The sequence below is a fragment of the Hyphomonas sp. UBA4505 genome, assembly GCF_002388685.1.
GTDB lineage: Bacteria > Pseudomonadota > Alphaproteobacteria > Caulobacterales > Hyphomonadaceae > Hyphomonas.
The window spans coordinates 1-170,877 of sequence record NZ_DGMZ01000007.1; the positions used below are offsets into that span (position 1 = coordinate 1).

The window sequence follows — 170,877 nt, forward strand, 5'->3', positions numbered from 1 at the left end:
CATCGCTTGTGTCTGCTATCCCGGCTTCGGCTCAGATAAGCATGGAAGCCGGCGGATGGTCAGATACGCCGCTAGGCTTCAGCCGCGATGCCCAGGCCAATCGCGTCATCGTCGCCGGCGGGGGGTCCAGATCCTCAGCTACCAACGGTTCCTTCGGGAGCACGCGTGCGATGATGCCGTCATGGTCAGGTACAACAACTGGCGGTAGTGCTACCGCAATCGGCAACATGATCAGTGTGGATATTGAAGGCAACAACAACACCGTGATGGTGGATGCCTCCCAAATCAGCACGGGGAACCAGACCGCAATCGTCGCTCACCTTCCAACGAGTGGGAGTGACTGATCATGACCTATCGAAAAGCATTTCGCACGTTTCTGATCGGCGCAGGTCTGATCGTCTCCACGGCTTGCACGTCGATGGAAGGAATCGTCTCCGATCCAGACTACTTGTCGACGGGCGCGATCGTGGAAGATAGCTCCACTGCGTATTCGGGCCAGCTGAGCTGCATGAAGTGGAGCACACCAGCGGAGAAACCACGGATTGCCGTGGGCGACATTCGCGACATGACCGGAAGATTTTCAACTTTCGAAGGCGCAGTGGCCACGCAGGGCGCTTCTCTGATGGTGATGTCGGCAGTGAGCCAGGCTGGTTTTCCACTGGCTGAACGTCTGGATACGGCGGTCGCCGAGCAGGAGCTGGAGTTCGCAAACAATCGGTTGATCAGTGAAGCTGGCGAACCAACCGAAGACTACCGCAAAGTATTCACAGGTTCGATTGCCGGCAGCGACTACATCCTGCTCGGCGGTATCACGGAACTGAATTTCAATGTGCACAGCGATGTTCGCGAAGCACGTATAGGGCCTGTTGTAGGTGGTGAACGCCACTATGCAATGACTGTCGCCCTGGACCTCCGTCTGGTCAATGCCACTGATTTGAGCGTGGTAAATCTGGTCAGCCAACGGAAAATAATTCGCGGGCGCGAAATTCGCGCGGGTGTGTTCGAATTCATTGGGGACACAACCATCGACATTGGCATGGGCGAGCGCGCTCAGGAGCCGGTTCACACCGCAATTCGAACGATTGTCGAAAGCGCAGTTTTCGACCTCGTCTCAGGTATCGCCGGCCCGTCCGCGCAAGCCTGCTCTCAAGCAGAGTTCGTCATGTCGGACGTGCCTGCCTTTCATCAGACTAATCATTAAAGGAGAATATTCATGAAACGGTCTGCTCTTTTCTTCGCTTCCGCCCTCATTCTGTGCGGACAGGCGGTCGCCGACCGCGGCAACAATAATGGCAGAGGTCCAGTCGATGTCGATCTCGGCATTGGAGACGTCGTCGATGCCTCTGTCGACATTGGTGGCGACAGTTTGGTTGATGCCGATTTGGACGTGCTGGGTGATTCAGCTCTTGGTGACGTGTCCGATGCCGCCGCCAACGCAGTTGACTACGCAACGCGTCAGGTCAACAGCGGCAATCAGAGTGCCACTCTCAACCTTCTCAGCGGTGCGATGGGTGAAGTCACCGGCACGGCTGCGACAATCGGCAATTCCTATTCGATCGACTCGGTTGCCGACGCCGTCTCATCGGTCAACCAAGGCAATTCAGGTGCAGCCTATGCCAATGCCAATGTGAACATCGAGAATTCCGGTATCGCAACAGCGACGGCAGCTGCCATCGGCAATACTGCATCGGTCACTTCAGAAGCCAGCACACTCGCAAGCCGCTCAACGCAATCGAACAGCGGATACATGACCACTCAGATGAATGCGACGATCAGTGAGATAACTGAAGTCACCGCAACAGCGGCGTCGATCGGCAACTCGCTATCCGTTGAGATCCCGGGAAGCGGCAGCATGACTGCGCAGCAGTACAATTCCGGTACGATGGTCGCCGAATTGAACGGTCGTTTGGTTGGCTTTGCTGACGGAACAGCCACCGCAGCTGCGATCGGCAATTCCGCATCGCTCACCAGCCTGAACTCTGATGTGGTGGGCAACGCCCTGACTCGCGTCAGACAGGCGAATTCTGGCCATCAGATTTCTGCACTTGCTGCCCAGGTGTCCCATGGTGCCGAGGCCGCAGCCACCGCTGCATCCATCGGCAACTCGGTGAACATCTCCGTTCAGTAGGTGTGGAAGGGGGCGCCGGACTGCCGTCAGTCCCCCGAATGCAAGTTCGGCGCCCTCATTGATAGATAAAGTGCTCTTTGGTCCAAGGCCCGTTCGTCCTGTGCGCACGGGCCTTTTTCCATTGCTCGCGGGCGGTTCCGGGGCCTCTCTGTGGCTCTGAATCTGTTCGAATTGGGCTTTCTGGTCAGGAGGCGACCGAAAGTGCTGTAATACGCTTATAGTCCAACGTGGACAGGGGCTTTCGGCTATGACATAAGCCGCCCCTTCAGACAGGATTCACAGGGCGCCCGCGCGCATTTCTTGCGCCCGTGACCCAAGATACGGATGATTGAACCGATGGAAGTTACCCAGACCAAGGCAGAAGGTCTTAGCCGCACGTTCGCCGTTAAAGTGCCGGCCTCGGAACTGCAGGCCAAACTCGACGAGCGGATTGAAGAAATCCGGCCGCAAATGAAGCTCAAGGGCTTCCGTCCGGGCAAAGTGCCCGCATCCCATGTCCGCAAGCTGTACGGCCAGGACCTGATGGGCGAGCTGATCAACAAGCTGGTCACCGAGACCAACCAGAAGGCGCTTGAAGACAATGAGCTGCGCCCGGCTGGCCAGCCAGACGTCCAGATCGACGGCGACATGGAAGCTGTGGTCAAGGGCCAAGCCGACCTGTCCTACAACATGAATGTCGATGTGATGCCGGAATTCGAGCCGGCCGATGTGACCAAGCTAACCATCACGCGCCCCGTCGCGGACGTCGCTCAGGAACAGATCGACGAAGCGCTTGGCCGTATCGCCGAACAGAACACACAGTATGAACCGCGCGCCAAGACGGCGAAAGCCAAGGAAGGCGACGCAGTCGTCATGGATTTCGTGGGCAAGATCGATGGCGAAGCCTTTGAAGGTGGTAGCGCCGAGCAGCAGACACTGGTCATTGGTTCCGGCCAGTTCATCCCGGGCTTCGAAGACCAACTGGTCGGCGTGAAGGCGGGTGACGAAAAAGACGTGACCGTAACGTTCCCGGAAGAGTACGGCGCCGCTGACCTTGCCGGCAAGGAAGCTGTCTTCGAAGTGAAAGTGCACGAAGTTCGCGCGCCAAAAACGGCTGAACTCGACGACGAATTCGCCAAGGGCCTCGGTCTGGAAAGCCTTGAGCAGCTGACCGGCCTTGTGAAAGACCAGTTGAAAGCTGAGCATGACGGTGCGTCCCGCGCCAAAGCGAAGCGTAACCTGCTTGACCAGCTGGATGAGGCTCACAGCTTCGACCTGCCGCCAAACATGGTGGAGCAGGAGTTCAATCAGATCTGGCAGCAACTGCAGTCGGAAATGGATGCGGGCCGCACCGCTGACGAAGACAAGGACAAGTCGGAAGACGAACTCAAGGAAGAGTATCGCAAGATCGCAGAGCGTCGCGTGCGCCTCGGTCTGGTCCTCGCCGAGATCGGCCGCGTGGCCGACGTTCGCATTTCCGAGCAGGAAGTGAACCAGGCTCTGGTCCGCGAAGCACGCCAGTATCCAGGTCAGGAAACGCAGGTGGTGGAATTCTTCCGCAACAATCCTGGCGCGATGGCCCAGCTGCGCGCACCGATCTACGAAGACAAGGTCGTCGACCATATTCTGGAAGTCGCTGAAATCACCGAGGAAACGGTGTCCCGCGAAGACCTGTTCAAGGAAGAAGACGAGTAGTCTTCACGCCAGTAGACGAAATCTGATGAAAGCCAGTCCGCAGGGGCTGGCTTTTTTCATGTGGCGAACCCCAATAGGTAAACCGGATGTTAACCGCATACCGCGAGTTTGTATCGAATCGAAAATAAGAGGCATCAGAAGATGAGCGTCCAGAGTATTCGCCCACAACTGAACGAACAGGACATCCACAGACTGATCAAGGGTGAAACACCCGAAGATCGGGCATCGGTTGCCCATCGGTTGTGTCGCCGGATCGCTCTGGATGTGCTGAGTGATTCCGAGCGCGAATATGCACAGGAAATCATGGGAATACTCGCGGATGATGCGGCGGATCTGGTGCGGCGCACCTTGTCTGTCACGTTACGAAACTCGCCGATTTTGCCACGAGAGATCGCCTTGAAGCTGGCGCAGGATATCGAGGCTGTAGCCATTCCCGTACTGCAGGACTCGCCGGTGTTTACCGAAGAGGATCTGATTGAACTTGTCCTGTCCGTCACCGCGGCGAAGCAGGCCGCAATTGCCAATCGTGAAACCCTGTCGACGACACTGACAGACGTGATTTCCGAGCATGGAACGGTTGAGGCCGTGCGGATGTTGTCCGCAAATGAGGGGGCGGAGTTTACGGACGCCGCTTATGAAAACTCGATCCGCCGGTTTGGGTCTGATGAGGATGTGCAAAAGGGCTTTATCAGTCGCGAATACATCCCCACCCATATCGCCGAAAAGATGGTTTCGCTGGTTTCTGGCCAGTTGTTTGACCTGCTGGTCAATCGCCACGAGCTTCCGGCACAAATGGCGATCGACCTCGCCTCGGCATCGCGTGAGCGGGCAACGATTGATCTGGTAGAGCAGGCGGGGCGAACTTATGATTTACCGCGTTTCGTCTCGCAACTGCACCTGAATGGACGGTTGACGCATTCACTGATTATGCGGGCGCTCTGCTGTGGCCAGATGCCGTTCGTTGAGCATTCGCTGGCGGAATTGTCTGGTGTGGGCCACCAGCGCGTTTGGTTGATGATCCATGATGCGGGGCCGTTGGGGCTACAGGCTGTATTCGATAGAGCCGGTATGCCCCGGAAAATGCTGCCCGCGTTCCGGGCCGCTGTGAATGTTTTCCATGAGACAACGCATGACGGTGGGCCAAATGATCGGGCCCGATTCCGCGCGCGCATGATCGAACGTGTATTGACCCAGTTCCAGGCCATCCCGAAGGAAGACCTCGACTATCTGCTTGAGAAACTGGACTATTATTCGGAAATGGCGGCGATGGACGAAGCCAGCGGTACGGTAGATGTCGCCTAGCAGTCGGTGCGCATTCGGACGCCCGCCTGGACACCCAGACTGTCGAAAAACGCTCCATCACGCCAATTCGCCTTGTCGGCGATGACGAGAATACCGGCGGCGCTGGCAAATTCGCACAGATCCATCAGCTCTTCATTGATTTGCAGTTCTCGGGCATCCACTCGGATACTATCGATCATCAGACCGAGGCCATCGCGCAATTGGGTCTGCCACGATTTACGCATATCGATTGATACGCGAAAGCCGCGCTTGCGGAGACTTGCCACGCTGTGGATCGCCTCCGTGCGCCCATCGGCGAAGACAGAATCCTGGAATTCGAGACTGATTTCTTGTTGGCAGAGGGTCGTTCGGCGGATCGCGGCATCACAGCCTACAGCTGTGTTGTCATCCCCAAGCGCTGCTGCCGGGGCCGGCACAATGATTGGGCGCATCCGATTGTCAAATGTATGCGCCGCGCTGGCGACTTCGAGAAGACGATCAGCAAGCCATTTGGCTGGGCCTGTTGCTGACTGGGAAGCGGCCGGGCCGAAGGCGGCCTTCTCTTCATACCGCTTGGACATCTCGCAGACCGTACCAAACGAGGTACCGTCGAGCACATGCATGACAGGCTGGAAGCGGAGATGGACCTTCTGTCCACTGTGGGCGACAACTTTCGTTTGAAGCAATTCCCGCATCACTCTTCCCGTCTTTCTGACCGTGCCTATTGCCTTACCTAAGGGAGAGGATTGAAGATCACGCGCAGAAATCCGTTGGGATTTTGAGGAAATTTGACAGAAAAATACGGGACCATAAGAAAATGACAACGCAGCCCAACGCACCAAGACTCTCGGCCACAGTGCTCATCGTTCGAGATGGAGCAAACATTCCCGAAGTTCTGATGGTGAAACGCCACTATCAGATCGACTTTGCTGCGGGCGCGCTCGTCTTCCCAGGTGGCAAGGCAAATGCGGAAGATGCAAGCGCGGATTGGGATCCCTACACCGATGGCGATTTCGGGCCGGTGCAGCAGGACGCGCGTATCGCGGCGGTGCGCGAAGCTTATGAGGAGTCGGGCCTGCTGCTGGCGCGCCCGCGCGCGCAGCGTGGTACCAATCAGCCGCTGGTTGGCCCTGACATGGCGGAAAAACTGGATGCATTCCGGTCAGCTGTAGACCGGGGCGAGCAGAGCTTTCTGGAGCTGATACGCGACAATGATCTCGTGCTCGCGCTCGATAGTCTCGTTTACTTTGGGCACTGGATCACACCCGACATGATGCCCAAGCGCTTTGATACGCATTTCTATGTTGCGCCTGCACCGCCAGATCAGATTGCCGCCCATGATGGCCGCGAGACAACGGACTCTGTGTGGATTGGGGCGCAAGCCGCACTGGATGCAGAGGAGGCCGGTGAGGCTATTATCATCTTCCCCACCCGGATGAATTTGAAAAAGTTCGCAACGGCCAGTTCTGTGGCCGATGCGGTCGAGCGATTTGGCCGCGAAACCGTTATAACCGTCAAACCGCAGCAGTCAGAGACACCCGAAGGCGAGCCGTGTCTGATCATTCCAGACGTGGAGGGGTACGGCCAGACCGTTGAGCTGCTGTCCCGCGTAAACGTCTAGAGAATGAATTTCGAGAGGTCGGCATCTCCAGCCAGGCTCTCGACACGCTCATTCACATAGTCGGGCGTGATCGTGATGGTCTCGCCTGACTTGTCGGGCGCCTCGAAGCTGATTTCGTCCAGCAGGCGCTCCAGGACTGTTTGCAGGCGACGGGCGCCGATATTTTCCACGCTGCTGTTCACGGCCTCGGCAAGATCGGCAAGGCGGTCGATGGCAGCGTCTTCGAATTCCAGTGTGACGCCTTCAGCTTCCATCAGGGCTTGATACTGGCGGATCAGGCTGGCTTCGGGCTCTACCAGAATACGACGTAAATCATCCCGTGTCAGAGCGTCGAGTTCGACGCGGATGGGGAGGCGCCCCTGCAGTTCGGGCAGGAGGTCAGACGGTTTCGAAACGTGAAACGCGCCGGAAGCAATAAAGAGTATATGGTCGGTCTTGATGGCGCCACGCTTGGTGCTGACGGTCGTGCCTTCGATTAGGGGCAAGAGGTCGCGTTGAACGCCTTCGCGGCTGACATCAGCGCCGCCACGGCCTTGTTTGGCGGCAACTTTGTCGATCTCATCCAGGAAAACGATACCATCTTCTTCGACCGCATGAACGGCTTCCCGAACAATCGCGTCTTCGTCCAGCAGCCGATCAGCTTCTTCCTCGATCAACGGTTGGTAGGCTTCCTTGACCGTCGTTCGCACACGCTTCGTGCGCCCGCCCATGGCTTTACCCAGCATGTCGGAGAGATTGATCATGCCCATGGAGCCACCTTGGCCAGGAATATCCATCATTTGCATCGGGCTGTTGGTTTCAGCGATGTCGAGATCGACCGGCTTGTCGTCGAGTTCTCCGGCGCGGAGTTTGGTGCGAAAGACTTCGCGTGTGGAGGACTGGGCCTCTTCGCCGACCAGCGCATCGAGTAGACGTTCTTCGGCTGCATCTCGCGCCTGCGCCGTTACGCCCTCTCGTTTTTGTTCGCGGATCATCGAAACCGATGACTCCACCAGATCGCGGATGATCTGTTCCACATCACGCCCGACATAGCCGACTTCCGTGAACTTTGTGGCTTCAACTTTCAGGAAAGGCGCATTGGCAAGTCGGGCAAGACGACGAGACACTTCAGTTTTGCCAACGCCCGTGGGTCCGATCATCAGGATATTCTTCGGCGTGATCTCAGATCGGATCGAGTCGGGTGCCTGTTTCCGGCGCCAGCGATTGCGGAGTGCTATGGCAACTGCGCGCTTCGCGCCAGTCTGCCCAACGATGTGGCGGTCAAGTTCTGCGACAATTTCGCGGGGAGTAAGGTCTTTCATCAGGACTTCCGAACTGGGTCTGGCGCTCGGCCAGCGTGAAACAAGGCGCGAAATGCGGGAACCTAGAGGTCCAGCGTTTCCAGCGTGAAATGGCTATTGGTGTAGACGCAGATGTCGGCAGCAATCTGCATTGCTTTGCGGCCGATCTCTTCGGAGTCGTCCTCATAGTCGTAAAGGCCGCGGGCCGCGGCCAGGGCGTAATTGCCGCCAGACCCGACAGCAACGACATTGTGTTCAGGTTCCAACACATCACCGGCGCCTGTGATGACCAGTGTCGATTCCTTGTCGGCCACGATCAGCAAGGCTTCGAGTTTTTGAAGATATTTCTCGGTCCGCCAATCCTTGGCAAGTTCAACGGCAGCGCGTTGGAGCTGGCCAGGGTGGCGCTCCAATTTGGCTTCAAGTCTCTCAAACAGGGTGAAAGCGTCCGCAGTTGCGCCGGCAAATCCTGCGAGAATGTCTCCGCCAGCGATTCGGCGGACCTTGCGGGCGTTGCCTTTCATGATGGTCTGACCCATCGAAACCTGCCCATCGCTGAGCATGACGAGTTTTCGGCCCTTGCGGACGGCGAGAATGGTTGTGCCATGCCAAATGGCGGCGTTGTCAGTGTCGTGCGTCATGACGAATGATGTGGCCGATCCGTGCTGTCTGTTCAAGAGAGGACCTGTTACATGAATTTCCACAGAGATATGTCATATAAGTGTAGCTTTGCCCGGCTATCTGGGCGCGGATGGAAGGGAACCGCCTGAATGGTGCAACAGCTCGGCCAACTACCTATGGGATGGTTGCTGACCGCGCTGATAATCTTCGTGGTCACGACCGGATTTTCTGTGGGGCGAATACGCGCTGAGCGTTACTTGGTGTCGGGCCGTCACAAATTTCATTCACGTGGAAACTATCACGGCTATTATGTGGCAATGTGGGGCCTGCTGCCCACGCTATTCATCGCGTCGGCCTATATCCTGTTTTCACGCGCGGCCATCTTCGGGTGGCTGGACAGCGAGTTGCCGGAGGGCTTCCGCCAATTTTCCAGGGCTGAGCTTCAATCCTATTTGGAAGCTGTCTCAGCGGCGGCGCGGACCGGCGGCTATACTGGCGCAGACCGTATATTCGCGACGGTTACGAACCGCTACCTTGAATTATCTGGCAGTCTGAATGGTGCTACGCTGGGGGCGATGGTTCTGGCTGCGATTGGAGGTATCGCCTATGCGCGTCGCCAGGTCGCTCCAGCTTTTCGGGCCCGGCTCAAAGTGGAGCGTGGGGCAGAAGCATTCCTGTTCCTGTGCGCGGCCATCGCGATCGCCACCACAGTCGGTATCGTTGCGTCCCTTCTCTATGAAAGCATACGTTTTTTCGCTCAGGTGCCGATAACCGACTTTCTGTTTGGCACGCGGTGGAACGCGCAGACGAGCGCAGAATTCGGCGCACTACCACTTTTCTTCGGCACGTTCATGATCGCATTGATCGCGATGCTGGTGGCGGCCCCGATCGGGTTGTTCGCCGCCATATTCCTGTCGGAATATGCCTCCCCGCGCGTTCGGCGGTACACGAAGCCGTTGCTGGAGATGCTCGCTGGCATTCCGACGGTTGTGTATGGTTTCTTTGCGCTTCTGGTAATTGCGCCCGGCGTGAGGGCGGCCGCACTCGGGATCAACAGCTTGTTGATCAATATTGGCATCACGTCCGAACCTTTGCTGGCAGCACAACCGACAAGCGCGCTGGCGGCGGGATTGGTCATGGGCGTAATGGTCATTCCATTTGTGTCATCCTTGTCGGATGACGTGATCAATGCCGTGCCGCAAACTTTGCGTGATGCTGCGTTCGCTATGGGGGCAACCAAGTCGGAGACGATCAAGCAGATCATCTTGCCGGCCGCCTTGCCGGGTATTGTCGCGTCCATGCTGCTGGCCGTTTCCCGAGCCATAGGCGAAACCATGATTGTTGTTATGGCGGCAGGTCAGCGGGCACGCATTTCTTTCGATCCGTCTACGGATTTGACGACAATTACGGTCCAGATCGTGGCACTTCTGACGGGGGAGACGCAGTTCGACAGTCCGAAGACGCTGTCAGCCTTTGCGTTGGGACTTGTCCTCTTCGTCGTTACACTCGGCTTTAACCTGATCGCCCTCCGGGTCGTCCAGCGATACAGAGAGAAGTATGAGTAGTCCCGTGGAAACACCGCTTCGGTCAGAAAAGGCCTTGAAGCACCTGCGCCGCCGCCGCGCTGCGGACACGCGATTCCGGGTGTATGGGCTCGTGGCCCTTGGCTTTGCACTTTTCTCTTTGGTTTTCTTGATCTGCGCGATTGCCTGGAAGGCGAGCAGCGCGGTCACCTATCATGTGGTGAAGACTGATATCGTGCTCGAGGCTGACCGCATTGTACCCGATGGCAATGCCTCGCCAGAAGAAATCACCCGAAATATCGAAGGCTTCTACACGCTGGTGCGGGATGACCTTTTTGCGAAATTCGCAAACCTGGAAGACACTCCCGCAGTACGGAAGGACTTCAGCGCCTTGATTGACCGGCTGGCGGTTTTGCCGCTCGCGCGTCGGGTGGCGAAAAATCCTACATTGATTGACCAGACGGTCTCGATCCAGGTTCCCGTTTCGGATGATGTCGACCTGTTCCTGAAGCGGTCGTCGCCGCGCAGCATACCGTTCCGGCTCGGTGAGGGCGCACAAATCAGCCTGGGGCAGGGTACGGATGAAATGGTCCTGAGGCATCCGGCCTTGGAGTCCGTTCTTTCCTCGCTCACAGCGCTCGGATCGCAGCAAGGCGCGCCATCGGTATTGGTGATCGCCGACAGCGCAGTGGCGCGTCTGACAGATTTGCAAGACCAGACCGCCGGGTTCGAGATACTGGCTGGCGATCTCGCAGACTTTCAAGGCAAGCCGTTGAAGGGTCTGATCGTGGCCGTTCCCGAAAGCAACCGGACGATTTCTGATTTGCAGATCGCATGGGCATTGGCCTTGAAATCGGAAGGTATCATTCGGCGCGTGCCCCATACGAGCCTCTTGACCAGCACAGACAGCACATATCCGGAACTTGCGGGATCTCTAGCGGCAATTGTCGGATCTTTGTTGACGATGCTGGTTACTGGCATGGTTGCCATCCCAATGGGTATTTTTGCCGCCATATTCCTTGAGGAGTTCGCGCCGAAGAACCGGCTGACTCAACTGATTGAGGTGAACATCAACAATCTGGCAGCGGTGCCGTCCATCGTCTTTGGCCTGTTGGGGGCAACCTTGTTGCTCGGCACGTTCGGTTTGCCGCGATCGGCGCCTCTAGTGGGCGGTCTCGTTCTGGCTTTGCTGATCCTGCCGGTTGTGATCATCTCTGCCCGCGCAGCCCTCAGGGCTGTGCCCCCGTCGATCCGAAGTGGCGCGCTCGCTGTTGGCGCGTCGCGAATGCAGGCCGTGTTTCACCATGTTCTGCCGCTCGCCTTTCCGGGCATGTTGACCGGCGCAATCCTCGGAATGGCGCGCGCATTGGGGGAGACAGCACCATTGCTTCTGATTGGAATGGTGGCATTTGTTGCGGAAGTGCCGTCCTCGACGACCGACGAGGCAACTGCGCTACCGGTGCTGATCTATAGCTGGGCGTCAAATGCGGAGCGCGCCTGGGAGCCGATGACGGCTGCAGTTATCGTGATCCTTCTGGCGCTTCTTGTTACAATGAATGTCATCGTCGTTATGTTGCGACGCAAATTCGAGCGGAGATGGTAATGGATACCACGGCCCAGACAGATCACGATCCGGCTTTGACCGGAGAAGGCGCTGACCAGGCGCAGGCGCTGGTTTATCCCCGAATCAATTGTCAGGACGTCAACGTCTTTTACAGCGGCAAACAGGCCGTGTTCGATGTGTCGCTGCCAGTTTTCGACCGTTCGGTTACAGCGTTGATTGGCCCATCCGGGTGTGGAAAATCCACCTTTCTGCGCTGCCTGAACCGTATGAATGATACGATTGATGGAGCGAAGGTGACCGGCGACATCTTCATGGATGGTGAGAACATCAATTCGCCAGATGTGGACCCGGTGCTATTGCGGTCGCGTGTCGGCATGGTGTTCCAGAAGCCCAACCCGTTTCCGAAATCCATTTACGATAACATCGCTTATGGGCCGCGCATCCATGGACTCGTAGACGATCGGCAGGAACTCGATGCCATCGTCGAGAAAAGCCTGCGCCGCGCCGGTCTGTGGCAGGAAGTTAAAGACCGGCTCACCCAGCCCGGCACCAGCCTGTCAGGTGGGCAGCAGCAGCGCTTGTGCATTGCCCGCGCAATCGCCGTGCGACCTGAGGTTATTTTGATGGATGAGCCGTGTTCTTCGCTGGATCCGATTGCAACGGCACGGATCGAAGAACTGATTGACGAGCTCAGAAAGCGCTATTGCATTGTAATCGTGACCCATTCCATGCAACAGGCAGCGCGAGTGTCGCAACGCACGGCCTTCTTCCATCTTGGCCACCTCGTTGAGATGGGCGACACCGACCAAATATTCACCAGCCCGCGTGAGCGGCGCACTGAAGACTACATCACCGGCCGGTTCGGATAGGGAGACTGCATGGCAGATCACATCGTCTCAGCATTTACAGACGAGCTCGACAAGATCGCTGCCGATCTCATGCGTATGGGCGGCATTGTGGAAACGATGATCCTGGATTCCTGCCAGGCGGTAGACCGCAATGACAAGGAACTCGCAAAGGATGTGATCTCCCGCGATCCCAGTGTCGACCGGCTGGAAGAAGAAGTGGAGCGCCAGATTGTGAGTTTGATCGCGCGCCGCCAGCCCATGGCTCACGATCTGCGGTCGGTCTTTGCGGCGCTGAAGACGGCGGGTGAGCTGGAGCGGATTGGTGATCTTTCGAAGAATATCGGCAAACGCACCCTGATGCTGGATGATGCTGTCCCGTCCATGATGCGCCACGGCGTAGCGCGCATGGCACGCCCGGTGTCACTGCAATTGCATTCCGTGTTGGATGCTTATGCGACCAGCAATGCCGAGACCGCCAAAATGGTCTGGGAAAGCGATGACGACATCGACCAGCACTATAATTCATTGTTCCGGGAAATGATCACTTACATGATCGAGGATCCGCGCACCATCGGTGCTGGAGCGCATATGTTGTTCATGGCCAAAAACCTTGAACGCATCGGCGACCACTGCACGAACATCGCAGAATTCATTTACTTTCAAATCACTGGCGAATATCTCATGCCCCATGAGCGCCCGAAAGCCCCCAATACGGGCGTCTGAAAAGACGTAGGACAAGAGGATCTGTCATGAAGCCCTATGTGCTTATCGCTGAAGATGAGAGCGCCGTTTCGGAGTTGCTTTTCTACAACCTCAAGAAAGAGGACTATGAGGTCGCAATTGCCAGCGATGGCGAAGAAGCGATGCTGATGATCGAGGAACGCGCGCCGGATCTGCTGTTGCTTGACTGGATGCTTCCCAAGGTCAGCGGCATCGAAGTCTGCCGTCGGATCCGCAGTGGCGGGGCCAATCCGAACTTGCCGATCATCATGTTGACCGCACGGGGCGAAGAAAGTGACCGCATTCGGGGGCTCGATACCGGCGCCGATGATTACGTCACCAAGCCTTTTTCAACGACAGAATTGATGGCGCGTGTTCGCGCCGTGTTGCGCCGTATTCGTCCCGGCCTGAAGGATGACCGAATTACAGTAGGGGATATCGAGATTGACCGGGTCGCGCACAAGGTCGCCCGGAATGGGCAGGATATCCATCTCGGGCCGACCGAGTTTCGCTTGCTGGACTATTTCATGCAGCATCCGGGACGTGTGTTTTCACGCGAGCAATTGCTCGACACAGTCTGGGGCTCGGACGTTTATGTCGAGGCGCGAACCGTAGACGTGCATGTTGGGCGTCTGCGCAAGGCATTGCGTCAGGAAGGCGGGGACGATCCGATCCGGACCGTCCGCTCCGCCGGGTATGCCCTTCGAGCTGACTAGAAAAGTTCAGTCAGGAAGTTTTCGAGGTTTTCAAAGCTGCGACGGTCTGCATCTGCGTTGTAGACCGTACCCATTTCCTTGCTATCAGCGCCAAGCGTCGTGAAGGAGTGCATGGAATTACCGTGCACGTGCAATTGCCAGTCCGCAGCTGACCCGTCCAGTTCCTTCGTAATGGCCATCACGTCTTCCGGAGTGGCCATTGGATCATGCCAGCCATGCTCGATCATCACTTTCGCGGTGATCTTCGGTGCCGGCACATTTTCGGCTGGGCGGAACAGGCCGTGGAATGAGGCTACGCCCAGAACCTCATGATTGGCGCGAGCCATGTCCAGAACGGCGAGACCCCCAAAACAGAAGCCGATGGCTGCCGCTTTCGTTGGGTCAACACCCACTTGTTGCTTTGCGGCAGCAAGGCCACCTGCAAGGCGCTTCTGCAATTCGGCCCGGTCGCCAACAAGAGGATTCATGAGGGCTTGGTTCTCTTCGACCGTCGTTCCGCGCTTTCCCTTGCCATAGACGTCCATGGCGAAAGCGGCATAACCAAGCTTTGCTATGCGTTCGGCCTTCTCGCGCTCATTGTCGCCCAGGCCGCCCCATGCATGGGCGATCACGACGACTGGAGCTGTATCCTTGCCCTTTGGGCGTAGGAAGTAGCCCTCATAGGTCTTGCCATCGACAGTGTAATCAACTTCGCTCATGTCATTGCTCTCCTTGGTGTGTGCCTGTCAGATACAGGGCATTCGGTCCTCTGTTTCAAGGGGGGCAGCGATTAGTATGAAGATTCTAGGAATTTTCGATACGTCCTGTCCCATTGAAACTTACGGATAAAGGAGCGCCACACATGGCCAAGAAAAATGAGAAGAAGGCGAAAGCGAAGTCGGCAAAAGCCGCGAGCGCAAAAGCCTCCAAATCCACCAAGAAGCCAGCCAAGGCAAAGAAGGCTACCAAAGCGCCTGAGCCAAACACGGCCGACATGGCACACAAGATCTGGCTCGCAGGCGTAGGCGCCTATGGCAAAGCCTATGACAAGGCAATCGCCAATACGAAGACGTTCAACAAGCAGTCCACCGAATTGTTCGAAGACCTCGTCAAGCGTGGCGAAGAGATTGAGCATGACGTCCGCGCACGCGTTCAGGACAATGATGTTGTTCAGAACGCTTCGAAGAACGCGGCCAAATATGCCAGCGTCGCCCGCGAATTCCAGACTCAGGCACGTGACGAGTTCGAAGCTCGGATGGAACGCATGCGCGACTTGCTGGGCGTGAAGGGCCTCGGCAAGAAAGGTGGCAAGCTCGCCGCCAAGCTCGACAAACTGGAAGACGAAGTTGCTGAAACGGTTTCGAAGGCTCGGTCCAAAACCAAAGACCGCAGCAATGATCTGAAGCAGCGTATTTCACGGCTGACCGAAGAGATCGAAGCTGTGGCAACGGAGTCCGGTGCGGATCTTGTTAAGACAAGCAAGAAGGCGGCCCAACGCACATCAAAGGCTGTTCAGGACGCCGTCGCAAAGCCAGCGGAGGCTAAACCGAAGACATCTGCAAAAGCCAAGCCTGTCGCAAAGGCAAAACCGGCCTCTGCCGCGTCAACCAAGGCGGATGACTTCACGCTCATGACAGGGGTCGGCCCTGCACTAGCCGCCAAGCTGAAAGCGGCGGGTATCAAGAGCTTTGCCGATATCGCCGCGCTCAAGGCGGCAGACATTCAGGCCCTGGACGCCAAGATAATGGCGCGTGGCCGTATCGCCCGCGATGAATGGGTCAAACAAGCCAAAGTGCTGATGAAGTAGTCCGGCACAATCATGAAACTGGTGAGGGCGGTTCCGTGAGGGACCGCCCTTTTCTTATGCGACGACGGTGTCGTAATGCTCGAAGAGATCTGTCAGCGTCTCCACACCCCGGTCACCCATATAGGGTGGCAACAGGCACATGACCTGAAGCACAGTCCTGTGGATCAAGGTTGGCCCATCATGGCTGTCCGCATTCAAATGATCCTCCGCCAACCAAAAGGTCAGGGTCGTCATGAATTGGTCTGTCAGAACTTCTCTCAGACGCGGATCCAGCCGCAACACCGATCCCGCGGTCAATTCATCCAGCACATCAACAAGCGCGGTCCGCATCCGCGACAGGATGGATCTGAACCGTTTGGCAAGGTCAGGATACCGATCGAGCAATAGTCCAAGATCGCGATAAAAAAACCGAAAGTCGTAAATTTCTTCGAGAATGATGTAGAGGTAGACCCAGCTGTCCTCCAGACTGGTAATCCGGCCACGGGACCCGCTCAGGATGATGCGCATCTCGTCCTCGAACCGGTCAAACAGGGCATGGATGATCGCGTCCTTGCCCTTGAAATGGTAATAGAGGTTGCCAGGGCTGATATCGAGCGCATTCGAAATATCAACAGCCGTCTGCTGGGCTTCTCCTTCTTCATTGAAGAGAAGCAAACTAACGTGAAGTATGCGATCGCGTGTTTTCATGGTCTGATATGGTGTTTGACACGCAATTCTCACTATGGAACGAATTTTATTTGAAATTTTGATGTAACCTTTTTCCGAATGCGAAAGAGGCCCAATAAAAGATCCAGTCGCCACGTTTGGTGGGAATGACTGGGCAGACCCAAGGGGAGAGGGGCATGACGCGCCCGAAGAAAGACTACGCAAACAAGGCGGCTACGGCATTCAAGGACGTGAACCCGTTCTTGTCCGGTTCCGACCCGCAGGAGATGGTCGGCGCAGTAGCCATGATGTTGCGCTCGACCATGAAAAATCCCGCCATTACAGCGAAAGCTGCCAGCCGGATGGCAGCTGACGGCGCGAAGATCTTGATGGGCAGGTCCGATCGGGCGGCAGATCCTCGCGATCGCCGCTTCAAGGATTCGACCTGGTCTGAGAACCCCTTCTACAAGCGCGGTATGCAGGCTTATCTGTCGACTCAGGAGCATCTGAATGACTGGGTGGCCAATCTCAGCATGACGGAGTTGGAACATGCGCGGGCGAAGTTCCTGACCAGCATGATTACTGACGCCTTGGCGCCCACCAACACCCTGCTCGGCAATCCGGCCGCCAGCAAGAAAGTGGTGGAGTCAGGAGGCATGTCCCTGCTGAAGGGGCTGAAGAATGCGTATACGGATATCACAAAAAATGGTGGTTTGCCGAGTCAGGTAGACAAGCGACCCTTCGAGGTCGGCAAGAATCTCGCAATGTCGCGCGGCAAGGTGATCTGGAAAAATGAGATGCTGGAACTGATCCAGTACGAGCCAGTTACCGACAAGGTTCACCGCACGCCAGTTCTGATCGTCCCACCACAGATCAACAAGTTTTATGCGATGGATCTGTCTCCCGCGATCTCAATGGTCCAGTTCCTGATGGCGCAGCAAATGCAGACCTTTGTTGTGTCCTGGCGCAATCCTCAGAAAGAGCACGCGCATTGGGGCATGAGCGCCTATATCGACAGCTTGATCCAGGCGAGCGAAGTTATCCGCAAGGTCACGCGATCCAGGAAGATAAATATCGCCGGCGCCTGTTCGGGCGGTATCACGGCGGCGATTTTGGCCAGTCTGTTCGCAGCAGCAGGTGACGACCGCATCAACTCGCTGACCTTCATGGTATGTGTCCTGGATCCCCAGCGGGAAGATAGTGAGATGGGGCAGATTGTGTCTGATCAGAGCCTAGAGGTCGCCCGGAAATATTCCAGACGCAAAGGCATCCTTAAAGGCGATGATCTGGCACGCATGTTTGCCTGGATGCGTCCGAATGATCTTGTCTGGAACTATGTGGTGAATAACTACCTGATGGGCGAGGATCCGCCGCCCTTCGACATCCTGTTCTGGAACAACGACTCCACGAACTTGCCGGCGCAATTGCATTCGGACTATCTCGACATGGGGCTGAACCAGCCTTTCAGTCACCCGGGCGAGTTTGAAGTGGCTGGACACGCAGTTGATTTGACGAAAGTGACAGCCGACGCTTTTGTGGTTGGGGGCCTGACCGATCACATCACCCCGTGGAAGGCGTGTTACCGCACAACTCAACTCCTCGGATCACAGAGTATAAAATTCGTGTTGTCTTCCAGCGGACATATCCAGTCCCTATTGAATCCACCAGGCAATCCGAAGGCGAAGATGCTTCGCAACCCGGACCTGGACGCGGATGCCGATACCTGGGCGGCAAAGGCAACAGAAGAATCTGGCAGCTGGTGGCCTGTCTGGGGCGAGTGGCTAAAAGAGCGCTCGGGGACATTGAAAGCTGCGCCCCGCGCTTGCGGTGGTGAGGCATTCCCGGCTCTCTATGACGCGCCGGGCCATTACGTGTTTGACGAATAGGCCGAAAATCTCACGGGAGCCTTCATGACGTCGCCGAAACGCATGCCGATCATCGAGACACAAGACGTAGACGGTATCGAATTGCGCACAGCGCGATGGACATCGGCGTCCAATTCGAGGCAGGCGACTTTGCTGTTCTTCAATGGCATTGGAGCCAATCTGGAACTGACGCTCGGTCTTGGCGACATGTTTCCGGACCGGGACATCATCACCTTTGATGTGCCCGGCGTTGGCTTGAGTCCCGTGACCAGCTGGCCTTATCGCCCCTGGATGCTGGCACGTTGGGCCCGCAAGCTTCTGGATTTGCACGATATTGAAGAAGTGGACGTGATGGGCGTGTCCTGGGGCGGGGCCATGGCGCAACAATTCGCCTTTCAGTATCGCCGCCGCGTCGGAAAACTGGTGCTTTGCGCGACCACAGCCGGGATGACGATGATTCCGGGCCACCCGAAGTCGCTCTCCAAAATGGTGGACACACGACGCTACTCGGACCCGGAATTCATGCGGAAGAGTTTCGAGTCGCTCTATGGCGAAGCCGTCGATGGAGAGGCTGGCAGCCATATCGACAATCTCCTGCCGCCAGACCCCAAAGGTTATATCTACCAGTTGCTGGCCTTTGTCGGCTGGTCGAGTCTGCCATTCATCCGCTTTCTGACAATGCCGACATTGGTTTTGATGGGAGACCGGGACACGATCGTGCCTGTCGCCAATGGCCATATATTACGGGTGGCCCTGCCTGACGCCGAGCTGAAAGTCATTGAGGGCGGGGGGCATCTGTTTCTTGTGACGCGCGCTGAAGAGACCGCCGACCTGATACGGGAATTTCTGATCAGGTCAGAAAGTGAGCCGAAAGCTGCGGCTTGATCAGGTCTTTGCTGTCTTCACGGCGACCCGCTCTTCAAGAGCATCACACACTGCGTTCGCGACCGATTGGGCCGCGTCACCCCGGCCAATCGATCCAAAAGCGGCCATGCAGGCCTCGACATGGAGATTGATCAGCGCAGAATTCTCGCCTGGCTCAGTTTCAGACAGCAACCTGCAGAGCGACCCACAAAGGCGCGACACCGCGGGATATCCGTATGATGTGGCAACACCGCGAATATTGTGCGCGCAGGTTTCGAGTAATTTGTAGTCCGCATGGCTGGCTCCGGAAGTCTTGGCGGCTCCCCAGGCACTCTTCAAACGATCAAGGTCCGCCTGCATCCACGCGTCAAAACGAGATGACAGGTCTTCGACCGCGGCTTCTGCTCTATCCCCGAGCTCGTCCGGATCGTGACCGGCGTCCGATGCAGCAACAGCGGCATCACCTACTGGCGCAACGGGGGCCATCTTTATCACTCGGCTGATATCCGGAGTTATTGAGGTAGCTGGCTGGTCGCTCTTCGCGCCAGCATTGGGTTTCAGTTTGTTTATCAGAGCCTTGAGCATCGCGATTCCCTATCGTTCGGGTAATCGTATCGTCCAAGCCTTAACGTTTTCCTGACCGAAGGTCTTTGAAATCGCTTCAGAAACCAAACTGTTCCCGCAAGATGCGTTCATCAAGCGCATGCCCTGGATCGAACAGCATGGTAAGCCGACGCCGGTCCTCTTGAACGTCCACGCTGACAATGTCGCGCACTTCCTGATTGTCCGCGGCAGCGGCAACCGGACGCAGGATCGGAGCGATCACATCAATACGTACATGCGCGTCGCGCCGAAGTAGGGCGCCTTTCCACCTGCGCGGCCGGAAGGCGCTGACAGGCGTGAGGGCGAGCAGGCCAGCTCCGATCGGCAGGATCGGGCCATGTGCGGACAAGTTGTAGGCCGTGGATCCCGCTGGCGTTGCGACCATCAAACCGTCACAGGCCAGCTCGTCCATCCGCATCTTGCCGTCGATTGTGATCTTGAACCTCGACGTCTGCGCCGTCTGGCGAAACATCGATACTTCATTGATCGCAAGGGCGCGGTGTTCGTGATCATGTACGTCGCGAACGGTCATTCGCAGGGGCGAGATGACGGCGCGTTCGGCTGAGTTGATACGGTCGGGGAGTTTGTCGACGTTGAATTCGTTCATCAGGAAGCCGACCGTGCCACGGTTCATGCCGTATACCGGTTGACCCCCTTCAAACTGACGCCGCAACGAATCCAGCATTGCCCCATCGCCGCCGAGCGCAACGATCACATCGGCATCATCCTCGCTGCACTGGCCGTACTTTTTGGTCAGGACAGACAGCGCGTCCTGGGCTTCTGGGCGCTTGGAAGCGTAAAAGTGCAGACGTAGACCACTCATGGTGGCCCATCTGCTTTGCGAAGGGTGGAAGCGTCAAGGCGGATTCTGGCATACCGCCGCGTGCACCGGATAGTGCGAGTCCACCAAGTTGACGCGGGTGTCAGCTTTTTCTGGCCTGTGATCGGATTTTCCGCTAGTTTGCCAGCAAAACATATCTGGGAGATTCAATCATGGCCGACGGCGCGCACAAATTAGATATTCGTTCCTCTGTATCCGCAGAAGAGTGGCAGGCTCGCGTGGACCTCGCTGCGCTGTATCGCCTGATCGCGATGCATGGTTGGGACGATCTGATTTTCACGCATATTTCTCATCGCGTTCCTGGGCCGGACCATCACTTCCTGATCAACCCATATGGTTATTTCTTCGAGGAGATTACGGCGTCTTCGCTCGTGAAAGTCGATCTGGAAGGCAACGTCGTCCAGGAGACGGATAGCTTTATCAATCCGGCCGGCTTCACCATCCATTCGGCAATCCATGATGCGCGCGACGATGCGCAGGTCGTGATCCATGTCCACACCGATCAGGGCGTTGCTGTCTCGGCGCAGAAGGAAGGCCTGATGCCACTCAGCCAAACCGCCATGATTGTACGTGAGGACATCGCCTACCATGATTATGAAGGTATCGCGCTGGACCTAGACGAACGTGAGCGGCTCGTCGCCGATCTGGGCCCCAAGAAACATTCAATGCTTCTGCGCAACCACGGTACGCTGACGGTCGGCGACACGGCGGCGTCTGCATTTACGCGGATGTTCTTTCTGGAGCGTGCCTGCAACATGCAGATCATGGCGCTTTCGGCTGGGCGCGACGGTGTGTTGGAGTGCGAATCTGATCTTCAGCAGAAGGTTGCCGGGCAGGGCGGCATGACAGAACACAGTTCCGGCATGAACATGGTGACGGAAAAACTGGTTTGGCCGGCGCTGCTTCGCAAGCTGGATCGCGAAATGCCGGGCTATGACGCCTAGGGGTAATCCCGTATGCGACAAAAGCGGTCCGCGACGTATGGAGCCATTATCAATCGTCATTTTGGCCACTATGTAGGCTCGGAAAAGATCAGGAACGAAACAGATGAAGCATCTGAAGGCCTTCGAGGACGCGCTTAATTCGATTCACGGCGAAGGCCGCTATCGCGTATTTGTAGACCTGCACCGTCACAAGGGCAGGTTTCCAAAGGCGACGGCGCGGTTCGAGGACGGCGAGCGCGAAGTCACCATCTGGTGCTCCAATGACTATCTTGGCATGGGCCAGGACGAAGACGTCATCAATTCCATGCATGAGGCCATCGATAGTTTCGGTGCAGGTTCGGGCGGCACGCGTAACATCTCCGGCACGACTCGTTACCATGTCGATCTTGAACGCGAACTGGCAGATTTGCACGGCAAGGAGTCAGCGCTCCTGTTCACATCCGGCTACGTTTCCAATGAGGCGACATTGTCGACCTTGGGCAAGATTTTGCCTGACCTGATCATTTATTCCGACTCGTTGAACCACGCTTCGATGATTGAAGGCATTCGTCGCTCAGGTGCAGACCGTCGCATCTTCAAGCATAACGACGTGGATCATCTGCGGGCGCTGATGGCGAATGATGATCCGGATCGCCCGAAGCTGATCGCGTTTGAGAGCGTTTATTCCATGGACGGTGATTTCGGCCGGATGGAAGAAATTTGCGATCTGGCCGATGAATTCGATGCGATGACCTATCTGGACGAAGTGCATGCGGTTGGCATGTATGGCCAGAATGGCGCCGGCGTTGCGGAGATGTGGGGTCTGGCGGATCGGATCGACATCATCGAGGGCACGCTTGGCAAGGCTTATGGTGTCATGGGCGGCTACATTGCCAGCCACGAGACCGTGGTCGACGCCATCCGCTCAATGGCTTCAGGCTTTATCTTCACGACATCCACTTGTCCCGTAATGGCGGCGGGTGCGCTGGCCAGCATTCAGAAACTGCGGACGGATGCGGGACGGGAATTGCGCCGGATCCATCAGGCGAACGCTGCCAAGCTGAAGCAGAAATTCCGCGATGCCGGCCTGCCTATGATCGACACTGACACGCATATCGTACCATTGCTGGTGGGAGATCCGGAGCGCTGCAAGGCGCTGTCCGATACATTGCTGTTCGATTTCGGTATCTATGTGCAGCCGATCAATTACCCGACTGTCCCGAAGGGTACGGAGCGTTTGCGCTTCACGCCGAGCCCTGTGCATGACGAAGTCATGATGGATGAGTTGGTGGCTGCGATCCTGGCTGTTTGGAAGCAGCTCGGCCTCGACAAGGCAGCCTGATCCGGTTTTTCGACTATTTGGTTTTTTTCTTGGGTGCGGGCGGTGCCTTCTTGCCAAGCCCGATCTGTTTGGCGTGCTTTGAGCGCAGCTTTGCGTAGTTTGGCGCAACCATCGGGTAGTCGGATGGTAATCCCCATTTCGCGCGGTAGTCTTCGGGCGTCATGTCAAATTTGGATCGAAGATATCGCTTCAGCATCTTGAGCTTCCGGCCATCCTCGAGACAGATCAGGAAGTCCGGTGTGATGGATTTCGCAATTGAAACTGCTGGTTCCTGAGTATCTGCTGCAGGCTCCGCGCCTTTCGATAGCCCGGAAACCGTCTCATAGATGTTCGTGATGAGCTGTGGCAGCGCATCTGCTTCGACCTGGTTGTTCGACACATATGACGAGACAATCTCGGCAGTCATGTCGAGCAGGTCAGATGACTCGTATTCACTCATGGCCCACCAAGACTCTGTCAGGTATTTGGATATTCAGCTGCACAATCGCGCCCCAACTAAACTGCTAAATACCATAGTTCTTCAAGTATTTGCACGACAATCCCGACACAATCTCTCAAATTGTGCATGCAGGGTGCGATATTGTGGGCCCAGCACGCACCGGCGGTTGCGGCGGGACCCGCCTGAGCGTAAATAGCGCAAGACCCAGCAGGAGATTCGCCCATGGCAGACACAGCCCAGCCCGCCCGGTTTGATACCACGGAATTTTTCAGCCAATCTCTGGAAGATCGTGATCCCGAGCTGTTCGATGCGATCCGGAAGGAACGTACCCGTCAGCAGCAGCAGATCGAGCTGATTGCGTCAGAGAATATTGTTTCCAAAGCCGTGCTGGAGGCTCAGGGAACGGTGCTGACGAACAAGTATGCTGAAGGCTATCCAGGCAAGCGATATTACGGTGGCTGCGAGTTTGTGGACATTGCGGAAGAGTTGGCGATTGAGCGGGCCAAGAAGCTGTTCAATTGCGGATTCGCCAATGTGCAGCCGAATTCCGGCAGCCAGGCTAATCAGGGTGTGTTCAATGCGGTGCTGAAGCCGGGCGATACGATCCTAGGCATGAGCCTGGACGCAGGTGGTCACCTGACCCACGGTGCCAAGCCAAACCAGTCCGGCAAATGGTTTAACGCCGTTCAGTATGGTGTGAGTCGGGAAGATGATCGAATTGACTTCGTGGAAGTGGAGCGCCTTGCCAAGGCGCACCGCCCGCAGCTGATCATCGCGGGTGGCTCTGCCTATCCTCGTGAAATTGACTTCAAACGATTCCGCGAAATCGCTGATGAGGTTGGGGCGTTGTTCCTCGTGGACATGGCGCATTTTGCTGGTCTCGTTGCCGGCGGCGCGCATCCGAACCCACTGGACCATGCGCATATCGCGACGACAACAACGCACAAGACATTGCGTGGCCCGCGTGGCGGCATGATCCTCACCAATGACGAAGCGCTCGCGAAAAAGATCAACTCAGCCATCTTCCCCGGCATTCAGGGTGGACCGCTGATGCATGTCATCGCGGCCAAGGCGGTAGCCTTCGGAGAGGCACTTCAGCCAGAATTCAGGAATTATGCGGCTCAAGTTGTTGCAAATGCGCGCGCTATGGCTGCGGCTTGCAAATCCAGCGGGCTGGACGTTGTCTCTGGCGGTACGGATACGCACGTCGCATTGATCGATTTGCGACCGAAGAATGTGACCGGTCGCGACGCTGAGCATGCGCTCGAGCGTGCCTTCATCACCTGTAACAAGAACGGCGTACCCTTCGACCCGCAAAAGCCGATGATCACCAGCGGTATTCGTGTGGGCTCGCCAGCCGGAACGACTCGCGGTTTCGGCGAGGATGAGTTCACGCAGATCGGTAACTGGATTGGCGAGATTGTCGACGCGGTTGCGTCCGGCGAAAGCACATCAGCAGAAGACAAGGTGCGCGAAGAGGTGAAAGGCCTGACGGCGCAGTTCCCGATCTATAATGGATTGGGAGGCTGATAGACCTTGCGATGTCCGTTCTGCGGTTCCGAGAATACATCGGTGAAGGACAGCCGCTCGGCTGAAGACAACACGGCTGTCCGTCGCAGGCGTGTATGTGAGGCGTGTGGTGCGCGGTTCACGACGTTTGAACGTGTTCAGTTGCGCGAGATCATGGTGGTGAAGCGGGATGGCAAACGCGTGCCGTTTGACCGGGACCGTCTGACGCGCTCGATCACCATCGCCTTGCGGAAACGCCCCGTGGATCGGGAACAGATCGACCAAATGGTGTCCGGTATTGCGCGCAAGCTGGAAAGCGGTGGCGAAACCGAGGTGACGTCCAATGAAGTGGGCGAATTTGCCATGGAGGCGCTGCGGCAAGTCGATCCGGTCGGTTATGTGCGGTTCGCAAGTGTCTACAAGGATTTCAGGGATCCGAACGATTTCGCTCAATTCATTGAGCAGACATCGCTGGAAGAAGAGAGCGATCCTGAATGAGCGGGGTGAAAGTCACCCTTAAGATCGCTACATCGCTGGATGCCCGCATAGCTTTGTCCGATGGGACGAGCCAGTGGATCACGACCAGTGAGTCACGCGCACGGGCACATGAGATGCGCGCCGCGCATGATGCGGTTCTGGTTGGAGTGGGCACGGTACTCGCCGATGATCCGTTGCTGACCGCCCGAACAGTTCCGCTCCCCAAAACCCAACCCATCCGGATCGTCGCAGATTCTCAAGGTCGCACACCGCGCAGTTCCAGACTGGTCCAGTCTGTTTCATCCGGACGCGTTGTTGTCGCAACCAATGGCCAGCCGCAGGATATCCTCGCAGCGAGCGGCGTGGATATCTGGCGCTGCGGGAAAGGCATTCGCGTGGACGTGAATGACCTCCTTCATCGCGCTGAGATCGAAGGAATTGCATCTCTCCTGATAGAAGGGGGCGGCACGCTGGCGGCCAGCTTCATTCGGGAAGGGCTTGTGGACGAAATTGCCTGGTTTCGCGCCCCCATCCTGATCGGAGGAGACGGCCTGCCAGCGCTCGCCGCGCTGGGACTCTCCAATCTGGGCGAAGCGTCACGTTGGCGCGCTATCGCTACGGAACGGATTGGGGTTGATGTCCTGGACACCTATGTAAGGGTCTAAATAAGAAACTAAGGGCAGGAAAATGTTTACAGGCCTCGTTACCGATGTCGGGACCGTCCGATCCGTGGAGGACCGCAATGGGCTTCGCCGGTTTGAGGTCGAAAGCCGCTACAAGCTGGAAGATATCACCCTGGGCGCGTCCATCATGCATTCGGGCGTATGCCTGACGGTCGTGGATATGGGGCAGGGCGAGCGCGGCGCGTGGTTCGCCGCCGAAGCCGTGCCGGAAACACTTTCCAAGACGATTCTAGGTGACTGGACGGTTGGATCTCACGTCAATCTGGAACAGAGCCTGAAACTCGGCGACGAGTTGGGCGGCCATTTCGTGTTTGGCCATGTTGATGGTGTCGGTCAGGTAGTTTCCGTCGAACCGGAAGGTGAAAGCTACCGTTTGACCATACGGCCACCTGAACAGATCGCGCGCTACTTCGCGACCAAGGGGTCAGCGGCGGTAAATGGTGTGTCTCTGACCGTGGCTGAAGCCCTGCCGAATGGTGATTTCGAGTTGGCGATCATTCCCCACACTTGGGAGGTGACTACACTCAACCAGTTGCAGCCCGGTTCCAGCGTCAATCTTGAGATCGACATGCTGGCACGCTACGTGGCGCGGATGATCGGCGCGGATGCGCCGAAGGGATAAGGGCAGATATGAGCAGCGAATTTCATCAAGCAATCTCCTCGATTGACGAAATCATCGAAGATGCCCGCAATGGCCGGATGTATATCCTGGTCGACGCAGAGGACCGGGAGAATGAGGGCGACCTGATCATTCCGGCCAATTTTGCCACGCCGGAACATGTGAACTTTATGGCGCGTCACGGCCGGGGCCTGATCTGCCTGGCGATGGGTCAGGAGCGCGCGCATACGCTGAACCTCGACATGATGACCCGGAACAATCGGGAAAGCATGGGAACGGCCTTCACGGTCTCGATCGAAGCGAAAGACGGCGTCACGACGGGTATTTCGGCCCATGATCGTGCCCGGACAATCGCCGTCGCCATCGACCCGACCAAGGATCATGAGGACATCGTATCACCCGGACACGTCTTCCCGCTGATTGCGCGCGAAGGCGGCACACTCGTCCGCGCCGGGCATACAGAGGCGGCGGTAGATATTTCCCGCATGGCCGGCCTCTATCCGGCCGGTGTGATCTGCGAAATCATGAATGAAGACGGCACCATGTCCCGCCTTCCCGAACTGATCGCCTTCGCCCAGTTGCACAATCTCAAAATCGGCACGATTGCCGACCTCATCGCCTGGCGCCGAAAGAATGACCGGTTCATGGAGCGCCGCGTCGAAGCGCCGCTCGATTCCGGTTACGGGGAAGGGTTCCGGACGGTCTGTTTCCGCAATGCCCTCGACAATTCGGAACATATCGCCATCGTTCACGGGGACATCACGACGGACAGCACAACGTTGGTACGGGTGCATCGGATGGACATCCTGTCGGACGTGCTGGGAGAAAACGGCCCAAGACACGGCCTGGTTGAGCGCGCGATGCGCGTGATTGCTGACGCTGAAGAACCGGGCGTTGTCGTGTTCGTGAACACGATGCGGCCGAACATCATTGCCGAGCGGCTCGGCCTGAAGCCCTCAGTGGCCCCCGATCCGACCGCGCCCATTCGTGAATACGGTGTCGGCGCTCAAATTCTGCGGGATTTGGGCGTACGTCGCATGATCTACCTGTCCGGAACGCAGCCCACCCGCTTGGCAGGCCTTGACGGCTACGGCCTGACGATAGAGGGGTGGCGCAATCTTCATGAGGAGAACAACTGATGGCAGACCGCGTTCTTGTCGCCATTTCGAAATACTACAAGCACATCTCCGATGAGCTGGAAGCTGGCGCACTGGAAGCTCTTGAAGCTGCTGGCGCGACTGTGACGGTCATGGAAGTGCCGGGCGCGTTCGAGCTGCCGGGCCTGATTGCTATGGCGGCCGACAGTGGCCGGTTTGACGGCGCTGTGGCACTGGGCTGCGTGATCCGGGGCGAAACCAGCCATTACGACTATGTCTGTGGTGAAAGCGCCCGCGGTCTGATGGATCTGATCGTGCAGCGTCGTCAGGCGATTGGCTACGGCATCCTGACTGTCGAGAATGAAGAGCAGGCGCTCGCCCGCGCTGACCGCAAGCGCGGAAACAAGGGCAAGGATGCCGCAGACGCCTGTTTGGCCATGATCAAATTCCGTAAGGAACTCATTCGGTGAACGACCATAATATTCCCTTCGAGGTTACACGGGCGAGGCGGGCGGGAGCGCGCCTCGCAGCCGTTCAGGCGCTTTATGAAATGGAGCAGACCGGCAAGTCGGCCCGCGCGACCATTCGCGCCTTCATGGAAGACCGGCTCGGCATTGGTCCGAATGAAGAACCGATCGAGGAAGCCGATCCCGATATTTTCAAATCTATCGTGAACGCGGTCGTTGATCATCAGGCAGCCATCGACAAGGCGATCCTTGGGAGGCTTGCAAATGGATGGAAGCTGACCCGGCTCGATGCAACCATGCGCGCGCTTTTACGCGCGGGTTCCGCTGAATTCATCGCGCACCAACATTTGTCGAACGCCATCATCCTGGATGAGTACGTGTCTCTGGCGCATGATTTCTTCGACGAGCAGGAAGCGAAATTTGCCAATGCCGTGCTGGATAATCTGGCCAAGGACCTGCGCAAATAGCCGGACTGGCGGATGCCATCCGGTTTGTGCAGGGATCGGTCCTTGCGGATGGGAGCAGGGCTCCGCTGTCACGAGGACGATTAGTCAAATTACTGGATAGTAGGTGCCCCCATGCATTGGGGCCCGTCCCATCCGCGCAGTGAAATTCAACTGGTTGCCAGACCAGACTGCTGGATTTCACCAGACCTAGCTGCGGAAGAAGACGAAAACCCCGCAGCCCGGCCAAGATAAACGGCTTCACCCGGCGGTCGGATTGGTGACGCGCCATCGCCCGGCTCGGTTGGGATCACCCTGCGGACAGGCAGCCATCAGCCCTCAGGCTCAGTTACGCTGTTACCCCAGGCGCGGATCTCTTCGACATATAGTTCGGGCTCTTCCATCGCTGCGAAATGACCGCCGCGCGGCAAATCCGTCCAACGGGTGAGGTTGTAGGCTCTCTCGAACCAGCTCCGCGGCGCGGGTTTGTAGACGGGCTCGCCGGGGAAGTTCGCGAACGCCGTCGGCGTTTCACACCGGACGCCTTCTGGCAGGGCATTGCCACCTTCCTGCGCAAAGCCATTGTAGAACCAGACGCTGGTGGCCATGGCATCATTGACCAGATAGATCATCACATTGGTGAGCAGCTGGTCTTTTGAGTAGGTATCCAAAAGTCCGCCGTCGGACAGGTCTGACCAGCCATTGAATTTCTCGATGATCCACGCTGCAGTGCCGACCGGGGAATCCATTAGCGCCATCGCCAGCGTCTGGGGCTTGGTCATCTGCTGCATCAGATAGGCCCCTTCGCGCTGCATGGCGCCCTGCGACGCGGCCAGCCATTCGCCTTCGGCCTCGGTCTGCGGCGTGGCGGGTGTCGGGCGGAAGCCGACCATGTTCAGATGGATCGCGCGGCAACCGCCCTTGCCATCGACTGTGCCATGATTGAAGCCGAGCCAGGAGGTCACCATACTGCCCCAGTCGCCGCCCTGAGCGAGATAGGTGTCATATTTCAGTATGTCGCGCATCAGCGTATCCCAAAGCGCGGCCGTGCCTCGGGGACCGATCGGGGATTTTGGCCGCCCTGAAAATCCGTAACCGGGCAGGGAAGGGATGATCAGGTCAAAAGCATCTTCGGCCTTGCCGCCATAGCGGGATGGAAAGGCCAGGGGCGCGATCGCTTCCCAAAATTCAAAAACTGAACCCGGCCACCCATGTGTGATGAGCAGGGGGCGCCGCCCGCCAGCTTCGCCCACGACATGGACAAAGTGAATCATCTGACCATCAATCTCGACTTTGTAGCTGGGATACTTGTTCAGGATCTCTTCTGATTTGCGCCAATCATAGCCTGCAATCCAATAGCGCTGGATGTCTTTCATCACCGGTGTGGACATGCCGTAGGCAAAGCCTTCTTCATTGGCCGGGGCTGGAAACCAGTCATAGGCTTTCACCCGCGCCATGATGGCGTCGAGCTTTTCCTGGGGAATGTCGATGCGGAAGGGCTGAGCGGTCGGCATGTTTGTCTCCTCGCTAGGGTGTCATCCAGCTAGCGGACATGCCGTGGGGCGAAGCAAGTTAAATCGAGAAACTGGTTCCGCAGCCGCAAGCCGCCGTAGCATTCGGGTTGCTGATCTTGAAGGCAGCACCAATCAGTTCGGTCGTGAAATCGATCTGTGAGCCCTTCAGGAATTCGAGGCTCATTTCGTCGATCAACACTTTTGCGCCATCGCGTTCCAGGACGATATCATCTTCCTTGGCCGCTTGGTCGAAGTCGAACTTGTAGGAAAAGCCTGAACATCCGCCGCCTTCGACGGAGACGCGCAGAAAATCAACGCCGTCCTGTTTGGCCAGAATCGCATTAATCCGCTTGGCAGCCGAGGCTGTAAGGGTCACATCGGGGGCAGTTGTCGTGCTCATGACCTCAACATAGGGATTCCCGAGCCAATGGAAAAGAGATCAGTGTATGCCACCCGGCACGAAGATAGCCGCGGCCGGTATTTCCCGGAGGCGCCATCGGCGACTCGAACGCCTTTCCAGCGTGATCGAGACCGGATTATCCATTCGACCGCCTTCCGGCGATTGAAGCAGAAGACACAGGTGTTTGTCGCACATGAGGGCGATCATTTCCGCACCCGCCTGACGCATTCACTCGAAGTGGCCCAGATTGCCCGCAGTATTGCCCGTACGCTCGGTCTGGACGAAGACCTCGCCGAAGCGTTGGCGCTCGCCCACGATATGGGCCACCCGCCCTTCGGACATGCGGGCGAGGACCAGTTGGACGCGTGCATGGCGGACTATGAGGGGTTTGATCATAACGCCCAGACGCTGCGCATCGTTACCAAGCTGGAGGTCCGATACCCCAATTTCGAGGGCCTGAACCTGACCTGGGAGCTGCTGGAGGGCCTCGTAAAGCACAATGGCCCGATGGTGACGCGCGATACACCGGTGGAATCGCTACCAGCCGCTTTTCGGGAATATGCGAACTTCATGGACTTGGAGCCGCACCAGTTTGCAGGTCCGGAAGCGCAGGTGGCTGCACTGTCAGACGACATCGCCTACAATAATCATGATATTGATGACGGTATCGCCGCTGGCCTGTTCACGATTGACGATCTGATGGATTTGCCGATTGTCGGAGACGAGTTCCGCGCGGTGAAATTGGAATATGCGCATTTAAGCGACCGGATGGTCTCCTATGAGGCGGTTCGTCGCCTGATCGGCCTGTGGGTAAACGACCTGACCGCCGAGACGGGCCGGCGCGCGAAGCAGTACGCGCCACAGAGCGCCGCGGAAGTGCGCGCCATGGATGTGCCACTCGTTGCATTTTCGGAGGAGCTGGAAAGCCGTCAGCGGGCGCTGCGCGCCTTTCTGTATGAGCGGATGTACAAACACTACACAGTCAACCGCATGCGCAGCAAAGCCAAACGCATGCTCGCCGAGCTGTTTCAGATTTTCCTGAGTGAGCCTGACACGCTGCCGAGCCCGTGGCGGCAAGATGCGTCACAGGCCAACGAAGCGCGCCGCGCGCGCATTGTTTGTGACTATATCGCCGGGATGACAGATTCCTACGCAATCGAGGAACACCGGCGGCTTTATCATCCGGATGTACTGCGCTAGCCGCACTGTCATCACATTTACCGGTTTTAAAGCGTTGCAGGCGCCGAGGCCTGTGAAAGCTCTTGAATATTCAAGTGTCGTTAACGAAACACGCCGTAATCTTAACTCTGTGAACCTAATCTGAGGATGATTCCATGGGGCGATATCGGGACGACGAGCGGGATTATTCCCCGTTCGAAGACGATTACCGCGGATTTGATGTTCGCGAGGACGATTCCACGCGCGGACCTCTCATCCTGGCGCTTGCCGTGGGGGTCTTGCTCGTCTTCGGCGCAGTTGTTTGGAACACATATCGTCAGGGAGTTCGGGACAACGGTGCCGGTATCCCCAGCGTAATTGCCGATAAAGAGCCCTACAAGCGTGCGCCGGAAGATCGAGAAGGCCTGGCAGTCCCAGACACTGACAAGCGCTTCTACGATCAGATGGATGACTCCGAGCGTATAGTGGAGCCGGGCACCGACTTCGCTGCAAATGGCACTGAAGGTGGTGATGCGCTGCAAGGCGGCCCCCCAATTGAGCTCAGGCCAGGCCGGGAAGGCATCGAGCCTGATGATGCGCAAGTACGCGCACTGGCTGACCTGGAGGCGATGCCAGAGGATGAGGAAGAGACCCTGCGTGTCGTGCCAACGAATCCGGTGGTGCAGGCGCCTGCTCCCGCGCCGCGGAAGGCGCCGGCCGCCAGGGAAGCGTCCTCACAGTTTGCCTTTACCGATGATGGTATTTACCTCGTCCAGTTGGCAGCTTTCCGCTCACAAGACGCCGCTGAAACCGCCTGGACGAAAATGAACAGTACAAAGCCCGGCCTCTACCGGAGTGCTCAGAAGCGTATTCAACGAGCCGATCTTGGAGCCAAGGGTGTCTTCTATCGGTTGCGCGTCGGCAGCTTTGCGGAACGGTCTGAAGCATCGAAATTCTGTGATGCGGTGAAGGCCGGCGGTGACAATTGCATTGTGGTGACAGGATAGTGATCAAGGCTTGCATCCTCAGCGTTTCGGGGCCTGTGCTCACGAAGGAGGAAGCGACACTGTTCGCCGCCGAGCAGCCTTGGGGGGTCATCCTGATGGGCCGCTCCTGCGTATCGCGGACCCAAGTCCGAAGCCTCGTCGATGACATCTGGAACGCGATGAATCGGCCGTGCCTGATCTTTATCGATCAGGAGGGTGGACGTGTGGCAAGGTTGAAGGCGCCTGAATGGCCTCTTTTTCCGCGTGGTCAGGACTATGCCGATATTTATGCCAATGATCGTGAGCGGGGTCTTTCCGCTGCCTGGCTTGGCCACAGGCTCATCGCAGCAGAACTCGCTGCCCTGTCAATTCATGCAGATTGTGCGCCTGTCGTCGATCTGCCGGTTCCGGGCGCACATGACGTAATTGGCGACAGGGCTTTTGGCACTGATCCCGAAACGGTCGCAAGTCTCGCGGGCGCGGCTCTGAAAGGGCTCGCATCCGGCGGTGTTGCCGGCGTGATCAAACATATTCCGGGTCATGGGCGCTCCATGTGCGATAGCCATCTGGAGCTGCCTCGCGTAGCGGCGAGCGAAGCGGAACTGGCGAAAGATTTTGATGCCTTTGCCCGTCTCGCCGATGCGCCAATGGCGATGACAGCGCACATTTCCTATGATGCATTTGACGCCAATGTCCCCGCCACTCTGTCAAAAATCATGATTCAAGACGTGATCCGCGCGCGAATCGGGTTTGATGGCTTGCTGATGACGGATGATCTCGGGATGCAGGCGCTGGGCGGTAGCCTGGGCGAGCGGGGCGAAGCGGCGATTGCTGCGGGCTGTGACGTGCTATTGCACTGTTCCGGCTTTCTTTCTGATCCACTTGCGATCCATTCAGAAATGGCTGAAGTCGCAGCTGTTTCGCCAGAGCTGACGGGACGGCCACTGGAGCGGGCACTGCGTGCTGAAGCACTCTCGACCCATCAGGAGGAGTTTGACCTCGTTGAGGGTTGGCAGACATTCCAGTCATATTTTCCTCATTTGGCGGGGGCGGCATGAACTCCGAAATGATCTCGATTGATGCGCTGTCTGCAGACGCGCAGGAGGCCGAAGCCGGCGATCTCTTTACAGTCGATGTTGGCGGTTATGAAGGCCCGCTTCATCTGTTGCTGGAGCTTGCCCGCCGGCAGAAGGTCGACCTGCTGCATCTGTCGATCCTGTCGCTGGCAGAGCAATACCTCGACTTCATCGAAGAGGCGAAGTCTCAGCGCATCGATCTGGCGGCCGACTATCTTCTGATGGCGTCTTGGCTCGCCTTCATGAAATCGCGCCTTTTGTTGCCGAAGCCGGAAAAGGCCGCGGAAGACGAACCAACTGGCGAAGAAATGGCAGCGCGGCTGGCCTTTCGCCTGAAGCGGCTTGATGCCATGCGCGGGGCCGTCGAAGAACTCGAAGCGGGGCCTATTCTCGACAATGTGGTCTTCCTGCGCGGTGCGCCGGTACAGCCCAAAGTCGTCAAGCACACTGAATACAAAGCGTCGCTGTACGAGCTGACACAAGCCTTCGGGACGATTCGCGATCGCCGCGAAAAGGAACGCCCGCACACGATTGAGCAACAGCTTGTTTTGCCGCTGGAACTGGCGCGAACAACACTGCGCGCACTCAGGCAACAGTTGGAGCAGTGGTCTTCGCTGGACGAGATCCGCTCAACCATGACAGACGTGGACCCGGAATTGCCGCCTCGGTCTGTCACCGCAAGTGTCTTCTCGGCTGCATTGGAACTCGCCCGCGATGGCGAAGTCGATGTGCGCCAGGACGAGCACTTTGCGCCACTTTACCTGCGCAATGCGGGTATCAGACCGGAAGGGGGCAGAGATGCAACCGCTTGAGAAGTACTTGATGACTGACGACACTCCTGAAACAGAACGCGACGCGGTTGCGCAGTTGGCGTTTGCCTATCGTCGTTCCGAAGAGGCCCTGACCGAAGGCGCCAGCGAAGCGCTGGTCGAGGGTATCCGCCGTGCTGAAGCCATCCTGTTTGCCGCTGGCGAGCTGCTGAGCGCCGAGCAGATTGCCGAGACTTTGCCGCATGGTGTCGAAGCGGCCGAAGTGTTGATGGCGCTCCGGGCACAATATGTGAACCGTGGGGTCAATCTGGTCGAAGTCGCGGGCAAATGGCGCTTCCAGACGGCTTCCGATCTTTCATATTTGTTTGTGGAGGAGCGTCAGGTTCAGAAAAAACTGGGCCAGGCGACGCTCGAGACGCTGGCGATTATTGCCTATGGCCAGCCGGTCACGCGAGCTGAAGTTGAGGCAGTGCGCGGCGTTGCGGTGTCAAAGACAACAATGGATACATTGCTGGAAACCGGCTGGGTGAAGATCAAGGGCCGCCGCAAAACCCCGGGTCAACCAATCACCTATGGCACGACCGATGCCTTCATGGAGCATTTCGGGCTGGAAAGCCTCGACACATTGCCGGGCAAAGCCGATCTCGAAGCCGAGGGGCTATTGTCGGATGTTATTCCGGACGGTTTCCAGATGCCGGACGAGGAAGCCCTGAACGGCGAAGAAGCGCCAGAGGCGGAGTCCCCTGAGATCGCGGAGACAGAATCTTTCGTCACAGACTTCATGGAAGAAGGCGATGACGAGGATTCAGAGATCGATGAGGGTGTCAGCTTGGAAATGGCTTCGTCAAACAATAGCCTTGATGCTCAGGCCGATCTCGATGGCGAAGATGATGCTTCCGTCAGTGTGTTCTCCTATACGCGCGCACCGGAACGTGCGCAGTCTGATGTTGATGAGTTCGACAGCGGTGATGTGAAAGCGGCCGTGATCCAGCTGGCAAAGCAGCCGCGCGTGCCGGAACAGCCCATGAATGCATGGGATGATGACGAATAGCTAGTGCTTGGGTGCGGATGATGCCTGTCGCTCTCCTTCAACGCTTCACGTCGAAGGAAGCGATCTGGTTTTACGCTCTGTTCGCGGTACTGATCTTGCCTGCGGTGCTGAACGGATTCCCGCTGGTGATGTCTGACTCCATAGCCTATTCAGGGAAGGGGGCAAACTGGTTCAGGGGCAAGTTTCCGGCCCTGCTGCTGACGCTGCCTTACAAACTGGTTGGGTATTGGGCGATGCCAATCCTCAATAGCGCAATGGTTGCGGGCGCATGGATTTTATTGTTTCGCGTTTATGATATTCGCCCCAGCCGCTTAGTGTTGTGTATACTGATTGTGCTCAGCCTGCAGCCGATCTATACGAGCGCAGTCCTGGTCGATGCGTGGTTCTTTCCAGCGATCATACTGCTCCTGTCTGCACGTAGGCTTCCAGAAGTATATGTGGGAATTTTAGCTGGCCTGCTTTTGTCAGGTCACGGATCAGGACAGATTTTTGCTCTTGTTTTCGCTGTGCTGGCGGCGGTGCTTTTCCGTTCGAGGCGGCAAGTCGTGGCTGGCATGGTTGCCGCGGTCATCGCTTTTGGCATGAACGTGCTGCTTGATGCCATGATCATGCCTGAGACGCCGCGACTTTCGAAAACGTTTCCCGCCGCCCGGGTGTTCTCGGTCCAGCCGGAATTGCTGCGGAGGGAAGCAGACCGGTCCGGAAACCTGGTTCTGTCTGAAGCCGCTGACGAAGTGGCGAGGATTAAAACCTATCCAGAGAACAAAGGTCGGCGTGATCTGTTCTGGGATGTCTGGAAGACCTCAGAGGGCGAATTCGACTTGGCCAAGTTTGAGGAGCACCATGCGCTTCCCATACTCAAGGATGCATTCATGTTTGAGCCTGTACCCTTGGCCCGTACCATCTTTTTGGATTTTCTGAGCTATTATGGGCCAGCAACCCAATTCGATTTCCAACCTGTCTTGTCAGAGCCTTTTCCGGAACGCTTCTACGCCTCACATCAGGCGAAGGGATTTTTCGCCGCGGTGCCGGTGGAGTCGGTCGCGACGATCTTGAGGTACGGGTGCTATCTTGCATTTGCCGCCGCACTATTCTTCGGTTGGAGACGGACTGGTGCAGATATTCGTAGAACCATCATAGGTATTGGATTGATCGCCATCGCCAATGACGCGCTGTTTGCCCTTCTGTCGGGTCCACCCGACCGGTATCATCATCGAATACTGCCATTACTTGCGATCGGGACCGTCTTGCTGATTTCGGGCAGGGTCAAGCAGCCGGTCGAGGCGCCAGCCTGAAGCGGCGCTCATGCTGAAACTGACCGATAATGTCGTCCTCGGACGTTCCCCAACCCATATTATGAATGACCAGAGGGCGTCCCGTCCGTGTGGTCTTGTCAGAAACAATCCCGATATGAGGAAGGCTCTCCTTGTATCGCATCGTATAGAGATCGCCTGCCTTCCAGCCTGTATCGTCTGGCGGCGTTGACAGGGCGAGGCCGTGGCGTTCGATATATTTTTCCAGATTTGGTACGCGACGATGGTCGATATTGCGGTCAGGGCGGGTCAGGCCCCAGATTGTCGGATACTTGCTGAAAGCGTTGGTCATGTCTTCATGAACAAGTTGCTGTAAGTCCATGGCGAACGCATCGCGATAGGCCCTCACAATCACATCGGTGCACACGCCCCGCGATCTTTCCACATCTCCCATCGGATAGGAGAGGTGGGCATAGGCCGGGTCATACATGCGTGTGATCCCGATCTGGGATCTCGCAGCAAATGCGAGGCGAGTCTGCCACGGAAGCGTTCTCTGCCCGAGGCGGATCGGCGCAAGCGGAACACTGAAACCTCCCAAGATGGCGGCACGACGTGTGAGCATGATCTCATTGCGCCATACCGATCCGGCAGGAATAGGGCCGAAATTAGAAGCCGTGCAGTTCTGCGATCTCTTCCAATGGCGCGCGCTCTGCCCGCAATGTGTTTACCGGATGGGATGGATCAGGCTTTCCGACCGCCATCGCGCACCAGACCATTTCGGTATCGGCCAGTTTGAAATGGTCTTTCAGGGCGGGGCGCAGCATGCCCCAGCATTCCTGCATGCACGTCCCCCAGCCACGCTCTTCCGCGAGCAGTGCCAGGGTTTGAAGGTACATGCCAGTGTGACCCCACTGACCATGTCCCATCCGCTCATCGATGACGATGAATGTCGCCACGGGGGCGTCAAAGAAACGGAAATTGTTGGCGAACCAGGCGATGCGCGCTGCGCGATCCTCTCGCGGAATGCCAAGCGTTTCGTACATCATCTCGCCCACTTTACGGCGGCGCGCTTCGTGGGGCTCCCAGAGGTCTTTCGGGTAAATGGGGCGATCTGTTGGCTGACCCTTTGGATTTGCAGCCAGTACAGGCGCGGCCATGCGAATGACGGCATCCTTGGCGTCGCCAGTGACGACAATGGTTCGCCAAGGCTGTGTGTTGCCGCCGGAGGGCGCCCGCTGGGCCTGATTCAGCCACTCGCGGATATCGGCTTCAGAAAGTGCATCGGGCTTGAAGGCCCGTGTGGAGATACGTTGAGCGACTGCCTGTGATACGTCCATGAAAAAACCTCCCATCTGGTCTGATGGGAGGTTTATCGTCTTGGCGTGGCGTCAGCCAAAACTTATTTGCCGTGCAGGACCACTGGCATCCATGTGTACCCCTTCACGAAGCCGCCCGCAGAAAAGGATGGTTCGTCGAGCACTTCGATATGGCTGAAGCGTTCCATCAGTTCTTGCCAGAGGATTTGCAGCTGTAGTTCAGCGAGACGGTTGCCGACGCAGCGATGGATACCGAAGCCGAACGAGATATGCCGACGGGCATCGGGACGGTCGATGATATAGTCATTCGGGCGGTCCCAGAAGCGTTCATCCCGGTTGCCTGAGACATACCACATGGCAACCTGGTCGCCCTTCTTGATGGTCTGGCCGTGCATCTCGACGTCTTCGAGCGCCGTGCGGCGCATGTGAGCCAGCGGCGTCTGCCAGCGGATCGTTTCGGAGACCATGTTCGGGATCAGCGACAGGTCTGCTTTCAGCTTGTCATATTCTGCTGGGAACTTGTTCAGCGCGTAGACTGAAGCGGTCATCGAGTTTCGGGTCGTGTCATTGCCGCCCACGATGAGCAGAATGACGTTGCCGAGCAGTTCCATTGGCGTCATGTTGCGGGTCTTCTCACCATGCGCGAGCAGGCTGATCAGATCGTTCTTCTGCGGCTGCGCGCCACGCTCCTGGAAGATCTGCATGAAAGTGGCGAGACATTCCATCATTTCGCGCTTCCACTGTTCTTCCCCGCCGGGGCAGATGTCCGGATTGTTCATGCCGGTCGCCATGTCGGACCAATGGGTCAGGTCGCGACGTTTTTCGAATGGATAGTCGAACAGCGTGGCCAGCATCATCGTGGTCAGCTCGATGGAGACGGTGTCGACCCAGTCGAACGGCTCACCAACCGGAAGGGAGTCGAGCAGGCCCTGGGTGCGCGAGCGGATCAGTGGCTCGAATTCCTTGAGCATGTTTGGGGCAACGGCTGGCTGGACCGTCTTGCGCTGTTCAGAGTGGCGCGGTTCATCCATTGCGATGAACATCGGCAGCTCAAAATCTTCCGGTGGGCTGCCCAGCGTGATGCCGCCATGTTCCCAGCTGGAAGAGAAGCGTTTGTGGTCGGTATCGACCGCCATGATGTCTTCATAGCGGGTGATCGACCAGAACGGGCCGACAAAGGAGTCAGCTGTGTAATGCACGGGGGCTTCATTGCGCAGTCGCTCGAAACGATCCCACATCGCCTGTTGCCGCCAGAGTTCCGGATCCTCGGGGTGCAGCTCCGCAAGAGGCAGCGAACTGGCAGGCGGTGCCTTTTCGCCAATTTCGAGATAGCCTTCGAAGAGCGGATCACGGTGAGTGATCTTCGGGCGCTCCAGGGCAGGGTGATCAAGCAGGTGAACCGTATCAGCAGCCATCAATTTTCCTCCGACAGTAAGCCTTTGTCTCAGGCTCGATTTATGACGTCGGCGTCACCTTAACACGGCTATTCTGAAAAAACTATGACGCAGGCGTCATTTTTTTGCGATATGCCGTTCGCGTTTTGCATTCTGTAGTGCTGCGCGTGTCGCGCGGGCCAGTGACTTTCGTTCTGGCAAGGTCAGGAAACGCCCAATGACATAGGCGGTCTGGCCGTATTCAACCCGCAACCAGCTATTCGCGTTCAGCGGCTCATCGAGTTCGATTCTCGCGAAGGCGGACGGCACAGTCGCTGACTTCTCGCTGCCATTGGCGCCTTTGTGAGTTAACCGCAGCTCTTTACCTGTCACGACGATTCGGGTTTCTTCCCGCTGTTGTCGGAAGGACATGCGAAATGCAAAATAGAAGGCGAGGGCATCCAGACCAAAGAAGCCGATCACGGGGATGGCCCCCATCGAGATGAAGGCGATACCCGTCAGGAAGCTGACGCCGCCGACAACTGCCATGACGATGGCGAAACCGCGCTGACTGAGCGACTGATTGGGCCGAAGAACGGCGTCCATATAGATGATTTCGTTCGGCGCGCTCATATATCTAAAATAGCATGGCCTTGTGCGAAGGCGAGGGGGCATTAGACAGGCGGAATGACACAGCTCAAATCCACCCCGAAAACCAAGAAGAAGCGCGCTCCGCGCGTTTTTGGACCCGAGAAGGCGACCGCGCTCTTTTCGGCACTTGCCGCAGATCGCCCGGATCCTCGCACAGAACTTGATTTCGTGAATCCGTACACGCTGGTCGTGGCTGTGGCCTTGTCGGCACAGGCCACCGATGTCGGGGTGAACAAAGCCACTGCGAAATTGTTCGCGCTTGCGGATACGCCGGAAAAGATGCTGGCGCTGGGGGAGGCCGGCGTCGCGGAGCACATCAAGACGATTGGCTTGTGGCGCAATAAGGCCAAGAACGTCATCGCGCTGAGCCAGATGTTGCTGGATGAATTCGGCGGCGACGTGCCGCAAACGCGGGAAGAACTTGTGCGCTTGCCCGGTGTCGGCCGAAAGACCGCCAATGTGGTTTTGAACGAAGCCTTTGGGCACCACACAATTGCGGTCGACACGCACATTTTCCGCGTCTCGAATCGGACAGGGCTAGCCCCCGGCAAGACGCCGGACGAGGTCGAAGCCGGGCTGGAACGTGCGACGCCCGCCGACTTCAAGAAGGGCGCGCACCACTGGCTGATCCTGCACGGGCGGTATGTCTGCAAGGCGCGCAAACCCGAATGCTGGCATTGCGCCATATCCGATTTGTGCCGGTTCAAACCCAAGACACCTGACCCGTCCGCTGTATCGTCTCTTGGTCCCAAAGCCTGACGGGTGGGGTGTGTCGCGACTGCACTACACGCGGCTTGCCTCCAGTTCGCCCAAATTTAACCAAATCACGGCCACCTCCAACCGACACCGCATCGCACAGGTAAAAATGGAGCGTACCGCATGAACCGCATAGGAAAATTCGTCCTTGGCGCAGCCTCCTTCTGTCTTCTGTCCGGCCTGCCAGCTGTGGCTGAGGATGGCTGGTCGGGGGAGTCTTCCCTCAGCGCAGGACTGACAACCGGGAACACGGAAACGTCTGAAGCCGGTCTCGGCATCGACCTTGATCGCGGTGCCGGCGATTGGAATTTCGGGATTCAGCTCTCCGGGGACTACGGCAAGGAAGATGGCGTTGAGAGCCGTAACCGCTACTTCGGCGCGGTGGACCTGGAGCATGACTTCAACGACACGATGTTCACTTTCGGACGGGCCTCCTATGAGGTCGACCAGTTTACCGGCTTCGACAGCCGTACTTTTGTTGGTGGGGGTGTCGGTTGGCATGTCCTGGATGATGAAGACCATCATTGGACGGTGCGCGGCGGCCCTGGTTTCAAGATTGATGAAGTCAAGCGCCAGATCACGACGGATAGCACCGGAACTGTAACGATTACGCCGGCGAGTACCGAAGAGTCACTGGGTGCGGTTGCGCAGTCTGAGTATTTTTATGCCTTCAATGAGGCTGTGTCTCTGAGCAACAAGACCAATGTGGTCTATGGTCAGGAATCCACTCAGATCAACAACAGTATCGGACTGACCGCGGCGTTGAATGGCCACCTCGCGGCTCGCGTGTCCTTCGATGTGCGCCACGACACTGCGCCTCAGCCGACCTATGAGGCAACCGATACCGCCACGAAATTCTCGCTCGTCTACACGCTCGGCGATTAAGGTCGCCTAACCCGCTTTTAGACGGGTCTCCACGGCCTTGGCGATAAGTCCTCCAAGACGTGCGCCCTGTTCCGGATAAAGATATGGCTCGATCAATTCGAGTTCCATCAGGAGCAGGGAGCCGTCAGGATGGCGCAGCATGTCGACCCGGGCGTATAGCGGGATGTCGTCGAGTAGACCGAGTATCGCCCGCGCTACGTCCAGATCCGCCCGGCTCGGCTCGATCGTTTCTTCCTGGCCGCCATAAGTCGACTGAATGCGATAGTCGCCGGGCTTGGCGCGCTTGATCAGCGCGTGCGACAGCTCACCATCAATGAAGATGAAGCTCAGTTCGCCTTCGGTCTGGATCGTCGACAGGAAGGGCTGCACCATCATTGGGTGTGGCATCCTGGGGGCTGGGTCATCTGAGTTCAGCAAGTGCTGACCGCTCGCCCCTGCGCCGACCTGACGCTTGAACACCAGCTTCGTTTCGCCGAGCGCGTCAAAGGTGCTTCGGTACTGATCGTCGGTCATCTCATCAATCCAGAGAGTCGGGATCAGATCTGCGCCGCGAGCTGCGAGATCCTTGAGATAGACCTTGTCGCTGTTCCAGCGGACCAGCGCAGCAGGATTGAACAAGCGTGTCTGAGCCTCAATGGTCTCAAGCGTGGTCAGGAATTCGTCCTGTCGGTCCCAATAATCCCACGTCGTGCCAATCAGCGCGGCGTCATGGTGTGACCAATCAACAGAACTATCGTCCCAACAGATATCCACAATGTCTATGCCACGCTCTGAGAATTCGGGTCTCAATGCGCGCATCATGTAATCGTGCTCGAACGCATCGGACCGCCGGATGGGAGAGCCGGGCTGGGTAACTTGGGAGGACAAATATGCAATTTTCATCCGCAGGCGTTTATCATGCGCAGCTGTTGCGTCCAGCAGGCAGCTCTGGCAATTGGCGCCGAGCAATCAGGGAATCTGTGAAATGAGTGAAATCCGCTTCGATGTCGTCGGCTTGGGAAATGCCATTGTGGATGTGATGTCGAAAACGGACGATGCGTTCCTCGAAGAATGGGGCATTCACAAGAATGCGATGAATTTGATCGAGGAAGATCGTGCAGAAGCCCTGACCAAGGCCGCGGTGGACCCATTCTATACATCTGGCGGCAGTGGCGCCAACACGATCGCCGGTCTTGCGAGCTTCGGCGCACGTGCCGCCTATATTGGCAAAGTCTCCAAGGATGAACTCGGCAGCCAGTTTACACGCGAGATGACCGCGTCGGGTGTGCCCTTCGCGACGAAACCTCTTGAGAGCGGACCCGCCACGGCACGCAGCATCATCTTCGTGACGGAAGACGGTGCGCGGAGCATGAACACATTCCTCGGCGCGTCGGTCCTGTTCTCCAAGGATGACGTGGACGAAAACACCGTGCGGGCAGGGGGCATTCTTTATCTGGAAGGATATCTGTTTGACCGCGAAGATGCCAAGGAAGCGTTTGTCTTTGCCTCAGAAATAGCCAAGGCCGCTGGCCGCAAAGTGGCGCTCACCTTGTCGGATAAATTCTGTGTAGACCGGCATCGTGCGAGCTTTCTTCAATTGGTTCGCAACAATGTCGACATTCTGTTTGCGAATGAGGAAGAGCTGCTCTCCCTGTACGAAACGGAAGATTTCGACGCGGCTTTGGCTGCGCTTCAACAGGACACCGCCGTCGCGGCGGTTACGCGCAGCGAGAAGGGATCGGTCGTGATCGGCGCCGGTGACCCCATCAGCGTCAAGGCAGAGCCGGTCGATCAGGTTCTCGATACAACCGGTGCCGGCGACCAATATGCGGCGGGATTTCTGTTCGGAATATCTCGTGGACTGCCGCTGGAGACATGCGCGCACCTTGGTCACATCGCTGCGGCCGAGGTCATCGCGCATTTCGGACCACGCCCGGAACAGTCCTACAAGACACTCGCCGAGCAGGCCGGCATTTACGCCTGAGCCTTCAGAGCCTCTTCGACATAGTCGAGCCGGTCATGCCCAAAGAACATGTCGTCACCGACAAAGAATGTCGGCGCGCCGAATGCTCCTCGGGCAATGGCTGAATCGGTGTTGGCTTTCATGGCGTCCTTGCTGGCGCGTGCCTGAGCGAGTTCCTGAATCTGTCGGAAGTCGAACCCTTCCTGCTCGCACATTGCCCGAACCGAATCGTCATCATCGGGTTTGAGTGGGGTTGGGGACGCCCACATATGTTGGAAGCAGGCATCCATGAATCGCTTCTGCTCAGTGGGGTCATTGTCCAGTCCGCAGGTTGCGCGCAACAGATTGCGGGTACTGACCATCGGGAAATAGGGGTTCATCCGAAAGTCCAAGCCATAGCGGGTTGTGCAGCGTTGGAGATCTTTCATCATGTATGCACCCTTCGCCGGCACCATGCCAGGCGGCCTGTTGTCTGTAGCCTGCATTACAGCGCCCAGAAACATTGGCTTGATCACGATATCTGCCCCGGTACGGGCGGATATTTGTTGCACTGCGGCATTGGCCACGTAAGAAAATGGACTGATATAGTCGAAATAGAATTCGAATTTGCCTGCCATGGGACCCTCTCAAATGAGTTTCATTTTGGAACTATGGCAAATCAGTATAGGTGTGTCAGCATGAAATGGTCTGATTTATCCGATAATTGGTGCCCGGTTGCGCGAACGCTTTCACTGGTTGGGGATCGTTGGACGATGCTGATTCTTCGAGACTGCTTCCTGGGCCTGTCCCGTTTCGAACAGTTTATTGCCTCAAGCGGTATGACACGACACATCCTGGCCGACCGCTTGAAACGGCTTGTCGAAGCAGGCGTGCTGGAACGCAAAGCCTATACAACGACGCCAAAACGGTTTGACTATGTGCTGACCGAGAAGGGTCAGGAATTGGCTCCAGCCCTGTTGACCCTGAAGGATTGGGGTAAAAAACACATGCCCGTGCGACGCACGACGTCGGCTTAGTCGTTCAGCAGAGCTTCTACTTTTTTCTGCACAGCACCATAGTCGATCTTGCCGGTTCCGAGGACCGGGATTTCATCAACATGATAGACGCGTTTCGGAACAGACAATTCCGGCACGCCGTGATTCTTGGCCCAAGCGAGAATGTCTTCGCGATTGCTTGCCTTGGTATCGCTGAGCAGAATGACCTGCTCACCCTTGCGGGGATCCGGAAGCGTAACGGCTGCGTGCAGATTGTCGGGCCAGATCGCACTCGCGCAGTTTTCAACCACCGCCAGAGAGACCATTTCACCGCCAATCTTCGCGAAGCGTTTGACGCGGCCCATGATACGAATGATCCCACTTTCATCGATCGCAACGATGTCGCCGGTGTCGTGCCAGCCGCCTTCGGGGCGTTCAAGCATGCCGGGGTTTGACGGCCGTAGATAGCCCATCATGATGTTCGGCCCGCGAACATGTAGCCGACCGCCATCTTCGATGCCTTCGACCGGCAGCAACTTGGACTCCATGCCTGACATCAGACGCCCGACAGTTCCCGGCCGATTGTCTTCCCACTTATTGGCCGCGATGACGGGAGAGGCTTCGGTTGCGCCATAGCCTTCGAGGATTTCGATTTCGAATTTGCGGCGGACCAGGGCTCGGGTTTCATCCTTTACCCGTTCCGCGCCGCACACAGCCAACCGCACAGAGCTCATGTCACCGTCATTCCCGATCCGGGCATATTGAGAGATGAACGTGTCCGTTGCGAGCAGGATGGTCGACTGGTTCGCACGGATCCGTCGCACGATTTCACGGGGCTGCAGCGGTGAGGGATGGAATATGACCGGGATGCCGGCCACGAGCGGCAAGACCGCACCAACCGTCAGGCCGAAACAATGAAATGTCGGCAGGGGATTGAACAGACTGTCCGTATCGGGGCTGAGACCTATATGTGCCCGTACCTGTTCAACATTTGCCATGACGTTTTCATGACTCAGCACGACCCCTTTGGGCTCGCCCTCTGTGCCAGACGTGAACAGCATGACGCCGGGAGATTTGTAGCGGGACTGTTTCCGGACAAGACCGGGCAGGATGCTCCCTACAGCGGCTATCAGCTTGTTGGCCAGTGTCAGGTTTTCCCGCACATCCTCAAGGTAGACGATCTCGGCGGAGCCCGACAATTCTTCCATCAGTGCTTCGAGTCCGCCGAGCTCGACGAACTTGTGAGCCGTGATGATGCGGCTTATCTGACCTGCCTTAAGCGCGGCCTTCAGGTTTCGCGAGCCAGCGGTAAAGTTCAACATGGCGGGAATGCGATTGAAGGCGCTGAGCGCGAAAAACCCAATCACGGCACCGGCGCCGCTGGGCAACATCACGCCGACTGCCTCACCCGATTTGGTTCCTTGGCGCAACGCTGATCCGAGGGCGAGGGACCCCTGAACAAGATCCTTGTAGGTGAGTTGCCGGTCGTCGCCATCAACGAGAATCGTCTTGTCCGCGCCGAATTCCTTTTTCGCGCGAAAGAGCGCGCTGAAAAGGTCGGTTCTGGTGCGAGATGGCTGGTATGGCAAAGGTGCCGGGATGGTCTGTCCGGTCATGATGGCCTTCGTTTCCTCCGAGGCGTTGCCTCATGTTTATTGTAACAATCTGTCATTTATCGACACTGTCGCAACCCCTAATGCAAGATTGCATAAACACTCTGCAGTGTATTTCCCTTGATGAAACAGCTGGTCACGTCCATTTTCACACCATGGCAAATCTCATCGATCTGACGCAGAGCACGCGTAAGCACAGACACCCGGAAAAGCAGTCGCGGCCGGATACGCCGCTCCTGCGCAAACCTGATTGGATTCGTGTTAAAGCGCCGACCTCGCAGGGCTATGCTGAAACGCGCCAGATCGTAAAATCGAAAGGGCTGGTCACTGTTTGTGAAGAAGCCGGATGCCCGAATATCGGAGAGTGTTGGGACAAGAAACACGCCACGATGATGATTCTGGGTGAGATATGCACCCGGGCATGCAGTTTCTGCAATGTTTCCACAGGCAAGCCACTGACTCCGGGCCGGGTAGAAGAAGATGAACCGCGCCGTGTGGCAGAGGCCGTCGCCGAAATGGGCTTGCAGCATGTTGTTATCACATCGGTAGATCGGGATGACCTGTCCGATGGCGGGGCGATGCACTTCGTCAACACGATTCAGGCAATCCGGGCGATGTCACCCGGAACCACAATCGAAATCCTGACGCCAGATTTCCTGCGCAAGGACGGTGCCGAAAATCTGGTGATCGACGCCAAGCCGGACGTATTCAATCACAATCTCGAAACGGTGCCTCGCCTATACCTGTCCATTCGGCCGGGCGCGCGCTACTTTCATTCCCTCAGACTTCTGGAGAAAGTGAAGGACCGTGATCCGACCCAATTCACAAAATCTGGTTTGATGGTGGGTTTGGGTGAAACCAAGGAAGAGGTCATGCAAGTCATGGACGACATGCGGTCAGCGGGAATCGACTTCCTGACCATCGGCCAATATCTGCAGCCGACTCGCAAGCATGCCGCGATCGATCGCTATGTGTCGCCGGAAGAGTTCAAGACATATGAGGAAATCGCCCGCTCCAAAGGTTTCCTGATGGTGTCAGCTTCACCTCTTACCCGGTCGTCGCACCATGCGGGCGAAGATTTTGCCCGGTTGCGGGCTGCGCGTGAGGCCAAGATGGCCGCTGCCGCCGTTTAGGCATGCCGCATTTCTCGAAATCTGTTCGTGTTCCGTATAGTGGGGAGCAGGCTTTCGAGCTTGTGTCCGACATTGCGGCGTATCCGAACTTCATCAAGTGGATCACCGCCATGCGCGTGTCCGAAATGACGGCACGCCAGGATGGCAGCTTTACCTGTATCGGAGAGGCCGCCGTTGGCTTCAAGGGGTTCGTTGAGCGGTTCACCACGCGAGTCGTGGCCGACCCGAATGCCGGCAATGTGGTTGCGTCCCTGGTCAAAGGGCCATTTCGGAAGCTGAAAGCTGAGTGGACGATTCTTGCATCGAGCCAGGATGGCTCTGATATTTCGCTTTCAATCGATTATGATTTTCGGAATCCGTTCATCGGCATGCTGGCCGCCGCCAATCAGGAGCTTGCGGTCAACAAGATCCTCTCGGCTTTCCTGGCCGAGGCCGAGCGGCGTTATGGCGGTTCAGCCTAGGCGATCTGCATCTGGATCTGTTTCAGCGCGCATTCCATTGCCGCGAGACGAATCTGCTCACGTCCGATATCGCCAACCTGAAGCATTTCATGAATGACGGCGCGATTTTCGCGCGCACACGCCACATGGACGGTCCCCACTGGTTTCATGGGGGTGCCACCACCGGGGCCAGCTACGCCTGTGATGGCAACGGAGATATTAGCGCGGCTGGCGTCCAGCGCGCCTTCTGCCATCATGCGCGCAACGGGCTCGGACACGGCACCATAGTCAGCCATGACATCGCCAGCGATGCCCAGCATTTCTTCTTTGGCGCGGTTGGAATAGGTGACGAAGCCCCGTTCGAACACGGCGGAGCTGCCGGGGATGTCTGTCAGCAAGCCTGCAAGAAGGCCACCTGTGCAGCTTTCGGCCGTGCAGATGCGCAGGCGAGCTTGAGCCGCGTCGTCGAGGATCAACATTGCGAGATTTCGGAGTCGGTCTGGAAACATGTGGCGCACGATATGTGGAGTTCGGCCTGCCGTGAAGAGCAGATTTGAGCCTCAGTCGGTCGTCGTTGGGTAAAGCGTGACGACGGCCTCGGTGGCGATGCCCTCCCGGCGACCGGTGAAGCCAAGCCCTTCGGTTGTCGTTGCTTTCACGCTCACTGCTTCCAGAGGCAGGTCGAGCAACTCCGCGGTCCGAACCCGCATACCTTCCCGATGCGGTTTCACCTTCGGTGTTTCACAGATCACGGTGATGTCGCAATTTCCTATGGCTAGCCCCAGCTCGCCGACGAGCCGTTGGGCATGCTTGAGGAACATGCCGCTATCGGCATCCTTCCACCGGTCATCGCTTGGCGGAAAGTGATCGCCAATATCGCCAAGTGCAGCCGCACCCAGAATTGCGTCGGTGAGGGCATGCCAGGCAGCATCTGCATCAGAATGCCCCTTCAGCGATGCGGAGTGCGGGATTTTTACGCCGCATAGAGTGACATGATCTCCCGGTTCAAAAGCATGGACGTCGAACCCCATTCCGATACGCATATGACTGACTGGCGGTGCCATGAGCCTCGAAACCATATCGAAATCCTCGGGATAGGTGATTTTGTGCAGCCGGTCCGAGCCGCGCACGAGTTTTACTTCGATGCCTTGCGCCTCAACCGCTGCCAGGTCGTCAACCAGATCATCACTCGCCTCTTCGAGTGCGTGCGATATGGCGCCAAACCGGAAGGCCTGAGGGGTCTGGACGCGGAACAGGGCCTCGCGGGAGACGGTCTCCAGGGTGTTGTCCGTCTGTCGTTTCAACGCATCCTGGACGGGCAGGGCAGGTGCTGCAGCGGCATGTGTGTTCAGGGCGTCCAATAGAACATCGATCACCTTATGGGTCAGCCCCGGTCTTGCCGCATCATGTATCAGGACGATTGCGTCGTCTTGCGGGGCATTGATCGCATTGAGCCCGTTGCGGACGGATAGTGTGCGGGTGGCTCCACCGGATACGCATAGGCAGTGTGTTGGAGTGAAATCCTCCGGGACATCCGAACCTGTAACGACAATAATCTCATCAATACGAGGGTGTGTCCTGAAAGCCTCAATTGACCACTCGATGACTTGTCGGCCATTGAGATCGCACCACTGTTTCGCACGTGCACTCTCTGCCCGTCGACCTTGGCCTGCGGCGACTATGATGGCGATCACCTTGTTCATACGACGCTTTTTATGGGAGGTCGCAAAGGTTGGCTACAGGTGATTGTAGCGACATTCGCGGAAAACTGCTTGCATATTGTGCACTTGCGAAAGTCTAAAAAAACGGAAAGATAGTAGAATGACCAATTTTCGGGCACCTCGAGTATGGCTCGCGCCGATGTCCGGCGCGACAGATGCGCCGATGCGTCGTCAAGCAAGTCGCTTTGGCGCGCCTGCTGTCGTGTCAGAAATGGTTGCCGGTGACATGCTCGCTGCAGCTCGTCCGGATGTGGTGCGTCGCACATGTCGTCATGATGGCGAGGGGCACTGGATCGTCCAACTCGCGGCCAGCCGTCCTGAGGCGATGCTGAGGGGGGCGCAACTGTTGCGTGAGACCGGCGTCGACGTGATCGATATCAATATGGGGTGTCCGTCTCGTCAGGTGACGGGCGCGCAGTCAGGTTCTGCCCTGATGCGGGATGTGCCTCTGGCGCTCGAAATCATTCAAGCTGCCCTCGATGGTGCAGACGGCCTGCCCGTGACATTGAAAATGCGCCTTGGCTGGGACGACCAGAGCTTGAACGCGCCGGAGATCGCGGTCGCCGCTGAGCGGATGGGAATTTGTATGCTCACCGTGCATGGCAGGACGCGATGCCAATTCTACAAAGGCAATGCCGACTGGGCGCGGGTTGCTGACACGGTCGCGGCTGTATCCCTGCCAGTGATCGTGAATGGCGACATAGAGACGCCCGAAGATGCTGATGTTGCACTGGCTCAGTCGGGGGCACATGGCGTCATGATTGGTCGCGCCGCCATGGGGCGTCCCTGGCTGCCGGGTCAAATCAACGCTCATCTCGAAGGTCGAACCTTTCAGATGCCTGGCCTTTCAGAGCAGATTGATAGTCTGCTTGAGCAGGTTTCGGATAGTGTTGAACTCTACGGAGAGTTTCTCGGTCTTCGCACGGTACGCAAGCACGTTTCGGCGGCGATTGATGCTGTCCAACTTCCGCTCGAATCTGATGAGCGGCGGAGGCTTCGCTCACGGCTCTGTCAAATCGCCGATTTCGAAGAACTGAAATCGGCGCTTCGTGCCGTCTACTCAAGATCCAGAGAAATGGAGGCCGCCTGATGGCCAGCGACGTCGCCATGTCAGCTCCGCGGTTGGGAGATCTGTCTCCTATTGCGTTGTTGCTGATTGATTCACGCAGGAAAGTTGTTGAGGTAAACGCAGCAGCGGAAAGCCTGTTGCAGCTGTCTCGTCGGGGCCTCCGCAGCAAACCTCTCAGCGAGATAGTCTATCACGACTCCCCGGTCTTCGAACTGCTTGACCGGGCCCATCGAACCGTGGGCGATATTACTGCGCCGGGGACTCCGATCACCGGCCCTGGTCTTATGTCGCGACAGATCTGCGATATCTGGGTCAGATCAACTGACGACAATGGTTTCATGATCGCGATGTGTGAAGCCGCGACGCGGGACGTGAATGAGTCTGCCGCCGGTGTTGCTGGTTTCGGCCGCATTCTGGGTCATGAAGTGAAAAACCCGCTCGGCGGCATTATCGGGGCCGCGCAATTGCTCGAACGCCAATCGGTCGATGGCCAGTCCGAGTTGTTGTCAATCATCAAGGAAGAGGCCCGGCGCATCGAGCGACTGGTGAACCGCCTTTCGGCGTTCGAGCTGTTTTCAGCGCCGCACATGGAGCCTTTCAATATTCACGCTCTCCTGGAGCGCGTTTTGGCCTCGGAACGTGCCGCGATGGGGAGCAAGGTGGAATTCAAACGGGACTTTGATCCATCGCTTCCACCAGTGATCGGGGATTCTGATCATCTGCAGCAGGCTTTCCAAAATCTCATCCGCAATGCTGCGGAAGCCGCGATGGACGGCGACACGCCGGGCAAGGTGACGGTAAGAACCTCCTATGCCGCCGGTCTTTCCTTCCGCCAGGCGCGACTGGGTGCAGGTCTTCGCCGCGCAATGCTGGTTTCGGTAGAAGACACCGGCAAGGGCATAGCCCGCAATCGCCAGAATACCATTTTTGAAGTTTTCCAAAGCAGCAAGTCTGGGGCCCGTGGGCTTGGACTGTCGATTGTAAAGGAAGTCGTGACCGCTCATGGCGGCCAGATTCGTGTAGACAGCGTGCCGGGCTCGACGCGCTTTTCAGTGTTGTTACCGCTTGGTACTGGGGAAAAGACCGATGGCTGAGAAAACCGTTCTGCTTGCAGAAGATGATGCAAGCATTCGATTGATTGTGAACCAGACCCTCGTGGCTGCGGGCTATGAGGTCCGCGCGACGAGTTCCCCTGAGGCCTTGGAGCGCTGGGTGCGTAACGGGGAGGGCGACGTGGTCGTCTCGGATGTGTTCCTTGGGGACGCCTCCATTTTTGACCTGCTCCCTTCGCTGAAGCTCGCCAGGCCTGATCTGCCCTTCATCGTCATGAGTGGCCAGAATACAATCCTGACGGCAGCCTCAGCTGCGCAACATGGTGCGTTTGACTATCTGCCCAAGCCATTCGACATCGACACGCTGTCCGGGCTAGTCCAGCGCGCCTTGAAATCACAACCGAAAGTATCGGCCCGCGCGATCAATCCTGAATCTCAAAAGGCCATCAGCGACGCCGGTCTACCGTTGATTGGACGGTCTGACGCGATGCAGGAAGTCTATCGGATCATCGCGAAAGTGATGAACACCGATCTGACTGTGCTGATTGAGGGAGAGAGCGGGACCGGCAAAGAGCTGGCGGCGCGTGCAATCCATCAACTTGGTGACGCGAAAAATGGAAACTTCGTCGCTTTGGATCTTGCGGCACTACCTGCTTCGGAAATCAATCGTCAGCTATTTGGCCACAATGGCGAACAAGGCGCTGTCCACCAGAAAGGCGGCACACTTTATCTGGACGAGATTGGTGATCTTCCCGCTGAAGCGCAGACGCAGCTTGTGAAGTTGATGCGAGATTCAAGTGGCGCGCGGATCATTGCATCCACCCGCAGAAACCTCGGTAGGCTGGTTGATGACGGCAAGTTCCGCGAGGACCTCTATTATCGATTGAACGTGGTGCGGCTGACCATGCCGCCCCTGCGGCTTCGCAAGGAGGACATTCCTGAACTCGCTCGTGCTTTTCTCATCCGGGCGCAGCGACAGGGTCTGGCCGCGAAGACGCTCGACAAATCAGCGCTTGATCTGCTCACCGCCTATGATTGGCCGGGCAATGTGCGTGAACTTGAAAACCTCGTCTTGCGGCTGGCGGTGCTTTGTCCCGACGAGACGATCACATTGCGCGATGTGGAGCGGGAGCTGCGCGCCGGCGCAAGCGAGCAGAAGGGATCGAGTGCCGGCTTTGAAAAAGACATCGAAACCCTGTTGCACCGCTATGTGATGGGCGACCTCATAGCGAGCGGTGACCATGAGGATTCAAGCGTGTATTCCAACGTCATAGATCAGGTTGAGCGGCCTCTGATCCGGTTGGCTCTCTCAGTGACTGCGGGCAACAAGGTCAAGGCGGCACAATTGCTGGGCATGAACCGCAACACATTGCGAGCCAAGATCAATGCATTGGGTATTGCAGAAGAGTGATTGACTGCATCGACGACTGTGGCTTTACTGCACCACTGTTGCTTTTGAGGCACGAAAGTGTGACTTAAGCGCAACTGGGCCGGGGCGGCCATGTGTAGAGCGGTGTATCGTTGTCGAATGTACTGAGCCAGCAAGCCACCAAGGCCAGTTGGGCACTCTTTGAAGGTCTCTTTATCATTGCGGCTCTCGTCGCCGTGTTTGCGACCTTCATTGCCATCTCTGGAGTCGATCCTGACAATCCGACCGCCGGTGCCACACCTTGGCTGCTCGGACTGAACTTTGTCGTCATTATTGTGCTCGCGACCATCATTGTTCGTGAGTACCTGACGATCCAGTCAAACAGCGAGAGTGAAGGACGCGGCAGGCTGGCCCGCCGTTTCGTCATGCTGTTCGGTTTCTCCGCGCTTGTTCCATCGGCCATCGTCGCGGTTTTTCTGGGAGCCATTTTTACCCAAGGCCTGGATAACTGGCTTGGAGAGCGCGTCGATTCCGTCATGGAAAAGAACGCCGAAATCTTTCGTACCTATGTCGATAATTTCGAGACTACGTTTGACGTGGATGTGCGCCTCGCCGCGCTTGATGTTGAAAACTTCGCGCGTGAAGTTGAGGCCAATCTCACAGACGCAGAAGCCGCCAGAAACCTGTCATCTGAAGCGTCCCTCGCATTCTCGGAAGGCTTGCGTTCGGAACTCGCCTTTCGCGATTTCCTTACCATCGCCATTTTGGGGGCCGATGGTGTCGAACTGATTGCTCAGGAGAGCGTGCAGGATGCGATCCTGATTCCGCCCCCGGCGCCTGCCTTTGAAGAGGCGGACCGGGGCGAGATTGCGACCACGCTTTATGAAAATCGAGGCATCGCAACAGCCCTGATCCATATTACGGAACCGCTGGATGGATACATCTATGCGGTGAAGAATTTTGATCGGAACGCTGCCGTGCGTCTCCGCGAAGCCGAAGCCGAAATCATTCAATACAATAATGCCAAGCGGCAGGGTGGTCGGTTGCAGACGATTTTCGCCATTGGCTATGCGCAAATCGCCGCGCTGGTTCTGCTGCTCGCTGGTCGACTGGGCCTCGAAGCAGCTGGTCGGGTGACCGGCCCCATTGGTCGCCTTGCAATTGCAGCTCATACCGTGCGCGACGGAGATCTCACAGTTCGTGTTCCTGTGACGGGTGCGAAGGACGAGGTCTATGCTCTGAGCCAGTCGTTCAATGCGATGACAGAGCAATTGTCAGAACAGCGAAATGCGCTCATCCAGGCGCGCGAAGTGGAAGAAGACCGTCGGCGCTTTGTCGAAACATTGCTGGCGGAAGTCAGCGCGGGCGTTATCCGTATGGATGGCAATATGGTTGTCACGCTTGCCAACAGGTCCGCCGGAGACCTGCTCGGAATTGATGCGATTGAAGACGGTGAGAGCCTGGGCGCGGTGGCACCTGACTTCGTTCGATATGCTCACGATACATTACAGCAGAACTCTCCGGTCGATGCGTCTATCGACATCAATCGCAACGGTGCCATACGACACTTCAGGCTCAAGACAGCGCCAGATCCGGCAGGCGGCTGCGTTTTGACCTTCGATGATACAACGCGGCTTGTGAATGCGCAGCGACAGTTGGCCTGGCGAGATGTCGCCCGTCGCATCGCGCATGAGATTCGTAATCCACTGACGCCTATTATGCTGTCCACGGAACGCCTGCGGAGGCGTTATGCCGACAAGATTGATGACACTGACGGCGTATTTGACCGGTGCATCGAAACAATTCTGCGTCAGGTGGGCGACATAGGCCGAATGGTTGAGGAGTTTTCTTCATTCGCTCGCATGCCGAAGCCGAATGCCAGCCAGTTCGATATGACGTCCCTGTTGAAAGCGACCAGCTTTTCTCAAGGCATGGTTACGCCGGATATTGTCGTGGAGTTTGAATCAGAGCTTGAAAAGGTCCCCTATCTTGGCGACGAACGCCTGATCGGTCAGGCGCTGGGCAATCTGCTCAAGAACGCTGCAGAGGCGATCGAGGGCATGCCGGAAGAGGCTGAGGTGCGTGGCCAAATTCGAGTTGTGCTCTCGGATACCGACAAGGGCGTTGATATCACCATCGAAGACAATGGTCCCGGATTTCCAGAGGACGCACGCGACCGCTTGCTGGAGCCATACGTCACGACGCGCGAAAAGGGGACCGGACTTGGTCTGGCCATCGTCAATCGGATTATAGTTGATCATGGTGGCTCTATCTCGCTTCAGAACAGGCTTGATGGGATGCGCGGGGCGCGAGTGCGCGTTTGGCTGCCGCACAATGCGATGCGGGTGCACGACGCTTTTGAAGTGACGCCCGAAGAAGAAACAGATGAATCACCGGCACGTGCCGGACTAGTGTAGAGGAGCCTGCGTTATGGCCTTGGACATTCTTGTGGTTGATGACGAACCAGATATCCGTGAACTGATTGCGGGTGTGCTGGGAGATGAAGGCTATTCAGCCCGTACGGCCGACACCGCCGAACGCGCTCTTGAGGAAGTCCGTGCACGAACGCCACGGCTCGTGGTGTTGGATGTCTGGCTTCAGGGCAGTGGAATGGATGGGCTGTCGCTCCTCAAATACCTGAAGTCGATTGATCCAATTCTTCCAGTCATCGTGATAAGCGGTCACGGCAACATCGAAACAGCCGTCGCGGCGATCCGGCGTGGAGCCTATGACTTCATCGAGAAGCCGTTCAAGACTGATCGTCTATTGCACATGGTGGAGCGCGCAATCGAGTCCGCGGCGCTGAAATACGAGAATGCTGCGCTGAAGAACAGAGCCGGTGACAATGAAGAATGGATCGGAGACAGTCAGGCGGCTTCGGCATTACGAGCTTCGATTGAGAAGGTAGCGCCAACGAATTCCAGAGTGATGATCTCCGGGCCAGCCGGGTCCGGCAAGGAACTTGCCGCGCGGCTCATCCATCGTAATTCCCTGCGCGAAAATGGCCCCTTCATTGTTGTGAACGCGGCCACCATAGCGCCGGACCAGATGGAGAGCGCCCTGTTTGGCGAAGAGGACTCCCAGGGTCGGACAACCCGAATTGGCCTCTTTGAAAAAGCTCATACCGGCACACTGTTGCTTGATGAGGTGGCTGACATGCCACTGGGGACCCAGAACAAGATTTTGCGGGTCCTGACAGAGCAGCGCTTTCAACGGGTAGGCGGGAAGTCGGACGTGACCGTAGATGTTCGGGTCATGTCGGCCACCACCAAGGATATTCGTCATGAAATTTCGGAAGGCCGCTTTCGTGAAGATCTGTTCTATCGGTTGAGTGTCGTGCCGTTGCGGGTCCCGTCGCTTGCAGAGCGGCGAGACGATATTGGGGACCTCGTCACATACTTTACCAACCGGATCGCTGATTCTTCTGGCCTGACGCCTCGTACGTTTTCAGCGGAGGCCATGGCCGTTCTTCAATCGATGGATTGGCCTGGCAATATCCGGCAGTTGCGTAATGTGGTGGAAAGAATCCTGATCCTGTCGCCATCTGACTCCAGCCGTCCGGTAAGTGTTGATGAGCTGCCGCGCGAATCGTCCGGTATTCCGGGGGATGTTGGCAAAAGCGGATCGGCAGAGCTTGTCGGATTGTCTCTGCGTGATGCGCGAGAACAGTTTGAGCGAGAGTATCTTGCGCTTCAGATCACCCGATTCAATGGCAATATTTCTCGTACTGCCGAGTTCATCGGTATGGAGCGTTCGGCCTTGCACAGAAAATTAAAGGCTTTAGGCGTAAACTCGAATCTTACTCGTCAGGACGGCTGAGGCCGTTGAGGGGCTGTAGACCATGCATGTTCTGATTTGCGGTGCGGGCCGCGTTGGGCACGGAATTGCTCGGCGCTTGGCTCGCGAAAAGCATGATATCACGATCATCGACGAAAATCCGGACTTGGTGGACCAGGTGTCTACGGATTTGGACGTGCGTGGCTTCACGGGCCATGCCGCGCATCCCGATGTGTTGAAAAAGGCGGGCGCTGCTGACTGCGAAATGATTATCGCGGTGACGCATTTCGACGAAATCAACATGGTGATTTGCCAAATCGCCCACACGCTTTTTTCCGTTCCATACAAGATCGCGCGCGTGCGAGAGCAATCCTATATCGATCCGGCGTGGAAGAATGTCTTTTCGCGGGAAGGCCTCCCGATCGATATGGTCATTTCGCCCGAAGTTGAAGTCGGTGAAGCAATCCTTCAGCGTTTCCGCACGCCTGGCGCAGTGATGAGTGCGACATTTGGCAAGGGTAAGGTACGCCTGCTTGGTCTGGAGATCGATGACAGCAACCCTCTATTGGACACACCTGTAGATCAGCTGCGGGGCCTTTTTCCCGACCTGTCAGCCAGAATTGTCGGGATAGGGCGGGGCGACTCGGTTCGCGCGCCTCGCGCAACTGATGTGCTGAAAGTGGGAGATCGTGCCTATGTTGCCGTTCTGGATGAACATGCCGACCGACTGACGTCTATCTTCAACCGGGAATCGGAACAGTCCGGGCATGTCGTGATTGTTGGCGGGGGCAATGTTGGTCTCTATGTTGCCACCACGTTGGAGCGCGAAGGCAAGAACCGTATCCGCCTCATTGAGCACAATGTGGAACGGGCCAATGAAGTCGTGTCCGAGGTCAAGCGAACGATCGTCATTCAGGGCGATGGGCTGAACCCTGATATCCTTGCGGAAGCTGGTGCGCCGAAAGCCGACTTCGTGGTTGCGATTACCAATGACGACAAGGCCAATTTGCTGATTTCCAATTTGGCCAAACGTGCGGGCGCAAAACGTACTCTGGCACTCGTGAATGCGACTGAGCTGGCTGGGCTGGCACGTGATCTGCGAGTGGATGCTGTTCTCGATCCGCGGGCCCTCACGGTCTCACAGATCCTGCTGCGCATGCGTCGGGGACGTATTCTTGGGCTTCAGTCCATTGAAGATGGCAAAGCGGAAGTTGCAGAGGGAATAACGCTCGAGTCGTCGTCGCTGATCGGCAAGCCGCTTGGCTATGATGATTTGCCGGAAGGCATGACCGCTGCTGCTGTCATACGCGGCAAGGAAGTATTCATTGCCGGACCTGATGTTACAGTCCAAGCCGAAGATCATCTGATCATATTCTATCAGGAAGAGATGGTTCGAAAGGTTGAAAAGTACTTCCGGGTCAGTCCGGACTTTTTCTAAATCATGTACTACGCTTCTGTCGTCCGCGTTCTTGCTTTCTTACTGCTGATCGTCGCTGCCGCCAGCATTCCGTCAATCTTCATGGCGATTGCAGCGGGTGAAGATAGCCAGACCTTTGCCTTCGGCACGATGGTCCTGTGTATTGTCGTTGTATCAAGCAGCGTTCTGCTGCTCACACCCAAACCGGATAGGAAGGCCCGACCCTCCGATGCGTTGGGAACGGTTATCCTGTGGTGGTTTATCACGCCGGTGGCGACTAGCTTGCCGTTTGTGCTGGGGGTCGAAAACGATAGCGTTCTCAGCGCGATACATGAGGCGACGGCGTGTCTTACAACCACCGGACAATCGGTCATTTCTGTCCAGAACAATGAGTGGCCAATCAGCCTGGTTGTCTGGCGCGGCATGCTGCACCTATTGGGAGGACTCGCCACCATAACGGTAGCTGCCAGCGTGTTGGCTGCGCTCAATCTCGGCGGTCCGGGCATTCATCGAACCGTCTTGTTTACCGTGCCGGAAACAAGCTTCTTCAATGCTGTCCCGCGCGTCGCCCGCGTGGTCAGCATATTGATGGTAATTTCAATACTCGCCCTGTTCTCCGCTTTGGTCTTCATGGGGGTTCCGGCCGAACGCGCCTTGGGCGACTCGGTGAGTGCGCTGACAACTGGCCTGGTGCACCCACAAGGCATCATGCGCGCACCACTGGACACAGGACCATCTATCGTTTTGGGCATTGGTCTACTAGTTGGAGCCATGGGCCTGGCGATCTGGTTGCCGCTGAAGGACCGGAAGCCGCTCAAAGCTGTTACGGACCCTGAAGTTACACTTTTCGTAGGATTGCTATTCGTATTTGTCGGTTTTGCGGTGGCGTCCGATCTCAATGTGACCGAGGGATTGTCTTGGGCTTTGTCAGCCTTGTCGACGTCCGGCCTCTCTCTGTCTGACCCTGCAGATTACAACCGCATTCCTCTTCCTGTGCTGGTTTTGCCGGCCTTGATCGGCGGGTCGGCGCTGTCTGCAGCGGGCGGAGTCAAAATTGCGCGTTTCATTGTGCTGGCCCGAAGGGCTGGTCAGGAATTCCGTCAACTCGGATATCGGCAGTCGGTCTTGGGATTTCGTTTCCGGGATCGGGAATTGAACGAACGAAGCGTGATAGGGGTCTGGGTTTATCTGATCGGTTACGTACTCTCGATATTCCTGCTCATGTCCGGATTTGCCTTTCTGGGGCTGGATTTCATCCTGGCTATACGTCTCTCTATTGGCGGTCTGACCAATTCAGCAGCCGTACTGGGGAGCTATCCGGTGGACTTAACTGGGCCTGCGCAAGCATTGATCATTTTTTCAATGATTCTCGGGCGATTGGAGGTTTTAGCCCTAATTCCAGCCCTTTCCCTCAGCTTTTGGAGGGGGTAACGGCTGTTCGCACTTGCACTGAAGCTGTAATCCCGTTAGCGCGACACATAACAAGAACAGGCCAGATTGGATTCCCGTCATGTCCGCCGACAAAAAACAGAATTTGCAAGACACCTTCCTGAATGCCGTCCGGAAGTCCCGGACCCCCCTGACAGTCTTCTTGGTCAATGGCGTTAAACTTCAGGGTGTGGTGACTTGGTTTGACAATTTCTGTGTTCTGCTTCGCGGTGACGGACGCCCACCACAGCTTGTCTACAAGCACGCCATCTCTACAATTGCTCCAAGCGCCCCGGTGCAGTTGTTTGATGAGGAAATGGATGCGGACTAGGCCATTTTGACTGACAGGATGATTGATCGCACGCCAGTGCCCGAGGTGGCTGGCGTGATTATCCCTTGGTTTACACCTGCAAACAGACCCACCGAAGACCGTCTGCAAGAAACGGCAGGCCTCGTGGAAGCGCTTGGCTGTAATTTGGCCTTCCTGCGCGCTGAACATGTTCGCAAAGTGAATTCGTCGGTCTTGCTGTCGGGAGGTATTCTTGATCGATTGGCCGAAGACCTCCGCCAGAATGATTGCACCGTAGCCGTCGTAGACGGTGACCTGACACCGGTTCAGCAACGCAACCTCGAGCGAAAGCTTGAAGTGAAGGTCATCGACCGAACAGGCTTGATCCTCGAAATATTTGGCTTGCGCGCCCGGACCAAGGAGGGCCGTCTTCAGGTCGAATTGGCCCGCCTCCTTTACGAGCGGTCGCGACTGGTGCGGACCTGGACCCACCTTGAGCGCCAGAGGGGCGGTGGCGGCTTCCTGTCTGGCCCCGGTGAAAGCCAGCTCGAAGCAGACCGGCGGATGCTGGACGACAAGATCCTGCGGCTGCGCCGTGATCTGGACGATGTGAAGCGCACGCGCGCCGTGCAAAGGGCAGGGCGCAAGCGGAGCGGAAAGCCTGTGATTGCGCTGGTGGGCTACACCAATGCCGGCAAGTCGACCCTGTTCAACCAGATGTCCGGCGCTGACGTATTCGCGCGGGACATGCCGTTCGCGACGCTCGACCCCACGATCCGCAGGTTTGACCTGCCGACCCTCGGCGAAGCGGCCTTGATCGACACGGTCGGGTTCATCACAGATTTGCCGACCCATCTGATCGACAGTTTCCAGGCGACGCTGGAAGAGGCCATGCAGGCAGACCTCCTGGTCCATGTGCGCGACCGGTCGAGCCGGGCAGATCTGGAACAGGCCGAAGATGTGATGATCGTGCTGGAGCAATTGGAGGCCGAGACCGGCCTGCCATTGCCGCCCATGATTGAGGTCTGGAACAAGGCCGACCTGCTTCCGGATGATCGTGCCGAGGCGCTCGCCTTCTCTGCGCGTGGGCCACTCGATACACCGGCTGTGCTTGTTTCGGCGTTGACGGGAACAGGGATCGACGAATTGCTCGATCTCATTGAGGCCGTTCTGTTGAAGGGCGCGACCGAGATCGAGTTGGAGCTGGGGACGAAGGACGGGCGGGCCCGGGCCTGGTTGCACCGCAACGGGGAAGTCCTTTCGGAGACGACATTGGACAGCGGGAACGTTGTGATGACAGCGCGCCTGCCCAATGACAGGCTGGGTCAATTCTATTCCGAATTTCCAGACTTTAATCCTGCCTGACGCGCTCCTGCTGTTTCACGCGCTGCCATAGAGATTCCTGCGCGTCGATATCGAGCGCTGCAAAGTCCTGACCATCCTGTTCAGCGAGTCCTTCCATGGCGCGGAAGCGGCGTTCAAATTTGGCATTGGCGCGTCGCAAGGCCTGTTCCGGATCCACATTGAGGCGACGGCTGAGATTGGCCGCAACGAACAGTAGATCGCCCAGTTCGTCTTCTATCTTGTCCGGGTCGCCGGTTTCGATGGCTTCACGTACCTCGCCGGTTTCCTCAGCCAGCTTATCGAAGATGTCATCAGCCTCGGTCCAGTCAAAACCTACTCGCGCTGCCCGCTTCTGGAGTTTCTCGGCGCGTAGCAGAGCTGGCAGTGCGAGCGCAACGCCATCCAACGCGCTGGCGGAGTCTTCGGGTTGTCCTTTGGCAGCGCGTTCCTGCGCCTTGATCACTTCCCACGCGGCGACCTGTTGATCCTCCGTTCTTGAGCTTTCATCGCCAAACACGTGCGGATGGCGGCGAATCATTTTTGCATTGATCGCCTCGACCACATCAGCAATCTCGAAGGCACCAGCTTCTCTGGCCATCTGACTGTGGAAAACGACCTGAAAGAGCAGGTCACCCAGTTCTTCCTTCAGTTCATCCATATCGGCGCGCTGAATTGCATCGGCCACCTCGTAGGCTTCCTCAATTGTATAAGGTGCAATCGTCGAGAAGTTCTGCGCAACATCCCACGCACAGCCCGTGTTCTTGTCTCGAAGTTTCGCCATGATGTCGATCAAGCGAGCCATGGCTTCGCTAGCAGGCGAATAGGAATTGATGTCGTCGGTCATTGAAACCGACTAGCCTGACTCTCCTGCGGAAGCGACTGATTGATTGACAATTTGTCGATGTCGCGTGACCTGAATGGGCGGGTACATCAGTGTGGCATCGCATGCGCCTGGCGCTTGGGCTCCGGTTCGGTCTGCCAAGGATGCCTTAGACCAAGGTGCGCCGCCGATTGCAAAGCTTTCTGGTTTGTCGACGAACGAGTCGCTACGATGACTCGGACTTGCGTAATCTGCCAAAACGAGGATGCCTGATGTTCATGACGCCCGAATGTGTTGCGCCGACAGGATGCACGCTAGGTGAGGGGCCGCTCTGGAGCCCATCGGAAGGCTTCCTGTGGTGGGTGGATATCAAGCGGGCGAAACTTCACAGATTCAATCCAAGAACCGGCAATACACGACGCTATGACTTGCCCATAAAAGCCAGTACGCTTGCTCTGTATGATGGTAGCATACTTATGGCCGGTGACCGGGAAATCGGAGTCTACGACCCGTCGACCGAAGCCTATGATCGACTTGCCGTGCTGGCTGAGGAGCCGAAAACAAATCGCACGAATGACGGCGGCATCGCGCCGGACGGGTCCCTATGGTTCGGTACAATGGACGAATCCGAAAAGGAACCGAAGGGTGGCTACTACAAATTCAGCCTGGATGGGTCAGTTGACGCGCTACGCCTGCCATCGGTCCTAATTACCAATACGTTCCAATTTTCTCCAGACGGACGGAAGTTCTACACATGCGATTCTGCAGAACAGGAAATTCTGTCTTTTGATCATGATCTAGAGACCGGCAAGCTGTCCGGGCGAAAGGTTTTATCTGATACTTTCGAGCTAGCGGGCTATCCAGATGGTTCGGCCATTGATTCGGAAGGCTGTCTTTGGACCTGCCTGTGGGATGCATCTCGAGTCATTCGACTGACCCCGGATGGAGAGATTGACCGGATTATCGTTCTTGCAGCAACACGCCCAACCAGCGTGGCGTTTGGAGATGACGACTTGAAGACGCTGTTCATAACGACCGCGCGATCCGGCTTGTCCTTTCCGCAGCTGGATGCCCGACCCTTATCAGGCAGCCTGTTTGCGATTCGGGTGGATGTTCCGGGTTTGCCGCCTCGCGAATTTGGCAAACCGCTTTGAGCTCAAGCGTTCCCTTGCAGGACCTGCACAAGACACCACCTAGCCTAGACAATGCCAGCAGTGTACTTAACCGTGGACGTGGCGGCTCAAAACCGCTAACTCCCCGCTTTTCAAGAGAGAGTCGGAATGGCCGATAAGGTGAAAAAGAAACGCGTAGGTCCTATTACCTTCTTTCGGCAGGTTCGTGCCGAAGGGAACAAGGTGACGTGGACGTCCCGTCAGGAAACGATCCAGGCGACGATTTTTGTCGTTATCATGTCTATCCTGATCGCCCTTTTTCTGTTCTTAGCCGATTTCGTCATCAATTTGGCCGTTAAGGCGATAACGGGCCTCTGAGACCAGAACGGCCCGTCAACATTTCATTAGGGAGCGCGTAGGCCTCATGGCTGAAGCCAAATGGTACATTGTCCATGCTTATTCCAACTTCGAGAAGAAGGTCGCTTCGACCATTCTCGAACAAGCGGAACGCAAAGGACTGGCAGACCTGATTGAAGACATGCAGGTGCCGACCGAAGAAGTCGTCGAAGTCGCGCGCGGTAAGAAGAAGACCGTAGAGCGCCGGTACTTCCCGGGCTATGTCCTTATGAAGGCCGTCATGACGGATGATGTCTATCACCTCGTAAAAGACACGCCGAAAGTGTCAGGCTTCCTCGGCGCAGAAGGTGGCAAGAAACCCCTTCCAGTTCGCCAGCGTGAAGTTGATCGCATTCTTGGCTCCTCTACCGATTCAGCTGCCGAGCGTCCGCGTCCGCAGATTTCCTTCGAAATCGGCGAACAGGTTCAGGTCAACGATGGCCCGTTTCAGGGCTTTGAAGGTTCTGTTGAAGAAATCGATGAGGAAAACGGTCGCCTCAAGGTCACGGTTTCCATTTTCGGCCGCGGAACACCGGTCGATCTCGAGTTCGAGCAAGTCGCTAAAGTCTGATTTGCCAGACGAATCAGGTAGAGCGCAGTTCGCTACCGGGTTTTGCTTGAAACAAAACGAATTGAGCGGTATTTCCCGCTCATCGTGCCGCCTTAGCTCAGTTGGTTAGAGCACTAGATTGTGGATCTAGGGGTCCCCCGTTCGAGCCGGGGAGGCGGTACCATTTTTTTCTTGTCAATTGTTCCCGACCATTGAAAACATTGGCAATTTGCAAGTTCCAAAAGTTTGACGAGTCGGCAACAATCTGTTGCAATTGGGTCGCGGTTATAAAAAATGCCGCTGTTCAACTGATACGCGACTCTAATAGGGCTCGAAGTATCTGATAAATGAGTTTATTCAGGAACCATACGTGGTTTGACCCGTATGAACCTGCGGCCGAGGACAATCCCGTCATTCGGCACACAAAAGGGGATTGAGTATGAAGAAAACTCTTATGTGCGCGACAGCCGCGGCCGCATTTGCGTCTGCCGGCTTTGTCGCACATGCTGAGGACGGGTGGTACGCCCGCGCCGACGCAACTTACGGATTTTCGGGCCAATTCGACCATGATCCTGCCGACCGCGATGTCGTCGGTACGATGGGCGGTACGTCCGACGCTGATGAAACCATCGGTTTCGATCTCGGTCTTGGTTACGGCTTTGACAACGGCTTCCGCCTTGAAGGTGTCGGCGGCTATGGCGATGACGACCTGAGCGTTCCGGCTGCTTCCTACAATGGCGCTCCATCCGGTGCGGTTCCAGCCACAGCTGGTAACCTGCAGACCATGGAACTCATGCTGAACGGCATTTACGACTTCAACCGCGAAGGCGAGATCCAGCCCTATGTCGGCTTGGGTCTTGGTGTCCTGCGCGCGAATGCCAAAGCGAATAACCTTGTTTTCACCAACGGTACCGACGTTTCCGCTGCTAACGGTTTCTCCGACAGCGACACGGGCTTTGCTTACCAGGGTCTGCTTGGCCTCGGTTACAAAGTATCTGATCAGCTGACGCTGGATCTGGGCTATCGCTACAAAGTTGCTGAAGGTCTTGACTTCGGTGGCGTTCATGGCGGCCCGAACTATGATGCCGATTACGAGGCTCACCTGGCAACTGTAGGCATGCGTTTCGCATTTGGTGCACCGCCACCACCGCCTCCGCCACCGCCGCCACCACCGCCACCACCACCTCCACCTCCACCTCCACCACCGCCTCCGCCACCGCCGCCACCACCGACGACGACGACGGATGCCCCTGAAGTTGTGTGCTCCAGCCTCAACCAGGAATTCGTGGTGTATTTCGAGTGGGATCGTGCGGATCTGACGAGCCAGGCGGCTGCCGTTATCGACCAAGCGGTCGCTAACATTAATGGCGAAGCCGGTTGTGCACCGAACACTGTTTCGATCGCAGGCCACACGGATACGTCCGGTGCAAGCGCATACAACCAGCGCCTGTCCCAGCGTCGTGCTGACATCGTGGCAAGTGCGCTCGCTTCCCGTGGTATCGATTCGTCGATCATCACCGAAGAAGCCAAGGGCGAAACGGATCTTGCAAAAGCGACCCGCGATGGTGTTCGTGAGCCTCTGAACCGTCGTTCGGAAGTTGTGATCACTGTTCAGTAGTCACTGACACTTTCATCAAACGGCCCGGCAGTTATCTGCCGGGCCGTTTTTGTATGGGGCCGTGTTGATCCCACTTGCCGGGCCTAGTTTCCTGTGAAACCAAGAGACCATGGATACATTGCAATCACTCAGCCGCGAAGATGAAGCCGCGCGTGAGCGTCTCAATAGCGCGAGCGAAGACATGGTGCAGCGCACCTGTAGTTGGTCTGACATCAATACGGGTAGCTGGAACACAGCAGGTCTTAAAAGCTTCGCGCCTGTTCTGGCCGGAGCATTTTCAGAACTGCAGGCCCATATTGATGTCATCGAAACTGAGGGTTTCGAAGCCGTGGCCGATAGCGGCAAGACGGAAGTTCAAATGACAGGACCTGTCATTGAAGTCACCGCGCGGCCAGAAGCTGACGTACAGGTCATCATGTCCGGGCACTATGACACGGTGTTTCCGGAAGACACTTTCGAGGGGGTGACCGACTTGGGGGATGGGCGTCTCAATGGTCCCGGCATGGCGGACATGAAGGGTGGCCTGTGCGTGATGTTGGAAGCGCTGAAAGCGTTTGAAGCCGGATCTTTGCGAGACCGACTAGGATACAAGATCGTTCTGACGCCGGATGAAGAAATCGGAAATTTTGCGAGTGCTGAATATCTGACCCGGGCCGCCAAGTCCGGTGCGATGATCGGTATGACGTATGAACCCGCTATGGAGACCGGCGCCATGTCGGGCGGCCGCAAGGGGTCGGCTGTTTTTGACATCGTGCTGCACGGTAAAGCGGCGCATGCTGGCCGCGCGAAAGAAGAGGGGCGCAGCGCGATAGAGGCAGCAGCCGAATTGGTGCTCGGGCTGGAGGCGATGAATGGCACACGCGACGGTGTTACCCTGAATGTCGGCTCAATTGACGGTGGGTCCGCCGTCAATATCGTGCCAGATCTCGCAGTCGTTCGGTTTGGCGCGCGCGCGCCGGATGCAGAGAGTGCTGAGTGGGCGACGTCTGAAGTTCGCAGGCTGTTTGAACGTGCGATCGCGCGCGATGGCATCAGCGGTCATCTTCACGGGGGCTTTTACCGTCCTCCAAAACCCAGAAATGCCGCGCAGCAGGCTCTGTTCGATGCGGTACATGCGACTGGGCAGGCAATCGGCCTCGAACTGGAATTTGTCGATACGGGGGGCGTGTGCGAGGGCAACAATATCTTTGCTGCTGGCGTCCCAAATGTCGATACTCTCGGAGTTCGCGGTGGTCGCATTCATTCCAATGAAGAATATGTGGTAACGGATAGTTTTGCTGAGCGGGCGACGCTGTCAGCGCTTTTGTTGAATCGACTCGCAGATGGCCGTCTGGATGCACGCCGGATCAAATCACTCATGGGTCAGTAAAATGTCTACACCCTATGTCATGCGCCCGTCGAAGCTGGAGGATCTACCAGCTCTGATGGAACTTGCTGAACTGTCAGGCCCAGGGTTTACCAGCCTACCAGTCGACGAGAGTATTCTGGAAAAGAGACTCTCAAAGTCCGAGAAGGCGTTTGCAGGGCGTCTGGACCGGATCGAGTATGGAAAGTACCTCCTGATGATGGAGGATGCCGACACGGGCGAGGTGGTCGGATGTTCAGCGGTAAAAGCTGGGACAGGAATTGACCAGCCTTTCTTCAACTATCGGATCATCACACTGTCCCAAGCCAGCCAAGCTGCTGGCAATATGCGGTTCGACATGGATGCACTGGTGCTGACAAATGAATATGTTGGGTATACGGAAGTTGGTACGCTATTTCTGAAAGCAAATCATCGCGGGGGTGGGGCAGGTCGTCTTGCTGCGCAATCACGCTATTTGTTGATGGCAACCGACCCCACGCGTTTCGGGACCAATGTGCTCGCGGAACTCCGCGGCGTGATTGATCAGAATGGTGTTTCGCCTTTCTGGGAGTGCCTTGGTCGTCATTTCTTTCGTATGGACTTTGACGAGGCTGACCGCTTGTCTGCGACCACGGACAATCAGTTTATCTGTGACTTGATGCCGAAATACCCAATTTACGTGGACCTGTTGCCGCCAGAGGCACGTGAGGTAATTGGGCGGTGCCATTCTGAAGGCGTAGGTGCGTACAAGCTCTTGCAGTGGGAAGGCTTCGAATTCGACCGTACCGTAGACATATTTGATGGTGGACCATTGGTCGCCACGCAGAAGCGACACTTGCGGACGATACGTGAGAGCCAGGAGGTGCGTCTGGAGGTGTCAATTGATGCAGGGGCACCGGAATTCAAGCAAGGACTGGTTTCGACCGACGAGTTGCCCGACTTTCGCGTGTGCCAGGCTGCCATTGCAATGCGCGACGATCAGACTGCGGTCACGACTGCAGACACTTTTGAAAAGCTTCAGATCAAGCCTGGAGCAAGAACCCGAATCTGGGTGAGGAGTTAGTGATGAACGACGCCGTCTGGATTGACGGGAGCTGGAGGCGTGGAAGCGGAGACGTATTCCAGAATTACTGTCCAGCAACTGGTGATGTGGCTTGGGAAGGTGCTTCCGCGACGGCCGGTGACGTACATGATGCTGTAGAAAGCGCACGCCGTGCATTTCACGGATGGTCTAGAATGCCGCAAAGCGAGCGCACAGCAATCCTTGAGGCTTATGCGGACGAGATTGGCAAGCGCACCGATGCGATTGCCGAGGCCATCAGCAAGGATATGGGTAAGGCCCTCTGGGAGTCGCGCGGTGAAGCTGCGACTATGAAAGCCAAGGTGGCTGTTTCGATAGCAGCTCAGGTGGAGCGCGCAGGCGGGAAAGTCCAGGAAGCAGCATTTGGCTCCATGCACCTGACTCACCGGGCGCACGGGGTAATGGCAGTATACGGTCCATTCAATTTTCCCGGACATTTACCGAATGGACATATTGTGCCCGCGCTTTTGGCCGGCAACACGTGCGTATTCAAACCTTCCGAACTTGGGCCCAGCGTCGCTGCGATCATGGCGGATGCATTTGCTGCGGCAGGACTGCCCGCTGGCGTGCTAAACATAGTTCAGGGTGGTCGTGAGACGGGCGGAGCGTTGTTGAACGCTGATATCAACGGATTGTTATTTACGGGTTCTGCCAATACGGGCGTTTTCTTTCACAAACATTTTGCGGGTCGCCCTGAAGTCATTCTTGCGCTTGAGATGGGTGGGAATAATCCCTTGATCATATGGGACCCCGCAGACGTGGACGCCGCCGCTGACATCGCGGCTCAGTCTGCTTTTCTTACGACCGGACAGCGGTGTTCCTGTGCGCGCCGGGTGATCTTGCCGGAAGGGGCGTTCGGAGACGCTGTGATTGAGGCCATTGTAGCCCGTGCCAAGGGGTTAAAAATCGGAGCGTGGGATGAAGACGATATCTTCATGGGGCCACTCGTTTCCGAGCAAGCCGCCACAAATGCAGTCGAATTCCAGATGATGCTGTCCAAGAAAGGTGGGCAAAGCCTGCGCCGCCTGAAACGGATGGATCGGGGCGGCGGTTTTGTGACTGCAGGTGTGATTGACGTCACGAATGCCACGGACATCCCGGATGAAGAATTGTTTGGTCCATTGATGCAGATTATTCGTGTACCCGACTTCAATAGTGCTCTGGAACGTGCAAATGCAACACGCTACGGCCTGTCAGGCGGATTAATCAGCGACGATGATGCGCTGTGGATCCAGGCGCATTCGGAAATGCGGGCAGGTATACTCAATCGGAATCGCCCGACTGCCGGTGCCAGCGGCGCGATGCCTTTTGGTGGGCCCGGTCTCTCAGGAAATTTCCGTCCGGGTGCCTACTATGCTGCAGATTACAGTGCCTGGCCACAAGCCAGCCAGGTATCTCAGACTGCCACGCGGATGACCGCGCAAGGTTTCCCAAAGTAGAACAGAACGAAGGATTGTGAGCGTGGCGCACGAAGTAAACTTCGACGGACTGATCGGACCCAGTCATAATTACGGAGGTCTGTCTGACGGAAATCTTGCGAGCGCGGCGAATGCGGGTGATATAGCCAATCCGCGAGAGGCCGCCTTGCAGGGTCTGGAAAAGATGCGGATGCTGATCGCACACGGTCTTGTTCAGGGTGTGCTTCCGCCTCTGCCACGACCGAACTTTGATCTTCTCGTCTCGGCGGGCTTCGGAGGAACGGATGCTCAGATCATTGAAGCGGCTTCGAGAACGGCGCCCGGACTGCTGAAGGCAGCGTATTCAGCCTCGAGCATGTGGTCCGCCAATGCCGCAACTGTCTCGCCTTCGGCAGATACGAGAGACGGCCGATTGCATCTGACGACGGCGAACTTGTCGACCATGCTGCACCGCGCGCAGGAACATCCGGACACGACCGCGAGTCTGATCTCGATCTTTTCAAATGATGAGAAGTTTGCGGTCCATGGTGCGCTTCCCATGCATCCAGATTTTTCGGATGAAGGCGCAGCCAACCATGTCCGCCTATGTTCGTCTCATGGGGAAGAGGGGGTAGAACTATTCGTCTATGGCCGCGAAGCAGGTGAAAGTACGATCGGGTTCCCATCGCGTCAGTCAAAGTTGGCGAGTGAATCGGTCGCCCGTGGGCACGGGCTCAAATCCAATCGTTGTGTCTTCATTCGGCAGTCCCGTGCGGCAATCGACGCCGGAGCGTTCCACAATGATGTCGTATCGGTCGGTGCGTTGGATACACTGTTCTTCCATGAACTTGCATTCGAGGACAGAAATGGCGCGCTGGATGCTATTCGACGCGCGTCTTCCGGCCTGTTTGACTTCAAGCCCGTGATGGTTCCACTTGCAGAAGTACCCATTGAGGACGCCATTCGCGCCTATCTTTTTAATTCTCAGCTCTTGAAGATGCCCGAAGAAGATCGCCTCGTGCTGGTCGCGCCTACAGAAACGGAAAATACTGAATCGACGCGCGCCTATTGCGAACGCCTTGTCGAAAGCAATGGACCAATCGGGAAGGTTATCTACGCCGACGTCCGACAATCCATGCGGAATGGCGGCGGTCCAGCCTGTCTCAGACTTCGGGTTGTCATGACCGATGATGAGATCGATGCCTGTCACCAGGGCGTGTTGATGGATGAGGAAACCATCGACGAGTTGCAGGAGGTTGTCCGACGAACTTATCGGGACCGTTTGGCCCCTGCGGATCTGGCCGATCCCTTGTTCGCAAATGAGTGTCGAGAAGCCCGGGAGGCCTTGTTGGGTGTGCTTGATCTGGAAGGGCTCTGCTAGTGATCCGAGTTTATGAGTATTGGCGGTCTTCGGCGTCCTATCGGCTGCGAATTGCGCTGAATCTGAAGGGCGCCTCATACGATACCATTCAGGTCAACATCGCTCCGGGTGCAGATGAGCAGCTTGGTGACGCTTATCGTGGAGTGAATCCGCAAATGCGCGTGCCGGCCATTGAGGTCAATGGGCAAATCATCGGCCAGTCCATGGCAATACTGGAGTGGATCGAAGAAGCATTGCCGGGACCATCCCTTCTGCCGACAGATCCGATCGAGCGTCTCGAGGTCCGCGCATTTGCCGACACGATTGCCTGCGACATCCACCCATTGAACAACTTGTCGGTGTTAAAAGAGTTGAGGGTCAATTATGGCGCTGATGATGCGGGTGTACGCGCATGGTATCATGACTGGATCCGGCGGGGCTTCGATGCCCTGGAATTGCAGGCCGCAAAGCGGACGCCGAAAGCCTTTCTCTTTGGCGAAACGCCCGGGCTCGCGGAAATCACGCTCATTCCGCAGATTTACAATGCCCAGCGATACGACATGAATTTGTCAGCATATCCGGCCTTGATGGCAATGGCGGAGAAGTGCCTGGCATTGCCAGCCTTCAAGAAGGCTGTTCCTGTAAAGCCTGAAGCCTAGTTCTCTTCACCATCGCGTTCATCATCGGTCTCACCGGGACGGCGAATGTCGACGATCTCGACCTCCTCGAAGTCACCGAGAGGCTCTGCCATCTTGCCGACATTCTCGTCGAGCCAGGTTGGAAATGATGCAATGAGGTCACCGCCGGGTGTGCCTTCGCTTGTCAAAATCCAGAGACCTTTTTTCTTGTGCGCCGGCACGACAATTTGGCAGCTCGCCGCATCGTTCAGGCGATCGCTGCAATAGGGAAGCGGTTCATCGACAGATGCAGGTTCGCCTGAAACAGCCAACGGGGGAATGCCATCCTTGGTGTCTGAAATGGACAGAAAGCCGCCGAAGCGTTCCCGCAGGGACGAGTCTTGTTCCAGGCGGGCAAGGATAGATTCCGGCAATGGGCGGTCATGAGCAATGACCAAGGCACGACCACGATTGTCGCGTCGGAGATAGGACTCGAAAGCGCGGGTCAGGTCGTCATGGGTCGCATTGTCTCGATAGAGGGGGGCATAGACCTCACCAACCAATCCGAGGTGGTCTTTCAGTGACTGGGCCTGACGACGCCCTCTGAGTTCACGTTTCTGCAACTCCGATTGCGTGGTGCCCTTGAGGGCCGAATCTTCACTGACGAGGAACACGTCGACGCCCCAACCATCCACCCAGACAGGAGCAGTTTCTTCCACGGGGAGGGCAGACCAGCTTGAATCTTCTGCATATTTCAGAGGATCCAGTTCAAGTTGAGGGCGCGGCGAGATGAAGGTGTTCCAAACCCAAGGACCAGCGCCAATGGCTAGCACTGCCGCAATTGCGATCAATACAGTGAAACGTTTCATCTGCTATTCCTGATATGAAGTTTGTTCTGTGTGAAACAGGTCAGTCGGTCTGCAGGCCAGAATAGCCCGGTTGATCGACAGACAACTGGTCAATTGTGGTGGTTTTGAGGTGTTCCAACAAACCAGGTGTGGTCAGATCCATGTCGCCGCGTTGCAGCAGGGTGCAAAGCTGTTCATTCAGGTCGCGAGCGGATGCGGTGGAGTCTGCATTGAGTAGAGCCGCAAGTCGTTGCCGCTCGGCTGCTTCAGCGCTTGGCCGGATATCCAATTCTCTGAGAACAGTCGCGAGAACATTCGAGGCGACCCGCGCATGAAAAGCTGCGTGCCCCGTCAATGAGGGCATGGCGGTTTCGTCAATAAAGGCTTTCACCGCCGTGATCATCTCTTTCTGGGAAGGCGCGTCGTGCATTAATCAGGCCCTTTTCTCGAGCAGATTGATCAAATCAATCTCGGTTTCGGACACGCGTCGCCCAATGGCCGCACGTTCCACGCTTGGATCGGCGCCAGACCGGAAGGCTTCGTACATGATCATGCACATGATGCCCCATTTCAGACTTCCGAGGATTTCCCACCAGTCGATCTCCTCGGTGGAAAAAGTACGACCGCCCGCAGTCTGATAAGTCTTCAACAGCTCATCCAGGTCTCCAAAACCGCCAACGCGGTTCTTTGAATAACCAAAGCGCCATGAATTGACGCAGAGCCAGGCAATGTCTTCGCGGGGATCACCAAGATGAGCGAGTTCCCAATCCAGTACGGCGGCAAGCCCCGTCTCATCGACGATCAGATTTCCAAGTCGGAAATCGCCATGTACGAGAACCGGGGGGACCGCGTCCGGTCGATTCGATTTCAGCCAGGCAATGGCAAGCTCGAATGCCGGGCGAGGAAGGTTGAAGTCGCGATAGATGGTTTCGTATTTCGCAAGTTGGTCCAGGCCGCCACTCTTGGGCAAATCCGGCAAAGCTTCCGGAGGAATTTGGTGAATGGCGGCGAGCGCTTGGCCACACTGCTCTGTCAGTCTTCCGCGAGCGGCCGAGTAGATGTCATCTCGCAGAATCTTGCGGGCGATGGTCTGTCCCGGAATACGGTTCATCAGGAACGCTTCGCCAATATCGCTGTCAGGCTCGAATACCTGAACCACTTTCGGAGCAGGAACCTCTCCCTCAGCACAGGAGAGCAACTTCGCCTCAGTGCCCAAGCCGATGGCTTCGGAGTTGCGGGCAACGCTGACACCGCCCGGTACGCGGCGCAAAATCAGGTCGACAACTTTGCCGCCCTGTTCAACATCCAGGCTCCAGGTCTCTTGACTGGCACCTCCTGACAGGCGAACCAGCCGTTCAACGGTCGCGTCAGCGCCGTAAAATTGCCCGGCCCATGCCTGTAAACCCTTTAGAATCTGATCTTGGCTACCCATCTTGTCACAATTGCGCGGAACACCCATCCCGCCAAGGCGTAACGCCAAGTCACCCCTGACCGGACGCCGAAGGAAACTATTGATGCCGAAGTCGAAAAAGAGAGATTACGGACTTCTTCCTACGGAGCCGCCCCCACGAGTCAGCCTGTTCGGCTGGCTCAGGGGGCGCTTCTTTGCAGGCATGTTCATCGCCTTGCCAGTCGTCGTGACATTCCTGATTCTGCAATTCTTGATCAGTGAAATCGACAAGCGCGTTGTGCCCTTACTGCCGGCGGCACTGAAACCTGAAACTTATCTGAATTACGCAGTTCCCGGTTTCGGACTGATCGTGCTCATCGTGTTTCTTACCGTGCTGGGCGGCATTGCGACGAATCTCATCGGTCGTTCCGTCATCAGTCTGGCTGATCGCATTCTGACCCGTGTTCCCTTCGTCCGTTCGGTCTATTCGGCGTTCAAGCAACTGGTTGAAGTCTTTGCGAGTAACAATACCGAACAGTTCAGCGAGTGTGTTCTGATCGAGTACCCGAAGAAGGGCACCTGGTGTCTTGGGTTCGTGTCGAGCCCTGCGAAGGGCGAGCTGAAAACGGTTCTTGGGCCCGCATTCATTGGAGTATTCGTGCCGACGACTCCGAATCCCACGTCGGGCTTCTTGATGTATGTGGAATCGAGCGAAGTCGTACGCCTCGACATGACGGTTGAGGAGGGCGCTAAAATGATCCTTTCGGCCGGTCTGGTGGTTCCCGAGCATCTGCCGATCAAAGAGGGCGATGCACCATCGACTCAATCTACTCCGTCGCCGGAGCCTGAATCCGGGGCGTAAGGAGTTCCCGAACGAGCCGAAGTGCCTGGCCCCGTTCACCAGAAAGCTGGGGATCGCGACTTACGATGGCTTCGGCGTCCTTTTTTGCGATTTCGAGCAGCGGGGCGTGTCGCGCTAGATCGAGTACCCGATAATCTGTGGCCCCAGCCTGTTTCAAGCCCAGCATATCGCCGGGGCCACGAAGTTTGAAATCCGCTTCAGCAATTTCAAACCCGTCCTCTGTGCGCCGGAGCGTGTCGAGCCGCTCATGCGCTGTTTCGCCCAAAGGCGGCCTGTAGAGCAACAGGCAATAGGATGGACGATCACCCCGACCGACGCGACCTCGCAACTGATGGAGTTGGGCGAGGCCAAACCCCTCTGCGCGCTCGATCACCATGATCGTGGCTTCTGGCACATCGACGCCTACTTCGATCACCGTTGTTGCGACCAATAACCTGGTACGCCCTGCGCGGAAATCTTCCAGTGCGGCGTCTTTCTCTGCAGGCTTGAGGCGACCATGGACAAGCCCCACAGCCACATTCAATTGGTCGGTCAGAGCCGCATGACGGCCAACGGCAGTGGAGTCATCGTCGTCGACATCAACCTTGGGGCATACCCAGAAAGCGCGCTCGCCCCGACGCAACGCCCGACTCACGGCATCTACTACCTCATCCAGACGTGTGTCTGGGATCGCACGGGTTTCGACGGGGACGCGGCCGGGTGGCTTTTCATCCAGTATCGACACGTCAAGATCTCCGTGAACCGCCTGTGCCAAGGTTCGAGGGATCGGTGTCGCGCTCATGACAAGCATGTGCGGACTGAGGGCCTTTCCAGCGAGGCGCATGCGGTCAGCCACGCCAAAGCGGTGCTGTTCGTCGACGATGACCAGACCCAGATTGCGGAATGCGACGGACTGCTGGAAGAGGGCGTGGGTGCCAGAAACGACGTGGATGCTCCCGTCGGCCAGTCCCATCAATATGCTTTCGCGCGTCGATGCCTTGTCTCGCCCCGTCAACGCGGCGACGGTGTAACCTAGCGGTGATAGAAGTCGATCCATGGTTTCATATTGCTGACGGGCCAAGACTTCCGTGGGAGACATGAATGCCGTCTGGAAACCAGCGCTCGCAGCTTGAACCGCGGCCATCGCACTGACCAGCGTTTTGCCCGCGCCAACATCACCCTGAAGCATCCTGCGCATGGGGGAGGTGGACGACATGTCGGCGGCGATCTGTTCGAATGCACGCGTCTGGGCGCCGGTCGGCTTGTAGGGGAGCGCGCGCAAGAGTGCTTGGTGAGATTCAGCACTCACCGGGACAGAGGGCGCCGCTCTTTTGGCGCGGCTTGCGCGAGCCAGCGCAAATGCTGATTCACGCGCAAGCGCTTCGTCATATGCCAATCGCTCGCGCGCCCTTTCAAACAGTTCGGGATCATACTCTATCGGTGCATGAAGGCAGCTCAGGGCCGCTTTGAAGCTCAACCAACCTCGCGCCTTGACCAAGTCGGGATCCGCCCATTCCGGTAAATCATCGGCGATATGATCCAGCGCTTGAACGGCGAAGCTGTGAACACGTTTGTTCGTCAAACCCGCTGTAAGACCATAGATGGGTTCGACAGCAGGAGGCATTGGGCCTTTGGCGGGATCAACAATGTGATCGGGATGGGTCATCTGGCGCTCGCCATTGAACTCTTCGACCATTCCAGATACGACACGCTCCTTGCCGATCGGAAATTGGCCTTGCAGCCATCTGCCGTCAGCCCGGAAAAAGGCAAGTGTGAGAAATCCGGTGCCATCGTACAGAACGATCTTGTGCGGAGATCGATCAGAATAGGGTGCGTTATAAGCATGTACTTCGCCGCGAAGGGTCGAGACCTCGCCGATCACCGCATCATCAATGTATTCTTTTACCCGACGATCCACCCAGCGCTCCGGCAAATGAAGCAACAATTCCCAAATACTGTCGCCACCTGTCAGGCGCTCCAGCACAGGCTTCAGCTTCGGGCCGACACCAGACAAACTGTCCAGGCCCTCAAACAAAGGAAAGAGTCGTTCGTCCCGCATCCCAACCAGACTATGCGCGCGCGGTGCGCTGCACAATCGCCGCTGTTTATTCCAGCTGCGCGTTCTATATGGTTTGGCAAATCAAAGGAGCCGAAGAATGGAAGCACGTCGCCGAAAACTCAAATTCAGGGCCTGGCGACGCGGATTCCGGGAAATGGACCTTCTCATGGGTTCGTTCGCAGATGCGCATATTGGTTCGTTCGGTGAATCAGAACTTGATGAATTCGAGGGTCTGCTCGGAGTTCCGGATTGGGAGGTCTATGCGTGGCTGATTGGCCAAAAGCCTGTGCCTGAGACTCATCGCGGTCCCGTGCTGGACCAACTCATCGCATTCCGATACGCCGCCCAAGGCGGTTAAGTCAGCCTTTCTTCCCATTTCTGTCGAATACATCGTGCCCATGACTCCTGTAGAGCTATTGAAATCCCTCAGCGGTCCGGCCGCCCTCTCTGGTGCGCCGTTTGGTGCAGACCTGATTGCCTTTTGTGCCGCATTACAGAAGCGCGGCGGGGCGGGAGTTTATGTCGCCCGTGATGACAAGACAGCGGCCACAGCGCGGCGGGTGGCGCAGTTTGCCGAGCCCCGTCTGGAGCAGGTCGACCTGCCAAGTTGGGACACGCTGCCCTATGATCGGGTCAGCCCGACAGCGGGAGTTTCCGCTCGCCGATGCGCCGCACTTGCGCGGTTATCTCGCTATGACCCGGAGCAGGGTCCAATCCTGGTGGTCACCACCGCATCGTCGCTGGTTCAGCGGGTGCCTCCTGTTAGCGTGCTACGCCGGTCTTCATTCGCGGTCACGCTCGGCCAGTCCGTGAACCAGAAAGAACTTACCGAGTATCTTGCCGTAAATGGCTATTTGCGATCAAGCACCGTGCGCGAGCATGGGGAGTTCGCGATTCGGGGCGGGATCATCGATATTTTCCCGCCGACCTCTCCTGAACCGTATCGTCTCGACTTTTTCGGCGACACATTGGAAACCCTCCGCACCTTCGACACCGAAACGCAGCGGTCTACAGGGGATGCGAAAAGCGTCGCCTTTGCACCGGTCAGCGAAATCCTGTTTGACGATGATGTGCTGGCGCGGTTTCGCGAGAAGTACCTGGCCGCGTTCGGACCGCCTTCGGGCGACCCGGCTTATGAAGCCGCGCGCGCATCCATCCGGCGGCAGGGCGTGGAAGGCTGGCTGCCATTGTTTCATGACCACCTGGAAACAGTATTCGACTATGTGGGCTCAGACCCGCTTATAGGCATGGGCCATCTCGCCGGTGAAGCGTCCGCAGAACGCCTGTCGCAAGCTGAAGACTATCATGCCGCCCGTTTGGAGGCGGGTGAAGGAGATGTACGACAGGCGAAAGTGTTGCCGCCGGATTCGCTTTACCTGACTCCAAGGGAATTGGAGGCCGGGCTCGCTTCGCGAGCCACCGCACGTTTCTATCCATCCGAACCCAGCGCCGAAGCATTTGACCTGGGAGGCCGTGCTGGCCGTGATTTCGCCCCGGAACGCCTGCACGCAGACATCAATGTATTCGAAGCGGCGATTGCTCATGCCAAGCGTCTCCAATCTGACGGTCGCCCGGTTGTGTTTGCGGCATGGTCGGTTGGTTCAGCAGATCGCCTGATCAATGTCATGGCGGATCACGGCCTGACAGACTTGGCATTGGTGCATTCTCTCGACGCGGCAAAGAAGACTGACTTCACGGTTGTGGAAATCCCTCTGGAGTCAGGGTTCGAGACGCCGGACGTGGCTTTGATCTCGGAAGCCGACATTCTGGGCGACAGGCTGGCCGGGCCTAGGCGTAAGCGGAAGACAGCGAATTTCATATCAGATGCCGCCGCACTCAATCCTGGCGACCTGATCGTGCATATTGATCATGGGGTGGGGCGCTATGTAGGCCTCAAGACGCTGGACCTTACCGGCGCGCCGCATGACTGCCTTCATCTGGAATATGCGGGCGGTGACACAATATTCCTCCCGGTAGAGAATATTGACCTGATCAGCCGGTACGGAGCAGAGGATTCGGAAAACCAACTCGACCGTCTCGGTGGGGCAGGCTGGCAAACGCGGAAAGCCAAAGCCAAGAAGCGCATTCTCGAAATGGCGGCCGAGCTAATGCATATCGCCGCCGCCCGTGAGTTGAAACGTGCAGATGCCGTCAATGCCGGGCAGGGCCTGTATGAAGAATTCGCAGCACGCTTCCCCTATGAAGAAACTGATGATCAGTTGAATGCGATTGAAGATGTCATTGGCGATCTCGCGTCAGGCAAGCCAATGGATCGACTGGTTTGTGGCGATGTCGGTTTCGGCAAGACGGAAGTCGCATTGCGCGGTGCGTTTGTTGCAGCGATGAGCGGCAAGCAGGTCGCGGTGATTGCGCCGACTACGCTGCTCGCGCGTCAGCACTACAAGACATTTGCTGAGCGCTTTGCAGGTTGGCCTTTGAAGGTTCGCCAATTGTCACGACTTGTCGGTGCGAAAGAGGCTGCGGAAACGCGCGAGGGGATTGCGGATGGCAGTGTAGATGTGGTGGTGGGCACACACGCAGTGCTCACAAAGACTATTGAGTTCAAGCGCCTCGGTCTGTTGGTAGTGGATGAAGAGCAGCGCTTCGGTGTAAAGCACAAAGAACGACTCAAAGAGTTGAAAGCCGACGTTCACGTCCTAACGCTGTCGGCCACACCTATTCCGCGTACGTTGCAAATGGCACTTACAGGAATTCGCGATCTGTCGATCATCGCTACGCCGCCGGTCGACCGCCTGTCAGTGCGGACTTACATCACTGAAGAAGACACGGTTACTCTGAGGGAGGCCTTGCTTCGCGAGAAGTATCGTGGCGGACAGGCCTTCTTCGTGGCGCCGCGCATTCAGGACCTGGACAAGCTGGAACGCTTCCTTCACGACAATGTGCCTGAGGTTTCCTATATCGTTGCCCACGGCCAGATGGCAGCAGGCGAACTCGAAGACATCATGACAGCCTTCTATGAGGGCAAGTATGACGTGCTGCTTTCGACGACGATTGTTGAAAGCGGACTGGACATACCGCGTGCCAACACATTGATCATACACCGGGCCGACATGTTCGGCCTTGCTCAACTGTATCAGTTGCGCGGTCGGGTCGGCCGATCGAAGCTGCGCGCCTATGCCTATTTCACGACGCCGCGCGACAAGGTGATTACCGAGACGGCTGACCGCCGTTTGAAAATCCTGCAGTCGCTGGACTCTCTGGGCGCGGGCTTCCAGCTAGCCAGCCATGACCTGGACATGCGCGGATCTGGAAACCTTCTTGGCGACCAGCAATCTGGTCATGTGAAGGAAGTTGGCGTGGAACTCTACCAGTCCATGCTGGAAGATGCCGTCAATGCGCTTAAGGCCGGAGCGAGAGATGACGAAGACTTTGCGGATGACTGGTCGCCGCAGATCAATACCGGAGCGGCCGTGCTGATTCCGGAAAGCTATGTAGAAGATCTGAACATCCGGCTTTCCCTGTATCGACGCCTGTCTGAGATTTCGACAGCTGCGGAGCGCGAGTCCTTCGCCGCTGAACTGATTGACCGGTTTGGTCCGTTGCCGGATGAGACGAGGCAGTTGCTCGAAGTCACCGCAATCAAGGTACAGTGCAAAGTTTTGGGTATCTCCAAACTGGATGCCGGGCAGAAGGGCGCGGTCTTTGCCTTCCGCGAAGATACGGTACTCGATCCTGCGCGTTTGCTGGACGTTGTACGCAGTCGGCCGTCCCAGTTGCGGATCAGACCGGACTCCAAATTGGTTCACTCAGGACTTGGCGGCACACCCGAACAGCGTTTGTCGGGAATTCGTGGCTTTCTGAAAGAGCTCGAGGCTGCGGCTGGCCTGGTTCCGGCCTAGGCGGTTCTGGCTTTTTGGTAGACACCTGACCGAGCTTCAGACAACAGTCTGCGAGCGTCATGATAAGCGCGCTTTTCGGTAATGCGCCAGCCAAGACGTGCTGCAAGGTCTGGTGCCACCGCTTCCAACTCTCGAAACAAGCGTTCGCAGATTTGGACAGCACCTTTGTAGCCTGTCGCGGACAAGCTGATGGCAAACGTGTCCGGGTCGATGGTCACAGGTAGGTCTGTTTCTCGCATGTTTGACAGGACTACATTGGCGACGAGTTTTTTCTGGCGATGTGCAAGGCGATCATGTTGCGGATCGCAAATGACCAGAAGAGACAGCGGATCCCCTCGGTCTGCTGAAAGCTCGATCTGGTTCTGAAGATGCGCCTCAAAAAAGGTCTGGGAAAAGAGACCGGTTTCTGAATGGCAAATTGCTGACATGGACATGTTGTCTTTGACTTTAAGCGATTGCACTGCGGCACGTCGACCGTAGGCGTCGACATGAGCCGCCAGATCATGGGCGGGCGTGCAGGGTTCGAACACGTGAGACATGTATCGAATGATAGTTTCCAAACTATGCGAGGGTTCTGTGCCTTCACTGAGTAATCCGAGCAGAGGCGTATGTTCAAAATGCTCAATGGAAGCCGTCACCCAGTTGGCGAGCTTATGCAGGCTTCGAGGTTCCGACGGGATATCGAGCAAGATGGCTGCAAAGGCTCTTTGCCTGACATAGTCTGCCGCAGTATGGGCACTGAAGACAGCCGTGACGGTAATTCCGCGTTCGCCGAGCGCAGCCTGCAATGCAAGAAAGCGTGTAGACCCATCTCCGAGATAGAGGAGGTCCGGCACCGTCTCAGCGGAGGGCTCGGGCAATGTCACTCCGAAAGTAGCAGCCGTTTCCCGGCGCAAGCGCAATTCCGACATGCGGGCGCTGCGCCGTGTGATGGCGTCGAGCCTCCCTCTCAGGACGGATAAATCGCGGTCACGCGGGATGAAGACAGCATTGGCAAAATGACCCGCAAAGACGGGGTCACCCAAAATTAGGGTCGGTCGAAGTGATTGGCCAAAGTCGTCGATAAACTGGCCCAACGTGTCCTTGTCGAGGCTTTGGGTATCTACGAGCAGTGCCTCAGATGATGAGTGTGAAATCGGTAAGTCTGCCCCGAACGGGCGCATGCGACCCGACCGGAGGCGTGACAGGATCATCTCCAGACGCGCACCTGCAGCCAATACTTCTATCGGTGGGTCAAGGTATGCGAGGTGGTTCATATGGCTCGTAAGGATTGTGTCGGGCGACGTTGCGGTACCCCTTCCTTTTGAGCCGCGCCGGCTTAATGATCCGCTAAATTGACCCGGTGAGACAAAAATAAAAGGTAGGATATGTCATGGCTCAAGGACCGTTGAATGGCGTTCGGATTGTAGAGTTCGCAGGTATTGGACCTGGACCCTTTTGCGGCATGCTGTTGTCTGATCTTGGCGCAGATGTGATTCGGATTGATCGGAAGGGTGATGGTCGCCCTGGCCGCGCAGCTGATGTGATGAGCCGGGGGCGCCGGTCCATCGGACTCAACCTGAAAGATACTGCTGATGTCGAAACTGCGTTGAAGCTGATCGAGAAAGCTGATGGGCTGATCGAGGGTTTCCGACCCGGCGTCATGGAGCGCAACGGTCTCGGGCCTGATGTCGCGCTCGCCCGCAATCCGAAGCTGGTTTACGGGCGCATGACGGGATGGGGACAGACCGGCGCGCTGTCGCATGCTGCGGGACATGACCTCAACTATATCGCCATTACAGGTGCACTTCATGCGATGGGCGATGGCGACGGTCGCCCGCGTCCGCCGCTCAATCTGGTTGGCGACTATGGAGGCGGCGCGCTCTATTTGGCGATGGGCCTGCTGGCTGGCCTCGTGAATGTGAAAAATGGCGGCGAAGGCCAAGTTATTGATGTGGCGATGTCTGATGGTGCGGCTTCACTGGCGACCATGTTCTACGGAATGAAAGCGATGGGTCTCTGGACTGATGACAGAGAGGCAAACCTTCTCGATGGCGGAGCGCATTTCTATGACACGTATGAGTGCAGCGATGGCAAATGGGTATCGATCGGATCGATCGAGCCACAATTTTACGCTCTGCTACTGGAAAAAGCGGGTCTGACCGATCCCGGCTTTCAAGCTCAAATGGACCGCTCGAAGTGGCCTGATCTGAAGCAAAAGATCATGGCGGTGTTCAAGACCAAAACGCGCGATGAGTGGTGTGAGATAATGGAAGGCACTGACATCTGTTTTGCGCCAGTCCTCTCCATGTCAGAAGCGCCATCCCATAAGCACAATGTGGACCGTCAGACGTTTGTGGAGATCGAGGGAGTGGTTCAGCCTGCGCCCGCACCGCGATTCTCCGCGACGCCCGGGGCCATCCAGGGGCGGCCAGCTGGATTGGGGGAACATTCTGGTGAGATCCTCAAAGATTGGGGAATTCAATAGACCGAGTTCGCCTCACAGATGAATGGGAGACAACCGGACGAACTGCAAACCGTTCAGGTTGACCCTGCTAGTGAATGTCTTGTTGGGCACAGGTCTTGGGCAATTTGTCTGGACGTCTGCTCAACGTCCTTCTTGCTGAACTTGGTCGTCCCGCGGGACGACCATTTTTCTTGCGCCAGGTGGCATTGTCCTTACGCTTGCGAAAAAAGCATCAAGAAGAACGAGGCGTCATGAAACATCTTCCCTATATTCTGCCCGCTCTGCTGCTGGGGGCCTGTGGCGCGGACATCCAACCGGAAGAACCGGCCACACCGCGCGAAATTCATGAACGCGTTCTTGTGATGGATTCGCATCTGGACACGCCTGCGAATTTCTCAAAACCGGATTTCGATATTCTCGCTGACAACCCTTCGCGAATTGGACAAGTTCAAGTCGACCTGCCCAAAATGGAGCGAGGGGGGCTTGATGGCGGGTTCTGGGTGATCTTCACTCCGCAGGGGCCTTTGGATGAAGCGTCGTATGAGGCGGCGAAACAGGCAGCGTTCACACGATCAGACGATATCCTCGCAATGGTCGAGGCTCATCCGGACGCATTCGAACTGGCCTACACGGCTGATGATGCTGAGCGCATCGTTGCGGAGGGCAAGCGGATCGTCTTCCAGTCGATCGAGAACAGCTACCCGTTTGGCACTGACCTGACCGTGCTTGAGGATTTTTATGAACGCGGTGTGCGACTCGTTGGGCCGGTGCATTTCCGGGACAACCAATTTGCGGACAGCGCCACAGATTTGTCAGCGACGGACCTCGGTGGGCTAACTCCGCTTGGAGAAGAATTGGTTCGGGAGGCCAATCGGCTCGGCATGATGGTTGATGGCTCGCATGCTGCCGACTCGGCCGTTGAGGACATCATGGAAATCTCCACGACTCCGATCGTGCTGTCACATTCCGGCGTGAAAGCCCTGTACGACCATCCCCGGAACATTCCGGATGATCTGTTGCGGCGTGTCGCGGAAAACGGCGGCGTTATCCAGATGAATGCCCTTGGATCATATATCGAGAATCTCGAGTCCCCTGCAGAACGCACGACCGCGCTGGAAGAACTGGCTGCCTCGTATGAGGGACGTTCGCCTTTCGACCTTACCGACGAAGAGCGCAAGCAGTACATGGCACGCCGTGGCGAAATCGATTCGGCCTATCCAATGCCGCTTTCCTCGTTTGAAGTGTTCATGGAGCAAATGCTGTATGCGCTTGAGATCGTTGGACCGGAACATGTCGGTATGGGCGCAGATTGGGATGGCGGCGGCGGCGTTGCCGGCATGGAGGACGTCTCTCTCTTGCCAAAGGTGACGGAACGCCTGCTGGAAGAGGGCTATACAGAAGCTGACCTGGAGAATATCTGGGGCGGAAACCTGCTTCGAATCATGCGCCAGGCCGAGGCAGCAAAGGCCCAATAGGCTCATCAGGCCGGACTGAAGAAATTCGACCAGCGGTGACGTTGGAGTCTTGCAAAGAGACAGACCTCTATGTATGAGGCCTCTTTCCAATTCACGCGCATTTCGCGCCAAACCACTGGATACCTGTTATGGCAGTTCCAAAGAGCAAGATCTCGAAGTCGCGCCGCGGCATGCGCCGCTCGCACGACCGGCTGGATATGAACACATATATTGAAGATGCGGAATCCGGTGAACTGCGCCGTCCGCACCACATCGACCTGAAAACCGGCATGTATCGCGGGCGTCAGGTTCTTGAGCCACGTGACGATATCTAAACGACCCGCTGTTGCGCTTTTGAGCGCGCAGCCTTAAGGGTGCGAGCGCTTCCTGCCAGAGCAGGGGGCGCTTTTTTTTTATTTCTAGGCGCAAAGGTACAGCCACTCATGAGCGAGATCATCGACATCCATGCCCGGGAAATCCTGGATAGCCGAGGCAACCCAACCGTCGAAGTTGATGTGACGCTGGAAGATGGCTCTCTCGGCCGCGCGGCAGTCCCTTCTGGCGCTTCTACGGGTGCGTATGAGGCCCATGAACAGCGTGATGGGGACAAGGCGCGTTATCTCGGCAAGGGCGTGCTGAAGGCCGTTGACGCCGTGAATGGTGAAATCTTCAACGAACTGGCTGGTCTGGACGCAACCGAACAGCGCATGATCGACATGTTGATGATCGATCTGGATGGAACGGAAAACAAGTCCCGCCTCGGCGCGAATGCGATTCTGGGCGTCTCCATGGCACTTGCAAAAGCTGCTGCCGAGAGCTCGGCTATGCCCCTCTACCGATATGTGGGTGGACCCAATGCCCGCGTTCTGCCGACGCCGATGATGAACATCATCAATGGCGGCGCGCATGCTGACAATCCGATCGACATCCAGGAATTCATGGTCATGCCAGTCAGCGCAGAGAGCCTCTCTGAATCCGTGCGCATGGGTGCCGAAGTCTTCCATGCGCTGAAGAAAACCCTGAGTGATGCAGGCCACAATACGAATGTCGGCGACGAAGGCGGGTTTGCGCCAAATCTGGCATCTACTGACGAAGCCATCGGTTTTGTGATGAAGGCTATTGAGAAGGCTGGATACAAACCTGGAGAGGACATGGCATTGGCGCTCGATGCGGCCTCTACAGAGTTCTACAAGAACGGCAAATATGAGCTTGCCGGGGAAGGGAAATCCCTCGGCTCCGACGAATTCGCAGCCTACCTGGCCGATCTTTGCGCCCGCTATCCCATCATCTCCATTGAAGATGGTATGGCCGAAGATGATTGGGATGGCTGGGTCGCCTTGACCGAATCAATCGGTGACAGGGTTCAGCTGGTGGGCGACGATCTGTTCGTAACCAATCCGGATCGTTTGTCTATCGGCCTTCAAAAAGGCGCGGCGAACTCCATTCTGGTGAAGGTCAATCAGATCGGCACATTGTCCGAAACGCTCGACGCGGTCGAATTGGCGCATCTTCATGGCTATACGGCGGTCATGTCCCACCGTTCTGGCGAGACAGAGGACGCAACGATTGCAGACCTCGCCGTTGCGACCAATTGCGGACAGATCAAGACGGGGTCTCTTTCTCGTTCCGACCGTATTGCCAAATACAACCAGCTGATTCGCATAGAAGAAGAGCTGGGACCTGTTGGCATCTTTGCCGGCCGCTCGCGCATCAACGCTGCCTAGCGGTCTGGGCCCGTCCATCGGGCCGGCGGCGATCACGCTCTCTTAACCATAACCGGATTAGGTGAGGTTATGAAATCGCGACTCGAGGCCGCCGGCCTGTCTCTTCTTGTGCTCTATTTCGCCTACCACGCGTTTGCGGGGGAGAAGGGGCTTGGGCGTTGGTCTGATGCCCAGATGGAGTTGGAGGATCGCAAGGCTGAACTCGCCAGCCTTGAGAGCGACTTGAATCGTCTCCAGGTCGATATCAGACGCCTGACTCCGGGATCGGTGGATCCTGATTTCGTGGAAGCCATGGCGCGGGACAAGCTGGCTTTTGTCTATCCGAATGAAATTGTTCTCGTCTCTTCGGAACCAAGCTCTGCAAATTGACATAGTTGTTCTGACTTGTCGTTGCGTAATCGCGCATACATAAGTCTGGAAAAGGGTTGGAGCGAACTTATGGCGACTAAAGCAAGAAGTACCAAAAAGGCACCTTCAAAGACCAGCAAGGCGGAGATGCTGAAATATTATCGGGCCATGCTCCTGATACGCCGGTTTGAGGAAAAAGCCGGACAGCTCTACGGCATGGGCAAGATTGCTGGCTTCTGTCACCTTTACATTGGCCAGGAAGCGGTCGTGACGGGCATGCAAGCCTGTTTGAAGGATGGCGACCAGATCATCACAGGGTATCGCGATCATGGTCACATGTTGGCATGCGACATGGACCCACGTGGCGTGATGGCGGAACTCACAGGTCGCATCGGCGGGCTTTCCAAAGGGAAGGGCGGATCGATGCACATGTTTTCCAAGGAAAAGAATTTCTATGGAGGCCATGGGATCGTTGGAGCTCAGGTTCCGATTGGCACCGGCCTTGGATTCGCCAACAAATATCGCGGAACGGACAACGTTGCCCTTGCATATTTCGGGGACGGCGCCGCCAATCAGGGGCAGGTCTACGAAGCATTCAACATGGCGTCGCTCTGGGATCTGCCAGTCGTCTATGTCATCGAGAATAACATGTACGCGATGGGCACAAGTGTGGCGCGGCACGCCTCGGAAACCGAACTCTACAAGCGCGGCATTTCATTCGAAATCGAAGGCGAGGAAGTCGATGGCATGGATGTCATGGCTGTGCGCGAAGCAGGCGAAAAAGCCGTCAAATATGCTCGTTCCGGAAAAGGTCCGTACATACTGGAAATGAAGACTTATCGGTATCGCGGCCACTCCATGTCGGACCCAGCCAAATACCGGAAACGGGAAGAAGTCGACGACATCCGATCGCACCACGATCCAATCGAGGGCCTGAAAGGTCAGCTTCTTGAACTGGGTCATGCAAGCGAAGACGAACTCAAGAATATCGACAAAGAGATCAAGGGCATCGTCAAGGAAGCCGCCGACTATTCTCTTGAGAGCCCGGAGCCCGATCCATCCGAACTCTGGACTGACGTCCTGAAAGACATCGAGGTCGCCTGATGCCAGGAAAGAAAGCACCTCGACTGTCCGCCATCCTGTTTTCCGGAGCACATTAATGTCCGTAGATATTCTCATGCCCGCCCTGTCTCCGACCATGGAAGAGGGCACATTGTCGAAATGGTTGAAACAGGAGGGGGACACTGTCTCCTCCGGCGACATCATTGCCGAAATCGAAACTGACAAAGCCACAATGGAAGTCGAAGCGGTGGACGAGGGCGTTTTGGCCAAGATCCTCATTCCCGAAGGCACCGAAGGCGTAAAGGTCAATGCCGTCATTGCGGTGCTCGCTGAGGAAGGCGAAGATGCCGCCAAGGTGGAAGCCAAAGGCGATGCTGGCGGCCAGGCCACCGAAGAGCCGGCCGAGTCTGGTGAGGGTATGAAAACAGAGGAGACGGGCGACGAAGTCGAGGCCCCGAAGGCTGCCGTTTTGTCAGACCCGAGCATCCCCGAAGGCACTTCCTTTACCGACACGACGGTGCGGGACGCATTGCGCGACGCCATGGCCGAAGAGATGCGCCGTGACGAATCCGTTTTCGTAATGGGTGAAGAGGTGGCCGAGTATCAAGGTGCCTATAAGGTCACACGGGAACTGCTTCAGGAATTCGGCGCACGCCGTGTGGTGGATACACCGATCACGGAACATGGGTTTGCCGGGCTTGGGGTAGGGGCCGCCTTTGCAGGACTCAAACCCATCGTCGAATTCATGACCTTCAATTTCGCCATGCAGGCCATCGACCAGATCATTAACTCGGCGGCCAAGACCCTATACATGTCAGGTGGCCAGATGGGCTGTCCCATCGTATTCCGTGGCCCCAATGGCGCCGCATCGCGCGTGGGCGCACAGCACAGTCAGGACTATTCGGCATGGTATGGCCAGATCCCTGGGCTGAAAGTGGTTGCGCCATATGACGCCGCCGACGCGAAAGGCCTGCTCAAGGCGGCTATCCGCGATCCGAACCCGGTCGTATTCCTTGAACATGAGCTACTGTACGGAAACAGTTTCCCGGTTCCTGATCTCGACGATCATGTACTGCCTATCGGCAAGGCTGCCATTAAACGATCCGGCTCAGACGTAACGCTCGTCGCGCATTCCCGAATGGTTGGATTCGCGCTACAGGCCGCCGAGACGCTCGCAGAGCAAGGCATTGACGCAGAAGTCATAGACCTGCGTACAATCCGTCCGCTCGACACAAAAACAGTGATCGAAAGCGTGAAGAAAACCAATCGCATTGTCTGTTGTGAAGAAGGCTGGCGTTTCTTCGGCGTCGGGGCGGAGATTGCGGCCACAGTGACGGCCGAAGCGTTTGATTATCTCGACGCACCACCTGCCCGTGTCCATCAAAAGGATGTGCCCCTGCCTTATGCGGCCAATCTGGAGGCGATGAGCCTTCCGAATGCCGATGATATTGTCGAAGCTGCGCGGAGAGTTTGCTATGTCGACTGAGAAACGAGAACTCAAATCGCCGCCATCTGTTGAGGGCGCTGACATCGCTCAGGAAATGATCCGGTTCTGGATCGCAGACAATACAGACCATGTAAGCCTGCGTGTCGGCGAAGCAGCTGATCCGGCGACGGAGCCAACCATGTGGGGCTTCATCCTGGGCGACATCGCCAAGCATGTCACAGACGCTTTCAAGGATCATCATCCAGACGGCCCTGAAAAGGAAGAGATCATCAAGGAGATCGTGACCGGCTTCCTGAATCGCATCCAGTTCGGCCCGAAATCACCGGGCGATGTCCAGAAGATGGGGGACTGATATGGCTATCAATATCACCATGCCCGCCCTGTCTCCGACAATGGAAGAGGGCACGCTTGCAAAATGGTTGGTAAAGGAAGGTGACACCGTTTCCTCCGGTGACATCATTGCCGAGATTGAGACCGACAAAGCCACGATGGAAGTCGAGGCAGTGGATGAAGGTGTTGTCGCCAAGATCCTCATTGAGGCCGGCGCGGAAGGCGTAAAGGTCAATGAAGTGATCGCCATCCTTGCCGAGGAAGGTGAAGACGCCTCCTCAGTCAAAGCACCCGCCAAGTCAAATGCACCGAAAGACAAGGCAGAAGCCGCGCTTAAACCGGAAGAACCGAAACCGGCTGCCATGGCAGAAACTACTGCCCCGGCAAAGAAAGCAGACAGCGCAGCTACGCCTTCCAAGTCACCCCTGCCATCTGCAACCTCATCAGATGGCCGCATCAAGGCCAGCCCCTTGGCACGCCGGATTGCGGAGATGAAAGGTCTAGACCTTTCGGGGCTGACGGGGACTGGTCCGCGCGGCCGGATCATCAAGCGCGACGTCGAGAACGCCAAAGCCGCACCGTCTGGCGCGAGCGCGGGGGCTGCAACCCAACCGGATGGCCTAATCCTGCCGCAGGTCCTGGACGATCGGGTCTATGCGCCTGACAGTTATGAACTCGTGCCACTGGACGGCATGCGCAAGACTGTCGCCAAGCGTCTGACGACCAGCTTCATGCAGGTTCCGCATTTCCCGCTGAATATCGATCTTGAGCTCGATCATCTGCTTGCGAGCCGTGCTGCGATCAATGCTGCGGCACGCGAAGGCGTGAAGGTTTCGGTCAATGATATGCTCATCAAGGCTGCCGCCATGGCTCTGATGGACGAGCCGGATTGCAATGCATCCTATACCGACAAAGGTATCGCCTATCACAAGCATGCCAATGTTTCGGTTGCTGTCGCGATTGAAGGAGGCCTGATCACGCCAGTTGTGTTCAGCGCGGAGACCAAAGGCCTGGCAGAGATATCGGAAGAGATGAAGGATCTTGCGACCCGGGCGCGGGAGCGGAAGCTGAAGCCGCAGGAATATAGCGGCGGCACATTCAGTATTTCCAATCTCGGCATGTTCGGAATCAAGAGCTTTGCCTCAATTATCAATCCACCTGAAGGCATGATCCTGTCAGTCGGCGCGGGTGAAAAGCGCGCTATCGTCGACGCCAAGGGAAATATTGTCGCCCGTACCGTCATGACGGTAACGCTCACCTGTGACCACCGCGTGGTTGGTGGGGCGGAGGGAGCCAAATGGCTTCAGGCTTTCAAACGGTATGTTGAAACCCCCGAAGCCATGCTGCTCTGATGACGCGGCTCGGGATGATGCTTGTCAGCCTGACCCTCCTCGCCGGATGCTCCGAGGAAAGCGTTTCCACGGACAAGTCGTCGGGCATGAATGAGGCGGATATTCGCATGATCGCTGGCGAGCTTGCGATCCAGAAAGGCATCAGCCTTTTGTGCGACAGGGAGGCTACAGACCAGCTTTCGGAGTTCATGGAAGACCTGCGCTACGAAGGACTAGCTCGGGAGCTTCGCGAAGATGTTGCCGCTGACAGCGTTGTTCTGATGAACAAGATTTCTGCGGAAGAACCGGAATACATTTGCACGCCTGAAATGTTCGAGAGCGCGGATTTGCGCGTCTCCCAGGCGCTTCTGGCATGGGATGAAATGAGAGGAATTACCCAATGAGTACGCAGTACGACCTCATCGTGATCGGATCCGGGCCTGGCGGGTATGTTTCGGCCATTCGCGCGTCGCAGCTGGGCATGAAGACGGCCATCGTCGAACGTGAAAGCCTCGGTGGGATTTGTCTGAACTGGGGCTGTATCCCGACCAAAGCGCTGCTGCGGTCGGCGGAAGTCCTGCACCTGGCCAAGAACGCAAAGGAATTCGGTCTGAAAATCGACAAGGCCGATTTTGACCTCGATGCTGTCGTGAAGCGTTCACGCGGCGTGGCGAACCAGCTATCGACCGGAGTCAAATTCCTGATGAAGAAAAACAAGATCGACGTTATCGAAGGCACCGCCCGTCTCGAAAAAGGTACGCAGGCACCAAAGGTCATCGTCAAAGGCAAAGATGGCAAGGAAACGTCCTTCCAAGCCAAGCACGTCATGTTGGCGACGGGCGCGCGGGCGCGGGACATCCCGCAAGCCGGTCTGGTTGCAGACAAGAAACTGATCTGGACTTATCGTGAAGCCATGACGCCGGATGTCATGCCAAAGCGGCTGTTGGTCATAGGATCAGGTGCGATTGGCATTGAATTCGCAAGTTTCTATCATGAACTGGGCGCTGAGGTGACAGTCGCTGAAGTGATGGATCGCATTCTGCCGGTGGAAGACGAGGAAATTTCGAAACTCGCGGAAAAGGACTTCAAGAAGCAAGGCCTGAACATTGTTACAGGCGCGAAAGTCGAAAATCTGAAAGCGGGCAAGTCCACCGTTACAGCAGAAATTACAGACAAGTCCGGCAAGAAGGAAAACAAGGAATTCGACCGGGCGATTCTCGCAGTTGGGATTGTCGGCAATGTTGAAGATCTTGGCCTCGAAGATCTGGGCGTAAAGGTCGAGAAGACCCATGTGACCGTGGACAATTTTGGCCGTACCGGGGTCAAAGGTCTATACGCAATCGGCGATCTGACGGGCCCGCCATGGTTGGCCCACAAGGCCTCTCATGAAGGTGTGGTTTGTGTGGAAGGTATCGCCGGGGCCGATCATGCCGAACCTTTTGATCCCTGGAACGTTCCAGGCTGCACTTACGCGCACCCGCAGGTCGCCAGCGTCGGTCTGACTGAAAAAGCCGCAAAGGAAAAAGGCTACGATATCAAGGTTGGCCGCTTCCCCTTCATCGGCAATGGCAAGGCCATAGCAATGGGCGCCTCTGAAGGCCTCGTAAAAACCATCTTCGACAAGAAGACCGGGGAATTGCTCGGCGCGCACATGATCGGCGCAGAAGTCACCGAACTGATCCAGGGCTATGTTATCGCGCGCCAGGGTGAGTTGACCGAGCAGGATCTCGCTCACACAATCTTCCCGCATCCGACCATTTCGGAGAGCATGCATGAATCCGTTCTGGATGCCGAAGGCCGTGTGATACATATCTAGGGACCAGTCGCACCGTGCGACGGTCGCGGGGGCGTTCCATGAAACTCAAAATCGGTCCGGGTGCTCTTGTCGCCGCGGGCTTCATTGGACCTGGCACGGTCACTGCTTGCACGCTCGCCGGCGCAAATTTCGGCTATGCCCTCATCTGGGCGTTGGTCTTCGCCACCTTTGCCACAATCATCCTGCAAGAGATGGCGGCCCGACTTGGCATCGTTTCCGGCAAGGGATTGGCAGCCGCCATGACCGCCCCCGAAAATGGGCCGATCATCAGATGGTCCATAATAGTTCTTGGCGTTTCGGCACTCGCTGTCGGTAATTCAGCTTACGAGGCAGGAAATCTTGCTGGTGGAGCGTTGGGGCTTGAGGCTCTGGTGGGATCCTTCGGCATTTCACACAAACTGATTGTATTGGTTCTAAGCACAGTTTCTGGCGGATTTCTTCTGTTTGGACACTACCGGCATATCGAAAAACTGCTGATTAGCCTGGTTCTGCTCATGAGCGTCGCCTTTGCAGGCAGTGTCCTCATCACGCGACCTGATATGTCCGCATGGTTTGGAGGTCTGTGGCCGACCGTACCCGATTCTGGATTGCTGACAGCCATCGCTTTGATTGGCACGACCATCGTTCCGTACAATCTGTTTCTCCACGCCTCGACGGTTCGTGATAAGTGGCCAGACAGGTCTGCGACGGCGTTGCGAGCGGCGCGAACGGACACGGCTATATCAATCGGTTTGGGCGGGATCGTCTCCATTCTGGTTTTGTCGACCGCAGCGGCTAGCCTGTTCGGATCAGGCATAGCTGTCAGTTCTGCCGCTGATATGGCATCTTCAATCGAGCCAGCCTACGGGCCGTTCGCAAAATATCTGGTTGGCGTCGGCCTATTCGGCGCCGGACTTTCGTCATCAATTACCGCGCCGTTGGCGACATCCTATGCCATGTCCGAGTTCGGCGGCTTCCCACGTAATGGTCGCGTGTTTCGCGGCATTGCGCTCACCGTTCTAATCGTTGGGACCGCTGTCGCTTTGCTAGGCGTCCGCCCCATAAGCATCATACTTTTCGCGCAAATTGCGAATGGGCTGATATTGCCAATTATCGCAGTGTTCCTGCTTATCGCAATGAACCGACGCGGATTGTTGGGTGACCACGTCAATTCATGGCTGACCAACTTACTGGGTATGGCAGTCGTCGTAATTACCTTTGGCCTTGGCTTGCGCCTTATCCTGAGAGCCCTAAATGTGTGGTCATGAGCCGCACAATTTGTCTGAACTCTGATATCGGGGAATTGCCGGGCGAAACTGGTCGCGCAATGGATCGTGCAATCCTTGATGTGGTCAGCCGGTGCAGTATCGCCTGCGGCGGCCACGCTGGTGACGATGATAGTATGCGAGCGACGCTGAAAGCTGCCAAGGCGCGCCACGTGGTCGTCGGTGCGCATCCATCTTATCCGGACAGGCAAAACTTCGGGCGCAAAAGCATGAAGATGCCGCAAGATGAACTGGAATCATCGCTCCGTCAGCAGGTGAGAGCGCTTGGCAGTTTTGCGAGAGGTCAAGGCATAGCGATCGACCATCTCAAACCCCATGGCGCATTGTACTATGACGCTTCGCGGGATCCCACGCTTGCAGAATTCATCGTGCGACTCACACGTGACGCACGCATACGGGCCGTAATTGGGCCGCCTGATTCCATGCTGGCCAAGATTGCCCACGCTACGGGCACTGATTTTCTGGCCGAAGGCTTTGCGGACCGCACATACGCCCGCGATGGCTCGCTACTCGCGCGAGGTGAGTCAGGTGCAGTGATCCACGAGGCGGATGCTCAAGCAGCGCAGGTAATAAGCATAATCGAGGACAGCACGGTCATAGCCGCGGACAACCAAGTGATTTCTCTCCAAGTGGACACAATCTGTCTTCACGGAGATACGGCAGGAGCAGTCCAATCCGCACTCGCACTCAGAGAAGCGCTTCACTCACGGGGTATCGAAATCAAGGCACAGGCCGCGCCGTGAAGGCACCGGTTATCGTGCCATGCGGTGACGATGCGCTGAGGCTTGTCATGCGGGCGACGGAAGACCGTCAGGCTATTGCACGCGCCCTGCGTGGCAGCCGCATTTGGGATGAGGTTGTGATCGGTCGGGAAAGTGTAACGGTTCAATTTGACCCTTCCGCCCTAGGCCCAGCCAAGGCGCTGGCCATGTTGAAACAAGCGGTAATGGCTGACATTAACGCGGCAGTTGTCGACGCGCCGAATTTAAAGTTGCTGGTACGGTCTGATGAGGCCAATGCGCCCGACCTTGCGGACTGTGCGGCGGCGAACAACTGCTCTAGCAATGAGTTTCTAAATATCTTGGTTCGCTCGAATTTAAGTGTCGACATGCTCGGATTCGCGCCCGGTTTTGCGTATCTGTCGGGTGTCGATCCAAATCTGTTGGGGGGTAGGCTGGATCACCCCCGTCAGCGGGTCAAAGCCGGTTCTATTGGCTTTATCAAAGGCTATCTCGGCATTTATGCTCTGGACGGGCCAGGGGGCTGGCCAATTATTGGCCGGACCGATGCGATGCTCTTCGACAAAACGGCGCGAGATCCTTTTGTCCTCTCGCCGGGTGCCGAAGTTCAAATAGAGTGGGTCTGACGTGACGCTTCGCATCATGAATGCCGGGCCACAGGCGACCCTGCAGGGCAACCAGAGAGCGGGATATCGCTATTCTGGTATTCCGTCATCCGGGCCTGCTGACCCCGTTTCCCATGCGATCGCAAACCATCTGGTTGGGAATCACGCGAGCACGACCGGAATCGAGATCACCTATGGACCCTTCTCGGTAGAGTTTCAGGCATCCGCAGCAATCGCGCTTACCGGAGCGGTGGCTCCGACCAGCTTGAATGGTCGTGTGGTTTCATTTCACGAGACACACTTCGTCAAGCAGGGCGATTTTCTGGAAGTCGGCCGTCCGGACCATGGGCTGCGAACCTATCTGGCGATCTCTGGTGGAGTTGTGGGTGATGAGTTCCTGGAGAGCGAGTCCACCTATATTCCTGCAGGCTTGGGTGGTTTTGATGGCCGGGCGCTCCGGTCTGGGGATGTGGTTGAAACGAGCCCCCGCACAAAACCCCGCCGGGAAACGACACCTGAAACGCTGCTGTTTCCACTCGGCAACAGTTTTGCTCTGCGGGCGAGCGAAGGGCCTGACTATACAGACGACTGCACTCATCTTTGGACGGAGCAATACAAGGCAACACGCCGAGCTAGCAGAATTGGTATCGAGCTGGATGGCGCGTTTCCCAAAATAGATTCCATCGAAAACCTGCCGAGCGCCGGAATTTTCCCTGGCGCATTGCAGTTGCCGCCGCAGGGAAGGGGGTTCCTACTATTACCAGACTGTCAGACCACAGGAGGTTATCCGCACATTCTGCAGGTTAACCGGTCTGACCGACACCTACTCGGTCAGATCCGGCCCGGCGATTCTATCTTGTTCCTGCACAGGACGCGGGAGCAAGCGGCCGACGATCTGATAAAGAAGCAGAAATTGATTGCATCCTGGATCGGTGGGTTCCGAGTGTAGCCGAGCTGGCCGCACGTTCGAAGTGTAAACAAAACCTTGATAGAGGGTGTTGTGCAATTTCCGGGAGCCGTTCATGGAAGGCGATCAGTACATGATGTGCGCCGTCTCTGAGCATCGCGCCAATGAACGTTGATGCCGGTCCGCCAAGTTGTCGTGGAATGCTAATCCATGAATCGCATAATCATCATTATGGGAAATGGTGTTGATGTATTATATAATGAAATCAAGGCGCAAGCCATCATGCCCAGGTATCACGCCGGTCGGAAGTTCTTTGCAGAGCGTTTGGTAATCCATGTCGACATGCATGTTCGTCAGTACTGCCAGGCGCGGCGATATATCCGCGATCCACTCCAATGCCTGATCAAGATTTGCATGCGATGGGTGCGGCGCGTACCGCAATGCGTCGATGATTAGTGTATCACTCCCCTTCAGTGCTTCCAGCGTTTCTTCTGGTAGTCCGTTAACGTCATTACAGTAGGCGAGATTACCTATACGAAAACCGAGGCAGCGAATGCGGCCATGCTCCATATCGAGTGGCAAGAATTCAATACCGCCGCCGGCACCGGAAATCTTAACCAACTCGAGCGGCACAAGTTCATCTTGCAGGTCCAGGATCGACGGGTAACCACCCTTCCCCTCGAAACAATATGAAAACCGTTCTGTCAGAGTGCCGCGAGTTTCAGCGCTCAGATAAGTGGGTATTGGCTTGCGTTGGCGAATGCAGATCGGTCGCACGTCATCAATTCCGTGGCTCTGGTCGGCATGGTCATGCGTATACAGGATCGCGTCCAGGTGGCCGATCTGTTCGGCAAGCAACTGTTCTCGCAGATCTGGCGACGTATCGATCAGGACATTTGTGGATGCGCCATGAGCGTCGAACGACTGAACGAGCGCCGAGCATCGCAGGCGGCGATTTTTTGGTTCCGATGGATCGCACGCGCCCCAATCGCCACCGACGCGTGGAACGCCGCCGGATGAGCCCGTGCCCAGCAGTGTGAAGATACCTGTCGCCATCAGTTCGGTATTCTCGAGAAAAGGCGCATGGCGTTGTCGGTCGTTGTTTTCAGGACGTCGTCGAGTGGAATACTCTTTAGGCTTGCGAGCGCTTCAGCAACGTGAATGAGATAGGAGGGTTCATTGCGTCGCCCGCGCATCGGCACCGGCGCGAGATAAGGACAGTCAGTTTCAAGGATCAGGCGGTCCATCGGGACATCTGCAATCACTTCCCTGACTTCCCGCGCGCTCTTGAAAGACAGTATGCCTGATACGGACACGAATCCTCCAAGGTCGAGGCCGCGCTGGGCCAGCCGCGCGCCACCCGTATAGCAATGCAACAGCGGGACGAAACTTCCCTTTTCGAACTCCTCTTCAAGGATATCGCCCATCATTTCATCAGCTTCACGTGTGTGCAGGATGAGCGGCAGGCCCGTCTGTCTGGCCGCTTCGACATGCGTTCTCAGACTGTTTATCTGTGCATCCTCTGCGCTGTAGCCATAATGGAAATCGAGGCCGGTTTCGCCTATGGCAACCACATTGGGATCCGCCGCCCCGTTGACCAGATCATTGACCGACAGATCGGTGAAATCCTTGCTGTGATGAGGGTGGACGCCGATCGAGCACCAGATGCCCGGATGTGCCTGCGCAATCGACCTGACCGCCTCGAAATTGTCGAGACGATCACAGATTGCGAGCATACGCTTCACACCGGCCTCGTCAGCCCGTGTGAGCACGTCGCCCAGATCGTCGGCAAACGTCTCGCCGTGCAAATTCACATGCGTATCAAACATAGCTGACGACTTAATGCGCCTTTGCAGCGCTATAAAGCCCTGCAATCAGCTTGGATGCCGTTTGAGCAGGATCCATCTTCAGGGCGCGCGCTTCGCCAGCGAGCCGGGATACTTCCAGCCAAGCCTTGGCTGCGGCGGGCTCCCGTTCTGCGCGCTGCGCCAGCCATGTCAGAATTTCCTCCTGAAACGCCTGCATGGCGGTATCGTCAGCACTTGCAGTCTGGAGCGCGTCCGTCACTAGCCCGTCATTCGGTCTCGGCAGGCTGCGCAAAAGGACCTTGGCCGCGTGAGATGCCGCGAGACCTGCCGGCGTAGATAACTGTATTCCCAAGCCTGGTCGCCCCTTGGACAAAGACGCGGCTTCAGCCGGCGCGGTGGCGGTTTCCAATGCGCGTTTTGTATCTTCATCACCCAGTGCCGAGACTCGCAGGACTCTGCAGCGCGACCGAATGGTTGGCAGGATAGGTGTCGTTCCATGATTCACCAGAAACAGGATGCTATGCTCCGGTGGTTCTTCAAGTGTCTTGAGCAAGGCATTCGCACCATTTCGATTCAATTCGTCCAGCGAGTCGATAATGCCGACGCGCCACCCACCTTGTGCGGGCTTGAGGGAAAAGAACTGGATCAGCTCACGCACCTGATCGACCGAGATATCCTGGCGTAGCTTGCCTTTGTCGTTCAACTCGCGATGTACCACGCGCAAATCGGGATGAGCGCCGGTAAGACAGGTTCGCGCAACCGGGTCAGAAGAATCTGCATCAAGCGGCGCTGCTTCCGGGCCGCGAGCGCCGAGCATGTAAGCGGCGAGCCGGTTTGCCATTGTGGCCTTACCGATTCCTGATGGCCCTTCGATCAGCCAGCCATGGTGTAGCTTGCCGGTTGTTGCCGATGCCAGAAACGAAGCCTCAGCCGTATCGTGCCCATACAGAGGCCAGGCGATGCTCATCCTGCCATCTCATTCAATGCATAAGTTTGAGACACGATGCGCCAGGCTGCTGCGTACACGCTGGCGATATCCCGAGAAGCATCTATCAGTTTGCAACGCAGAGGCTCTTCTTGCGACAGCGAAATAAATCCCTGACGGACTGCGTGATGAAAGTCAGTAGCGCGCTTTTCAAAGGCATCGTCCGGACCATTGCGCGCAGATCTGCGGCCTGCGGTGGTTTCGAGGGGGGCATCAAGAACGAGCGTCAGTGTTGGTACCGTGTCTCCCAAGACGGTGCTTTCCATCGATTTGAGGACATTGGACGAGACGCCGCCTTTGACACTTTGATACACGCGCGTGGAATCCGCAAAGCGATCACAGATCACCCATTTTCCCTCAGCCAGTGCAGGCCGTATCAATTTTTCCAAATGGTCACTGCGGGCGGCATTCATCAGCAAGGCTTCGCTCATTGGCGACCAGTCCGCGCCAGCGGGCGGATGCAATGCAAGTTCGCGAACAGCTTCTGCCAGTGGAGTGCCGCCGGGCTCGCGCGTTGTGACGACGTCAAAGCCCTCAGCCCGCAAGCGCTCTGCCAAAGCGTGTTGAAGCGTGGACTTGCCTGTACCTTCACCGCCTTCGAGCGTAATGAATCTGAGGGGCGAGACCTCAGCCATCATTGCCGCCGATCATCTGGCTGAGACCTTCGACTGCTCGGCCGAAGAAGCCGAGCTTCTTGACCGTTGCCTCCGCAACGATAGGCGCTTCGGTTGCAACCTGACCTTCTACAGTCACGACCAGTTTTCCGACCGTGTCGCCAGCACGGATAGGCGCCTCGAGCGCACCATCAAGAACTATCTCCGATGTCGCTTTCTCAAGCGCAGCCTTGTGGCCGGCTATCGTCATCTTGCTGGCGAGCGAAACCGGCACCATTTGTTGCTGACCGAGCCAGACTTTGACTTCCGGTAGCTCGACGCTCTCCGGCGTGATCACTTTCAGATCATAGCTCTGGAATGCCATCCGCATCATGCGTTCGCCTTCCTGGGCTCGCGCCGCCATGCTCTCAAGACCGTTGATGACGATTGTACGCCGTACGCCGTCACGAACGGCGGAGGCGGTGAGTCCATATCCCGAAACCTCGAGGTGACCCGTCTTGAGGCCATCAGTGCCTTCAATACTGAGCAATGGATTGCGATTTGCCTGCGTATATTCGCGCCACGTATATGACGGCATGTCGTACCAGTCGTAGTATTGCGGATACTTGTCGATAGTGAGCTTCGCCATCTTGGCGAGGTCTTCTGCAGATATAACGTGGCCAACGGCCTCAAGGCCGGTCGTGTTCTGGAAGTTCGCAGAACTCATGCCGAGTTCATGGGCGAGGGAGGTCATACGCCGTGCAAAGGCTTCCTCTGATCCCGATATACCCTGAGCCAACACGATACAGGCGTCATTGCCAGACATGATGATTACGCCGTGCAGAAGTTCTTCAACGGTTGGCGTATCGCCGGGCGCAAGTCCCATTGTCGATGTACCAGACGGGAAACCACCTCGGCGCCACGCGTCTTCGCTGACGGTGAATTTGTCGGTCAGGGAAATCTCCCCCCGATCAATCAGTTCGAACACGAGGTAGGCCGTCATCATCTTTGTCATGGAGGCGGGGATCATGGGTTCCGCGCCATCCTTGGAGAAGAGTATTGTGCCCGTCTCGTGATCCATGATCACAGCATGACTGGCGGGCGTATCCATGATCTGTGCCTGGGCCGAACCCGTCGCTGCGACTGCCATCAGAATGGCGGTGAGGATCTGGGTTTTTGGCAGCATTGTAAGCCTCCGAAATGTGCTGAACGGTTGGCCGAAACCAATACGGCCCTTTTTCCCGTTTATACAGGAAAAAGGGCCGGTTTGTGGTCAGCGTCAATGGTGGCTATGCGGTCGTCAGGTCAGTTCTGGGAAACCACCCGACCGTTGGATATGCCGTAGCGGTGAAGATCATTGTTTATCCGATCAGCAGCATCCCGGTTCATGAAGGGGCCAACGCGCACCCGGAAAAAGTCTGCGCCATTTACGCGTGCCGGATCAATTTGGGCGCTCATATTGGTCGGCATGGACTGAATGAGGCTCTCAGCGTTCGAAATTTGCGAGAATGCGCCAACTTGAACAAAGTAATTCCCGACCGAAACAGGCTCATAATTTGGCGTGCTGCTCCGGCTCGCGGCGTAAACAGGACTTGGCGCAGAAGCTGTGGTGACTGAGGGCGCGCGCGTTTCATTATTGTCAGAAACCAGAATCGGTTGCGGTTTTGGAGCCATGACAGGAGCAGGGCCCAGATAACGAATTCGCACATTGGCGCGCCCTGCCCCGGTCATGCCGAGTTCCACAGCGGCGCGCTCGGAGACTTGCAACATGGCGCCATCTTCAAAAGGTCCGCGATCATTCACGCGCATAACAATTTCTGTGTTTGTTTCAAGATTCACGACCTGAACCAGGCTCGGCAAAGGCAGGTTCGGATGCGCGGCCATAAGCGCAGATTGGTCGAAGGTTTCGCCATTTGCGGTCGGCAGGCCCTGGAATTCGTCACCATAGATGATGGCCGCGCCGGTTTCATCGAAGACGGGTACGGTTTCAGGCTGAACCGAATGCGTTGCAGCGGGTGTCAGGCTGGTGGCAACACGACGCGCATCTGTTGCCGTTGGGGCACCGGCCCCCTGCTCTGCGACAGGTTCGGGAGCGCCAGCGAGATTTGGCAGAGATTCTGTCAGGACTTCGGACTGTGCTCGTTCTGCAGCGATACGTTGAGCGGCGGCTTGCGGATCAAATGGTTTTGCGGATGTTGGCTGTGTTGCGACAGGCGCAGGTGTGCCACTTATTGGTGCGCTTATGCTGGCATATTCTCTTGTCCCGCTTGCCGGGTTCGAAAATCTCGGCACCGAATTTGAGGAGTTTGAGGCAGACTGTACAGGCGCAGGCTTCGGCGACGTTCCCGGATAACTGAACTGGACCCGTGCTTTGGCTTTCTCTGGGCTGGGCTGGGCCTGGCTTGGTGCAATGAAGACGTTTTGACGTTCTGTTGAAATTCGGGCGCTTGGCTCTTGCGACTTGAAGACGATTGGTGCGGGATCGGCCCATGCGGGCGCTGATACGAAAGCAGCGGCAAAAGTGGCAACAATAAAGGCGGGAAGGCGATCGGTGATTTTGGTCGATGGCGCGCGCATTCGCGATGTAACCTCATTCTGAGTTTCTATTCGGCGCTTTGCGCCTGAACGTCCGGCTTTTCTGCCGTACCTGGCTTGTTTACCACGCCAAGGTGGATGCAGGATGAACCTTCTCTCACGAAACCGCAAATGTCTCTTAGTGATCGATTCACGATTTGCGAGCGGTCAGCATTCGCAGATGAGGGCTTGCAAAACCACTTCCTCTGTTGGACATACCGGGCGCCGGAGGAATGGCAGAGTGGTTGAATGCGGCGGTCTTGAAAACCGTTGAGCCTTCGCGGGCTCCGGGGGTTCGAATCCCTCTTCCTCCGCCATGTGGCCTTACAGTATGCGTGGGTTTCGAGAGCTGACCTTTGGTCAGGCTGGCCATTGGCAAGCGCTTCCTGCAAAACTTTGGCAAAACCAGAACATCAGGAGGATACATGCTCGAAGGTATCAAGGTCGTAGAATATGCGACTTATATGGCAGCGCCAGGCGCAGGATCGATCTTGAGCGATTGGGGCGCCGATGTGGTCAAGATAGAGCCGCCGGGTGGTGACCCGATCCGACTTTTCTTCAAGACGATCGGGACGGACATAACCGACAATCCTGTGTTCGATTTCGATAATCGCGGCAAGAAATCCATCGTGGTCGACACGTCCAAGCCAGAGGGGCAGGAGCTCGTACGCAAGCTCGTGGCCGATGCCGACGTGTTTCTGACCAATGTCCGCCCCGGTGGCCTCGAACGGTCCGGCCTGGATTATGACAGCCTGAAGGAGTTAAACCCGAAACTGGTCTACTGTTCCCTTACCGGATACGGCCTGCAAGGGCCTGATGCGAATCGCCCCGGCTTTGATATCGCGAGCTTCTGGAGCCGCACGGGTGTTGCCAGACTGACCGTTCCGAAAGGCGAAGATCTGTTCGCCAATCGCACGGCATTCGGAGACCATACGACCTCGATGTCGGCTGCAGCCGGAATTTGCGCGGCGCTGGTTGAGGCTGGGCGGACAGGCAAGGGGCGTTTGGTTGAAGCCTCCCTCTTTCGCGCCGGTCTGTACGCACTCGGTTCCGATTTTGCGATCCAGCTCTTTTTTGACCGGGTTGCGTCAACAAAATCCCGCCATGAGCAAAATGTCCCCATCACCAATTTTTTCGAAACCAGAGATGGCAGCTGGATGTGTCTCGTATCCCGGCAAGGTGAAGTCGATTGGGCCCCGATCTGTCGAGCGATCGACCGGGAGGAATTGATTGAAGATGAGCGGTTCACTTCCGCCAAGGCGCGCCGGAAGAACAGGGCCGAAGTCGTAAACATTCTAGATGAGGGGTTCGCAAAATACGACAAGGCCGAGATGGCCAAACGGCTGGATGCGGAATCCCTCGCCTGGGCGCCTGTCCAGACTTTGGCCGAAGTGGCCAAAGATCCGCAAGCCATCGCTGCAGGCGCGATTGTTCAGACACCGAGCGCGAAGGGCGATGGCTCAACTTATGCTTCGCCAGCCTCGCCAGTTCGTTTTCCCGGCGCAGACGACGGGCCTAAAGGCCCCTCGCCCGCATTGGGTCAGCACACTCGGGATGTACTCGATCAACTGGGTCTGACGGACGACGCCATCGCGAGTCTCTATACAGACGGAATTGTGTCTTAGCGGCCCTTGAACTCGGGCGTCCTTTTTTCAAGGATCGCGTCCACTCCCTCCATATGGTCCTCAGTCTTGTGCATGAGGGCCTGAGAGGCGGCGGACATTTCCATGATCGTTTCGTAGGAAGCATTGGTGCCATGACGCATGAGAGTTTTTGCTAGGCGCAAGGCTTGAGGTGGCTGCGCAGCAATCTGCTCGGCCAGCGCCATGGCTTCGTCCATCAGCGTATCGCCCGGGACGACTTTCGAGACGAGACCCCAGTCTTCTGCTGTGGCGGCATCAATGACTTTGCCCGTGAACAGAAGCTCAGCTGCGCGGGATGATCCGATCAGTCGGGGCAGCAGCCATGCGCCGCCATCACCGGGGATCAGGCCAAGCTTCAGGAAGGTGACGCCCATCTTGGCCTTGTCGGAGGCTATGCGAATATCGGCCATGCAGGCGACGTCGCAACCAAGACCAATCGCGGCCCCGTTTACGGCCGCGATCATCGGTACTTCAAGATTGTAGAGCGATTTCACAATCAAGTGGATGTTTCGGCGATAACCTTCACGGATGTCATGCGGCGCGCCGCCGAACGCGCCGGTGCCCTCTTTCATCGCTTTCACGTCGCCGCCGGCGGAGAATGCCCGGCCAGCGCCCGTCAAAATCACGCAGCGGATTTCAGCGTCCGCAACAATCTCACTACATGCAGCTGCGATGGCCAAACCATCACCCTCCGCCCCCAGCGCATTGAGGCTATCGGGGCGGTTCAGCGTCAAGATCATGATGGATCCGCGCTTCTCTGTTGTCACGATCGACATGTCTGGAAATCCTCCGTGTTTTCTGAATGCCTTGCTGGCAGGCGAGCACAGGATTGTCCATCCGGCAAACGGCCGCTTGCCGCGCGGTCAGAGTTTGATTTTTGAGTGAGTGGTGCGGATGAGAGGACTCGAACCTCCACGCCTTGCAGCGCTGGAACCTAAATCCAGTGCGATAACTACAACCATCAGCATCTAGTGGCTTCCCTCTCCACCGTGTGGGCTATGTTGTATTGCGCTCGGGCGCAGATGTGGTGCGTGCCACAGAATATGACGTGAACAATAAGCCACTTGCCGCGAGGGTTAAACTTGATCTCGACTACTTCTCTGTCGGTTGAGCAGTCTACGCCAAATGCGGCTACGTATATGAAGGAATACTGAGGATAGCATGTAAGCGGTCCAAGCTCCCCAAACTAAGCGAAACAAAAACTCGATACAATCGAAGAGCAACTTGTTGTGGGCTGCCTCGTAATTGGAGGCCTCTAGGTCAAATGACTCTACTAGATCAAAAAGTGCGCCCTTCGTTGCCCAATCCAGCATAATTCTGACATCGCTCCAGCTTTCTTCGCGAAGACGGAAATCCGCAAAATAGTCCGCAGTATTGAGTAATAATGTGCCAGCAGCGAACAAACACACGCCGAGCAGCAACCCATATCGAATTGAGAAAAACCCAGTACGGCGATAGTCGGATAGGGCGGCAATTCCATCCACGAATATCAAAGCTACATAGAGACCGCTAACGACTGCAGCTCCGATTGGTAGCAGCCGTCTCAATTCATGATCGCTATCTATTGAATAGAAAATGATCACACCCAAAATCAAGCATACGACGACAACTCGACGAAACCAGACCTGCCACCTCGAATTGTAGTTCATTTGAACCCCTCCCGGTTCAAAGAGTTTACGTCAATTCGAGTTGAAGGCGAAGCACGCGCTTTCCCGCGTGAGTGGTGCGGGTAGAGGGACTCGAACCCCCACGCCTTGCGACACGAGAACCTAAATCTCGCACGTCTACCAATTCCGTCATACCCGCGACGCGATTGCGAACCCGGTGATTGCCATAGTTACAAGGAAGCACCAAGGGGCTTTTCTGACTCTGGGTGACAGAATACTGCCGTCCGCGCCACAGATCATGCCATTTTATGATTCCAGATAGGAATCTGTACGAAGTAGAGCATGTATCAGGGGGCTGTAATCCACTGTCACTGCTGAGGATTACACGGCGTGCCACATGAGTTGGACTCATGGTCGAGAATGGTCGAAGTACGGACCTAAATCCAGTGCGTCTACCAATTCCGCCACATCCGCATGACGGGTTTTCCTACGCGAGCCATGACCACGCTTCAACACCAAACCCACGCAGGGGCTGCGAATTTATTGCTGTTCGCCGTGCAAGGCGCTCAGGATATCGGGAAGTTCAGATTCCAGGTCTTCGGCGATCAGCCCTGCCCCAACGCGGCGTCCGGCTTCGCCATGCAGCCAACTGGCCATGGCCGCCGCGGTGAACGTATCAACACCCTGCGCCATGAGACCGCCTGCAATGCCCGCCAAAACATCGCCAGATCCAGCCGTTGCAAGCCAGTGCGTTGCGTGTGTGTTCACAATGGCCATACCGTCTGGTTTGGCAATAACGGTGTCTGGGCCTTTCAGCAGGACGACGCAGCCAGTCATTCGGGACGCTTTGCGCGTCGCTTCGACCTTGTTTACTTCTGAGTCCAGCAGGTCACCAAAGAGTCGATTGAACTCACCGATATGAGGTGTAATCAGGTCATCTGACCGCAGCTGTCTGTAGAAGCCATCTTTATCATCGGCGAAGACGGTCAAGGCATCTGCGTCGAGAACAGCCTTCGATTTCGATGAAAGCAAACACTCAACATTCTTTTTTGTGCCGGTCGTGATGCCCGCGGCAGGCCCGAGGATCACCGTGCTGGCGGATTCAATACTCTCGCGCAGCTGCTCAGCATCCGACACTTCCTTGAGCATGACAGCAGTCAGATGACTGGCATTTACCGCAACAGCATCCGGCGGAGACAACAGAGTCACGAGCCCGGCACCGGCCCTCAGCCCCGCGCGGCTGGCCAGACGCGCCGCGCCCGTCGATGCGACATTTCCACTGACTACGGCCAAATGACCTCGGGCATGCTTGTGGCTGCCCTGCCCCGGCTGAGGTAGATTGCGTCCCCACAATATGGGGCTGTTTTCGAGCAGTTTGCTCTGAACCGGCACACCAATATCTGCGACGAATATGCCTCCGCAATATGCGGCACCCGGAAACAGGACGTGTGCCGGCCGCAACGCAGCGAATGTGATGGTTCCTTCTGCCCGGAAACACGGGCCAAGTGGTTTGGCAGACTCGCCATGAATGCCGGAAGGTACATCAATCGAGACAACGGGACCGCCGCGCTCCGCCAGCTTTGCTGGAACGCCCTCAAGCGGTCGGGAAAGGCCGCCACCAAACAGAGCATCCAGAACTATATCGTGTGGGGCCTCCAACGCGGCATTGAGTGGATTGATCTCGCCCTCCCACTCGGCCGCTGCCTTAGCAGCATCTCCATTGAGAGATTGCTTGTCCACAAGGCAGAATACTTCGACGTCTCGCCAAAGCTTTGCCAGTTTCGCCGCGGCGATGAACCCATCTCCGCCATTGCCACCTGGGCCACACAGAACCTGGATGCGGCCTTCCGGCCATTGTGCATGGACGAACTCGGCTACGGCGTTTCCAGCGCGTTGCATGAGGTCGAAGCTGTCAGTGCCGCTGGAAAAAAGTGCTTCTTCTGCGGCCCGCATTTCCTGCGGAGTAAGAATAGGTCTGCCCATAGTGCAGGCTCATAGCACGCGCGTATCGGATTCGCTGCCCAGCTGCTGAATTTTCAGACCTTCGGCGCTGCGTTCCAGAGTGGTAACTGAGCAATAGGTTGGGCGGAAAACAAGCGTCTCGGCACGTTGCTGAAGCTTGCTGACGACTGCATTGATTGCCACGAAATGTGTGAAGACGACTGTATTGTCGGGAAGGCCTTCCAGGCGAGCGATCAGGGCATCTCGCCAGGCACGATGTGTGCTGGCTTCATTTTCCCATGTGCCGCCCATGAAAACGCGCAGCCATTCAACGCGATCGTGTATGTCTTCCGGGGTCGAAATTTCCGACACTTCCTCAATGATGCTTGCGGTTAGACCAAGACGTGCCTCCAACGGGCGCGCCGTCTCGCGGCATCTCTGCATCGGGCTGCTGACAATGTGGCTCACGCCCAGAGCGTGAAGTTCTGTTGCAGCAGATTCGGCCTGACGGTGCCCAAGATCGCTCAAACCCGGGTTGGGATGGTTGCCCCAACTCGCGGCAGCTTCCCCATGACGGACGAGATAGAGCATGAATCCTCCAAAGCCAGCGGCTGTTCCGACTTTCAATAATTGTAAGGTCGATCACCCTTGAGGAAGGGAACCGGTGCGAGATGGTTTCAAACCTGCTTCGCGCAAATATCCAACAGATTCAATCATTCACGCGACGATACTCTAAGGTCGCGCCTTGAACTGCAGCGATGTACGAACAGGCAATTCCTTTGCCGGACCTGCAACATGCATTAGAGGTCAGAAGGTGTTTCGCACAAAATAAGGGCAGCAAAGTCCAAAATTCGATCACGCCCTATCAACCTGATGCTAACTCTCATACTGGGTCTCGCTTCCATCGCAGAAGGCGCATACCCGTTGACTACACGAACCAAACGGCTGGGAGATACGGGCCATGAAGAAAATTGAGGCGATCATCAAACCTTTCAAACTGGATGATGTTAAGGAGGCGCTGCAAGAGATTGGTCTGCAAGGAATGACCGTTGTTGAAGCCAAAGGCTTCGGGCGCCAGCGCGGACACACGGAACTCTACCGCGGTGCGGAGTACGTGGTCGACTTCCTGCCCAAGCTTAAGATTGAAATTGTGCTTGCCGACAGTGCGGTAGAAGGCGCAGTCGACGCGATCAAGAAAGCTGCTCATACTGACAAGATCGGTGACGGCAAAATCTTCATTTCTGACATCACTGATGCGGTAAGAATCCGCACGGGCGAAACAGGCGACGCAGCCCTTTAAGGGCTAGGTCGTCTAATACCAAAAACTACAGAAGCTGTTTACTGGAGGGCAAATTCCAATGGCCGATAACCTGTTGAAACTTATGAAGGATGAGGACGTCCAATACGTCGACCTTCGCTTCACCGACCCTCGCGGGAAGATGCAGCACGTTTCTTTTCACAAGAACATGGTCGAAGATGATTTCTTCACCGAAGGTCAGATGTTCGACGGCTCATCCGTCGCTGGCTGGAAAGCCATCAACGAGTCCGATATGGTGCTGATGCCTGACACCAGCACGGCCATGATTGACCCATTCTTCCAGCAGACCACGCTGGCTGTAATGTGTGATATCCTCGACCCGATCACGGGGCAGGCCTACAATCGCGACCCACGCACAACGGCCAAGAAGGCCGAAGCATATGTGAAGTCGAGCGGCGTGGGCGACACGGTATTCTTTGGCCCCGAAGCTGAGTTCTTTGTGTTCGATGATGTTCGCTGGTCCACTGAGCCCCACAAGACCGGATACAGCTTCGACTCGACCGAACTGCCGGTGAACACCGACAAAGAGTACCCGATGGGCAATATGGGCCATCGCCCAGGACCTAAAGGCGGCTATTTCCCTGTTCCGCCGGTCGACTCCGAACAGGACATGCGCTCTGAAATGCTTTCCGTGATGGCCGACATCGGCCTTGATCCTGAGAAGCATCACCACGAAGTGGCGCCAGCACAGCACGAACTGGGGCTGAAATTCTCGACGCTCACCACGATGGCAGATCGTCTTCAGCTTTATAAATACGTAATCCACAATGTGGCAGCGTCTTACGGCAAGACGGCAACCTTCATGCCGAAGCCGATGTTTGCCGACAACGGGTCCGGTATGCACGTTCACCAGTCTATCTGGTCCGGTGGCAAGCCGCTCTTTGCCGGTGACCAGTATGCTGGCCTGTCTGAGCAGTGCCTGTATTACATCGGCGGCATCATCAAGCATGCGCGCGCTCTGAATGCCCTCACCAACCCTTCGACGAACAGCTACAAGCGCCTCGTCCCCGGTTACGAAGCACCCGTGATGCTCGCCTATTCTGCGCGCAACCGGTCTGCCTCAATCCGTATTCCGTTCGGTTCCAATCCGAAAGCAAAGCGTATCGAAACACGCTTCCCGGACCCTACGGCAAACCCGTACCTGGCCTTCGCCGCCCTGCTCATGGCTGGTCTTGATGGTATCGAAAACAAGATCCATCCGGGCGACGCCATGGATAAAGACCTTTACGATCTGCCGCCTGAAGAGGCGAAATCGATCCCGCAAGTGTGCGGCTCACTGCGAGAAGCGCTTGCAGCGCTCGACGCAGACCGTACATTCCTTACCAAGGGCGGCGTGTTCGATGACGACCAGATCGATGCTTATATTGAGCTGAAGATGGAAGAGAACATGCGCTATGAACTCCACCCACATCCGGTGGAATTCGACATGTACTACAAGGTCTAGGGGCCTGTTCTCTCTCTCCTCTAACCCTTGTAGAGGCCGGTATCGCAAGGTACCGGCCTCTTCTTTATCCAGCTTTAAAACCTCACAGAAAACCGAACTACACTCGGCAGAAAAGCCTCGAGCGGCTCCCGAGCGTCGAGGACTGGGCCTCTAACTGCTTTTTCTGTTGTGCCAATATTCCGGCCTGAAACCAAAAACGCCCCGACCATTTGGACGGGGCGCTTGAATATTGGATCTGTATTTGAATCAGCCAGCTTCCGGCTGACTCTTCTTGGCGTGGACGTAGAGTGGCTCGGCATTGCCCTCGACCACTTCGCCATTGATCACGACCTCTTCCACACCGCGCAGGTTTGGCAGCTCGAACATCGTGTCGAGCAGGATACCTTCCATGATCGAACGCAGTCCGCGTGCACCCGTCTTCCGGGCGATAGCGCGACGAGCAACGGCTGTCAGAGCCTCTGGCGTGAAGTTGAGCTCAACGCTCTCCATGTCGAACAGCTTCTGATATTGTTTCAGCAAGGCATTCTTGGGCTCTGTGAGGATCTTGATCAGCGCAGACTCGTCCAGGTCTTCCAGTGTCGCGATGACTGGCAAACGCCCGATGAATTCCGGGATCAAGCCGAAGCGCTGCAGATCTTCGGGCTCAGTGTTACGAAGGATTTCGCCAACACCTCGCTCTTCCGATTCCTTCAATGAGGCGCCGAAACCGATGGAGGCCCCATCTCCGCGTGACGCAATGATCTTGTCGAGTCCGGCAAAGGCACCGCCGCAGATGAACAGGATATTGGTCGTGTCCACTTGCAGGAATTCCTGCTGTGGATGCTTGCGACCGCCCTGAGGTGGTACAGCCGCAACCGTACCTTCCATGATCTTGAGGAGTGCCTGCTGAACTCCCTCACCGGACACGTCGCGCGTGATCGATGGATTGTCAGACTTGCGGGAAATCTTGTCGATTTCATCAATATAGACAATGCCGCGCTGGGCACGTTCGACATTGTAATCAGCCGACTGCAGCAGCTTCAGGACAATGTTCTCAACGTCCTCACCAACATAACCAGCTTCCGTCAGCGTTGTTGCGTCAGCCATCGTAAACGGCACATCCAGGATGCGCGCCAATGTCTGAGCCAACAGTGTCTTGCCGCAGCCGGTTGGCCCGACCAGCAGGATATTGGATTTGGACAGCTCGACGCCGTCTGTTTTTCCAGCATGTGAGAGGCGTTTGTAGTGATTGTGCACGGCAACCGAAAGAATCCGCTTCGCATGCACCTGGCCGATGACATAGTCATCCAGCACATCGCAGATTTCCTGCGGTGTCGGGACGCCTTCGCGAGACCGGACCATTGAGGTCTTGTTCTCTTCGCGAATGATGTCCATGCAGAGTTCAACGCATTCATCACAGATGAACACGGTCGGGCCGGCAATCAGCTTCTTCACTTCATGCTGGCTTTTTCCACAAAACGAACAATAGAGTGTGTTCTTGGAATCGCCTGAGCCATTTTGTTTAGTCATGCCATCCTCAATGCCGGGTAAGGCTTAATTTCGTCTTTAAGACGTCGCGCGTTGTGTACTATTGAAACAATAGGGTTATCAGCCTGCCCTGCAAGAGGCAGGCCGCAATGACGTGAGAGAGGTCCCCTATTTATCATCCTCGGCCGTCCGGCGCTCGAAGACCTTGTCCACAATGCCAAATTCCTTGGCCTCTTCTGCGGTCAGAAACGTATCCCGATCCAGCTTCCGCTCAATCACATCATATTCCTGGCCCGTGTGGCGGACATAGATATTGTTGAGACGGCGTTTCAATTCGATGATTTCCTCTGCATGGCGCTCAATATCGGTTGCGACACCCTGGTATCCACCCGAAGGCTGGTGAAGCATCACGCGCGCATTCGGCAGCGCGATACGCATACCCTTTTCGCCAGCAGCAAGCAGAAGCGACCCCATGGAGGCGGCCTGACCAATACACACCGTGGAAATGGGGCATCGAATATACTGCATCGTGTCGTAGATCGCGAGACCAGAGGAAACATATCCGCCGGGGCTGTTGATATACATTGCGATATCTTTTTTCGGATTTTCCGACTCAAGGAAGAGCAATTGCGAGGTGATGAGGGCAGCCATGCTGTCATCGATGCCGCCCGTAACGAAGATGATCCGCTCTTTCAGCAGGCGCGAGAAGATGTCGAAAGCCCGCTCGCCGCGGCTCGTCTGCTCCACAACCATGGGAACAAGGTTGAGCGCTGTCTGGAAAGAAGTCGTCATGAATTGGGCCTTGATGGTTTCTCAAAGGAATCTTTACTGCACAGAAGTGGCAGAGAGACGTATATTTGTCTACGCGTGCATCACTGCAAGAGGTATTCCGCTGTGGAAACAGTTAGCGGAACGGCCACTCTGATGAACGACTTGGTAGATCGGCGTCCGGATGTTGCATGAAAGCGAGATAATCGGCGTGCACGGTTTCAGCCTGCAGATCACGCAACAGCATATGATACCCCTTTTCATAATAGACCGTCCGAACATGCGCGGGCAGGAAATTCGCTGATCGCTCAACGCCATGTGGGGGGATGACATAATCGTTCGCACCATAGGAAATCAACACGGGCAAATCGACCGGAAGGTCAGCGATTCTGTCATGAGCTGTCTCCATCAGTGAGACGACTCCATAAACCTGATCAATTCGGTTTTCCCGCAACATCAGGGGGTTGGCCCAAGTCTCCCGGAGCATATCGATATTATCGCTGGGCTCGATACGTACAAAGCGGGCTGGTGGTCGAACGATCCAGCCGGGATTGGTGTGAGCCGACATCCACAGGCTGGCTCGGTAGAGTGGGTTCATCGCGCCCCAACCGCGCAAGCCTGGACCCGATGCGATCAATCGGTCTGCGTCAGGGGGTGTGTCTGAGCCGAAAGCCGAAATGGCGACGGCGGCGCCCATAGATATGCCGACAACCGTGATGGTTGCATCGGGATGTGCACGACGTGCGACCGCAACAGCCGTGCGGAGATCTTCCCGCATCAATTCTTCATCCGGCCATAGCCCCCTGCCCGGCGAGCGTCCAAAACCCCTTTGGTCATAAGCATATGTCACTACGCCATGCTCAGCCCAGTAAGGTGCCGCCATATGGAAGGCATTGGCGAAATCGTTCATGCCATGCACGCCGACAACCACATGCTCTGGCTCGTGGTCAGTCTGCGCGGCCCAGACCGTCAGACCAAGTTCTGCGCCGTCATGAGAAATGAAAACATCACGCTCAGGCAGAAATTGTGGAACGGAGTTGGTAACATTGGCGAGTGAGCCAGCCGTGACGGGATGAACGCACCCCGAGAGCAGGAAGGTCGCGTAAAAAAGGATCAGGGCGCCAAAGCCCCACGCACTTCGGCGCGCAAGGAGGGTAAGACCTCTTGTTCGAACCAGGGATTGCGTTTTAGCCAAGACGTGTTTCTCCAACTCGGATGCGGTAGTGTGAATATTCGCTCACTTGTGTACTCCTTCCAACATCGAACGGTTTCAGTCAAGCTCGACTTGCGTCGAACACCCAAGTGCCAAGCCTTCGCTTGGGCACCGATGAGCAAAGTCACTTTAGTATTCGTCAACAGGTCCAGTGTTTGCGTTCGCCAGGTCTGGGCGCAGATCCGCATGGGCGCGCGGTCGCCGCCATTTCGGTCATATCCGGGAAAGCAGAAGCCCATTGGCAGGATGGCGACCCTTCTGGGATCATAAAAATCTTGCTCAGATATCTGCATCCAGTCACGAAGCCGCGATCCCGACGGATCATTGAAGGGCACGCCAGAGCGATCAGCCTTGTTGCCCGGTGCCTGGCTCGCAATCAGAATACGCGCACCGGAATGCGCTTGAAGGATTGGGTTTGGGGGGCGATCCATCTGGCCTTCGCACAGTCGGCATGCCCGAATTTTTTCGAGTTGTGTTTTCAAATGGCGAGACATGGCGTTTCATACAGTTTCTAACTGTGTCCTGATTGCAGAAGGCCCGAGCCGATGCCCATATCCCACATTATTGACCCCCGTATGCATGATCTCGGGGCCGGTTTTCTGGTCCGAAGAATTCTTCCATTTCACGCCCACAAATCTGTGGGGCCTTTCGTGTTCTTCGATCACTTCGGTCCGACTGAATATCCGCCGGGCTCGACATTTGACGTTCGCCCCCACCCTCATATCGGTCTGGCGACCGTCACTTTCCTGTTTGATGGTGCAATCCGGCATCGGGATTCACTCGGAACCGATCTGGTGATCGAGCCCGGAGCCGTCAACTGGATGACGGCGGGGCGAGGCATTGTTCATTCGGAGCGCACTCCAGATACTCAGCGCGTAAACGGGCAAAACTTGCACGGCCTTCAGACCTGGGTTGCCCTGCCCAGGGATGAGGAGGACGGCGCGCCCACCTTTGTCCACCATAGTGCCGATACTCTACCGGAGTTCCTGGTGGACAATGTGACTGTCAAAGTACTTGCCGGGACTGCGTGGGACAAAACATCACCCGTTTCGTTTCCATGGCCGATCATTTACGTCGCTCTCGAAGCGACGTTCGAATCCGAAATAGTCCTGCCTGGCGATCTCGCTCTGGAGCGCGCCCTCTATGTGGTGACGGGCGAAGCCAAAGTCGGTGATACGATGATAGGCGTTGGCCGTATGGCTGTGCTTGAACCGAATGTGGATGTGCCGGTTGTTATGGCTCCTGGCACAAAAGCAGTTATCTGCGGCGGCGCACCAATGGAATCTCCGCGAAAGATCAACTGGAATTTCGTCTCGAGCGACGCCGAAAAGATAGCCGCGGCCAGAGCGGACTGGACAGCTGCAATACAAGCTGGGGGCACGGCAAGATTTCCTGCGGTTCCGGGAGATGAGGATGAGTGGATTCCCCTTCCCTCGTGATTCTGGGGCCAGATTTCTGGTGAACCCCTTCCTTGCCGATTGATATCGCTCGTGCCAGATCATGACCAACAAGAGTCTTTGACGGGGAAATACAAAAATGAAGCGACTACTCATTTCGGCGTCCGTGCTAACGCTCGCGGCCTGCGGCGCACAAGAAACCGCGACGGACACACCGATCACAACGGAGCCTGAAGCATCATCTGAATTGTTGATGCCGCTGCCAGATCAGACCAGTGCGGATATTACAGCGGATGACCTCGCGGTTCGCATCAAAACCCTTGCCGACGACACATTCGAAGGCCGCGGTCCGGGGACCGAGGCTGGCGAAGCGTCGGCCGACTGGATTGCGGCTGAGATGCAGCGCATCGGTCTGACGCCTGCGGGAGACGATGGAAGTTTTTTCCAGACGGTCAAAATGGTGAACCAAACGGTCGACACGGGCGCCTCATACTTCAAGCTTACCACACCCGATGGTACCGAGCTGCCGATGACGCCAAAGGAAGACGTTGTTTTCTGGACGAAGCGCCAAAATGCCAATGAGCTGAGCTTTGATCCCACCGACGTTGTTTTCGTAGGCTACGGATCTGTCGCTCCGGAATATGACTGGAACGACTACGCGGATCAGGATTTCACCGGTAAAACTGTCGTTATGCTTGTCAACGATCCCGGATTTGCAACCGGTGACCCAGACCTCTTCAAGGGCAAGTCCATGACCTATTACGGGCGCTGGACATACAAGTTTGAAGAAGCGGCACGACAGGGCGCAACTGCCGCTATTGTCATTCACGAGACCGAACCAGCCTCATACGGCTGGGATGTTGTTTCCAACTCGTGGAGCGGTGCGCAGTCAGATCTCGTGCGTGCCGATGGCGGCGCTGAGCGTACAATGCTCGAAGGCTGGATTACACGAGACACAGCCGAGTCCCTGTTTGCCAGTGCAGGCCTCGATCTGGAAACGCTGAAACAACAGGCAAAATCAAAAGACTTCGAACCTGTCGCGCTGGACGGAATAAAGGCGAGCGGGAAGATTTCGCAAGTGATCGAACAGCTTGAAAGCCGGAACGTTGTCGGAAAACTCCCAGGGGCAACCGCGCCGGATGAATACATGCTGTACACAGCACACTGGGACCACCTCGGAAAGAAGTCTGAAGAAAAGACCGGCGCGCCGGGCGAGGATTTCTATCAGGACCAGATATTCAACGGCGCCGTCGACAATGCGACCGGTTCTGCCGCGCTTCTCGAGATTGCAGAAGCCATGGCAAGCGAAGAACTCGAGCGGTCGGCCCTTTTCCTGTCTGTGACGCTCGAAGAATCCGGTTTGCTTGGTTCTGCCTATTATGCCGAAAATCCGTTGGTGCCCCATCGCCAAGTCGTTGCGGGTATCAACATGGATGGTGCGCTGCCGATCGGCCGGACCAAGGACATGGTAGTTGTCGGATACGGCGCGTCCGAGCTCGAGGACATGTTGAAAGATGTGCTCGACGAGCAAGGCCGCGTGATCAAGCCGGATGCCAAACCCGAAGCCGGCTATTTCTATCGCTCGGACCATATCTCCCTGGCCAAGAAGGGCGTGCCCATGTTGTACGCCGATGGCGGTCAGGACAAGGTCGATGGTGGTGTGGCTGCAGGCAAGGCAGCCGCGGCGGTCTACACGGCTGAGCGCTATCACAAGCCAATGGATGAGTATTCCGATGATTGGGATCTGTCCGGCTTCACCGAAGACATCCAGGCGCTTTACCAGGTTGGGCTACAGATTGCCCAATCTGATGAATGGCCCACATGGTATGCGGGCAACGAGTTCGAATCTGTTCGCAAGAAGAGCCTGGAACAAGACTAAACGATCGTCCCCGCCCTGTTCGGCGGGGACTTTTTCCTGAATGGAATGACCTGACGCATGCTTTCGTATCAACACGGATTTCACGCGGGAAACCGCGCGGACGTAGTCAAGCACGCGGTCTTGCATTCGGTGTGCCGTCACCTGACACAGCGTAATGATCGCATTCTCTATGTGGAAACACATTCAGGTCGAGGACGATACGATCTTGAAGGCCCGCAGGCGCGAAAAGGAGATGAGGCCGGGGACGGCATTCTCTCCATATTGGAGGGGCAGACTCCTAAACCGCTTCGATCATGGGTCGAGTTCGTTGAGACGGCTGGCATCAATAGCTACCCCGGCTCTCCCGCTCATGCGCAGACCCTACTGCCTACGGATACTCGCTACGTGTTATTCGAAAAGCATCCAGCTGAATACGAAGCCTTGAATCATGCCATCGGCGATGACGACCGTATTCAGATCAAAAAAGCGGATGGATACGCCAGCGCGCTGAAACTGTCTCCCAGAAGCGGTGAAACCATGGTCTGTCTGGTCGATCCGAGTTACGAAACAAGTCGCGATATTGATGCGTTGGCGCTGTGGACTCCCAAAGCCCTGAAGCGATGGCCAAAGGCGGTGCTGATGCTATGGCTACCATTGTTTCGTGATGGTCGTGAGAGCGAGTTTGGCGAGTATCTGACGACGCTCGGCGACTGCAAGGTTTACGGGGCGCGCTGGCCGGTCGATGCATTGCAGGAAACGGCCCTCGAAGGCTCCGCCATGGTTGTTTTCAATGGACCGACGACGGCGGATGCTGAATGTGCCGCTATCGCAACGGCGCTCCAGTCATGGTGGTCTGACAAGCCGTTGGGAGCCTGACCGGTCATGCGATGCGATGTGCTTCTGATAGGCGGCGGACACGCACACATCACAGCGCTTCGCTGGCTCAAGAAACACCCCTGCCCGCACATGAAATTCAAGCTGGTGAACCCACGGGCCTACGCCGTCTATAGTGGCATGGTGCCTGGCTTTGTTGCGGGACATTTTGACCGAAACGAAGTGGAGGTCGATCTGAACCGCTTATGTGTCGAAGCCGGGGTTGATATTGTCTATGATTCAATCGTTGATTTTGATCCGGTCGGGAAAACTGCGACCGGGGAAACGGGTGCATCCTACTCCTTCACCCAGGCGTCTATCGATGTCGGGATCGTGTCTGCGCCCGTAAGCCTCTCAGAAAAGAAAGGCAACCTGGCCGTAAAGCCGATGTCGCATTTCGTTGAAGCGTGGCAACAGGATTCAGGTAATCTCTCCGAAGGGGTTGCAATCATTGGGGGTGGCCTCGGCGGTGTTGAGCTTGCGCTAGCTGTTCGGCACAAGATGAACGCCTGCCGCCTCCCTACATCTACCCCTTTGGCAATCGTGGATCGGTCGGAAATACTTTCATCAAGTTCGCCATCATTGAGGCATGCGCTATGCGAGCGCCTGAACGCGGCAAGCGTAACAATTATTGAAAACGCACAAGTGCGCGCGCATGAGAATAGCTGCCTGATGTTGGATTCTGGACAGTCCCTGACTGCACAACTGGTTCTATGGACTACCGGTGCCCGTGCGCCTGGCTGGCTGGAAGAATCAGGACTTGAGACGAGTGGCGGATTTCCAGTCATAAATTCATGCCAGCAGTCGATCTCACATCCAGACAGTTTCATTTCAGGCGATGTGGCTTCTCTCCAAAAGGGTCGCATACCCAAAGCGGGTGTGTATGCCGTGCGGCAAGGGCCCGTCCTCATGCAGAATCTGATCGCGAAGCTGAACGGCGCACCTTTACAGGATTATGATCCGCAGAAGGATTACCTCAAACTTGTCAGCCTTGGGGCGCGTTCTGCAATAGCTGAAAAATGGGGTCACACAATTCAACTTCCAGGTCTGTGGGGGCTCAAGACTCTGATCGACCGATCATTTGTTCAGGACTGAAGCGAGATGGATCCCGCAGACCGTGCTGCCGCCTCATCCAGAATGACGCCTGCCGCAATTTCGCTGGCATCCCTATCGCCTTCTTTCATCCGATCAAGCGCAATTCGTTGCCGATCTAACTGTGCTGACAGTTTATCTGGATCAGTCAACCAATCCTGCGCCGCGGCAGCGATGAGGTCAGACTTAAGCCGGGTCTGAACAAATTCCGGCACGACTTCCTGATCATCGCTCACAATATTGAGCAATGTAATATGCGTTTTGCTGTAAAGCAGGCCTCGCGCCAAGGCCCATGTGATCCATCCTGTCTTGTACGCAACGATCATAGGCGTGTCCTGCATAGCAAGTTCCGTGGTCACCGTACCAGAGCAAGCGAGCGCCAGATTTGCCGCCGCCATTGCGTCATATCGTGCGCCGGGATCGCTTGAGACAATCGACCATGACGCAACGCCTGGAAAATCCTCCCGGAATTGAGTTGCAACGTTGGAAGCCGGCATGAAGACGATTTTGAGATTTGGATCGTTCGATTTCAGCGCTTTGGCTGCGCTCACCAATTCGGGAGCAACGCGCTTGATTTCGCTGGGTCGACTACCTGGCAATACGAGAACAAGCTTTGCGTCCTCGGGTATACTCTGGCCCGCGCGAAAGCTGGACCCATTTCCTTGAACATGGCGGGAAATGGCAGGGTTGCCAATCACTGTCGTCTTGAGTCCAAAGGGTTCGTAGAACGGAACCTCGAGGTCATGAATGCATAATAGATGATCGACGACAGAAGCCAAAGTCTTCGCGCGACCGGGCCGGGTCGCCCAGACTTGCGGTCCCACCAGCTTTACCAGCCGAATATTCGGTGCGCGCAATCGGACACGCTGAGCAACCCTCAGCATGAACCCCCAAGAGTCGACCAGAACGATAACATCAGGGTCATCCGCGATGATGGCGTCGGCGGCTGCATCGGCGAGACGAACAACATCGCCATACGCTCTAAGACCTTCGACAAACCCAAGGATCGACAGTGGACTGATATCAATTGCAGATTCTATTCCGACCGACGCAAGTTCTCCGCCACCAATGCCGGAAATATGCGCGTCCGGATTTCGCCTGCGAATGTCTTCAACAACTTCCCTGGCCAACAGGTCGCCAGATGTTTCGGCGGCGACCATGTAGATGCGCGGCGCGCTCACCGCCCTGTCTCTGGAGTAAAACCATAGATAAATACGCCTAGTTCCTCAGCGCGCTCGATCATTTTGCGGCGGTTTAGCAGCAGAGCGCCCCCCGCTTCTATTGCGAGGCCAGCGAGCCCCGCGGCGGCAACCTTCTCTACCGTCGAAACGCCCGTGGTAGGTAGATCGATCCGGAGCTCCTGCGCAGGCTTTGGCCGTTTGACGAGAACGCCTTTCCGGCGCAAGGCTGACCCTCGGATTTCCTCTGGCAGAGCCGCGCAGCGATCCAGCATCGCATCAGTCCCTTCCTGGGCTTCAACAGCCAGAACCAGCCCGTTGCAGACGACCGATCCCTGTCCGATATCGAGCGCACCCGTCGCAGACGCGACACGCGCAGCATGTTCTATGTCAAGAAATTCTTCGTCAGTCGGCTGATGACCCGCGATAATCCCCTCCGGCGCCAGCAACTGCTTGTGCGCTTCGTGGCTGCCGAGAACCTTGAAGCCCTGCTTCTCGAACTCATTCACCAAGACACGCAGCAACGCATCGTCGCCCTTCTTGGCGGCAGACAACACTTTAGGGAGAAGGGTCACGCCCTTCACATCGAGTTTTAGATTGCTGAAATCCGGGCGTTTGACGATGCCAGCGAATACAACTTCCTCACACCCTGCAGATTTCAGCTTTTTCAGTATTCCACCGACTTCACCCAGACCTATGGCTTCCCCCGGAAACCTGGCCAGTGCCGGATCATCAAAGCCCTTCAGGCGGAGCACATACGCACCCTGCCCTTCCTCAATGGCATTCTCTGCGATGGCAACTGGTAGGTCGCCCAGTCCTGCGATGATACCGAGTGGAGCCATTACATCATCAACCTGGCTTGCAGATGGGGCGGTCGCCCTCACGGATAAATGTGATGATCTCCATGGCCAGCGGATTCTCTGCATAATCCTGCGACGCCTGTTCCAGCCGATCCTTGAACAGGCCATCTCCAAGAAAGATGGCTTTGTAAGCGGCGCGAATGTCCCGGATATCTGCTTTCGAGAAGCCTCGGCGCTTGAGACCGACCATGTTCAGGCCTGACAGTTTGGCGTGATTGCCCACGACCGATCCAAACGGAATTACGTCCTCCACAACAATCGCTCCCCCGCCGATGAAAGCATTCCTTCCGATGCGAGAGAATTGGTGAACGGCGGCTAGACCGCCGAACCACACATTGTCCCCGACTGTGATGTGGCCAGCCAGAGAAACATTATTTGCCATGACGACGTTATTACCAATGTGGTTGTCATGGGCGATGTGCGCCCCGATCATGACAAAGCAATTGTTCCCGATCACTGTAAGGCCGCCAAATTTGGGCATGCCCGAATGGGCGGTTGCATACTCACGAAAGACGCAGTTCTCACCGACAACCAGTCGAGAGTCCGGTGTCGATTCAAACCCTATAACTTGAGGCACACCACCCAATACCGCATGCGGGTGCAGGACACACCCCTCCCCCAGTTCTGTGTGACCGGTCACGACAGAATGCGTCATCAGGACGGAATTAGCCCCAATGCGTGCGTGTGGACCAATATGACAGAATGGCCCGACAACGACACCATCACCGAGAGCGGCTCCGTCCTCAATGTAGGCAGTGGGATGAATTTGTGTGGACATGAGTTTCCAAAAGCTGCTGGGACGCGCTGACTAACCCTTTTTCTTCGGGTTTGCGTTCTTCTGCAACCACGCGATCTCGCGCATCCATTGGCGGAGAGGTTTGGCAGGTGTTCCGCCCCATGTTTCGCCGTCTTCGATATTTCTGAACAAACCCGAAGAGGCCGCCAGAGATACACCCTCGCCGACTTTCACATGATCCGCGATTCCAACGCGTCCACCAAGCATCGTGCCATCACCGATCTGAACCGATCCTGAAATACCACCGAATGCCGCCATGAGAACCGAGCGACCAAGCACCACATTGTGAGCGATCTGGCACAGATTATCGATCCGTGTTCGTTCCCCGAGAATTGTGTCGTCAAAGGCCCCCCGATCGACACAGGAATTGGCACCTATGGTAACGTGATCCTGCAGGACGACGCGGCCATAATGTGGAGCATCCTCCGCCCCGCTGGGACCAGGCATGACTCCGAACCCCGCCTCGCCTATCCGAGCACCGGACAGCAGTCTCACATGATCCCCTATAAGTGCACAGAATACGGTCGCGGCAGGGCCGATAACGCAATTGCGGCCAATCTGGACGCCTGGACCAATAACAGCATTCGCCCCGATGAATGTGCCGGCACCGATCACGGCGCCAGGTGCGATGGCAGCACCCGGTGCGATCTTAACGCTCTCGTCTACCGTGGCATCGGGCGAAATGGCAGACTCACCATGCCAATCCAAATGACGTGGACGAAACAGTTTTACCGCAGCTGTTCCGTGAACATAGCGGGGAAACTTTGAAATGATATAGGGAATGCCGTCGGGAATGCGGGCCACATTGGCATCATTAACGACAAGGGCTGAGATGTCGGGATTGATCTCGATAGCAGACTTTCCGTCTCCATCGAGAAATCCAAGGTCTCCCCGGCGGCCGTTCGCAGCCGAGGAGATACCTGTCAGTTCCAGATCTTCATCTCCGAAGAGACCAGACCCGGTCTGTTTGGCCAGTTCGCCAAGAGAAAGAGATCCCAATGGCGCGAAAAATCGAACGTCTACTGGCACGGATGTCTCAATTTACTGCGCTGGCTGGTCAGGGATGCGCTTTCGGACGACCGAAAGTGTAGGCGTCGTAGCGTCCAACTTGCTGATGACCAGTGCGGAGACATCAACAGAATCCACGCCATAGATCAGAGCGCTCTTGGACAGCACGATCTGGGCATTTTTTTCACTCACGACCTGCAGGAGAACGGGCTCAAGCGCCTTGTTGAAATCGATAAGAGCCTGACGCTCGGTCAGCTGAAACTCACTGGCAGCTTTTTGGCGGGCCTTGCCGAAATCACCGGCCTTCTTGTCGTATGCATTCAGGCGGGCAACCATTGCTGCGTCGCCGGCAATCTGCTCGCGTGTCTTACCTTGCAGTTCAGTATTCAGCGCCTTGCCTTCAGCCTCAAGCGACGTCTTGGTTGGCGTCAACTCGGTATTGATCTGAGATTCGATGCTTTGCAGCTTGGCCTGAATGTCTTTGCCAGCTTTGCTGTCGCGCAGGATTTTTGCCTCATCGATCGTAATGACCGTGGTGCCCTGAGCGAAAGATGCCGGCGCAACCAAGGCAATTGCGGCGAGTGACGCCACCATGGCGAAAATGAAGTTCTTGAGTCGGGACATTCTAGTCTCCTGTCTTTCAGCTTGAAATTAGAATCTTGTTGAGGTCGAGAACCGGAACGTTTCCGTCCGGTCATAGTCTTCCCGTTTGAGAATTTGAGAGAAATCGAACCGAATGGGACCAAACGGAGAGTCCCAGAAAACACTTAGACCGGCGGACGCCCGCATGGATGCAGCCGTCTTGGTGAGCCGGACTGCTGGCAGGCCGGTCGATTGATCGGTGAAGTAGATTGTGGGACCGACGTCAGGCCCACGAAGAGAGCCCAAGGCACCCGCCTCTGCGAACAGCGCGCTCTTGATACCGTATTCTTCAGGCAGGAAACTCGGCAGGCTGAGTTCGAATGTGCTTTGATAATAGACATTACCGCCTTGCGAATTGAGGCGGCGAGTCTGAACAACTTCCCCAGTTTCAGGATCGACTACGCGGACAATCTCTCGCGGGCCGATGCCTGCGACGTCAAACCCGCGGAACGTGCTGCCACCCCGGAAGAAACGGTTGTTGATCCTCACGCCCTGACCGTCTTCCAGTGGGAAAACATACCCTCCGGAAACACGAAGGCTCGCAATTATATCGCGCCAGATGCCACGATACATGGTCGCGGTAGACTCAGTCCGCAAATACTTCACATCACCGCCAATACCGGCAAGGTCCTGGCTGAATCGGAAATCAAAGCCGCGCGACGGCCTTATCGGATCGTTAGTGCGGTCCCAGTAGAAATTATATCCGAGGATCGAGGACAGATCGCTGCGTTCTGCCCGACAGATCGGATCTCTCAAGACGTAATCGCGCGAACATTGGTCAACAACGCGTTGGCCCGCACCAGCATCGCCTGGTTCGACGAGCCGATAGGTGTCGTCTGTGAGATCTTCTGGGGTGTCGGCCCCTGTGATCTGGACGCGGTCGGTAACGAAGAATCCGTCTTCGTCGATGATGTAATTACGATCGAGAACGTTCACTTCATCGGTTTGCAATCTGTAGCTAAGGCCAAGCTGCATGCGTTCCGTAAGTGGGAAACCGAGGCGTACCCCCGCACCAATCGTATCGCTGGTGAAGCCGGAATAATCTTCATAGTCCTGGCGAGTAGCGTAGGCGTCAATACCGCCGGAAAGATTGCGATCAAACAGTCTTGGCTCAGTGAACCGGAAATCCAGAATTTGCTGACGGCTCGAAGCGGACACGCGAGCAACAACCGACTGACCGCGCCCCCTCAGATTGCGCTGTGACGCGCTGACGTCGAGCAGATAGGCATCCACGGATGAAAAGCCGGCCGCGAAGGACAGTTCGCCGGTTGGTTGTTCCTCGACCTTGATATCCACGATGGTCCGGTCCGGATCTTCCGACGGGGTCTCAACCACTTCGACATTCTTGAAGTAACCCAGAGCTCGGACGCGGTTCTTGGAACGATCAAGAAGGATGCGGTTGAACGCATCGCCTTCTGAAATTCGGAGTTCCCGACGAATGACCCGATCAAGTGTCTGCGTGTTACCGACAATATTGATCCGATCGATGTAAACCCGAGGACCTTCATCCACAGCGAAGGTGACATCAATCAGACCCGTCTCGGGATTCACGTCCAACTGTGGACGAACATCAACAAAGGCGTAACCAGCAATACCCGCTGCGTAAGTCAGCGAGTCGATTGTGTCTTCAATTGAGTCGCCCCGGAAGAGCGTGTCGGATTGAATAGGCACAGCACGTTTCAGTGCCTCAGCATTAAGCTTCTCGAGCGCCGTCTCGACTTTGACCTCGCCGAAATAATACTGGCGTCCCTCATCCACCGTCATGGTGATGTAGAAGTCCTTCTGGTCCGGCGTCAGTTCCGCCACAGCGGATGTCACGCGGAAATCGTAATAGCCATTGTTTTGATAGAACTGTCGCAAGAGGTCGCGGTCATATTCCAGACGGCCCGGATCGTAATTGTCATTCGAGCTGAAGAAGCGCCACAGACGTGATTGACGCGTGACAATCTCGCTGCGAAGGCGCGAGTCCGAGTAAGCCTGATTGCCAAGGAAGTTGATCGACCGGACACCGGTGACAGGCCCTTCGGTGATCTCGAAAATCAGATCAACACGATTTTGTTCCAGCGGTTTGTATTGCGGTTCGACTTTGGCGGCAAATCGCCCGGACTGGCGGTATAGTTCGAGGATACGTTGAACATCGGATTGCACACGAGCAGCAGTGAAGATGCCGCGAGGTGCCGCCTGGATGTCTTCTTTGAGCTTGTCGTCATCTAGCGCGCTGTTTCCTTCAAAAACCACGCGGTTGATGATCGGGTTCTCAACCACACGAACGACCAGATTGTCATCCACACGGTCAATCGACACGTCCGCAAACAGGTTGGTGGCAAACAGTGTCTTCAAGGATAGGTCAATGCGGTCAGGATCAAAGGAATCCCCAGGCTCTACAAGCAGGTAGGATTGAACCGTACGCGCCTCGATACGCTGATTGCCCTCGACAATGACGGAGCGGATGGTGCCGCCATAGCGACTATCTTCCTGTGCATCGGCAGTGCCCATGGGAACAAGCGCTGTGTTCACAGCCAGAACGCTGCTCGCCATCATGGTTGCTGCAAGAAACTTACGCATCGTCGACACACTCTCTGGTTAATTTCGGCAGGCGGATCAGCCGCCTCTTGCTCCGAACAAGCCGGTCTCGATGATATCACCCCAAGTGATCACCACGACCATTCCCAATAACAGGATCAACCCGAATGTCAGGGCCACCTCCTGCACTTTTTGCGGCATTTCCCTGCCCGCAATGGCTTCATATGCATTAAATACAAGGTGTCCACCATCCAATACCGGCAGCGGAAGAAGGTTGAAAAAGCCGACTCCTACTGAGATCGCGGCGCAAATGCTTGCTAGCATCCAGAACAGACGTTCGAGCTTCTGACCGGTCGTCGCCTGCTCCTGTTCCCAAACCTTGTTAACCACGCGGCGGGAAATATCTCCGATTCCCACAGGTCCCGTCATGGCGTGCATCGACATCTTTCCGGTAACGATTCGCGTAAGCATCGTCACCGTCCGATCGATCGTCGCGCCGGTTTCGAGAACGCCCTGCCCCAAGGCCTCTACCGGATTGTAGTAGATGTGTTCCCCATACGAGATCGGGGCGATACTCACGCCAATCGTGGCCTGGGGGACTTGCTGCCCGAAATCGTTTTCACGGACAATTTCATCAGGGGTCACGACGAGGGCTTTCTCGGAATCGCCGCGCTGAACAACGAAATCAATTGGTTCATTCGGGTTCAGGATGATCGCCATCAAGACTTCGGACGTATCGCTAACCGAATTGCCATTTACTGACATGATCACGTCGCCGGATTCCATTCCAGCTTCAGCAGCCGCTCCATCTGGTACTACTGCGGCAATGCCGACCTTCATGACCGGTCGACCGTGAACGCCCAATATCAGAGCGAATATAAGGGTTGAAAGGATGAAGTTGGCAAATGGTCCTGCGAGGCTGACGAGCGAGCGTTGACCGACCCCAAGCTCTGGATATGCCCTGCCAATCGGCCCCTGCTCAATCTTGCCGACATCGCCCGCCATCTGGCTCTCACCCACAAATTTCACAAAGCCACCGAGCGGAATCCAGTTCACGCGCCAGCGCGTGCCGTGCTTGTCAGTGCGTTCAAAGATCGGCTTTCCAAATCCCACCGAGAAAGACTCCACGGCGGCGCCAAACCAGCGCCCCACGATGTAGTGGCCGTACTCGTGAACGATAACCACGATGCCCATCATGAAAATCAGGCAAAATAGAAACAAGGGTCCCTGGCTGAGAAAATCACCCAAAACGTTATCCTCCCGTACGACGCTGGGTCTTCTCTAGTACATCGCGCGCCATTTCTCGACTGAAACGGTCCAGCAAGGCAATCTCCTCCAGAGTATCGCAGGCGATTCCGTGCATATTTCCCGAAAAATAGCGATTCAACGTCTCTTCCACGATCCAGCTTATGTCCAGAAACCCGCAATGGCCCGCAATAAATGCAGAAACAGCCGATTCATTAGCGCAATTTAATACGGTCGTTGCCTGAACACCGTGTGCATATGCCTGACGCGCCAGCCGAATGGCCGGGAAGCGCGTTTCATCAACATTTTCAAAGTCCAGCCGGCCCAAGGTGGCGAGGTCCAGGCGGTCCACGACGGTTGGAACCCTGTCCGGCCAGCCCAGCGCGTAGGAGATCGGCGTTTTCATGTCTGGCGCACCAAGCTGCGCGATGACTGAGCCATCGGTAAAGTGCGCCATGCCGTGAATGATCGATTGAGGATGGACGATCACATCCAAGCGCTCCCCTTCGACATCGAAAAGAAATCCCGCCTCGATGAACTCAAGCGCTTTATTCATGAGGGTCGCACTGTCGATGGAGTTCTTGACGCCCATGCTCCAGTTCGGGTGGGCGGCCGCTTGCTTGGGGCTCGCCATGCGCATCTGATCCAGAGACGACGTGAGGAACGGCCCGCCGGATGCCGTGATTGTCAACTTTTCCAGAGAGCGACCATCGCCAAGACATTGAAAAATGGCTGAATGCTCAGAATCGACTGGCAGTATCGAGACGCCCCTGCGTCGCGCCTCGCTCAGAATGAGCTTGCCACCGCACACAATGCTTTCCTTGTTTGCGATCGCGACGTCATTTCCCGCACGTATGGCAGATATCGTGGATTTGAGGCCAGCTGCCCCAACAATCGCCGCCAACATGCGCTCCACCGGGCGCGCTGCTGCTTCTGCGATCGCTGTTTCGCCTGCCGCCGCTTCGATATCAGTTCCAGCCAGCAGAGTTTTCAGGGTCGGCAGCTGGGACTCATCAGAAATCACCGCGATTTCAGCATTGAACGCGATAGCTTGCGCAGCGAGACCTTCTGCATCCGAGCCGGCCGCAAGCGCTACGATCTGAAATGTCTGCTCTGCATTGGCGTTGGCGTGACGGACGACATCCAACGCAGACTTTCCGATTGATCCCGTTGATCCCATGATGCTGATACGGCGGGTGGCCATCAGTACAGACCCAGTGCGGTCGAGAGTGACGGAAAGCTCCACAACAGAAGTGAACCAACGATTCCGACGGCGCCGAGGCCATCGACCCTGTCAAGAACACCCCCATGCCCGGGGAGCAGGTTGCTCGAGTCCTTCACCTTGAACCGGCGCTTGAGGCCACTTTCAAGAAGATCTCCGAGCTGTGCGGTAAATGACAGGCTGGCGCCCAAAAGCACCCACAAGATCAGACTGGAGTTCTGCAAATCCGCCGCAGCAATACCGCACACAGCCGTGAATAGGAGCGCGCCCGTTGCTCCGCTCCAAGTTTTGTTCGGACTTTCCTGAGGCAACAGGCGCGGCCCACCCAAACCCCGCCCGACAAAATACGCCGCAGCGTCGGATGCCCAGACGAAGGACATGAAATACAATGCAACAGTGCGGCCATCCCAGGGTCCTTCGCGCAAGAACCAGAGACCAGCCGCCATGGCAGTAACATAGAACCAACCAAGCATAGCAGCGGATCGTATCCGCAAACCGCCCGCATTGGATGCAAACGAAAGCGCCAACCCGAAACAACCCAGGAAGACGTGAAGCCAGGTCAAATCCATAGGAAGGCTGAGGCAGAATAGTGCGGCGGCAAAGCTCAGAAGCCAGCCGCGAGGATGCCCGCTCATTCCAGCCCATTCCCAAGCCATGATACCGCCGAAAAGCGCACAAGCAGCCGCCAACCACCATCCGCCTGACCATACGACGAACAAGCCGGCAGGAATAAGGAGTGCTGCCGTCAGCAAGCGGAGTCCAAGCTGGGAAAAGCGGCTCTCGGGCGGGGTCCAGTCGCCCATTATGCGCTCCCCTTCGAAACAGCGCCAAAGCGGCGCTCCCTTTCGCTATAGATCGCAACCGCCTTCTCCAGAAAGGAACGATCGAAGTCTGGCCATAACACGTCGAAGAACACGAGTTCGCTATAAGCGGCTTGCCACAACAGGAAGTTGCTCAAGCGGTATTCCCCACTCGTTCGGATGAGAAGATCTGGATCCGGCATATCGACCGTATCGAGATAGGAAGCGAAGATGTCTTCAGTCACATTCTCAGACGCCAACTTGCCGCTCTCGACATCCGCCGCCAGTCTGCGCGAAGCGCGCGCAATCTCCTCGCGCCCCCCATAGTTGAACGCGATGTTCAAATAGAAATCAGCATTGTCCGCAGTTTCACGTTCCGCCCTCTCGACCAATCCAGCTATGTCATCCGGCAGACCCTGGCGCCTGCCGATAACTCTTATCTTCACGCCTTCCTTTTTGAGCCTTCCGAGATCTTTCTTAATGAAAGTTTTCAGGAGCCCAAACAGGGCGTTGACCTCGGATGCGGGCCGACGCCAATTCTCAGTCGAAAAGGAATAAACTGTCAGGTATCGAACACCAATCTGGCCAGCCGCCTCAACAGTGCGTCGAAGTGCTTCGACTCCTCGCTCATGCCCTGCAGCTCGTGGCAATCCACGAGCGTTCGCCCACCGACCATTCCCATCCATGATGATGGCAATGTGAGCGGGTACGCGAGAAGCGCCCGCATGCGAGTCGGACGGCGCAGAGGCGTCGTCGGTCGACATCAGACCTGCATTATCTCCGCTTCTTTGGCTTTCAGTGCGTCGTCAACCTTGCTGACATAGAGGTCCGTCAACTTCTGGACTTCTTCAGACAGCGTACGGTGGCGATCTTCGCTGATATCACCATCCTTTTCCATCTTCTTGAGCGTGTCCATGCCATCCCGGCGAATATTGCGGACGGATACCCGTGCAGCTTCAGCATATTTGCCAGCAACTTTCTGGAGTTCAACACGGCGTTCTTCATTCAGCGGCGGTATCGGAATGCGCAAATTCTGGCCGTCCGTAACAGGGTTCAGGCCCAAGCCGGAATCCCGGATCGCCCGCTCAGTCGCACCAACGACAGTCTTGTCCCAAACATTGACCGACAACATGCGGTTGTCAGACACGGTGACCGACGCGACCTGGTTCAACGGCACCGTTGAACCATAGGCTGGGACCATAACCGCATCTAGCAGGTTCACTGAGGCCCGGCCCGTCCGCAGACCGCTGAATTCAGTGGAGAGAGACGCCAGGGCGCCTTCCATCCGGCGCTCAAGATCCTTCTTGTCATAGCTCATGACACTTACGCTCCATGATTGTTGATTGTTGTCGATGTGCCCTTCCCATGAAGGACTTTGAGGAGAGACCCCTCTTCCTTAAGCGAGAAGACCACGATCGGGATGTTGTTGTCGCGCATAAGACTCACCGCAGAGGGGTCCATCACGCGCAAATCCTTGGCCAGCAATTCCTGATAGCCAACCTCGTCGTAGCGCGTCGCATTTGCGTCGATTTTGGGATCCGCTGTGTATACGCCGTCGACTTGCGTCCCCTTGAGCAGGGCATCGCAGTTCATTTCGATCGCCCGCAGCGCAGCCCCGGTATCTGTCGTGAAGAATGGGTTTCCAATGCCGGCCGCAAATATCACAACGCGGCCTTTTTCCATGTGTCGTTGGGCCCGGCGGCGAATATAGGGCTCGCAAATCGACTCCATGCGGATTGCCGATTGCACGCGCGTCGGGACGCCAATGCTCTCAAGCACGCTTTGCATGGCAAGAGCATTCATGATCGTGGCCAGCATGCCCATGGAATCGGCCTGTGCACGCTCCATGCCCTTGGCAGCGCCCGCGACGCCGCGAAAAATGTTTCCGCCGCCAATGACGAGGCAGACTTCCGCGCCAGTGTCCTGAGCTTGCTTGATTGCATGTGCGAATTTCTCGCACGTCGGAATATCAATTCCGAATTGTCCGGGGCCCATCAGCGCCTCTCCGGAGAGCTTCAACAACACCCGTTTGTATTTCAAGGGGCTGGAGTCGGACTCTTCGGTCTGCATGGGCGGTGTCTCCGGTATTATCGGCCTTATAGGCTCCTAAAAGATTCCCGGCCGCCTGTCATGGGCGACCGGGATGTTCAAAGCCCTTTGCGGGCCGAAAGGCAAGCGGGATCAGCTGCCTTTTGTCATGGATGCAACTTCGTCGGCGAAGTTGTCTTCTTCTTTCTCGATGCCCTCACCCAGCTTGAAGTGCACGAAGCCCTTCAGCGTTGCGCCCTGCTCCTCGAGGAATTTACCAACCGTCTGGTCAGGGTTCATCACGAATGGCTGCTCTACAAGAACAACTTCCTTGTAGAACTTCTGCATCCGGCCAACGATCATCTTCTCGATGACATTGTCAGGCTTGCCGCTTTCGCGAGCCTGCTCCGTAAGTACGCGCTTTTCAGCCTCAACAATCGCCGGATCCAGCTCATCAGTGGTGGCGGAAGCAGGCGACGTAGCCGCGATATGCATCGCAACCTTGCGGCCGATTTCTTCCAGATCGCCAGAACCGTCGAGGGCGACAAGCACACCGACTTTGCCCATACCGGCCGTTTCAGCGTTGTGGATATAGGAAGCCACCTTGCCGTCAGCCGTCAGCTTCGCACTGCGACGCAGGGTCATGTTCTCGCCAACGGTCGCAATCAGGCGTTTGATCAGGTCATCCACAGAACCTTCGCCATCCGGCGCTGGAGCAGAAGATAGCCCCTCGACGGACCCGTCCGTTTCGAGTGCAGCTTTGGTGATTCCAGCCAGCGCCGCCTGGAATTTCTCGTTCCGGGCGACAAAGTCGGTTTCAGCGTTCAATTCCACAATTGCGCCGGTCTTGCCGTCGCCCGAGACTTGGACTGAAACGAGACCATCAGCGGCGGTGCGTCCAGATTTCTTGGCTGCTTTCGAGAGGCCTTTCGCGCGCAGCCAATCGGTGGCCGCGGCTTCATCGCCATTGTTTTCGACGAGCGCCTTTTTGGCATCCATCATGCCTGCGCCAGTCTTCTCGCGCAGTGCTTTAACAAGCGCAGCGGTAATCTCAGCCATTGCTGTATTCCTTCAGTTTGGTCTTCAGGTCAGACGCCTGTTCCTAGGCGCCTGTTGTATCTTCGGCGGTTTCGCCCTCTGCGGCCACAGCCACGTCAGCTTCAGCCATGGCGTCGATATCTTCCAGCTCACCAAGGTCAACACCAAGGCCAGCCGTCGACTCTGCCAGGCCGTCCAGTACGGCATCCGCGAACAGGTTGCAGTAAAGGGAAATGGCGCGCGCAGCATCGTCATTACCAGGAAAGCCATAATCGGCGTCAGCCGGGTCACAATTTGTATCAAGCACGGCGACGACCGGAATTCCCAGCTTGCGAGCTTCCTGGACAGCAATCGCTTCCTTGTTCGTATCGATCACGATCATAGCAGCCGGCAGGCCGCCCATGTCTGCGATACCGCCAAGAGAGAGCTGAAGCTTGTCACGGCGACGCTCAAGGTCGAGCAATTCCTTCTTGGTGAGCCCTTGGCCGCTGTCACCGCTTTCAAACATCGCGTTCAGCTCTTTGAGCTGCTTGATGGAATTGGAAACAGTGGACCAGTTGGTCAGCGTGCCGCCGAGCCAGCGATGGTTCATGTAATACTGAGCGCAACGGCCAGCAGCTTCGGCAATCGGCTCCTGGGCCTGACGCTTGGTGCCCACGAACAGGACCCGACCACCTTTTGCGACCGTGTCGCGCACAAAGACCAGGGCCTGGTGCAGCGAAGGGACGGTCTGAGACAGGTCCATGATGTGGATTCCCGAACGATCACCGTAGATATACGGCTTCATGCGAGGATTCCAGCGGTGGGTTTGGTGACCGAAGTGAACGCCAGCTTCGAGCAGCTGACGCATGTTGAAGTCAGGTAGGGCCATAGATTTTCTCCATCCGGTTGGCCGTCACGAGTGGAACGTTGGACCCCTATGGCCCGTCGCACCGGATGCACCCGTGAACTGGTTTCTGATGTGGCGGCTTATACAGAAAATGCCGATGCCTGCAAGAGTTCTGGCGCGGCTTTTGTCAGGCAGCCTTGAGGGGCTCGACGCGCTCCACGCCGGGCGCTTCTTTCAGGGCCCGCTGTGCACTCAGGCCAATCGTGTAAGTTGCCGGCAGCTTCATGGTGACAACCCGGCCGTCTTCCAGTGGCATTTCGATCAGGAGTTCGCCCTGTTCAAGGTCCTGAAGCTTTGCAAGATGGCCAACCACTCCCGCCAGATCGCCAACATATGCGCCAACAGCGAGTCGAATCTTGAGCGCCCCCATCGCCTTCGACAATCTGGCTGCTTCAAGCTTCAGTACCCGTTCAGCGTTCAGTTTGATTTCTTCGGCGTTTCGTTTCACCCCAACGGTGATCGCCACCGCATTGCCGACCTGAAGCAGATCGTAATTTTGGGACAAGGTTTCCGGGAAAACCATCATCTCGACTTCGCCAGATGGGTCGGAAAGCGTCAGGAACGCAAACTTGCCGCCATTGCGCGCAGGTTTATCGCTACGCGCGCGGACGACGCCGATCATCTCGAGCGGCTTGCCGTCCGAGGCACGATCCTGCACCTCCATGGCCAGGGTCACGCGTTCGCGGTCCAATCCCTCAAGCACGTCATCCAGGGGATGGCCAGAGAAGTAGAACCCGATCGACTTGAACTCCTGATCCAGTTTCTGTTGACCATTCCAGGCCCTGGTTTTCGGCAGCACCGGCCTTAGTGCAGGTTCGGCCTCGGCAAACAGACCGCCCTGCCCGCCTTGTCGGTCCTGGGCTGCACTAACCGCCAAATTTGCCAGCAGCGGCGCTGACTCCAGCATTCTGGCGCGGTTCGGCTCCATGCCATCGAATGCGCCGGCCTTGGAAAGCGATTCAAACGCTTTCTTGTTCACATGTTTCGGATCGACGCGTTCAGCGAAGTCGTAGAGATCCGCAAAGCGACCATCCTTGTCCCGTATCTCGACGACATGTTTCATGGCCTCAAGCCCGACGCCCTTCAGTGCGCCGAGCGCATATACGACCGCGCCATCACGCACATCGAAGTCTGCCGAAGAAGTGTTTACATCAGGAGCCAGAACCGGAATTTTCAGTCGCTTGGCTTCCTGGAAGAAGGCCGCGAGCTTGTCAGTGTTGCCGATATCAAGACTCATCGAAGCGGCGAGAAATTCGACAGGGAAATGCCGCTTCAGGTAGCCCGTATGGTAACCGATCAACGCATAGGCCGCCGCGTGAGATTTGTTGAAACCGTAGCCGGCGAACTTCTCCATCGTATCGAAGATGTCGTTGGCGAGCTTCTCTTCCATGCCCTTTTGCTCAGCCGCACCTTCGACAAAACGCTTCCGCTGGGCGATCATCTCCTCGACTTTCTTCTTACCCATGGCGCGACGCAGAAGGTCGGCTTCGCCGAGGGAGTAGCCAGCGATCTCTTGCGCCATCCGCATGACCTGCTCCTGATAAACAGGCACGCCATAGGTGGCCTCAAGGACAGGTTTCAGGTCCGGATGCTGATAGACAACGGAGGACGGGTCTTCCTTGCCCTGGACATAAACCGGAATGTTTTCCATCGGACCGGGGCGGTAGAGTGAGATGATGGCGATGACGTCCTCAAGATTGTGCGGACGCACCTTCTTGAGCGTATCCCGCATCCCGGCGCCTTCGAGCTGAAACACGCCCAGCGTCTCGCCGCTTGCCATGAGGTCGTATGTGGCCTGATCATCCAGGCTTTGCCATTCCGGCCCGACATCCCGGCCGTCCCGTCGGATCAGCTTGAGCGCCCGGTCGATCACGGTCAGGGTTTTCAGTCCGAGGAAGTCAAACTTCACCAGCCCCGCCATTTCAGCGTACTTCATGTTGAACTGGGTTGCCGGAAGATCCGCCCTCGGATCATTGTAGAGCGGCACGAGCTCGACCAGCGGCCGGTCGCCGATCACAACACCCGCTGCGTGCGTGCCCGCATTTCGGTACTTGCCTTCCAGCGACAATGCGACTTCGAGCAATTCCCCAACACGCTCGTCAGCGTCAATTTCATCCTGAAATTTTGGCTCGTCGTCGATTGCATCCTGCAGCTTGGGCGGATTGGCGGGATTGAATGGGATCAGCTTGGCAAGCCGATCGACCTGACCATATGGCATCTGCATAACGCGGCCGACGTCGCGGACGACAGCCTTGGCCTGCAATGTACCGAATGTGATGATCATGGCGACGGAGTCGGCACCGTACTTGTCGCGCACATAGCGGATGACTTCTCCTCGACGTTCCTGACAGAAATCGATATCGAAATCCGGCATCGACACACGTTCGGGATTCAGGAAGCGTTCGAAGAGTAGATCAAAGCGGAGCGGATCAAGGTCTGTGATCAGGAGCACCCAAGCGACGAGCGAGCCCGCACCGGAACCCCGCCCCGGCCCCACCGGGATGCCATTGTCCTTGGCCCACTTGATAAAGTCGGAAACAATCAGGAAGTAGCCGGGAAACCCCATGCGCTCGATGATCGTCAGTTCGTAGTCAAGCCGCTCAAAATAGGTATCCCGCTCGGCATACAGCTTGTCCGCCGCGCCAAGACGGTATTCCAACCCCTCCAGGGCTTGCTTGCGGAGTTCTTCTGATTCCGAACGTCCTTCATTCGAAAAGTTCGGCAGGATGGGCTGGTGCGTCTCTGCCTTTACCGCGCAGCGCTGGGCGATTTCAAACGTGTTCGCAATGGCTTCGGGAATGTCAGCGAACAATTCCCGCATTTCTTCAGCTGTTTTGAGATATTGGGATGCATCGACACGCTTGCGATCTTCCTGGCCCAAATACTGGCCATTCGAAATACACATCATTGCGTCGTGTGCCTTGGCGTCCGACGGCTTCATGAACCGGGCATCATGCGTCGCTACCAGCGGCAAGCCCAGTTCATAGGCGAGGTCAATCAACCCCTCTTCGCAAGCATACTCATCTTCGGTACCATGACGCGTGATCTCTACATAGCAGCGCCCCGGATAAGCCGAAGCAAGCGTGGAGAGTTCGGTCCGAGCGTCCGCGATACGAGCCTTCAAAAGATGGCGCGCGACTTCACCTTCCGCGCCGCCGGTCAGCAGGATCAACCCGTCTGTTTTGTCCAGCAACAACTCCCGTGAAAGCTTTGGCACACCGTCGGCTGCGTCCAAATAGGCCCGCGACGACAACAGCATCAAGCGCTTGTAGCCTATCTCGTTCTGCGCATAGAGCGACACCCGTGTCGGTTCGCTCTTTGGCATACCGTCTGTCACATCGAAACAGCATGCCATGATGGGCTGGATACCTGCATCCGTCAGCGTCAGCGAGATTTCCAGTGCGCCATACAGATTGTTACGATCAGTAATCGCCACAGCAGGCATTCCCTGCTCGACACACCAAGCCTTCAGGCCCTTGGGCGTGATCATGCTTTCGAGCAAGGAATAGCTCGACCGGACGGCAAGATGAATGAAGGGCGACTCAGTCACGGGAAATCTCCTTTTCACAGGATACTGTGCCGCGCGCATCACCACCAGACCAGAGGCCGGGCGCGGCCTTCCACAACTTAGTCCGGCTGGTAATCGACCAGCTTGCCATCAGCCAAGGTCAGGACGCGATCCATGTGGCGGATCAGTGACAGATTGTGCGTTGCCACCAGCACAGCAGCGCCCTCATCGCGAACCATTTTTATCAGGGTCGCGAACACGCGCTCCGTCGTACCGGGGTCTAGGTTTCCGGTAGGCTCGTCGGCGATGACAAGACGCGGATCGTTTGCCAGGGCGCGGGCAATTGCGACGCGTTGCTGCTCCCCACCCGACATTTGCGCGGGTTGGTGATGGCCGCGCTCATCAAGCCCCATTTCACCCAACAAGTGTTCGGCCTTTTCGCGCGCAGCAGATTGTTTCGTGCCTGCGATCATCAGAGGCATCGCCACATTATCCGCTGCATTGAATTCCGGCAGCAAGTGATGGAACTGGTAGACGAAGCCGATCTTGGCCCGACGTATCGCCGTGCGGCCCTTGTCGTCCAGGGCGAGGCAATCAATGCCATCCAGCATGACCTTGCCAGATTCTGGCCGCTCCAGCAGGCCAGCAGTGTGCAACAGAGTGGATTTTCCGGAACCAGATGGACCGACTAGTCCGACCAACTCACCTGCATTCAGCTGTAGATTGGTTCCACTGAGAACGTGCAATTCTCCAGCGGCCGTCTTGTAGTACCGGTCAATATCGCGAAGTTCGAGAACGGGTTGGGCCATTATTCAAACCTCAACGCGCTGACCGGGTCCTGACGGGAAGCCCACCAAGCCGGAATGATCGAAACGAGCATAGACATGCCGAGCGCATATAGACCGGTCTGCAGGACTTCACCCCAATCGAGGATCGCAGGCAGGCCCTCGAGACCGTAAACTTCCGCGTCGAAAACTTCACCCGGCACAAACAGATTGATGAAAGCCTCCACAGCATCGATGTTGGTGACAACAAGAATGCCGATCGCCATACCAAGCAACGCACCCAAGGTGCCAAGTATGGTTCCAACGAGCAGGAAGACACGGAGCACACCGCCGCGTCCAAGACCAATCGTTCGCAGGATGGCGATATCGCGTGTCTTGTTCTTCACCAGCATAACAACGCCGACGATGATGTTCAGTGTGGCAATACCCATGATCACCATGACGAGCATACGCACCATGGTCCGCTCAACCTGCAATGCGTTGAGATAGCCCGCGCGCTGGCTTTTCCAGTCAAATACGTAAAGCGCATTGCCGGTAGCTGCCGCTATGGCCTCCATGGCCGCGGCTGTTTTGTTCGGATCATCCAGTCGGATATCCAGCATTTGGTAGCGATCCTTGGACTGAAACAGGATCTGCGCCTGCTCCATCGGCATAAAGATATAAAGCCGGTCGAGCTCAACGCTTCCCGTCTTGAAAACGTCCCCGACAGTGTAGGCCTTGCTGCGCGGCGTTGATCCGAGAGGTCCGGCATTAGTCTGCGATGTAATGATCTCTACCTTGTCGCCCGGCCGGACACCGAGGCCTTCCCGGCCAGCAGCCAGAAATGCCCCCATCATGACGACATTGCCGCCATTCTTGCCTTCGCCAAACCCGGATTCAATGGCCGCCGCCCCGCCATCCTTCAGGAAAGGCATAGTGGCGAGGTCTTCCTTGCGGATGGCCCGCACGGCCGCCCCCGTCTTGCGACCATTCGCCGTCACGAGCACATATTCTTCAATATACGGTGCGACACTGGACACACCATCAATCAGAGAGATCGTCTCCGCAATCTGTTCGGCTTCTTCCTCTGTATACGACGCAACAACGCCGTAGACATGTGGCTGACCGCCCAGCAAAGCATCCAGCAAGGTCGCCCTGAAACCGCTCATGATGGACATGGTGATGATCAGCGCAGCAACCGCAAAGAAGATGCCGACAAAGGAAATGATCGATATCAGGCTTGCACCGCCATGCTCCCGCTTGGCGCGCAAGTACCGCCAGGCGAGTGTGCGCTCCAGCTTCCCAAACGGCGCGGCGGCTGACGGAATATCACTCATTCGGGCCGCACCTTGCTGAGGGCATCCGCGAGCGGCATTTCTGATTTCTCACCCGTTTTGCGATTCTTGACTTCAACGACACCGTTCTTGATACCACGTGGTCCGATGACAATCTGCCATGGTAGACCAATCAGATCCATCCGCGCGAACTTGCCGCCAGCCCTGTCATCAGTCTCGTCATATAGCGTGTCTATTCCGGCAAGTTCGAGTGCCTGGTAGGCTTGCTCGCAAACCGTGTCACATTCCTCATCGCCGACCCGCATATTGATGATTCCGACCTGAAACGGCGCAACGCTTTCCGGCCAGACAATCCCATTCTCGTCATGACAGGCTTCGATAATGCCGCCGACCAGACGCGAAACGCCAATGCCATAGCTGCCCATCTCGACCGGCACCATTTGGCCGTCCGGTCCCTGGACAACTGCGTTCATGGGTTCGGAATACTTGGTGCCGAAATAGAAGATATGGCCGACTTCAATACCGCGCGCAGAGACCTTCCGGTCTTCCGGCAGTTCAGCGAAGGCGGCTTCGTCATGCATCTCTTCGGTCGCGGCATAGTATTGCGTCCGCTTTTCGACTTCTGCTGTCAGGTCAGACGTGAAGTCCAGGTCCAGACCCGGAGCAGGCATATCCAGCAGGGTCTTGTCGCAGAAGACGGCGCTTTCGCCCGTCTCAGCGAGGATGATGAATTCGTGGCTCAGTTCGCCCCCAATCGGGCCAGTATCTGCGCGCATGGGCACACCGGTCAGGCCGAGGCGCGAGAACGTGTTGAGATAGGCACAGAACATACGGTTATAGGAGTGTCGCGCATCGTCTGCCGTCAGGTCGAAGGAATAGGCATCCTTCATCATGAACTCACGCCCGCGCATCACGCCGAAGCGCGGGCGGATCTCGTCCCGGAATTTCCATTGTTGGTGATAGAGGTTCAGCGGAAGCTGCTTGTAGCTCTTCACATATGAGCGGAACACATCGGTAACGAGCTCTTCATTCGTGGGGCCGTACAGCATATCGCGGTCATGGCGGTCGGTGATGCGCAGCATCTCCTTGCCATAGGCTTCATACCGACCGGACTCGCGCCAGAGGTCAGCTTGCTGCAGTGTTGGCATCAGCATTTCCACAGCGCCAGCGCGGTTCATCTCTTCGCGCACGATCTGTTCAATCTTCTTGAGGACGCGTAGGCCAAGCGGCAGCCAAGTGTAGATGCCTGCTCCGTTCTGGCGAACCATGCCGGTGCGCAGCATCAGCTGATGCGAGGCGATGGCCGCATCTGACGGGGCTTCTTTGGATACGGGCAGGAAATACTTCGACAGACGCATGGAATCTCCGTGATCGCGCGGTAAACGAAGGCCACCTAGCCGCAGCGCCCCCTATTGCGCAAGCAAACGTGGCACGATGATGGCTGTAAGACCTGTCAGAACAACTGCGCCCGCCGTGGCCCAAAGCGCTTTTTTGGCAAGCATGGGGTTTTTCGGCGCCGCTTCTTCCGTACCGTCAATCGTGGAATCGTCTTCCCACTGCCCCTTCACGCCGATCGGAAGAACGACAAAAAAGGACAGCCACCAGGCAATGGTGAAGACAACACCAGCGCCGAAAATGGTCATCAGTGGGCTTCCTTCGGGGTTTCCATCAGTTCGATCAGGACACCGTTCGAATTCTTCGGGTGGACGAAAATGATGGGAGTGCCATGGGCGCCAATCCGGGGTTTTCCGAGGACTGTGGCACCACGCTTGCCCATCTCTTCGACTGCTTCGTTGATGTCATCCACTTCAAAGCAGACATGATGCTGGCCGCCTTTCGGGTTCTTCGTGATGAAGTTGGCGATAGGGGATTCGGCGTTCAACGGCTCGATCAGCTCAACTTGGCTATTCGGTAGATTGACGAAACAGACCTTTACGCCCTGCTCCGGCATGTCGAACGGCGTGGTGATATCTTTGGCGCCATAGAGTGTCCGATAGGTTTCGCAGGCGGCTTCAAGATCCGGCACTGCGACACCGACATGGTTCAAGGGACCAATTTTAAACTCTGACACGGGTTTCAACTCCTCAGGACGATCACTTCTATTACGGGACGGTGACCAAATGTTTCAAGACAAGCCTTCCGCAGGGCGCGGCCGACGGTACGCTCGACTGCATCATCGTCCATTCGGTCGCGTTTCTTCATGCGACCAATTGCATCCTCGGCCGCGATCTCAAGCGGCTCGATGCTCTCATCAGCAAGGCGACCATCGGTTTCCGACAAGCCTTTCGCCAACACGATGGGGCCGTCGAGTATGTCTCCATCATCGTCCAGCGTCATGGACGCGAAGATAATTCCAGCCCAGGAAAGCTTCCGGCGTTCCTCAATTCCCTGCGCACCTTCCGGCACCAGCCGATCCCCATCCAGAAACAACCGACCGGCTGGAACGACGTCAACAATCTGGGCCTTTCCCGGTGCGATCCGGATCAGGCTGCCATTTTGCGGCGTTACAGCATGGGGAACCTGCAGTGATTTCGCGAAATTGGCATGTTCCATGATGTGCCGACGCTCGCCGTGCACGGGAATAGATACTTGCGGGCGCACCCATCCGTACATGCGGCGCAGCTCGTCCCGGCAAGGGTGACCGGAGACATGTATCGGATATGGCACCATGCGCGGCGTGATCACCCTGACGCCCTGCTCTGCCAGAGCATTCTGAAGCGCAAAAATCCCCTTTTCATTGCCTGGGATCTGTCGGGACGAGAAGATCACTGTGTCGCCTTCATGGAGCGACACATTACGATGATCCCGCCGTGAGATTCTCGTCAATGCGGCCCGCGCTTCACCCTGACTTCCCGTACAGAGATACAGGATGTGTTCGGCGGGAATCTGGCTCGCTTCGGATTCGTCAATGAATTCCATATGCGGCGGCAATATGCCGACGGATTTTGCCGCGTCCGTAATGCGATGCATGCTGCGCCCGACCAGACATACAGCCCGGCCCGCCGACTCGGCAGCTTCAACGATCGATTTCACTCGTGCCACATTTGATGCAAATGTGGTCACGGCCACGGCTTGTTTCTGCTCGGCGATCAGATCTATCAGCCCTTGCTTCACCGACTCTTCGGACCCGGACTCCCCTTCTTCGAAGACATTAGTTGAATCACAGACCATGGCGAGAACGCCTTCATCCCCCAGGGCAGTCAGGCCTTTGACATCCGTCGCAGATCCGATCTGGGGATCCGGATCGATCTTCCAGTCGCCGGTGTGCAGGATCGTGCCCAGCGGCGTCTTGATCGCCAAGGCGTTCGGCTCGGGAATTGAGTGAGTCAGCGTGACATAGGTAACCTCGAACGGCCCGGCCTGAACTGTTCCGCCCAGCGCAACCGGCTTGAGCCAGGACGGGTCCACGCCCCGCTCAACCATTTTCGAGCGCACGAGCTCTGCCGTGAATGGCGTCGCATAGATCGGGGCCTTTGTTTGCAGGCGCGGATATAACAGGCCGACTGCGCCGATATGGTCCTCATGCGCATGTGTCAGGAATACCGCGTCGATCTTCTCCCCGATCAGATATTCGGGATCCGCGCAGATCAGGTCGATCCCCGGCGTCTCAAGTGATCCGAACGTCACACCAAGGTCGGCAATGATCCAACGGCGGTCGTGCGCCGGGCCGTAGCCATAGGCATTGAGGTTCATGCCGATCTCATCGCAGCCCCCCAGGGGGAGGAAAACCAGCTCGTCCTCTATACCGTTCGTGTCTGCCATAGGTCTCAACTGTTCCGTTTGTAGATTTCGAGCAGGCCACGAATGGTAATATCCTGATCGTAATAATCTATTGTTTCGCTGGCACCTTCAAAGAGGGAGGCCACACCGCCGGTGGCAACCACTTTCATGGGCTTTCCATATTCAGCCTTGATGCGGGTTACGAGCCCATCAATGAGATCGATGTATCCCCAGAAGACACCTGACTGCATGGCGCTGATCGTGTCTTGGCCGATCACTTGGGCTGGTTTCTGGATCGCGATGCGTGGCAGCTGCGCCGCCGCATCATGTAGTGCCCGCATGGACAGGTTGATACCGGGAGAGATGATGCCGCCCTCAAAGCCGCCATCTTCCGCCACAACGTCAAACGTTGTCGCCGTTCCACTATCAATCACAATGAGATTGCCGGAATAGGTCATGTGCGCCCCGAGCGCGCTCACAATCCGGTCGGCCCCCACCTGTTCGGGCCGGTGAATGCGCACTTCAACACCCGTTTTCAGATTGGGATCCCCAATGAACAAGGGCTCGAGATTGAGATATCGACGCGCAAGATTACGAAAATTGAACTGGGCTTGAGGTACGACGGTTGAAATCACGCATCCTTTGATGTGCTTCAAGTCCATCCCATACATGTCCGCCAGCCGCCACAACCATGCTGCGTGGTCGTCGGCGGTCTTGGTGGCATCGGTCGCGCTGCGCCACTGGTTGACCCAGGTCTCGCCGTCATGAATGCCGAACACCGTGTTCGTGTTGCCTACATCAATTGCCAGCAGCATCGCTTACCTACTCCCTATCAGGCTGACATCACCAGCCCGGACTATCTCCTGACGTCCATCGGGCAATCTGAGCACCAGCGACCCGTCTTCCGCCATATCTTCCAACACGCCTATCAGGGGATCGCCGTTTCGCGAAACCGAGATCGTCTGACCGAGCCCCTCAGCGACCTTCAGCCAATCTTGCCGCAACGTCTCAAATCCTTGCCGCGCTTGTTCAAGACGACGCCCAAACGCATCACGAAGCGCCGTCAGAACATCTTCCGGGGTCAGGACTGCGTCGCATCTTAAAGAATGCAATGATGTTGCCATTTGGCCAGCGCCGTCAGGTGCGGAAGCCACATTGATCCCAATGCCTGCGGCGACCCAGAACTCAGCGCCTTGCCCGCCGGTTTCGATCAAAATGCCGGAAATCTTGGCGCCATTCACGCGCGCATCGTTGGGCCATTTCAAACGGACGGGGGCGTCTGGAGCGAGCTGCGCAGCCACATCAGATACAGCCAATGCCCCGGCGAAGGGAATACGAGAGGCTACTGGAATGCCGCCGGGCTCATGAAACAGCGCAGTGGAAAACAAGTTTCCAGACGGCGAGATCCATGGACGCTGCAAACGACCGCGCCCAGCTGTCTGAGCTTCTGCGACAAGCCAGCAATCGTCGAAATCGCCAGCCTTCGCCCGTCGCCTCGCTTCGGAATTTGTGCTGTCTATGACGCCAAGGTGGTAGACGGGCCAGGTTAAGCTCAACCTGCAAGTCCCAGAGCCGCTGTGCCCGCCCACCCTGATAGTGCGCTTATGAAGAACAGGAACAGAATACCGGCAATCAGCGCTGCGAGCAGAACTGTGATAGTCACGGGGCCATCGACCGCCTCGAAACGCTCTGTTGGCTCATCAAACCACATGATCTTGATCAGACGGAGATAATAGCCAAGCGATACGACAGACGCGAGCACGAGAATTATGACGACTGGCATCAAACCGGCCTCAACCCCGGCGGACAACACTTCCCATTTTCCAAAGAATCCACCGAACGGTGGAAGACCCGCCATTGAGAAGATCAGAATGGAAAGAGCTATCGCCAGCACGGGGCGCTTGCGCATCAAACCACCAAGCTCGTTAATTCCTTCCACCATTCCGCCTTTACGACGCATGGCAAGCACGCCCATGAACAGGCCAAGCGACGCAATTACGTACAGCGTCATGAAGACCAGCAAAGGCCCCGCACCCAATTCCGGACCCGCGGCTACAGCGACGAGCGCGTAGCCCATATTCGCAATCGATGAGTAGCCGAGCAGACGCTTGATGTTGGTCTGTGTCAGCGCGCCCAGCGAGCCGATAATCATCGACAGGCCGGCAATGATGCAGAGGATCAGCTGCCACTGGTCGATCACGTCGCCAAACATGGTGAACATGACATTCGCGAAGACCACCATGCTCGCCATTTTGGGCGCGGAGGCGAAGAACGCAACGACAGGTGTCGGCGCGCCTTCATAGACGTCCGGCGTCCAGATATGCATTGGCGCAGCAGAGACTTTGAAGGCGAGACCGACAATCATCAGGACCATGCCGAACATCATGCCGATCGATGGGTCCGCTGCAGCGATCACGGCATATTCTGTCGAACCGCTGAACCCGTAGACGAGTGATGCGCCATACAGCAGCATGCCAGATGCAAGCGCCCCCAAAACGAAGTACTTCAAGCCAGCTTCGGACGCCTTGGCAGAATCCCGATGAAACGCAGCCAGCACATAGGAAGACAGACTAAGCGTTTCGACGCCCATATAGAGCGTCATCAAGTCAGCCGCCGACAGGATCATGCCCATGCCGAAGGAGGCGAGCAGTATCAGCAGGGAATATTCATACCGGATGGTACCATGCCGCTTCAGGAAACCCTCAGATGTGAGCAGCGCAAATCCTGCCAGGACATAGCTGACAAATTTCGCGAAGTTCACGAACGTGTTCGTACGAACGAGGCCATTGAAGGCTTCGCCTCCTTCATAGTTCATCAGAGAAAACGCGGCGGCCGCAAATAGGGCAAGAGCGCCGAACTTGATAGATACGCTGTTGAAACGATCCTTCAGCGTGGCGCCCACAAGCACGCCAATCAAGGCAGTCGCAACGAGCCAGAGTTCAGGCCCAACAGTCAGTATCATGGCAGTGAAATCAATCACGAGATCAGCCTCCCGCCATCAGGTTCAGAATGCGCAAGGCAGAACCTTCGGTAATGTTGAAAATCAAATTGGGTGCAACACCAAACAGGATTGTGAGGATTGCGAGTGGAGCAATGCAGATCCATTCAATCCTGTTCATGTCCTTGATCGTGTTCAGATCAGGATTGGTGATTTTTCCAAACACTGTCCGGCGATACAGGGTGAGCATATAAACGGCCGAAAAGATCACACCAAGCGCGGCGCCAAACGCTGCCCAGGTTGAAGCGTGGAAGCCACCGACCATGGTCAGGATCTCGCCGATGAAACCAGACGTGCCCGGAAGACCGACATTGGCCATGGTGAACAGCATGAAGAACGTGGCATAAACCGGCATCCGGTGAACCAATCCGCCATAGGCGGAAATTTCACGAGTGTGCATCCGGTCATAAACGACGCCAACGATCAGAAAGAGCGCGGCGGAGATCAGGCCGTGGCTCAGCATCTGAAAGATGGCGCCCTGTACGCCGGCTTCGTTGAAGGCGAACACGCCGAGCGTAACAAAGCCCATATGCGCAACCGACGAATATGCGATCAGTTTCTTCATGTCCGTCTGACGCCACGCGACCAGCGATGTGTATACGATCGCGATCACCGCTAGTGCGAACATCATCGGCTGAAACAATTGGCTCGCGTCCGGGAACATGGGCAGTGAAAAGCGCAGGAAGCCATAGCCGCCCATCTTCAGAAGGATGCCTGCCAGCAAAACGGATCCCGCAGTCGGTGCCTGCACGTGCGCATCCGGCAACCATGTATGGACCGGCCACATCGGCAACTTCACGGCGAACGACGCCATGAAGGCCAGCCAGAGCCAGGTCTGAACGTTCGGATCGAAGGAATACTTCTCCAGAATTTCGAAGTCAGAACCACCAGCAACCTGGTACATGTACACGACGGCCACGAGCATCAGCAGTGAACCGATCAGCGTATAAAGGAAGAATTTGAACGCCGCATAGATCTTGTCCTTGCCGCCCCAGATTCCGATGATCAGGAACATTGGGATCAGTCCAGCCTCGAAGAAGATATAGAACAGGACGAGATCCATCGCGGTGAAGACACCGATGATAAAGGTTTCAAGAACGAGAAAGGCGACCACATACTCTGTCACACGCTTGTGGATCGAGTTCCAGCTGGCGAGGAGGCAGATAGGGATCAGGAAAGTGGTCAGCAAAATGAGCGAAATGGACAGGCCATCAATGCCCATCTTGTAGCTGATGTTACGATACCAGCTGTATTGCTCCACCAGCTGGTAGCCCGACTGGGACGCATCAAACGCACCAAATGCTGCGAGCGATGCAATGAACGTGGCGCCAGATATGATCAGGCCAGCCAGAAGCGCTGTGCGCCCCTCGGCATCACTGGACGATGCATCTCGGCTGCCAGCTGTCGCTGCGCGCACGAGCATGATGATGAGTGCACCTGCCAGCGGCAGGAACGTCATCGCTGAAAGAACGGGAAAACCGCCCATTAGTTGGCTCCTCCAGCGCGCAGCCACAGTATTCCGCCGAATACAAGTGCAGCACCGATAATCACAAATGCGTAGTGGTAGAGATATCCGGTATGCATCTTCGACAAGCGCCCAGCCGAAGCCTTGGTCACAGCCACAACACCATCAGGCCCGATGCCGTCGATGATCTTTTTGTCAGCCTTCCAGAAGAGATTGCCGAGCATGGCCGAGCCCTTGATGAGCGTGGCCTGATAGATCTCGTCAAAATACCATTTGTTGTAGAACAGCGAGTGCAACGGACCGCCACTGTCGGCGACACGCTTACCAACACCCCGGTTGAAGTAATAGGTGAACGTCGCAATCAGGAAGCCGGCAATCGTGACGACCAGCGGTGCGTACAACACCCATTCAGGCACATTATGACGATCATGAAGGACATGGTTCTCTGCGGCGCGATAGATCGCGCCAGCCCAGAACGTCTCATTATTGCCGTCCACGAACGCGTCGTAGAAATAAACGCCCGCGAAAATCGCCCCCAGGCTGAGCAGCCCCAGCGGCACCAGCATGACGAGCGGGCTCTCATGCGGCGTGTGATCATGTGCGCCATCAGCCGCATGCGCATCTTCATGAGCGTGGTCATCATGATGATCATGCGCTTCCCACGTCTTCGGACCGTGGAACGTCATGTAGATCAGGCGCCAAGAATAGAAGCTCGTCAGGAAGGCTGCAATCAGGCCGAACCAGAAAGCTACCTGACCGAACATGACCTTGGACTGGCCAGCGGCGAAAGTGCTTTCCAGGATGGCGTCCTTGGAGAAGAAGCCAGCGAAACCGATCTGGGTGTGCGGAATACCGAGGCCGATAATGGCAATCGTCCCGATCATCATGGCCGCATAGGTGAGCGGCATGAATTTGGCGAGCCCGCCCATGCGACGCATATCCTGCTCATGGTGCATGCCATGGATAACCGAGCCAGCGCCAAGGAACAGAAGCGCCTTGAAGAAGGCGTGCGTGAAGAGGTGGAACATGGCCGCTTCATAGGCGCCGACACCTGCCACGAAGAACATGTAGCCAAGCTGGGAACAGGTCGAATAGGCGATCACGCGCTTGATATCGTTTTGCGCCATACCAACCGTGGCCGCATAGAGCGCGGTCACCGCACCCACGATGGTGATCATGCCTGCGGCGTAGAATGTGTACTCATAGATCGGCGACAAGAGGCAGACGAGATAGACGCCTGCGGTCACCATGGTTGCGGCGTGGATCAGGGCCGATACAGGGGTCGGACCTTCCATCGCATCCGGCAACCAGACATGCAGGAAGAACTGGGCCGACTTGCCCATAGCGCCAATGAAGAGCAGCACGCCGATAACTTCCAGCGCATTCAGATTCCAATACAGGAACGGAATCACCAGGTCCCGGACCGGGGCCGCATCCGTGAAGCCAACGGGCACAACGGCCGCATTGTTGCGCACGGCGTCCAGTACAGGACCGAACTCGACTGAACGGAATACAAAGAAGACGGCCATGATACCCAGCGCAAGGCCGAAATCGCCTACACGATTGGTAACGAAAGCCTTGATGGAGGCGTCGTTCGGCGCCTTGTTCTGGTACCAGAAGCCGATCAACAGGTAGGAGGCGAGACCCACGCCTTCCCAGCCGAAGAACAGCTGGATGAAATTGTCAGCGGTGACCAGCATGAGCATCATGAAGGTGAAGAGCGACAAATAGCTGAAGAAACGCGCCTTGTGCGGATCCTCGCTCATGTATCCCCAGGAATAGAGATGCACGAGGCCGGATACGCCGGTGATCACCGCCATCATCACAATGGACAACGTATCGACGCGGATTGCCCAATTCGCCTGGAATTCGCCGACGCTTATCCAAGGCATGAGGGTAATCACATGCTGTTTGATTTCCATGCCCGTCGTTGCGGCGACAAGACTTGCATGATGCTCCTCGGTGCCCGTGTGACCGCCAAGACCTGCCACATAGGCAAACAGTTGGATCAGCGACAGCGCGCCTGCTGATAGTACGACAGCAGTGGTCAGCCCCATGACGACCTTGTCGCCAATCTGCTTGTGCACCAGGCCGGTCAGCGCCACGAGCCCCGGCGCAAGGACGATGTACAGGATCAGGATATCTGGAAGCATCGCCTTACCCCTTCATCAGGTCGACATTTTCGACCGAGATATCACCGCGGTTGCGGAAGTAGACGACGAGAATGGCAAGACCAACAGCTGCCTCGGCTGCTGCAACTGTCAACACCAGCATTGCGAAGACCTGCCCGGCAATCGTGCCACTGAATACCGCAAAGGCGATGAGGTTGAGGTTCACCGACAACAGGATCAGCTCAATCGCCATCAGGATGACGATGATGTTCTTGCGGTTCACAAAGATGCCTACGACCCCGATTGTAAACAGGGCCGCCGAAACGGCGAGAAAATGGGAAAGCCCAAGGTCCATGTCTTAGATCCCCTGCCCCGGAGTGGGGTCTTTCAATTCATAGGCATCGCTGCGACGGCGCGAGGTCTGTTTGGCAATGTTCTGACGCTTGGTCTCTGGACGGTGACGCAGCGTCAGCACGATGGCACCAATCATGGCAACGAGCAGGATGATGCCCGCCATCTGGAACAGCAGCAGGTATTGCGTATACATTACCTGTCCTATGGCCTCGGCATTAGTCTCAGCGCCCGGAGATGCATCGAAATTGGTCTCCATGTCTGCCGTGCCGATCACCGATGCCAGCACGATTTCGGCGGCAAATATGATCCCGACAAGCACAGCGAACGGCCAGTATCTCAGTGTGCCGCGCTTGAGCTCGACGAAGTCGACGTCCAGCATCATAACGACGAACAGGAACAACACAGCAACCGCGCCGACATAGACAACGACCAAAAGCATGGCCAGGAACTCAGCGCCAATCAGCACAAGCAAACCGGCCGATGAGAAGAATGCGAGAATGAGCCACAACACCGAATGAACGGGGTTGCGCGCCATGATCACCGACAGCGCCGATACGAGCACGACGGCCGCGATCAGATAGAAAGCGATGACTGCCACAGCCCTACTAGGCCCCCTTCTTTGCAGGGCAGAATGCCCCATGAGTTAATAGTTTCGGCGGCCTAGCGATAAGGCGCGTCGAGTTCCAGATTCTTGGCGATCAGTCGTTCCCAACGATCTCCGTTCGCGAGCAGGCGGTCCTTGTCATAGAACAGCTCTTCGCGCGTTTCAGTGGCGAATTCGAAGTTCGGCCCCTCCACGATGGCATCGACCGGACAGGCCTCCTGACAGAAGCCGCAATAGATGCATTTCACCATGTCGATATCATAGCGTGTGGTACGACGGGCACCGTCTGCGCGCGGCTCAGCCTCAATCGTGATGGCCTGCGCCGGGCAGATTGCCTCACACAATTTACAGGCGATGCAGCGCTCTTCACCGCTGGGATAACGCCGCAAAGCATGTTCCCCACGGAAGCGCGGAGAAAGAGGATTTTTCTCAAACGGATAGTTCACCGTTGCCTTGCGCGTGAACACTTCCCTTGTCGCCACGACGAGCGCGCCGAGGAAATCGGTCAGGAGCGCGCCGCGGATGGTTTGAGCCAGACTCATGACTGAACTCCCAGATAAACGACATAGCCGGACACAATCAGAACCGCCACGAGCGAGGTTGGCAGGAAGATCTTCCACCCCAGGCGCATCAGCTGGTCATAGCGGTAACGAGGGACAATCGCCTTCACCATCGCGAACATGATGAACAGGAACAGGATCTTGAACATGAACCAGAACAAGCCGGCGAACGCATTCACGAAGGGATGGTCGCGGACGAACTCCTCGCCCAGTGCGAATGGACCATGCCAGCCGCCCAAGAACAGAATCGTCATCAGAGCGCACATCAGGACGATGTTAAGATACTCGCCCAGCATGAACAGCAGGTAGGGCGTTGAGCCGTACTCCACTTGGTAACCAGCGACGAGCTCGGATTCGGCTTCCGGCAAATCGAAGGGTGGCCGGTTCGTCTCAGCGAGCGCTGAGACGAAGAAGATAATGAACATCGGGAACATGACGACAATCAGCGGGAAGTGCTGGAAACTGAAGGCATGCCAGGTCCAGATACCGCCTTCCTGAGCGTTCACAATATCCGTCAGGTTCATCGAACCGACCAGCAGGATGACGGTCACGATTACGAAGCCGATCGAAACTTCATAGGAAACCATCTGCGCCGCCGAGCGCAGCGCGCCGAGGAATGGATACTTGGAGTTCGACGCCCAGCCGCCCATGATGATGCCATAGACGCCCAGCGAACTGATTGCGAACAGGTAAAGCACACCAACATTAAGGTTCGAGATAACCCAACTGGTGCCGCTTGCCGTACCGGGCGCAACCGGAATCGCCGCCCAGGCTGCGAAGGCCAGCGTACAGGTCAGGATTGGCGCGATGAGAAAGACGGTCTTGTTCGCACCAGCCGGAATCACGATTTCCTTGAGCAGGAATTTTCCGAAATCGGCGAATGACTGCATCAAGCCGAAAGGCCCGACGACGTTCGGACCTTTGCGCATCATCACACCAGCCCAGACCTTACGGTCCAAAAGCAGGAGAAATGCGATCGATAACAACAGGACGAGCGTGAACAGTGCGATCTGTCCGAGGACCAGCAATGGCCCCCAAAGTTGCCCGAGAGACTCGACGTAGTTGCTCATGGCGCCCGCCCTACTCCGCTGCCACCGGAGTGTCCAGCGCTGAGGCCAGCGCAGAACATTCGGCCATCGTCTTGGACGCCCGTGCGATCGGGTTCGTCATATAGAAATCGTCAAACACCGGACGGAATGTCGCGGTCGTAAGGATTGTCGGAGCGGTCGTGATTGGCGTTTTGAGGGCCTCCGCACCCATCGCGCCGGGCGCGAATCCCAGCCCGGAGAAAGTGGTACTTTCACCCTCAGGACCGCGCAACTCAGCGCGCAGCGCATCGGCGGTGTCATAAGGTAGTTTCTTGCCAACGACCTCCGACAAGGCTCGGAAAATAGCCCAGCCTTCGCGCGCTTCGCCTTTTGGCTGCACAGCGCGGCTGGTCATCTGGACGCGGCCTTCTGTGTTCACAAAGGTTGCCGACATTTCGGTATAAGCGGCACTCGGCAGAATGATGTCCGCGCGTGCGGCCCCCGCATCTCCATGCGAGCCGATGTATATGACCTTCGCATCGCCAAGACCCGACAGATCGAGCTCGTCAGCTCCGAGTAGCACAACGGTATCCATACCACCGGACAGTATTTCTGCTGTCGCAGCTCCGCCCTCGCCCGGCACAAACCCGATGTCTAGCGCACCAACACGGCCTGCCGCGTTGTGAAGAACGCCAAATCCGGCCCAACCGTCCTTTATCGCACCAATTTCGTTTGTCAGTTCCAGCGCTTTTGCGAGAACTGCCGCGCCATCTTCGCCGCAGAGTGCGCCCTCACCGACGACGATCATCGGTCGCTCGGCATCGGAGAGCACTTTGCCGAAGTCCGAATTGCGAATATCTGTGAGGGCTGATGCACCATCACCGAGCCAAGCATGCTCATATGTCAGATCCGCTGCTTCGCCGATACGACCCACTTTCAGGTCAGCCCAAAGCCATGCCTTGCGGATGCGCGCATTCCAGACAGCGGCTTCAACGCGCGGATTCGTACCAATCAACAGCAAGGCGTCAGCATCCTCTACGCCAGCCAGTGTGCCATTCAGGATATAACGTTCGCGCACCCCATCTGTGCCATATTGCGCCCCGGCGGGACGACAATCTGTATTCTCCACACCGAGCCCTCGGAAAAAATCAAGCGCTGCCTTGGCCTGCTCAACCTCGATCAAGTCTCCGGCGACAACGCCGATTTTTTCAGGGGATGCCGACAGCGCCTCTTTCACGGCCGCAAAAGCCTCGCCCCAATTAGCCGGGCGCAGTTTGCCGTTCTCGCGAATGTAAGGCTTGTCGAGGCGTTGGCGGGCTAGGCCATCCCAAATGAAACGGGATTTGTCCGACAGCCACTCCTCGTTGATGCCTTCGCTCACTTCAGGAAGGATACGCATCACACCATCGCCCTTGGCGTCCACGCGGATCGCTGCGCCCATGGCGTCCATCACATCAATAGAGGATGTTTTACGCAGCTCCCATGGGCGCGCATTGAACGCGTATGGCTTGGACGTCAGCGCACCAACCGGGCACAGATCGATGACGTTGCCAGACAGTTCGGATGTCAGACTCTTTTCCAGATAGGTTGTGATCTCAGCATTCTCGCCACGCGAAATCATGCCGAGTTCCTCGACCCCCGCCACTTCGGCAGCAAAGCGTACGCAGCGCGTGCACTGGATGCAGCGGGTCATGATCGTCTTGACCAGCGGGCCCATATTCTTGTCTTCGACGGCGCGCTTGTTCTCGTCATAGCGACTGCCGGCGCGGCCATAGGCCATGGCCTGATCCTGCAGGTCGCACTCGCCGCCCTGGTCGCAGATCGGGCAATCCAGCGGATGGTTGATCAGCAGGAATTCCATGACGCCATTGCGGGCTTTTTCCACATAGGCGCCCTTGGTGCGGATGTTCGGTGCCGATCCATCCCGGTTCGGACGCATGTCACCCACGGTTTGCGCGCACGAGGCAATCGGTTTCGGCGCGCCTTCCCATTCGACCAGGCACATGCGGCAGTTTCCGGCCACCGACAGGCGCTCATGATAACAGAAGCGCGGAATCTCAGCGCCCGCTTCCTCGCACGCCTGCATCAGCGTGTACTGGCGCGGCACTTCGATGTCCTGGCCATCGACATTCAACTTGAAAAGGTCGTCGGACATATCTCTACTCCGCTGCCACGACTGCACCCTGCACCATGGCGCGCGGCAGTCTGTACTGGTTGATGCGATCCTCAATCTCATGGCGGAAGTGGCGGATCAGGCCCTGAATCGGCCAGGCCGCTGCGTCACCGAGTGCGCAAATCGTGTGGCCTTCAACCTGCTTGGTTACATCCAGGAGCGTCTCGATCTCATCATGCTCGGCTTCGCCTTTGACCATTCGCTCCATGACGCGCCACATCCAGCCTGTGCCTTCACGGCACGGCGTGCACTGGCCGCAGCTTTCATGTTTGTAGAAGTATGCGAGACGGGCAATTGCCTTGATCAGGTCGGTGTCCTTGTCCATCACGATCACCGCCGCCGTGCCCAGGCCTGATTTAAGGTCCCGCAGTGTGTCGAAATCCATGTAAGCGTCCATAATCTGCTCAGCCGGCACCATCGGCACGGACGATCCACCGGGGATCACCGCCTTGAGATTGTCCCAACCACCCCGGATACCGCCGCAGTGATTATCAATCAGCTCACGGAAAGTGACCGACATTTCTTCTTCGACATTACATGGCTTGTTCACGTGCCCGGAAATACAGAACAGTTTCGTGCCCGCATTGTTTGGACGGCCAAATCCGGCAAACCACTCAGCACCGCGGCGAAGAATGGTCGGAGCCACTGCAATCGACTCGACATTGTTTACTGTTGTTGGGCAGCCATACAGGCCAGCATTGGCCGGAAACGGTGGTTTCAGCCGGGGCTGTCCCTTCTTGCCTTCAAGGCTTTCCAGCAAGGCTGTCTCCTCGCCGCAAATATAGGCGCCGGCCCCGTGATGGACATAGAGATCGAAATCCCAGCCATTCACATTGTCCTTGCCGATCAGCTTAGCCTCATAAGCCTCCTTGACGGCTTTCTCGAGCGCATGCCGTTCATTGATATATTCACCACGTAGGTAGACATAACATTTATGGGCGCGCATCGCGCGGCTTGCCACCATGCAGCCCTCAATGAGCAGATGGGGATCATGCCGCATGATCTCGCGGTCTTTGCAGGTACCGGGCTCGGACTCGTCAGCATTGACGACGAGATAGTGCGGTCGATCACGCACTTCCTTCGGCATGAACGTCCATTTCAGACCGGTCGGGAAGCCAGCGCCGCCGCGACCACGCAGGCCGGAGGCCTTGATCTGGTCGCATATCCAGTCTGGCCCCTGATCCAGCATCTCCTTGGTGAGGTGCCAGGCGCCGCGTTTCTTCGCCGCTTCGAGGTCGGGTGAGTGCAAACCATAGAGGTTTGTGAAGATGCGATCCTTGTCCTGCAGCATGGCCTAGTCCTCATCATCCTTGCTGGAGGCAACTTGCCCCGCATCGACCCGCTTCGAGAACTCGGTCTCGCCACCCGTGGCCAACTCTTTTGCTTGCGCGATCCAGTCTTCCCGCTCAATGCGACCCGGGAAGCTCATATAGTCTTCAACCCAATCAACATTGGCTGGCGTCCAGTCCGCGATCTGCTGGAAGGTGAAGATGCCGAGCTCATTGAGCGCATCTTCGTTCTTAGGGCCGATACCTTTGATGCGCTTCAGATCATCATGGCCTTCAGCAGCGATCGTGACCGATTCCGGCTTTTCTCCGGAAACAGCAGCAGGCGCAGATCTCTCGGCGGTTTCTGTCTTCGAGATCAGCGTCGTCTTGCCGGTGTTATCCTTTTGGGGGACTTCACGTTGTGTGTTCGTCGGCGCGGATTCCGCTGGCTTGCCTGCAGCCGTCGGCTCTGGTTCTGGCTCCGCGGTCGGTAAATTGGGCAACGCAACCGACTGGTTACGTGTTCCGTCGAACAATTGCGGATCGGTCAGAATGGCCGTGCCACCTTCCGGCGCGCTATTGATGCGGTCAACTTGTGGACCGGGATGCGCCTCGACGCCATTCTTCAGCTTGTTGAGAATCATCCCCAGCGAATCTGGCGTCAAATCTTCGAAATAATCGTCATTCACCTGAACCATCGGTGCATTCACGCACGCGCCAAGACACTCAACTTCTTCCCAGGATAGACGGCCGTCATCGGTCACGAACATTTGCTTGCCGATCTCGGTCTGGCAGACCTCCTTCAGCTTTTCGGCGCCGCGCAACTGGCAAGGCGTCGTGCCGCAGAGTTGGATGTGGTACTTTCCGACCGGCTGCAGACGGAACATCGTGTAGAAGGTCGCGACTTCATAGACGCGGATATACGGCATCTCCAGACGGTCGGCGACTTCACGCATTGCAGGCTCGGATAGCCAGCCACTATTGTCCTTTTGCGCCAGCCACAGCATCGGGATCACCGCAGACCGCTGCTTGTCAGCCGGGTACTTGCCGCGCCAGAACGCAATCTTCTCTTCGGTCTCGGGCTTGAACGCGAATGTGTCGCCTCCAGCCTCCATGTCAAAACGGCGTAGTGCCACTACTCGCCCCTTTTCGAAAAACAGCGACGGGCTTCATCCTTGCGAGGATGTTCGTCAAAAAAGCGTGTCTGCGCAGTACTCATCGGTCGATTTCCCCGAACACGATATCGAGTGAGCCCAAGATGGCGGACACGTCCGCCAGCATGTGTCCTTTACTGAGATGGTCCATCGCCTGCAGGTGCGGATAGCCCGGCGCGCGAATCTTGGCGCGATACGGGCGGTTCGTCCCGTCTGAGACGAGATAAACGCCAAACTCGCCCTTCGGCGCCTCGATAGCGACATAGGTCTCGCCTTCCGGAACATGGAAACCTTCAGTGTACAGCTTGAAGTGATGGATCAGCGCTTCCATCGAATTCTTCATTTCGGCGCGACGCGGCGGCGCAAGCTTTGAGCCTGGCACGAGGACGGGCCCGGGCCCCTCCTTTGACATCAGGTCAATGCATTGCTGCATGATCTTCACCGACTCGCGCATCTCTTCCATGCGGCAGACATAGCGGTCATAATTGTCGCCATTCCGACCAACCGGAATTTTGAAGTCGAGCTCGGAATAGCATTCATAGGGCTGCGCGCGGCGAAGGTCCCAGGCAAACCCGGACCCACGCACCATTACGCCCGAGAATCCCCACTCCATGATGGTCTTCTCATCAACCAGGCCGATATCGACATTGCGCTGTTTGAAGATACGGTTTTCGGTGACCAGGCTCTCGATGTGATCGAGCTTTCCGGGGAACTGCTCACACCATTCCGCAATATCGTCGATGAGGTTCTGCGGCAGGTCCTGATGGACGCCGCCAGGGCGGAAATACGCGGCATGCATGCGGCTGCCGGAGGCGCGCTCATAGAACACGCACAGTTTTTCACGTTCTTCAAAACCCCAGGTAATCGGCGTCAACGCGCCTACGTCGAGGATCTGCGTTGTTACATTCAGCAAGTGCGACATGATCCGGCCGAGCTCTGAATAGAGCACGCGAATCAGGCTTGCCCGCCGGGGGACTTCGACGCCCAGCAGCTTCTCGACTGCCAGGCACCAAGCGTGCTCCTGGTTCATGGGGGAGCAATAGTCCAGCCGGTCGAAATATGGCATTCCCTGCAGGAATGTCTTGTACTCCAGCAGCTTCTCGGTGCCGCGATGCAGCAAGCCGATATGGCTGTCCACACGGGTCACGATCTCGCCGTCGAGATCGAGAATCATACGAAGGACGCCGTGGGCGGCCGGATGTTGAGGACCGAAATTCAGTGTGAACTTTCGGTCTTCCATTTCGGAGATGTGCGCGGTGTCAGCCATTATTCAGAAGGCTCCTCGGCTTTCTCGTCCCCGGGAATATGACTGGTCATACCCTCCCACGGTGAGAGGAAATCGAAATTGCGATATTCCTGCGGCAGCTCGACCGGCTCATAGACGACGCGCTTTTCAAGGTCGTCGTAGCGCACTTCATAATGGCCTGTCAGGGGGAAGTCCTTGCGCAGCGGGTACCCCTCAAAGCCGTAATCGGTGAGGATGCGGCGAAGGTCAGGATGATCGGAGAACTGGATGCCATACATGTCGAAGGCTTCCCGTTCGAACCAGTTTGCGGCAGGCCAAAGCCCGACAATACTCGGAACGGGCGTGTCTTCATCGGTCCTGATACGTACCCGCACACGATGATTCATCCGCATCGAAAGAAGATGATAAACGACTTCGAACCGCTCGGTCCGCTCCGGATAGTCGACCCCACAAACATCGACAAACGTCTCGAAATTGCACTGCTGGTCGTCGCGCAGGAAGCGCATCAGGCTCACAATGTGATCGCGCTCGGCAAACACAGTCAGCTCGCCAAGCGTCACGTCCGCAGACTTGACGGCATCCGGCTGGCGCGCGGCGATGTGAGCGCCCAGCTCACCCAGGGCTTCGATAGCTTCTGTGGTCATCATGTCAGCTCCTACCGTTCCAGCGAGCCTTCGCGGCGAATCTTTTTTTGTAGCTGCAAGAAGCCGTAAACCAGCGCTTCAGCAGTCGGCGGGCACCCCGGAATATAGATATCGACCGGCACGATTCGATCGCAGCCACGGACAACGCTGTAGCTGTAATGGTAATAGCCGCCGCCATTGGCACAGCTACCCATGGAAATCACATAGCGTGGCTCCGGCATCTGATCGTAAACCTTGCGCAGGGCTGGCGCCATCTTGTTGGTCAGGGTGCCGGCAACGATCATCACGTCCGACTGGCGGGGTGAACCGCGCGGCGCCATACCGAAGCGCTCAAGATCGTAGCGCGGGTTGCCAGCATGCATCATTTCCACGGCGCAGCAGGCAAGGCCGAACGTCATCCACATCAGGGAACCGGTACGCGCCCAAGTGATCAGATCGTCGGCTGCGGCGGTGAAATAGCCTTTATCAGCCAATTGGTCTGACAGGCCGGTGTAGAACGGGTCGTCATTGCCGGGCTGAAAGCCGCCTTCGACTCCCGTCCGCGCGCCGCCAAGAGCATATGTCTTGTAATCGTCAGCCATTATTCCCACTCCAGCGCACCGCGGCGCCACTCATAAACAAATCCGATGGTCAAAACACCGAGGAAACCAACCATGGACCAGAATCCGACCAAGCCAATCGTTCCAAGGCTGACCGCCCACGGGAACAGAAATGCCACTTCCAGGTCAAAGATGATGAACAGAATCGCGACGAGATAGAATCGCACATCGAACTTCATCCGCGCGTCGTCAAAAGCGGGGAAGCCGCACTCATATGCTGAGTTCTTTTCCGGATCGGGATTGCTGGGCGCCAGAAGCACCGAACCTAGTATGAATAGGCCGGAAATCACGGCACCGATGACCAGAAAAATGATCACGGGCAAATAGTCGAGTGCCAAGCGTTCGATCTCTGACATGGTACCTTGTCTCCTGCCGCAGGGGTGGCTTGATCTGGCGCCGGATTAGGACGGTTTCGCCTATGGCGCAACAGACAGACGCAATATATCGCAGCAACTCAGTCTAGCCTGAATTATTGTCCAACTCACGTGCACTATACTGCGGCGGTGCGTCACGGCGCAAAGCAGAACGGGCGCAGCAGGCTCGGCGCCATAGCCATGAATTCAATCGGCTTTTTGCGATCCATTCGCACCCAAAGGATCAGTGAGCAGGTACGCCGAGTGCCTCTAGCGTTTCAAACGACAGCTGACCCACACCCAAGCCCTGCTCCCGCTGGTACTCTTTCAGCGCGCTCATCGTTGCGGTCCCGAATTTGCCATCAATTTCGACCGCATGACCGACTTGTGAAAGCGCTTTCTGAAGGGCAGTAATCGTCTCGGGAGATATATCTTCGTCGCACAACACAGTCTTCCATTCTGCCCTCCCCTCGCCTGTCACGATCCGTTTCTCGACCGTGCGGTACCTCGCCGGGATCGAGACGATTTCTTCACGGGCGGGCTTGACCAATTGTTCGATCATGAGAGTTTCATACTCCGCTGGTATCGTAACCGGCTCGACACGTGCCGGTTCGACCAGGACCTGCTTCACGAGCGTATGATACTCTGCTGGAACTATGCGTGTCTCGGACTGTTCAGGCTTCACAATACGCGTGCGTGTAATTGTCTTGTACTCGGCCGGGACCTCGACCGACACAAGCACGTCATTCTGAAAAGCTATGCTGGCCTCGTCCTCGCCGGCAATCTCGCGACCAGCCACCTCGTCCTTCAAATCCAACGTCGAATAAGCCTGCCGGACCAGCACTTGTTCGGTGTAGGTTTCGTATTCTGCTGGGATCACAACCGTCTCTGTTCGTTCCGGCCGGACCAGCACTTGCTCTGTAACCGCCTCATAGACTGCAGGCACGATTCTATACTCGGTCGCGGCCTGTTTGACCTCGACCAACCGCGACACTGTTTTGTATTCGGCGGGATAAATACGAATTTCGGTGCGTTCGGGCTCGTGCAGCACCTGCTCGGTCACGGTCTCGAACGTTTCCGGAATCAAAACAGGCGCATGGCAGGTTCCAGTTGTGTTTTCGGCCAGCGCTGGTCCCATCATCAGAAGGCCAGCAGCTGTCGCGATCATCGGTTTGAGTTGCATGAACCTGCTCCAGCCGCCACCGAAACATACAAGCGTTCCAGTCTACCAATTGCCACGCATTTCAACCATGCACTCATATTCCGCAACCCTCCCCGCACCAAGGGATACACACCCGCCACGCAGTTTCATCTGCGCTCAATTTACCGAGACACTGGTGTTCTGTGCTCCAGCCAGTAATAGAAAGCCGAATCCCAGCCCCGAGGTACTCCATGATCCCCAGATACACCCGTCCCGAAATGGCAGCCATTTGGTCTCCCGAATCCAAATTCGGCATCTGGCTGGAGATAGAGACCCTCGCAGCCGAAGCCATGGAGCAGAAGGGTCTGATCCCGGAGGGAGTCTCCGCAGCGGTGCGCGAACGTGCGGCGTTTGACGTCGATCGAATCGATGAAATCGAGCGGGAAGTGAAGCATGACGTCATCGCCTTTCTGACAAATGTTGCAGAACATGTTGGTGACGAAGCGCGCTTTTTGCACAAGGGCATGACCTCTTCAGATGTCTTGGACACATGTTTCAATGTTCAGCTTGTACGTGCAACCGATCTCCTGCTGGTTGGTGTAGACCGCGTCTTGGCTGCACTGGAAAAACGGGCCTTTGAACACAAGCTGACACCCACAATTGGCCGCAGTCACGGGATTCATGCAGAACCCACTACATTCGGTGTGAAACTTGCCGGCTATCATGCCGAATTCCAGCGCGCACGGACCCGCCTGGTGCTGGCTCGCGAAGAAGTGGCGACATGTGCAATCTCCGGCGCAGTTGGTACATTTGCAAATATCGACCCGTCGATTGAGACTCATGTTGCCGAAAAGCTTGGTCTCAGCGTCGAGCCCGTTTCTACCCAGGTCATCCCGCGCGACCGCCATGCCATGTTCTTCGCAGTCTTGGGTGTGATCGCGTCTTCTATTGAACGGCTTTCAACAGAAGTACGTCACCTCCAGCGCACTGAAGTGCTCGAAGCCGAAGAGTTTTTCTCGGCGGGCCAGAAGGGCTCATCCGCCATGCCACACAAGCGCAATCCCATTCTGACGGAGAATCTTACGGGTCTTGCCCGGCTTGTCCGATCCGCTGTGACGCCTGCCATGGAAAATGTTGCGCTCTGGCACGAGCGCGATATCTCGCACTCCTCGGTCGAACGTGGCATCGGACCGGACGCGACTGTGCATCTTGATTTTGCGCTGCACCGTCTTGGCGGCGTGATCGAGAACCTCTTGGTCTATCCCGAAAACATGATGAGCACGATCGACAGCATGGGTGGCCTCCACAACTCGCAACGCATCTTGTTGGCCCTCGTCGAAAAAGGCGTCAGCCGTGAAGACAGCTATCGTCTGGTCCAACGCAATGCGATGCGGACCTGGAAGAAGGAAGGTGACCTTCTCGACCTGCTCAAACAGGATGAGGAAGTATCATCCCGACTGACAGATTCCGAACTCGAGGCCTTGTTCGACCTTGGTTACCATTTCAAACACGTGGACACGACCTTCGAGCGCGTTTTCGGACGCTCCTGATACAAGGTCATTTGAGGACGGCGACTAGATCCTGCTAAGCGCCGTCCTTGCCTTCTCGGCAACGGACGACCACGCGCCAGTGGTTACATCCTTCTCCGTCGCGATCCACGAGCCGCCTACTGCCACCACATTTGGCAGGGACAGATACTCACCCGCATTATCGGCGCTGACACCGCCCGTCGGCATGAATTGGAGATGCGGCAGCGGTCCGGACAGCGCCTTGAGCGCGCCTACGCCGCCAGCAATCGCGGCCGGAAACAGCTTCAGCATCTTGAACCCTTCCTCATAGCGCGTCATCGCTTCGCTGGCGGTCGCCACGCCCGGAATTGTGATGCCCATATAATCACCGAGTGCGTCCAGCAGGCCGGGGGACATGCCGGGAGACACAAGGAAGTCGGAACCGGCATTCATTGCGTTCACAACGTCCTCCTTCGTCAAGACCGTCCCCGCCCCCACGATCAAATCCGGCTGTGCCTTCTTCATTTCCTCAATGACCTTCAAGCCACTTGGTGTGCGCAGCGTCACTTCAGCGATCGTGAGACCGCCCTCAACAAGCGCGCGCGCCAATGGAGCCGCTGCGTCCACATCAGGCACCACAAGCACAGGGACGATCGGTGCCCGTTGGGCGGCCGCTTTCAAGGCATCAAGCGAGGAATTCATTTAAGCGTCTCCTGGGCATAGTAGGCAGCAGCGCCAATCAGAGGCGCCTCGGGATCGTGCATAAGGCGTACCGGACAATTCGCAAGGTAGCCAGACATCGGTCCACGTTCACGGAACCGGGCAACCGACTCAGGTCGTCGCAGATAATCAACGATTCGCTCAGTTACCCCACCAGCCAGAACGACACCGCCAAGCGCCCCATTTGCGAGCGCCAGGTCGCCGACTGCCCCCATGACGGCTTTCGCGCGCATGGCGATCAGTTGATCAAACATCTCGTCACCTTCGTCAGCCCGGTGACGCATTTCTTCGGGAGAGATGTCTTCCAAATTGCGCCCGAAGACTTCGCAAAATGCGCGATGGACGAATTCGAGTCCCATGCCCGACGCAACCAATTCGTTCGATACATAGCCCTGAGTCCGCATGAGAACACTCGCTATGTCGAATTCCAATGCATCCCTTGGCGCATAGGCGATGTGTCCGCCCTCACCCGTGAGAACCTGCCAGGCATCGTCGCCCAGGGGAAACAAGGATGCCACACCGAATCCGGTGCCAGGCCCGGCTACTATTACAGGCAGTTCCGGTATTTCTTTTCCAGGCAAGATTTCCTCAAAATAGTCTCCGGAATGCTCAGGCACCGATCGGGCCATGGCGGTGAAATCATTGATGATTTTAATGTCATCAAAGCCAAACACCTCGCAGAGGTGCCGGGCTGAGACGTGCCAATCCCGATTGGTCAGCATGACTTCTCCGTCCCGCACAGGGCCGGCCATGGCAAAACAGGCATGCTTCGGCTCTAATCCGGTGTCTTGCAGGTATCGGCGCAACGCAGCAGCAAATGTTTCGAAACTATCCCCGGACAGTTTTGAAAAATCACTGATCTCAACTTTGCCGCCGCGCCTCTCAGCCAAAGCGAACCTGACATTGGTTCCCCCTACATCCCCAACCAAAACGGGCTCACCCATCCGATCAGTCCCCCCGGTTCGAGAAATTGAACTGGCTCGCCCCATTGGCGGCAGGGCCTGCCAATTCCCGGAAATAGGTGAACATTTCGCGGCCGAGTCCCATCCCGTTCTCGTTTGGCCTGTATTCGTCCGGGATGCGCTTTGCAAACTCTTCCGGATCAACCTTGATATCGAGCACACCGCGCTCGGCATCAAACACAATCATGTCGCCATTTTGCACTTTTGCGATCGGGCCGCCGCGTGAACCTTCCGGACTCACATGGATCGCTGACGGCACTTTACCGCTCGCGCCTGACATACGGCCATCCGTTACCAACGCCACCTTGAAGCCCCTATCTTGCAAAACTGCGAGCGGCGGCGTGAGTGTATGCAATTCAGGCATGCCATTCGCCGCTGGTCCCTGGAACCGAACAATCGCGACAAAGTCCTTATCCAATTCTCCTGCATCAAATGCAGCTTTCAGCGCTTCCTGGGAATCGAATACGATCGCAGGTGCTTCCACAATGCGATGCTCAGGTTTTACAGCGGACACCTTGCTGACGCCCAAGCCAATCGGACCGTCCATCATCCGCAGTCCGCCATCCTTGGAGAATGGATCAGATACAGGGCGCAATATGTCCGCATCGGCACTGGTGTCCGGGGCAGGACGCCAGGCGGCTTTGCCATCTTCCAGATAAGGCTCCGCCGCGTAGCCTGATATCGGACCAGCCACGCCCATGGCGTCGCCATCCATTAAACCGGCATCGAGCAACTCACGTACGAGGAAACCCATACCGCCTGCTGCGTGAAAATGATTCACATCAGCCGGTCCGTTTGGATAAACACGCGCCAGCAGCGGCGTCACCGCGCTGATATCCGCGAAGTCTTCCAGAGTTAGAATGATGCCCGCAGCAGCTGCCATGGCTGGCAAGTGAAGCGCATGATTGGTAGACCCCCCCGTCGCCATCAGACCTACCACGCCATTCACAATAGACCGCTCATCGATCATTTCGCCCGCTGGCATATAGTGATCGCCCTGCGCATGGATCTCCGCGACGCGATGTGTGGCTGCACGTGTCAGCGCTTCGCGAATAGGTGTGCCTGGATTGGCGAAGGCAGCGCCTGGCAAGTGGAACCCCATGACTTCCATCAGCATCTGGTTCGAGTTCGCTGTGCCATAGAATGTGCAAGTACCCTGCGTGTGATAGCTTTCCGACTCCGCTTTCAATAGCGCGTCACGACCAACCTTGCCTTCCGCAAATAACTGGCGAACGCGTTGCTTTTCAGGATTGGGCAGACCGGACGGCATGGGCCCAGCTGGCACGAAAACAGACGGGATCCAGCCAAACCGCAGCGCAGCGATCACCAGGCCGGGGACAATTTTGTCACAAACACCCAGATGCATTGCGCCATCAAACACGTCGTGACTCAGGCCGATGGCCGATGCCATCGCAATCACGTCGCGAGAAAACAGTGACAGCTCCATACCGGTAAAGCCCTGTGTGACGCCGTCACACATTGCAGGGACGCCTCCGGCGACTTGTGCAATGGCATTCACCTCCCGTGCGGCATCCCGAATAATAGCGGGGTAGTCCTGATACGGCGCATGTGCTGAAAGCATGTCGTTGTAGGCTGTGATGACACCAATGTTCGGCCAACCCGCGCCGAGTAATTGTGTCTTCTCAATCACCGCGCATCCCGCCGAGGCGTGCGCCAAACTGCTTTCAGACATTCTCCGTCGGGCGAAATCCTTGGGGCGGCGACTACGGATCATTTCGAGATATGCTTGGCGCGAGTCACGTGACCGCTCTCGAATACGCGCGGTCACTTCTGCGATTGTCGAATTCATCTCAACCATTATGCTGCCCATACGACCGTCAAACGCGGCCCTAATTTATCGATTGCATATTTAATAGGCTTTTCCTGCACGGACGACTTTATCGCCGTGTCGAACACTGCCTTTTTCGCTTCTCCGAAGATTAGCAGAATTACCGACGACGCACTCGTTACGCCCTTGCCGGTAAGGGTAATACGCTGCGGATTTTCACCGGCGACCGGACACCCGGTCGCATCAACGGCTGCAACCACATTTTCACTTTCCAGAGCGGCTGACAGATCCGTCGAACCCGGAAACCAGCTGGCGGTATGACCATCCTCACCCATACCAAGAAAAACCATGTCTGCGGGCTCACAGTGCGGGGCATACGCCTTGTCTCTGTCTGCCACAGCTTCCTGCGGCATGGCGTCCATTGTTTTCATCGGCAGAAAGCCTGCAGCTCCGGCGTTTGCCTTTAGCAGTCGGCTGCGTACGAGGCGCTCGTTGGATGCGTCGTCTTCAGGGTTGACCCAACGTTCATCGACGAGACCAACCATGACCCGCGCCCAATCCAGCTCGGTCGTGGCAAGGGCATCAAATATCGGCCCCGGCGTTGAGCCACCTGACACCATCAGCGACGCGGTGCCTTTCAGCTCCAACGCCTTCGTCAGCCCGCCTGCTATAAATTGCGTTACAAAGCGCGTTGCCTCGTCGCGGCTGTCAAACATCATGAATTCATGCGCCAATCCGCTCATGATCCCTCCCACCATGCCCGATTGTCGCGGTCCATCATCATGGCAGCAGCGAGTGGGCCATCCGAACCGGCTGTGTAGGCTTCGGGGCGATCACCAGATTTTTCCCAGGCTTCGATAAGCCCATCAACCCAAGTCCATGCCGCTTCAACTTCATCCTTGCGCATGAAGAGGGACAGATTTCCGCGTACTACATCCATCAACAGACGCTCATACGCGTCCGGATACCGAACCGTGAAGCTTTCGGCGTAGGAAAGATTCAAGGGGAGAGACTTAACGCGGAGGCCGCCCGGGCCCGGCTCCTTGATTTGAACGAACAGGCGCACACCTTCATCCGGTTGCAGACGAATAACCAGCTTGTTCGCACTCTCATACCCCTCCCCAAACAAGGAATGGGGTGTTGGTTTGAACTGAATGATGATATCCGAGTGACGCTGCGACATCCGCTTGCCAGTCCGCAGATAGAAGGGGACGCCCGCCCATCGCCAGTTGTCGATATTGGCCTTGATCGCCACAAAGGTCTCAGTCGAGCTGACGGTTTCAGAACTCAACTCTTCCAGATAGCCTTTCACGGGCGTGTTGTCTTTCACACCGGCCTTGTATTGCCCCCGAACGGTTTGCTTCTTGGCGGCTTCGCCCGTGATCGGTGTCAGCGCGTTGAGTACCTTGATTTTCTCGGTACGAACATCATCATCGTCGAGTTGGTTCGGCGGCTCCATAGCCGTCAGGCACAGCAGCTGGAGCATATGGTTTTGCACCATGTCTCTCAGGGCACCGGATTTATCATAATAATCTGCACGTCCCTCAAGACCCAGGTCTTCAGCAACCGTGATCTGAACATGGTCCACATAATTGCGAGACCAAATTGGCTCGAACAGCATATTGGCAAATCGCAGGACCATGAGGTTTTGTACCGTCTCTTTGCCAAGATAATGGTCAATCCGAAAAACTTGGCGTTCGGCGTAGACTTGAGCAACACCGTCATTGATCGCCTTGGCAGATTCCAGATCGGTCCCGATCGGCTTTTCCAGCACAACCCGAGTGTTGCCCTCTGACAGGCCCGCCTTGCCCAGTGCTTCACATATTTGAACATACAGGCGCGGCGACGTAGCGAGGTAAAATACGCACGGACGGTTGTCATCCAGTGTCAGGAAAGATTTGAGGGTGGCCCAATCTGCATCTTCCTGTGTTGCATCAATGGACACATACTCAATCAACTTCTCGAACTTGGACCATTCCTTCGTATCCCAGTTGTCGCCAGACGCTGACTCACAGGCTTCTCTTGCCATCTTGCGATATTCTTTGGTGTCCATCTCACTGCGCGCAGTGCCAACAATACGGCTGGATTCCGGAATCTGGCCATCCAGCCATCTGTGAAACAAGGCAGGCAAGAGCTTGCGCCGGGAGAGGTCACCTGTCCCGCCGAAGATAACGATGTCGAACGGATCGACAGGAATGAATTTTGCCATCAGGCAGTCTCCAGAGCGCTCGAGGTGAACATTGGCGGAATCAGGCCGAATTCGGATCGATCCCGAGTATTTTCTAGTTTGTCAGCTTATTCGTCAGACTCGCAAAGGCCGTGAAACGCAAATTTTGGTATCATCATTCTTCACTTTAGCTTCGCCTCCCCGGCTGGTAGTGCTTCTCTGCAAATTTTGCAGACTCTTTGATCAACGGTCTGGACGAACAGACCAAACATGTGACAACGTTGTTTTTGGTGTTCTTAAGCGGAGGAAGCACGAGATGTCCAGCACTAGAACGCGTTTGGAGGATCTTGCCTCAATCGCGGGTGTCTCGATCGCAACTGTTTCGCGCGCCCTTAACAACAGCTCCGCAGTGAATGATGAAACCAAGCGTCGGGTCTGGAAGATCGCCCGCGAGCACAACTATAATTTCCGCCCATCCATGCCGGCGCTCTTGTCTGGCGCTGCTGCGACGATTGCAGTCGTCGTGCCCACACTGGCTGGGCGCCAGACGGAAGTCTCTGACCCGTTCTTTCAGGAACTGATCAGCGGCCTCAGTGAGGCTGGGCGATTGGCTGGCTGCGATGTGCTGATCTCTTATCTGGCCCCGAAAAACCAGAACGACCTCGCCTCCATCATGACCGCGAACCGCGCTGAGGGCGTCATATTTCTTGGCCAGAGCTTCTTGCACGAAAGATTCAACCAACTGGCCGAAACTGAAAGCCGTTTCATAGTTTGGGGCGCGGAAATCCCCGGCCAAAAATACTGCTCTATCGGCTCGGATAACTTGCGCGGCGGCAAACGGGCGACGTCTCACCTGCTCAATCTCGGCCGCCGGCGAATCGCTTTTGTGGGTGATACGTCCAATCCAGAGATTTTGCAGCGCTATGAAGGCTATATCTCTGCGCATCGTCGGGCTGACATTCCGCTCGATGCGGACCTCACGCTCCAGTCAAGTTTTGACGTAGAATCCGCCGAAGCTGCAATTTCCAGCCTGATGGAGCGCGGCGTCACGTTTGATGCTGTTTTCGGAGCAAATGACCTGATTGCCCTGGCCACCATTCGCAGCTTGCTCAGAGAGGGAGTGCGTGTGCCCGATGACGTCTCGGTGATTGGTTATGACGATCTTCAACTCTCCGCCTATGGCTATCCTGCACTGAGTACGATCTCACAGGATCCTGCGCGGGCTGGGCGGATCCTTGTCGCCAAGCTGATTGCGTCGGTGGACACAGGCAGCATGCGATCTGAGCGTCTGCCAACCGAACTTATCGTCCGCGAATCCTGCGGCTTGTCCTAGTGGCGGGAAATCCGACACGAGTATGGCGGGACGCGTGTCTTGTTTGGACTATCGATTCCGACGCACATTAGAACCTGATCAGATGAAACGTCTGTCATCGCAGCCACCACTTCGGTCCCGCCAATATTGAAGACGCACTCAATCGTTTCGCCTTCCCATAGCCGACGAAACACGAGCAAGTCCCCGGACAAGTCGATAAATTCGATTTCGCCATATTGTAACGCGGGCGAACTGGCGCGCACACGCGCGAGCGTGCGTGTGAATTGAAGCATAGACTGGGGATCGGCTTCCTGAAGATCTACCGCCAAATCCGCATGGCCCTGGCCCAGAGGCAGCCACGGCTTGGCATCGCTGAAACCACAATATGTATCGGCGCTGGCCCAGGGCATTGGCGTGCGAGCGCCATCGCGGCCGAGCGTGCGGGGCCAGTTCGCGATTGCTTCAGGGTCCTGCAAATCCTCAAACGCAATCTCCGCCTGCGGTAGGCCAAGCTCCTCGCCTTGATAAAGGATGGGATTTCCGCGCAGGCAAAACAGCAAAGCTGTGGTCAATTTGGCCCGAACAACAGGATCGGCACCCTCCAACCAGCGGCTGACACACCGCGGCGCATCATGATTTGAAAAGGCCCATGATGGCCAGCCCTCTCCTGGCGCGCCAAGCCAGTTGCTTTGGGATGTGGCTATCGCTTCGGCTCCCAATCGCTTCGCATAGAGGAAATCGAAGTTGTAGGCGGAATTGAGATTCTGTTCCCCCTCCGTATAGGCACGCATCTCTTCAAGCGGGCTTGGACCTGGAACTTCCGCGACCGAGAATATCTCTCCATATTCGTCCATGAGCATTCGCAAGCGTTTCAGAAATTTGGGCAAATCGGGATGTGATTGATTGTGAACATGTTCCTGAAGGTCAAAGGGACGCGAAACATTTCGGGGTGCAGGAATTTTCGGCGGATTGTCCCGCAAGTCCGGATCGAACAGGGAAAAATTGAGCGCATCGAGCCGGAAGCCGTCCACGCCGCGATCCAGCCAGAACCGCATCACATCGACGAGCGCATCCTGGACATCCGGATTGTGCAAATTCAATTGCGGCTGGCTCGGCAGGAAATTGTGCATGTAATATTGCTGCCGACGCGCATCCCATGTCCAGGACGGTCCGCCAAACACAGCCTGCCAGTTATTAGGCGGTGTTCCATCCGGTTTTGGATCGCTCCAAACGTACCAATCCGCACGAGCATTGGTTCGGTCCTCTCTGCTCTCGGCGAACCAGGCGTGCGCGTCGGATGAGTGTGCATAGACCTGATCGATGATGATTTTCAGGCCGAGTGCGTGCGCTCGACTCAAGAGTGCGTCGAAGTCTTCGAGCGTGCCAAATGCCGGATCGACATCGCAATAATCGGCCACATCATATCCGAAGTCCCTCATGGGGGATGTAAAGAAGGGCGATATCCAGACACCGTCCACGCCGAGGGAGGCCACATGGTCCAGCCTCTGCGTTATGCCGTTCAGATCGCCAACGCCATCCCCATTCGTATCCTGATACGACCGCGGATAAATCTGATAGATGACCGCACCCTTCCACCAAGGCTGCGCGCTTTCCAATGACATTGCGTTCGGCATGGTCTGAAACTCCCGTCAATTCTGACCAGCATCGCACCGCCCCGCGATTTTTCAATCATCTAAGCGCCGCCAGGACAAGCGGCCCGGAAACGGACTGTATTGACTGAAAATTCGGAAATCCGCCTGGCAGGGGCAGAAGGACTTGAACCCTCGACCCTCGGTTTTGGAGACCGATGCTCTACCAACTGAGCTATACCCCTACAGGCGAATGAGCGGTTTGCCTCAAATGCCGTCATGCCGCAAGACTAGAGCTTCAGCCCATGGAGAAAAATTGTGTCCCGCATCCCCTATCCCGAAGTTGACGCCCTTCCTGAAGACCAAAAAGCCTTTCTGGATAAGCTCGCCCCGCTCAATATCTTTCAAATGCTTGGCCATGCTCCTCATCTGCTGAAACCCTTTGTCGGCATGGGCACGGCCTTCCTTCAAAACGGAAAACTGGATCCGATCACCCGCGAATGCGTGATCCTGCGTGTCGGGTACTTGTCCAATGCCAAATACGAAACGAGCCAGCACGAGGCTATCGGATTGGCGATCGGCATGGATGGCGAACTGATCGAAGCGGTGAAATCTGGTCCAAATGCCGACGGCTTGAGCCACGAGCAGAAACTGGCACTGACCTTTACAGACCATCTGGTAACGCATCCCCATCCGTCAGACGGCGCGCTCAAACCGGTTCTGAAACATTTCGGACCGTCCCTGCTGGAAGAGCTGGTTCTGCTGATCGGCTACTACATGATGGTCTGCCGCTTTCTTGAGACATTCGGCGTGGAAGTCGAAGAGGGCGGTCCAAAAGGCGCTGACATCAAACTCGACTGACGCCCGATAAAAAAGGCCGCCCCTTATGGGACGGCCTTCTCGTTATTGCCTGATGGGAACAGGGCTTAC

General features: G+C 56.6%; 163 protein-coding genes, 4 tRNA genes and 1 pseudogene. 83 read left to right on the forward strand and 85 right to left on the reverse strand.

Annotated features, from left to right (window positions below):
* The 5 genes and pseudogenes from B3527_RS03950 to B3527_RS03970 form a co-directional block, all read left to right on the forward strand.
* Positions 1–344: pseudogene (locus tag B3527_RS03950) on the forward strand (hypothetical protein); the annotation flags it as partial.
* A gap of 2 nt (positions 345–346) precedes the next feature.
* A complete protein-coding gene (locus B3527_RS03955) occupies positions 347–1,201 on the forward strand; it encodes a CsgG/HfaB family protein (protein WP_290488445.1) in 855 nt (284 codons plus the stop codon).
* A 12-nt stretch (positions 1,202–1,213) separates the two neighbouring features.
* Positions 1,214–2,128: a hypothetical protein gene (locus B3527_RS03960; protein ID WP_290478867.1), complete on the forward strand. Its 915-nt coding sequence runs from the start codon at positions 1,214–1,216 to the stop codon at positions 2,126–2,128.
* Positions 2,129–2,464: 336 nt separating this feature from the next.
* Complete coding sequence (gene tig, locus B3527_RS03965; RefSeq protein ID WP_034812882.1) at positions 2,465–3,802, forward strand: trigger factor; 1,338 nt, start codon at positions 2,465–2,467, stop codon at positions 3,800–3,802.
* A 141-nt stretch (positions 3,803–3,943) separates the two neighbouring features.
* Positions 3,944–5,104, forward strand: a complete 1,161-nt coding sequence (locus B3527_RS03970; protein ID WP_034812736.1) for a DUF2336 domain-containing protein — start codon at positions 3,944–3,946, stop codon at positions 5,102–5,104.
* Here the strand turns inward: B3527_RS03970 and B3527_RS03975 are convergent.
* On the reverse strand, positions 5,101–5,778 hold the full coding sequence (locus B3527_RS03975; protein WP_206990389.1) for an EAL domain-containing protein: 678 nt from the start codon (positions 5,776–5,778) through the stop codon (positions 5,101–5,103). The genes B3527_RS03970 and B3527_RS03975 overlap by 4 nt on opposite strands.
* A gap of 122 nt (positions 5,779–5,900) precedes the next feature.
* On the opposite strand from B3527_RS03975, the gene B3527_RS03980 reads away from it, so the two are divergent.
* Positions 5,901–6,704: an NUDIX hydrolase gene (locus B3527_RS03980; protein WP_290478866.1), complete on the forward strand. Its 804-nt coding sequence runs from the start codon at positions 5,901–5,903 to the stop codon at positions 6,702–6,704.
* Here the strand turns inward: B3527_RS03980 and hslU are convergent.
* Positions 6,701–8,005 carry an ATP-dependent protease ATPase subunit HslU gene (gene hslU, locus B3527_RS03985; RefSeq protein ID WP_206990391.1) on the reverse strand — a complete coding sequence of 435 codons (1,305 nt, stop codon included), beginning with the start codon at positions 8,003–8,005 and terminating at the stop codon, positions 6,701–6,703. The two genes, B3527_RS03980 and hslU, sit on opposite strands and share 4 nt — an antisense overlap.
* A gap of 62 nt (positions 8,006–8,067) precedes the next feature.
* Complete coding sequence (gene hslV / locus B3527_RS03990; RefSeq protein ID WP_206990392.1) at positions 8,068–8,625, reverse strand: ATP-dependent protease subunit HslV; 558 nt, start codon at positions 8,623–8,625, stop codon at positions 8,068–8,070.
* A 129-nt stretch (positions 8,626–8,754) separates the two neighbouring features.
* On the opposite strand from hslV, the gene pstC reads away from it, so the two are divergent.
* The 5 genes from pstC to phoB are packed head-to-tail and all read left to right on the forward strand — an operon-like array spanning position 8,755 to position 13,976.
* Positions 8,755–10,170, forward strand: a complete 1,416-nt coding sequence (pstC, locus tag B3527_RS03995) for a phosphate ABC transporter permease subunit PstC (RefSeq protein WP_290478865.1) — start codon at positions 8,755–8,757, stop codon at positions 10,168–10,170.
* On the forward strand, positions 10,163–11,731 hold the full coding sequence (pstA, locus tag B3527_RS04000) for a phosphate ABC transporter permease PstA (protein WP_290478864.1): 1,569 nt from the start codon (positions 10,163–10,165) through the stop codon (positions 11,729–11,731). The genes pstC and pstA overlap by 8 nt, the downstream gene beginning before the upstream one ends.
* A complete protein-coding gene (gene pstB / locus B3527_RS04005; protein ID WP_084333129.1) occupies positions 11,731–12,561 on the forward strand; it encodes a phosphate ABC transporter ATP-binding protein PstB in 831 nt (276 codons plus the stop codon). Before pstA ends, pstB begins: the two co-directional genes overlap by 1 nt.
* A gap of 9 nt (positions 12,562–12,570) precedes the next feature.
* Complete coding sequence (gene phoU, locus B3527_RS04010; RefSeq protein WP_034812765.1) at positions 12,571–13,263, forward strand: phosphate signaling complex protein PhoU; 693 nt, start codon at positions 12,571–12,573, stop codon at positions 13,261–13,263.
* Between the two features lie 26 nt (positions 13,264–13,289).
* Positions 13,290–13,976 carry a phosphate regulon transcriptional regulator PhoB gene (gene phoB / locus B3527_RS04015; RefSeq protein WP_034812767.1) on the forward strand — a complete coding sequence of 229 codons (687 nt, stop codon included), beginning with the start codon at positions 13,290–13,292 and terminating at the stop codon, positions 13,974–13,976.
* Here the strand turns inward: phoB and B3527_RS04020 are convergent.
* The gene (locus B3527_RS04020; RefSeq protein WP_206990396.1) at positions 13,973–14,674 is read right to left on the reverse strand and encodes a dienelactone hydrolase family protein; all 702 of its coding nucleotides are present in this window, start codon (positions 14,672–14,674) and stop codon (positions 13,973–13,975) included. The genes phoB and B3527_RS04020 overlap by 4 nt on opposite strands.
* 143 nt (positions 14,675–14,817) lie before the next feature.
* Here B3527_RS04020 and B3527_RS04025 point away from each other — a divergent pair, with 143 nt between their 5' ends.
* Positions 14,818–15,762, forward strand: a complete 945-nt coding sequence (locus B3527_RS04025) for a phasin family protein (protein ID WP_290478863.1) — start codon at positions 14,818–14,820, stop codon at positions 15,760–15,762.
* Positions 15,763–15,816: 54 nt separating this feature from the next.
* On the opposite strand, the gene B3527_RS04030 is transcribed toward B3527_RS04025, so the two are convergent.
* Positions 15,817–16,449 carry a TetR/AcrR family transcriptional regulator gene (locus B3527_RS04030; protein ID WP_290478862.1) on the reverse strand — a complete coding sequence of 211 codons (633 nt, stop codon included), beginning with the start codon at positions 16,447–16,449 and terminating at the stop codon, positions 15,817–15,819.
* Between the two features lie 155 nt (positions 16,450–16,604).
* On the opposite strand from B3527_RS04030, the gene B3527_RS04035 reads away from it, so the two are divergent.
* Together B3527_RS04035 and B3527_RS04040 are read left to right on the forward strand one after the other, a co-directional pair.
* The gene (locus B3527_RS04035) at positions 16,605–18,293 is read left to right on the forward strand and encodes an alpha/beta fold hydrolase (protein WP_290478861.1); all 1,689 of its coding nucleotides are present in this window, start codon (positions 16,605–16,607) and stop codon (positions 18,291–18,293) included.
* A gap of 24 nt (positions 18,294–18,317) precedes the next feature.
* The gene (locus B3527_RS04040; protein WP_206990400.1) at positions 18,318–19,157 is read left to right on the forward strand and encodes an alpha/beta fold hydrolase; all 840 of its coding nucleotides are present in this window, start codon (positions 18,318–18,320) and stop codon (positions 19,155–19,157) included.
* Here the strand turns inward: B3527_RS04040 and B3527_RS04045 are convergent, their stop codons facing one another.
* A complete protein-coding gene (locus tag B3527_RS04045) occupies positions 19,158–19,622 on the reverse strand; it encodes an Hpt domain-containing protein (RefSeq protein WP_290478871.1) in 465 nt (154 codons plus the stop codon).
* Between the two features lie 175 nt (positions 19,623–19,797).
* Positions 19,798–20,562, reverse strand: a complete 765-nt coding sequence (locus B3527_RS04050; protein WP_206990402.1) for an NAD kinase — start codon at positions 20,560–20,562, stop codon at positions 19,798–19,800.
* Positions 20,563–20,732: 170 nt separating this feature from the next.
* Here B3527_RS04050 and B3527_RS04055 point away from each other — a divergent pair, with 170 nt between their 5' ends.
* Positions 20,733–21,524, forward strand: a complete 792-nt coding sequence (locus B3527_RS04055) for a class II aldolase/adducin family protein (RefSeq protein WP_206990403.1) — start codon at positions 20,733–20,735, stop codon at positions 21,522–21,524.
* A gap of 103 nt (positions 21,525–21,627) precedes the next feature.
* Positions 21,628–22,845: a 5-aminolevulinate synthase gene (gene hemA, locus B3527_RS04060; protein ID WP_290478860.1), complete on the forward strand. Its 1,218-nt coding sequence runs from the start codon at positions 21,628–21,630 to the stop codon at positions 22,843–22,845.
* A gap of 13 nt (positions 22,846–22,858) precedes the next feature.
* Here hemA and B3527_RS04065 read toward each other — a convergent pair whose 3' ends face one another.
* The gene (locus B3527_RS04065; protein ID WP_206990405.1) at positions 22,859–23,284 is read right to left on the reverse strand and encodes a MucR family transcriptional regulator; all 426 of its coding nucleotides are present in this window, start codon (positions 23,282–23,284) and stop codon (positions 22,859–22,861) included.
* 222 nt (positions 23,285–23,506) lie between these two features.
* Between B3527_RS04065 and glyA the strand changes: the two genes are divergently transcribed.
* Genes glyA through nusB form a run of 7 tightly spaced genes read left to right on the forward strand, consistent with a single transcriptional unit; the run spans position 23,507 to position 28,603 of the window.
* A complete protein-coding gene (gene glyA / locus B3527_RS04070) occupies positions 23,507–24,814 on the forward strand; it encodes a serine hydroxymethyltransferase (RefSeq protein ID WP_290478859.1) in 1,308 nt (435 codons plus the stop codon).
* Between the two features lie 6 nt (positions 24,815–24,820).
* Positions 24,821–25,291, forward strand: coding sequence for a transcriptional regulator NrdR (nrdR, locus tag B3527_RS04075; protein ID WP_206990407.1), 471 nt, complete (start codon positions 24,821–24,823; stop codon positions 25,289–25,291).
* A complete protein-coding gene (locus tag B3527_RS04080) occupies positions 25,288–25,935 on the forward strand; it encodes a RibD family protein (protein ID WP_206990408.1) in 648 nt (215 codons plus the stop codon). Before nrdR ends, B3527_RS04080 begins: the two co-directional genes overlap by 4 nt.
* Before the next feature lie 22 nt (positions 25,936–25,957).
* Positions 25,958–26,575 carry a riboflavin synthase gene (locus B3527_RS04085; RefSeq protein WP_290478858.1) on the forward strand — a complete coding sequence of 206 codons (618 nt, stop codon included), beginning with the start codon at positions 25,958–25,960 and terminating at the stop codon, positions 26,573–26,575.
* Positions 26,576–26,583: 8 nt separating this feature from the next.
* Positions 26,584–27,711, forward strand: a complete 1,128-nt coding sequence (gene ribB, locus B3527_RS04090; protein ID WP_290478857.1) for a 3,4-dihydroxy-2-butanone-4-phosphate synthase — start codon at positions 26,584–26,586, stop codon at positions 27,709–27,711.
* Positions 27,711–28,139, forward strand: a complete 429-nt coding sequence (gene ribH / locus B3527_RS04095; protein WP_206990411.1) for a 6,7-dimethyl-8-ribityllumazine synthase — start codon at positions 27,711–27,713, stop codon at positions 28,137–28,139. Before ribB ends, ribH begins: the two co-directional genes overlap by 1 nt.
* Positions 28,136–28,603, forward strand: coding sequence for a transcription antitermination factor NusB (nusB, locus tag B3527_RS04100; protein ID WP_290478856.1), 468 nt, complete (start codon positions 28,136–28,138; stop codon positions 28,601–28,603). The genes ribH and nusB overlap by 4 nt, the downstream gene beginning before the upstream one ends.
* Positions 28,604–28,911: 308 nt before the next feature.
* Here nusB and B3527_RS04105 read toward each other — a convergent pair whose 3' ends face one another.
* Both B3527_RS04105 and erpA read right to left on the reverse strand, forming a co-directional pair.
* Positions 28,912–30,093, reverse strand: a complete 1,182-nt coding sequence (locus B3527_RS04105) for an epoxide hydrolase family protein (RefSeq protein WP_290478855.1) — start codon at positions 30,091–30,093, stop codon at positions 28,912–28,914.
* A gap of 58 nt (positions 30,094–30,151) precedes the next feature.
* Entirely contained in the window at positions 30,152–30,493 is a 342-nt protein-coding gene (erpA, locus tag B3527_RS04110; protein ID WP_290478854.1) for an iron-sulfur cluster insertion protein ErpA, read from the reverse strand.
* Positions 30,494–30,520: 27 nt separating this feature from the next.
* Between erpA and B3527_RS04115 the strand changes: the two genes are divergently transcribed.
* From B3527_RS04115 to B3527_RS04140, 6 genes are all read left to right on the forward strand, one after another.
* The gene (locus tag B3527_RS04115) at positions 30,521–31,693 is read left to right on the forward strand and encodes a deoxyguanosinetriphosphate triphosphohydrolase (RefSeq protein ID WP_034812792.1); all 1,173 of its coding nucleotides are present in this window, start codon (positions 30,521–30,523) and stop codon (positions 31,691–31,693) included.
* Positions 31,694–31,827: 134 nt separating this feature from the next.
* Positions 31,828–32,658 carry an SPOR domain-containing protein gene (locus B3527_RS04120; RefSeq protein WP_290478853.1) on the forward strand — a complete coding sequence of 277 codons (831 nt, stop codon included), beginning with the start codon at positions 31,828–31,830 and terminating at the stop codon, positions 32,656–32,658.
* Entirely contained in the window at positions 32,655–33,695 is a 1,041-nt protein-coding gene (gene nagZ, locus B3527_RS04125) for a beta-N-acetylhexosaminidase (protein WP_414651596.1), read from the forward strand. Before B3527_RS04120 ends, nagZ begins: the two co-directional genes overlap by 4 nt.
* Positions 33,692–34,525: a segregation and condensation protein A gene (locus B3527_RS04130; RefSeq protein WP_206990416.1), complete on the forward strand. Its 834-nt coding sequence runs from the start codon at positions 33,692–33,694 to the stop codon at positions 34,523–34,525. Before nagZ ends, B3527_RS04130 begins: the two co-directional genes overlap by 4 nt.
* Positions 34,526–34,535: 10 nt before the next feature.
* Positions 34,536–35,534: an SMC-Scp complex subunit ScpB gene (gene scpB, locus B3527_RS04135; protein ID WP_290478851.1), complete on the forward strand. Its 999-nt coding sequence runs from the start codon at positions 34,536–34,538 to the stop codon at positions 35,532–35,534.
* Between the two features lie 20 nt (positions 35,535–35,554).
* The gene (locus B3527_RS04140; protein WP_290478850.1) at positions 35,555–36,829 is read left to right on the forward strand and encodes a hypothetical protein; all 1,275 of its coding nucleotides are present in this window, start codon (positions 35,555–35,557) and stop codon (positions 36,827–36,829) included.
* Here B3527_RS04140 and B3527_RS04145 read toward each other — a convergent pair.
* The 4 genes from B3527_RS04145 to B3527_RS04160 all read right to left on the reverse strand — a co-directional run bounded on the left by B3527_RS04145 (position 36,801) and on the right by B3527_RS04160 (position 40,109).
* Positions 36,801–37,409, reverse strand: coding sequence for a DUF1287 domain-containing protein (locus B3527_RS04145; RefSeq protein WP_206990419.1), 609 nt, complete (start codon positions 37,407–37,409; stop codon positions 36,801–36,803). The two genes, B3527_RS04140 and B3527_RS04145, sit on opposite strands and share 29 nt — an antisense overlap.
* Positions 37,410–37,452: 43 nt before the next feature.
* The gene (locus tag B3527_RS04150; protein ID WP_206990420.1) at positions 37,453–38,124 is read right to left on the reverse strand and encodes a nitroreductase; all 672 of its coding nucleotides are present in this window, start codon (positions 38,122–38,124) and stop codon (positions 37,453–37,455) included.
* 62 nt (positions 38,125–38,186) lie between these two features.
* On the reverse strand, positions 38,187–39,518 hold the full coding sequence (locus tag B3527_RS04155) for a cytochrome P450 (RefSeq protein ID WP_290478849.1): 1,332 nt from the start codon (positions 39,516–39,518) through the stop codon (positions 38,187–38,189).
* 96 nt (positions 39,519–39,614) lie between these two features.
* Positions 39,615–40,109 (reverse strand): DUF2244 domain-containing protein, encoded by a 495-nt coding sequence (locus tag B3527_RS04160; RefSeq protein ID WP_290478848.1) that lies wholly within the window; start codon positions 40,107–40,109, stop codon positions 39,615–39,617.
* Between the two features lie 54 nt (positions 40,110–40,163).
* Between B3527_RS04160 and nth the strand changes: the two genes are divergently transcribed.
* Positions 40,164–40,886 carry an endonuclease III gene (nth, locus tag B3527_RS04165; RefSeq protein ID WP_206990423.1) on the forward strand — a complete coding sequence of 241 codons (723 nt, stop codon included), beginning with the start codon at positions 40,164–40,166 and terminating at the stop codon, positions 40,884–40,886.
* Between the two features lie 120 nt (positions 40,887–41,006).
* The gene (locus tag B3527_RS04170) at positions 41,007–41,768 is read left to right on the forward strand and encodes a DUF481 domain-containing protein (protein ID WP_290478847.1); all 762 of its coding nucleotides are present in this window, start codon (positions 41,007–41,009) and stop codon (positions 41,766–41,768) included.
* A gap of 6 nt (positions 41,769–41,774) precedes the next feature.
* Here the strand turns inward: B3527_RS04170 and B3527_RS04175 are convergent, their stop codons facing one another.
* Positions 41,775–42,650: an ATP-grasp domain-containing protein gene (locus B3527_RS04175; RefSeq protein WP_290478846.1), complete on the reverse strand. Its 876-nt coding sequence runs from the start codon at positions 42,648–42,650 to the stop codon at positions 41,775–41,777.
* Positions 42,651–42,732: 82 nt separating this feature from the next.
* Between B3527_RS04175 and B3527_RS04180 the strand changes: the two genes are divergently transcribed.
* Complete coding sequence (locus tag B3527_RS04180) at positions 42,733–43,731, forward strand: adenosine kinase (RefSeq protein WP_290478845.1); 999 nt, start codon at positions 42,733–42,735, stop codon at positions 43,729–43,731.
* On the opposite strand, the gene B3527_RS04185 is transcribed toward B3527_RS04180, so the two are convergent.
* The gene (locus tag B3527_RS04185) at positions 43,722–44,327 is read right to left on the reverse strand and encodes a 2-hydroxychromene-2-carboxylate isomerase (RefSeq protein ID WP_290478844.1); all 606 of its coding nucleotides are present in this window, start codon (positions 44,325–44,327) and stop codon (positions 43,722–43,724) included. The two genes, B3527_RS04180 and B3527_RS04185, sit on opposite strands and share 10 nt — an antisense overlap.
* A 60-nt stretch (positions 44,328–44,387) precedes the next feature.
* Between B3527_RS04185 and B3527_RS04190 the strand changes: the two genes are divergently transcribed.
* Positions 44,388–44,726 carry a winged helix-turn-helix transcriptional regulator gene (locus B3527_RS04190; protein ID WP_206990428.1) on the forward strand — a complete coding sequence of 113 codons (339 nt, stop codon included), beginning with the start codon at positions 44,388–44,390 and terminating at the stop codon, positions 44,724–44,726.
* On the opposite strand, the gene B3527_RS04195 is transcribed toward B3527_RS04190, so the two are convergent.
* On the reverse strand, positions 44,723–46,300 hold the full coding sequence (locus B3527_RS04195) for an AMP-binding protein (RefSeq protein ID WP_290478843.1): 1,578 nt from the start codon (positions 46,298–46,300) through the stop codon (positions 44,723–44,725). The two genes, B3527_RS04190 and B3527_RS04195, sit on opposite strands and share 4 nt — an antisense overlap.
* A gap of 152 nt (positions 46,301–46,452) precedes the next feature.
* On the opposite strand from B3527_RS04195, the gene lipA reads away from it, so the two are divergent.
* Together lipA and B3527_RS04205 are read left to right on the forward strand one after the other, a co-directional pair.
* The gene (gene lipA, locus B3527_RS04200; RefSeq protein ID WP_034812819.1) at positions 46,453–47,430 is read left to right on the forward strand and encodes a lipoyl synthase; all 978 of its coding nucleotides are present in this window, start codon (positions 46,453–46,455) and stop codon (positions 47,428–47,430) included.
* A 2-nt stretch (positions 47,431–47,432) separates the two neighbouring features.
* Positions 47,433–47,891, forward strand: coding sequence for a type II toxin-antitoxin system RatA family toxin (locus B3527_RS04205; protein ID WP_034812822.1), 459 nt, complete (start codon positions 47,433–47,435; stop codon positions 47,889–47,891).
* Here the strand turns inward: B3527_RS04205 and B3527_RS04210 are convergent.
* Complete coding sequence (locus tag B3527_RS04210; RefSeq protein WP_034812824.1) at positions 47,888–48,379, reverse strand: CinA family protein; 492 nt, start codon at positions 48,377–48,379, stop codon at positions 47,888–47,890. The two genes, B3527_RS04205 and B3527_RS04210, sit on opposite strands and share 4 nt — an antisense overlap.
* Before the next feature lie 51 nt (positions 48,380–48,430).
* A complete protein-coding gene (locus B3527_RS04215) occupies positions 48,431–49,573 on the reverse strand; it encodes a bifunctional 2-C-methyl-D-erythritol 4-phosphate cytidylyltransferase/2-C-methyl-D-erythritol 2,4-cyclodiphosphate synthase (RefSeq protein WP_290478842.1) in 1,143 nt (380 codons plus the stop codon).
* A 118-nt stretch (positions 49,574–49,691) separates the two neighbouring features.
* Here B3527_RS04215 and B3527_RS04220 point away from each other — a divergent pair, with 118 nt between their 5' ends.
* From B3527_RS04220 to hflX, 9 genes are all read left to right on the forward strand, one after another.
* Entirely contained in the window at positions 49,692–50,681 is a 990-nt protein-coding gene (locus B3527_RS04220; protein WP_290478841.1) for a tRNA dihydrouridine synthase, read from the forward strand.
* Positions 50,681–51,754, forward strand: a complete 1,074-nt coding sequence (locus B3527_RS04225) for a two-component system sensor histidine kinase NtrB (protein ID WP_084333139.1) — start codon at positions 50,681–50,683, stop codon at positions 51,752–51,754. The genes B3527_RS04220 and B3527_RS04225 overlap by 1 nt, the downstream gene beginning before the upstream one ends.
* A complete protein-coding gene (locus B3527_RS04230; RefSeq protein ID WP_206990432.1) occupies positions 51,747–53,123 on the forward strand; it encodes a sigma 54-interacting transcriptional regulator in 1,377 nt (458 codons plus the stop codon). The genes B3527_RS04225 and B3527_RS04230 overlap by 8 nt, the downstream gene beginning before the upstream one ends.
* A 110-nt stretch (positions 53,124–53,233) precedes the next feature.
* Positions 53,234–55,498 (forward strand): sensor histidine kinase, encoded by a 2,265-nt coding sequence (locus B3527_RS04235; RefSeq protein ID WP_206990433.1) that lies wholly within the window; start codon positions 53,234–53,236, stop codon positions 55,496–55,498.
* Between the two features lie 13 nt (positions 55,499–55,511).
* Positions 55,512–56,900 carry a sigma-54-dependent transcriptional regulator gene (locus B3527_RS04240; protein ID WP_206990434.1) on the forward strand — a complete coding sequence of 463 codons (1,389 nt, stop codon included), beginning with the start codon at positions 55,512–55,514 and terminating at the stop codon, positions 56,898–56,900.
* A 22-nt stretch (positions 56,901–56,922) separates the two neighbouring features.
* Positions 56,923–58,296 carry a Trk system potassium transporter TrkA gene (trkA, locus tag B3527_RS04245; protein ID WP_290478840.1) on the forward strand — a complete coding sequence of 458 codons (1,374 nt, stop codon included), beginning with the start codon at positions 56,923–56,925 and terminating at the stop codon, positions 58,294–58,296.
* Positions 58,297–58,299: 3 nt separating this feature from the next.
* Entirely contained in the window at positions 58,300–59,706 is a 1,407-nt protein-coding gene (locus B3527_RS04250; RefSeq protein WP_290478839.1) for a potassium transporter TrkG, read from the forward strand.
* Positions 59,707–59,785: 79 nt separating this feature from the next.
* Positions 59,786–60,034, forward strand: coding sequence for an RNA chaperone Hfq (gene hfq / locus B3527_RS04255; RefSeq protein WP_034812840.1), 249 nt, complete (start codon positions 59,786–59,788; stop codon positions 60,032–60,034).
* A gap of 6 nt (positions 60,035–60,040) precedes the next feature.
* Complete coding sequence (gene hflX / locus B3527_RS04260) at positions 60,041–61,357, forward strand: GTPase HflX (RefSeq protein ID WP_290481773.1); 1,317 nt, start codon at positions 60,041–60,043, stop codon at positions 61,355–61,357.
* Here hflX and mazG read toward each other — a convergent pair.
* Positions 61,344–62,180 carry a nucleoside triphosphate pyrophosphohydrolase gene (gene mazG / locus B3527_RS04265; RefSeq protein WP_290478837.1) on the reverse strand — a complete coding sequence of 279 codons (837 nt, stop codon included), beginning with the start codon at positions 62,178–62,180 and terminating at the stop codon, positions 61,344–61,346. The genes hflX and mazG overlap by 14 nt on opposite strands.
* 254 nt (positions 62,181–62,434) lie before the next feature.
* On the opposite strand from mazG, the gene B3527_RS04270 reads away from it, so the two are divergent.
* The 10 genes from B3527_RS04270 (at position 62,435) to maiA (ending at position 71,674) form a co-directional block, all read left to right on the forward strand.
* Positions 62,435–63,310, forward strand: coding sequence for an SMP-30/gluconolactonase/LRE family protein (locus B3527_RS04270; RefSeq protein WP_206990439.1), 876 nt, complete (start codon positions 62,435–62,437; stop codon positions 63,308–63,310).
* A gap of 126 nt (positions 63,311–63,436) precedes the next feature.
* Positions 63,437–63,646 carry a preprotein translocase subunit SecE gene (gene secE / locus B3527_RS04275; protein ID WP_034812848.1) on the forward strand — a complete coding sequence of 70 codons (210 nt, stop codon included), beginning with the start codon at positions 63,437–63,439 and terminating at the stop codon, positions 63,644–63,646.
* A 46-nt stretch (positions 63,647–63,692) separates the two neighbouring features.
* On the forward strand, positions 63,693–64,235 hold the full coding sequence (gene nusG, locus B3527_RS04280) for a transcription termination/antitermination protein NusG (RefSeq protein WP_034812852.1): 543 nt from the start codon (positions 63,693–63,695) through the stop codon (positions 64,233–64,235).
* 86 nt (positions 64,236–64,321) lie between these two features.
* A tRNA-His gene (locus B3527_RS04285) sits at positions 64,322–64,398 on the forward strand.
* 255 nt (positions 64,399–64,653) lie between these two features.
* Positions 64,654–65,832 (forward strand): OmpA family protein, encoded by a 1,179-nt coding sequence (locus B3527_RS04290; protein ID WP_206990440.1) that lies wholly within the window; start codon positions 64,654–64,656, stop codon positions 65,830–65,832.
* Positions 65,833–65,941: 109 nt separating this feature from the next.
* Positions 65,942–67,201, forward strand: a complete 1,260-nt coding sequence (locus B3527_RS04295; protein ID WP_290478836.1) for a hydrolase — start codon at positions 65,942–65,944, stop codon at positions 67,199–67,201.
* Position 67,202: 1 nt separating this feature from the next.
* The gene (locus B3527_RS04300; protein WP_290478835.1) at positions 67,203–68,240 is read left to right on the forward strand and encodes an arginine N-succinyltransferase; all 1,038 of its coding nucleotides are present in this window, start codon (positions 67,203–67,205) and stop codon (positions 68,238–68,240) included.
* 2 nt (positions 68,241–68,242) lie between these two features.
* Positions 68,243–69,697, forward strand: a complete 1,455-nt coding sequence (gene astD, locus B3527_RS04305) for a succinylglutamate-semialdehyde dehydrogenase (RefSeq protein ID WP_290478834.1) — start codon at positions 68,243–68,245, stop codon at positions 69,695–69,697.
* A gap of 16 nt (positions 69,698–69,713) precedes the next feature.
* Complete coding sequence (locus B3527_RS04310) at positions 69,714–71,036, forward strand: N-succinylarginine dihydrolase (protein ID WP_349677856.1); 1,323 nt, start codon at positions 69,714–69,716, stop codon at positions 71,034–71,036.
* Entirely contained in the window at positions 71,036–71,674 is a 639-nt protein-coding gene (maiA, locus tag B3527_RS04315; protein WP_290478832.1) for a maleylacetoacetate isomerase, read from the forward strand. The genes B3527_RS04310 and maiA overlap by 1 nt, the downstream gene beginning before the upstream one ends.
* On the opposite strand, the gene B3527_RS04320 is transcribed toward maiA, so the two are convergent.
* The 3 genes from B3527_RS04320 to B3527_RS04330 are packed head-to-tail and all read right to left on the reverse strand — an operon-like array spanning position 71,671 to position 73,912.
* Positions 71,671–72,501, reverse strand: coding sequence for a hypothetical protein (locus B3527_RS04320; RefSeq protein ID WP_290478831.1), 831 nt, complete (start codon positions 72,499–72,501; stop codon positions 71,671–71,673). The two genes, maiA and B3527_RS04320, sit on opposite strands and share 4 nt — an antisense overlap.
* A 40-nt stretch (positions 72,502–72,541) precedes the next feature.
* Positions 72,542–72,910, reverse strand: a complete 369-nt coding sequence (locus B3527_RS04325) for a DUF6285 domain-containing protein (RefSeq protein WP_290478830.1) — start codon at positions 72,908–72,910, stop codon at positions 72,542–72,544.
* Positions 72,911–72,913: 3 nt separating this feature from the next.
* Positions 72,914–73,912 (reverse strand): phosphotransferase family protein, encoded by a 999-nt coding sequence (locus tag B3527_RS04330; RefSeq protein ID WP_290478829.1) that lies wholly within the window; start codon positions 73,910–73,912, stop codon positions 72,914–72,916.
* Positions 73,913–73,994: 82 nt separating this feature from the next.
* On the opposite strand from B3527_RS04330, the gene B3527_RS04335 reads away from it, so the two are divergent.
* Positions 73,995–74,732, forward strand: coding sequence for a DUF502 domain-containing protein (locus tag B3527_RS04335; protein ID WP_290478828.1), 738 nt, complete (start codon positions 73,995–73,997; stop codon positions 74,730–74,732).
* Here B3527_RS04335 and recG read toward each other — a convergent pair.
* Entirely contained in the window at positions 74,698–76,770 is a 2,073-nt protein-coding gene (gene recG / locus B3527_RS04340) for an ATP-dependent DNA helicase RecG (RefSeq protein ID WP_290478827.1), read from the reverse strand. The two genes, B3527_RS04335 and recG, sit on opposite strands and share 35 nt — an antisense overlap.
* 97 nt (positions 76,771–76,867) lie before the next feature.
* On the opposite strand from recG, the gene B3527_RS04345 reads away from it, so the two are divergent.
* Both B3527_RS04345 and mfd read left to right on the forward strand, forming a co-directional pair.
* Positions 76,868–77,128 carry a succinate dehydrogenase assembly factor 2 gene (locus B3527_RS04345; RefSeq protein ID WP_051607584.1) on the forward strand — a complete coding sequence of 87 codons (261 nt, stop codon included), beginning with the start codon at positions 76,868–76,870 and terminating at the stop codon, positions 77,126–77,128.
* A 40-nt stretch (positions 77,129–77,168) separates the two neighbouring features.
* Positions 77,169–80,630, forward strand: a complete 3,462-nt coding sequence (gene mfd / locus B3527_RS04350) for a transcription-repair coupling factor (RefSeq protein ID WP_290478826.1) — start codon at positions 77,169–77,171, stop codon at positions 80,628–80,630.
* Here the strand turns inward: mfd and B3527_RS04355 are convergent.
* On the reverse strand, positions 80,627–81,886 hold the full coding sequence (locus B3527_RS04355; RefSeq protein ID WP_290478825.1) for a hypothetical protein: 1,260 nt from the start codon (positions 81,884–81,886) through the stop codon (positions 80,627–80,629). The genes mfd and B3527_RS04355 overlap by 4 nt on opposite strands.
* Positions 81,887–82,002: 116 nt before the next feature.
* Between B3527_RS04355 and B3527_RS04360 the strand changes: the two genes are divergently transcribed.
* The 15 genes from B3527_RS04360 (at position 82,003) to B3527_RS04430 (ending at position 96,147) form a co-directional block, all read left to right on the forward strand.
* A complete protein-coding gene (locus B3527_RS04360) occupies positions 82,003–83,097 on the forward strand; it encodes a CaiB/BaiF CoA transferase family protein (protein ID WP_290478824.1) in 1,095 nt (364 codons plus the stop codon).
* A gap of 230 nt (positions 83,098–83,327) precedes the next feature.
* Positions 83,328–84,551, forward strand: a complete 1,224-nt coding sequence (locus tag B3527_RS04365) for a dipeptidase (RefSeq protein ID WP_290478823.1) — start codon at positions 83,328–83,330, stop codon at positions 84,549–84,551.
* Positions 84,552–84,679: 128 nt separating this feature from the next.
* A complete protein-coding gene (rpmF, locus tag B3527_RS04370) occupies positions 84,680–84,865 on the forward strand; it encodes a 50S ribosomal protein L32 (RefSeq protein WP_034812412.1) in 186 nt (61 codons plus the stop codon).
* Between the two features lie 108 nt (positions 84,866–84,973).
* Positions 84,974–86,254 carry a phosphopyruvate hydratase gene (gene eno / locus B3527_RS04375; RefSeq protein ID WP_290478822.1) on the forward strand — a complete coding sequence of 427 codons (1,281 nt, stop codon included), beginning with the start codon at positions 84,974–84,976 and terminating at the stop codon, positions 86,252–86,254.
* Between the two features lie 69 nt (positions 86,255–86,323).
* Entirely contained in the window at positions 86,324–86,623 is a 300-nt protein-coding gene (locus B3527_RS04380) for an FtsB family cell division protein (protein WP_034812408.1), read from the forward strand.
* Positions 86,624–86,692: 69 nt separating this feature from the next.
* Positions 86,693–87,706, forward strand: a complete 1,014-nt coding sequence (gene pdhA / locus B3527_RS04385; RefSeq protein WP_290944678.1) for a pyruvate dehydrogenase (acetyl-transferring) E1 component subunit alpha — start codon at positions 86,693–86,695, stop codon at positions 87,704–87,706.
* Between the two features lie 55 nt (positions 87,707–87,761).
* Complete coding sequence (locus B3527_RS04390; protein WP_290478820.1) at positions 87,762–89,150, forward strand: pyruvate dehydrogenase complex E1 component subunit beta; 1,389 nt, start codon at positions 87,762–87,764, stop codon at positions 89,148–89,150.
* Entirely contained in the window at positions 89,140–89,463 is a 324-nt protein-coding gene (locus B3527_RS04395; protein ID WP_206990456.1) for a DUF5076 domain-containing protein, read from the forward strand. Before B3527_RS04390 ends, B3527_RS04395 begins: the two co-directional genes overlap by 11 nt.
* A 1-nt stretch (position 89,464) precedes the next feature.
* Complete coding sequence (locus tag B3527_RS04400) at positions 89,465–90,793, forward strand: pyruvate dehydrogenase complex dihydrolipoamide acetyltransferase (protein ID WP_206990457.1); 1,329 nt, start codon at positions 89,465–89,467, stop codon at positions 90,791–90,793.
* On the forward strand, positions 90,793–91,176 hold the full coding sequence (locus B3527_RS04405; protein ID WP_290478819.1) for a hypothetical protein: 384 nt from the start codon (positions 90,793–90,795) through the stop codon (positions 91,174–91,176). Before B3527_RS04400 ends, B3527_RS04405 begins: the two co-directional genes overlap by 1 nt.
* Complete coding sequence (gene lpdA / locus B3527_RS04410) at positions 91,173–92,588, forward strand: dihydrolipoyl dehydrogenase (protein WP_206990459.1); 1,416 nt, start codon at positions 91,173–91,175, stop codon at positions 92,586–92,588. The genes B3527_RS04405 and lpdA overlap by 4 nt, the downstream gene beginning before the upstream one ends.
* Before the next feature lie 38 nt (positions 92,589–92,626).
* The gene (locus tag B3527_RS04415) at positions 92,627–93,835 is read left to right on the forward strand and encodes an Nramp family divalent metal transporter (protein WP_290478818.1); all 1,209 of its coding nucleotides are present in this window, start codon (positions 92,627–92,629) and stop codon (positions 93,833–93,835) included.
* Complete coding sequence (gene pxpA / locus B3527_RS04420) at positions 93,832–94,596, forward strand: 5-oxoprolinase subunit PxpA (protein ID WP_290478817.1); 765 nt, start codon at positions 93,832–93,834, stop codon at positions 94,594–94,596. The genes B3527_RS04415 and pxpA overlap by 4 nt, the downstream gene beginning before the upstream one ends.
* A gap of 14 nt (positions 94,597–94,610) precedes the next feature.
* The gene (locus B3527_RS04425) at positions 94,611–95,219 is read left to right on the forward strand and encodes a 5-oxoprolinase subunit B family protein (protein WP_290478870.1); all 609 of its coding nucleotides are present in this window, start codon (positions 94,611–94,613) and stop codon (positions 95,217–95,219) included.
* Between the two features lies 1 nt (position 95,220).
* Positions 95,221–96,147, forward strand: coding sequence for a biotin-dependent carboxyltransferase family protein (locus tag B3527_RS04430; protein WP_290478816.1), 927 nt, complete (start codon positions 95,221–95,223; stop codon positions 96,145–96,147).
* Positions 96,148–96,357: 210 nt separating this feature from the next.
* Here B3527_RS04430 and B3527_RS04435 read toward each other — a convergent pair whose 3' ends face one another.
* The 6 genes from B3527_RS04435 to B3527_RS04460 form a co-directional block, all read right to left on the reverse strand.
* Positions 96,358–97,161 carry an MBL fold metallo-hydrolase gene (locus B3527_RS04435; RefSeq protein WP_290478815.1) on the reverse strand — a complete coding sequence of 268 codons (804 nt, stop codon included), beginning with the start codon at positions 97,159–97,161 and terminating at the stop codon, positions 96,358–96,360.
* The gene (locus B3527_RS04440; protein ID WP_206990465.1) at positions 97,161–97,934 is read right to left on the reverse strand and encodes a TatD family hydrolase; all 774 of its coding nucleotides are present in this window, start codon (positions 97,932–97,934) and stop codon (positions 97,161–97,163) included. The genes B3527_RS04435 and B3527_RS04440 overlap by 1 nt, the downstream gene beginning before the upstream one ends.
* Before the next feature lie 10 nt (positions 97,935–97,944).
* Positions 97,945–98,880, reverse strand: coding sequence for a DNA polymerase III subunit delta' (locus B3527_RS04445; RefSeq protein ID WP_290478814.1), 936 nt, complete (start codon positions 98,878–98,880; stop codon positions 97,945–97,947).
* Positions 98,877–99,536, reverse strand: coding sequence for a dTMP kinase (gene tmk / locus B3527_RS04450; RefSeq protein WP_290944680.1), 660 nt, complete (start codon positions 99,534–99,536; stop codon positions 98,877–98,879). The genes B3527_RS04445 and tmk overlap by 4 nt, the downstream gene beginning before the upstream one ends.
* Positions 99,526–100,677, reverse strand: coding sequence for a D-alanyl-D-alanine carboxypeptidase family protein (locus B3527_RS04455; protein ID WP_290478813.1), 1,152 nt, complete (start codon positions 100,675–100,677; stop codon positions 99,526–99,528). The genes tmk and B3527_RS04455 overlap by 11 nt, the downstream gene beginning before the upstream one ends.
* Before the next feature lie 119 nt (positions 100,678–100,796).
* The gene (locus tag B3527_RS04460; protein WP_290478812.1) at positions 100,797–102,068 is read right to left on the reverse strand and encodes a septal ring lytic transglycosylase RlpA family protein; all 1,272 of its coding nucleotides are present in this window, start codon (positions 102,066–102,068) and stop codon (positions 100,797–100,799) included.
* A 224-nt stretch (positions 102,069–102,292) separates the two neighbouring features.
* Here B3527_RS04460 and B3527_RS04465 point away from each other — a divergent pair.
* Positions 102,293–102,382: transfer RNA gene (locus B3527_RS04465), tRNA-Ser, on the forward strand.
* Positions 102,383–102,490: 108 nt separating this feature from the next.
* On the forward strand, positions 102,491–103,690 hold the full coding sequence (locus tag B3527_RS04470; RefSeq protein ID WP_290478811.1) for a CaiB/BaiF CoA transferase family protein: 1,200 nt from the start codon (positions 102,491–102,493) through the stop codon (positions 103,688–103,690).
* Here the strand turns inward: B3527_RS04470 and B3527_RS04475 are convergent.
* The 5 genes from B3527_RS04475 to B3527_RS04495 all read right to left on the reverse strand — a co-directional run bounded on the left by B3527_RS04475 (position 103,687) and on the right by B3527_RS04495 (position 107,847).
* A complete protein-coding gene (locus tag B3527_RS04475) occupies positions 103,687–104,484 on the reverse strand; it encodes a crotonase/enoyl-CoA hydratase family protein (protein WP_290478810.1) in 798 nt (265 codons plus the stop codon). The genes B3527_RS04470 and B3527_RS04475 overlap by 4 nt on opposite strands.
* Before the next feature lie 300 nt (positions 104,485–104,784).
* Entirely contained in the window at positions 104,785–105,357 is a 573-nt protein-coding gene (locus B3527_RS04480) for a hypothetical protein (protein WP_290478809.1), read from the reverse strand.
* A 72-nt stretch (positions 105,358–105,429) separates the two neighbouring features.
* A tRNA-Leu gene (locus tag B3527_RS04485) sits at positions 105,430–105,514 on the reverse strand.
* Between the two features lie 341 nt (positions 105,515–105,855).
* Positions 105,856–107,298, reverse strand: a complete 1,443-nt coding sequence (locus tag B3527_RS04490) for an NAD(P)H-hydrate dehydratase (protein ID WP_290478808.1) — start codon at positions 107,296–107,298, stop codon at positions 105,856–105,858.
* A gap of 9 nt (positions 107,299–107,307) precedes the next feature.
* Positions 107,308–107,847, reverse strand: a complete 540-nt coding sequence (locus B3527_RS04495; RefSeq protein ID WP_290478807.1) for a histidine phosphatase family protein — start codon at positions 107,845–107,847, stop codon at positions 107,308–107,310.
* Between the two features lie 370 nt (positions 107,848–108,217).
* Here B3527_RS04495 and B3527_RS04500 point away from each other — a divergent pair, with 370 nt between their 5' ends.
* Both B3527_RS04500 and glnA read left to right on the forward strand, forming a co-directional pair.
* Positions 108,218–108,556: a P-II family nitrogen regulator gene (locus B3527_RS04500; RefSeq protein WP_027837435.1), complete on the forward strand. Its 339-nt coding sequence runs from the start codon at positions 108,218–108,220 to the stop codon at positions 108,554–108,556.
* Positions 108,557–108,614: 58 nt separating this feature from the next.
* A complete protein-coding gene (gene glnA / locus B3527_RS04505) occupies positions 108,615–110,018 on the forward strand; it encodes a type I glutamate--ammonia ligase (protein ID WP_034812366.1) in 1,404 nt (467 codons plus the stop codon).
* A 246-nt stretch (positions 110,019–110,264) separates the two neighbouring features.
* Here the strand turns inward: glnA and clpX are convergent, their stop codons facing one another.
* From clpX to B3527_RS04525, 4 genes are all read right to left on the reverse strand, one after another.
* Entirely contained in the window at positions 110,265–111,527 is a 1,263-nt protein-coding gene (gene clpX / locus B3527_RS04510) for an ATP-dependent Clp protease ATP-binding subunit ClpX (protein ID WP_034812364.1), read from the reverse strand.
* A 126-nt stretch (positions 111,528–111,653) separates the two neighbouring features.
* Positions 111,654–112,277: an ATP-dependent Clp protease proteolytic subunit gene (locus B3527_RS04515; protein WP_206990472.1), complete on the reverse strand. Its 624-nt coding sequence runs from the start codon at positions 112,275–112,277 to the stop codon at positions 111,654–111,656.
* 112 nt (positions 112,278–112,389) lie between these two features.
* Positions 112,390–113,448 carry an alpha/beta fold hydrolase gene (locus tag B3527_RS04520; protein WP_290478806.1) on the reverse strand — a complete coding sequence of 353 codons (1,059 nt, stop codon included), beginning with the start codon at positions 113,446–113,448 and terminating at the stop codon, positions 112,390–112,392.
* Positions 113,367–113,960 carry a uracil-DNA glycosylase family protein gene (locus B3527_RS04525; RefSeq protein WP_349677857.1) on the reverse strand — a complete coding sequence of 198 codons (594 nt, stop codon included), beginning with the start codon at positions 113,958–113,960 and terminating at the stop codon, positions 113,367–113,369. Before B3527_RS04525 ends, B3527_RS04520 begins: the two co-directional genes overlap by 82 nt.
* Before the next feature lie 81 nt (positions 113,961–114,041).
* Between B3527_RS04525 and B3527_RS04530 the strand changes: the two genes are divergently transcribed.
* From B3527_RS04530 to B3527_RS04545, 4 genes are all read left to right on the forward strand, one after another.
* Complete coding sequence (locus tag B3527_RS04530) at positions 114,042–114,905, forward strand: pirin family protein (RefSeq protein ID WP_290478804.1); 864 nt, start codon at positions 114,042–114,044, stop codon at positions 114,903–114,905.
* 97 nt (positions 114,906–115,002) lie between these two features.
* Positions 115,003–116,742: a M28 family metallopeptidase gene (locus tag B3527_RS04535; protein ID WP_290478803.1), complete on the forward strand. Its 1,740-nt coding sequence runs from the start codon at positions 115,003–115,005 to the stop codon at positions 116,740–116,742.
* A gap of 57 nt (positions 116,743–116,799) precedes the next feature.
* Positions 116,800–117,597: a 23S rRNA (adenine(2030)-N(6))-methyltransferase RlmJ gene (gene rlmJ / locus B3527_RS04540; protein WP_290481795.1), complete on the forward strand. Its 798-nt coding sequence runs from the start codon at positions 116,800–116,802 to the stop codon at positions 117,595–117,597.
* Between the two features lie 6 nt (positions 117,598–117,603).
* On the forward strand, positions 117,604–118,689 hold the full coding sequence (locus tag B3527_RS04545; RefSeq protein WP_290478801.1) for an FAD-dependent oxidoreductase: 1,086 nt from the start codon (positions 117,604–117,606) through the stop codon (positions 118,687–118,689).
* On the opposite strand, the gene B3527_RS04550 is transcribed toward B3527_RS04545, so the two are convergent.
* The 38 genes from B3527_RS04550 to B3527_RS04735 all read right to left on the reverse strand — a co-directional run bounded on the left by B3527_RS04550 (position 118,680) and on the right by B3527_RS04735 (position 159,942).
* Positions 118,680–119,867: a lipid-A-disaccharide synthase gene (locus B3527_RS04550; RefSeq protein WP_290478800.1), complete on the reverse strand. Its 1,188-nt coding sequence runs from the start codon at positions 119,865–119,867 to the stop codon at positions 118,680–118,682. The genes B3527_RS04545 and B3527_RS04550 overlap by 10 nt on opposite strands.
* Positions 119,864–120,706 carry an LpxI family protein gene (locus B3527_RS04555; protein WP_290478799.1) on the reverse strand — a complete coding sequence of 281 codons (843 nt, stop codon included), beginning with the start codon at positions 120,704–120,706 and terminating at the stop codon, positions 119,864–119,866. The genes B3527_RS04550 and B3527_RS04555 overlap by 4 nt, the downstream gene beginning before the upstream one ends.
* Before the next feature lie 7 nt (positions 120,707–120,713).
* Entirely contained in the window at positions 120,714–121,502 is a 789-nt protein-coding gene (gene lpxA, locus B3527_RS04560; protein ID WP_290478798.1) for an acyl-ACP--UDP-N-acetylglucosamine O-acyltransferase, read from the reverse strand.
* Positions 121,503–121,532: 30 nt separating this feature from the next.
* Positions 121,533–122,549 carry a UDP-3-O-(3-hydroxymyristoyl)glucosamine N-acyltransferase gene (gene lpxD, locus B3527_RS04565; protein ID WP_290478797.1) on the reverse strand — a complete coding sequence of 339 codons (1,017 nt, stop codon included), beginning with the start codon at positions 122,547–122,549 and terminating at the stop codon, positions 121,533–121,535.
* 12 nt (positions 122,550–122,561) lie between these two features.
* On the reverse strand, positions 122,562–123,152 hold the full coding sequence (locus B3527_RS04570; protein ID WP_206990482.1) for an OmpH family outer membrane protein: 591 nt from the start codon (positions 123,150–123,152) through the stop codon (positions 122,562–122,564).
* A 27-nt stretch (positions 123,153–123,179) separates the two neighbouring features.
* Positions 123,180–125,735: an outer membrane protein assembly factor BamA gene (bamA, locus tag B3527_RS04575; protein ID WP_290478796.1), complete on the reverse strand. Its 2,556-nt coding sequence runs from the start codon at positions 125,733–125,735 to the stop codon at positions 123,180–123,182.
* A gap of 36 nt (positions 125,736–125,771) precedes the next feature.
* Positions 125,772–126,941, reverse strand: coding sequence for a M50 family metallopeptidase (locus B3527_RS04580; RefSeq protein ID WP_290481566.1), 1,170 nt, complete (start codon positions 126,939–126,941; stop codon positions 125,772–125,774).
* A 4-nt stretch (positions 126,942–126,945) separates the two neighbouring features.
* Positions 126,946–128,142, reverse strand: a complete 1,197-nt coding sequence (dxr, locus tag B3527_RS04585; RefSeq protein WP_290478795.1) for a 1-deoxy-D-xylulose-5-phosphate reductoisomerase — start codon at positions 128,140–128,142, stop codon at positions 126,946–126,948.
* Positions 128,142–128,963, reverse strand: a complete 822-nt coding sequence (locus tag B3527_RS04590; RefSeq protein WP_290478794.1) for a phosphatidate cytidylyltransferase — start codon at positions 128,961–128,963, stop codon at positions 128,142–128,144. The genes dxr and B3527_RS04590 overlap by 1 nt, the downstream gene beginning before the upstream one ends.
* Positions 128,963–129,724, reverse strand: a complete 762-nt coding sequence (locus B3527_RS04595) for an isoprenyl transferase (RefSeq protein ID WP_290478793.1) — start codon at positions 129,722–129,724, stop codon at positions 128,963–128,965. Before B3527_RS04595 ends, B3527_RS04590 begins: the two co-directional genes overlap by 1 nt.
* Positions 129,724–130,278, reverse strand: a complete 555-nt coding sequence (frr, locus tag B3527_RS04600) for a ribosome recycling factor (RefSeq protein WP_206990488.1) — start codon at positions 130,276–130,278, stop codon at positions 129,724–129,726. The genes B3527_RS04595 and frr overlap by 1 nt, the downstream gene beginning before the upstream one ends.
* Before the next feature lie 5 nt (positions 130,279–130,283).
* Complete coding sequence (gene pyrH, locus B3527_RS04605; RefSeq protein WP_034812325.1) at positions 130,284–131,030, reverse strand: UMP kinase; 747 nt, start codon at positions 131,028–131,030, stop codon at positions 130,284–130,286.
* A 111-nt stretch (positions 131,031–131,141) separates the two neighbouring features.
* Positions 131,142–132,047 (reverse strand): translation elongation factor Ts, encoded by a 906-nt coding sequence (gene tsf / locus B3527_RS04610; protein WP_290478792.1) that lies wholly within the window; start codon positions 132,045–132,047, stop codon positions 131,142–131,144.
* Positions 132,048–132,090: 43 nt separating this feature from the next.
* The gene (gene rpsB, locus B3527_RS04615; RefSeq protein WP_206990490.1) at positions 132,091–132,897 is read right to left on the reverse strand and encodes a 30S ribosomal protein S2; all 807 of its coding nucleotides are present in this window, start codon (positions 132,895–132,897) and stop codon (positions 132,091–132,093) included.
* A 145-nt stretch (positions 132,898–133,042) separates the two neighbouring features.
* Positions 133,043–136,504: a DNA polymerase III subunit alpha gene (dnaE, locus tag B3527_RS04620; protein ID WP_414651595.1), complete on the reverse strand. Its 3,462-nt coding sequence runs from the start codon at positions 136,502–136,504 to the stop codon at positions 133,043–133,045.
* A gap of 38 nt (positions 136,505–136,542) precedes the next feature.
* A complete protein-coding gene (locus B3527_RS04625; protein ID WP_290478789.1) occupies positions 136,543–137,232 on the reverse strand; it encodes an ABC transporter ATP-binding protein in 690 nt (229 codons plus the stop codon).
* Positions 137,232–138,524 carry an ABC transporter permease gene (locus tag B3527_RS04630; RefSeq protein ID WP_242517302.1) on the reverse strand — a complete coding sequence of 431 codons (1,293 nt, stop codon included), beginning with the start codon at positions 138,522–138,524 and terminating at the stop codon, positions 137,232–137,234. Before B3527_RS04630 ends, B3527_RS04625 begins: the two co-directional genes overlap by 1 nt.
* Positions 138,521–139,840: a proline--tRNA ligase gene (proS, locus tag B3527_RS04635; protein ID WP_206990493.1), complete on the reverse strand. Its 1,320-nt coding sequence runs from the start codon at positions 139,838–139,840 to the stop codon at positions 138,521–138,523. The genes B3527_RS04630 and proS overlap by 4 nt, the downstream gene beginning before the upstream one ends.
* A gap of 51 nt (positions 139,841–139,891) precedes the next feature.
* The gene (locus tag B3527_RS04640; RefSeq protein ID WP_290478788.1) at positions 139,892–140,125 is read right to left on the reverse strand and encodes a DUF1467 family protein; all 234 of its coding nucleotides are present in this window, start codon (positions 140,123–140,125) and stop codon (positions 139,892–139,894) included.
* On the reverse strand, positions 140,125–140,553 hold the full coding sequence (mce, locus tag B3527_RS04645; RefSeq protein WP_290478787.1) for a methylmalonyl-CoA epimerase: 429 nt from the start codon (positions 140,551–140,553) through the stop codon (positions 140,125–140,127). Before mce ends, B3527_RS04640 begins: the two co-directional genes overlap by 1 nt.
* A 5-nt stretch (positions 140,554–140,558) precedes the next feature.
* Positions 140,559–142,244 (reverse strand): ribonuclease J, encoded by a 1,686-nt coding sequence (locus B3527_RS04650; RefSeq protein ID WP_290478786.1) that lies wholly within the window; start codon positions 142,242–142,244, stop codon positions 140,559–140,561.
* 5 nt (positions 142,245–142,249) lie between these two features.
* Positions 142,250–143,017, reverse strand: a complete 768-nt coding sequence (locus B3527_RS04655; RefSeq protein ID WP_290478785.1) for a type III pantothenate kinase — start codon at positions 143,015–143,017, stop codon at positions 142,250–142,252.
* Positions 143,018–143,020: 3 nt separating this feature from the next.
* Positions 143,021–143,758 carry a biotin--[acetyl-CoA-carboxylase] ligase gene (locus B3527_RS04660; protein WP_290478784.1) on the reverse strand — a complete coding sequence of 246 codons (738 nt, stop codon included), beginning with the start codon at positions 143,756–143,758 and terminating at the stop codon, positions 143,021–143,023.
* Entirely contained in the window at positions 143,755–145,182 is a 1,428-nt protein-coding gene (gene nuoN, locus B3527_RS04665) for an NADH-quinone oxidoreductase subunit NuoN (protein ID WP_206990499.1), read from the reverse strand. The genes B3527_RS04660 and nuoN overlap by 4 nt, the downstream gene beginning before the upstream one ends.
* Before the next feature lie 4 nt (positions 145,183–145,186).
* Positions 145,187–146,686: an NADH-quinone oxidoreductase subunit M gene (locus B3527_RS04670; protein WP_290478783.1), complete on the reverse strand. Its 1,500-nt coding sequence runs from the start codon at positions 146,684–146,686 to the stop codon at positions 145,187–145,189.
* On the reverse strand, positions 146,686–148,818 hold the full coding sequence (gene nuoL / locus B3527_RS04675; RefSeq protein ID WP_290478782.1) for an NADH-quinone oxidoreductase subunit L: 2,133 nt from the start codon (positions 148,816–148,818) through the stop codon (positions 146,686–146,688). Before nuoL ends, B3527_RS04670 begins: the two co-directional genes overlap by 1 nt.
* 4 nt (positions 148,819–148,822) lie before the next feature.
* Positions 148,823–149,131: an NADH-quinone oxidoreductase subunit NuoK gene (gene nuoK / locus B3527_RS04680; RefSeq protein WP_034812289.1), complete on the reverse strand. Its 309-nt coding sequence runs from the start codon at positions 149,129–149,131 to the stop codon at positions 148,823–148,825.
* 3 nt (positions 149,132–149,134) lie between these two features.
* Positions 149,135–149,728, reverse strand: coding sequence for an NADH-quinone oxidoreductase subunit J (locus tag B3527_RS04685; protein WP_114286274.1), 594 nt, complete (start codon positions 149,726–149,728; stop codon positions 149,135–149,137).
* A gap of 62 nt (positions 149,729–149,790) precedes the next feature.
* Positions 149,791–150,276 (reverse strand): NADH-quinone oxidoreductase subunit NuoI, encoded by a 486-nt coding sequence (gene nuoI, locus B3527_RS04690; RefSeq protein ID WP_034812285.1) that lies wholly within the window; start codon positions 150,274–150,276, stop codon positions 149,791–149,793.
* Positions 150,273–151,364 (reverse strand): NADH-quinone oxidoreductase subunit NuoH, encoded by a 1,092-nt coding sequence (nuoH, locus tag B3527_RS04695; protein WP_206990502.1) that lies wholly within the window; start codon positions 151,362–151,364, stop codon positions 150,273–150,275. Before nuoH ends, nuoI begins: the two co-directional genes overlap by 4 nt.
* 10 nt (positions 151,365–151,374) lie before the next feature.
* Positions 151,375–153,477: an NADH-quinone oxidoreductase subunit NuoG gene (gene nuoG / locus B3527_RS04700; protein ID WP_290478781.1), complete on the reverse strand. Its 2,103-nt coding sequence runs from the start codon at positions 153,475–153,477 to the stop codon at positions 151,375–151,377.
* A gap of 4 nt (positions 153,478–153,481) precedes the next feature.
* Complete coding sequence (nuoF, locus tag B3527_RS04705; RefSeq protein ID WP_290478780.1) at positions 153,482–154,786, reverse strand: NADH-quinone oxidoreductase subunit NuoF; 1,305 nt, start codon at positions 154,784–154,786, stop codon at positions 153,482–153,484.
* A gap of 3 nt (positions 154,787–154,789) precedes the next feature.
* Positions 154,790–155,899, reverse strand: coding sequence for an NADH-quinone oxidoreductase subunit NuoE (gene nuoE, locus B3527_RS04710; protein WP_290478779.1), 1,110 nt, complete (start codon positions 155,897–155,899; stop codon positions 154,790–154,792).
* A gap of 79 nt (positions 155,900–155,978) precedes the next feature.
* Entirely contained in the window at positions 155,979–157,184 is a 1,206-nt protein-coding gene (locus B3527_RS04715) for an NADH-quinone oxidoreductase subunit D (protein ID WP_290478778.1), read from the reverse strand.
* A complete protein-coding gene (locus tag B3527_RS04720; RefSeq protein ID WP_242517303.1) occupies positions 157,184–157,810 on the reverse strand; it encodes an NADH-quinone oxidoreductase subunit C in 627 nt (208 codons plus the stop codon). Before B3527_RS04720 ends, B3527_RS04715 begins: the two co-directional genes overlap by 1 nt.
* 8 nt (positions 157,811–157,818) lie before the next feature.
* Positions 157,819–158,388: a NuoB/complex I 20 kDa subunit family protein gene (locus tag B3527_RS04725; RefSeq protein ID WP_034812271.1), complete on the reverse strand. Its 570-nt coding sequence runs from the start codon at positions 158,386–158,388 to the stop codon at positions 157,819–157,821.
* Positions 158,388–158,762: an NADH-quinone oxidoreductase subunit A gene (locus tag B3527_RS04730; protein WP_034812269.1), complete on the reverse strand. Its 375-nt coding sequence runs from the start codon at positions 158,760–158,762 to the stop codon at positions 158,388–158,390. Before B3527_RS04730 ends, B3527_RS04725 begins: the two co-directional genes overlap by 1 nt.
* 241 nt (positions 158,763–159,003) lie before the next feature.
* Complete coding sequence (locus tag B3527_RS04735; RefSeq protein ID WP_290478777.1) at positions 159,004–159,942, reverse strand: peptidoglycan-binding domain-containing protein; 939 nt, start codon at positions 159,940–159,942, stop codon at positions 159,004–159,006.
* A gap of 209 nt (positions 159,943–160,151) precedes the next feature.
* On the opposite strand from B3527_RS04735, the gene purB reads away from it, so the two are divergent.
* Entirely contained in the window at positions 160,152–161,450 is a 1,299-nt protein-coding gene (gene purB, locus B3527_RS04740; RefSeq protein ID WP_290478776.1) for an adenylosuccinate lyase, read from the forward strand.
* A gap of 24 nt (positions 161,451–161,474) precedes the next feature.
* Here the strand turns inward: purB and eda are convergent, their stop codons facing one another.
* Genes eda through zwf form a run of 5 tightly spaced genes read right to left on the reverse strand, consistent with a single transcriptional unit; the run spans position 161,475 to position 167,088 of the window.
* Positions 161,475–162,110 (reverse strand): bifunctional 4-hydroxy-2-oxoglutarate aldolase/2-dehydro-3-deoxy-phosphogluconate aldolase, encoded by a 636-nt coding sequence (eda, locus tag B3527_RS04745; RefSeq protein ID WP_206990509.1) that lies wholly within the window; start codon positions 162,108–162,110, stop codon positions 161,475–161,477.
* Positions 162,107–163,072: a glucokinase gene (locus B3527_RS04750; protein ID WP_206990510.1), complete on the reverse strand. Its 966-nt coding sequence runs from the start codon at positions 163,070–163,072 to the stop codon at positions 162,107–162,109. The genes eda and B3527_RS04750 overlap by 4 nt, the downstream gene beginning before the upstream one ends.
* A gap of 4 nt (positions 163,073–163,076) precedes the next feature.
* Positions 163,077–164,909, reverse strand: a complete 1,833-nt coding sequence (gene edd / locus B3527_RS04755) for a phosphogluconate dehydratase (protein WP_290481578.1) — start codon at positions 164,907–164,909, stop codon at positions 163,077–163,079.
* Positions 164,909–165,622: a 6-phosphogluconolactonase gene (gene pgl / locus B3527_RS04760; RefSeq protein WP_290478774.1), complete on the reverse strand. Its 714-nt coding sequence runs from the start codon at positions 165,620–165,622 to the stop codon at positions 164,909–164,911. Before pgl ends, edd begins: the two co-directional genes overlap by 1 nt.
* Positions 165,619–167,088, reverse strand: coding sequence for a glucose-6-phosphate dehydrogenase (zwf, locus tag B3527_RS04765; RefSeq protein WP_290478773.1), 1,470 nt, complete (start codon positions 167,086–167,088; stop codon positions 165,619–165,621). The genes pgl and zwf overlap by 4 nt, the downstream gene beginning before the upstream one ends.
* A 274-nt stretch (positions 167,089–167,362) precedes the next feature.
* Between zwf and B3527_RS04770 the strand changes: the two genes are divergently transcribed.
* On the forward strand, positions 167,363–168,379 hold the full coding sequence (locus B3527_RS04770) for a LacI family DNA-binding transcriptional regulator (protein WP_290478772.1): 1,017 nt from the start codon (positions 167,363–167,365) through the stop codon (positions 168,377–168,379).
* Here the strand turns inward: B3527_RS04770 and B3527_RS04775 are convergent.
* Positions 168,376–169,992, reverse strand: a complete 1,617-nt coding sequence (locus B3527_RS04775; RefSeq protein ID WP_290478771.1) for an alpha-amylase family glycosyl hydrolase — start codon at positions 169,990–169,992, stop codon at positions 168,376–168,378. The genes B3527_RS04770 and B3527_RS04775 overlap by 4 nt on opposite strands.
* A gap of 124 nt (positions 169,993–170,116) precedes the next feature.
* Positions 170,117–170,192 (reverse strand) — tRNA-Trp (locus tag B3527_RS04780).
* 73 nt (positions 170,193–170,265) lie between these two features.
* Here B3527_RS04780 and B3527_RS04785 point away from each other — a divergent pair.
* Complete coding sequence (locus tag B3527_RS04785) at positions 170,266–170,808, forward strand: carboxymuconolactone decarboxylase family protein (protein ID WP_206990514.1); 543 nt, start codon at positions 170,266–170,268, stop codon at positions 170,806–170,808.
* The last annotated feature ends 69 nt before the right edge of the window (positions 170,809–170,877 follow it).

Bases quoted from the DNA above. Each gene is read 5' to 3' on its own strand.
- B3527_RS03955 (WP_290488445.1), top strand. From the start codon at position 347: ATGACCTATCGAAAAGCATTTCGCACGTTTCTGATCGGCGCAGGTCTG.
- B3527_RS03960 (WP_290478867.1), top strand. From the start codon at position 1,214: ATGAAACGGTCTGCTCTTTTCTTCGCTTCCGCCCTCATTCTGTGCGGA.
- tig (WP_034812882.1), top strand. From the start codon at position 2,465: ATGGAAGTTACCCAGACCAAGGCAGAAGGTCTTAGCCGCACGTTCGCC.
- B3527_RS03970 (WP_034812736.1), top strand. From the start codon at position 3,944: ATGAGCGTCCAGAGTATTCGCCCACAACTGAACGAACAGGACATCCAC.
- B3527_RS03975 (WP_206990389.1), bottom strand. From the start codon at position 5,778: ATGCGGGAATTGCTTCAAACGAAAGTTGTCGCCCACAGTGGACAGAAG.
- B3527_RS03980 (WP_290478866.1), top strand. From the start codon at position 5,901: ATGACAACGCAGCCCAACGCACCAAGACTCTCGGCCACAGTGCTCATC.
- hslU (WP_206990391.1), bottom strand. From the start codon at position 8,005: ATGAAAGACCTTACTCCCCGCGAAATTGTCGCAGAACTTGACCGCCAC.
- hslV (WP_206990392.1), bottom strand. From the start codon at position 8,625: ATGACGCACGACACTGACAACGCCGCCATTTGGCATGGCACAACCATT.
- pstC (WP_290478865.1), top strand. From the start codon at position 8,755: ATGGTGCAACAGCTCGGCCAACTACCTATGGGATGGTTGCTGACCGCG.
- pstA (WP_290478864.1), top strand. From the start codon at position 10,163: ATGAGTAGTCCCGTGGAAACACCGCTTCGGTCAGAAAAGGCCTTGAAG.
- pstB (WP_084333129.1), top strand. From the start codon at position 11,731: ATGGATACCACGGCCCAGACAGATCACGATCCGGCTTTGACCGGAGAA.
- phoU (WP_034812765.1), top strand. From the start codon at position 12,571: ATGGCAGATCACATCGTCTCAGCATTTACAGACGAGCTCGACAAGATC.
- phoB (WP_034812767.1), top strand. From the start codon at position 13,290: ATGAAGCCCTATGTGCTTATCGCTGAAGATGAGAGCGCCGTTTCGGAG.
- B3527_RS04020 (WP_206990396.1), bottom strand. From the start codon at position 14,674: ATGAGCGAAGTTGATTACACTGTCGATGGCAAGACCTATGAGGGCTAC.
- B3527_RS04025 (WP_290478863.1), top strand. From the start codon at position 14,818: ATGGCCAAGAAAAATGAGAAGAAGGCGAAAGCGAAGTCGGCAAAAGCC.
- B3527_RS04030 (WP_290478862.1), bottom strand. From the start codon at position 16,449: ATGAAAACACGCGATCGCATACTTCACGTTAGTTTGCTTCTCTTCAAT.
- B3527_RS04035 (WP_290478861.1), top strand. From the start codon at position 16,605: ATGACGCGCCCGAAGAAAGACTACGCAAACAAGGCGGCTACGGCATTC.
- B3527_RS04040 (WP_206990400.1), top strand. From the start codon at position 18,318: ATGACGTCGCCGAAACGCATGCCGATCATCGAGACACAAGACGTAGAC.
- B3527_RS04045 (WP_290478871.1), bottom strand. From the start codon at position 19,622: ATGGCCCCCGTTGCGCCAGTAGGTGATGCCGCTGTTGCTGCATCGGAC.
- B3527_RS04050 (WP_206990402.1), bottom strand. From the start codon at position 20,562: ATGAGTGGTCTACGTCTGCACTTTTACGCTTCCAAGCGCCCAGAAGCC.
- B3527_RS04055 (WP_206990403.1), top strand. From the start codon at position 20,733: ATGGCCGACGGCGCGCACAAATTAGATATTCGTTCCTCTGTATCCGCA.
- hemA (WP_290478860.1), top strand. From the start codon at position 21,628: ATGAAGCATCTGAAGGCCTTCGAGGACGCGCTTAATTCGATTCACGGC.
- B3527_RS04065 (WP_206990405.1), bottom strand. From the start codon at position 23,284: ATGAGTGAATACGAGTCATCTGACCTGCTCGACATGACTGCCGAGATT.
- glyA (WP_290478859.1), top strand. From the start codon at position 23,507: ATGGCAGACACAGCCCAGCCCGCCCGGTTTGATACCACGGAATTTTTC.
- B3527_RS04080 (WP_206990408.1), top strand. From the start codon at position 25,288: ATGAGCGGGGTGAAAGTCACCCTTAAGATCGCTACATCGCTGGATGCC.
- B3527_RS04085 (WP_290478858.1), top strand. From the start codon at position 25,958: ATGTTTACAGGCCTCGTTACCGATGTCGGGACCGTCCGATCCGTGGAG.
- ribB (WP_290478857.1), top strand. From the start codon at position 26,584: ATGAGCAGCGAATTTCATCAAGCAATCTCCTCGATTGACGAAATCATC.
- ribH (WP_206990411.1), top strand. From the start codon at position 27,711: ATGGCAGACCGCGTTCTTGTCGCCATTTCGAAATACTACAAGCACATC.
- B3527_RS04105 (WP_290478855.1), bottom strand. From the start codon at position 30,093: ATGCCGACCGCTCAGCCCTTCCGCATCGACATTCCCCAGGAAAAGCTC.
- erpA (WP_290478854.1), bottom strand. From the start codon at position 30,493: ATGAGCACGACAACTGCCCCCGATGTGACCCTTACAGCCTCGGCTGCC.
- B3527_RS04115 (WP_034812792.1), top strand. From the start codon at position 30,521: ATGGAAAAGAGATCAGTGTATGCCACCCGGCACGAAGATAGCCGCGGC.
- B3527_RS04120 (WP_290478853.1), top strand. From the start codon at position 31,828: ATGGGGCGATATCGGGACGACGAGCGGGATTATTCCCCGTTCGAAGAC.
- B3527_RS04130 (WP_206990416.1), top strand. From the start codon at position 33,692: ATGAACTCCGAAATGATCTCGATTGATGCGCTGTCTGCAGACGCGCAG.
- scpB (WP_290478851.1), top strand. From the start codon at position 34,536: ATGACTGACGACACTCCTGAAACAGAACGCGACGCGGTTGCGCAGTTG.
- B3527_RS04140 (WP_290478850.1), top strand. From the start codon at position 35,555: ATGCCTGTCGCTCTCCTTCAACGCTTCACGTCGAAGGAAGCGATCTGG.
- B3527_RS04145 (WP_206990419.1), bottom strand. From the start codon at position 37,409: ATGCTCACACGTCGTGCCGCCATCTTGGGAGGTTTCAGTGTTCCGCTT.
- B3527_RS04150 (WP_206990420.1), bottom strand. From the start codon at position 38,124: ATGGACGTATCACAGGCAGTCGCTCAACGTATCTCCACACGGGCCTTC.
- B3527_RS04155 (WP_290478849.1), bottom strand. From the start codon at position 39,518: ATGGCTGCTGATACGGTTCACCTGCTTGATCACCCTGCCCTGGAGCGC.
- B3527_RS04160 (WP_290478848.1), bottom strand. From the start codon at position 40,109: ATGAGCGCGCCGAACGAAATCATCTATATGGACGCCGTTCTTCGGCCC.
- nth (WP_206990423.1), top strand. From the start codon at position 40,164: ATGACACAGCTCAAATCCACCCCGAAAACCAAGAAGAAGCGCGCTCCG.
- B3527_RS04170 (WP_290478847.1), top strand. From the start codon at position 41,007: ATGAACCGCATAGGAAAATTCGTCCTTGGCGCAGCCTCCTTCTGTCTT.
- B3527_RS04175 (WP_290478846.1), bottom strand. From the start codon at position 42,650: ATGAAAATTGCATATTTGTCCTCCCAAGTTACCCAGCCCGGCTCTCCC.
- B3527_RS04180 (WP_290478845.1), top strand. From the start codon at position 42,733: ATGAGTGAAATCCGCTTCGATGTCGTCGGCTTGGGAAATGCCATTGTG.
- B3527_RS04185 (WP_290478844.1), bottom strand. From the start codon at position 44,327: ATGGCAGGCAAATTCGAATTCTATTTCGACTATATCAGTCCATTTTCT.
- B3527_RS04190 (WP_206990428.1), top strand. From the start codon at position 44,388: ATGAAATGGTCTGATTTATCCGATAATTGGTGCCCGGTTGCGCGAACG.
- B3527_RS04195 (WP_290478843.1), bottom strand. From the start codon at position 46,300: ATGACCGGACAGACCATCCCGGCACCTTTGCCATACCAGCCATCTCGC.
- lipA (WP_034812819.1), top strand. From the start codon at position 46,453: ATGGCAAATCTCATCGATCTGACGCAGAGCACGCGTAAGCACAGACAC.
- B3527_RS04205 (WP_034812822.1), top strand. From the start codon at position 47,433: ATGCCGCATTTCTCGAAATCTGTTCGTGTTCCGTATAGTGGGGAGCAG.
- B3527_RS04210 (WP_034812824.1), bottom strand. From the start codon at position 48,379: ATGTTTCCAGACCGACTCCGAAATCTCGCAATGTTGATCCTCGACGAC.
- B3527_RS04215 (WP_290478842.1), bottom strand. From the start codon at position 49,573: ATGAACAAGGTGATCGCCATCATAGTCGCCGCAGGCCAAGGTCGACGG.
- B3527_RS04220 (WP_290478841.1), top strand. From the start codon at position 49,692: ATGACCAATTTTCGGGCACCTCGAGTATGGCTCGCGCCGATGTCCGGC.
- B3527_RS04225 (WP_084333139.1), top strand. From the start codon at position 50,681: ATGGCCAGCGACGTCGCCATGTCAGCTCCGCGGTTGGGAGATCTGTCT.
- B3527_RS04230 (WP_206990432.1), top strand. From the start codon at position 51,747: ATGGCTGAGAAAACCGTTCTGCTTGCAGAAGATGATGCAAGCATTCGA.
- B3527_RS04240 (WP_206990434.1), top strand. From the start codon at position 55,512: ATGGCCTTGGACATTCTTGTGGTTGATGACGAACCAGATATCCGTGAA.
- trkA (WP_290478840.1), top strand. From the start codon at position 56,923: ATGCATGTTCTGATTTGCGGTGCGGGCCGCGTTGGGCACGGAATTGCT.
- B3527_RS04250 (WP_290478839.1), top strand. From the start codon at position 58,300: ATGTACTACGCTTCTGTCGTCCGCGTTCTTGCTTTCTTACTGCTGATC.
- hfq (WP_034812840.1), top strand. From the start codon at position 59,786: ATGTCCGCCGACAAAAAACAGAATTTGCAAGACACCTTCCTGAATGCC.
- mazG (WP_290478837.1), bottom strand. From the start codon at position 62,180: ATGACCGACGACATCAATTCCTATTCGCCTGCTAGCGAAGCCATGGCT.
- B3527_RS04270 (WP_206990439.1), top strand. From the start codon at position 62,435: ATGACGCCCGAATGTGTTGCGCCGACAGGATGCACGCTAGGTGAGGGG.
- secE (WP_034812848.1), top strand. From the start codon at position 63,437: ATGGCCGATAAGGTGAAAAAGAAACGCGTAGGTCCTATTACCTTCTTT.
- nusG (WP_034812852.1), top strand. From the start codon at position 63,693: ATGGCTGAAGCCAAATGGTACATTGTCCATGCTTATTCCAACTTCGAG.
- B3527_RS04290 (WP_206990440.1), top strand. From the start codon at position 64,654: ATGAAGAAAACTCTTATGTGCGCGACAGCCGCGGCCGCATTTGCGTCT.
- B3527_RS04295 (WP_290478836.1), top strand. From the start codon at position 65,942: ATGGATACATTGCAATCACTCAGCCGCGAAGATGAAGCCGCGCGTGAG.
- B3527_RS04300 (WP_290478835.1), top strand. From the start codon at position 67,203: ATGTCTACACCCTATGTCATGCGCCCGTCGAAGCTGGAGGATCTACCA.
- astD (WP_290478834.1), top strand. From the start codon at position 68,243: ATGAACGACGCCGTCTGGATTGACGGGAGCTGGAGGCGTGGAAGCGGA.
- B3527_RS04320 (WP_290478831.1), bottom strand. From the start codon at position 72,501: ATGAAACGTTTCACTGTATTGATCGCAATTGCGGCAGTGCTAGCCATT.
- B3527_RS04325 (WP_290478830.1), bottom strand. From the start codon at position 72,910: ATGCACGACGCGCCTTCCCAGAAAGAGATGATCACGGCGGTGAAAGCC.
- B3527_RS04330 (WP_290478829.1), bottom strand. From the start codon at position 73,912: ATGGGTAGCCAAGATCAGATTCTAAAGGGTTTACAGGCATGGGCCGGG.
- B3527_RS04335 (WP_290478828.1), top strand. From the start codon at position 73,995: ATGCCGAAGTCGAAAAAGAGAGATTACGGACTTCTTCCTACGGAGCCG.
- recG (WP_290478827.1), bottom strand. From the start codon at position 76,770: ATGCGGGACGAACGACTCTTTCCTTTGTTTGAGGGCCTGGACAGTTTG.
- B3527_RS04345 (WP_051607584.1), top strand. From the start codon at position 76,868: ATGGAAGCACGTCGCCGAAAACTCAAATTCAGGGCCTGGCGACGCGGA.
- mfd (WP_290478826.1), top strand. From the start codon at position 77,169: ATGACTCCTGTAGAGCTATTGAAATCCCTCAGCGGTCCGGCCGCCCTC.
- B3527_RS04355 (WP_290478825.1), bottom strand. From the start codon at position 81,886: ATGAACCACCTCGCATACCTTGACCCACCGATAGAAGTATTGGCTGCA.
- B3527_RS04360 (WP_290478824.1), top strand. From the start codon at position 82,003: ATGGCTCAAGGACCGTTGAATGGCGTTCGGATTGTAGAGTTCGCAGGT.
- B3527_RS04365 (WP_290478823.1), top strand. From the start codon at position 83,328: ATGAAACATCTTCCCTATATTCTGCCCGCTCTGCTGCTGGGGGCCTGT.
- rpmF (WP_034812412.1), top strand. From the start codon at position 84,680: ATGGCAGTTCCAAAGAGCAAGATCTCGAAGTCGCGCCGCGGCATGCGC.
- eno (WP_290478822.1), top strand. From the start codon at position 84,974: ATGAGCGAGATCATCGACATCCATGCCCGGGAAATCCTGGATAGCCGA.
- B3527_RS04380 (WP_034812408.1), top strand. From the start codon at position 86,324: ATGAAATCGCGACTCGAGGCCGCCGGCCTGTCTCTTCTTGTGCTCTAT.
- pdhA (WP_290944678.1), top strand. From the start codon at position 86,693: ATGGCGACTAAAGCAAGAAGTACCAAAAAGGCACCTTCAAAGACCAGC.
- B3527_RS04390 (WP_290478820.1), top strand. From the start codon at position 87,762: ATGTCCGTAGATATTCTCATGCCCGCCCTGTCTCCGACCATGGAAGAG.
- B3527_RS04395 (WP_206990456.1), top strand. From the start codon at position 89,140: ATGTCGACTGAGAAACGAGAACTCAAATCGCCGCCATCTGTTGAGGGC.
- B3527_RS04400 (WP_206990457.1), top strand. From the start codon at position 89,465: ATGGCTATCAATATCACCATGCCCGCCCTGTCTCCGACAATGGAAGAG.
- B3527_RS04405 (WP_290478819.1), top strand. From the start codon at position 90,793: ATGACGCGGCTCGGGATGATGCTTGTCAGCCTGACCCTCCTCGCCGGA.
- lpdA (WP_206990459.1), top strand. From the start codon at position 91,173: ATGAGTACGCAGTACGACCTCATCGTGATCGGATCCGGGCCTGGCGGG.
- B3527_RS04415 (WP_290478818.1), top strand. From the start codon at position 92,627: ATGAAACTCAAAATCGGTCCGGGTGCTCTTGTCGCCGCGGGCTTCATT.
- pxpA (WP_290478817.1), top strand. From the start codon at position 93,832: ATGAGCCGCACAATTTGTCTGAACTCTGATATCGGGGAATTGCCGGGC.
- B3527_RS04435 (WP_290478815.1), bottom strand. From the start codon at position 97,161: ATGGCGACAGGTATCTTCACACTGCTGGGCACGGGCTCATCCGGCGGC.
- B3527_RS04440 (WP_206990465.1), bottom strand. From the start codon at position 97,934: ATGTTTGATACGCATGTGAATTTGCACGGCGAGACGTTTGCCGACGAT.
- B3527_RS04445 (WP_290478814.1), bottom strand. From the start codon at position 98,880: ATGAGCATCGCCTGGCCTCTGTATGGGCACGATACGGCTGAGGCTTCG.
- tmk (WP_290944680.1), bottom strand. From the start codon at position 99,536: ATGATGGCTGAGGTCTCGCCCCTCAGATTCATTACGCTCGAAGGCGGT.
- B3527_RS04455 (WP_290478813.1), bottom strand. From the start codon at position 100,677: ATGCTGCCAAAAACCCAGATCCTCACCGCCATTCTGATGGCAGTCGCA.
- B3527_RS04460 (WP_290478812.1), bottom strand. From the start codon at position 102,068: ATGCGCGCGCCATCGACCAAAATCACCGATCGCCTTCCCGCCTTTATT.
- B3527_RS04470 (WP_290478811.1), top strand. From the start codon at position 102,491: ATGCTCGAAGGTATCAAGGTCGTAGAATATGCGACTTATATGGCAGCG.
- B3527_RS04475 (WP_290478810.1), bottom strand. From the start codon at position 104,484: ATGTCGATCGTGACAACAGAGAAGCGCGGATCCATCATGATCTTGACG.
- B3527_RS04480 (WP_290478809.1), bottom strand. From the start codon at position 105,357: ATGAACTACAATTCGAGGTGGCAGGTCTGGTTTCGTCGAGTTGTCGTC.
- B3527_RS04490 (WP_290478808.1), bottom strand. From the start codon at position 107,298: ATGGGCAGACCTATTCTTACTCCGCAGGAAATGCGGGCCGCAGAAGAA.
- B3527_RS04495 (WP_290478807.1), bottom strand. From the start codon at position 107,847: ATGCTCTATCTCGTCCGTCATGGGGAAGCTGCCGCGAGTTGGGGCAAC.
- B3527_RS04500 (WP_027837435.1), top strand. From the start codon at position 108,218: ATGAAGAAAATTGAGGCGATCATCAAACCTTTCAAACTGGATGATGTT.
- glnA (WP_034812366.1), top strand. From the start codon at position 108,615: ATGGCCGATAACCTGTTGAAACTTATGAAGGATGAGGACGTCCAATAC.
- clpX (WP_034812364.1), bottom strand. From the start codon at position 111,527: ATGACTAAACAAAATGGCTCAGGCGATTCCAAGAACACACTCTATTGT.
- B3527_RS04515 (WP_206990472.1), bottom strand. From the start codon at position 112,277: ATGACGACTTCTTTCCAGACAGCGCTCAACCTTGTTCCCATGGTTGTG.
- B3527_RS04525 (WP_349677857.1), bottom strand. From the start codon at position 113,960: ATGTCTCGCCATTTGAAAACACAACTCGAAAAAATTCGGGCATGCCGA.
- B3527_RS04530 (WP_290478804.1), top strand. From the start codon at position 114,042: ATGCATGATCTCGGGGCCGGTTTTCTGGTCCGAAGAATTCTTCCATTT.
- B3527_RS04535 (WP_290478803.1), top strand. From the start codon at position 115,003: ATGAAGCGACTACTCATTTCGGCGTCCGTGCTAACGCTCGCGGCCTGC.
- rlmJ (WP_290481795.1), top strand. From the start codon at position 116,800: ATGCTTTCGTATCAACACGGATTTCACGCGGGAAACCGCGCGGACGTA.
- B3527_RS04545 (WP_290478801.1), top strand. From the start codon at position 117,604: ATGCGATGCGATGTGCTTCTGATAGGCGGCGGACACGCACACATCACA.
- B3527_RS04555 (WP_290478799.1), bottom strand. From the start codon at position 120,706: ATGGCTCCACTCGGTATCATCGCAGGACTGGGCGACCTACCAGTTGCC.
- lpxA (WP_290478798.1), bottom strand. From the start codon at position 121,502: ATGTCCACACAAATTCATCCCACTGCCTACATTGAGGACGGAGCCGCT.
- B3527_RS04570 (WP_206990482.1), bottom strand. From the start codon at position 123,152: ATGTCCCGACTCAAGAACTTCATTTTCGCCATGGTGGCGTCACTCGCC.
- bamA (WP_290478796.1), bottom strand. From the start codon at position 125,735: ATGCGTAAGTTTCTTGCAGCAACCATGATGGCGAGCAGCGTTCTGGCT.
- dxr (WP_290478795.1), bottom strand. From the start codon at position 128,142: ATGGCCACCCGCCGTATCAGCATCATGGGATCAACGGGATCAATCGGA.
- B3527_RS04590 (WP_290478794.1), bottom strand. From the start codon at position 128,963: ATGGGCGACTGGACCCCGCCCGAGAGCCGCTTTTCCCAGCTTGGACTC.
- B3527_RS04595 (WP_290478793.1), bottom strand. From the start codon at position 129,724: ATGTCGACCGACGACGCCTCTGCGCCGTCCGACTCGCATGCGGGCGCT.
- frr (WP_206990488.1), bottom strand. From the start codon at position 130,278: ATGAGCTATGACAAGAAGGATCTTGAGCGCCGGATGGAAGGCGCCCTG.
- pyrH (WP_034812325.1), bottom strand. From the start codon at position 131,030: ATGCAGACCGAAGAGTCCGACTCCAGCCCCTTGAAATACAAACGGGTG.
- tsf (WP_290478792.1), bottom strand. From the start codon at position 132,047: ATGGCTGAGATTACCGCTGCGCTTGTTAAAGCACTGCGCGAGAAGACT.
- rpsB (WP_206990490.1), bottom strand. From the start codon at position 132,897: ATGGCCCTACCTGACTTCAACATGCGTCAGCTGCTCGAAGCTGGCGTT.
- dnaE (WP_414651595.1), bottom strand. From the start codon at position 136,504: ATGCGCGCGGCACAGTATCCTGTGAAAAGGAGATTTCCCGTGACTGAG.
- B3527_RS04625 (WP_290478789.1), bottom strand. From the start codon at position 137,232: ATGGCCCAACCCGTTCTCGAACTTCGCGATATTGACCGGTACTACAAG.
- B3527_RS04630 (WP_242517302.1), bottom strand. From the start codon at position 138,524: ATGAGTGATATTCCGTCAGCCGCCGCGCCGTTTGGGAAGCTGGAGCGC.
- proS (WP_206990493.1), bottom strand. From the start codon at position 139,840: ATGCGTCTGTCGAAGTATTTCCTGCCCGTATCCAAAGAAGCCCCGTCA.
- B3527_RS04640 (WP_290478788.1), bottom strand. From the start codon at position 140,125: ATGACCATTTTCGGCGCTGGTGTTGTCTTCACCATTGCCTGGTGGCTG.
- B3527_RS04650 (WP_290478786.1), bottom strand. From the start codon at position 142,244: ATGGCAGACACGAACGGTATAGAGGACGAGCTGGTTTTCCTCCCCCTG.
- B3527_RS04655 (WP_290478785.1), bottom strand. From the start codon at position 143,017: ATGCTGCTGGCAATTGATGTAGGCAACACGAACACGGTGTTCGGCATT.
- B3527_RS04670 (WP_290478783.1), bottom strand. From the start codon at position 146,686: ATGGGCGGTTTTCCCGTTCTTTCAGCGATGACGTTCCTGCCGCTGGCA.
- nuoL (WP_290478782.1), bottom strand. From the start codon at position 148,818: ATGCTTCCAGATATCCTGATCCTGTACATCGTCCTTGCGCCGGGGCTC.
- nuoK (WP_034812289.1), bottom strand. From the start codon at position 149,131: ATGGACCTTGGGCTTTCCCATTTTCTCGCCGTTTCGGCGGCCCTGTTT.
- nuoI (WP_034812285.1), bottom strand. From the start codon at position 150,276: ATGAGTCTGGCTCAAACCATCCGCGGCGCGCTCCTGACCGATTTCCTC.
- nuoH (WP_206990502.1), bottom strand. From the start codon at position 151,364: ATGAGCAACTACGTCGAGTCTCTCGGGCAACTTTGGGGGCCATTGCTG.
- nuoG (WP_290478781.1), bottom strand. From the start codon at position 153,477: ATGTCCGACGACCTTTTCAAGTTGAATGTCGATGGCCAGGACATCGAA.
- nuoF (WP_290478780.1), bottom strand. From the start codon at position 154,786: ATGCTGCAGGACAAGGATCGCATCTTCACAAACCTCTATGGTTTGCAC.
- B3527_RS04715 (WP_290478778.1), bottom strand. From the start codon at position 157,184: ATGGCTGACACCGCGCACATCTCCGAAATGGAAGACCGAAAGTTCACA.
- B3527_RS04720 (WP_242517303.1), bottom strand. From the start codon at position 157,810: ATGATGACCACAGAAGCTATCGAAGCCCTGGGTGAGCTGGGCGCTCAC.
- B3527_RS04725 (WP_034812271.1), bottom strand. From the start codon at position 158,388: ATGGCTGACGATTACAAGACATATGCTCTTGGCGGCGCGCGGACGGGA.
- B3527_RS04730 (WP_034812269.1), bottom strand. From the start codon at position 158,762: ATGTCAGAGATCGAACGCTTGGCACTCGACTATTTGCCCGTGATCATT.
- B3527_RS04735 (WP_290478777.1), bottom strand. From the start codon at position 159,942: ATGCAACTCAAACCGATGATCGCGACAGCTGCTGGCCTTCTGATGATG.
- purB (WP_290478776.1), top strand. From the start codon at position 160,152: ATGATCCCCAGATACACCCGTCCCGAAATGGCAGCCATTTGGTCTCCC.
- eda (WP_206990509.1), bottom strand. From the start codon at position 162,110: ATGAATTCCTCGCTTGATGCCTTGAAAGCGGCCGCCCAACGGGCACCG.
- B3527_RS04750 (WP_206990510.1), bottom strand. From the start codon at position 163,072: ATGGGTGAGCCCGTTTTGGTTGGGGATGTAGGGGGAACCAATGTCAGG.
- edd (WP_290481578.1), bottom strand. From the start codon at position 164,909: ATGGTTGAGATGAATTCGACAATCGCAGAAGTGACCGCGCGTATTCGA.
- pgl (WP_290478774.1), bottom strand. From the start codon at position 165,622: ATGAGCGGATTGGCGCATGAATTCATGATGTTTGACAGCCGCGACGAG.
- zwf (WP_290478773.1), bottom strand. From the start codon at position 167,088: ATGGCAAAATTCATTCCTGTCGATCCGTTCGACATCGTTATCTTCGGC.
- B3527_RS04770 (WP_290478772.1), top strand. From the start codon at position 167,363: ATGTCCAGCACTAGAACGCGTTTGGAGGATCTTGCCTCAATCGCGGGT.
- B3527_RS04775 (WP_290478771.1), bottom strand. From the start codon at position 169,992: ATGCCGAACGCAATGTCATTGGAAAGCGCGCAGCCTTGGTGGAAGGGT.